We start from the raw sequence: 228,172 nt of genomic DNA, 5'->3' as shown, positions 1-228,172 counted from the left end.
CCAGGGGTGGTCAGCGATAGCGAAGGTCAGCCGCATCGGCGACGCGCCGCCAAGCCTTTCCTCGACAACACGACGCGAGAAGTTTTGCGTGATCGAATTGGTCGTTACATATCCAAAGCGCTGAAGAGCCGGCTCGGGTATCGAACGCTTCTTGGGCAGGGCGGAGATATTCTCGAACGGTCCCTGCTTTCCGACATCCGAGACAAGGATTTCAGCGGCCCGATCCCACCATACCGTCACGATATCCGCTGATCGAAAGCGATCACCACGAGAGGACCAGAGCGCTTCGACATAGGCTGAACCCAACTCGGCGCGAAGATCCTTGCCCGCGATGAACGGCGGGTTTCCGATGATGAAATGCGCCTTAGGCCACGTCGGGGCGTAGGGCTCGACATAGCGAATACCGTCTTTAGACGTTGGCGCCGCAGACACTCCGCGCCATGCCAGAATGGCGTCACCCTGCTCGACGACGCAGTAGTCCTTCAGGATGGGATTGGATGGGTGTACTTTTCCTGAAAGGCGATAATGCCACTGCAAATGGCCGATCCACATGACCACCGTCGCGATCCAGACGGCTTGGGTGCTTTTCTCTATCCCCATGAACTGGCGTGGGCCGACCGATGACCCATCGGTTTCAAGAACCCTCTGAGACTCACCAAGAGCCGCTAGCCGCTCGATCACCTCGCCTTCGAGGCCCTTCATTCTGTCCATGGCGATGTAAAGAAAATTGCCCGTGCCACACGCGGGGTCGAGCACCTTGATGTGACACAGGGCCAGATGGAACGACTTCGCCAGATCCGTCGCCTTGCGCAGATCGCCGTGCTTCTCGAACTTGTCGATCTGAACGGCGGCAGCTTCCCACTCTTTCTGGAGGACATCCATTATGGTGGCCTGGACGAGCGTCTCGACCATGGCTTTCGGGGTATAGTGAGCGCCCAGCTCACCGCGTTCCTCGGTTGAAAGCGCATTCTCCATCAGTGCGCCGAAAATCGCCGGCTCGACCCTCGCCCAATCACAGCCAGCAGCTTGGCAGAGGATATCGAGTTCACTCTCCGACACGGCGATTGCGGCGTCTTCGGCGTACAGACCACCGTTGAACCAGCGCATATCGCATCGAAGCACAGTGCAATGACCGCCGGTGTCCATCGTGCGGAAGACTTGGCTGATCGCCCTATGCAGGTTCTTTGCGTCCCCTCTGTAGCTCTTCAGAAACTGCGCAAACGCCCTGTCCGGGATCAGTTGAACGCTGTCGGCGAACATGGCGAACACGCACTGCATGACGAAGACGGCCACCCGTTTTTCCCAGGCCGCACGATGCACCGGATCGCCGGCCCCATCGGCATCTCGTGAAAAGCGCGTGCGGAACGATTGGACTAACCGGCCTAGGATCGCTGCAATCTCGGTGGTCGCATCCTCGACCTTTTTCGCCGGGTCGAGCGACATTGGATCGGTCCAGACGGCCGCAAGCCGTTCTCGGATCTTGGGATCGCTTAGATCTGAGATCGATATCCTGTAGTTTTCGCGATCCGGGTAGTGGAGATAGGTCTTTCCCATCCGACTGAAATCGGACCAAAGCTCGATGGATCGCCCCACGTCCAAGATGATGAGGAACGGCGGCCATTCGTCCAGTGCGCGCGCATAGCCTTTGGCTTGCGCCCTGGCGTTTTCCATTTTTCGCTCGACGACGTCTGGCCCGACGAATTTCATCTGGTTGGTGTCCGGCCCGCCAGCCAGCCGTTTCGCCGTCTGTTTTGCTTCCAGAACGAAGGATCCGCGACGGTAGCAGTCGATGAACCCCCAGTGGGAGCTGGAGTCGTCATGACGAAACCGAACGATCCGCTCGAACCCGTAGTCCAGATCACCGACCTTCTTCTCGTTCGGAGCGGCGACACCGATTATTCTACAGAGATGGATGACAAACGACTGCGCTGCATCCCGCTCCGAAGCCGGAGTGTTCGTCCAGATCCTGATGAACTCGTCCACATCCATAAAGAGAATCCCCAACCTGAAGACCTCTTTAACGTGTATTCGTCACGGCTACAACCTTGGGGTGTTTTACGTTATGGCGTGGAGCACGGGCTTGCCCAACCAGTAGCAAAGCTCCGCCGGGCGGGAGATGTCCCAGATCGCAAGGTCCGCCGCCTTCCCCGGTTCGATTGTGCCCATCTCGTCCAGCATCCCAAGCGCCCGCGCCGCTTCTCGCGTCGCACCGGCCAGAGCCTCTTCCGGGGTCAGGCGGAACTGGACGCAGGCGAGGTTCAGCGCGGCGGTCATGGAGGCCACGGGCGAGGTGCCGGGGTTGCAGTCGGTGGCGACGGCCATACGCACGCCGTGGCGGCGCAGCAGATCGATGGGGGGCGCTTTCGTTTCACGCAGCATCAGGTAGGCGCCTGGTAACAGGACGGCGACGACGCCGGCGGCGACCATGGCGGCGACGCCCTCTTCGGTCGCGTGTTCGATGTGATCGGCGGACAGGGCCTGATAGCGCGCCGCCAGCGCCGCGCCGCCGCCGTTCGACAACTGGTCGGCGTGCAGTTTGACCGGCAGGCCCAGGGCGCGGGCCTTGTCGAACAGGCGCGACACCTCATCGGTCGAGAAAGCGATGGGCTCGCAATAGGCGTCGACCGCATCGACCAAGCCCTCGGCATGGGCGGCGGGAAGGATGTCGTCGATGGCCAGATCGACATAGGCGGCGCGATCTTCGCGATATTCCGGCGGCACGGCGTGCAGGCCCAGATAGCTGGTGCGGACGCGCACCCCGCCTTCACGTCCGATCCGGCGGGCGACACGCAGCATCTTCAGCTCCGTGTCGCGATCCAGTCCATAGCCGGACTTGATCTCGACGGTGGTCACGCCGGTGGCCTTCAGCCCCGCCAGCCGCGTCATCGCCGAGGCGAACAGGTCGTCTTCCGATGCCGCCCGCGTGGCCTTGACCGACGAGACGATGCCCCCGCCTGCGCGTGCGATCTCTTCATAGGTCGCCCCGCCTAACCGCTGCTCGAACTCGGCCGAGCGGTCGCCGCCGAACACCAGGTGCGTGTGGCAGTCGATCAGGCCCGGCGTGACCCAGCGCCCATCCAGCCGCTCGGTTTCGGCCGCATCCACGGCGGGCAGATCGGCGCGCGGCCCGACCCAGGCGATCCGGCCGTCGGCGATGACCAAGGCCGCGTCCTGAATGGCGCCATAGGGGACCGTCCCCTCGACCATGGTGGCGACGTGGCAATCGATCAGCAGACGGTCGGCCTTCATCGGCGGGGCTCCTTTGAGTGGGCTGACGAGAAGCGCGCGACCAAATCATAGCGGTCGCCGGGGAAGGTCTGCCAGACCCGCGTCACCCCCTGCCCGTCCCGCCAAGTCCGCCGCTCGACGCACAGGCAGGCGGCGCCGGGCTTGAGTTCCAACAGGCGTGAGGCGCGGGCGTCGGCCGCGATGGCCGAGATGCGGTTCTCGGCCTCGGTCCAGGGTGCGGAGTCCAGCAGCCAACTTCCCGGCGGAAACGTCTGAAAATCAACGTCTATAGCTTGAGGTGCTGCGCCCAGGGCGATCAGCCGGTGCTCCAGTGCCAGAGGTGCGCCGTCGGCGCTGTGGAGACAGGTCAGGTCCAGCAGACGACCGCCCGAGGCCAATTCGATTTCGTCCGCGCCGTCCGGCTCCCGTTCGATCCGCTCCATCAGGACATAGCCGTAAGCCTGCCCCCGCTCGATCACCTCGGCCCGCAGGTCGGGAATGGCCAGGACGGCGGCATGGGCCTTAGGCTGGGCGACGAAGGTGCCGGCCCGGCGGCGGCGCGTGACCAGCCCACGGCCCGCCAGTTCGGAAATGGCCTTGGACACCGTCATGCGCGAACAGCCGTAGCGTTCGGTCAACTCGTGCTCGAACGGAATCCGGTCGCCGGGCGACAGATCGCCGGACAGGATACGCCCCTCCAGATCGGCGTAGATGCGGCGATGCAGGCTCACCCCAGCACCGTCGCCAGCGCCTTGCGATAGCGCGCCTCGATGGCGTCCCGCGCGATATGACGGCCGTTCTTTACGACCTCGCGCCCCGCACGCCAGACCGACGAAATCGAGCCCGTCGGCGCGCCGAATATCCAACTATCGAGCAACGCATCGCCCGACCGTCCGGCGAAGGCCAGGCCGCCCGTATCCAGCGAAACGATGTCCGCCGACGCCCCGATGCACAGACCCGATGACGCACCTGTCGCCTGAGCGCCGCCCGCCAGCGCATGGTCGAACAAGGCGCGGCCCGTCGAGCGCTTCGCATCCGCCATGACGGCGCGCCCGCGCAGCGCCAGCCGCTGGCTGTATTCCAGCATCCGCAACTCTTCGGCGACGCCGATCTGAACATTGGAATCCGTGCCGATCCCGAACCGCCCGCCGGCGCGGGTGAAATCGGCCGCCGGAAAGACGCCGTCGCCCAGATTGGCCTCGGTGATCGGGCAAAGGCCGACGACGGCGCAGCGCTCAACCACGCCGCGCCATTCGGCCTCGTTCACATGGGTTGAGTGGATCAGGCACCAGCGCGGATCGACCGGCGCATTGGCCAGCAGCCACTCGACCGGCCGGGCGCCCGACCAGGCCAGGCAGTCCGCCACCTCCTTGGTCTGTTCGGCGACATGGATATGGATCGGCCCGTCGCCCGCCAGCGCCGGCATGGCCGCCAGTTCGTCAGGGCTGACGGCGCGCAGGCTGTGCGGCGCCACGCCGACCACGGCGTCCGGCAGATCGGCCGTCAAAGTCCTGCACCGCGAGACCAGATCCGCGAACCCGTCCAGATCGTTGATGAAGCGACGCTGTCCGTGCGACGGCGGCTGCCCCCCGAACCCGGCATGGGCGTAGAAGACCGGCAGCATGGTCAGGGCGATACCCGTCGCCTGCGACGCCGCCACGATGCGCGCGGCGATCTCGGCCCGATCCGCATAGGCGGCGCCCGATGGGTCGTTATGCAGATAATGAAACTCGGCGACGCGGCTGAAACCGCCCTCCAGCATCTCCATGAAGGCCAGGGCTGTGATGGCCTCGATCTGTTCCGGCCCGCCCCGGTCGAGGAAGCGGTACATCAGTTCGCGCCAGGTCCAGAAGTCGTCGTCGGATGGGCCGCGCGCTTCGGTCAGACCGGCCATGGCCCGCTGGAAGGCATGGCTGTGGACATTGGCGACGCCCGGCAGGGCGACGCCGCCGCCCTGATCCCCGCCAATGCGCGCCACGCCCGCTTTGAGACTGACGATCCGCCCGTCCGCCACGCCGATGCGGACATCGCGCGCCCAGCCGTCCGGCAGCAGGGCCGCCTCGAACCAGAGGGTGCGATCCACAGGCTGCGGCTGAAGGGTCACTGGACAGGTCCGTCGTGTTGCGATCAATATGTCTAGACATACCACGACGGATCGATTTGGCGAGGGAGGCTGAGCGGATGCAGGACTGGCTGACCGTGCATGAGGGTTCGGCGCCGCTGGTGATCGGCTTGCCGCACACCGGGACCGACATTCCGGCCGCCATCGAGGCGCGAATGACCTCAGGCTGGCTGGCGCGCAAGGACGCCGACTGGTGGGTTGATCGGCTGTACGATTTCGCCGTCGACATGGGCGCGACCCTGGTGCGCACCGGCGTGTCCCGTAGCGTCATCGACGTGAACCGCGACCCGTCAGGTGCCTCCCTCTATCCCGGCATGACGACGACCGGCCTGTGCCCGACCGAGACCTTCGACGGCGAGCTGCTGTATCGGGCGGGCCAAGAGCCCGATGCGGCCGAGATCGCCGAGCGACGCGCGACATGGTTCGATCCCTATCATGCCGCCCTGCAATCCCAGTTGGACCGGCTGCGCAGCGACGGCCCGGTCGTCCTCTACGACGCCCATTCCATCCGGTCCGTCGTGCCGCGCCTGTTCGAGGGCGAACTGCCTCAGTTCAACATCGGCGACAACGACGGCGTGACCTGCGCCGGAGACCTGACCCAGGCCGTGGAGGCCGCCTGCGCCGGCAGTGGCGCCAGCCTGATCGTCAACGGCCGGTTCAAGGGCGGCTGGACCACGCGCCACTATGGCCGCCCCGAAACCGGCGTTCACGCCATCCAGATGGAACTGGCGGACCGGGGTTACATCCTCGATCCCGCCGGTCCTGTGTCGCCCGACAACTGGCCCAGCGCCTACGAACCGGAGCGCGCCGAGCCGATGCGTCGGCATCTGCACCGCGTCCTGACCGCCTGCATCGACTTCGCGGAGAGCCAAAGATGAACACGCCCAACGCCCGGATCGTTCGCAGCCCGCGCGGGCCGGACAAGACCGCCAAGACGTGGGCGGCCGAAGCCGCCATGCGCATGCTGATGAACAACCTCGACCCAGAAGTGGCCGAGCGGCCCCAGGATCTGGTCGTCTATGGCGGCATCGGCAAGGCGGCGCGCGACTGGGCCGCCTTCGACAGGATCGTCGAGACGCTGAAGACGCTGGAAGCCGACGAGACCTTGCTGGTGCAGTCGGGCAAGCCGGTCGGCGTGTTCCGCACCCATGCCGACGCCCCGCGGGTGCTGATCGCCAACTCCAACCTGGTGCCCAAATGGGCGACCTGGGAGCATTTCAACGAACTCGATCGCAAAGGCCTGATGATGTACGGCCAGATGACGGCCGGGTCGTGGATCTACATCGGCACCCAGGGCATCGTCCAAGGCACCTATGAGACCTTCATGGAGGCCGGTCGCCAGCACTATGGCGGCGACTGGTCGGGCAAGTGGATCCTGACCGCGGGCTTGGGCGGCATGGGCGGCGCCCAGACCCTGGCTGCGACCATGGCCGGCGCATCCTGCCTGGCCATCGAATGCCAGCGCAGCCGGATAGAGATGCGGCTGAAGACCCGTTACCTCGACGTCATGGCCGAGACGCTGGACGAGGCTTTGGCGCTGATCGATGACGCCGGGCGAACGGGAAACCCCATATCCGTCGGCCTGTTGGGCAATGCAGCGGATGTCCTTCCTGAAATGGTTCGACGCGGCATTCGCCCCGATCTGGTCACCGATCAGACCAGCGCCCACGACCTGATCAACGGCTATCTGCCCTCCGGCTGGACGGTCTCCGAATGGGAAGATAAGCGCGTCAGCGATCCAGACAGCGTCGCCGCCGCCGCGCGCACCTCCATCGTCGAACACGTCAAGGCGATGCTGGCCTTCCAAGCGATGGGCGTGCCGACGACCGACTATGGCAACAACATCCGCCAGGTCGCGTTCGACGCAGGCGTCTCAAACGCCTTCGACTTCCCCGGTTTCGTCCCCGCCTATATCCGCCCGCTGTTCTGCCGCGGCATAGGCCCGTTCCGCTGGGCCGCCCTGACCGGCGACCCGGACGACATCCGAAAGACCGACGCCGCCATGAAACGGCTATTCCCCGACAACGCCGGCCTGCACCGCTGGCTGGACATGGCTGGAGAACGGATTGCATTCCAGGGACTTCCGGCCCGTATCTGCTGGATCGGATTGGGTGATCGCCACCGCGCCGGCCTGATGTTCAACGAGATGGTGGCGTCCGGCGAACTGTCCGGTCCCATCGTCATCGGTCGCGATCACCTGGACAGCGGATCGGTCGCCAGCCCGAACCGCGAGACCGAGGCCATGATGGACGGCTCCGACGCCGTCTCGGACTGGCCCCTGCTGAACGCCCTGCTGAACACGGCCTCGGGCGCCAGCTGGGTGTCGCTGCACCATGGCGGCGGGGTCGGGATGGGCTATTCCCAGCATTCGGGCGTCGTCATCGTCGCCGACGGCACGCCTGAGGCCGCCAGACGGCTGGAACGGGTGCTGTGGAACGACCCCGCCACCGGCGTCATGCGTCATGCCGACGCCGGCTACGAGATCGCCCGCGCGGCCGCCCGCGAGCACGAACTGAACCTTCCGAGCCTGAAGGCCTGAGCCATGACCACCCTGACCATCGGCCAATCGCCCCTTACCCTCTGCCAGCTACGCGCCGTGCTGGACGGCCCCGTGACCGTCTCTATCACCCCCGCCGCCTGGGCCGATGTCGAGAAGAGCGCGGCGACCATCGCCGACATCGTGGCGGAGGGCCGCACCGTCTATGGCGTCAACACGGGCTTCGGCCTGCTGGCCAACACCTCCATCGCGCCGGGCGATCTGGAAACGCTGCAGCGCAATCTGGTGCTCAGCCACGCCTGCGGCGTCGGACCGTTGCTGCCCGATGCGGTGACGCGCCTGTTGATGGTGCTGAAGATCGCCAGCCTGTCGCGCGGCGCATCGGGCATCCGTCGAGAGACGCTGGAAGCCCTGATCGCCCTGGTCAACGCCGACGTCCTGCCCTGCATTCCGTCGAAGGGATCGGTCGGCGCCTCTGGCGACCTGGCCCCGCTGGCCCATATGTCCTGCGTCCTGATCGGCGTGGGCGAAGCGCGGCTGAACGGCGAGATGCTGGAGGCCGAAGCCGCCCTGGCCAAGATCGGCCTGACGCCCCTGACGCTCGGCCCCAAGGAAGGCCTGGCCCTGCTGAACGGCACGCAGTGTTCGACTGCCCTAGCCCTGGCCGGTCTTTTCGCGACCGAGGCAGTCTTCGCCGCCGGCATCGCGGCCGGCGCCCTGTCAGTCGATGCGCTGAAAGGTTCCGACGCCCCGTTCGATCCGCGCATCCACGCCTTGCGCGGCCAGCCGGGTCAGATCGCCGTCGCCGGCCGTCTTCGCGACCTGATGATCGGCTCAGCCATCCGCGACAGCCACCGCGACGACTGCACGAAGGTGCAGGATCCCTACTCCCTGCGTTGCCAGCCCCAGGTCATGGGCGCGATCCTGGATGTGCTGAACACCGCCGCCGCCACGCTGGAGCGCGAGGCCAATGCCGTAACAGACAATCCGCTTGTCTTCATCGAGGACGGCGACGTCATCTCGGGCGGCAACTTCCATGCTGAACCCGTTGCTTTTGCGGCCGATCAGATCGCCATGGCCCTGTGCGAGATCGGCAATATCTCGGAGCGCCGCACATCGATCCTGGTCGACCCGAAGATGAGCGAACTGCCGGCCTTCCTGGTCAAGGAAAGCGGCCTGAACTCCGGCTTCATGATCGCCCAGGTGACGGCCGCCGCCCTAATCGCTGAGAACCGGATGGTCGCCCATCCGTGCAGCGTCGATACCGTCCCCACCAGCGCCAATCAGGAAGACCACGTTTCCATGGCCACCCACGGCGCGCGCCGCCTGCTGGACATGGCCGAGAACGCGGCGACGGTCGTCGGCATCGAACTTCTGGCGGCGGCGCAGGGGCTGGAATTCCATCGTCCGCTGACCAGTTCTCCCGCCTTGGAACAGGTCTTCGCCATCGTGCGAGAGGCCGCCGCCCCCTATACCAGCGATCACTATTTCGCGCCCGACATCGCTCGCGCGACAGACGGCGTGCGCGCCGGTCGCTATCGGGCCTTCGCCGCGGACCTTCTGCCCTCGGCCTGACGGCTTAGCCGCCCAGAATACCCAGGTGTTCCAGCAGGATCGCCGTGCCCAGCCCGATCAGGGCCACGCCGCCGACGATCTCTGCAGACTTGCCGAACCGGGTTCCCACGGCCTTGCCGATCAGCATGCCGATGGTCGTCAGGACGAAGGTGGTGAAGCCGATCGAGGCGGCGATCACCCAGATGTTCACGCCGATGAAGGCCAGACCCACGCCGACGGCCGCCGCGTCGATGCTGGTGCCGATGGCGGTGGCGATCAGGGCCCAGGGGCCGGACCGGCGCGGCGCGGCGTCGTCTTGCGCATCGCGCGGCTTGGCGCCTTCCCAGATCATCTTGCCGCCGACAATCACCAGAAGCGTGAAGGCGATCCAGTGATCCACCTTCTCGACCAGGCCTGCGGCGACGATGCCCAGCCCCCAACCGATCAGGGGCGTGATCGCCTCGATGACCCCGAACACCAGCCCGGCCTTGATCGCGTCCTTGACGGCCGGTCTGTGCGAGGCCCCGCGTCCCACGGCGGCCGCAAAGGCGTCCGTGGACATGCTGAGGGACAGGATGGCGATTGTTCCTGGGGTCATGGACTCACTCGACCGGACGCAAGACAGCGGCTCCACTCCGGCCGGTGCGGCGGTGGAACGCGCTGGTCTCGCTAGGCGGTGATGGTCCGCTGATCGCGCCACGCGCCGAAACGCGAGTGTGTTGACACGATCCCGACGTCTCGACGCCGGAAGCTACTCCCCAACAGGAGGCGGTCCTCTACACGCGGCGCCGACGGATTGGCAACCGTGCAGATCAGTCGAAGGGGTGCAGCGGCGCCCGTCTCAGAGCCGCCAGATTGGCGGAGTTGGTGCAGAAACAGGCGGTTCTCAGCTGTCGAATGACCAGCTGAAAATGATCCACGACCGCCTCGGTCGAGAGCGTCGCAGCCGCCAGAACGCCCGCCGCCTGCCCCGCCACGTCCGCGCCGAGACGAATCGCTTTGGCGACATCCAGGCCGTTGCGCACGCCCCCCGATCCGATGATGACGGCCTCCGGGCAGGCGCGCCTGACGTCCACCAGCGCGTGCGCCGTCGGCGTGCCCCAGTCGGCGAAGACCGCGGCGTGGGCCTTGTCCGCCGGGTCCACAGCGCGTTCGCCCTCGACCAGTCCCCAGTTCGATCCGCCGGCGCCGGCGACGTCGACGGCGGCCACGCCCATGTCCACCAGTCGCCGCACCGTGTGGCCCGACAGGCCCGCCCCGGTCTCCTTGACGACGACCGGAACCTCCAGCTTGCGGACCAAGGCTTCCAGCGCCGCGCCGACACCCCACCAGTCGCGATCGCCCTCGGGCTGACAGGCCTCCTGCAACGGGTTCAGGTGAACGACCAGGGCGTCGGCGTCGATCATCTCGACCGCTCGCCGGGCCTCGTTCAGACCGAAGCCCCGCGTCAGCTGGGCGGCCCCGATGTTCGACAGAATGAAGGTGTCCGGCGCCCGACGACGCAGCGTCCGGTCCAGACCGCCCGCCGCTCCGCCCTCGACCGCCGCGCGCTGCGAGCCGACGGCCAGGGCGATGCCCAGATGCTGGGCCGCCTCGGCCAGGCGCGCATTGATCGCCTCGGCGCGCGTTGGTCCGCCGGTCATGGCGCTGATCAGCAGTGGCGCCTTCAGCCGTCGGCCCAGGAAGTCGGCGCCCAGGTCGATCTTGTCGTGATCCAGATCGGGCAGCGCCTCATGGACGAAATGCACCCGGTCGAAGCCCGCATCGCGCGCATGCCGCCCGCGACCGGCCAGCACCACGTCCAGGTGCTGGTCCTTGCGGTTCGGTGGGGCGGTGTCGGTCACCGCCCTATTTCGGCGCCACGACGACGACAGGCGCCTCAGCGTGGACGCTGGCCGACGCGCCGGCGGGCTGGCGCTCGACCGTCAGGGCGTAGGCGCCCGTCTGGTTGGGGCCATAGGCGCGAGCGCGCACCAGATACCAGCCGTCGTCCGGCGCGGTCCAATCCAGCTTGGCGTGGGCGTCAGACAGGCCGTCGTCGTCGGTCGCCAGGCTGGAGAAGTCGCCGTCGTCATCGACCTGACCCAGGTCGATGAAGGAATCGAAGGCGTTCGAGACCATGGTGATCCGCAGCTTCTCGTCCTTCTTGGCCTGGAACCGATAGGCGTCGAAAAAGGCGCCTTCGTCGCTGAGCGCCGCGCTGTTGGACAGGGTTCCGCGCACGGTCCCGCCGACCAGAAGACTGCCCGGCTTGGGCTCCGGCCCACGATCCAGCAGTTCGAGCGAATAGAGGCCCTTGCCGTCCGCGCTCAGCGGCGAGGCCCGCACCACATAGTCGCCGGCCGACGGCAGGGTGAAGTTCAGGCGCGAATCCGTGCCTTCCGCCAGGCCGTCGTCATCGCTGGCCAAGGCTTCGAACGTATCGCCGACCTCGCCGATCTCCAGATAGGCGTCGAAGTCGCCCGAGCGCAGGATCGCCTGGACGCGCTGCCCCTCCGTTCCGGTGAAGACATAGGCGTCATAGCGTTTGCCGTCGTCCCCCTGAGGGTCTTCTTCCGTGATCTCGCCCTCGACCTTTTCCCCGAGGGTCGCCGCCGTGGGCGGAGGCGGCGGCGCGGTTTCGGTCAGCTTCAGCGTATAGTCGCCCTCCGCCTCGTCGCTGAATCCGCGCGCCTCGATGATGTAGTCGCCATCGGCGTCCAGGGTGCGGGCGATGCGGGCATCCGTTCCCGATCCTGCGCCGTCGTCATCTTCGACCAGCACGGTATCGTCCGACGCGCGACGCAGGGTCAGATAGGCGTCGAAGTCGCTGGACTTCATCTCGATGGCGACGCGCTGGCCGTTCGTGCCAGTGAAGCGATAGGTCTCGGCGCGCTGGTCGTTGTCGTTGGTGGCGCTTTCCGAGCCCAGTTCGCCCTTGATCTCGTCGCCGACGGCGATCGGCTTGGACGGCGGGGCGGGCGGCGCCTCGGCCAGGCCTACCTCGTAGCGGCCCATGCCGTCTTCCAGCGACGTGGCCCGGATCACATATTCGCCGGCCGTCGGAGCCGTGAAAGTCAGGCGTGCGTTCAGCCCGCCACCGGGCGCGTCGTCGTTGGAGCTGATCTCCACGAAGTCGGGACCGTTCATCCGCCCGACCCGCACCAGGGGATCGAAGGCCTCGGAATCCAGCGTCACCACGAACCGGTCGCCAGCGTTGGCGCGGAAGGCGTAGGCGTCGTAGCGGCCGCCGTCCTCCTGCTCCGGATCGCGCGCGGTCAGTTCGCCGCTCTCGGTCGCACCGAGGCGGATGCCGCTAGGTCGCGGGGCACGCGGCGCGGCCGGGCGTTCCTGCAGCGACAGGCGATAGTCGCCGCCGTCCAGCCCGCTCAACGTTCTGGCCCGCAGGACATAGGCGCCCGCCTGCTCTGGCGTGAAACGCAGACGCGCGTTCGTGCCGTCTTCCAGACCGTCGTCGTCGGTCGCCAGCGGCTCGCCCTCGGCGCCGTCCGCATAGACCGCGAGAAAAGCGTCGAAGGCGTCGGACCTCAGAATGGCTTCCAGACGTTGGCCTGCGCGCGCGTCGAACCGATAGTCGTCATAGCGATATTCGTCGTCTGCGGCCTTGCCGTCTGCATCCGTCAGGGCGCCGTTCACCGTCGCGCCGATCCGCAAGGGCTGGGCGTCCTGGGCCAAAGCCGGCGCGGCGGCCCACAGAAGGGCGACGGAGCTGACTGCGGCGACAAGAGACGGACGATTCATGAATTCCTCCAGCATTGGACGCGGATCATAGACGCCGAACCGTGACGGCTGTAAATCGCCGCCATCCTGATTTCCCGCCAGACGGAGCTGCCATGTCGGCCCAATCCACGCCTGCGACCCTGATCGATGGCAAGGCCTTTTCGGTCGCCCTGGTGGAGCGCGTCGGCGCGGCCGTCGCCCGACTGGAGGCTGCACACGGCGTCAAACCCGGCCTGGCCGTCGTCATCGTCGGCGAGGATCCCGCCAGCCAGATCTATGTGCGCAACAAGGGCGAGACCACATTGCGCGCGGGCATGCGATCCGACACCCACCGCCTGGCCGACACGACCAGTCAGGACGAGCTGTTGGCCCTGATTGCCCAGTTGAATGCGGATTCGGGCATCCACGGCATCCTGGTCCAACTGCCCCTGCCCGCCCACATCGACGCCTCGGTGGTACTGGACGCCATTTCCCCGGACAAGGACGTGGACGGCTTCCACGTCGTCAACGCCGGTCGTCTGGCCGTCGGCCTGCCGGGCCTGGTGCCCTGCACCCCGCTGGGCTGTCTGATGCTGCTCAAGGACCAGCTGGGCGACCTGTCGGGTCTGAACGCCGTCATCGTCGGCCGCTCCAACATCGTCGGCAAGCCGATGGCCCAGCTTCTACTCGGCGAGAGCTGCACCGTGACCGTCGCGCATTCCCGCACACGCGACCTGCCCGAGGTGTGCCGCCGCGCCGACATCCTGGTCGCGGCCGTGGGTCGTCCCGAGATGATCAAGGGCGACTGGATCAAGCCGGGCGCGACCGTCATCGACGTCGGCATCAACCGCGTCCCCTCGGCCGACCCGGTCAAGGCCGCCGAAGGCAAGACCCGCGTCGTCGGTGACGTGGCCTTCAAGGAGGCGGTCGAGGTCGCCGGCCGGATTACGCCAGTTCCCGGCGGCGTCGGCCCCATGACCATCGGTTGCCTGCTGGCCAACACCTATTCGGCGGCCTGCCGCATCAACAATATCGAACCGGAGCCATTGGACGCTTGATGCATTTATGGGGCCGGTGAATAGTCCCGCTCCACGGCGCTATCGCCGACTGGGAGATGTCATGGTCCGCTTCAACGCTCGCGCCGTCGCTCTGACCGGCGCTCTGATGATCGTCCCCGCCGTCGCGGGCTGTGGCTACAACACCATCCCCACCAAGCAGGAACGCGCCGAGGCGGCCTGGGCGGACGTTCAGAGCCAGTATCAGCGCCGCGCCGACCTGATTCCCAATCTGGTCGCCACCGTTCAGGGCGCCGCGATCCAGGAACGCACCACCCTGACGGACGTGATCAACGCCCGCGCCCGCGCCACCTCGGTGAACGTCTCGGCCGACGATCTGGATAACCCTCAAGCCTTCCAGCAGTATCAGGAGGCCCAGGGCCAACTGTCCGGCGCCCTGTCGCGGCTGCTGGTCACGGTCGAGGCCTATCCCCAACTTCAGGCCAACCAGAATTTCCTGACCCTGCAGTCGCAGTTGGAAGGCACCGAGAACCGCATCGCCATTTCGCGCCGGGACTACAACGAGGCTGTTCGCGACTACAACACCACGCTGCGCACCTTCCCGCAGGTGATCTGGGCCAAGACCCTGCACGGCGGCTCGCAACCGATGCAGCTGTTCACCGCCACGGCCGCGGCTCAGTCGGCGCCCCAGGTCAACTTCAACCTGAACGCCACGCCCGCAAACGCCTCGGCGCCGGGCGGCGCCGCGCCGACCGTGGCGCCGGGCTCGACCCCGCCCGCCCAGTGACAGGCCTTCAAGCGGCGGCTTGGCGTCCGACGGGCCTCGTCGCCCTCCTTCTGTGTCTGGTCGCCGCCCTGCTGTTTGCTTTTCCCGCGGCGGCCCAAAGCAAGCTCGACTTCCCGCCCCTGACCGGCCGCGTGGTCGATCAGGCCAATCTGCTCGATCCCGTGACCGAACAGGCTCTGACGGAAAAGCTGGCGGCGCTGGAGGCCAGCAGCACCGACCAGCTTGTCGTCGTGACCGTGAACAGTCTTCAGGACCAGGAGATCGAGGACTACGGCTATCAGCTGGGTCGCGCCTGGGGCATCGGCCAGAAGGAAAACGACAACGGCGCCCTGCTGATCGTCGCCCCCAACGAACGCAAGGTCCGCGTCGAGGTCGGATATGGGCTCGAACCAATCCTGACCGACGCCTTCTCGTCTCAGGTCATACGCGACGACATCCTTCCGTCCTTTCGCGACGGCGATTACCAGGCGGGCGTGGTCAAGGGCGTGGACGCCCTGATCGCCCAACTGTCGCTCGACCCCGCCGAGGCGCAGGCGCGCGCCCAGGCGGCTGCGGCGCAGCAGACTGACACCAAGGCCGAATCCATCATCCCGATTGTCATCATCGCGGCCATCTTCCTGTTCATGTTCCTGATCGCCATGCGGTCCGGGCGCGGCCGGCGCAGCAACGTCGGATCCGTGCTGCTGTGGGCTGCGTCCGAAGCGCTGCGAAGCTCGGGACGCGGCGGCGGTGGCGGTGGCTTCGGCGGCGGAGGTGGTGGGTTCGGCGGAGGCGGCGGCAGCTTCGGCGGCGGCGGCGCCTCGGGGGGATGGTGATGCAGATCACGGACAACGACCGCAGCCGGATCGCCGAGGCCATCTCGGCGGCCGAGCGACAGACGTCGGGCGAAATCTTCTGCGTGATCTCGCGACGGGTCTCCACCTACCTGGACGTCAGCCTGGCCTGGGCGGCAGGCGCCGCCCTTCTGGCGCCCATCGTCTTCATTCCCTTGGTGCTGGATTTCCGCTGGCCGGGCGATGGCTGGGAAGCCGCGCATGATGCCGCCCAATCCGCCACCACGGGTCAGGCCCTGGCCCTATACGCCTTGTCTCAGGCCGTGGTGTTCGTCGGCGTCTTCCTACTAACGCGCATTCCCGCCGTTCGCAGGCTGGCCACGCCTGCCGGGGTCCGGCGTGGTCGCGTCAGAGAAGCCGCCTTGCAGCAGTTCCTGGCTCAGGGCGTCCACGTCACCCAAGACCGCACCGGCGTCGTGCTGTTCGCCGCGCTGGACGAACATCAGGTCGAGCTGATCGCCGACGAAGGCATCTACGCCAAGGTGGACGAGCACGCCTGGGCCCAGGCGGTCGCCGTCCTGACCCGCGAACTGCGGGCCGATCGTCCAGTCGAGGGTTTCGCGGCGGCTATCGACCTGTGCGGACAGGTGCTGGCCCGACACTTCCCGCCGCGCCCCGACAACCCCAACGAACTGCCCGATCACCTGATCCTGCTCTGATCGTCGTATCGGGGTCGCATTCGCGCGCCAGAAGGCCTAGCCCACGGTCAACGTCCAAGAACCGCCACGTCCCCAAAACCCTCATGCCTCGCCTTCTCACCTATAATGTCCACCGCTGTGTCGGCACGGATCGACGGCTGGATGTCGGCCGGATCGTCGCCGTCATCGGCGAGTTCGAGCCAGACATCGTCTGTCTTCAGGAACTGGACGTCGGCCGCGTTCGCACCGGCAGCGTGGACCAGGCGCAGGCGATCGCCACAGGTTTGGCCATGACCTCACGCTTTCACCCGGCGATGCGGGTAGAGACCGAACAGTATGGCGACGCTATCCTGACCCCCCATCCCGAACGCCTGATGCGCGCCGGCGCCCTGCCCACCGTATCCGGCATTCCGGGCCTTGAGCCGCGCGGCGCCATCTGGTCCGAGATCGAGATCGACGGGGCCGCCATCAATGTCCTGAACACCCACCTGGGCCTGGTCCCCCGCGAACAGCGGCTTCAGGCGGCGGCGCTGGCCGGGTCCGGCTGGGTCGGCGCCTGCACGGGACCGACGTTGCTGGCGGGCGATTTCAACGCCACCTCCATCACCCGCCCCTATCAGACCCTGTGCCGCAGCCTTCAGGATTGCCAGCGCCAGCTTGGTCTGAAGCCCAGCGTGAAGACCTTCCCTTCGGCCTTCCCCGCCATCCGCATCGACCACTGTTTCGTCAGTCCGGAAATCCGCATCTGCGCGGTGCGCTCGGCCTTTTCGCCCCTTGCGCGGGTGGCCTCGGACCATCTGCCGCTGATCATCGATTTCGAGGTGGTTCAACCCGGCGCGTGACCGCCCTCGGACGCCGGTCGGGTGCGTTGGGACCGTTTCAGCCGCTTCCATGGTCGCCAAGCGTCGGTAGACGATGTCGGATCGCCCAACTGCCATTCCGCGAACATCCGCTGGATGCGCGTCGGTGGATCGGATCCCAGCGGCTTCAGCCGATCTGTCTCGAAGCTGCAGATCGCCGCCCCGACCGATCCGAACACGCCCTCCACCGCCGCATAGTCCTTGGTCGCCACACCCAGCCAGTGGGCGATGGTGCGGTGACGATAGGCAGTGATCACAGCCCGCCCGGCCTCATCCGTCGGCTCGGCGGCGATGTCGCACTCGGTGTCCAACCCCATCGAGCGGTTGTTCAGGTTCGTAGATCCGATCCTCAGCAGCCGGTCGTCGATGATCGTCACCTTCGCATGGACGATGATCCGGTCGCCATGCTCGGTCAGCGGGGCGAAGGCGAAGAAGCGGTTGTAGGTGTCGGCCTGCTCCAGCCGATGCAGCACCTCGGCCCGCGCCGTGTCCATGGTCAGGCTGTCGAACCAACTGGGGCTTTTCGCCGTCGAGATGACGATCACCTGCGGCCCGTCCACCTCGGCCAGCCGTTCGGCCAGGGCCGCGGCGATGACCGGCGAGGTGAAATACTGGTTTTCGAAATAGATCAGTCGCTTGGCGCGGCGAATAGCCTCCAGGTGCAGGGCCTCGCTTTCGCGCACTTCGTGACGACCTGACCATTTGGGCTCGGTGCGGGCGATACCGACCGGCACGTCGGTCATCTGCACCGGCACGCCATCCGGCCAGGGATCGCTGTCGACCTCATCCGGGGTCGTGCGTTCCCACGTCGCCTTGAACCAGCGTTCGCGCGCCAGATCGCCCAGGGCTCGCGCCGCCGGCCCGTCCATCACACTCATGACCTCGTGCCGAGCCTTGCAGATCAGGCCGCTGGGCAGGGCGCGGCGCGGGTCGCCGTCCAGATGCTCGTCGGAGTCCCAGCGGTCGGTCGAGATGTCCCCACCGCCGCAGAAGGCCACCTTGTCGTCGATGACGATGACCTTCTGATGGTGACAGGCGCCGATCGGCCCCGGCGAATCCAGCCGGAACTCGACCATCCGCTTGCGGAACCAGCGCTGCGCCCGGTGCGGATAAAAGCCCTGCGACGCCGCGATCAGAAGCGGCGATTTCCAGATCAGCAGTCGCACGTCCAGATCCGGCTTCTTCTTCACCATCATGCGCAACTGGCGACCAATCTCGGCCGACTTGTCGCCGGGCCGCGTCTCTGGGTCCAGGTGCGTGCGGGGATCGAACTGCCAGCCCAGCAGCACGATGGAACGCTCGGCCTTATGGATCGCCGACGACAAGGCGTCGAAATAGGCCTCGTTTTCCATCAACACGGAAAAGCGATGCGCGACCGCAGAGGTCCATAGGCCCGGACCGGGCTCCAGAAGACTGCCTTCGTAACTGTCGTCGCCTTGCGTCATGCGACCCATCTGCCTGATTCGCATGACACGGTGTCGGAGCGTCCGCATCCTCCGTTCCATGCACGTCTCGTCGGGTCAATCTTTCAGGGCGGGATTGTGACGTTCACCCATTTGGCGCATAAGGAGCGTAGCCATACAGGCAGCGAGGGAGGGTAGAATGCAGGCGCTTGTCGAACTGATCGCTGGCTTCATCGCCTTGCTGGCCGCCGTCGTCCTGTCGCAGTTCGGCGTAGACACCCACACACCGAATCATGCCGACCGCGAAGTGCGCCGTGTCGCCGAGTGTCGCGACGCCGGATCGCAAGCCCCCCTGCTGTCCGAAACCCAGCGCGACTGCTGATCGCATCGCGCCTTCTGCTGCGTCTGCGCAGCGGTTCATCGACAGGTTGCGGTCTTGAGTCGGTTTCGTCCGCACCAATCATGCTCTAGGGTTTCCTTGGCGCTGTCGGACGCCCGCGTAGAGATCGAGTTTTAGAGCTGATGAAATCTCCCAAACGGCCGCCGCTGAAGCTGACCGACGACGAAGGCGTTGCGCCCGTTGAACTGTCGACCACGGACGAGACGCCGTCGGACGATGCTTCAGAATTCGAACCTATCCCCGAGCCCGACTTCGAAATCATTCAGCCGACGTTCGACACTCCCACGTTCGACCCTCCCATGTCCGAGCGCCGTCGCCGTCGCCTGCTGGAAGAACAACGCCTCGCCGAGGAACGCGCCCTGGCGGCGGAACGTGGCCCCATCGAGCCGGAGCCGATGGCCACGCCAGAGCTGAGCGCAGAGCCTATGCCGGAATCGACCGCCGCCGTCGAAATGGCCGTCGCGGCAGGAAAGCCGCCCGCAACCTTCGAACTGTCAAACCCGCCCACCGTAAAGACGGTCGCATCCAAGACACAGGCCGAACCGTCCGGCCGGCACGCCTATCTGATCTCCGGCATCGCTTCGGCGCTCTGGATCGGCGGCGTCGCCTCCTGGGCCGCCTATGAATTTGGCGCAGGCGGGGCCGAGCTCGACCCGCTGCGGATCGCCATCTATGTCCTGATCGCCCTTGCCCCGGCCGGGCTGGCCATCATGCTGGCCCATGCCGTGCGTCAAGGAGCCGGCCTCGCGGCCGAGACCCGTCGCGCCCGGCAACTGGCCGAGGCCCTGGTCGCCCCGACCGCCCTGGCCGCGCAACAGACCGGCGAAGTCCTCCAGTCGCTGCGCTCCGACATCGACCATGCGACCTTGGCGGCCGAACGCGCCCGCAACGACATGGCCCTGCTTCGCGAAGCGCTCTCGCAGGAAACCACGCGTCTGAATGAGGCGGCCGAGAACGCGGGCCGCACCGCCCGGCGCCTGACGGAAAACCTGGGGCGTGAGCGCGACCAGATGCAGACGCTGGGCATCCATCTGGACACCCAGGCCGCCGGCGTCATCGACGCGGTGGAACGGCAATCCCGCATGGTCGCCGACGCCTCCGACCTGGCGCAGGCGCAGCTGCGTGAGGCCGAGGCCGCCCTCGCCGCCCGCGCCGCGGATCTGGCCGCCGCCGCCGGCGAGGCCCAGGACGCCGCGCGTGTCGCCTCCGACGATCTGGCGCGCCAGACGATCCGTCTGGAAAACGCCGGCACCGGCGTGGCCGAACAAATCCAGTCCGTCCAAGAAGGCCTGGGCCAGCAACGCGCCGCCCTGGTCACCGCCGCCTACGCCCTGCGCACCGATCAGGAGGACTTCTCCGCCCAGGTCGAAAGCCAGCGCGCGCAGTTGATCGAACACCTGTCCGCCACGCGGACCGCCGCCGGCGATCTGGATCGCACGTCCCAGACCTCGGTCGAATCGATGCGCGACCTGGTCGAGGCCGCCGCCGATCAGTTCCGCGCCCTGGTGGACATGTCCCAACGCGAGGCCGACGGTTTCGATTCCGCCACCAAGGTCGCCCTGGACCGCTTCGAAGCCCTGGCCGCCGAAGCCCGCGACGCCCTGATGGAAGAAACCCGTCGTGCGCTGGAGCAGATGCGCGCCACGGCCGAGGATTCCCGCGCCGCCGCCGCCGACGCCGCCGAACAGGCCCGTCTGCGCACCGATCGCTTGGGCGAATCCCTGTTTGAAGCCGCCCAGAAGGCCGACACGGCCGCCGACGCCCGCATCGCCGACGCCCGCCGTATCGTCAACGAAACCTCCGGACTGGTGGACGAGGCCGGGGAGCGGATGGCCAATCGACTGGAGACGCTGGTCACGCGACTGAGTTCGGCTCTGTCGGAGATCGACACCGCCGTCGCCGACATCGACGAACGCGCCGCTCGCCTGCCACAGGAAGCCCGCGCCCGCGCCGACGCCGTGCGCGCCACGGTCGAGGACGGTCTCGCCGCCCTGTCCGCCGCTTCGCGCAAGGCGGCCGAGGATACCGAAGCGCTGGATGTCGGCTTCCAGGAGCGTGTGCGTCGCAACTACGACATGCTGACCGAGGCCGTACGCCTTATGGGCGTGGTGTCGGGCGACGCCTCGCCACCCCGCCGTCGCGAGCCGACCCCGGAAATCGAAGCGCACCCCGAGCCTCGCGCGTCGCGCACGTCACCGCCGGCGACGCCGCCTGAAGAGCGCCGGTTCGGCCTGCGCAGTCGCTTGCGGCTTGAACCCGCCGAGACCCCGCGCCCGCCGTCGGAAAATCGGCTGGACTGGAGCGATCTGATCTCCGGCGACGATGAGAACGAGGCGCCGCTGGAGCTGGACACGCCCTCCCCTTCGCCCGCCGAAGCCGAGGCCCTGTCCGAGCGCGTGGCCGCCGCCATTCGGCGCATGGGCGTGGATCCCAACGCTCTGCTGCCCCGCTCGCGCGTCGAAGAGGCGGCCCGCGCGATCAGCAAGGGCGATCCCGACGCCGCGCGCCAGATCGTGCGCCGCGTCGCCCCCGCCGCCGTCCGCAGCGTCTCGCGACGCGTGCTCAGCGACGCTGAATTGAGGGGCGACGCCGAACGTTATGTCCGCAACTTCGCCGTGATGCTCTCGGCCTCGGCCCGCGCCGGCGACAGCGCGGCCGTCCAAAGCAGTCTGGCCTCCGACAGCGGCCGCGCCTTCATGTTGCTGGATGCGGCCGTCGGCGACCTGGGTTAAGGATCATCAGGGCTTGACCGCGTTCGGAAGTTACAGCCTCCTGCGCGTCACCGAACTGTCATGGATGGGGCTATGGCCGGCACGATGAACGATATCGACGGCCCTGCGAGCGTTGACCGCCGCCCAGGCATCATCATCTGCGCCTACGACAGCGAGGACGACGGCTGGGATCTGGTCGAGAATCTATCCGGCGAAATCTGGAGTCCCGTCGGCGCCCGCGCCGTGCCCATTGCCGCCGCCGACCCTGACGAACTCGCCTCGACCTTGGCCGCACGCCTGAGCAGCGGCGATTGCCGCGCCGTCTTGCTGGTGGGACGCACGCACAAGGGCTCCGGTTTCCGGGTCCAGATGCGCGCGGAGAACCGCACACTGGATTACAAGCATCGCCTGTCCAGCACCGGCCCCGGCATCGCCCGCACCACCGCGCCTGTCGCCGACATGCTGCGCGCCCTGACCGCCGCCGGCCTGCAAGCCGACGCCTCGTCGGAAGCCGAGGAAGATGTCGGCTCCTACCTTCTCTACCGGATATTGGCTGACCTGCCCGACAGCCCGCTCACGCCGTCCATCGGTCTGTTGCGCGCGCCCGCGCCCGCCAACGAAGCCGCCGTGCGCAAGGGCATCAAGGCCGCCGCCTCCGCGATGGCCAGCCATCTGACACCCCTGCCTCGCGCCGGTTAACCTTTTCGGGTCGCAGACATTCGGGATTCGCCGGTCTAGGGTTCCCGAATGATCGTGAGTCGCAACCTGATCCTCTTCGCCGCCCTGAACGGCGCCTTGGCCATCGCATTGGGCGCCTTCGCCGCTCACGGCGCGGGGCCACAGGTAAAATCCCTTCTGACCACCGGCGGCGAGTATCAGTTGATCCACGCCGTATTCGCCTTCGGATGCGCCCAGTGGATCGCAGGCGGTCGGTTCGCGCGTCTGGCCGGCTGGCTGGGCGCGGTCGGGGGACTAGTCTTCTGCCTCTCCCTGGCCCTGATCGCCTTTCTCAGCGCTCCGGCCTTCGGCGCCGTCGCCCCGATTGGCGGCCTGCTGATGATCGCCGGCTGGGTCTGCCTGGCCATCGCCGCGCTTCGTTCCTAATCGCTTCGTTCTCGCAGAAAGACCGTTCCTTCATGGCCTTCCCTACGCCCGCCGAGCCGCGTCGAGTGCTCCACCCCGAGATCGAATCCTACACCTCGGGCTGGATGACGACCGAGGGCGTGCACGAGATCTATTATGAGGAATCCGGCAATCCCCAGGGCCTGCCTGTCCTGGTGCTGCACGGCGGGCCGGGCGGCGCGGTGAATCCCGGCATGCGGCGTTTCTTCGACCCGGCCGTCTATCGCATCATAATGTTCGACCAGCGCGGCTGCGGCCTGTCGCGGCCTCACGCTTCGCTGGAGGAAAACACCACCTGGACCCTGATCGACGACATCGAGCGTCTGCGGGAACTGTGCGGCATCGACAAATGGGTGGTGTTCGGCGGATCCTGGGGTTCGACCCTGTCGATGGCCTACGCCATCACCCACCCCGAGCAGGTCACAGCCCTTTTGCTTCGTGGCATCTTCCTGCTGACGAAGAAGGAGCTGCACTGGTTCTATCAGGACGGGGCCTCGATGATCTTCCCCGACGCCTGGGAACGTTTCGTCGAACCCATCCCCGAGGCCGAGCGCGGCGACCTCATGGCCGCCTACTACAAACGTCTGATCGGCGACGACGCAGCCGAGCGCGAACGCTGCGCAGTCGCCTGGTCGAGTTGGGAGGGCGAGACCGTCAGCGTCGAGGGCCCGAACTCGCGGCCGGACAAGTTCGCGGAGCCCGACTTCGCCGTCGCTTTCGCGCGGATCGAGAACTGGTTCTTCACCAACGCCGGCTTCTTCGAGGAGGACGGCTGGCTGCTGAAGAATGTGGACCGGATGCGCCACATTCCCTGCTGGATCGCCCAGGGGCGGTTTGACGTGGTCACGCCGATCTCGGGCGCCTGGGCCCTGCACCGCGCCTGGCCCGAGGCCCATCTGGACATCGTCGGCGACGCCGGCCACGCCTCGTCCGAGCCGGGCATCGTCGACAGCCTGGTCCGCGCCGCGGACTGGGCCGCAACCCTCCAGGCGTGAAAAAGCCGCCGCGCCCGACGGCGTGGCGGCTCTCCTTAGCTAAGAAATCAGAACCGCTTTGCGCTGCGGTCGTCGATGCTCCACGCGCCGGGACCGGCCGTGAAGATGTAGAGGAAGAAGAAGCAGAACAGGATGGCCGCATCGCCGCCGTTCACCGCCGGATACGGATCGCGCGGGAAGTGGAACATCCAGTAGGCCACCGCCATCTGGCCCGAGGCGATCAACGCAGCCGGTCGCGTGAACAGACCAAGGATCAGCAGCAGTCCGGTGACCAGCTCGATCAGGCCGCCGATGCCGAACAGCGACAGCAGCTCCTGCTGACCCGGCTCGGCCCCGCCCGGAAAGCCGAATACCTTGACGACGCCATGCGCCAGGAACAGCAGGCCGGAGACGATCCTCAGCGCCGCCAGCGCGCGAGACGACCATTCATTCGCTTGATTGAACATTCTCTTTCCTCGGGTTTCGAAGGCGGACTTCACGATCGGATCAAGGTTCGACCGTGAAGCCTGATCCTAAAATCAGGCGGCGTCCACCAGCACGATTTCTGCGTCCGACAACGCCTTGACCGTCACGACATCCTCCTGGGCGATGGCCGCGCCGTCGCGGGCGCTCAGCTTGATGCCATTGACCTCGACCTCGCCCTTGGCCGGAACCAGATAGGCCCGACGGTCGGCGCCCAGCGGATAGTCGGCGCTGTCGCCAGCCTTCAGCGTCGCCGCCACGATACGCGCATCAGTGCGGATCGGCAGAGCGTCTTCATCCCCCTCAAAGCCCGAGGCCAGGACCACGAACTGGCCCGAACGCTCGCCCTTGGGGAAGGGTTTGGAGCCCCAGCTGGGCGCCTCGCCGCGCTTGGTCGGCTCGATCCAGATCTGGAAGATCCGCGTCAGCTCCGGCTCGGCGTTGTATTCGGCGTGGCGGATGCCGGTGCCGGCGCTCATCACCTGGACATCGCCGGCGACGGTGCGGCCCTTGTTGCCCAGGCTGTCCTCGTGGGTGATGGCCCCGTCGCGGACATAGGTGATGATCTCCATGTCGGCGTGCGGATGCGGCGGAAAGCCCGAGCCGGCGGCGATCTCGTCGTCGTTCCAGACCCGCAGATTGCCCCAGCTCATCCGCTTGGGATCATAGTAGTTGGCGAAGGAGAAATGGTGTTTGGCGTTCAGCCAGCCATGGTTGGCGCCGCCAAGGGATTCAAACGGTCTGCGCTCGATCATTGAACTCGTCCTTTCGCGTCGAAACCGTCCGACGCCTTTGCTTGACGCCAAGATAGAGATCGGCGACCGAACAGAAATAGAAACAACCGAAACTCATCGTTTCAGGACGCAGAGCCGCCCATGTCCCGCCTGCCCGACCTAGAAGCCCTGGCCATCTTCGCCAAGGTCGCCGACAGCCAGTCCTTCTTCGGCGCGGCCGAGACCCTGGGCCTGTCCAAGGCCACCGTGTCCAAGGCGGTGACGCGGTTGGAGCAGCAGCTGAAGACCACGCTGTTGCACCGCACCTCGCGCCGGTTCGCCCTGACGGATGCGGGCCGAACACTGGCCGCTCGGGCCGCTCACATGTTGGCCGAGGCGGAGGGCGCGGTGTCCGAGGCGCTGGACATGTCCGTCACCCCGCGCGGCCTGGTGCGGTTGGCGGCGCCGATGTCGTTCGGCATGGCCTATGTCGCCCCGGCCCTGCCCGAGTTCCTGGCCACCCACCCCGACGTATCCATCGACCTGCATCTGTCGGACGAGGTGATCGATCTGGTCGGCGGGGGTTTCGATTGCGCGCTGAGAATCGCGGCCCTTGCGGATTCCTCGCTGACGGCGCGCAAGCTGCGGCCGGTGGAGCGCGCCCTGGTGGCCTCGCCGTCGTATCTGGAGCAACGCGGTCGCCCGATCCACCCCAACGACCTGGCCCGACACGCCTGCCTCGGCTACGCCTATATGCCCAGTCCAGACACCTGGCGGTTCACCAGTGATGCGGGCGAAGAGGTCGTCGTGCATCCGCGCGGGCCGCTGAGAGCCAATAACTCCGACGCCCTGACGGCGTCGCTGTGCGCAGGGCTGGGGCTGTTTCCCCAGCCGGACTTCATCTACTGGAAGGACGTCGCCGACGGCTGTCTGGAGACAGTGATGACAGATTGGCGCCTGCCGCCCATCGCGCTGCATCTGGTGGCGCCCAGCGGCGGACCGCGACCTGCACGGGTCACGGCCTTCATGGATTATCTGGCGGCGAAGTTCAGTGGGCCGCTGTGGCCCGGCGATAAGGTGGGGCGTTGATCGTCAGCCGCACTTCACTTCGCGCACGATGCTGGTCGCCTCGTCATAGACGAAGTTCACCCGATTCTCGCGATAGTCCATCGTCGCCGCGCAGGTGGTGCACAGGATGCGGAAGGTCTGGCCCGCAGGCGCGGTCGGGATGGTCGAGCGGTTGCGCCCGACGTAGCTCTGATAATCCTCGACCTTGCAGGGCTTGACCGCCGTCTCCAGAGGCTGCCGAACGGGTTCGGATGTCTGGGTCGGCGCGCAAGCCGAGAGCCCCAGGGCGGCAACGGTCGCCAGTGTGCTGATAAGGGTCTTCATGATCGTCTCCCTGTGGGTCGCGGCCGACTAGCCGCAGCGAACCTGTTCGATGACGCCGGTTTGCTCATTGTAGAAGATGTTCAGCCGGTAGGCCGAGAAGTCTTGGGTGACCGGGCATGTGGTGCAGGTCACGCGGCGGTTCACCACATCCACCGGAACCGGAATTTCGGTGCGAGACCGGCCGACGAGATACTGCATCTCGCCCGCCTTGCAGACATCGTCGGTCTGCCCGGTCGGCATACGGCTGCCGACAGGCGGATTCATCTGGGCCTGTTCGATGGTGCGCGGCGCAGGCGCATCGGCGACAGGCGTCGAACAGCCCGCCAACAGGACCAGCCCGATCAGGCCGCCTTTTCCCAGCGCCCCTCGTCGGTCTGACGCCAGTAGGCAAGGTTCGCGCCCTGCCCCTTCAAAGTCTTCCAGCGCCCGCGCGCGTGCTGCAACGCCGGCTCGTCCCGACCGTCGAAAATAATGAAGCATCGTTCGAACCCTTCCGTCGCGCCCAGTTCTGCGTCGTCAACGATGAACAGCGCCTGAGCACCGTTCAGGTTCTCTCCCGATTCGCTCAACAGCACAGGCTGACGCTCGGCATTCGGCTGATCCGCCCGCCCGTGCGGCAGGAAACTGTCGTCGCGAAAGGTCCACAGTGTCTCGTCGATCTCGTCCAGCCGATGCGAATGCGACGACTTAATCAGCGCCCGCCAACCCCGCTCGATCGTCTTTTCGAGCAGAGTCGGCAGCACCTGATCCAGCGTCGACCGCTCCAGGTGGTAGAACCAGATTTCGGGCTTGTCTCTCACCCGGCTCTACCCCCGGCGATCAGGCTTCGTAAGCGTCGGCGACCATGCGATCCAGCGTGCGCACGGCGAAGCCGACGCCGCCTTCCGGCACGGTGGGGCTGGGGCTCTTGTTAGCCCAGGCGGTCGGGGCGATGTCCAGGTGCGCCCACGGCACGCCGTTGGTGAAGCGTTGCAGGAACAGGGCGGCGGTGATCGAGCCGCCGGCGCGACCGTTGCCGGTGTTCTTCACGTCGGCGATCTTGGAATCGATGTGCTGCTCGTAGATGGCCGGGATCGGCATGCGCCAGAAGTTCTCGCCCACCTTCTTCGCCGCCGCCAGGATCGGATCAGCCACATCGTCGGAGTTCGAGAAGACGCCCGCGTAATCCAGGCCCAAGGCCACAATCATGGCGCCCGTCAGGGTGGCCAAGTCGATCATGAATTTCGGCTTGAAACGCTGCTGCGTGTACCAGAGCGCGTCAGCCAGAACGAGGCGACCCTCGGCGTCGGTGTTGATCACCTCGACCGTCTGACCCGACATCGACACGACCACGTCGCCCGGACGCTGGGCGTTGCCGTCAGGCATGTTCTCGACCAGGCCCAGAACGCCGATGACGTTCGCCTTGGCCTTGCGGCTGGCCAGGGCGATCATGGTTCCGGTCACGGCGGCGGCGCCGCCCATGTCCCATTTCATGTCTTCCATGCCGTCGGCCGGCTTGATCGAGATGCCGCCGGTGTCGAAGCAGACGCCCTTGCCGACGAAGGCCAGGGGCTGAGCCCCCGCCTCGCCGCCGTTCCATTTCATGATCGCCAGCTGGCTTTCGCGACGGCTGCCCTGGCCCACACCCAACAGGGTGCGCATGCCCAGCTTCTCCATCTCGGCCTCGCCGAGGATCTCGACCTCCAGACCCAGACTCTCCAGCGCCTTGACGCGCTTGGCGAACTCGGCCGGATACAGGACGTTGGCGGGCTCGGACACCAGGTCGCGCGCGAAGATCACGCCGTCCGCCACCGCCGACAGCGGCTCCAGCGCAGTCTCGGCGGCGCGAAGGTCCGAGGTCACGACGCGGATGGTAGTGATCGACGGAATCTTGTCCGGCTTTTGCGTCGTGCGATATTTGTCGAAGCGATAGGCGGCCAGACGCGCGGCGAAACCGACGCGTGCGGCCTGCTCCGGCGCCAGGTCCGAGGCGTCGATGGTCAGAACGTCGGCGCCCGACAGTTTCACGGCCGCATAGGCGTTGCCGCCGAAGGCCTCGACAGCCAGATCGTCCAGCTTGTCCTTGGCGCCCGCGCCGACCAGCAGCACGGTGTCGGCGTTGACGCCGGCCGGAGCGGCGACGCTCAGGCTCTGGCCGGCCTTACCGGTAAAGCGGCCCTTGCCGGCCGCCTTGGTCAGGGCGCCGTTGGTCTTGGCGTCCAGGGCGGACCCAGCCGGCGTAAAGGCACGGTCTTCAAAAACCGGAACCGCCAGAATCTCGGCGGCGTCCACGGCGGCGACGAACTCGATCTTCATTCAAACAACTCCAGCCAGGCCCCACCCGGCGTCTGCAAAGGCAAAAAGACAACGGCGCGTCTGCTTGTCGCGGACGCGCCCTGATGTGCTACTAGATGCGCCTCAATATCGCCGCCTGCAACCGGGCGAAGTCCAACCGCCCATGAACCTGATTCAAAGATACCTTTTCCGCCAGATCCTGTTCCCCGTGGTCGCCGCCTGCGCAGCGCTGGCGGGAATCGGAATTCTGAGCCAGAGCCTCGACCAACTCCAGGTCATCGTGGAGCGGGGCCAGAGCGTGTGGGTCATGGTGAAACTGACCCTGCTGGCCCTGCCGCAACTGCTGTCGGTGATTCTGCCCATCGGTCTTTTCGTCGGCGCCCTGATCGCCCTGACGCGGTTGCAACGCGAGCAGGAACTGACGGCGGCCTTCGCCGGCGGCATGACGCGTTGGCAGTTGATTTCCCCCGCCGCCCGCATCGCCGTGCTGGTCGCCTTGGTCACCCTGCTGGTCAACGTCTTCATTCTGCCTTGGGCGCAGCAGGAGGCCCGGCGTCAGGCTTTCGACATCCGCACCGACCTCGCCGCCCTGCTGGTCGAGGAAGGCCAGTTCGTCCAGGGGCCTGACGGCCTGACCGTCTATGTGCAGCAGATCGAACAGAACGGCCTGCTCAAGAACCTGTTCGTCTATCTGGACGACAAGGAGAAGGTCACGACCTGGAACGCGTCGGAGGCCCGATTCAGCCGTGACGCAGGCGGGACGCCGGTCCTGACCATGCTGGACGGCTCGGCCCAGCGTTACTCGTCGGGCGGCGTGCTGGAGACCCTGTCGTTCGGACGATACGACTTCTCGCTCGCCCCCTTCGTCGGCGTCACCGACACCATCCGCTACAAGCCGACGGATCTTTATCTGCGCCAACTGCTGAACCCGACGGCCAAGGTGATCGAAGTCGCCGGATCGCGCGGCGAATTGCTGGCCGAGGCCCATTCGCGCCTGTCCTCGCCGCTCTACGCCCTGGTCGCCATGGCTCTGGCCCTGTCCGCCATTCTGGGCGGCGCCTTCAGCAGGACCGGCTATACGCTGCGGATCGCCAAGGCGGCGGGCCTGTTCCTGCTGCTGCGCGTCATCGGCTACGGCCTCGTCGCCGCCAGCGCCTGGAATGGCTGGATGAACATTCTCCAATATGTGGTGCCCGTCATCGCCATCGCCGTCGCCCTGCGCGTCCTGTTCCGCGCGCTGAAGCCGCGACGCAGCAAACGCTGGCTCTTCGTGCGCGACCTGAAAGCGAGGTTCGCATGACCACCGCGCTCATGCCGGCTCGTCGTTCGCCGCATATTCCCCGTCTCGGCGGCATCGAACGCTATGTGCTGGTCCAGCAGCTCAAGTCGCTGGGCGTGGCCCTGGCCGTGATCTCGGCCCTGGTCATGCTGATCGACTTCGTCGAAGTCTCGCGCGGCGTCGGCTCGGCTCAGGACCTGTCAGCCGTGCGAATCTTCGGTCTGGTGCTGCTGAAGTCGCCGTCGGTGATCGTGCAACTGATGCCGTTCGTCTTCCTGTTCGGCACCCTGTCAGCCTTCATCAGCCTGAACCGCCGCAGCGAGTTGATCGCCATGCGCGCCGCGGGCGTGTCCGCCTGGCGCTTCGTCCTGCCGGCCGCCGGCATGGCCTTCGTTTTGGGCATTCTGACCGTGACCGTGCTTGGACCGCTGGCCTCGGCCGGCGACGGCCTGTGGCAGCGCGAACGCGCGCGCATCTCCGGCACAGCGCCCGGCGGCGACCCCAAGGAGGCGATCTGGCTGCGCGAAGGCGACGACCAGCGTCAGATGATCATCCGCGCCGGACAGCAGGACCGCGCCAACGCCCGCCTGCTGAATGTCAGCTTCTTCATCTACACGACCGCACCCGGCGGCGGCCGCACCTTCTCCGAACGGATCGACGCCAAATCGGCCTCATTGAATGCGGGCGCCTGGCGCTTGACCGACGCGGTCGGCGCCCAGATCGGCCAGCGCGCAGTGACCTATTCCAGCCTGACCCTGGTTTCCAGCTTGGCCGACGAAGAAGCCTTCGACCGGTTCGCGCGCCCGCAATCGACCCCCTTCTGGTCCCTGCCCAACCAGATCAGCCGCATCGAGAACGCCGGCTTCACCTCCACGGCTTATCGCCTGCGCTTCCAGCAGCTTCTGGCCACGCCGCTGGTGTTCGCCGCCATGTCGATTCTGGCCGCCGCCTTCTCGCTTCGGCTGATGCGTCTGGGCGACCTGGCGCGGATGAGCGTGTCCGCCGTGGTCCTGGGTTTCGCCTTCTTCTTCCTGAACCAGTTTTCTTCGGCGATGGGATCGGCCGAGGTCGTGGCGCCCTTTGTCGCCGCGTGGCTCCCGCCCGTTCTGACGGCGCTCGCAGCCTTTACCTTGCTGTTCTATACCGAAGACGGCTAATCGGGCGCTCGCTTCTCAGAATACGGATGGCCTATGCAGGGTGATCGCCGCGATCGGCGCTTCAACGCTTTCAGAGCAAGGCTTCTCGCCGGTGCGACCCTGGTCGCCTGCGCGCCCTTCGCCATGCCTGTTCTGGCGCAAACCGTTCCGGCCGCGACCACGACCGCGCCTGCCGACGGCCTGCCGCCCGAAGCCGTCTATGTCGATGCCGACAACGCCCGCCGCGAAGGCGACAACATCGTCGTCAGCGGCACGCCCGAGAACCGCGCCTATGTCCGCACGCGCGGCCATGTGCTGCGCGGCGAGAACCTGTCCTATGACCTGAACGCAGGTTCGGCGACCGGCGAAGGCCAGGTCGAGGCCATCGCGCCGGACGGAACGGTCGTCTACGCCAGCCGTCTCGAACTGGACAAAGACCTGACCACCGGCGTCGCCGTCGATTTCGCCACGCGCATGTCAAACGGCGCCAGCCTGATGGCCGCCACGGCCGTGCGCCGCAGCGAAAACGTCAACGAGTTGAACTACGCCCGCTTCACCCCCTGCCCCATCTGCGACGACGGCGGACCGAAGACGCCGACCATCTCGATCCAGGCCGAGAAGGTGGTGCAGGACGAGCAACTGCGCGCCATCCTTTATCGTAACGCGGTCTTCTACATCGGCCCCGTGCCGGTCTTCTACACGCCCTTCTTCGCGCACCCCGACCCGTCGGTCGAGCGGGCGTCGGGCTTCCTGGTGCCGATCGTCAACTATGACGAAGGGCGCGGCGTCTCGGTCGAGGTTCCCTACCTCCACGTCGTCTCGCCGTCCGAGGACTGGCTGATCAGTCCCCAGATCAACACCTCGGTCGCGCCGCTGCTGAACCTGCAATGGCGCCGCCGGTTCGCCGAGGGCATGATCGTGGCGCGCGGCGGCTATACCTACGCCCGTGAGTTCGGCGATTTCGATCTGGACGGCGACGGCGATTTCGAGAGCAACGTCGATTTCGGCGACCGCAAGAGCCGCAGTTATCTGCTGTCGCACGGCGAGTATGATCCCGCCGGTCCTTGGCGCTTCGGATTCACGGCTGAACGCACCTCGGACAAGACCTTGTTCGACCGTTACGATGTCCGCTCGCCCTATCAGGACAACGGCCTCTACTACGGCGACCGCCGCCGTCTGATCAGCCAGATCTACGCCGAGCATCAAACCGACCGCTCCTATGTTTCGGTCGCCGCCTTCTCGATCCAGAGCCTGCGCCTGAACCCCGCCTTCGCCGCGAACGACTTCCGCGACGCCAACGGCTTCAAGGTGTTCGAGAACGACGACACCCTGCCCCTGGTCGCGCCGCTGATCGATGCGCGGTGGGAGCCGCACGAACTGGTCTTCGGCGGGCGTCTGCGGCTCAAGGGCTCGGCCGTTTCGCTTTATCGCGACGCCTTCGTCGGGGCTCCGATTCTTAACCCCGAGATCGTCCCGCCCGTCACGACGGGCTTGAGCGGCGTCGACAGCCGCCGGATCACGGGCCAGGTGGAGTGGCGGCGCACCGTCATCCTGCCGGTCGGAATCCGCGTCGAGCCCTTCATCGACACCCGCGTCGATCTCTATTCCATGTCCGATCTGCCGCCGATGCTGGGCATCGACAGCGACGCGACCGTCAGCCGCTCGCGCCTCAGCGCCGGCGTGGATGTCAGCTATCCTTTGGTCAAACGCATCAGCGACGCCGACATCATCCTTGAGCCGGTCGGCCAGCTGTCGGTCTCCAACAAGGTCAGCCTGGATCGTCGCATCCCCATCGAGGACTCCCAGGTTCTGGAACTGGACGAATCGTCCCTGTTCCGCATGGACCGCTTCTCCGGTTACGACCTGCTGGAGGGCGGCGTGCGCCTGACCGCCGGCGGACGCGCCACCATCCGCTGGGCCGAGGGTCGCAAGGCCAGCCTGTTCGTCGGCCGCAGCTATCGCTTCGACCAGCAGGACGACTTCCGCACCTCCATCCCCGACGATCCCGCGCGCCTGTACGATCCGACAGGCCTGGCCGCCGAAACGTCCGACTGGGTGGTTCAGGGCGATTATTCGCCGTCCGACCGCATCCGCAGCTGGGTTCACGCCACCATCGACGGTTCGGGCGACGTGCGTCGCGCCGAGGCCGCCGTCGATGGCCGCTGGGGCCGTCGCAACCTGGCCACCGTCAGCTACATCCTGGATCAGTCGAATCCGATCGATGGCGTGCTGAACCGGAACTACGAGTTCGTCCAACTGGCGGGTCAGCAGTTCGTATATGGCAACTGGGGCGTCGCGGTCGCCGGCATCGCCGATCTGGATCAGAACGAGATCACCAGATCCGAAGTCGGCGTGCTCTTCGACGACGATTGCCTTCGCTTCGAACTGGGCTACCGCCGCGACAACACCCGTGCGCGGCCCGGCGGCCCGTCGGAAGGCATCTATGTGCGCCTAAACCTCGCCACTTTCGGAGGTTCAGGTTATGGACAGGGCGACATGCGTTGAGCATGACGCTTTACGGGGCGCGACCGCCTGCCGGCCTGGCTGGCGGACCGCTGTGAGGAATCAGGACGACCAATGGGTTTGATGCGTTATTCGACGGGGGCTGCGCTCGCGGCGTTCCTGCTCGCCGGTTCTGCCCATGGCCAGACGGCGCCCGCGCCCGTTCAGGCTCCCGCGCAAGGCCCTGCGGCCGGCGCGCCCAATCCTGCTGGGGAGGAGGCGCCCCCCGCCGCTCGCGCCGAACCTCAATTCGAGATGGCCGACGGCATCGTCGCCACCGTCAACGACAAGATCATCACTGGCTATGATCTGCGCCAGCGCATGCTGATGCTGATCGCCTCGTCCCAGGTCCAGCCGACCGAGCAGAACCTGCCCGCTATCCAGCAGGCCGCGCTCAACGCCCTGATCGAAGATCGCCTGAAGACCCAGGAGATGGCCAAGTTCGAGAGTCTGAAGGTCACGGACGAAGAGGTCGATGCCGAAATCGCGGAAATGGCGCGTGCGGCCGGCACGGCGCCCGCCGCCTATCTGCAGTTTCTGCAACAGGGCGGCATCCAGCCCGCCGCCTTCCGCGAGAACCTGCGCACCCAGATCGGCTGGGGCCAGCTGATTCCCGGCCGTTTCAACAGCCGCGCCCGTCCCAGCACCCTGCAGGTCGATCAGGAAGTCCGTCGCCTGAACGAAGCCGCCTCCAAGCCACAGTTCCTGATCGGTGAAATCTACATCGACGCCGCGCGCGTCGGCGGCGCCCAGGCGGCGCTGAACGGCGCCCGTCAACTGGTGCAGCAGATCATCGGCGGCGCGCCTTTCCAGGCCGTCGCGCAACAGTTCTCCTCGGCCCCGTCCGCCAACGCCCGCGTCCCCGGCGACGCCGGCTGGGTGGTCAAGGATTCGCTGCAACCCGCCGTTCAGACGGTTCTGGAACAGCTTCAACCGGGTCAGTTGTCCAACCCCATCGTCGTCGATGGCGGCGTCTACATCCTATATCTGCGCGACAAGCGCGACGGCGCCTCGACCAGCCTGGTCTCGCTGCGGCAGGTCATGGTCGAACTGCCCGAAACGGCTTCGGAAGCCGATGTCGCGGCCGCCGGCGCCAAGCTGGAAGCGATGCGGACCGGCCTGACCTGCGACAATATCATCTCTCAGGCGCGCGCGACCGAGGGCGTCCTCGGCGCCGACCTGGGTGAATCCGACGTCGCCAACCTGGCGCCCCAGTTCCAGCAGTTCGCCCGCACCGGCGAGATCGGCACGGTCTCCACCCCTATCCGCACCCCGCTGGGTCTGCACCTGGTCGCCGTCTGCGGTCGTCGCGTGGGCGGCCCGGAGGCGCCGAACCGTCAGCAGGTCGAGAACCGCCTGCGCAGCCAGAACCTGGCGGTGCTTGAGCGTCGCTACCTGCGTGACCTGCGCAGCGACGCCCTGATCGAGTTCAAATGACCCCAGCGGTCGCGCCTCTGGTCCTGACGCTCGGCGAACCCGCCGGCGTCGGGCCCGAGATAGTGGCCGCCGCCTGGAAGGCGTTGAACGCCCAGGCCTTCGCCTTCGCCGTCATCGGCGACGCCGCTCTCCTGCGCGCCCAGGGCGTGCCGGTGGTCGAGGTCACCCTGCCCGGCGACGCTCAAAGTCGATTCGCCTCGGCGCTTCCGGTCATCCACCGCCCCCTTCCCGCGCCGGTCGAGGTCGGACGGCCCGATCCCGCCAACGCCTCCGCCGTCGCGGACGGGATCGAGGAGGCCGTCAGCTTCGCCCTGTCCAGCGAAGCGTCCGGCGTCGTCACCGCCCCCATCGCCAAGGCGCCGATGTACGCCTCGGGCTTCCGCTTTCCAGGCCACACAGAGTTCATCGCCGAACTGACCGCAGACGCTCCCTATCCCGGCACGCGCGGCCCGGTAATGATGCTGACGGCGCAAAATCTGCGCGCCTGTCTGGTCACCATCCACGTCGCCCTGGATCAGGTGCCCGAACTGGTCACGGCGGAGCGCGTCGCCCGCACCGCCCGCGTCGTCCACGAAAGCCTGAAGCGCGATTTCGCCATCGCCCGCCCGCGCCTGGCCATGGCCGCCCTGAACCCGCACGCGGGCGAAGGCGGCGCGCTCGGTCTTCAGGAACTCGACATCCTGATCCCCGTCGCCGAACAACTCCGCGCCGAGGGGATCGACATCACCGACCCCAGACCCGCCGACACGATGTTCCATGACGAGGCCCGCGCCACCTACGACGCGGCCATCTGCATGTATCATGACCAGGCCCTGATCCCGGTCAAGACGCTGGACTTCTGGGGCGGGGTCAACGTCTCACTGGGCCTGCCCATCATCCGCACCTCGCCCGACCACGGCACCGGTTTCGACATCGCAGGCAAGGGCATCGCGCGCCCCGACAGCCTGATCGTCGCCATTCGTCTGGCATCGGAGATGGCGGCGGCCCGCGCCGCGCGCTAACAGGGCGTGTGACCGACCTTCCTTCCCTCCGCGAAACCCTCGACGCCCATGGCCTGCTGGCCAAGAAGAGCTTCGGCCAGCATTTCCTGCTGGACCTCAATGTGACGCGCAAGATCGTCCGCATGGCCGGCCCGTTCGACGGCCGGGCCGTGATCGAGGTCGGCCCCGGTCCCGGGGGCCTGACCCGCGCCCTGCTGGAATCCGACGCCGGCCCCGTGGTTCTTGTGGAAAAGGATCCGCGCTTCATTCCCCTGCTGAGCGAGCTGGACGACGGCTCCGGCCGCCTGACCATCGTCGAGGCCGACGCGCTGAAGGTGAAGGAGGCTGATCTGGTCTCCGGCCCGACCCATATGGTCTCCAACCTGCCCTATAACGTCGGCACGCCCCTGCTGATCAAATGGCTGACGGGCCCCTGGCTCCCGCACAGCCTGACCCTGATGTTCCAGAAGGAGGTCGCCGAACGCGTCGCCGCCGGGCCCGGCGACGACGCCTATGGCCGGCTGGCGGTCATTTCCCAGGCCGTCTGCACCGCCCGCATCGTCATGCACCTGCCCGCCGCCGCCTTCACCCCGCCGCCGAAGGTGGCTTCGGCCGTGGTCCATCTGGTTCCGCTGGACGAGCGCCCGTCGCCCGAACGCCTGAAGAAACTGGAACGCGTCACCGCCGCCGCCTTCGGCCAGCGCCGCAAGATGCTCCGCTCCAGCCTGAAACAACTGGGCGGCGCCGCCCTGTGCGAGGCCGCCGGCATCGAACCCGACGCCCGCGCCGAGACCATCGACGTGGCGGGCTTCCTGCGTCTGGCGGATGCCCTCCAGTGACCGACAACAGGCCGAAGGTGATAACGCGTCCGCGTAGAAGTCCTTGGCCCTCAGTTCTGTTCGTCTTGATAGTTGGCGTGATGCTGATCCTACAGTCGGGACTGGAACTATTCAGTGTCGGCATGGGCCTGAGCTGCGACGTAACTGGCGCTACAGAACGTGCGCCTTGGTTCATGGGATTTTGCGCCCTCTTCATCGTTTTTGCGATGATCAGCTTCGGATTTAAGCGAGCGCTCCGGGCTGTCGGACATGCCGTCTCATTGCAGCTAGCTCTGACTGGGTGGTTGATACTGAGCTTGTTTGCTTATGGCCGTTGTTATTCGCAAGAATTCCCGTCGTTCATGGAGCGTCACGCTCACCCCATCGGTTGGGTCCTGTTGGGTGCAGGCTTGATGATGCTGGCCGGGATGCGTGCCGTGTCCTACTTCGCTAACCGTTCTTGGACCCGACCGAAAAGATGACCGTCGAACCCTTCCGCGCCATTTCCGTCAGCCGCCTGGCGCACCAGTTGAAGGCCGAAGGTCGCTCGATCATCCATATGGAGTTCGGCCAGCCCTCGACCGGCGCCCCCGCCACCGCCATCGCCCGCGCCCACACGGTGCTGGACGCCGACGCCATGGGCTATTGGGAAAGCCCCGACCTGCGCGCCCGCATCGCCCGCCTGTATGACGACCGCTACGGGGTCGCCGTCGATCCGAACCGCATACTGCTGACCTGCGGCGCATCGCCGGCCCTGGTTCTGGCGCTCAGCACCCTGTTCAAGCCCGGCGACCGGATCGCCCTGGCCCGTCCCGGCTATGTCGCCTATCGCAACACACTACGCGCCCTGCACCTTGAGCCCGTCGAGATCGCCTGCGGCCCCGACACCCGGTTCCAGCTGACCGCCGCCCAGCTCCAAGTCCTGGATCCCGCCCCCGCCGGCGTCATCATCGCCAGCCCGGCCAATCCGACCGGCACCATCATCCCCGAGGCCGAACTCGCCGCCATCGCCGAAGTCTGTCGCGCGCGCGACATCGCCATCGTTTCGGACGAGATCTATCACGGCCTCAGCTACGTCGGCCCGACCCCGTCGATGCTGAAGTTCGCCCCCGACGCTGTGGTGATCAACAGCTTCTCAAAATACTGGAGCATGGCCGGCTGGCGCCTGGGCTGGCTGCTGGTGCCGGACGCCCGGATCGACGCCGCCCGCGCCTATATCGGCAACATGTTCCTGACCCCGCCCAGCCTCAGCCAGCACGCCGGCCTTGTCGCCATGGACGCGGTCGATGAGCTGGAAGGCCATATCCACAACTACGCCCGTAACCGCCAGCTGATGCTGGACGCCCTGCCCGCCTTGGGCCTGAAGAAGATCGCGCCACCGGACGGCGCCTTCTACATCTGGGCCGACATCGGCCATCTGACGGACGACAGCGTGGCCTTCTGCGAACGGTTGCTGCGCGACACCGGGGTCGCCACCGCGCCCGGCGTCGACTTCGACCCGGTCGACGGCCATCGCTTCATCCGCTTCAGCTTCGCCGTCTCGACGCCGGAGATCGAAGAGGCGCTTAACCGCCTGCGCCCCTGGTTCGCCGCCCTGGCCTAAGCGGCTTCGGCCTGCGCGCCCGACGACGTCGCCTTGTGCAAGGCGTCGTAAAGTTTCCGAGGCTCCAGCGGCTTGGCCAGCCAGTCCGTCATCCCGGCCGCATAGCAGGCCTGAACCTGTTCGGCCTCGGTCCCCGCACTGAACCCGATCACCGGAACCGCAGCATTCAAACCGCCTGAGGCGCGCAGTCGTCGCGTCGCCTCGTTGCCGTCGATGCCCGGCATGTTCACGTCCATCAGCACCACGTCGAACGCCCGCTCGGCCAGCAGAGACAGCGCCAGATGCCCGTCCGATGCCGTCGCCAGATCCACGTCCAGCGGCTGCAGCACCAAGGCGATGGTGCGGCGATTGATCTCGTGATCATCGACGGCCAGCACCCGGATACGGCGCGCCAACACCGGCGCCGTAGCATCCAGGCTGTTCTCGGCTTCCGTCGGCTCGCCCCCAGGCAGGTCGATACACAGGGTGAAGGCGGCCCCCTGCCCCGCCACGCTCGTGACCGTCAGGTCGCCGCCCATCAGCCGCGCCAGTTCCCGGCTGACAGTCAGGCCCAGACCCGTCCCGCCATAGGTGCGCGCCACCTCGGCCGACCCTTGCGCGAACGGCGTGAACAGCCTGCTCATCGCGTCGGGTGCAATGCCTGCCCCCTGATCGGTGACGGTTAGGGTCAGACAGTGCCGGTCGTCGCCACGCGGCGCGGCGGCCTCCAGACGGATCGTGCCGGACGGCGTGAACTTGATCGCGTTCGACACCAGATTGTTGATGATCTGGCGCAAACGGTAAGGATCGCCGCGCAGCCAGACGGCGTCGCCCTCGGCGCCTTCCATTTCCAGCGTCAGCCCCTTTTCCGCCGCCGGCGCCGCCCAGAACCGCGCCGTGTCGCGCATCAGGTCGCCCAGTTCGAAGTCGCGGCTTTCCATCGCCATCGCCCCCGCCTCCATCTTGGAGTGGTCCAGCAGGTCGTTCAGCATTCCGGTCATCAGACGCCCGGCGTCGATGATCAGATCGGCGGTTTCCTCGCGCTGCTCGGGCAGCTTACCGCCGCGAATGACGTGGGCGCCGGCCAGGATGGCGCTGACGGGCGTACGCAGTTCATGGCTGACGATGGCGGCCATCGCCGCACGGTCAGCCATGGCCGCCTGCGCCTGCTCTAGCCGCTGCTCGGCCTCGGCGCGCGATTGGACCTCGGCCTGACGTGCGGCATGCACGCGCCAATAGACGTTCAGGATCGCCCCCGCGAACAGGGCGGCCGACAGGGTCATCACTACCACGCCATGAGTGTCGCCCTGGATGATCTTGACCACGGGCATCAGCGCCAGCACCGCCAGATAAGGTCCGCCGCCGATGAAGAAGACCGTTCGCGACCCGATCCCCGACGCCACATTGGTCAACAGACCGCCCGCCAGCGTAAGGGCGGCCAAGGTCACCAAAGCTGGATGATTGGACGACCAGATGACCAATGCCATGACGCCATAGGTCGTCGCCATCAACGTGGTTGAAGCCAGGGCCAAGGCGACCGTCAACCGGCGGCTTGAAGGCTCGGCACGCCTGAACGGCGCCATGGCAAGCAATTCGAACGCCTGAACCAGCAGCGCGATGGCCAGCCAAAGGGGGATCCATCGCCCCATGTCGGCCGCATACATCGCCCAGGCGACCACGACCGCCAGCAACAGCCTGACCGGCACCTGCTTGACGCGTTCCTTGGCGCTGCTCGCCAGAAGAGGACCGATTGAATCCAGAAAGCGCATGATACCCCCGTTCACCGCTTACCGTTAGGTCAATAGGGCGAACAGGACGTAAACCACGCACGTTCAACAGCTACGGGGTGTTCCTTACTGCCGCGTTTACCGTCTGCAACCTTCTGTCCGGCAAAAGGACTTCAGTAGCGTAGCGTTGAGTACCCCGCAGCGCCGCCGGCCACACACGGCCTGCGGCGCTGTCTTTTTATTCAGACGACTTCGCGCAGCAGCGCGGTGCGATAGTCCTCGACCCACAGGTTACGGAACCGGCGCGACCGCTCCGCATGATAGATGTGGGCCAGTTCGGCGTAGGATCGGTCGAAGTCCTCGTTCACCAGCACATAGTCGAAGGCGTCGCAGTGTTCGATCTCGCCCTTGGCGTTGGCGACGCGACGCTCGATCACATCATCGGCGTCCTGCGACCGCGTCACCAGACGGCGGCGCAACTCTTCCAGGCTGGGCGGCAGGATGAAGACGCGCACGGCGTCCTCCGGGCATTTCTCGGCGACGTCGCGCGCGCCCTGCCAGTCGATGTCGAACAGGACGTCGCGCCCCTCGGCCAGCGCCCGATCCACCGGCGCGCGCGGACTGCCGTAGCGATTGCCGTGAACGTCCGCCCATTCCAGGAAGGCGTCCTGGTCGATCAGCCGCTGAAACTCGTCGTGCTCGACGAAATTATAGTCGCGCCCATGCACCTCGCCTGGGCGAATGCCGCGCGTGGTCATGGAGACAGACAGCTCCAGGCCGCCGTGATCCGCCATCAACCGGCGACACAGCGACGTCTTGCCGGCGCCCGATGGGCTGGCGACGATCAGGAGGACGCCCCGGCGGGGCGTGCGTTCATTCGACATTCTGGACCTGCTCACGCAACTGTTCGATGACGGCCTTGAGCTCCAGGCCGATTCCGGTGAGCGCGGTCGTAGCGGATTTCGAGCACAGCGTGTTGGCCTCACGCATGAATTCTTGCATCAGGAAGTCGAGTTTCCGCCCGGCGGGCGCCGAGGCCACAAGCTGGCGCGCAGAGGCGACGTGCGCCGTCAGCCGATCCAGCTCCTCGCGCACGTCCGCCTTGGTCGCCAGAGCGGCGGCCTCCAGGAAAACCCGATCTTCCAGTCCCGGCGCATCAGGCGCCAATTCGGAGATTCGACGCGTGAATCGGTCGCGAATGGCCTCGACCTGCGCCGTCGCCTCGACCTCGGCCTGGACGACCAGCGCCTCGATCCGGGCGATGAACTCCTCGATCACCGGCGTCAGCTGCGCGCCTTCGTTCTGACGCGAAGCCTTCAGCGCATCCAGCGCCTCTTCGACAGTGCGGGCCATCGCTGCCTCGACCGCTGTTCGCGCCTCAGGATCGTCTAACTCTTCCGGCGCCTCGATCACGCCGCGCAGGGCCAACAGGCCGTCAGCGGACGGCGGTGTAGCGCCATCTTCGGCAAGCTCATTGGCCAAGGTCAGATAGCGCGCCAGAACGGCGGCGTTGATCGTGACCGCCGCCTCGCCCCCCTCGACCTTCTTGGCCTGAACGCCGATAGTGACCTGGCCGCGTGCGAACCGCGCCTGGCCCGCCGCCTTGGCCGACCGCTCCAGCGTATCGAAACCGTTCGGTCCACGGAACCTGATCTCCAGATTGCGCCCGTTGACCGAGCGCGCCTCGACCGACCAGGTCCAACCCTCGCCGGCCCCGTCCGCCCGGCCAAAGCCGGTCATGCCCGACAGGCCGCTCATCGTGGTCCCTGCGTCGCACCGGCCGGAAGGGTGATCGTCGCCTGACCGCCCGCAACCGGCGCGGCGGCCGGCTCGGTCGTCATCGGCGCCGCGCTGGTCCCCGGCGCCACAGGTGCTGCCGCTTCCGGCGGCAGGCCCGCCTTCTGGCGCTCGATCTGACGCCAGCGCGCCACGTTCTGCAAATGCTCGTCATAGGTCAGGGCGAAGGCATGTCCCCCCGATCCGTCCGCCACGAAGAACAGGGCTGGATCGGCCGGCGGGTTCAGCACCGCCTTGACCGCCTCCTTGCCCGGATTGGCGATGGGCGTCGGCGGCAGGCCGTTGATCTGATAGGTGTTCCACGGCGTCGGCGCCAGCAGTTCGGAGCGCCGGATGCCGCGCCCCAGCGGCCGTCCCTTGGTCACGCCATAGACGATGGTCGGATCGCTCTCCAGCCGCATCCCGGCCCGCAGCCGGTTCGAGAACACCGCAGCCACGCGCGGACGTTCAGCAGCCAAAGCCGTCTCCTTCTCCACGATGGAGGCCAGGATCACCGCCTCCTCAAGACTGCGCGCGACCGTGGCCGGCGAACGCTGGCTCCACAGCAGACGCAAATTCTCGTTGGCGGCGCGCTGCATCCGGTCGATCACGGACTGACGCGTATCGCCGCGCGAGACCTCATAGGTGTCGGGCCACAGGCTGCCTTCCTCGGGCGTCTCGGCGACCACGCCGGTCAGAACCGGTTCCTTGTTCAGGATGTCCACGGCCTGCAGCGACGACCAGCCCTCAGGCAGGGTCACGAAATGGCGCACTACCCGCCCCTCGACCAGCAGGTTCAGCACCCCGGCCAAGGACGTGCCCGACGGCACCTCGTATTCGCCGGCTCTCAGCTTGCGATCCGCGCCGGTCAGGGTCGCCGCCGCGCGGAACAGGTCCGTCGAACGGATCACCCCCGCCGCCTTCATCCGCGCCGCGATGGCCGAGACGCCCGATCCGCTGGACAGGGTCACCACCGTCTTGTCGCCCTGCCGAGCCGACGGCCCCGGCGCATAATAGATGGCCCAGACCGCGATCAGCGCAGCGAGCAGGAACAGGCCGAAGGTGGCGGACGCGGTCAGCAGCGAGACCGTGAACCCCGACCGCCCGCTGGACTTTTCGACCCGTCCCCGCCCGAACATCTCAGTCGACCTTCTTGAAAATCACCGAGGCGTTGGTGCCTCCGAAGCCGAAGCTGTTGGACATGGCCACGTCGATCTTCATCGGCTTGGCCTTGTGCGGCACCAGGTCGATGGGCGTCTCCATCTCCGGGTCGTCCAGATTGATGGTCGGCGGCGCGACCTGATCGCGGATCGCCAGGACGCAGAAGGCCGCCTCAATGGCCCCCGCGGCGCCCAGCAGGTGACCCGTCATCGACTTGGTCGAGCTGACAGTCAGGTTCTTGGCGTGATCCCCTGCCAGCCCCTCGATCCCCTTCAGCTCGATCCAGTCGGCCATGGTCGAGGTGCCGTGGGCGTTGACGTAATCCAGGTCCGACGGCTGCATCCCCGCGCGCTTCAGCGCCATTTTCATGGCCCGCACCCCGCCTTCGCCGTCCTCGGACGGGGCGGTGATGTGATAGGCGTCGCCGCTCATGCCGTAACCGACGACCTCGGCGTAGATCTTGGCCCCGCGCGCCTTGGCGTGTTCGTATTCCTCCAGCACCAGGATTCCGGCGCCTTCGCCCATGATGAAGCCCGCATGGCCCCGGTCATAGGGACGCGACGCCTTCTGCGGCGTGTCGTTATAGGCGGTGCACAGCGCCTTGCAGGCCAAAAAGCCCGCGATGCCGATCGGCACGACCGAGCTTTCCGCCCCGCCCGCCACCATCACATCGGCGTCGTCCAGCGCGATCATCCGCGCCGCATCGCCGATGGCGTGGGCGCCGGTGGCGCAGGCGGTCACCGCCGCATGGTTCGGCCCCTTCAGGCCGTGGCGGATCGAGATTTGCCCCCCGGCGAGATTGATCAGGGCGCTGGGGATGAAGAAGGGGCTGACGCGTCGCACGCCCTGTTCCTTCAGGACGATGGCCGTCTCGGCGATGGGGCCCAGGCCGCCGATGCCGGAGCCGACCATCACGCCGGTGCGTTCCTTGTCCTCGTCCGTCTCGGGCTTCCAGTTCGCATCCGCCAGCGCCTCGTCCGCCGCCGCGATGGCGTACAGGATGAAGTCGTCGACGCGCTTGCGGTCCTTTACGGACATGATCTTCTCGGGGTCGAAGTCGCCCTCGCCGCCGCCGCCGCGTCCATCGACGCTCGGAATCTCACCGGCGATGGTGCAGCCATAGCCCGTGGTGTCGAACGACGTGATCGGACCAATGCCCGAACGTCCTTCGACGATACCCTTCCAGCTCTTCTCGACGCCCCAACCCAGGGGGGTCAGCAGACCGATGCCCGTAACGACGACGCGGCGCATGGTGCGTGCTCCCTTATCTCCAGCCCGACCTTTCAGAATCATCGCGGATTCCCAAGGGTCAGAAACAGTAAAGGCCGCCGGGCGTCTCCGCTAGGAGCGCCGGGCGGCCCTGTGAACCGTCAGCCTGTTCGGCCGATGTCGGCGACTGAAATCAGCCGGCCGACTTTTCGTCGATGAACTTGACCGCATCGCCGACCGTCTGGATGTGCTCGGCGGCGTCATCCGGGATCTCGATGTCGAATTCTTCTTCGAAGGCCATCACCAGCTCGACGTTGTCGAGCGAGTCGGCGCCCAGGTCGTCGATGAAGCTGGCCTTTTCCGTAACCTTGTCCGGATCGGCGTCCAGGTGGTCGATGACGATCTTGCGAACGCGCTCTAGGGTGTCGGACATGAGTGTCTCTCTGCCTGTTTGAAATCGCCGCGGAGGCGGGGGTAGCTAAGAAATCGCCGTCTCACGGCAGCGAAGGCGACGCAAGCCCGAAAGCCCGAACCGCCGATGCATTCAACCCTTTAGCACAGGCTTTTGGGCTGGAAATAGTCTGTTGCGCGTCGTGATGACGGCAGCTGGCCTTAAATCATCGCCATGCCGCCGTTCACGTGCAGGGTCTGGCCCGTCACATAGGCGGCTTCATCGGACGACAGATAGACGGCGGCCGCGGCGATCTCGTCGCCCGAACCCAGCCGGCCGGCCGGAATACGGCCCAGGATGGTCTCGCGCTGCTGGTCGTTCAGCACGTCCGTCATCGGCGAGGCGATGAAGCCGGGCGCGATACAGTTGACGGTGATGCCGCGCGACCCGACCTCCTGCGCCAGCGACTTGGAAAAGCCGATCATGCCGGCCTTGGACGCGGAATAGTTGGTCTGGCCCGGATTGCCGGTCACGCCGACGACCGAGGTCACGCCGATGATTCGCCCCGAACGGCGCTTCATCATCCCCTTCACCGCCGCGCGGGTCAGGCGGAAATAGGATTCCAGATTGACCGTAAGGACGGACTGGAAATCCTCGTCCTTCATCCGCATCAGCAGGCCGTCCTTGGTGATGCCGGCGTTGGCCACCAGAATGTCCAGCGGCGAGCCCGCCGCCGCCTCGGCCGCAGCGACCAGATTATCGACCGATTCAGGGGCCGACAGGTTCGCCGTCGCGAAATGCGACCGCTCGCCCAATTCCTTGGCCAGTTCGGCCAGCACCGCCTCGCGCGTGCCCGACAGCACCACGGTCGCGCCCTGGGCATGCAGCGCCCGCGCTACGGCCCCGCCGATCCCGCCTGTCGCGCCGGTCACCAGCGCGGTCTTGCCTGCAAGATTGAACATTCAAATTCTCCGCTCATCCCGGCGAAAGCCGGGACCCAGTGCTTTCATGCGCAGGATGGCCGGGATCACCGTTCCTGCGCAAACCCAAACGCTCATCGCCCAAAGATATGGGTCCCGGCTTTCGCCGGGATGAGCGGCGAAATTACAGAGCCCTAGCGAACGCTTCCAGCTCTTCCGGCGTGTTCAGCGGCAGGCTCTCGGCGTCCGGCGCGATCCGCTTGGCCATGCCGGTCAGCACCTTGCCCGAGCCGATCTCGACGAAGCGGGTCACGCCGCCCCCAGAACCGGAAGTGCCCGCCATCCATTCCATGCTCTCGCGCCAGCGCACCCGACCGGTGACCTGTTCGACAAGCAGGCGGCGAATGACTTCCGGGTCGCTTTCCGGCCGCGCCAGCACGTTCGCCACGACCGGCACGACCGGCGCCACGATGGTCGCCGACGCCAGCGCCTGCGCCATCTCGTCCGCCGCCGGCTGCATCAGCGGGCAGTGGAAAGGCGCCGAGACGTTCAGCGGGATCGCCCGCGCGCCCAGTTCCTTGGCCTTCTCGATAGCCCGGTCCACAGCCGCCTTCTCGCCGGAGATGACGATGTTGCCGTTGTTGTTGTCATTCGCGACCACGCAGACGCCGATTTCCGAACCGGCCGCCGCCGCCGCTTCCGCCAGGGCCAGATCCGTCTTCGGACCGATCAGCGAGGCCATTGCGCCGCGCCCCACCGGCACCGCGCGCTGCATGGCCTGGCCGCGCAGCTTCAGCAGCCGCGCCGTATCCGACAGCGAGATCGCGCCCGCCGCCGCCAGGGCCGAATATTCGCCCAGCGAGTGGCCGGCGACATAGGCCGCCGTCGCCACGTCGAACCCGAACTCGACCTTCAGCGCCCGGATCGCCGCCACGGACACCGCCATCAGAGCCGGCTGGGCGTTCTCGGTCAGGGTCAGCTGGTCCTCGGGACCGTCGCGCATCAGGTCGAACAGCTTCTGGCCCAAGGCCTCGTCCACCTCGGCGAAAACGTCGCGTGCGGACTGGAAGGCATCGACCAGTTGCGCGCCCATGCCGACGGCCTGGCTGCCCTGGCCCGGAAACAGAAGTGCGAGGGTCATCGACCGCTCCCTGAATCATTGATCAAGGCGCGGACCCGTAAGGCCAGACTTCCGTCAGGGCAAGCGGCGGGTCACTGAGCGCGGCGGGCCGACACCTCGATCCGCACCCCGATCATCTTCGACACCCAGTCGGCCGTGGCGTCCGACGCCATGCCTAGGTCCAGCGCCGTTCGATCAAGTTCCAGCGCGCCCTCGACGCGCGCCACGCCGCCAGCCTCGTCGAAGCGGAACGGCAGGACCACGGGAATCGTCGTCGTCTTAATCCGTAGAGTCCCCGTCGCTTCATAGCGGTCGCCGCCGAGAGATTTGAACGCCGTCGCCTCGAAGCGCGCGGTCGGATACTGCGTCGGATCCAGCCATTCCGCCCCTTGCAGCGAACCTTCCTGCGTCGGATCGCCCGTGCGCGCCGATGCGGTCTGGACCGTCACCACGGCCTTGGACCCCGCCAGATCGGCTGGATCGAACCAGACCTGGCCTTGCCAGCGCTCAAAACGGCCTTCGAAAGCCTTGCCTGCATGGGTTCCGGTGAAGCCGATGCTCGACGCTGCAGGATCGACGGTCCAGGCCGTCGCCGTACCCGTCGTGACCGGCGCATCGACCGCGACAGAGGCTGGGACCGGCGCCGTCGTCGTGACGATCTCGCTCTCCGGCAGGGCATAGGGTCGCGCAGCAATCGCGCCCGCGACGGCCACGGCCAGCACGACGGCGACGCCCGCCAACCGCTCGGCCCAAGGCGACTTCGGCGCCTGCACAGCCTGCGCATGACCGCCCCTCAGACCCGGCACCATGTGGCTGAGCACGCCATCGCGATCGATGAACTGATGCTTCAACGCCGCCCCGACATGCAGCGCGATCAGGATGACCGCGCCCCACGCCATCATCGAATGCGCACCCATGGCCTGGAACGCCAATGCGCGTCGCGCCTGGATCGACAGTTCGGCAACGCCCGGCAGATGGGGGATCGGGAACAGGCCGAACCAGCTGGTCGCCACCTCCAGCGCCCGATCCTGAGATACGGCCCAACCAGCCGAGACATAGAGCCAGCCGGTCAGCGGGAGAGCCAGCAGCAGGACGTAGAAGGCCACATGCGTCGCCCCGGCGGCGAACGCCTCCCACCGCTTCATCCCGCCCGGCAGAGCCGGCGGACGGTGGGTCAGCCGCCAGACGATCCGCACCACGGTCAGGGCCAGGATCAGGAAGCCGATCGACTTGTGAACCTGGAATACTCGGTAGGCCAGGGCTTGGCTATCAGGCCGTTCGATCGCCGCCGTCATCCACAACCCCATCGGGATCATCGACAGGATCAGCAGTGCAATGGCCCAATGCAGGGCGATTGCGACGGGCGAATAGCGGCTGTTGGCGTTCGACATGAAGACTTCTGATCGTTCGATTGCAAAAAAGGGCGGTGGATCGATCCGCCGCCCTTTGGGTCTAGTCAGTTCGCCGGAGCAGCCGGGGCGACCTTCTGGATGAACTCGCCGTCGAAGCGGATCGTCACCTCGTCGCCCACGGGGCCGACCGCCATGCCGAAGTCGGAGCGCTTGAACTTGCCCTCGGCCGCGAAACCGACGGCAGGAACCTGGGCAAACGGATGACGCTCGATCTCGCCATTGAACGTAGCGTCCAATGTCACCGGATGGGTCTGACCCAGGAAGGTCAGATTGCCGGTCACCTTGGCCGTCCGCGCGCCCGTCTTTTCCACCGCCGTCGATGTAAAGGTGATCGCGGGGAAAGCCTTGGCGTTCAGGAATTTGGGGCTGTTCGCCATGTCGTCGTCCCAGCTGGTGAAGCCGGAACCGCCGTGCGACGCCTGATAGTCGGCCGGATAGGCGGCGCTGACCGAGGTCGGATCGATGTTCGCCGTGATCCTGGAGTTTTCCAGATTGGCCGGGTCCAGCGTCAGCTCGGCCTCGAACTTGTCGAACCGCGCCGTGTAATGAGAAATCGTGTTGTGTAGCAGCGACCACTGCAGCGTCGCGTGGGTCGGATCCAGGGTATAGACGCCGGCCGGAGCTTTCAGCGTCACGGGCGTTTCCGTCTGGGCGGCCGGCGCAGCGGGCGCCTCGCCCGGCTTGTTGCAGGCCGCCAGCAGGGCCAAGGCCGACAAGGCCGCGATGTGTGCGATCTTCATCCAGAAACTCCGTTGAACAAATGACGACCCGCACTAGGTCAGCTAGATTTGTTTTGCAACAGTTTCTGTTTCTGATGAAAGATTCAACTGCGTCCGGTCTTGCTCAGTAGTCGATCCCGCGCCGCATTGACGCGGATGGCCAGGCCTTCTGTGCCGCCCTGATCGGGGTGGGCGCGCGACATGGCCCGTTTCCACGCCGCGCGAACTTCGGCCTCGCTCGCGCCAGGCCTGACGCCCAGAACGGCGCGGGCGTCGGCTTCGCTAATCGGTTCGGATCGGATCACGGGCCGGATGCGCGAGGACCAGGCCAGATAGAGACCCGCCCCCGCCAGGACCGCCGCCGCCAGCCACGACCCGCGAAACGCCGCCAGGGCGCCGCTGGCCAGCATGACCGCCCCCAGCAGGGTCGCCGTGACACGCCAGTGCGCCCGTCCGCGTCGCTCGGTCTGCCGGCCCAGTCGCACCAGCGCCCAGACGGCGATCGCCGCCAAGGCCAGCCAGATCAGGCCCATGGAGAAATCAGGCCGCCACGTCCAAAGGGCTGAGCGCCTGTTCCAGCCCCATCGCCTTCATCAGGTTGCGCATTTCCTGGCGCGCGGCGACGTGGGCCAGCGACACCGCCACCGGCCGGATGTCGTTCGACAGGTCCGCCACCGTCAGGCCGAACGGGAACAGCTCGCGATAGATGACCCGGTCGCGCAGACCCGGCCCGACGCGGAAGCCGACCCGTTTGGCCAGCTTGTTCATCCGCTCTTCCAGACGTTTGCGGTTGCGCGCCTCGGCGACGGCCAGGCGGTTGGTGACCACCAGCCAGTCGATGGTGGCGTGACGCCCCTGGGCGATGGCCCGCTGCTTGCGCGCCTCCCAGACGCTCTCGGAATAGATCGACGGCTTCAGCAGATCCAGCGTCACCGGATCGACGTCGCCCAGCAGGTCGAAGTCGACGAAACTGTCGTTCATCGGCGTCACGATCTGGTCGGCGCGGGCGTGGGCGGCGTTCGAAACGGCCGTGTCGCCGCCCGGCGTATCGATAAGGATGCAGTCCACGCCCTGCGCCGCCGCCTCATCGAAGGCGCGCTCGAATACGGCGATCTGTTCGGCGACATCCGCCTTGGCCAGGGCCTTGCCGTCGCCCATGTCGGGGATGAAGGGCTGAGGCAGCGTCTGGCCGTTCGCGGCCAGCCAGGCCAGGCGATTGTGGAAGAAACGCTGCATCGACCGCTGGCGCAGGTCCAGGTCGATGATCGCCACCGTCCGACCGGCATGCAGCATGCCGGTCACGATGTGGATGGCCAGGGTGGACTTGCCCGCCCCGCCCTTTTCGTTGCCGAGGACGATCACATGCGGCTGCGTCATTCGAGGGAATCCTCTGTGCCGACCACGCGACTCAAGCTGCGTGGTCCTAGGTCCGGCGAGATTCGGCCTCCGCGCCGCAAACGTCAACGGAACCTTAACGCAGACCTGTGGACGGCGAGCGGGCGGTCCTCAGCTGTTGCGCGCGCACCATGCGTCCGCGACATCGGCAGATCGGCATACGGCGGCGGCGGTTTCGGTCGAGACCGGCCCGACCTTCAGCCGCGTCAGGCTGCGACCATTGACCTGAACCTCTTCGAACACCGGCGACAGGCCCGACAGATCGGATTTGGCCCTCAGCCGCGCCCACGCCTGTTGCGCGCCGGCGGGACTGGAATAGGCTCCGAGTTGGATCGTGCGCCCCTGGGTCGGAACACTCAGGCTGGCGGGACGCAACAGGGGCGCCTGGATCCGCGCGACCGCCTCGTCCGCTGCGGCCTTGACGACGGCGGGCGCCGCCGCCTGGACCACGGGCTGGGTGACGCGGATGACGGCGTCGCGCAAACCCGTATCCTTAGCATCGTGACGAATGCCGGCCTGGGCGTCGCGCGCATCCCACATGGCGTGGGGGTCCATCACGGCGACCTTGACCGGCGTAAACCGGGCGGGACGTAGGCCGGCTTGTTCGGCGGTTCGGTGTCGGCTGTCGGCCTTCAACGGAATGTCGATCGCGGCGACGTTCTCGGCCATCGCGCTGAAGCGATGCGGATTGCTGTCCACCGCCCCGCAACCGGCCAAGGCCAGGCCGCCGACGCAAGCCAGGGCGATCAGAACTGGACGGGTCGCTTCTGCGGGCGTCATAAGCACGACCCTAGAGCCCAGACTTTGCGGTCTGGTGCATCAACAGGCTTAAGCGGAAAGGTTAATCGCTTCATAATGATAGACGCCGCCCCCCTCCCCGTCGTCCGCACCGTCGCCGAACTGCGTGCGATCGTCCGGGACTGGAAACGACAAGGCCTGAGCGTCGGCATGGTTCCGACCATGGGCGCCCTGCATGAAGGCCACCTGACCCTGGTGCGCGAGGCCGCACGCCGCGCCGACCGCGTCGTCGCCTCCAACTTCGTCAATCCGACCCAGTTCGCCGCCCACGAAGACCTGGGCAAATATCCCCGACAACAGCAAGAAGACGCGCGTCTGCTGGCCGGCGCCGGCTGTCACCTGATGTTCGCGCCCTCGGCCGAGGAAATGTATCCCGACGGCTTCGCCACCAGCATCGCCATGGCCGGTCCGGCCCTGGGCCTGGAAGGCGATTTCCGACCCCAGATGTTCGGCGGCGTCGCCCTGATCGTCACCAAGCTGTTCAACCAGGTCCAGCCCGATGTCGCCGTCTTCGGCGAGAAGGACTATCAGCAGCTGATGGTCATCCGCCGCTTCGTGCGGGATCTGGATCTGCCGGTTGAGATCGTCGGCGCCCCGACCGAACGCGACGGCTGGGGCCTGGCCCTGTCCTCGCGCAACAGCTACCTGACCGAGACCGAGCTTGAGACCGCGAGGCGTCTGAACGGCATTCTGGCCGAGGCCGGGGTGCAGGCCGCCAGCGGTCGCCCCCTGCCCGGCGTCGAGCGCGAAGCCTATGCCGCCATCCTGAAAGCCGGGTTTGAACGCGTCGACTACGTCGTCATCCGCCACGCCGAGGATCTGACGCCGTTTCGCAACGACATCGTCGATGCCCCCGCCCGCATCCTGACCGCCGCCTGGTTGGGCAAGACGCGGCTGATCGACAATATGGCCGTCTGAAAAGAAGGGCCGTATCCGTTTCTGGACACGGCCCTCTTCTGCGATCCGATCTTCAGGCCGTTTCGGCGACAGCGCCAGGGAGGGCGGCGAATTGCACGCGTGAAAAATGGTGCAATGAAGTGCAATTGACGCAGCGGATCATTGTTTTCTTTTAACAAAACAACAGATCCCGAATTGCACTGTGCAATAAAGTGCAATTCGGGTCTGAAAGTTGGACTCGGAAAAAACAGTCCAACGAGTCCAAGTCTCGTGGAGGGATGGCGATGTCAAAGACCGAGCCGGCATCATAACCGCGTTTGACATCGGACTCAGGAAAAAGCCGATCCCACCCTTCAAGCCGCTGAAAAGATGCGGTTTCGCCTAGATGAAAAGGATGGATGGCGACCGTGACACAGCAGCCGCCGGTCGAGACCCCAAGGATTCCATCAAACGCGGACAGGTCTAACCGATCGCGCCGACGCAGCCTTCCGCCTCGCCCGGCGCCAGGTCGGCGTCGGTCAAGGCGATGGTCCAGCCGTGATGCGTATTCAGGCCCCAGCGCCGCGCCCCGCCGCCGTCCCCCGCGTCTCCGCCGGCCGTGACCACGACGCGCCGGCCCTTCGGCAGGGCGGGCGGATCGATCTTGCCCACAGCCAGAGACGTCGGCGTCTCGCCGCCGTAACCGTCGAACACGCTGAGCATCGACCATTCGCGACGCAGGCCCATCCACCAGGCGTCCTCGGTGTTGATCGCCAGCACCGCGATGCCGTGCCCTTCGGCGGCGAATGCCAGGGCCTTTTGCGGATCGCGCACCATCCTGATGTCGGCGGCGGCGCCAAAGCGCAGGCGGGCGCCGTCATAGGCGCGGGTCGGTTCGATGGGCGCCCACACCTGGACCTGCAACCGGCCTTGGCGTGCCAGGCCCCAGCCGACGATCTCGCGCCACAGATGCTCGACCGCCTCGGCGTTCTCTGGCTGGGCCTGTTTCAGCATACGCGACAGCACGGTCTGCTCGCGGTCGGGACGCAGCTTGGTATGCGGGCCTGTCGGCGCATCCTTGGCGCGGCCCACGGTGGCGGCGACGGCGAGGCGTTGCTCGAACAGGGCCAGGATCTGGTCATCGATGCTGTCGATTTCGGCGCGCAGGGCGGCGAGCGCCTGCTGCTCGGGCGTCAGGTCGGCCATGTCAGGCCACACTTGCTGGATGGTGGAATTGGGCATGGAATTGGGCTTTCGGCATTCTGAATTTCGATATGTGCAGGGGCGAACAGCCGCTCTGATCCAGAGCGGTCGCCGGTGAGACGGTCAGGGACGAAGTGCGCCCGACGCCTCAGCCGGCGTATCGAAAGCCGTAAAAGCCGTAGCCGAAATAGAGGCCGGAAACCGCGCGCGAACGGTCGGAAGAAACAGAAAGAGCGCGCTCGCGGGACATGGTCCGGTTCCGGTTATGCGGATCGTTTTGCGATCCGTGCAGGTCTTAAGGACGCAAAGACCGTGCGCCGTCAACCCTCAGGGAAGCTCAACAGGACAAAACGCGTCTGATTATCGCTGGAATCCTGCAAGTCGTTGCGCAGGATCGACAGGCCATAGACCTCGGCCGCGCCGACCGGGGCGATGGCCGCCCGCGTCGGATCGGCCGCTTCGGCGACATCGCGCGCCGCACCGGCGGTGTCGTAATGCTCGATCACCTCGACGTTCAGCCCGGCCAGCGTGCCTTTGCATTGGGCCAAGGCAATGGGGTGGCTTTCGACCGTCTTGATGTCCGACAGCCGCGCGCCCGGCGTCGCCATCAGCGCATGACGGATGGGTCGCCAGACCTCTGCTACCGGCTCCACGCCAAGCCCGCCTACCAGCGTGGCCGCCGGCTCGACGACGCCGATGGTCGAGTTCTCGACAGGGATCAGGGCGCAGCCGCAATCACCGGCCCTGAGCGCGTCCAGAGCCTGGGCGAAGGTTTCGAACGCCACCGCCTCGTCCCATGGCCGCAAGGCCAGACAGGCCTCGTGGCTGAACGAGCCGGGCGCGCCCTGATAGGCGACCCGACCGGGTTTTTCGTCAATCTGAGCCGCAACTTCCATCGATCACTACCTCGGAATCGTCCCGATCTGGCGCTGCAGAGATGGCGTCACCGTGACCGGATCGGCCCACATTTGGGGCGCTGACGGCGGCTAGGCCGCCGCCGACTGCGCCACCCGCCCGGCCTTCAGCCGCTCAGCCACCAGGAAGGCCAGCTCCAGCGCCTGGTCGGCGTTCAGGCGCGGGTCGCAGTGGGTGTGATAGCGGTTGGACAGGTCGTCCTCGGTCACCGCCTGGGCGCCGCCGATGCATTCGGTGACGTTCTGGCCAGTCATCTCCAAGTGAACGCCGCCAGGATGGACGCCCTCAGCCTCGGCCACATCGATGAAGGTCCGCACCTCGCCCAGGATCCGGTCGAACGGCCGTGTCTTGTAGCCGTTGCCGGCCTTCAGCGTATTGCCGTGCATAGGGTCAATCGACCAGATGACCTTGCGGCCCGACGCCTTTACTTCGCGCATCAGTTTGGGCAGGCGCTCGCCGACCTTGTCGTGACCGAAGCGGCCGATAAGCGTCAGACGGCCCGAGACATTGTCGGGGTTCAGCGCGTCGATCAGCGGCAGCAGATCGTCGGACGTCATGGTCGGCCCGCACTTCACGCCGATGGGGTTCTTGATCCCCTTCATGAACTCGACGTGCGATCCGTCCAGCTGACGCGTGCGTTCGCCGATCCACAGCATGTGCGCCGAGGTGTCGAACCATTCGCCGGACCCGCCGTCCAAACGTGTCAGGGCGCTCTCGACATTCAGCAGCAGGGCTTCATGGCTGGTGAAGACCTCGACGCGACTAAGGTCAGGGTGAGTTTCGGGCGTGACGCCGACCGCCTCCATGAAGGCCAGGGCCTCGGTGATCTTGTCGGCCAGCTCGCGGTACTGGGCGCCGGCGGCGTTGTCGCCCGCAAAGCCCAGGGTCCAGCGATGGATGTTGTACAGGTCGGCATAGCCGCCGCCGGCGAAGGCCCGCAGCAGGTTCAGCGTGGAGGCCGACTGGTTATAGGCCCGGATCAGGCGCTGCGGATCGGGCACGCGCTCTTCCGGCGTAAAGCCCATGCCGTTGATGATGTCGCCGCGATAGCTGGGCAGCTCGACGCCGTCGATCTCCTCCAGCGGCGACGAACGCGGCTTGGCGAATTGCCCGGCGATCCGACCGACCTTCACCACCGGCTTGCGCCCGGCAAAGGTCAGCACCACAGCCATCTGCAGGATCAGGCGGAAGGTGTCGCGGATATTGTCGGTCGAGAACTCCTTGAAGCTCTCGGCGCAGTCCCCGCCCTGGAGCAAAAAGGCCTCGCCACGCTCCACCTGGGCCAGTTTCGACGTCAGGCGGCGGGCCTCGCCGGCGAAGACGAGCGGCGGCAGGGCGCGCAGCTCGTCCTCGACGACGGCGAGGGCTTTGGGATCTGGATAGTCCGCCGGCATGTGCAGGGCGGTCTTTGTTCTCCAGCTTTCGGGGGTCCAGCGTGTCATCGTGCAAGAATAGGACTTTGCGTCTGTCCAAACAACGAAAAGACGGATGGATTTTGCCGCAAAGCGTCAGTCTTCGGCGGGCGGCGCCTTTTCGGTCGCGGTTTCGGCCTTGCGTTCGGCCTTGGCCGCCGCCTTCTCGGCCGCCTTTATGGCTGCCGCGCGGTCGCGTTCCTGACGCTCGAAGCTGTAGTTGGGTTTGCGGGCCATTGGCGTCCTCGTCTCATGTCCTAGTCTGGCGGTGAAGGTGGCGATGCATCGCGTTCAACGCAATCGCCAAATCCTGCCGCGCACGGATTGCTCGTCAGAGCAGCCGTTCCTTGCGGGTCAGAATCTTCGTCGTGGCGTCCAGCGTGATCAATATGCGAGCAAGAAGGATCATGGCCGATAAACGCCTTAAAGCACTCCGCGTTCAGTCCCGCGAACCTTCGTCGCACCCAATAGGCGAGCCACAATGACCCAACCCATCCTGCTGGGCGGCGTCGAGGCCGGCGGCGCCAAATTCATCTGCGGCGTCGCGGACGTCGGCGGCAGGCTCATCGACCAGATCCAAATCCCCACCACCACGCCGGAGATCGGCGTGATGATCTAATCTTCGCCCTGGCTTACCGTATCTTTCATGGACCAATGGCCGCAGGACTGAGCGATGCAAGGCTGGGTTCAAGTGGAACCGCCTGACCGCTTCACATCAGACTCTGTCTACTTGTCCTAAACACCTAGGGCCTCGACCGCACCTCGAAGTCGAGGGTCCAGCGGCCCTGCCCGGCCCGGCGAAAGTCGGCGATCCGCGCGGCGATCTGGCGATCCAGACCATCGAGCAGCGCGGTTCCGCTGCCGAGCGAGGCGACCGTTGCATTCGTCTGCCAGAACGGGCCGGCCGCTCTCGCCCTTAAGCGTGAAGCGTAGATGGACTGTGTCGTTGGCTTTGGGCATGGCGCGCTCGGACAGGAGATCGTTCCGGACAAAAATCAGCCCCGTCACACAGGGCGACGAGGCCGGAAGTCGATTTGGGAGGAAACGCCCAGGAAGGGCAGATCCGAGATGGCGATGGTCGAACGGGGGTTCAAGGGCGATCCCATGACCTTCGCCGCCTCCCTAGCCGCCAGACAGTGTGGTCGCCACGACCGGCGCCAGACCTTCGGCGATGATGCGCACCCCCTGGGCGTTGGGATGGATGCCGTCCGGCTGGTTATAACGACGATCCAGCGCCACGCCTTCCAGCAGGAAGGGATAGGCCGCGACATCGTCCTTGCGCGCTAGATCCACAAAAATACGGTCGAACTCGGCGGCATAGGCGCCGTACTGCGGCGGCGCCTTCATCCCCGCCAGCAGGACGGGAATGTCGCGCGCCTTCAGCGATTCGATGATGGCCTGCAGATTGGCGCGGACGGTCGCCGGATCCACGCCCTGCAACATGTCGTTGCCCCCCAGGGCGACGATGCACAGATCGGTGTCGTCCTGAACGCTGTAGCCGACACGGGCCAGCCCGCCGCCGGTCGTATCGCCCGACACCCCGGCCCCGCGAACCCTGACCCTGAGCCCCTTTGCACGCAACGCCTCTTCGAGCCGCACGGGCAGGGCCTCGGCCGAAGGCAGCCCGAAACCGGCCGTGATGGAATCCCCCAGAAGGGTCACGATCTTCTCCGGCGCATCCGAACTCGCAGCCGCAGGCGATGCCGAAGTCGCGGGCGTGGCCGGCGCCTTTGACGCGTCGTCCTTCGACGGACTGCATCCGGCAAGCATCAGCCCCAGCCCTCCGGTCAGGAGCGTGCGGCGAGGCAGGAATGGCGTGGGCGATGAGGGCTTTGGAGTCATGATCTGCGCACCCATATAGGGACCGACCTTCCTCCTCCCAATGCAGCAAACGACATATCGATGGCTTCAGCCGCTCCGCTCGTCCTCGACGGCGTCGTCCTCACCCTGCCCTCGGCCGCAGGACCTGTGGAAATCCTTCGGAGCGTGGATCTGGTCGTGGCGCCGGAAGAGACGGTCGCCATCGTCGGCCCCTCCGGGTCGGGCAAGTCGTCGCTGATTTCCATAGCCGCCGGGCTGGAGACGCCGACCCGCGGCCGGGCGATGCTGTTCGATCAGGACCTGGCCGCTCTGGGTGAGGACGGCCGCGCCCGTCTGCGTCGCGGTCGCGCCGCCCTGGTGTTTCAGAGCTTTCACCTCCTTCCCAATATGACGGCCGAGGAAAATGTATCCGCGCCGCTGGAGCTGGCCCACCGGGCTGATGCGGTCACGCAGGCGCGCGCCTGGCTGGAGCGGGTCGGCCTCGGCGCCCGGCGGTCGCACTATCCCCACCAGATGTCGGGCGGCGAGCAGCAGCGCGTGGCCCTGGCCCGCGCCCTGGCCGTCGGGCCGGAACTCCTGTTCGCCGACGAGCCGACCGGCAATCTGGACGGGACCAACGGCGCCCTGGTCGCCGACCTGCTGTTCGATCTCGTGCGCGACAGCGGCGCGGCCCTAATCCTGGTGACCCATGACGACCGTCTCGCCGCGCGCGCGGACCGGATCGTGACGATGCGCGACGGCCAGGTCGTCGCCCCGTCGCAGGTCTCCGCATGAGGCTCGCCTTCCGCTTCGCCCGCCGCGAGCTCCGCTCCGGGATTGCGGGGTTCCGCATCTTCCTGGCCTGTCTGGCCCTGGGCGTGGCGGCGATCGCCGCCTCGGGCTCCACCGCCGAGGCCTTCCGCCAGGGGCTGGCCAGTCAGGCGCGGGAGATCCTCGGCGGAGACGTCGTCTTCAGCCTCGACCAGGGCCGGTTCAGCCCTGACCAGCGCGCCGCCTTCGCCGCTCTGGGGCCCGTCGCCTATTCGGTGCGGGCCAACGGCATGGCCGAGACCGCCGGCGGCCAACGTCGCCTGGTGGACATGCGCGGGGTCGACGCCGCCTATCCCCTGGTCGGCGCGGTCGAACTGTCCGGCGCGCCCGATCTGGCTACGGCCTTGCGTGTCGAGAACAGCATCGCGGGCGCCGTCGTCGAACAGGGCCTGCTGGATCGCCTCGCCCTCAGGCTCGGCGACACCTTCACCGTGGGCGGGACGCCGTTCGTGGCGAGAGCCGTTCTTCTGGCCGAACCCGACCGGCTGGGCCGGGGCTTTGCGCTCGGCCCTCGTGTGGTGACGACCGTCCCCGCCATCGAGCGGGCCGGCCTGCTCGCCCCCGGCGGCCTGTTCGGCGAGGCGGTGCGCATCGCCCTTCCCGCCGACGTCGATCCCAAGGCCGCCATCGCGGCCATAGAGAAACGGTTTCCGCAGGGTCGGCTCGAAGCCCGGGATCGGTCCGAAGCGGCCGCCGGCGCCGGACGACTGATCGATCAGCTCGAATATTTCCTCGGCTTCATCGGCCTGGCGTCTCTCGTGGCCGGCGGGCTCGGCGTCGGAGGCGCCGTCTCGGCCTATCTGGAAGGCCGCAAGCCGTCTATCGCGACGCTGAAGGCTCTGGGTGCAGAGGGTGGGCTGATCCGCGACATCTATCTGATCCAGATCGGCGTGCTGGCCGCCGTCGGGGTCGCCATTGGTCTCGTGATCGGCGCCGTCGTGCCGCTCGTCATCGGCGTGCTGGCGAAGGACAGCCTGCCCATCCCCGCCCTGTTCGCCGTCTATCCCGCGCCGCTGGTCAAGGCCGGGGCTTTCGGCCTTCTGGCGGCCACCGCCTTCGCCCTCGCGCCCCTGGCCCGCGCCCGTGCGACGCCGCCCTCGGCCCTGTTCCGTCGCCAGCTCAACGAACGGCCCGTGCTTGGCGTCGAACTGATCTTCGCCGTGCTGGCCGCGATCGGACTGGCGGGCCTGGCCTTGTGGACGGCGCCGTCGAAGCTTGCAGCGGCCGCATTGATCGGCGGCACGGTCGTCGCCTTCGCCCTTCTCTGGCTGCTCGGCCGGACGGCCGCCGCCCTGGCCGGACGCCTGAGACGACACGTCGGCGGCGCGGTGCGCCTGGGGCTGGCCAACCTCGCCGGCCCCCGCTCGGCGGCGCGCACGGCCTCGCCCGCCATCGGCCTGGGCGTCGCGCTTCTGGCCATGGTCGTCCTCATTCAGTCCAGCCTGCTCGGCCAGATCACCGAGGTCGCCCCGCGATCGGCCCCGTCCGTGGTCTTCACAGAAATCCCCGCCGATCGCGGCGCGGCGTTCGATGCGGCGGTGGCGAAAGTGATGTCCAACCCAGGACCGGACCGCTACCGGCGCCTTCCGCTCCTCACGGGGCGGATCGTGCGGTTGAAAGGCGCGCCCGTCGATCCAGAGGCCCTGCCTCAGGACGAACGCTGGGCCTTCGACCAGGACATTCTCCTGACCGCGCTCGCCGGCGCGCCGGACGATGCGAACCTCGTCTCCGGCCGGTGGTGGGCGGCCGACTACGCGGGTCCGCCACAGATCGCCCTTTCGCAGGATCTGGCCAAGGCCGCCGACCTCAAGGTCGGCGACAGCCTGACCCTGCAACTGCTGGGTCGAGAGATGGACGTCCGCATCGCCGCCCTTCGCCGGACCGAGCCGGGCGGGTTCGGGACCAACTTCCTGCTCGTGCTCAACGCCGCCGCCATCGAAGGCGCCAATCCCCGCAGCGTCGCCATCGCCCGCGCCAGCCCCGCCGAGGAAAGGGCCATCACCCAGACGCTTGGCGCAGACTTCCGCGAGGTGAACATCATCAGCGTCCGCGAACAGCTTGAGGCCGCCGCCACCCTGTTCGACCGTCTCGCCCTGGCTATCCGCGGGGCCGCGGCCGTCGCCGGTCTCGCCGGCCTGCTCGTTCTGGTCGGCGCCATCGCCGCAGGCGTGCGCGAACGGGCGCGCGAGGCGGCCGTCCTCAAGGTGCTGGGCGGCTCACACGCCCAGATCCTGACCGCCTACCTCGTGGAATACAGTCTGGTCGGCGCCATCGCCGGCCTCGCCGGCCTGTTGCTTGGAGCAGCCGGCGCCTGGCCTGTCGTGACCCTCGCCTTCAAGGCCACATGGAGCATGGACTGGACCGGCGTCCTCCTCCTGCTGACCGGCGCAACGGGGATTGCGGCCCTGGGCGGCGGCTTGGCCGCACTTCACGCCCTATCGCGGCGGCCTGCGCCTGTGCTCAGATCGGACTGACAGCAACAGCGCCCACGCTTCCCGCCGCCATCGGCGAGCGCAGGAAACGCATTATACGAATAATCTCCAAGTGGCGTACGGACGGCGCATAACTGGACACCTGACCTCACACAGTCCGCACCAACGGCGCCAAGATCGCTGCTGCGGCGATGACGCCCAGTCCCGCCAGGCCGAAAACCGTCGTGAGCGGCATACCGGCAGTGAGGACAATGGCTGCGACGGCCGGCGCTACACCTTGCGGCAGGGCGATCGCGAGGTTCATGAGCCCCAGATCCCGACCGGCATGAACCGGATCTGGCAATATCTCTGCGGTCATCGCCGACACCGACCCGGCATGGACGCCGTGGGCGAGGCCGAACACGGTTTGCGCCAACAGCAGGCCGACGCCGTCCGCGCCATAGGCCAGAAGGCCTAGACCGGCCGCCATGCCGATCCCTCCCGCGATGACAAAGGGTGCGCGCCGCCCCACCCGGTCCGACAGGAAGCCCGATGTCAGCCCACCCAGGGTCGACGTGACGGTCGATGTCAGAAGGAGCGCCGAAAACATCTCAAGGTCGGACCAGGCCCATGGCCGTGCCACTTCGGACTGTCCCTGGACGAGGAAGAACAGGAACAGGGTGTTGATGGCGACGCCGCTCTCGGTCAGCAGACGCGAGGCGAACGCCAGCGAGAACTTGATATCCTTGAATGCCGCCAAGGACAGGCGCCATCTCGGCCTTCCCATCGCTTTGACGATCGGTTCTCGCAGCGTCAGGGCGAAGGGCAGGATCAGGATTAAAGCAGCCGAGACGATGGCGAAAATCTGGGCGCGTATGGATCCGGCCAAGCCTACCACTACGACGGCGGTGAAGATGCTCGCGATTGGAAGAGCCAGGCTGGTCAGCGCCGACGTCGCGCCCTTCTGTCGATCTGGCACCATGTCGGGCACCAGGGCCGTGAAGGGCGCATAAAGGGCGTTGATCGCAAATTGAAACGCCACGACCGCAAGGATCAACGATGCGGGCGTCGTCGCCGCGCCGATGAGGCCCAAAGTCAGCGCCGAGGCGGCCAGACCGCCCAGAATCCAGGGTCTGCGCCGTCCAAACCGACCGTTTTTCCCGTCGCTCAAGGCGCCGAAGGTGATGTTGGCGATCGCAGCCGCCAAGCCGCCGACCATGGCGGCCTGGCCAAGCAATACCGCCTTGTCCGCCCCGGCGATCGCCTCGGCACGCATCGGCAACAACAAGGTGAGCAGCGGAATGAAGCAGATGAACGCACCCGCCTGGGCGGCGCCGTATCCGACAAGGAACCGACGCGAACGCAGCCTGCCGCTTGATCCGATCGGCAGTTCCGTCTGAGGCGTCATCAGGGCATATGACGCCCTGAACCGCGCGTCGTCGAGGCCTTGCAAATCCGACTTCGACAAGCCCATCGTTCGTGCGTCCAAAGGAAGCCGAGATTTGACCACCAAGAAGCCGACCATCGACGACGTCGCGCGGCATTCGAATGTCGGACGCACCACGGTCTCGCGGGTGTTGAACGGCGGCCCCAATGTGCGCGACGAGGTGCGCCAGCGGGTTCTGGCGTCGGTCGAGGCGCTTAACTATCGGGTGAACCCCCAGGCGCGATCACTCGCGGGCGGCGGCGGCGGCATTCTCGCCCTGATCCTGGCGTCCGATCTGGAGGCCGAACCCAACTCCTTTTACGCCTCGGCCCTGGAGCTGGGCGCGTTGCGCGAATGCCTGGCCCTCGGCTACCAACTCCTCACGCGCCATGTGCCACAGCACAGTCCAGACCGGCGTCGTCAGGTGCTCGACCTTGTGGCGACCCAAGGCTGTCAGGGTCTGATCCTGACCCCGCCGTTCGCCGACGACGCGGACCTGATCCAGGACATTCGTAAAAAGGGGTGTCACGTCGTGACCATTTCGCCGGGCGGGCCGGGCCTCGCCGTCGCGGACGGGGTCGGCATCGACGATGAGGCCGGCGGTTACGACATCGCACGCCACCTGCTGGACTTCGGCCACAAACGGTTCGCCTTCATCAACGGCATTGCGGGCCACCTTTCGGCCGAGCGTCGCTTCGACGGATTGAAGCGGGCGCTGCTGGAAGCGGGTCTGGGTTCGGAGACCGTCGATGTCGTGCGCGGCGACTTCACCTTTCGATCGGGCGGTTTGCTGACGACCCAACTACTGGATCAGGCCGAGCCGCCCACCGCCCTGATCTGCGCCAACGATGACATGGCCGCGGGTGCGCTGTCCGTCGCGCACGGACGCGGCCTGGACGTACCCGGCCAGCTGTCGATCACCGGTTTCGACGACACCCCGGTATCCCAGATCGTCTGGCCGCCACTCAGCACTGTCCACCAGCCGTTGAAGGACATGGCGCGTCAGGCGGTTCTCACCCTGGTCAGGCGATTGGGCGCCGGGGGCGAGGATTGGTCGTTCATGACCCTGCCTCACACCGTGGTGGCCAGAGGTTCGGCAGGACGAATATCTTCCCTGATGTCCACCAGGAACACTTGACAGTCGAACGCGCAGCGCGTGTCTTGGAAGCGCTCCCAATTGAGGAGTTCAGGCAGCCCCGGTCTACGGCGGCGCCGCCCCCGACGTGGGACAATGGGAGATGTCGAAATGAAAACCTGGCCATTTGGTCGTTACGCGCTCGCAAGCGCCGCGACCGCCTTTCTGCTCAGCGCCTGCTCCACCCTCCCGGATGCGCAGACAAACGCCGCGCAGGTTTGGATGACGTCGGGCGATCGCAGCCGACTGCTGAGCGAGCAGCCCTCCGTTGTCTTCTCAACCATGCCGCCGGAGACCGGCCGTCCCGTCGTCACCATCGATACGGATCGGCGCTATCAGACGATGGTCGGGTTCGGCGCATCGATCACGGACTCCTCGGCCTGGCTGATACAGACACGGTTGGCGCCCCCAGCGCGCGACGCCCTGATGCGCGAACTGTTCGGCCGCCGCGACGGCGGTCTTGGCTTCAGCTTCACCCGCGTGACCGTCGGCGCCTCAGACTTTTCGCTGGATCATTACAGTCTCGCCGATCAACCCGACCCGACCCTGGCGGGATTTTCGACGCGGCGGATGGAAGACTACGTATTTCCGACCGTCCGCCAAGCCTTGGCGATCAACCCCGACCTCAAGGTGATGGCCTCGCCATGGAGCGCGCCGGCCTGGATGAAGACCAACGGCTCGCTGATCCAGGGCCAGCTGAAACCCGAATATTATTCGACCTATGCCGACTATTGGCTGCGCTACATCCGATCGGCGGCGGATCACGGCGTGCCGACCGACTATCTGAGCATTCAGAATGAGCCTGATTTCGAACCCGACACCTACCCCGGCATGCGTTGGGGGCCGCAAGGGCGGGCCGCCTTCATCGGCGGCCATCTCGGGCCCGCGCTGGCTGCGGCGAAATTCGACGCCAAGATTCTCGACTGGGATCACAACTGGGACAAGCCCGAACAGCCTCTGGGCGTCCTGGCGGACCCCGTCGCGGCGGCCCATGTCACCGGCGTCGCCTGGCATTGTTATGCGGGCGATGTCTCCGCCCAGGGTCAGGTGCGGGCGGCCCACCCGGACAAGGATGTCTTCTTCACCGAATGTTCGGGCGGGGAGTGGGCGGCGGGCTTCTCGGAAAGCTTCAGCTGGATGATGAAGAACCTGATCATCGGCTCAACGGAACAGTGGGCGCGCGGCGTCCTGATGTGGAACCTGGCGTTGGACGAGACCCACGGCCCCCACGCCGGCGGCTGCGGCGACTGTCGGGGCGTCGTCACCATCGACCAGAAGACGGGGGCCGTCGAACGGAACCAGGAATATTACGCCTTTGGTCACGCCAGCCGTTTCGTCCTGCCGGGGGCGGTGCGGATCGCCTCGGTCGAACCCGACGGCCTTCAAGGCGTGGCCTTCATCAATCCCGACGGGCGACGCGTCTTGATCCTTCTGAACGAGGGCGCCCAGCCCGTCGGATTCGACATCGCTGAAGGATCGCGACGCGCCGCCGCCGAACTGCCCGCGCGCACCGCCGCGACCTATGTGTGGTCACGACCTCGGAATTAGCCGCGATCTGAGTTCCGTCATTGCGGAACGTAGAGTTTTGAACTAGCTTTCTTGGAAGCGCTTCCAAAACTGACGGCCTCAGCTTGGCGGCGCCCAAAAACGGATGCGGGACGAAGAGCCTGCACCAGGGAAAAACGCGAGGGGACTTCATGCGCAACGATCACGCACCTATTCGTCATGGCTGCACGGCGGGGCGGCTTCGGCTGATGGCCTCGGTCGCCACCCTCGCCATCGCCCTGCCCTGCGCCGCCCTGGCCCAGACCCAGACGCCCCCTGCGCAAGACGACGATGTCGCCGAAGTCGGCGAGGTCGTGGTCACCGGCCTGCGTCGCGGCCTGGCGGACGCCATCACGATCAAGCGCAACCAGACCTCCATCGTCGAGGCGGTGTCGGCCGAGGATATCGGCAAGCTGCCGGATGTCTCAATCGCCGAATCCATCGCCCGCCTGCCCGGTCTGGCGGCCCAGCGGGTCAACGGCCGCGCCCAGGTCATTTCGATCCGGGGCCTGGCGCCCGACTTCACCACCACCCTTCTGAACGGTCGCCAGCAGGCCAGTTCCGGCGACAACCGCGCGGTCGAGTTCGACCAGTATCCGTCCGAGCTTCTGTCCGGCGTGGTCATCTACAAGACCCCCGACGCCGAGGTTTCAGGCATGGGTCTGTCAGGCACCGCCGACCTGCGCACCGTGCGCCCGCTGGAGTTCGGCAATCGGGCCATCGCCATGAACCTGCGCGGCGAGGCGCTGGAGGACGGCGGTCTGAACGACGATGTCCGCAGCTACGGCGGCCGCTTCTCGATCAGCTATATCGATCAGTTCATGGACGATACGCTTGGCGTCGCCCTGGGCTATGCCCACCTCGATTCGCCGTCCCAGAACCGGCACTTCAAGGCCTATGGGTATGAAGTCTTCGGCGGGGCTTGCGAGCCACTTCCGGGCGCTACCGCCTGCGTCGATGGAGATGGTACCAATGGCAGGCCAGGGCCGGACGCGGTTCAGCCCGACAGCGCCGACACAGCCTTCCTCCTAAACGGCCAGGAAATCTTCGCCACTTCAAGATTGAACACGCGCGACGCCGTGATCGGCATCCTGGAATGGCGGCCGAATGACCAACTGCATTCGATCCTGGATGTCTACTATTCCAAGTTCGATCAGGAAGAGACCACACGCGGCGCGCAGTGGTTCTCGAACCCCTATGCGGACAGCGAGTTCTTCACGAATGTCCAGACCGAAGATCGCGGCGGGTCGCCGTTCGCGACCAGCGGCACGGCCAACAATGTCGTTCCCATCATCCGCAACGACTTCAACACCCGTGAAGACGAACTGTTTTCGATCGGCGTGAACACCGAATATGAGGTCAGCGACCGGATGCGGGTCTCCGCCGACCTCGCCTATTCCAGCAACAAGAGGAAAGAGGTCGTCGCCGAATCCTACGCCGGCTATGGCCTGGGTGTTGGAGGCGGCGCATCTGCGGACATCGGCCGAACGCGGGACGTGATCGGTTTCCAGCTGAACAACGACGACTACCCCACCTACAATGAAGGCCTCGATTATGCTGACGCCTCGCAGGTTTCGCTGGGCGACCGTGCGCCTTGGGGCGGCTGGGGTCACGACGGCTCGATCCGCTTCCCCGATGTCGAAGAGTCCGTCTATTCGATCGATCTTAAGGGTCAGCGCGATTTTGACGGCGTGATCAATACTGTCACCGTCGGCGTCAACCTGGCCAATCGCCAGAAGACCAAACGCGTCGACGACTTCGACCTGTTCCTGAAAAACGGCCGCCAGCAGGTTCTGGTCGCCAGCCAGTATCTGGTTTCGCCCACCTCGCTGGACTTCGCCGGCTTCGGCAATGTGCTCAGCTACGACCTGTCGCGGGCGCTGGACGTCTATTGGGATCGCGCGCCCATTCTGGACGCCAACTTCTACGACAAGAACTGGGACATCGAAGAAGAGGTCATCACCTATTACGCCAAGGCCGATTTCGAGTGGAACAGCTTGCGCGGCAACTTCGGCCTTCAGATCGTCGATCAGTCCCAGGAATCAAGCGGCGTCATCATCAACGCCCTGAACAATGGCCAGCCCGTCGTTCCAACCTCGGTTACGAAAGGCGACGACTACATTGATGTCCTGCCCAGCCTGAACCTGATCTACGATCTGGGCGGCGGGCACCGCATCCGCTTCGCCGCGTCCAAGACCATGGCTCGCCCGCGTATGGACGACCTGCGCGCCAATGTAACGCCTGGCTTCGACGCTTTGATCTGCTCGCAGCAACCTTGTGGCATGGGCCAGACTGTCAACCCTTGGTCAGCTTCCGGCGGCAACCCGAACCTGGAGCCCTGGCGTGCGACCGCCTATGACCTAGCCTATGAATGGTATGTGGATTCAACCACCTACCTGTCGATCGCAGCCTTTTACAAAGATCTCGAAACCTACATCTACTCGCAGACGCAGGAGTTCGACTTCACGGGCATTCCCCTGCCATTGTCCGCCAGCTCGATCCCCGCCAACACGACGATCAGCCCCATCGGCCGGATCACCCTGCCCGCCAACGGCACGGGCGGCTCGGTTCAGGGCATCGAACTGTCGGGCGCCGTCGATTTCGGCAGGGTGTGGGAGCCGCTATCCGGCTTCGGTTTCATAGGCTCGGTCTCATTCACCGAGTCCGATCTGAACGCGGGCGGCAATCCACAGGCCCCAACGCGCATTCCCGGCCTGTCCGGCATGGTCTACAACGCCACCGCCTATTACGAGCGTAACGGCTTCCAGGCCCGTATCTCCAAACGCTTCCGCGAGGCGTTCAAGGGCGAGGTGGTTCAGTTGTTCACCAACCGCGGCTTCACCGAGATCCAGGACGACGAACAGATCGACGCCCAGATCGGCTACACCTTCGAACAGGGTCCGCTTGAAGGCCTGGGCCTGTTGTTCCAGGTCAACAACCTGACCAACTCGCCTTATCGCACTCGGCTTGGCCTGGACGCCGGCGGCACCACCACGGCCGACGGAGCGGTCCTGCCTGAGACCTATGAAGAATACGGCCGCCAGTTCCTGTTCGGCGTCAACTACCGCTTCTGATGCCTAAGGCTTCGGCCCGAACGCGTGAGGGCGTGGATCGGTCCCGCCGATCCACGCTCGCCCTCCCCTGTCTGCCCTCTGTGACGAGTCCGCCATGAAATCGCTTCTCAAGACGACACTCTGCCTGTCCGCCCTCGTTCTGGCGTCCTGCGCGGCGACGACCACGGCGCCGACACGCGTTCTGGACGGCTCGGCCTGGCCCATCATGACCTCGCCGACGCCCGTCGATGCGGCGTTGGAGCGGCGCATCGCCCGCATCGTCGCCGGCATGACCCTGGATCAGAAAGTCGGGCAGATGACCCAGCCCGACGTCCGCAACATCACGCCGGACGAGGTCGCCCGCTATTACATCGGCTCGGTCCTGAATGGCGGCGGGGCCTGGCCGGACATGAAGAAGGACGCGTCAGTCGCAGACTGGGCGGCCTATTCAGCCCAGTTCCACGACGCCGCCCTGCGCACCGACATGGCCGTGAAAATCCCGCTGATCTGGGGCACCGATGCGGTTCACGGCCACAACAACGTGCGCGGCGCGACTCTCTTTCCGCACAATATCGGCCTGGGCGCCGCCAACGACCCGGAGCTGGTGCGCCGCATCGGCCGTGCGACCGCCCGTCAGGTCCGCGCCACCGGCATCAGCTGGGTCTTCGCCCCCACCGTCGCGATCGGTGAGGACCGGCGCTGGGGCCGCACCTATGAATCCTATTCCAGCGATCCCCAACTCGTGGCTCGATATGCCCAGGCCATGGTCGAAGGCCTGCAAGGCGATCTGACCGGCGACGGCGACGTGGTCGCCACGGCCAAACACTTCCTTGGCGACGGCGGCACCTTCCAGGGCGTCGATCAGGGCGAGAACCGCGACACCCGCGCCCAGATCATCACCCGCCACGCCGCCGGCTATTACACGGCGTTGGACGCCGGCGTGCAGACCGTCATGGCCACCTACAACAGCTGGAACGACGTCGAGGCGGGCAAAATCTACGGCAAGGTCCACGGCAGCCGTGAACTGCTGACAGATGTGCTGAAAGGCAGCCTGGGCTTCGACGGCCTTGTCGTGTCCGACTGGAACGGCATCGAACAGGTCGAGGGCTGCACCAAGTCGCACTGCGCCCAGGCGATCAACGCCGGTCTGGACATCGTCATGGTCCCGGTCGACTGGCGCGACTTCATCACCAACACCGTGGCCGACGTGAACAGCGGCGCCATACCCATGTCGCGGATCGACGATGCGGTGACGCGCATCCTCCGCGTCAAGATGCGCGCCGGCCTGTTCGACCGCCCCGTCGCCGCCAGCCCACTGACCGGTCGCGCCGAGGCCCTGAACGCCGACGATCTGGCGCGCGAGGCGGTGCGGAAATCCATCGTCCTGCTCAAGAACGAGAACGGCGCCCTGCCCCTGACCCGCGGCCGCAAGGTGCTGGTGATCGGGGCCAGCGCCGACAGCCTGTCGAACCAGACCGGCGGCTGGTCGCTGACCTGGCAGGGGACCGAGAACGTCAACGCCGATTTCGGCGGCGGCGAGACCCTGCTGACCGCGCTGCGCACCGCCCTGGGCGACGCCAATGTCACCTATTCCGCCACAGGATCAGGGGTGCGGGTCTCGGACTTCGACGCCGTGATCGCCGTCTTGGGCGAGACGCCCTATGCCGAATATACAGGCGATGTTCGCTTCCCCAAACCGGTGCAGCATAGCGCCCTCTACCCGGCCGATCTCGCCGCCCTGCGCGCGATCGCCAACAAGGGCGTGCCGGTGATCTCGGTCCTCTATTCGGGGCGTCCGGCCTATGCCAACGACCTGATCAACCTGTCCGACGCCTTCGTCGCCGCCTTCCTGCCCGGCACCGAGGGTGACGGCATCGCCGACGTCTTGGTCGGCGGCGGTCATGACTTCACCGCTCACCTGTCCTTCGCCTGGCCCGGCTCGGCCTGCAGCACGGGCGAACATCCCGGCGACGTGGTCCAGTTCGCCCGCGGCTTCGGTCTCAGCTACAGCCGCCCGGCCCTGACCGCACCCCTGCCCTTGCCCCGGACGCCCGCAGCCTGCACCGTGACCCCGTAACCACGCAGCGGTGACGGCATGAAGCAGCTCGAACACATCCTGATCGTCGGCGGCGGCACGGCCGGCTGGATGACGGCGGCGCTGTTGTCGAAACTGTTTGGCGGGCTTTACCGGATCACCCTGATCGAGTCCGAGGCCATCGGCATCGTCGGGGTCGGCGAGGCCACCATCCCCGCGATCAAGAAGTACAACGAACTTCTGGGCCTGGACGAAAACGACTTCATTCGCCGCACCCAGGGCAGTTTCAAACTGGGCATCCAGTTCGTCGACTGGGGGCGGCTAGGTGAAAGCTACATCCACGGCTTCGGGGTCATCGGCCAGGATCTGGCGTTCCTGAGGCTGCATCACTATTGGCTCAAGATGCAGGCTGCGGGTCAAACCTCGGACCTGGCCGACTATTCGATCAATACGGTCGCTGCGCCCGAAAACCGGTTCATGCGGGCCGATCCCAAGATGGCGCAGTCGCCGATCGGCCATATCGCGCACGCCTTCCACTTCGACGCCGCCCTCTACGCCCGATACCTGCGTGGCCTGGCCGAAGCCTCCGGCGTCGTTCGGCGCGAGGGCAAGGTTGCGGATGTCACCTTGCGATCTGACGACGGCTGGGTCGAATCCGTGACCATGGACGATGGCGAGGTGATCTCCGCCGATCTGTTCATCGACTGCTCCGGCTTCCGCGGCCTGATCACCGAACAGGCGCTGAAGACCGGTTATGAGGACTGGAGCCACTGGCTCCCGTGCGACCGCGCCATGGCCGTGCCCTGCGCCCGGGTCGAGCCCTTCACCCCCTACACCCGCGCCACGGCCCGAACGGCGGGCTGGCAATGGCGCATCCCGCTTCAGCACCGCACCGGCAACGGCCACGTCTATTCCAGCCGGCATATCGACGACGACGAGGCCGAGCGGATCCTGCTGTCCAATCTGGACGGCGAACAGTTGGCCGAACCGAACCGCCTGCGGTTCATCACCGGCAAGCGCAACAAGATCTGGAACAAGAACTGCGTCGCCGTCGGCCTGGCGTCCGGCTTCCTCGAACCGCTGGAATCGACCTCGATCCACCTGATTCAGTCATCCGTGATCCGACTGGTGCGACTGCTGCCCGACGCCGGCTTCGATCAGGCGACCATCGCCGAGTTCAATCGCCAGACCGACTTCGAATACGAGCGCATCCGCGACTTCATTATCCTGCATTACAAGGCGACCACGCGCGACGACACGCCGTTCTGGCGCCATGTCCGCGACATGGACATTCCCGCCACGCTTCAGCGCAAGATCAACTTGTGGATGGCCAACGGCCGCATCTTCCGCGAGGACGAGGAACTGTTCGCCGAAGAAAGCTGGATCCAGGTCTTCCTGGGCCAGGGCTATGTCCCACGCGGCTACGATCCTTTGGCCGACCTCAAGTCGAATGAGGAAGTCGCGCGCTATCTGGGCGATGTTCGCGGCGTGATCCGCAAATGCGCGGACCTGATGCCTGCACATTCCGACTATGTCGCCAGAGTCTGCCCCGCCGCCTAGCCCCCTTTGAGCCGCTCCAGCAGCGCCTGACGCATCTGCGCCAGGCTTCTGGCCGTCGGTGTCCCCAGTATGCCGCGCGCCTCCTGCGGCAAGTGTGCGCTCGGATCCCCGTCGGTCTGGAACACATAGTGGTCGAACATGGCCCGCCACGCGCGGCGCTGGTCGGGCGGCAGGGTCCGCAGGCTCATCATACCGTGCATCATGGCATCCCAGGGCGAGCCTATCCCGGCCGGCGCCGCATCCCACCAGTAGTTCACCAGCACGTTGAACGGCTCCAGCGCCTCGACGTGATGATACCAGTGGAACGGGATGTAGAGGGCGTCGCCGGGCGCCAATTCGGCCTGCATGCCGGCCTGCAGCGCGCGCGCGAACCGGGGAAACCGCGCGTGATCGACATCGGTCAGATGCACCAGACTGACCTGCGTGCCCGCCGGCGTGACGTGGAACGGCCCCATATAGAGGTTGCCGACCTGCTCGGGTGGAAACAGGGTGAACCGACGCCGTCCCGCCGCGACGCAGGCCACGTTCTCGGACGGATCGTGATGGATCGCGACCTTGGCGGCATTGCCGATCCACAGGCGCGGGATCACCTCCGCCGGCAGCAGCGACAATCTGTTGGCCTGCGCGAACTCCGGCAGATGCGCCGTGGTCGGCAACCCCTGTAGCGCCAGGGAATCAGGCCGGCTTTTTCCCCCCTCAAGCGTCAGCGCATCCAGAAAATCGCTCATCCGGCCGTCGATCCGCTCGAAGTTTCGTCCGCTGACACCGGCCTCATAGTGCAGACGCCCCTCGACCTCGGGCGCCGCGCGCATGAAATGCACAGGCGCATCACCCGACAGCGCCCGCAGATAGGCCGACGCCTCACCCTGCCGCGCGGCTCGCACGATCGGCCAGTCGCCAACCAGATCCCGCATTACGGCAGGCTCGCCTTCGCGGCGAATATCGCGAAAGAGCTCCGGCGTGACGTCGCGCCATTCCCGGATCGGCGTCATGGCCTTGCCTTTCGATAATCGGCATGGATCGACCGGAGCGTCGGCGTTACCAAGATCAGGACCGTATCAAGCCAGGCAGCCATGCATCAACCTTCGATCCGCGTCGATCACATCGGCGACGAACGCCAGCCGGTCGTGGTGATCGATGGATTCCATCCCCATACCGAACGCCTGATCGCGGACGCCGCAACCCGCGTTTTCTCGACAATGGGTCCCTATTATCCCGGCGTCCGCGCGCCCGTGTCACCGATCTATTTCGAAGGCCTGGGCCCTCTCCTGGCCGCCGTCATGAAGAACGTGTTCGGGGCCTCCGACCGCATCGGCTTCGACCGCGCCCTTTACTCCCTGGCGACCACCCCGCCCAAAGACCTCGGCCTGGCCCAGCGCATTCCCCACATCGACGGAGTTGAACCCGGCAAGATGGCGATCATCCATTATCTGTCGCACGCCGACCATGGCGGCACCGCCTTCTACCGTCATCGCTCGACCGGGTTCGAACAGGTGACGCCCGAACGTCACCGGACATACCTCGACAGCTTGCAACAGGACTTCGATCGTCACGGCCAACCGGCCGCCGCCTATATCGCCGGCGACACGCCGATCTTCGAAAAGATCGCAGCCTACGCCCCCGCCTTCAACCGCGCCCTGGTCTACCGCGGCAACCTTCTGCACTGCGCCATGATGCCGGCCGACAGTCTCTTATCGCCGGATATCACCTTGGGCCGCCTGACCGTCGCCAGTTTTCTATCCGTCGATTAGATCGCTTCGTCACATGAGAGTGGGAGTAAGCGGCAATAGTTCAGCGAGGCGCACGGGGCGATTGTGGCTCGCACCGAGCCAAAACCTTGCGAAGCAGCGTGCAAGGCGGCGAATACGGCCCGTCCAAAGAGGCTTGTTTCAAAACACTTTTTCGGGAGAAGGTAAGGCGCCAGAGCGGTCGCTTTGCCCCCCGCTGTGGTCCACCGCGCCCGTTTCGCACTCAAAACCCGTCCGCCCACGGAAACTGACCGCAGGCAAGGCTTTGAACTTGTTTGGGAAAAGATGGTGGACGCGACAGGGATTGAACCTGTGACCCCCTCGGTGTGAACGAGGTGCTCTCCCGCTGAGCTACGCGTCCTTGCCTTGCGGAGGCGGCGACATAGCCCGGTCGTCGGCCTTGCGCAAGCGCCTGTTTCAGATTCCGGCGGCGCGAACGCCTTCGGGCGTGTCAGCCTCCGGGTCGCCCGGCAGCCAGGCGACGTGACCGTTGTAGATGTCCTCGTTCAGTATGCCCTCCTCCTTGGCCACCAGCACTGGCACCAGCATCTGGCCGGTCACGTTCGTCGCCGTGCGCATCATGTCGATGATCCGGTCGATGGCGACGATATAGCCGATGCCTTCCAGCGGAAGGCCGGCGGTGGACAGGGTCAAGGTCAGCATGACGATGCTGGTCCCCGGCACGCCCGCCGTCCCCAGCGACCCCAGCACCGCCGTCAGGCCGATCAGGATGTATTGCGTCAAGGTCAGGTCGATCTTGAAATATTGGGCGATGAAGATCGAGGCGATGGCCGGATAGATGGCGCCGCACCCGTCCATCTTCACATTGGCTCCCAAGGGCACAGCGAAGGCGGCATAGGCTTGGGGCACGCCCAGCCGCTCGACCGTCTGGCGCAGGGTGATCGGCAGCGTCCCCAGCGAGGATGAGGTCGCGAAGGCCGTCTGCTGGGCCGCGAAGGCGCCGCGGAAGAAGCTGGTGACCTTCAGCCCATGTAATTTCAGCAGGCCCGAATAGACGATCAGGATGTGGAACAGGCAGGCGGCATAGATGGCGCCGATGAACTTCAGCAGGGGCAGCAGCGCCTCCCAGCCATAACCGCCGACGACCGAGCCGATCAGGCCGAACACGCCGATGGGCGTCAACTGGATCACCCAGCGGGTGATGCGGAAGATGACCGCCGCGCCTTCGTCCACCAGCCGCCGCACCCCCTGCGCCCGGTCGCCCAACGCCACCAGCGCCATGCCGACCAGGGCCGAGAAGAAGATGATCTGCAGCACCTTGCCCTCGGCGAGGGCGGCGAATGGATTGGTCGGCACAACGCCGATCAGCACTTCGAGCGGCGTCGGGATCACGCGATCCTTGACCTCGCCCAGCGGCAGGTTGGACAGGCCCACGCCCGGATTGATGATGTGCCCAAACGCAAACCCGACCAGCACGGCCAGCAGCGACGTTATTGCGAACCAGACGATGGTCCGCACGCCCAGCCGCACGGCCCCCGCCCCCTCGCCCAGTTTGGCGATGGAGCTGGCGATGGTGAACAGCACCAGGGGCGCCACCACCATGCGGATCAGGTTCAGATAGACGTCGCCGATCGGCTGAAGCCAGACCTCGGCCCGCTCCCGCAGGATCAGCCCGGCGATGATGCCCAGGACAAAGCCGGCGGCGGTGCGCTGCCACAGCGGGATCTTGAAAAAGCGAGCGAACATGAAGGCACTTTCAACAGGGGTGCGCCAATCTGTCCATCGCCGTGTCGATCCGCAACCGCAGCAGCGATCATTCGGCGACAGATTTCCTGTCGGCGCCCCTCAGAATTTCAGCGCCTTCATGACGTAGAAGTCCGACAGGATGCCGTCGATGGCCTCTTCGACATCCTCGAAGTCGTCGATCAGCACATCGGCGCCCAGTTCCTCGGCCGGCACGGGCGTGAAGCCGAAGGTGACCAGTATGCACGGCATGCCTGCATCCTTGGCCGCATCCGCATCCGGCGCCGCGTCCCCGACCATGATGGCCCGTTCGGGATCGCCGCCACCCTTGACGACTGCCTCCTTCAGATGCGCCCCCGAAGGCTTGCGCGCGCTGACCCGATCCGGTCCGACGATGGCGGCGAAATGCCGTGTCAGGTCCAGCTTCTCCAGCAGAAGCTCCGACAGGTCCGAGCGCTTGTTGGTCGCCACGACCAGAATCGCCCCGCGCTCGGTCAACCGCTCCAGCGTCTCGACCACACCCTCGAACGGCTGCGACCCGTCGGCGATGTGGGCGGCGTAGTCGATCAGGAACCGCTCGAACAGTTCGTCCGATTGCGCCCGCTCGACCGATGCCCCGGCGGCCTCGAAGCCGTGCGCCAGCAGCGCCCGCGCGCCAGACCCGATCAGGGTCGAGGCGGATTCCATCGGCACGGGCGGCAAACCCTCCTCGACCAGCAACCGGTTCAGCGTTCCGATCAGATCCGGCGCGGAATCGACCAGCGTCCCATCCAGATCGAAGGCGATGGTCCAGCCTTCCAGGTCGCGATCGGTCATCCACATCTCCCGCTGGCCCGCATGATGGGCTAGATCGCAGGACGACTAGACCGCGAGACGATTCATGACCAGCCAGACGCGCCCCCGCGCCGCCATCATTCTCGCCGCCGGCCAAGGCACGCGGATGAAGTCGCCCCTGCCCAAGGTGCTGCACCCGGTGGCCCATCGCGCCATGCTGGACCACGCCATCGACGCGGCCGAAGGCCTGGGCTGCGAACGGATCGTCGTCGTGGTCGGCACCCACTCGCCCGAGGTCCGCGCCCATGTGGTCAAACGTCTGGGCGAGGCCGCCATCGCCGTCCAGGACCCGCCGCTGGGCACCGGCCACGCCGTCCGCGCCGCCGAACAGGCGCTGGCAGGCTTCGACGGCGAGGTGGTCGTCACCTATGGCGACGTGCCCCTGCTGAAGGCCGCCGACATCGCGCCTGTGTTTAATGCGGATGGCGTGACCGTGATCGGCTTCGAAGCCCGCGATCCCGGCGCCTATGGCCGTCTGATCCTCGACGGCGAGACCCTGATCGCCATCACCGAGGCCAAGGAAGCGTCGGCTGACGTGCTCGCCATCACTGCCTGCAACTCCGGCGTCATGGCGGCGCCTGCCGCCCTGCTGTTCTCGTTGCTTGCCGATGTGAGCAATACAAACGCCAAGGGCGAGTATTATCTGACCGACGTGGTCGAACTGGCGCGCAAGGGCGGCCATCCGACCCGCGCCGTCTTCGCCGCCGAGGACGCCGTCATGGGCGTCAACTCCCAGGCCGAACTGGCCCAGGCCGAGGCCCTGTTCCAGAGCGTCCAGCGCGACGCCTTCCTCGCCGCCGGCGTCACCATGGCCGCGCCGGAGACCGTCCATTTCGCCTGGGACACCCAGGTCGGTGGCGGAACCGTCATCGAACCCTTCGTCGTCTTCGGCCCCGGCGCGGTGATCGAGGGCGGCGCCCGCATTCGCAGCTTCAGCCACATCGAGGGCGCCCGCGTCGCCTCTGGCGCCGAGGTCGGTCCCTACGCCCGCCTGCGTCCCGGCGCGGACCTGGCGACCGGCGTCAAAGTGGGTAACTTCGTCGAGGTCAAGAACGTCAGAATGGCTGAGGGCGCCAAGGCCAACCACCTGGCCTATCTGGGCGACGGATCGGTCGGCGCGGGCGCCAACATCGGCGCCGGGACCATCTTCTGCAACTACGACGGCTTCAACAAGGCTCAGACCCAAGTCGGCGCCGGGGCCTTCGTCGGCTCGAACTCCAGCCTGGTCGCCCCCGTCGTCATCGGCGACGGAGCCATCGTCGCCTCGGGCTCGGTGATCACCGACGACGTTCCCGCCGACGCCCTGGCCTTCGGCCGTGCGCGACAGACCCTCAAGCCGGACGCCGGCGCCGCCTTCCGCGAGAAGGCGAAAGCTCAGAAAGCCGCAAAATCCAAATGAGCGACCTCCAGAAAAAGAACGCTGGCGAGGCCGCCGCCGCCCATGTCGAGGCCGGCATGGTCGTCGGCCTGGGCACCGGCTCGACCGCCGCATGGTTCGTCAAGGCGCTGGCGGCGCGCGGCCTGTCTGGGCTGCGCTGCGTCCCGACCTCGGAAAAGACCGCCGATCTGGCGCGCGAGCTTGGCTTGACCCTGTCCACATTGGAAGACACGCCCCGCATCGACCTGACCGTGGACGGCGCCGACGAGGTCGGCCCCGGCCTGGCCCTGATCAAGGGCGGCGGCGCGGCCTTGCTGCGCGAGAAACTGGTGTGGGAGGCCTCGGCCCGCTGCATCGTCATCGCCGACGCGGCCAAGGTGGTGCCGGTGTTGGGAACCTTCCCCCTGCCCATCGAAGTCGTCGCCTTCGGTCACAAGACCACGGCGAACCGCATCGCCGACGTGCTGATCGATCACGACATCAACCAGCCGGCCCGCGTGCGCCAGGCGGATCGCGGCCTGGTCCGCACCGACGGCGGCAACCTGATCTACGACGCGGGCTGCAAGGCCATCCATGACCCGGTCCGCCTGGCCGACGATCTGAAGCTGATCACCGGCGTCGTAGAACACGGCCTGTTCCTTGATCTCGCCGATCTGGCCATCATCGGCACGGATGACGGTTTCGAGGAACGCCTGCCCTAATAGACGCCCTTGCGGCTCAACACCGCCGGGATCGTCCGCGCCAGGATCGTCAGATAGACGCGCACCGTCCGGTTCCTGACCAGCCAGACATCCATGGCCACCCGACGAGGATAGGGCACGTCGTTGCGGCCCGACACCTGCCACAGCCCCGTCAGGCCCGGCCGCACGGCGCAATAGTCGGCCAGGCGACGCCCATACAGCGTCGCCTCGTCCATCACGATCGGACGCGGTCCGACCAGCGACATCTCGCCTCTCAGCACGTTCAACAGCTGCGGCAGTTCATCCAGGCTGGAGAGCCGCAAGACGCGGCCGAAGTGCGTCACCCGCGCATCGCGTCGAAACTTGCGCGCCGCATTCCATTCCGCATCCACGAGGTCGGGCAGGCTGGCCTCGGCGTCGATGGTCATGGACCGAAACTTCAGACAGTCGAACACCTGCCCGCCTCGTCCGATCCTTTGCTGGCGAAAGAGCGCTGGTCCCCCGTCTTGCGCCCTCACGGCCATGGCTGTCAGCACCAGCAGCGGGAGCAGGATCACCAGAGCGCAGGATGACAGGACCATATCCAGCAAGCGAATGAGCCAAGCATCGCCGTTGCCACGCTGTATCGTGACGCGACGCGCAGGTTCAACCTGACGCCTGGCAGCCTCCACTGTCGACATTAACCCACCCCCTCAGGAGCATTATTTCCCAGGGTTGCGAAACCATCAACCTAAATGAGACCGCCTTCGCATCAACATTGACCATCAATCAACATGCTACCATAAGTTGATTTTGACCAAGAAATCTCCCCGATCTAGCGAACCTCCCAACGTTGACGCCGAACCGCGCTGGTCCGGCCTCCGGTCTGTCGGCTTCATCGTCAGCGTCAACGTCCTTCTATGGATCCTGATCGCGACCGGGATCTATCTGACCGTCCGCGCCATCCTCTGATCAGTCGCCGCCCCACCAGCTCAGCGCGAAGGCCGTGCGCTGCCCATCCACCGAAACCGTTCCGGTGATGACAGGCGTCTGGTCCCCGAGATTACGCCGCGCCGTCGCCAGCGCTCCCTGGTCGATCCGCCCCTGCAGACGCACGACGCCGCCGCCCGGCGCCAAACCTGTCATCTGCACCGTGTCGTCGGTGATCGCATAGGCGTCTGGGTTCACCCGCATCGCCCCCTGCGGCCCGACCAGCGACAGGATCAGCGGCGGCGGGCCGCCCTGCCCCGCCTCCCAGGCCGCGAATCCCGCCGCTTGACCGACGAACAGCGACGCCACATTGCCGCTACCCTCGCCAACGGGGCGATAGTCGCCCGAGATGTCGGCGCTCAGCCGATGACTGAACCGTGCGGTTTCCGGCGGCGGCGCCGCCGCCTCCCGGCGCTCGCAGGCGCTGAGGGCCAGCACGCCCATGACGACGATCGCACCAAGGCGCCGTCTCATTGATCCAGCGCCTGATCCAGTGCGCGGAAGCCGGCGATGGCGATCTCTGTCGCGCTCGTGAAAACCGACGGCGTGATCCGCTCGAAGGTGTCGCTGGGGCGGTGATAATCGGGGTGATAGTCCACGCCCATATAGAGGAAGGGCACGCCCGCCGAGTGGAAGGCGGCATGGTCGGAGGCCTCGACCCAGTTGTTCTCGCCCGTGTCCTGCGGCGTGTCCTTGCCGAAGGCGAACGACACCGCGCCATTCGGCTGCACGGCCTCAAGCACCGGCCGCAGGTTGGGATGCTGATAGGTGCCGGTGACCCACAGATGGCCGTCGGTCTCGGCCCGCGCCGTCATGTCGAAGTTCAGGTTGAGGCTGATCGACGCCAGCGGCACCGGCGGCGCCTTGACGAACTCGCGCGCGCCCAACAGACCCCGCTCCTCCCCGTCCAGGGCCACGATCAGCACGCTGTGCTCAGGTGGCTGGGCTTTCAGCCGGGCGGCCAGCTCCAGCATGGTCGCCACGCCCGAGGCATTGTCGTCCGCGCCATGGAAGATCTGACCGTCATTGACCCCCACGTGGTCGTAGTGCGCCGTCACGACGATGTAGCGATCCGCAACGCGCGTTCCGGGGATCAGGCCGACGATGTTGACGCCGCTGAACGTCTTGACACCTTCGCGCGTGCGGCCGGGCGCCTCGAACGGCTGCAAGCGCCCGAACGGCGGCGCCTGCACGCCAAGAGCCTCCAGCCGAGACACGATATAGGCACGCGCCCGCTCGCCGCCCTCAGAGCCGGTGTCGCGCCCCTGCATGTCGTCCGCCGAGAGGATGCGAACATCCTCCAGCAGTTGGCTCGGTCCCGCCGCGATGGGCGCAGGCGCGACAGGCGTCGTTGCGACGGGAACAGCAGTGCAGCCACCTATGACCAGGGCGGCGCCGGTCAGGACGAGGCAGAGGGTCGAACGATTCATACGGGCTCCCACATAGAATCCCGACCCTAGCGCCGACCGATCGGGCCGTCAGCCTACGGTTCTGTCATCATCGGCTTTGCGCGATGCACGGCCGCTGCGACAGATGATATGACGGCGAGATGGCCTCCGCGATTCCTCTCGAAACTCCTGTCGAAGATCTGACCGCCGAAACAGCGGCCGAGGCCCTGGCTTGGCTGGCCACCGAAATGGCGCGCCACGACGCCCTTTACGCCGAGGCTGCGCCGGAAATCTCCGACGCCGACTACGACGCCCTGCGCGCCCGCAATCTGGCGATCGAGACCGCCTTCCCCGATCTGGTCCGCCCGGATTCCCCGTCCAACAAGGTCGGCGCCGCCGCCTCCACCCAGTTCGCCGAGGTCCGCCACGGCGTGCCCATGCTGTCCTTGGACAACGCCTTCGACGAGGGCGAGGTGCGCGACTTCGTCGCCCGCATCGCCCGCTTCCTGAAACTGCCCGCCGACGAACCCATCGCCTTCGTCGCCGAGCCCAAGATCGACGGCCTGTCCGCCAACCTGCTCTATATCGACGGCCGGCTGACCATCGGCGCCACGCGCGGCGACGGCCGCACCGGTGAGGACGTCACCGCCAATCTGAACACCATCGCCAATGTCAAACAGAGCCTGGCCGGCGACGCCTGGCCCGACCGGATCGAGATCCGGGGCGAGGTCTATGCCCCCAACGACGCCTTCGCCGCCTTCAACGCCGCCGCGGAAGCCGAGGGCCGCCGCACCTACGCCAATCCCCGCAACTTCGCCGCCGGCTCCCTTCGCCAGAAGGACGCCCGGATCACGGGCAAACGCCCGCTGAACTTCTTCGCCTACGCCTGGGGCGAACATTCCAGCGACTTCGCCGAGACCCAGTGGCAGGCCCTGCAAAAACTCAAGGCCTGGGGCTTCCCCGTCAACGCTCGCTCGCGCCGGGTCGAGGGCGCCGAGGGGCTGATCGCCGTCTATCGCGAACTGGAGCGCGACCGAGCTGCGCTGGGCTATGACATCGACGGCGTGGTCTACAAGGTGGACCGCCTGGACTGGCAGCGCCGGCTGGGCTTCGTCGCCCGCAGCCCCCGCTGGGCCATCGCCCACAAATTCCCAGCTCAACAGGCGACCACGGTGCTGGAAGGCATCGACATCCAGGTCGGCCGCACCGGCTCCCTGACTCCCGTCGCCCGCCTGCATCCCGTCACGGTCGGCGGGGTCGTGGTCCGCAACGCCACACTGCATAACGAGGACGAAATCGAACGTCTCGACGTGCGGATCGGCGATACGGTCGCCTTGCAGCGCGCCGGCGACGTGATCCCCCAAATCCTTCGCGTCGTCGATCCAAAGTCGGAATCCGAACGGTCTCCCAAGTTTAAGTTTCCCGACAAATGCCCGGTCTGCGGCTCCGAGGCGGTGCGCGAGGGCGACGAGGTCAAGCGCCGCTGCACCGGCGGCCTGATCTGCGACGCCCAGATCGTCGAACGGCTCAAACATTTCGTCGGCCGCCGCGCCTTCGACATCGAGGGCCTGGGCGAGAAACAGCTGGTCGCCTTCAATGCGCGCGGCTGGATCAAGGAGCCCGCCGACATCTTCCGCCTGGCGCGCGACGAGGCGCGGCTGAAGGAACTGGAACGTGACGACGGCTATGGCGAAACCAGCATCCGCAACCTGGTCGCCGGCATCGACGCCCGCCGCGTCATCTCGCTGGACCGCTTCCTGTTCGGCCTGGGCATACGCGACATTGGGGAACAGACCTCCATCGTCCTGGCCCGCGCCTTCGAGAGCTGGCCTGCGCTGAAGGCCGCCTGCCTCCAGGCCGCCTCGGGCGTGCCGTCTGACGCTTGGACCGCCCTGGCCGCCGCCCACGCCATATCGCCGCGTGTCCTGACACTGATGGCCGAGGCGACGCCCCCCGCCGCCGATCCCTGGCCAGAGGCCACGATGGACATGAAGATCAGCCAGGCCTTCCCCGGCATGGCCGCCCCGGCCCGTCGTTCACTCGCGACTATGACGGACGACTGGTCCGGCCTGGTCGAACTGGCTCGGGTGGCGCGCGAGGAAGGCCCGTCCGAAATCCTGAACCAGATCGCCGGCGTCACCGGCGTCGGCCCCGTCGCCGCCCAGGCCCTGGCCCACTTCTTCCACGAGCCGCACAATCTGGAAGTCGTCACTGCCCTTGAGGCCGAGATGACCGAGATCATCGACGCCGAACGCCCCAAGTCCGACACCCCGGTCGCCGGCAAGACCGTCGTCTTCACCGGCGCTCTGGAACGCTTCACCCGCGATGAGGCCAAGGCCCGCGCCGAAAGCCTGGGCGCCAAGGTCTCGGGATCGGTGTCGAAGAAGACCGACTATCTGGTCGCCGGCCCCGGCGCGGGATCAAAGCTCAAGGACGCCGAGAAACACGGCGTCCAGGTTCTGACAGAGGACGAATGGCTGGCGCTGGTTGACGGCCAAAGTTGACTTAAGGTCCGGTTTTCGTTGGCGATACCCGCTGTTTCAGCCTTGTTTTCAACTGAAACCGGGATCAACGTCGCCTTCAACGGGCGGTGCGACCGACCCGACGAAAGGGAACGACTATGAAGATGAAGATCATGCTGGCTGCAGCCACCCTGGCGGCCGCCCTCGCCTCTCCGGCCCTGGCTGGCGATCCGACCGGCCTGTGGCAGACGCCGACCAATGGCGGCCAGGTGCGTATCGCCCGCTGTGGTCAGGCGCTGTGCGGCACGCTGGTCACGTCGAACCATATACGCACCGACGCCAACGCCCGCGACACGCAGAACCGCGACACCACCCTGCGCAGCCGCACGCTTCGCAACCTGCCCATGCTGACTGGCTTCACCGGCGGCCCGACGGAATGGCGCAACGGCTCGGTCTACAATCCGGCTGACGGCCGCACCTATCGCGGCACCATCACCATGACCGGGGACAACAGCCTGAACCTGCGCGGATGTGTCGTCGCCCCCCTGTGCAAGACCCAGACCTGGACCCGCATCCAATAGGATCGAAGCGTCAGAAAGACGAAAGGCCCGGCCGGAGCGATCCGACCGGGCCTTTTTCATGTCCGCCTATCGGCCTCAGCGGTTCAGGGCCGCCCGCGCCGCCTCGGCGTAGCGATGGCCCGTCGCGGCGCCCTTGGGGAAGACCGCCTCGATCCGCACCAGATCCTCGGGCGTCAGGACGACATCCGCAGCCGCCGCATTCTGCTCCAGCGTGGCGATGCGGCGCGTGCCGGGGATCGGAACCAGATCCTCGCCCTGCGCCAGGACCCAGGCCAGCGCCAATTGGGCGGCGGTGACGCCCTTGTCGGCGGCGATTGTCTTCACCGCCTCGACCAGATCCAGGTTCTTCTGGAAGTTCTCGCCCATGAAGCGCGGATTGGTGCGACGGAAGTCGTCGGCCTCCAGATCGTCGATCGAGGTGATGTCGCCGGACAGGAAGCCCCGGCCCAGCGGGCTGTAGGGCACGAAGCCGATGCCCAGTTCGCGCACGACGCCAAACAGTTCGTCTTCTGGCTCGCGGCTCCACAGCGAATACTCGGTCTGGAGCGCCGTGATCGGATGGGTCGCATGGGCCTTGCGCAAGGTCTCAGGCGAGGCCTCTGACAGGCCCAGGAAGCGGACCTTGCCCTCCTGGACCAGTTCGGCCATCGCCCCGACCGTCTCCTCGATCGGGGTGTCCGGATCGACGCGGTGGAGATAGTAGAGATCGACGTGATCGACGCCGAGGCGTTGCAGGCTGCCCTCGATGGCGCGGCGGACATTGGCTGGGCTGCCGTCGGTCATCAGCTTGGTGCGGTCGGCGTTGTAGTTGATGCCGAACTTGGTGGCGATGAACGCCTTGTCGCGCCGGTCGTTCAGCGCCTTGCCCACCAGGACCTCGTTGGTGTGCGGGCCATACATCTCGGCGGTGTCGAACAGGGTGATGCCGAGATCGAGCGCGCGATGAATGACCGAGATGGACTGGGCCTCGTCCGAGCCGCCGTAGAAGGCGCTCATGCCCATGCAGCCCAAACCTATGGCCGAAACCTCGGGGCCGTCCGGACCCAGCTTGCGCGTCTTCATGAGGCCTTCTCCTGTCGATGTGGAGGATCGACCGACCGGCCGATGATCCGGAGATGGTCGCTGCGACGGCGGGCTTCAAGCCCGGCCGCGCTTTTGCGATGGTACCGCCTCTCAGGCTTGAACTGAGGACCTCCGGTTCCACAAACCGGCGCTCTAACCAACTGAGCTAAGGCGGCCCGCGCATCGCGAGGCGCGTTCTCTACCGAGGCCTCACCTACCAATCAAGCGTAGAGTTCGACCTAGACAAACAAAAACGCCCCGGCGGATGCCGGAGCGTTCTGTTGACTGGAAGACTAGGCCTACTGGAGGCGGAAGCGAACCGTAAAGCGCGCTTGTCCGCCTTGAGCGACGCCATCCACCGTACCTGGCGCAAAGCGCGCAGAACGCATGGATGCCACAGCTTCACGACCGAATCCGGCTCCTGACGGAGTTTCGGAAACGATGCTGCAGTTCGTAGCCGAACCATTGGCCTGAACCGAGCAAAGCAGGACGACCGTTCCCTCCTCGATTCCACGCTCTTGAGCGCGGGCGGGGAATTCGGGACGCGGCTGGCGCGACCACGACACGTTCGTGATCGTCGCCGGACGGGCCGGAGCCGGAGGCGCGGGCGGAGGCGGTGGTCCAGGAATATTGACGGGCGGGCCCGTGTATTCGACGCGGTCTTCCTTCTTCGTCGGCGTGATGTTCACCGGCGGAGGCGGCATGACGTTGGGGACCGGGGCCGGCACGCGCACCTGAAGCTTCGGCGGCGGAGGCGTATCCGTCGGCGGAGGCGGCGGGGGCGGGGGCGGCGGAGGCGGCGGAACCGGCTCGACCAACTCGACCTCGACGGACTCGTCGACGTAGTTGAACTCCTTCAGCTTGAACTTCGACTGTTGCAAGAAGAAGATCAGCAAAGCGAACAGGATGGTGACGATCAGCAGGCACACGATCAGCACGGGGTAAGACACCCCCATGAAGCCCTTGGCCTTCGGTACGTCGTAACGACTGCGATGATATTCGACGTCTGTCATTCTATCTCCGCACCCTAACTCGTCGCCTGGTCTTCGCCGACCAGTGCAACACTATAGAAGCCGTTATCCTGCAGCGCATTCATGACCTGCATGAAGTCGCCGTAACGGGTGTTCTGGTCGCCCCGAATGAAGATCCGCTCATCCGCCGGGTTCCGGGCGCCGATCTGTTCTTTCAGATCTTCACCCAGGGATCCGACGTCGGTCCTGAAGTCGCCCACATAGACGTCGCCGTCGTTCTGGATCGAAATATAGACCGGCTTGGGCGGGTTCGGGGCCGCCTTGGCGACGGCGATTGGCAACTCGACGGGCACCGACACGGAAGCAAGCGGAGCCGCGACCATGAAGATGATTAGCAAGACCAGCATGATATCAACGAAAGGCGTGACGTTGATATCGCTGTTGGCCTCGACCACGTTGTTGCCAGCGCCGCCCGATTTAATCTTGGCGGCCATCCGTCTTACGCTCCCTTGTCGAGCTGACGCGAGATGCCGTTCAGCAGCTCAGCAGCGAAGCCGTCGGCGCGAGTGCCGTAACCAGCGATGCGGGTGTTGAAGTAGTTGTAGAACACAACGGCCGGGATAGCGGCGAACAGGCCGATACCGGTGGCCAGCAGGGCCTCGGCGATACCCGGAGCAACGACGGCCAGGTTGGTCGTGTTGGATTCCGCGATGCCGATGAAGGAGTTCATGATGCCGTAAACGGTGCCGAACAGACCGACGAACGGACCGATCGAGCCGACCGAAGCCAGGAACTGCTGGCCACCCGACAGGCGCTTGGCCAGACCGGATTGAACGGCGGCGACGGCGGCTTGAGCGCGGCCCAGGGCCGAGTCCAGGTGATCACCGGTGACCGACAGGCCCGACTGACGCGACAGTTCGATTTCCTCGGTGGCGGCGGCGGCCATGTCGGCCAGCGGGTTGCCGTCGAACTCTTCCTGGGTCGAGACGGCGCGCATGTCAGCGATGGTGCGAGCGCCGCGGAAGTTTTCGAGGAAGGTGTCGGTCTTGCGGTTCAGAGCGCCGAACTCGAACAGCTTGATGAGCAGCAGGGTCCACGACAGGATCGAGGCCAGCAGCAGGCCGGCCATGACGACCTTAACGACGACCGTTGCTTCCATGAACATGGAGATCGGGGTGATGCCGCCGCCATGAGCGCCGCCGGCGGTTTCGGCGACGGTCGCCGGGTCGGCTTCCGGGGTAGCCGGGGCTGCGGCGGGAGCCGCAGTCGAGGCAGCCGGGGTCGGCTCGGCCGGAGCCTGGGCCAGGACCGGCGAGCTCGCCATCAGCGCGGCGGCGCCGGCCATGGCGAGAAGGATGTTCGTCTTTTTGCTGTTCAGCATAATTCGCCAGTTCCTGCTTGGTCTGACTCGTGGAACCAAAGGTGCGGCCATAGTCAGCGACCGCCCCCCAACCTGAAATGTTTCCTTCAACGCGTCCCGTCCTTTCGAGGATCAGAACCCGCTGAAATCTTCGGTAGAGACTGTCCGGTCGCCCGCCCAGCCTCTGATGATCGAACCGTCGGAGAACGCGTCTCCTGTAATCCGTATTAACGCCTCCTTGGGAAGGCGTCTCAACCCTTTGACGAACCCTTACCGGAGCGTCAAGGGACAAGAGCGGCTTTTAACCCGCCGCGCGAGGTGGAGAAAAGTTCCACCTAACCTTGTCATTAAAACCTGCGGGCGCGACGTTTTCATGATGATTGCGCATCATTTGGAGCAAGCTTGTCGCAGATCGCTTCGATGTGGCGAAATCTTACCAGATCACTCCAAAGAACGACCAATCAAGCCCTGCCCCACAGGCGGGATCAGGTGACATCCAGCCGCAGAAGCATCGGATGATGCCTCAAACGCATGACGATCAATATGAAGGGAAGAAGATGGTGCCTGGAGGCGGGTTCGAACCACCGACACGCGGATTTTCAATCCGCTGCTCTACCAGCTGAGCTATCCAGGCGCCGACGCGGCGTCGCGAGAGGCGGGTCTATAGGGGAGGCTTTTCCGCCTGTCCAGCGCCCAATCAGTCCTTTTCGCCATCATCTTCCGCGCCCTCGTCCAGGGCGGCCGGAATGGCGTAGCCGCCTGTGAACCAGCGCTGCAGATCGACCTCGGAACAGCGGCGCGAGCAGAAGGGCTTGTACTTGGGATCGGCGTCGGCCTTGCGGCAGATGGGACAGGTCGCCATGGCTCAACTCTCTTCTATACGGCCGTGGCCGGCGGGGATTGCGACATCGGCCTGCACATGGGCTCGCGGCCCCAGTCTCGCTGCTAGCGGGCCCGCGATGGCGGCTTCCTCCGGCGCGCAGCGTGCGGTGATGCGCGCAGATCGAGTGTCGGACAAAAGTTGTCGCCGCAGCGCCCGCACCAACGAAAGGGCGCGCGTCTGGGCCGAGACGCATCCATCGGCGTCACGCAACACTTCCTCGATGGGCGTGCGCCGCCACGGCAGCGACAGCTGCAACAGACCGAATCGACTGATGGGTCCGAAGACGGCCTGCGGTTCATGGGCGAAGGCGGTCCTGGCGGTCTTGGCCTGCGCCTCGGCGTCCTGACCATCCCCGACCAGGTCGATGACGACCAGACCGGCCCAGTTCCGCAGGCCGATCAGCCGCGCCGCCTGTCTCAGCCCCTCACGATTAGCGACAGCCCTCGCCTGTTTCGGATCCCGCCCTGGCGTGGAGGCGAAATCGATGTCCACGGCCACCAGGGCTCGCGTACGTTCGATGGCCAGGTCGATTCCGTGCGACGCGAAGACGCACGACCGGGCCATGGCCTCTTCCTCCGCCTCGATCACCGCATCTATGGCGGCGATGCCGACGACTGATTCCTCGCCTGGCGCGAGTTCACGCAACTGTTCGGCGATGCTGGGCGCGGCCTGAAGCAGGCGGGGCGTCCCCTCCCCCGGCCCTAGACGACGGACGACAGCGCCCTTCCCGGCCCGAGGCTCGGCGGTGACGACGACTTCCAATCGTTCGCCCTGGCTCAGGCGGTCGTTGCGGGGAAAGGGCAGAAAGGCTGCGGCGTCCACGCCGATGTCGACGAAGGCGCCGCGCAGGCCCTGATTCACTTCGGTCACGCGGCCGATCGACCGGGCGCCGAGCCGCGTCTGGGCCGGGTCGCCGTCGCGCTGGATCAGAAGATGGGTGTAGCGCCCGTCGCGCATGACCGCGCCGCGCGTCTCGCCCGGCGTCTCGTCGAGGAAGACCTCGACCACCCCGTTCATGCGCGCCAGCCGACGCCGTTCAACAGCTGGACGGCCTCATAGACCGGCAGGCCCATCACCGACGGATGGCTGCCGACGATTCGCTGGACGAAGGCTCCGGCCGGTCCCTGGATGCCATAGCCGCCGGCCTTGCCGCGCCAGTCGCCCGTGGCGACATAGGTCGCGATCTCGTGGTCCGACAGCGGCTTGAAGGTCACGCGCGTCTCGTTCACCCGCGACGACAGCTTGCCGTCGCGCACCACGGCCACCCCGGTGAAGACGCGGTGATTGCGGCCGGACAAAAGTTTCAGGAAACGGATCGCCTCGGCCTCGTCCGCCGCCTTCTCCAGGAAGCGACGACCGACCGACACGACCGTATCGGCGGCGATGACCACGGCATCGGGACGTCGTGCGGCGACCACTTGAGCCTTGGAGGTCGCCAGACGTTCGGCGAGACGCGGCGGCGTCTCGCCCTTCAGCGGCGTCTCGTCGATGTCGGCGGGATCGATATGGTCGGGCGTGATCCCGACCTGCGCCAGCAGTTCGATGCGGCGCGGGCTGGCCGAGGCCAGCACCAATTCAGGACGCGCCGTCGTCACTTACTTGAAGCGATAGGTGATGCGACCCTTGGTCAGGTCGTAGGGGGTCATTTCGACCAGGACCTTGTCGCCGGCCAGCACGCGGATGCGGTTCTTGCGCATCTTGCCCGCCGTGTGGGCGATGATCTCGTGGTCGTTCTCAAGCGTCACGCGGAAGGTGGCGTTCGGCAGCAGTTCGCTGACGGTGCCGGGAAACTCAAGCAGTTCTTCCTTAGCCATGCGGCCTCTCACGCCCGATTAAAATGCGTTCGACCCCACGCCGGGCGGGCGCGAGGGGCGGAATGGAGGGGCCTAATGCCCGAAAACGCAGAGATAGTCGAGGTCAGCCGCGACGGTAGAGCGCACACAGTAACGTAAACAGCCGCCGCGCCGTCTCGTGATCGACGACGATCTTGCCGTCCAACCGTGTCTTGAGCTGATCGGCCCCCTCGTTGTGCAGCCCACGCCGGCCCATGTCGACCGATTCGATCTGGCTGGGGGATGAGCCGCGGAGGGCCTCGTAGTAGCTGTCGCAGATCAGAAGATAGTCTTTGATCACGCCCTTCAGCGGCGTCAGGCTGATGGCGTAGGTGCGGTTGAAGTTCTCGCCGTCGATGTCGAACACCAGTCGGTTATCCTGCAATGACAGCTTCAGCTTATAGGGCCCGCCCTCGGCGCCCACGGGCTCGAAGCTGTTCTTTTCGACCAGATCGAAGATGGCGACCCGGCGCTCGTGCTCGATCTCCGCCGTCGCGGCGGGCAAGGTCACCGTGTCCAGTTCGACCGAAGCCAGCGTGTGGCGCCCGCTCATGCCGCATTCCCTTCATCGAATTTGGGGGCATCCAGATCCGGGCCGTCGAGGTGGGTCGGCGCGACCCGCGCGGGCCACCGCTCTGAAATGTCGGTGACCACGGCGTCCAGGCACTCGACGTCGATGCGAAGATCTCCGCCGCCGGCGAACATCAGGATGACCTTGCCGCCGGGCGTCTCCGTCGGGGTGAAATCGAGCGCCAGCAGTTCCAGCGAGGCGTCGGGGCTGCGCGAAAGGCGACGGCTCTTGACCGCCAGCACGTCGCCGAACTGCATGGCGCACATCACTCGCGTCCCACCGCATTCCCAGCAGAAGCGGCTGAAGGCGATGGTCAGGGTGCGCGCACTCTTCTCCCACACGATATCGACCGGCCGCAGTATGGCGTCCTGCAACGCGGCTGAGATGATCTGAAGATCGTCGGCGTCCTCGGCCAGCAGGCGCAACGGCTCGACCGGCGCCTTGGCTTCGGTGATGACGCCGTCGATCTCAGTGCTCATCACCTGTTCCTTTTATCCGTCGGATATCTGCTCCGCACGCGCCGAGCTTTTCTTCCAAACGCTCAAAACCGCGATCCAGATGATAGACGCGACCGACCGTCGTCTCACCCTCGGCGACAAGGCCCGCGATGATCAGGCACATCGAGGCCCGCAGATCCGTCGCCATCACCTGGGCGCCGTGCAGCACCTCGACGCCGTTGACGTGCGCCTCGCCCGCGTGGACCGAGATGTCCGCCCCCAGCCGCGCCAGTTCCGGCACGTGCATAAAGCGGTTCTCGAAGATGGTCTCACGTACCGTGCTGACGCCCTCGGCCGTCGTCATCAGGGCCATGAACTGGGCCTGCAAATCCGTGGCGAAGCCCGGATAGATGGCCGTCTCCACGTCCACAGCCTTCAGCCGCTGTTTCGGATCGCGCTTGATCAGCACGCCGTCGGCGGTGGGCGACACCTCGACCCCGGCCTCGATCATCTTGTCGGTCAGCGAACCGATCAGCTCGGCCCGCGCCTTGGTCAGTCGCACCTCGCCCCCCGCCATGGCGGCGGCGACGGCGTAGGAGCCCATTTCGATCCGGTCGGGAATCACCGACCAGGTCGTGCCGTTCAGCGACGAGACGCCAGTGATGGTCAGAACATCGGTGTCGATGCCCTCGATCTTGGCGCCCATCGCGGTCAGGCAATGAGCCAGATCACCGATCTCGGGTTCGCGCGCAGCGCGGCGCAACACGGTCGTCCCCTGCGCCAGCACGGCGGCCAGCAGCGCGTGCTCGGTCGCCCCGACCGAAACGAACGGAAACTCGATCTCGGCCCCTCGCAGCCCCTTGGGCGCACGGGCGGTGACATAGCCCTCGTCCAGCTCGATCTCGGCTCCCAACGCCGTCAGCGCCTGGAGGTGCAGGTCGACCGGACGCGCGCCGATGGTGCAGCCGCCGGGCAGAGACACCTTGGCCTCGCCGGTGCGCGCCAGCAGGGGCCCCAGCACATTGAACGAGGCCCGCATCTGACGAACCAGATCATAAGGGGCGAAGGTCGAGGTCAGCTCAGCCGCATGAAACAGGCTCTCCTGCCCGTCCGCGCCGTCGCGCTCGGTCACTTCGATGCCGAACTGGCGCAGCAGTTGGCCCAGAAAGCGCGTGTCCGCCAGGCGCGGCATATTGGTCAGCAGCAACGGCTGATCCGTCAGGATCGAGGCGGCCATCAGCTTGATGGCGGAGTTCTTGGCGCCGCTGACGGGAATGTCCCCGAAAAGCTGGGCGCCGCCCTGAATGGCGATGCTGTCCATGACGTCCTTAAGCGCGCCCGAAGGAAACGCCTCGGGGGGATGGTTCTCTAGCAAGCTGTTTGACGCTTGCCAAAGGGCTGCGAGGTCGCGAGCCGATGACTTTCAGTTGCGATGCGTCAGTTGCTGTCGCGCGGCGTCGCAGGCGTCCGCGCCGGGGCCTTGCGACGACGCAGGTTGGCGCGAAGCGCCGAAGCCAGACGGATCGCCTTCTCGGCCTTTGCGCGCGCGATCTCGAACTCAGGCCCCGATTCGACGGGCGGCGTCGCCGCAGCGGCGGCGGCAGGCGTATCAGCGTCATGCGGAGGATGAGTCATGGCCGGATGATGCCGTGATAACGGGCCATGTCCAAACTTTCTTTCGGAGGATCAAAAAGGCGCTTCCCTCCCCGGAAGGGTTTGGCTATACGGCCGCTTCCTCAGTCGGGGCCGCCGTAGCTCAGTGGTAGAGCGCATCCTTGGTAAGGCTGAGGTCGTGGGTTCGATTCCCCCCGGCGGCACCATCTGAGACCTGAAAAGGCCCGGCTTTCGCCGGGCCTTTTTGATTTCCAGAGCAGGTCTTAAGCCGTCAGTCGTAGCCGTACTGCCCACGACGATATGGATCGCGCGCGTCCGCATCGCCGTCCTTGCTCCAACTGAAGCCCATGGACATCGACTTGGTGGTGGTGTCCGCGCCATAGCCCCGACCGCGCCAGCCGCCGCCGTAGGGCGAGTAGAAGCCCGGTCCGCGCAGGCCGTAACCGCCGTAGCCATAGCCCCAGGGCTCGTTACGCCCCTCACGATAGGCCAGGTCCAGACGGCCGTTCTCTCCGACAGGCAGGGAGACGGCGGCGCCATAGCTGCGATAGCCGCCGGTGCCGATTCCGGCCTCGACCATGCCGTGCATCTTGCGCTCGGCCGGAGGACCGGCCTCGGCGCCTTCGTCGAAGCTGGCGCCCGGCGTGCGTGAGCTGATCCAGTTCTGGATCTGCTGTTCGGTCGTCAGGCCGTGCGGAGCAGCGTCCTGGGCCGTGGGAGCGGTCGCCGATTCCTGAGGCGCGGCCGCCATGGCCTGGGCCAGGGTCGGAGCGTTGGACGGCGCGGTCGTAACGACGCCGTCGGGATCACCGCCCGCAGCGACTATGACCGCACTCGCCAAGAAACCTGCAATCAGCATGAGCCGCCTCCGTTCGAAATCATCCTAGCACAGCGATTGAGGCCAAGGTCAGGCGACGCCGTCGCCCCGCTGCAGCGGATCGGGCAGAGCTTCGCCTTCGGTGACGAAACTGAGCGCGACAGAGTTGATGCAATAGCGATTTCCGGTCGGCGGCGGGCCGTCCGGGAACACGTGGCCCTGGTGGCTGCCGCAGCGGGCGCACTGGGTCTCGATGCGGACCATGCCGTAACTGGTGTCGCGAATCTCGTGAACGTGGCTGTCGTCCACCGGTTGGGTGAAACTGGGCCAGCCGGTGCCGCTCTCGAACTTGGTCCCGCTCCTGAACAACGGCAGGCCGCATTCGCGGCAACAGAAAACCCCTGCCCGCTTCTCGCCCAGCAGAGTGCCGCAGAAGGGAGCCTCGGTGCCGTGCGACAGCAGGACGCGTTTCTCCTCGGGGCTCAGGTCGGCCTCCAGACGGGCGCGTTCCTCATCGTTCGGCGGAGTGAGGTCGAAGCCCGACGGCGAACGCAGGCTTTCGTGTGTTGGGTCGAGATCGGTCATGATCTGCAAATGGGAAGGGGCGGGCCAGGGTTCCACCCCCTGCCCGCCCCTCGATCCATCAGACGTGGAGATATCTTATTGGAACAGCGTGCCGACCCAGGCGCGCACGGCTGTCTCGTCGGTCGCCGAGCCCGTGTAGGCGAGGCCCTGCGCCGGGGTGAAGGGTGCGTCGTTGCCGCGTTGACGCGTCGTCCAGGCCTTATGACCATAGGTCAGCTCGGCGTAGTTCGACGGCAGGCGCAGCACGGTCGGCTCGATGAAGATCGAGTCTTCCGCCGTCACCGATCCGGCCAGACGCACGTTCGGCAGGCGGGTCAGCAAGTCCAGCGTATCCAGGCAGCCGCTGGTGCAGCCGCTGTCGACCAGAACCACCACCTGCCCCGCGACGGGATTGGCGGCGCCGGTGTCCGGCACGGACGGGCGTCCCGGCATGGTGAAGGTCGGCTGGTTGGCGGCCAGCGCCGAATCGAAGGCGGCGACGATGGCTTGGGTCTGTTCGATCACCGGGCCGGATTCGGCGACGAAGCGCGGATCGGCCTGCATCCGGGCCAGGGTGTCGGCGAACCACTGACGGTTGGCCGTCGTGGCGCGATAGGTGATCGAGCCGGCTTCCGGCTGACGGCTGACGGTGAACTCCGGCGTCCAGATGCGGTTGGCCAGGCCATAGCCCTTGCCCGTGGCGTTCAGCGATGCGCCGTTCGCGCCGCGCAGATCGATGACCAGGCCTTGCGCGCCGCGAATGGCGGGCAATTGGCCCTCGACAGCGGCGAAGAAGGCGTCCCATCCGGCGTCATCCGCCAGAGTGTGGACGTGGATCCAGGGACGGCCGTCAACCGTCTCGACCGACAGCGGATTGGCGCCGGGCATGTAAATGGTGGCGCGATAGGCCGCTTCCAGGCTGGCGGCGTCGGCCGGCTGGGGCTGCATCTGGAAGTCACGATCGCGACGACCGACCTTGAAGGTGCATAGCGAGGGCACGCCGCCGGTGAAGGGATTGTTGCGGTTCCACAGCAGATAGGGGGCGGTGCGGACGCGACCGGCCTCGGTCGTCAGATCGCCTTCCCAACGGTCCAGCCGCTCTTCGGCTAGTTGAGCGGCGGTCTTGTCGCCGCACTTGACCAGTGCCGCGCCGACCGGCGGCACGTTGCGCACGCCCGGCTTCACATAGGAAACGACATATTCGCCATTGCGCCAGGCCGTGGTCACGCCGGGCCAGCTGGTCGCGAAGAACGGACCGAGCCCCTCATAGGTCGGACGGATCGCGATGTTCGAATCGCGGAAACCGTTGGCGTAGTAGCGCATCAGATAGGCGTGGCTGTCGCCGCTGTTGACGCGACCGACCTTGCCTTGCGCGTCGGTCAGACCGGCGTCGATCCAGGTGCGGAAGGCTTCGCTGGGCGCGCCGGGGATCACGGCGGCGGGGTGGTTGGCGGCCAGGGCGTCATGTGCGGTCTGAAGGTCCTGTTGCGCCAGGGCGCGAAAATCCTGTGCGACTGCGGCGCCGGCGGCGACGGTCAGCGACAGAACGGCGGCCGATGCGGCGGCGATCATGCGGTTCATGGAGGTTTCCTGCGGCCTTCTATTTCAAGCTCGTGATGAGGGTTAAACCTCATGCGTCACGCGCTTGCCAACCCCGCAGGTCAGGATTTCGCCCGATTGTCACACGACCTGCGGCGATGCGGCGCGCTCAGAACGGCGCTGTAGCCTCGACCGCCGCGCCGAAGATCCGGCCGAAGCTGCGTCTCAACGCCTCGTCCGCCTCGTCCATCGTCGCCAGCACGCCCAGATCGACCAGGCTGGTGACGCCGTGTTCCTGAATGCCGCACGGCACGATGCCGCCGAAATGGTCCAGGTCCGGTTCGACGTTCAGGCTGATGCCGTGGAAGCTGACCCATCTTCGGACCTTGACGCCGATGGCGGCGATCTTGTCCTCGCGCGACCAGCCCGGTCCCTTGCGCTCGACCCACACCCCGACGCGGCCAGGCCGGATGTCCGCCTCGACGCCGAACTGATCCAGCGCCCCGATCAGCCACAGTTCCAGCCCGCGCACGAAACACCGCACGTCCTTGCCGCGTCGGTTCAGGTCCAGCATCACATAGGCCACGCGCTGGCCGGGACCATGATAGGTGAATTGCCCGCCCCGACCCGTCCGGTGCACCGGGAACCGGCCCGCATCCAGCAAATCCCCGGCTTTGGCCGAGACACCGGCTGTGTAGAGCGGCGGATGTTCCAGCAGCCACACCATCTCCGACGCCTCCCCGGCCGCGATGGCGGCGACGCGCGCCTCCATGAAGGCCTCGGCGGCGACATAGTCGACATAGCCCTTCGACACGGCCCATTCGACGGGCCGCCCGTCGTCGAGACGCAGTTTCTGAAGGGACGGGCTTAACGGCTCAGCAAGCATGACGCTTCAATGTGGTCGTCGAGGCGTTTCCGCAAGAGACGGCCCTCCAGTGAACGAGAGCTTTACGTGACCCAAATCAACGCCGTCGACGTCGAAATCTCCGTAGTTCTGGGTCGATCGGTGCTGCCAATGTCGCAACTGCTGCGCATGGGTCGCGGGGCGGTGATTCCTCTGGACGCCGCAGAGGGCGACGAGGTCTGGATTCTGGCCAACAACTATCCCGTGGCGCGGGGCGAGATCGAGATCCGCGACGACCGAATCGCCATCACCGTCACCCGCCAGGCCGACGTGTATGACTTCATGGCAGGGTCCGCCTGAGGCTCGCCTTCGCCGCTCTCCGCGAACCGTTCAATTCCCGCTTTCCTTTTCCGGCGGCTTCGTCTATTCGCCGCCGCTCCGATGCGAGCGGTCGTGGCGGAATTGGTAGACGCGCAGCGTTGAGGTCGCTGTGGGGCAACCCGTGGAAGTTCGAGTCTTCTCGACCGCACCATCTGGCTAAACAGGGCGATTCATCGGCTAACTACGGCTGGACATACCAAGGGAGGCGACCACGTGAACACCACGGACTCCGCCTTCGCTTCAGCCGAAGCGCCTGATAACGAAGACCACGCCGCCCTGGACGAGGACTATGTCCTCACCCCTCAATTCGTCGAGAAAGTCGTGGACGCCGCCGACGACGGCGATGGGGTGCGACTGCGGTCGTTGCTGGAAGATCTGCACCCGGCTGACGTCGCAGACCTGATGGGCTTTCTGACGGCGGAACACCGCGCCGTCGTGGTGCTGTGGTTGCCGCCGGAACTGCTGGCCGAGACCCTGCCCGAACTGGATGACAACATCCGCGAAGAGGTGCTGGAGCGCGTGCCGCACGGCACCCTGGCCGTAGCGCTTCAGGAACTGGACTCCGACGACGCCGCCGCCGTGGTCGAGGATCTGGAGGACGACCAACGCGAGCGGGTTCTGGCCGCCATGCCCGAGGTTGATCGCGCCGCGATCGAGAACAGCCTGGGCTATGATGAGGAGTCCGCCGGCCGCCTGATGCAGCGCGAGGTGATGGCCGCGCCCCAGTTCTGGAGCGTGGGCGACACCATCGACCACATCCGCAAACAGGGCGACGACCTGCCCGAGCTGTTCTTCGACATCTATGTGGTCGATCCGTTAAACAGGCCGGTCGGCGGCGTGCCGATCAGCGGACTGCTGCGCGCCGCGCGCAGCATCGCCCTGTCCGACCTGATGGAGCCGATCAACGTGATCGCCGTCGGTCAGGACCAGGAAGAGGTCGCCTACATCTTCGAGAAATACCACCTGATCTCTGCGCCGGTTGTTGACGCCGGCGGGCGGCTGGTCGGCCAGATCACCGTCGATGACATCGTCAACATCATTCAGGAAGAGAACCGCGAGGACATCCTGCGTTTGGCCGGCGTGTCTGACGAGGACCGCGGCTCGTCCGTGTCCGAGATCGTGCGCGGTCGCGTGCCGTGGCTGGCGATCAATCTGGCGACGGCGGCCCTGGGCGCCAGCGTCATCGGCCTGTTCGAAGGCACGATTCAGCAGATCGTCGCCCTTGCCGTGCTGATGCCGATCGTATCCGCCATCGGTGGAAATGCCGGCACCCAGGCTCTGACCGTGACCGTGCGTGCGCTGGCGACGCGCGAACTGAACAGCTCGAACGCCCCTCGCACCTTCTGGCGCGAGATGATGGTGGGCCTGGCCAACGGTCTGATCCTGGCGCCCCTGATCGGCATCGCGGCCGGCTTCTGGTTCCGTGACGAAGACTGGAAGATCGGTCTTGTGATCGGCGCCGCCATGATCCTGAACCTGTTGATCGCCGCCAGCATCGGCGTGCTGACGCCCCTGACGCTGTCGAAGCTGAAGTTCGACCCCGCCGTCTCGTCCGCTGTGTTCGTCACCGCGACCACCGACTTCTTCGGCTTCCTGATCTTCCTTGGTCTGGCCACACTGGTGCTGCTCTAGACATCATCCACGCCGATCCGGCGCGGGCCTTGCTGATGATCGTGCGAGCGCCGCGCGCCTGTTTCCAATTGGGTCAACTGTGTCTGACGTCCTCCCCAAGCCCGGGGCCAAACCCGGCCCCAAACCAAGCAAGGTGTCCCGCGAGGGCGTCCTGCTGATCAAGAGCTTCGAAGGCTTCCGTCCTCGCGCCATGCAGCGCAGCGACGGCCGATGGGTGATCGGTTACGGCCACACCCATTCGGCCCGCGAGGGCGCCACGGTGTCCGAACAGGACGCCGAACTGCTGATCCAATACGACCTGATCCCGGTCGTGAAGGCCGTGGCCGATCATGTTCGCGTGCCCCTGAACCAGCACCAGTTCGACGCCCTGGCCAGTTTCGCCTTCTCCATCGGCGCGGATCGGTTCGCCTCGTCCGACGTGGTCGAGCAGTTGAACGCCGGCGCCGCTCGCCAGGCCGCCTTGGCCCTGTCCGAATGGGCGGATGACGCCGCCGCCGAAAAGCCGACGCGCCGACGCTCGGCCGAGCATGCGCTGTTCAACGCCGCGCCCGGCGCGCCCGTGACCCTGGCGGACCTGCTGGCCGCCCCCCTGCCGTCTCCTTTCGAGACGCCCCAGCCGACCCTTGCCGCCGTCGATGGCGCGCTGGACGACGCCGTCGCTCCCTTCCCCGCGCTCGACGAGACCGCCGCCCCGGCTGCGCCTCAGCCCCATTCCATCTATCCCGACACAGCCGTCGGTCCCGTCGCCGCCAATGACCTACAGGCGCCGCTCGAAGCCGAGCCCCTCGCCTCGAAGGCAGAGTTCACTAGCGCCGAGAAAGCCAGCGTCGTCCTGACCGCGCCGGGCCTTTCGGAACCGGACGCCGTTGCGCCCGTCGATGCCGAAGCCGCGCCGACCTCCGAACCGGACGCGACACCCGTCGAACAGACGCTGAGCACGCGCGAGGTCGTCGCCCGCGCTCGGGCCGCGAAACGCCCCGGCTGGGGCGAGACGGCCACCTTCCTGATCATGGGCGGTCTGGGCATGCTGTCCTTGGGCGTCGCCATGGCGGCCTTTCGCCGCGCGTCGGTGTCGCACAGCAGCGACACGGCGACCGTCGCCTGGGTGCTGGCCTTGATCGCCGTCGCCTGCGTCGGGGTGTCGGGCTATAATCTGTATCGTCGATGGGGACGGGCCGACCGCGTCTGACAACGCTTGGCGAACAGCCGTGCGCGATGCTACGCCCTAGCGCATGAGCATTCCCTTCGCGCCCCAATCCATGGAATTCGGCCTTGGCGAAAACGCCGACGCCATCCGCGACACGACCGCCCGCTGGGCCGCCGACCGTCTGGCCCCGCTGGCCGCCGAGATCGACGAGAAGAACGAGTTCAAGCGCGAGCTGTGGCCCGAGATGGGCGAACTGGGCCTGCATGGCATCACCGTCGAGGAAGATTACGGCGGCCTGGGACTGGGCTATCTCGAACATGTCGTGGCGATGGAAGAAGTGTCGCGCGCCTCGGCCTCGATCGGCCTGAGCTACGGCGCTCACTCCAACCTGTGCGTCAACCAGATCCGTCGCTGGGGCACGCCCGAGCAGAAGCAGAAATATCTGCCCAAGCTGATCAGCGGCGAACACGTCGGCTCTCTGGCCATGTCCGAGGCCGGGTCCGGTTCCGACGTAATGTCGATGCGCACCCGCGCCGACAAGAAGGGCGACCGCTACGTCCTGAACGGCACGAAGTTCTGGATCACCAACGCGCCGCACGCCGACACCCTGGTCGTCTACGCCAAGACCGATCCCGAGGCCGGCTCGAAAGGATGCACCGCCTTCCTGATCGAAAAGGGCATGAAAGGGTTCAGCGTCTCCAAGAAGCTGGACAAGATGGGCATGCGCGGCTCGGACACCGCCGAACTGGTGTTCGAGGACTGCGAAGTGCCGGAGGAAAACATCATGGGTCCGCTGGGCGGCGGCGCCGGCGTGCTGATGAGCGGTCTGGACTATGAGCGGGCGGTCCTGTCGGCCGGTCCCCTGGGCATCATGCAGGCCGCGCTGGACGTGGTCCTGCCTTACGTTCGCGACCGCAAACAGTTCGGCAAGCCCATCGGCTCCTTCCAGTTGATGCAGGGCAAGGTGGCCGACATGTACGTCGCCCTGAACAGCGCCCGCGCCTACGTCTATGCCGTCGCCCGCGCCTGCGATCAGGGCAAGACCACCCGCTATGACGCGGCCGGGGCGATCCTGCTGGCCTCGGAAAACGCCGTGAAGGTCACGCTGGAAGCCGTGCAGGCCTTAGGCGGCGCCGGCTATACCAAGGAATGGCCGGTCGAACGCCTGGTCCGCGACGCCAAACTGTACGACATCGGTGCCGGCACCAACGAGATCCGCCGCTTCCTGATCGGTCGCGAACTGCTGGGCTAGCAATCGTGGCCGTCGTGATGCTGATCTTTGCGCTGGGGTTAGGAGTTGCTGCTTTCCGCACGAGGGATCGGATTCTCCGGCATTTCTGGGCAGGCTGTGCTGCACTGAACCTCATCGCTGCCATCATGATGATTTCAGATCATGACCAGTATGCTTTTCGTTTGCGACCGGACGACGGTTTGTATGAGCGAGATTTTCGACGCTAGGAACCACAGACAAATAAACTGAGTTCTTGGCGTTCGATGGAGGTTGTTCATGCCCGCCAAGTCCGCAGCACAGCAGAAGGCCGCCGGCGCCGCCCTGTCGGCCAAGCGTGGCGAGACGCCAAAGTCGAAACTGAAGGGCGCGTCCAAATCCATGGCCGCGTCCATGACCGAAACCTAGCTCGAAGAGCTTGCCGCCACTAAACGCAAGGGCAAGCCCGAACATGTGCAGGACTGAGACATAGGCGATTTATCTGACCGCCTTTCCGTTCTGTAAGTGGCGATCCACGCGCCGACCGCCTAGATGGGCGCAATCTCCAGCCGAGCGCCCCGCCTGATGCCCGCCCAATCGCCTACGAATGACGACCTGCGGCGGTTTTCCGACGTCCTCGAAGATCTCGGCCACGCCCCTGAACCCAAGCTGACCATGGCCGAGCTGGTCGCCTCCTTCGGAGAGCGCGGCTTCGGGGCCATGATCCTGATCTTGTCGCTGCTGGCGCTGCTTCCTTGGCCGCCGGGCGGCAAGGCGGTCTTCGCCGTGCCGATCATCCTGATGTCGTTGGAACTGGCCTTCCAGAGACGAAGCGTCTGGTTGCCGCGGTGGATGCTGAAGGCCTCGGTGTCACGCGCCGCCTACAACGCCCTGATCGCCACACCCTTCGCGGCCCCGGCCTGGCTGCGTCGCTGGGTGCTATCGGCAAAGGTCCGGATCGCGGGGCGTCGCTATATCTTCTCCGACCGCATGCGGCGCGCCGTGCGCAAAAGGCCCAATGGCGTCAGCGTGCTCAAACTGGTCCGCGCCATCGAAAAGCTGACCCGTCCGCGACTGCCCCTTCTGACCGGCGACATCGCCGACACCTTCACCGGCCTTGTCTGCGTGGTGCTGGCGTTGATCATGGCCCTGCCCATCCCGTTCGGAGACGCCCTGCCCGGCATCGCTCTGGTTCTGTTCGCCCTGGGCATGATGCAGCGCGACGGGGTCGCGATCCTATTGGGCGTCTTGGCGACGGCCGCCAGCGCGCTTTATCTGTTCCTGATCTGGGCGACCGTTGTTGAGGTGGCCCATCACGTCGCCGGCTGGTTCGCGCGCCTGCTGCACTGAGCCCAACAAAAAGGGCCGCCGGGCTTTCCCCGGCGACCCTTCATTGCCTGACCGCGAACGGTCCGGCCGCAACTCAGTCTGAAAGGCTCAGACCAGGCCCTCTTCGAGGACCAGGGTCGCGGCTGCCGCTCGCGATTGATGACAATGAGACACTGGATCACCTCCTTTCGACTGTTGAACAGGGAGATGAAACATAAGACGCCTCAACGCCTTGCGCCAAGAGGCTTCGCGTTTTCGTGAACCGAGCGGCTTTATTGCGTCGGTGATACGCCGCCTGACAGGCCCTGCATGATCATCCGATTGATGTCGATCAGGTCCTGGAACGTCTCCTCGCCCCGCATCACCGCCGAGGAATGGCGATTGATGAACAGGCTCAGCGAAATGATCTGCGCGCGCATGGGCGCCCCAAGAGCATTGGCCGGATCGCTGCAGTCGCCGGCCAATGTCGACCAAAGACGCCGGTTCCAGTCCAACGCGTCGATACGCGTGGCGATGTCGGACTCATCGACGGTCGAGGCGTGAACCAGAGCGCGCGTGACCTGACCGAACAGACGGTACTCCAGGTCGCGCGGGCTCTCAGCTCTCGCTGTCGCCGCTGTGTAGGCCTGAAGCGACATTCAGCACTCTCTCTTCATACTCGACAATCTTACGCGCCGACATCAGGGCCTTGTAGTATTCGCGCGCCAGCACATGCCGCGAGGCCGAAACGCATTCCGCCAAGATGTCGGGGTTCTGCGTCGCGCCCATGAATTCGGTGATCCGCAGCGCCAGCTCGTCATAGAATTTCGCCGCTGCGCTCTCTTCCAGATACATCATCATGATCGGGAAATAGATCCGCCGGCCGGGCGTGATGACGTCCTCGGCCTGCATGATGTCCTTCTCGCGCAGCACGCTGGCGCGGTTCTGAAGGATCAGCACGCCGCGACGGTCGCCGTTCTGGACCACGGCGCCATTCAGGACGAACTTTTCGCCGGGTTTCAGCGACAGCTTCAGGGCCATTGAGCACCGAACTCCAGACAGGGGGCGAGCCGATCACGCGTGGACCGGTCCAGTTGAGTCGAACCTTAGCCCGCCATCAGTTAACCATCCCTTGTCCGCCGTCTCCGCTGGAACGCGTATCGTCGCCGTTGCGTTGATTTCCCGAAGAGGAGATCCCCATGCCGGACAACGATTATCAGGACGACCAGGAACAGTCGGAAACCTTCGACGAAACCCACCTGGACGACGAAGGCGATGGCGAGTTCTTGTTGGATGAGGCCGACCAGGTTCTGGATGTGACCCAGGCCGATGGCGACGCCGACGAAGAGGAGTTCGACGAGGACGCTGAGGTCGATCTGGACGATCAACTGGCACTGGACGGGATCGAACGCGAAGCCGACGCCCTGCTGGGTGTGGACGGCGAAACCCGCAGCCAGTCCGACGCCGACGGCGAGCCTCAATCAAGCCCCGACGAGATCGAACTGGTCTATTCCGGCCTGATGGAAAACGAACGCGGCGCCCAGGCCAGCGCAGCCCACTGGGAGGCCAAACGCCTCTCGGACGACGATATCGCTGATCTGGGCTATGGCCCGGACGGCGATCAAGACAGCCCGGCTCGATAAGGGAGAGATCGACATGGACAACACCAAGGCCCGCAACGACGCCTCCTCGGATACGCCGCACGCCAAGCGCTGCGCTTCAGACGATGGAATGCCCGATCAACTGGACAAGATCGACAAGACCGAAAGCCGTCAGGAGGCCCTGGTCGATGAAGGCCTGGAGGAAACCTTCCCCGCCAGCGACCCCGTCTCGGCCAAACGCATCACCTGATCGCTGTTCACACGGATTGCGATCCGCTACCCACTTCGTGGAGACACGGAGTGGGTTTTTCATGAGCCGGTTCGAAGGCACTGACCGATATATCGCCACCAGCGACCTGAAGGTGGCGGTCAACGCCGCCGTCGCGCTGGAACGTCCCCTGCTGATCAAGGGTGAGCCCGGCACAGGCAAGACGGTCCTGGCCTATGAGATCGCCAAGGCTTTCGACGCGCCGCTGATCACCTGGCACGTCAAGTCCACGACCAAGGCCCACAGCGGCCTCTATGAATACGACGCCGTCAGCCGCCTGCGCGACAGCCAGTTGGGTGAGGAGCGCGTCCACGACGTCCGCAACTATCTGAAGAAGGGCAAGCTGTGGGAGGCCTTCACCGCCCCTGCCCGCCCCGTCCTTCTGATCGACGAGATCGACAAGGCCGACATCGAGTTCCCCAACGACCTGCTGCAGGAACTCGACCGGATGGAGTTCTACGTCCAGGAAACCGACGAGACGATCCGCGCCGAGGTGCGCCCCATCGTCATCATCACCTCCAACAACGAAAAGGAACTGCCGGACGCCTTCCTGCGTCGCTGCTTCTTCCACTTTATCCGTTTCCCCGACGCCGAGACCCTGTCGGCCATCGTCGATGTCCACTTCCCCGGCATAAAGCCGCGCCTGGTCTCTGAGGCGTTGAAGACCTTCTACGAAATCCGCGACACGCCCGGCCTGAAGAAGAAGCCCTCCACATCTGAACTTCTTGATTGGCTGAAGCTGTTGCTGGTCGAGGACATCGACGCCGAGACCCTGCGCGAGAAGACGCCCAACAAGCTGATCCCGCCCCTGCACGGCGCCCTGCTGAAGAACGAGCAGGACGTGCATCTGTTCGAACGCCTGGCCTTCTTGAACCGTCGCGAAGGCTCGCGCCCCGGCGGCTGATCCCGTGATTACCGCGATTTCACTGGATCGAGCGCCCCTAACGCGCAGAATGGGGCCAACAGAGGTTCGACCATGCGTCACATCCTGCTTTACCTAGCCCTGAGCGCCAGCCTGGCCGCCTGCGACGGCGACAACTCGGTCCGCATCACCACGACCTCGTCCAACGACGACCAGGGTGCGGGCGTGCTGAAAGTGATCGACGCTTTGCAATGCCCCGACAGCCTGGGCGTTCTGACGCGCAAGGGTCTGGTCGCGGCTGGCGGCACGAGCTGCGTCTATGGTGGACCCAAGGGTGCCGATGTGGTGCTGCACCTGGTCAAGCTGGACGGACGTTCGGTCGATGACGTGCTGCGCGACTTCGAAGATCGCGCCAGCACCGACCTGCCCCACACTGTGGCGCGTCTGGCTCCCGGCGCCGGCGACGCCTCGCCCGCGCCATCGACAACAGAGCCAACCGAGACTGCCTCGGTCCAGGCGCCCGGCGTCGATATCCGGGCGCGTGGCGACGACGCCTCGGTCAACCTGCCCGGCCTGAAAATCGAGACCCAGGGCGATAACGCCAGCGTCCGTATCGGCGGCATCAACATCCAGTCCAAGGACGGACAGAACACCCGCACGGAAACCTCCAGCGTCAGCATCGACACCAACGACAACTCCACACGCGTGCGCACCCGTGCGCCGGGCTCCGCCACCCGCATGACCTACATCCTGGCCGACGATCAGCCCAGCAACGCCGGATGGCGCCAGGTCGGGTTCGAGGCCAGAGGCCCCAGCGGCGGCCCCATCGTGGTCGCCGTGGTCCGGTCCAAGGATCGCGAGAACGGCCGCATCTTCGACGATGCCAAGGATCTGGTCGCGCTGAACGTCGGCCGCTGACGCCCGTCGAAAGGATCGGTTTTCCCCGCCCATCGGCGCGGATGAGGCCGTGCGGCTTGATCCCGGCGCGTCTTTGCGTCACCTGACCCCCCGACAAGCGATCAGGACACGCCCTTTGGCCGAGCGCACACCCAAGAAGAACGCCCCGCGCGCATGGCAGCGCATGCTGTCAGGCCGTCGTCTGGATCTGCTCGATCCCTCGCCGTTCGACATCGAGATCGAGGACATCGCCCACGGCCTGGCCCGCGTAGCGCGCTGGAACGGCCAGACCATCGGCGAGCACGCCTTCTCGGTCGCCCAGCACTCGTGCGTCGTCGAAGAGATCGCCGCCCATATCAAGCCGGGGCTCGACCCCAAATGGCGACTGGCCGCCCTGCTCCATGACGCCTCGGAATACGTCATCGGCGACATGATCTCGCCGTTCAAGGCGGCGCTGGGTTCGGGCTACAAGGACTTCGAGGCCCGGCTGGAGGCCGCCATCCACCTCCGCTACGGCCTGCCGCCCAAGACGCCGCAGACAATCAAGACCCTGATCAAGAAGGCCGACAAGGCCTGCGCTTTCTTCGAGGCGACGCAGCTGGCCGGTTTCACCGAAAAGGAATCGCTCGGCTTCTTCGGCAGCCCCCCCGCGGGCTACAGCCTGACCATCGAGCCTCAACCCGCCCCGGTCGCCCAGGCCCGCTATCTGGAACGCTACCGCGTCCTGGCCGGCGCGGTCGGCCTGATCCCCGCCGACGACGCCTGGCACACGGAATAGAAGCATGACGCAAGGGGCGGAAGACGGCGTTCGCATCGGTCTTTCGGCGGTCGTGGTGACCCTGAAGGCCCGACAAGCCGTCGTCCTGACCACCCCGGCCGAGGACGGCGCGCGCGCCCTGCCCTTCGGCCCTTTCGATCCGTTGCGCGACCGCACGTTCGAGCGCGCCCTTCGCGACTTCGTGACGGCCCAGACCGGCTTCCGCCTCGGCTTCGTCGAACAACTCTACACCTTCGGCGACGCCGGGCGCGCCTCACCGCGCGCCACGCCCGGCCCGGGCCGCCATCGCGAGGTGTCCGTCGGCTATCTGGCCCTGACGCCTGACGCCGCAGAGGGCCAGACCCACGACGCACGCTGGGATGCCGTCTTCGACTTCTTTCCCTGGGAAGACCGCCGGGGCGATCACGCCGCCGCCCTTACCGAAGGCCTGCTCGCCTGGGCCGCCGGCGACGAATACCGCCTGGCCCGCGCCCGCGCCCTGTTCGCCCTGACGCCCGAGCACCGCTGGAACGAGGAAAGGGTGCTGGAGCGCTACGAACTGCTCTACGAGGCGCGCCTGGTCGCCGAGGCCTGGCGCGACGCCAGTCAGCCCCCGCCCCAGCCGATGCCCGGCCGCATCATGACCTCGGATCACCGACGCATCCTGGCCACCGCGCTCGGCCGCCTGCGCAGCAAGCTGAAATACCGCCCGGTCCTGTTCGACCTGACCCCCGGCGTCTTCACCCTGTCCCAGCTTCAGGCCGGCGCAGAGGCCGTCTCGGGCCTCAGCCTGCACAAGCAGAATTTCCGTCGCGGGGTTGAGCGAACGGGCCTGGTCGAACCCACCGGACAGCTTTCCTCCACCACCGGCGGCCGCCCTGCCGAACTGTTTCGATTCAAGGGCGTGGACGCCCAAACCGGCGCCGCGCCGGGCCTGTCCCTGCCCGCTCAAAGATAGCGTCGGATTTCTTTCACAGACGGGTTGCGAAGCGCTGCGGCTCCGATTAGAGAAGCCCCTCGCTCGACCAAGCGATATCGGCGCCGCGGAGAGGTGGCAGAGTGGTCGAATGTACCGCACTCGAAATGCGGCGTGCCTGGAAGGGTACCGTGGGTTCGAATCCCACCCTCTCCGCCATCCGTCAGCCCGCCACTGACGACCGCCAAGATCCAGAAACCGTTGAAGTTTGAAGCGTGCCGTGACAGCACGTCGCGCGCGCTGTCGCCTTGTACCGCACAGGAAAAGAGGCGGCCCTTCGACCGCCTCTTCCAGAATGATTCGTGGTCCAAAAGACGAGCCGCCGCAGCGGCCCGACCTTCTGATCAGAAGCGATACCGCGCGCCGACGTAAACTTGGCGACCGGTGTGGTGATAGACATAGGTGCTGTCACGCGGCCCGCCGATGTCGCCGTGGTTCTGACGGTTCTCCTCGTCCGTCAGGTTCAGCCCCTCAATGGAGACGCTGAGTTTTTCTGTCAGGTTGTAAGACGCCGAGGCGTCGATGGTCGTCGTTTCCGACTTGCCTTGATAAGGGATCAGGCCAAGGGCGCCGTTCGAACCCGGAACGTTCTGGAAGTAGGAGTCGCGATAGGCGGCCGAGACACGGGCGTTGAGCTTGCCGTCGTCATAGTAAAGCGTCGCGTTCCACGCCTTCGGCGACAGGTTAACCAGATCCGCAGTGACGAAGACGGTGCAGGCTGGCGTGGTGCAGTAGTCGATTTCCGATTCGACGTGGGTGTAGTTCAGCTGTGTGCCGAAGTTCGAGAACAGGCCCGGCAAGAAGCTGAAGGTTTGTTGATAGCTGACCTCGAAGCCCTTCAGGGGACCGCCGGGCGTGTTGGACGGCGTGCTAAACTGGAAGGTCGCACCTGCCGGACGCGCTCCGGCGGGGAAGGCGATGGGATTCAACGCCGTCAGATCGCTGTAAAGCACCGGCTCTGCCGTGGTCTGCACATAGGTCGAGATGTCCTTGTAGAAGTAGGCGAAGGACAGCAGGGCCTCTGGCGCGAAATAATACTCGATGGACAGGTCATAGGTCTTGGCCCGGAAAGGATCGAGCTCGACATTGCCCAGCGAGGCCGTGTTGGTCGCCGCATTGGCGGCGCTGAGAGCGAAGACCGGGGGCAGGCTGGTGACCGGCGGACGCGACATCACCTTGGCCGCGGCAAAGCGGACGATGAGGTTCTCATAAGGCTCGATGGAAAGGTTCAGCGACGGCAGGGTGTCTTCATACTCATTCACACCGATGACCGGTGTCGCGACACCGCCGACATTGGAGTATCCGAGGGCCTCGACCTCGGTCTTCACCTGACGAACACCGACGTTCCCGCGGAAGGGCACGCCCATCACCTCGGTATTCCAGTCGGCCTGGACGTAGCCGCCGGTGTCCTTCTCCGTCACTTCGCGCCAGTTGCCGTAGGTGGTGGGGTTGCCGTTCAGGCCGATCAGGCGGAAATCACCCCCAGCGACGCCAGTGTCGCAGTTGCAGTTATAGTTCCAGACGCCGGCAAGCGCAGCCAGATCCGGCCGAACCCAGGACGTGACGGAGCCGGCGGGAAGGTCCAGGTTCTTGCCGAACCCTTGAAGCAGGTTCGTCACGGAAGCCATGTTCGCGCCCGCAGGCAAGGCCGGAGCGCCATTGGTCAATCGCGCGAAGTTGCGGCTGTTGGATTCGAACTCCTTGCGGCTGATGCCAGCCTTCAGCGTCAGCCAGTCATTGACCTCGAACTTGAGGCTGGCTTCGCCCGTCGTGTAGATATTTTCCTGGAAGTTGGAGCTGGATCGCAGTTCCGAACGCGGTTGCGCACCCGTCGGACCCACGATCGTCCATTGCGCCGGGTCGGCGACGTCGAAGCCCCAGTTGATGGCCGGCAGGTTCCGGTTCTCGCGGAAGTCATAGGAATAGCCATCGACGTTCTGGCGATCGATGATGGCGCTGACCTGCACCGGGTTGCCGAAGGTCGATTCCGCACGACCGATCAGACCGCTGAAGCTCAGTCGATCCGAGAACTCGTGCTCGACCCCAAAGGTCATCTGCTTGAACTCGGTCTCAAGGACATCGAACCGCTGCTCGCTGCGGATGTCCATGTCGTCCAGCCGGGCATAGACCATCTCGTTGGTGGCGGGATCGATCTCGAAGTCGATGATATCGACCTGCGGCTTGCCGCCCTGATCGGCGCCGCGGCTGAGCGACCAGGCCTGCAGGAAGTTCTCGCTGCGGGTCGAGTCGAGCTTCGAATACAGCATGTCCATAGTGAACAGCGTGGGGCCGTTACCCGGGCGCGCCTGCAACGAGAGGGTCGCGCCCAGACGTTCCTGGCTGTGCTCCAGGCTGCCGTAACGGGGAATACGCGGGTGAAAAACAAGGTTCGCGTTTGGAAGCACGCCAACGTTCTGGAAGCCGCCGTCGTTGGACGTCGGGAATCCGGGGTTGGGACCTGCCGGGCCCCAGCGAACCGAGCTGAAGCCCTCTTCCAGGCTGTCACGCTCGCTATAGGCGATCGAGAACAGGGCGCCGAGCTGGTCGTCGGCCCAGGTGTTGGAGACCAGGGCGGCGAAGCGCGGGCTCCAGTCCTCGGACAGGTCGTTGTAGCCGTACTGGCCCGATACGGCGCCCTGGAAGCCGGGCTTGTCGAACGGGCGGCTGGTGGTCAGGTCGACAGTGGCGCCCAACGAGCCTTCCTCGACCTCGGCCGAGGCTGTTTTGCGCACCGTGATGTTGTTGAACAGCTCGGAGGCGAAGACGTTGAAGTCGAAGCCGCGACCACGGTTCACGCCGCCCGAGGAGTCGGTTGCGCCGGTCGAGGACTGGGCCTCGATGCCGTTGATGCGGGTGCGGGTGAACTCGGAGCTCAGGCCGCGCACGGTGATCGAACGCCCCTCGCCCGCATCGCGGTCGATGGAGACGCCGGGGATGCGCTGGATGGATTCGGCCAGGTTGGTGTCGGGGAAGTCGGCGATGTCCTCGGCGGAAATGGCGTCGACGACGCCGGCTTCGCGGCGTTTGATGTTCAGGGCGTTCTGCAAGCTGGCGCGGAAGCCGGTAACGACGATGTCGTCGACTTCGGCGGCGTCGTCCTGTTGGGGCGCAACGGCTTCGGCCGTCTGGGCGGCGGCGTCATGAGCCATCATGGCTAGGGCGAGCGCGCCCAGCGAGGCGGTGGCGACCAGCGCATGGCGCGCAAATTTGTGGCGTTGGGTCATTTTCATGTCTCCTCCCAAGTGTGGCGTATCAAGGATCGGAATGTCCTCGTTCAAGCCGCCCGCTGCTGGCGGGCGACACCGGTGTCAGCGCTCGTTTGCCAAGCTGCTGCTACCGGTGTCATAAATGTTTTAGGCACAGTTGCTGGCGTGTGGCAAGAACGTGGCCGCCTTGATCTCCAATTTGTAATCTACCGGCGACGACGGTGATCTAGGGCGTCTGAACCAAGACCAAGCGCGCAAGACGCTGGCGACGGGAGGAAATAATGTACATTAATATCCGTATCTTAGGTTTCGACTGGCCGATCTTGGATCACGCCGCGCTCCACGGTGGCTCGCGATGATCACGCGACGCTCGGCCATCGTCGCGGGCCTCGCCGGCGCCGCCCTGCCCCTCGCCGCAAGGGCCGATTCTCGCGATCCCCATGCACAGACTACAGCCGGTCCCGTCGTCGGGGTTCGGCGCGAAGGAATCAGCGTCTTCAAGGGCGTGCGTTACGGCGCGCCGACGAGACGTTTCCAGCCGCCGGAGCGCCCGACGCCGTGGCGCCAGCCAATCCGTGCCACCGAATACGGCGCGGCCAGTCCCCAACGCGGCGAGCAGGCGAATCAGAGCGAGGACTGCCTGTTTCTGAACGTCTGGACGCCGGGGACCGACGCCGCCCGACGGCCGGTGATGGTCTGTATCCACGGCGGGGCCTATTCGAGCGGTTCGGGATCGGACCCGCTGTATGACGGAGCAAGGTTGGCGGCGCGGGGCGACGTGGTGGTGGTCACGCTGAACCATCGGCTGAACGTCTTCGGCTATGCCTATCTGGCGCGGTTGGCGCCGGGGTTCGAGGACTCGGGCAATGCCGGTCAGCTGGACCTAATCCTGGCGCTGCAATGGGCGCGGGACAATATCGCAGCCTTCGGCGGCGACCCGTCGCGGGTCATGCTGTTCGGCCAGTCGGGCGGGGGCGCCAAGATCGCCACCCTGATGGGGACGCCCGCAGCCCAAGGCCTGTTCCACCGCGCCGCGACCATGAGCGGCCAGCAGGTCACGGCGTCCGGCCCGATCAACGCCACGACGCGGGCGACGGCCTGGCTGAAGGCGCTGGACCTGACGCCGGACCGGGCGGCCGAGGCGGCGACGATGCCGGTCGAACGGCTGTTGGAAGCGCAAGGCGCCGAGGATCCAATCCTGGGCTTCGGCGGCCTGTATTTCGGGCCGGTGCTGGATTTCCGCACACTGCCCCGCCATCCCTTCTATCCCGACGCCGCGCCTATGGGCCGGTCGATCCCGATGATCATCGGCAACACGCGCGAAGAGACGCTGGGCTTCATGGGCGACGATCCCAAGAATGTCGGCCTGACGTGGGACACTCTGCCCGCGCGCCTATCGCCCGGCGTCATGCGGATCGACATCACGCCCGAGGCGGTGATCGCCGGCTATCGCGCCATGCATCCCGACTGGTCGCCCGACCGGGTGCTGATCGCCGCCACGACGGCGGGTCGATCCTGGCGCGGGGCGGTAATCGAGGCGGAAGAGCGGGCCAAGGCCGGGGCGCCCGCCTGGGTCTATCAGCTCGACTTTCCCGGCGAGATGGCCTCGGGCCGCAAGGGCGCCTTCCACACCGCTGACATCCCCCTGGTGTTCGACAATGTCGAGGCGGTCGGGTCGCGAACGCGGGGACCCGGCGCGCAAGGTCTGTCGGACCGGATGAGCGACGCCTTCATCGCCCTGGCCCGTGACGGCGATCCCAACCATGTCGGCCTGCCGCGCTGGGACCGCTATGAGCTGCCCCGCCGCCAGACGATGCTGATGGACGTGCAGCCGCGCATGGCCGACGACCCGCGCGGCGACGAACGGGCCTTCTTCTCGGCCATTCCCTACATCCAGCCGGGAACCTAAAGAGCGAAATCGAGCCGGGCGGCCCAGGCGCGAACCAGATCGGGCCAGACCTGTGCGGGCTTGCCCTGGATCAGGCGTACGCCGAAGCCATGGCCGCCTTCCTGGAACAGATGCGCCTCGGTCGGGACGGCGGCGACCTTGAGCGTGGTCAGCAGTTGCAGACTGTTCTCGACCGGCACCGAGGCGTCGTCGATGGCGTGCAGCAGGAAGACGGGCGCGGCGCCCCGCCAGTCCATCCGCTCCAGAGAATAGGCCGCGATCCGCTCCGGCGACGGCGTCTCGCCCAGCAGATGCGTGCGCGATCCGGCGTGGACATGGGGGTCCGCCATGGTCGCCACCGGATACATCAACACGGTCAGGTCCGGGCGAAGTGACAGGGCGTCGGCGGCGTCCGTCGCCGCATACGTCGAATCCGTCCGCGCACTGGCCAGACCCGCCAGATGACCTCCGGCCGAGGCGCCCAGCACGCCGATCTTCTTCGGATCAACGCCATAGTCGGCAACCCGACTGCGGATCAGCCGGATAGCGCGCTGGGCGTCCTGAAGCGGTGCGTCGGCCCCGGCGGCCCATCCGTCGGCCGGCAGGCGATAGCGCAGGACGAAACAAGTCGTGCCGCTGGCCGCGAAGACACGCGCGACATCGTAGCCCTCCTTGTCCAGCACCGCCCAGCGATAGCCGCCGCCGGGGATCAGCAGCATGGCCGAACCGTTCGGCCGCTCCGGCCGGAAGACGGTCAGGATCGGGTCGGTCGTATATTGGGCGTAACGGTCGTGGAAGGCGGGATCGGTCGAGCGCTCGGGCACGATCGGCGTGACCGTCACCCCCTGCCCGCCCGGCGCCCCGTCGGGCCACAAGTGGATGATCTCGGTCGGATCGGGCGGGCCGGCGCGTCCGCCGTCGGCGATCGTCTGCGCCCGTGCGCCCTTGACGCTCAAGGCCATCCCGGCCCCTGCCGCCAGCCCCAGAAGCGTCCTGCGTTCCATATCCATCGTCAAATCCCGCAAGCTGAAAAGACGACGGCCGGACGATCACTCGCCCGGCCGCAATCCTCGATAACGTTCAGGCCTTGAGCCTCGCGTCGTTCGTCAGACCTTGGCCGGCTCGTACTTCGGCATGATCAGGTGGATGACCAGAAGCGCGATCAGATAGACCGAACCGGCCACAATGAAGATGGGCGTATAGGTGCCGATCTTCTCCAGGATCTGGCCGACGTATTTGGAGAAGACCATCCCCCCGATACCGCCCAGCATCCCGCCAATGCCGACCACCGATCCCACGGCCTTGCGCGGAAAGACGTCGCCCGGCAGGGCATAGAGATTGGCCGAAAAGCCTTGGTGCGCCGCTGTGGCCAGGCCGATGATCAGGACCGCGACCCACAGGTTCGACGCCTCTGCGGCGAACATGACCGGCACGGCCAATACGGCGCACAACAGCATGGTCAGCTTGCGCGCCTTGTTCAGGCTGATGCCCATATGCATCATCCGCGACGACAGCCAGCCCCCGCCCACGGAACCCACGTCCGACAACAGATAGATGGCGACGATAGGTGGACCGAAGGTCTTCAGGTCCAGGCCGTAACGCTTGCCCAGGAAGTCCGGCAGCCAGAACAGGAACATCCACCAAATCGGATCGATCAGGAACTTGCCCGCCGCATAGGCCCAGGTTTCCTTGACGGTGAGCAGCTTGAGCCAGCCCACCTTCTCGTCCGTGTCGGCCGGATCCTGTTCGATATAGGCCAGTTCAGTCGCGGACAGATTCTTTTGCTCGCGTGGCTTGCGATAGACCAGCAGCCAGATCGGCAGCCAGACCAGACCCAAGACGCCGGTAATGACAAAGGCCATTTGCCAGCCGAACGACAGCACCAGGATCGGCACGATCAGGGGCGTGACGATGGCGCCGATGTTGGTGCCCGCATTGAACAGGCCGGTCGCCAGAGCGCGTTCCTTCTTGGGGAACCACTCGGTTACGGCCTTGATACCGCCGGGGAAGCCCCCGGCCTCACCGGCGCCCAGCACCATCCGGGCCATGATGAAGTGGGACAGATCGCGCGCCCCGGCATGCAGGATATGGCCGACCTGCCAGATGGCGAATGCGATCCCCAGGCCCCACCGGGCCCCGATCTTGTCCATCAGCCGGCCCCAGATCGCATAGAACAGCGCGTAGGTGGCCTGGAAATAGAAGACGATGTCGGCATAGTCGGTTTCCGACCAGCCCATTTCGACGGACAGGGTCGGCTTGAGGAAGCCGATCATCTGCCGGTCGACGTAGTTGATGACCATGGCCGCGAACAGCAGCCACATGATCAGCCACCGGTATTTGCCCGGTGACGGCGCCTTGATCTGAATCGGCGGCGCGACGGAAGCGTCTGACATGGTTATGAAAACCCGTTCCTAAATTTCCTCGACGCGTCCCTTGCTCTTTCCGTCCCTGAACGGCGGCGGGGTTGACGTCCGGTTATGTTTACTTGGCCTCGGCCCTGACGACCGAACAATGAAGTTCTGCGATACCCTTGAAGATGCATACGGCCTCGTCGCCCGCGTGGACACGGTGGACGCCGGTGACGGCGCCGGTCGAGACCAGCGTACCCGCTTTCAGCGGACGGCCCCAGCGCGCGCAATGCTCCAATAGAAAGCGCACCGATTCCATCGCGCCGCCGGCCAGCGAAAGCGAACCGCCCGTGCCGACGCTGGCGCCGTTGATCACGGTCTCGACCTCGATGCCGTCTAGGCGCTCGCGCCAGTTCTCGACCTCGGGGCCGATCATCAGCCCGCCGTTGTTGCCGAAGTCGGAGGCCACGACGGCCGAGCCCAGGTCGTTGATCGTCGACAGGGGGCTGCCGGCCAGTTCGACGCCGATGAAGACCTTGTCCACGGCGGCCGTGGCTTCTTCGACGGTCCAGTCCGTCTTGGCGGGATCGGCGTCGGCGCCGATCCGGGCGATGAACTCCGATTCGACGGCGGCGAACCCACCCTCGATCTCGGGCAGCGGCACGACGGTGTCGCCGGGGGCGGGCCAGACGTTGCGGGCGAAGATCGCGCCGGCCAGGCGATGGATGCCCAGTTTCGGCTGCTGCGCCGGCGGCACGCCGCCTACCTTCCAACCCACGACCTCGTCGGGGAACAGGCCGATGGCGATGTCCTGAATGGCGTAGGATTCGGCCATGCTCTGAGGAATCACGCCTGGATAATCGGGCGTGCAGCGCGCAGCCAGGCGCGCCTCGACGAACTGTCGAGCGATGTCGGCGTGGTCGGCCGGCAGCTCTGACGCGGGGCCGGAATCCGAAACAGGCGTCGCACTCATCGAGCGCGGCTCGCGAAAGGAAGGGTCGAAGTCAAAAGGGTCGCCTCGTGAATAAGCTTCGATAAGAGCGACGAAGGAAACCGGTGTCAATGCGCTTTACATCGACCCATGGCGTCGGCGGCGAGTCGCGGCTATGCCTTGGGGCTGCACAGAGGGAAGGAGCCTGCCTTGGCTCAGGACGATCCGCGATCCGGCAAACCGGGCAAGCGGGCCACCATCAACGATGTCGCCAGAGAGGCGCAGGTCTCCAAGAAGACCGTCTCGCGGGTCATCAACCAGTCGCCGTTCGTCAAGGAAGACACGCGCGAAAGGGTCAACGCCGTCATCAAGACCCTGGGCTTCACACCCGATCCCCAGGCGCGCGGCCTGGCGTTCCGGCGCTCGTTCCTGGTCGGCCTGATCTACGACAACCCCAGCCCGACCTATGTCGTGAACATGCAGCAGGGCGTGCTGGATGCGCTGAAAGGTTCGGGGCTGGAGCTGGTCGTCCACCCTTGCAACCGCAACTCCCCTACCCTGCTGGAAGACATCCGAGGCTTCGTCGAGCGCCAGCGTTTGTACGGCGTCATCATGCCGCCGTCGGTGTCGGAGGACGAACAGGTCATCGACCTGCTGCGCGACCTGGACTGCCCCTATGTCCGCATCGCCTCGGTGGCGCTGGACGAGCCGCAGGCCATGGTGGTCACCAACGACTGGATCGGCGCGGCCGAGGCGGCGGCGCATCTGGCGGACCTCGGGCACCGGCGAATCGGCCTGGTGCGCGGCCCGGACCTGTTCCGGTCGTCGGCCGTGCGGGGCAAGGGCTTCCTAGACGCCTTGGCCGAGCGGGGCATACCGCTGGACCCGGCCTATGACTTCAAGGGCGCCTATACGTTCGAATCGGGCGTCGAGGCCGGGCACGCTCTGCTGGCGCTTGAAACGCCCCCGACAGCCATATTCACCCTGAACGACGACATGGCCATCGGCGTGATGCAGGCGGCGCGGGATCGTGGGCTGGAACTGCCGCGCGACCTGTCGGTCGTGGGCTTCGACGACCTGCCCATGGCGGCGCGGGTCTGGCCCAATCTGACGTCGGTGCGCCTGCCGATCCGCGACATGGGGCGCATGGCGGCCGAGAAACTGCTGGCGCCGATGCGCGGCGTCGATCCGGCCAAACTGCAGCAGCCCGAGGTGCGTCCGGCCCTGGTGGTACGCAAGTCCGCGATCAACGCGGCTTGAAATAAGGTGGATCGGCGCGCGTGATCGCGCGCCGACCTCTAGGCCTTAAGCCGTTTCGAGAACGGGCTTGGCGGCGAGAACACCCTTCAGATAGTCGCGGATGCCTTCGTCGGTGGCGTTGGCGAAGAAGTATTCCTGGAACCGCTCGCCGGCGATGGCCGCCTTCAGCAGATCCTGGTCCATCGTCTTCAGCACCGTCAGCATGTCGTGGCAGGTCACGGCCTTCAGGTCGCTGAGCACGCCACGGTTCTTGCGCATGATCTCGGCCCGCTCACGCGGATAGCCCAGGCCGCGTTCGCCTTCGAACAGCTTGCGATAGACGTCCTGCAGGTTCAGTTCCGCCGCCCAGCCAAAACCCTTGGCGTAAGGCATGGAGATGGCGTTGCCGTCATTGATCTGGCCGAACAGGAAAGCGTCGGTCGGGTCGATGATCAGGCCGCAAAAGACGCCCGGCATGCTGTTGCAGGCCAGCATCGATCCCGTGCCCGTGCCGCAGCCGGTGACGACGAAATCGGCCGCGCCCGAGTTCAGCACAATGGCGGTCAGGACGCCGTTCATCACATAGGTCAGCGACGCCTTGTCCTCGGCCGCATACATTCCATAGTGGAAGACTTCATGGCCCAGGGGCTCCGCGACGGCGGTCAGCGCGGCATGCACCGTCTCGCTTTTGGCGGCCTGGCTGTTTTCGATGATGAGAGCGATCTTCATGGGGGAATCCTCAAGACGGTGGCGAAGCGATGCCGAACAGATGTCGGCGATTATGGTCTAATCCATTGCATCATAATATGACACCGGTTACCTAGTCCACAGAAGGACGGACGCAAGATCCGTCACTGCGGCTCGCGGTGCGAGCTCCCAGGGAGACCCAAATGTACGACCCCATGTACGACAAAGTCTATCAGGCGACCCATCCCGACATGATGGACGGCGCCTCGAACCAGCAGCTGCGGGATCGCTATCTGATCGAGGGCCTGTTCGTTTCGGGCAAGATCAGCCTGAACTATTCCCACCACGAGCGCATGATCATAGGCGGCGCGACCCCGGTCGAGACCGCCTTGACCCTGCCCACCCATTCGGAACCGCCGTCGCTGGCCGGCGCCGCGTTCCTTCAGGCCCGCGAACTGGGCGTGGTCAATATCGGCGGCGCCGGTTCGATCACCGTGGATGGCGAGACGATTGAACTGGGCTTCCGCGACGGTCTGTATGTGCCAATGGGTTCCAGCGACGTCCGCTTCGCCTCGAACAACGCCGCCGAGCCCGCGAAATTCTATCTGGTCGCGACACCGGCCCACGCCCGCTACGACCTGACCAAGATTTCGATCGACGAGGCCGTGCCGCTGGAAATGGGCGCGCTTGAGACGTCGAACGAACGGACCATCTACCAGTATGTCGTTCCGGCCAAGGTGAAGTCCTGCCAGCTGCTGCTGGGCGTGACCGTGCTCAAGCCCGGCTCGGTGTGGAATACCATGCCGCCGCACATTCATGACCGTCGCTCGGAAGCTTACCTCTACTTTGGCCTGGACGAGGACGACCGCGTCTTCCACTTCATGGGCGAACCGGACAAGTCGCGACACATCGTCATCGCCGACGGCGAGGCGGTGATCTGCCCGCCGTGGTCGATCCATACGGGCGCAGGCACATCGAACTACACCTTCATCTGGGGCATGGGCGGCGAGAATCTCGACTACACCGACATGTACAAGCTCGACATCTGCCAGTTGAAGTAATCAGGACAAGAGGAAGAAAAACATGAGCAATCCGTTCGACCTGACCGGCAAGGTCGCCCTGGTCACCGGCGGCAACGTGGGTCTGGGCCAAGGCATCGCCCTGGCTCTGGCCGAGGCCGGCGCCGACATTGTCTCGGTCGCCCTGTCGGATTCTGACGACACGGTCGCCAAGGTCCAGGCCCTGGGCCGTCGCGCCCACGCCATCAGCGCCGACCTGACCTCGATCGAGCCGGTCGAGCGCGTGGTTCAGGAAGCCTTGGCCGCCATGGGCCGGATCGACATCCTGGTGAACAACGCTGGCCTGATCCGTCGCGCCGACGCGGTGGACTTCACCGAGGCCGACTGGGACCTGGTGATGAACATCAATCTGAAGACGGTCTTCTTCATGAGCCAGGCGGTCGCCCGTCTGTTCATCAAACAGGGCGACGGCGGCAAGATCATCAACATCGCCTCAATGCTGTCCTTCCAGGGCGGCATCCGCGTGCCCTCCTACACCGCCTCCAAGTCGGGCGTCGCCGGCCTGACCAAACTGATGGCCAACGAGTGGGCGCCGCACCGCATCACCGCCAACGCCATCGCCCCCGGCTATTTTGCCACGGCCAACACCCAGGCCCTGCGCGAGGATCCGGTGCGTTCGGCCGAGATCCTGGGCCGCATCCCCGCAGGTCGCTGGGGCGAGCCGTCGGACCTGGGCGGCGCAGCCGTCTTCCTGGCCAGTCGGGCCTCGGACTATGTCCAGGGCGCCATCCTGCCGGTCGACGGCGGCTGGCAAGCACGCTGATCTAAGGCTAGCCTTCCGACCATGACAGACCACGCCTCGGGCGGCAGGATTCTTTGCTTCGGCGAGATGCTGCTGCGGTTCTCGCCCAATCAGAATGAACTGCTGATGCAGTCCCCCGCCCTGACGATCCGTCCGGCGGGGGCCGAGGCGAACGTCGCCGTGTCGCTGGCCCGCTTCGGCGCGCCGACCGGGATGGCGACGGTCCTGGCCGACAATGCGCTTGGCCGAGGCGTGCGCGACGAGGTGCGCAAGCACGGCGTCGACACCTCGCAGGTCGTGTTCAAGTCGGGTCGCATGGGCCTGTATTTCCTGACGCCCGGCGCGGTGCGGCGTCCGTCGGAAGTGCTTTACGACCGCGCCGGTTCGGCCTTCGTCGAACACGTGAACACGGCGTTTGACTGGGACCAGCTGCTGGACGGGGTCGAATGGCTGCACGCCTCGGGCGTGACGCCGGCGACGGGGCCGAACGGCTCGGCCGCCGCCGTCGCCATCATCGATGCCGCTGTCAGCCGTGGCGTGAAGGTCAGCTATGACGGCAACTTCCGCGGCAAGCTGTGGGAACAGTGGGAGGGCGATCCGCCCGCGACCCTGGGCAAGATGCTGGCCGGCGCCACGGTCGCCTTCGCCGACGACCGTGACTTCGCCCTGGTGCTGAAGGCGAAGTTCGACAGCGCCGATCCGGCCGTGCGCCGTCGCGAGGCCGCCAAGGCCGCCTTCGCCGCCTTCCCCCGCCTGCAACGCATCGCCTGCACCCTGCGCGTTCAGGACAGCGTTGCCGACCAGGCTTTGTCGGCCGTCATGCTGACCCGCGCCACACCTGAGTCTGGGGACGGCGTGATCGAGACAAACGCCGAGGCCATTCACATGGCGGGCGTCGTTGACCGGGTCGGCGGCGGCGACGCCTTTGCCTCGGGCGTCCTGTTTGGCCTGTGGAGCGGATGGTCGGATCAGGAGGCTCTGAATTTTGGCCTGGCCGCTGCCGGATTGAAACATTCCGTGCCCGGCGACTTCAACCTGTTCACCGCCGACGAGGTGCGCGCGGCCATGGGCGACGGCGGGTTCGATATCCGCCGCTGAAGCCGCAAACATCGTGATTTGGTGGAGGCCGCGTGGAGAAGTCCATGCGGCCTTTTTCATTGACGACGAAGCACTAGGAAACCGGTGTCAGTCATGCTTGAGTAACGCTTCGAAACGGTCGCCAAGAACCGTCCGAGGTCACACTAGGAGTTCCCATGTCCGTCACGTCCATGAACCGCCGCGCCCTGCTGGCCGCCGGCGCCGCCGCCACCTTCGTCGCCGCATCCGGCCCCGCCTTCGCCCAGACCTCTCCCGAGCGCCCCGCCGTCCTGGACGCCATGAAGCGCGCCGCCCGGTTCATGAGCGAGGAGGCCGCCGTCGAGGGCGGCTATGTCTGGCAGTATCTGCCCGACTTCTCGCGCCGCTGGGGCGAGCTGGAAGCCAGCCCGACCATGATCTGGGTCCAGCCGCCCGGCACGGCGACCGTGGGCCACCTGTTCCTGGACGCCTATCACGCCACCGGCGACGAATATTACTATGAGGCCGCCAAGAAGGCCGCCGACGCCCTGGTCAAGGGCCAGCACCCATTGGGCGGCTGGAACTATGTCATCGACACCGCCGGCGAGGAGTCGCTGAAGCAGTGGTATGGCACGGTCGCCGCCAACGCCTGGCGGCTGGAGGAATACCACCACTACTATGGCAATGCGACGTTCGACGACGCGGGCACGGCCGAGGCATCGCAGCTCCTGCTGCGGGTCTATCTGGAGAAGAAGGACCGCAAATATCTGGCGCCGCTGAACAAGGCGATCAGCTTCGTGCTGGAAAGCCAATACGAAAACGGCGGCTGGCCTCAGCGCTATCCGTTCGTCCAGAACGGCGGCCTGCACGGGCACGCGGACTACACCCCCTACATCACCTTCAACGACGATGTGGCGGGCGAGAACCTGGAGTTCCTGATCTACGCCTATCATGGCCTGGCGCGGAACGGCCGGGGGGACCCAAAGATCCTGGACGCGATCAACCGCGGCATGGACATCTTCGTGAAGACCCAGCAGCCCCAGCCGCAACCGGCCTGGGGCCTGCAGCACTTCCCTGACACGCTAAAGCCCGCCGGCGCGCGGACCATCGAGCCGCAAGCCTTCGTCACCCATGCGACGGGGACCAACATCCGCTCGATGCTGGGCTTCTATCGCCTGACTGGCGACCGGAAATATCTGGCGCGCCTGCCCGAGGCGATGGACTGGCTGGATCAGGTGGCGACCAAGCCGCCTCTGAACACTCCGGGCCGCACCCACCCGACCTTCGTCCTGGAAGGCGCCAATACGCCGATCTACATCCACCGGCGCGGATCCAACATCGCCAACGGCCAGTATTACGCCGACGACAACCCCACGAACTTGATCGTCCACTATGGCTCGTTCCGCAACGTGGACACCCCTGCCCTGCGCGCCGAATATGCGCGCCTGTCGGCCCTGCCGGTCGATGAGGCCACACAAGGCTCGCCCTTGAAGGCGCCCCCCGGTTCGCTGCACCTGCCGAAATATTTCACGCTTCAGGACGTGGACGTCTGGGACATGTCCAGCGACGCGCGCCGTCCGACCCGCCCGCACGCCAATCGTGCGGCCGAGGTGATGGCAGGCCTGAACGCCCGAGGCTACTGGCCCACGCCGCTGACCACCACCTCGAACCCCTACAAGGGGCCGTCGCCCACGGCGGTAACGGGCGGCGAATATCAGATGACCCGCGTCGGCGACCTGTGGGACACCTCGCCCTACCAAACCGATTTCCCGGTCGAGGGCGTCTCGACCTCGGTCTTCATCCGCAACATGGGCGACCTGATCGAAGCGTTGGGGGCGTAGGCGCCCCCACTCTTTCGTCATCCTTGGGCTTTTCCCAAGGATCCAGACTCCCGGTCTCAGGACGGATGCACCGGGAGTCTGGATCCTCGCCACGAGGGCGAGGATGACGGATGAGGATGGGGTTAGAGCGCCAGCATACCGCGCGTGATCCCTTCGACCGACTTCGCGCCAGTCAGGGTCATGGCCACCCGCATCTCCTTCTCGAACAGGTCGAGCAGGTTGGCGACGCCGGCCTCACCCCCCGCCGCCAGCGCATAGATGAACGCCCGACCCAGCATGACGGCGTCGGCGCCCAAGGCGATGGCGCGGATCACGTCCAGGCCGTTGCGAATGCCGGAATCGACCAGGATCTTCAGATCGCCCTTCACCGCCTCGGCGATAGCCGGCAGGGCGCGGGCAGACGACAGCACCCCGTCCAACTGACGCCCGCCATGGTTCGACACCACGATGCCGTCGGCGCCGAAGCTGACCGCGTCACGGGCGTCCTGCTCGTCCAGTATGCCCTTGATGATCATCGGCCCGTCCCAGAAGTCGCGGATCCATTGCAGGTCCTTCCACGAGATCGACGGATCGAAATTGTTGGCCAGCCAGCCGATATAGTCGGCCAGGCCCGTCGGTTTGCCCAGATAGGCCGAGACATTGCCCAGATCGTGCGGCGTGCCGCGCACCCCCACGTCCCAGGCCCAGGCCGGATGGGTCATGGCCTGGCCCATGCGGCGGATCTCGGCGTTGGGGCCGCTCATGCCCGAATGGGCGTCGCGATAGCGGGCGCCGGGGGTCGGCATATCGACAGTGAAGACCAGGGTCTTCACGCCCGCCGCCTTGGCCCGCTCCAGCGCATTCTTCATGAAGCCCCGGTCGCGCAGCACATAGAGCTGGAACCACATCGGCCGGTCGATGGCCGGCGCCACCTCCTCGATCGGACAGACCGAGACCGTGGACAGGGTGAAGGGCACGCCGCGTGACGCCGCCGCCTTCGCCGCCTGGACCTCGCCACGCCGGGCGTACATGCCGGTCAGGCCCACGGGCGCCAGGATGGTGGGCAGGCGCAGGGTCTCGCCGAACAGCCGGGTTTCCAGGCTGAGGCTGGTCATGTCCTGCAGCACCCGCTGGCGCAGGGCGATGGCCTGCCAGTCCTCGACGTTGCGGCGCAGGGTCTGTTCGGCGTAGGCGCCGCCGTCGATGTAGTGGAACAGGAAGGGCGGCAGCTTGCGCCGCGCCGCCTCTCGGTAATCGCCCGGCGACGAGATGATCACGGCCCCGTCCTACTGGAAGTTGGCGAAGGCGCCGCCGTCGACCAGCAGGGCCGCGCCGGACATGTAGCCGGCCATGTCCGAGGCCAGGAAGGCGACGACCGAGGCGATGTCCTCCGGCCTGCCCAGACGCCCCAACGGAATACGGCCTTCCATATATTCGCGCTTGGCCGGGTCGGCGAGATCGTCCTTGTTGATGTCGGTGGCGATGGTGCCCGGCAGCACCGAGTTGCAGCGGATGCCGTGACGCCCCAGGGCGACGGCGCAGGACTGCATCAGGCTGTGCACCCCCGCCTTGGTCGGGGTGTAATGAGTCTGCATCTCGCCGCCGACAAGGGCCGAGATCGAGCTGATGGCGACGATCGATCCACCCTGCCCTTGCTTGACCATCTGGTTCGCCGCCGCCTGGGTCATGAAATAGGCCCCGTGGAGATTGACCTCCATCGTGCGGCGCAGGGTCTCGACCGGCATGTCGAGGAAGGCGTGGAAGGGGCAGATGCCGGCGTTGGAGACGAAGACGTCCACGCGCCCGAACGCCTCGACCGCCGCATTCACGAAGGTCGTGGCGCTGTCCGGCTGGGCCACATCGGCGTCGACCACGATGGCCCTGCGGCCCAGAGCCTCGATCTCGGCGATCACTTCGGCGGCGACCGCATCGTCCTTGTAGGTGTTGATGGCGACGTTCGCGCCCTGGCGTGCGGCTTCGATCGCCGTCGCCCGTCCGATTCCCCGCGATGCGCCCGTGATCAGGACGACCTTGTTCTCAAGCAGCATGCGGGCTCCGACGTTTCACTGTGTTCAGGGTTTCGGCAGCCAACCGAGGTCGGCGCTGATGGCGTTGGCGGCGTCGGTGACGGTCTTGGTCAGTTCCGTCATCCGGGCGTCGGACATGTATTGGGCGGCCGAGGAGACGCTGAGCGCGGCGACGATATGGCCGTCAACCGAACGGATCGGGGCGGCGACGCAGCGGATCTGGTCCTCGTTCTCTTCAAGGTCGAAGGCGTAGCCCTTCTGAGCATAGCCATGCATCCGTTCCAGCCAGACGGCGCGGGCCGACGAATCAAAGGGCGCGCCTTCGGGCGCATAGAAGTCGATCCAGTCCGGCTCGGACTTGTCGAGAATCAGGGCCTTGCCCAGACCGGTCGAGGCGATGGGATGCCGCTCCCCCAGCCGAGAGCCGATGTTGATGCGCCGGCGACCGGCGACCTTGTCCAGATAGAGCGCATGTCGGCCGTCCAGTACGCCCAGGTGAACCGTGTCGTCGGTCTGGGCCGACAGCTGTTCCAGCCAGGGCCGGGCGACGCGCGGCAGATGCATCTGCTGGCTGGCCGCATGGCCCAGTTCCAGCAGTTTCGGGCCCAGGCTGTAGCCCTCGCGCGGACGGAACGACAGCAGGCGACGATCGACCAGGGCCGAGGCCAGGCGGTGGGTCGTGCTGCGGGTAAGGTCCAGCTTCTCGGACAGCTCGGCCAGAGGCAGCGAGCCCTCCATCAGGGCGTCGATCACGTCCAGGCCGCGCAGAAGGGTCTGACTGCCGGACGCCTTGGCGCCGACTTCTTCTTCCCCATCGACCTGTGCGGTCTTGATTGACGCCACTCGTCCCATTTCGTAATCCTCATTCTCAGAATGTAGCAAAACACGCAAGCTTGTCCGGGGAACTGGGTTGAGTTTGACGCGGCGCACGGAGGAAAGCCAGTGAAATCCCGTATGATGGGAGCAAATCACCAAATGCCGGTGATTTCTCAATGAGCCGCCTGCCGAAGATCAAACACGTCCGCGCCCTCGTCGTGAAGAACGACGGAACCGGGGGCGGCGCCGACTATCACGACCAAGGCGACGGCCACTGGATCGACGACCATATCGCCACGCCGATGGCGAAATATCCCGAGTATCGCCAGAGCCGCCGCAGCTTCGGGATCAATGTGCTGGGCACCCTGGTGGTCGAGATCGAAGCCGAGAACGGCGTGGTCGGCTTCGCGGCGACGACCGGCGGCGAACCCGCCGCCTATATCGTCGAGAAACACCTAGCGCGCTTCCTGGAAGGCCGCGATCCGTCCGAGGTCGAGAAGATCTGGGACCAGATGTATTTCTCGACCCAGTATTACGGCCGCAAGGGTCTGGTGGTGAACGCCATCTCCGGCGTCGATCTGGCGTTGTGGGATCTTCTTGGCCGCCTGCGCCAGGAGCCGGTCTTCGCCATGCTGGGCGGACCGGTGCGCGAAGAGCTTACCTTCTACGCCACCGGCGCACGACCCGACAAAGCCAAGGAACTGGGCTTCATCGGCGGCAAGATGCCCCTGCACCACGCACCCGCAGAGGGTGAGGAAGGTCTGCGCAAGAACCTGGCCGAGCTGGAGGCCATGCGGAACGCCTGCGGCGACGACTTCTGGCTGATGTTCGATTGCTGGATGGCGCTGGACCTGAACTACGCCACCCGCCTGGCCCACGAGGCGCACAAGCTGGGCCTGAAATGGATCGAGGAGGCGCTGAGCCCCGACGACTACTGGGGCTATCAGGCGCTGAAGAAGAACGCCCCCAAGGGGATGCTGGTCACCACCGGCGAGCACGAGGCCACCCGCTGGGGCTTCCGCATGCTGCTGGAAATGGAATGTTGCGACATTATCCAGCCGGACGTGGGCTGGTGCGGCGGCGTGACCGAGCTGATCAAGATCTCCGCCATGGCCGACGCCAAGGGCGTGCTGATGATCCCGCACGGATCCAGCGTCTATTCCTACCACTTCGTCGTGACGCGCCATAACAGCCCGTTCGCGGAGTTCCTGATGATGGCCCCCGGCGCCGACGAGGTCGTGCCCATGTTCCATCCGCAACTGATCGGCGAACCGGTTCCGGTGAACGGCAAGCTCAAGGTTCCCGACACGCCCGGTTTCGGCGTCGAGCTGAACCGCGACATCGCCCTGCATCGCCCCTACGCGCGCTAAGACGAAAGACACTCAAGAATGAAACTGCTGCGTTACGGCCCCAAGGGCCAGGAAAAGCCGGGCACGCTGGACGCCGACGGACGCATCCGCGACCTGTCGGGCGTCGTCGCCGACATCACGCCGGACCAACTGCATGGCGCGGCGCTTCAGGCGCTGAAGGCCATCGACCCGACCACGCTTCCCCTGGTCGAGGGCGAACCCCGCTATGGCGTGCCGGTGAGCGGCAGCCGCAAGTTCATCGCCATCGGCCTCAACTTCGCCGACCATGCCGCCGAATCCAACCTGCCCATCCCGGGCGAGCCCGTCGTCTTCACCAAGGCCATAACCTGCCTGAACGGGCCGAACGACGACGTCATCATTCCGCGCGGCTCGGAAAAGACAGACTGGGAAGTCGAGCTGGGAATCGTCATCGGCAAGCCCGCCACCTACGTCACCCAGGACGAGGCGCTGGATCACGTCGCCGGCTATGTGCTGATCAACGACGTGTCCGAGCGCGCCTATCAGACCGAGCGCGGCGGCACCTGGGACAAGGGCAAGGGTTGCGACACCTTCGGCCCTGTCGGCCCCTGGATCGTCACGACCGACGAGGTCGGCGACGTCCAGGACCTGGACATGTGGCTGGACCTGAACGGCAAGCGTATGCAGACCGGCAATACGAAGACCATGATCTTCGGCGTCGCCGAGATCGTCTCCTATCTGTCGGAGTTCATGACGCTGGAGCCCGGCGACCTGATCACCACGGGCACCCCTCCGGGCGTGGGCCTGGGCCAGAAGCCGCCGCTCTATCTGAAGGCCGGGGACACGGTCCGCCTGGGCATCCAGAAACTGGGCGAACAGGGCCAGAACTTCGTGGCGTGGTCGCGATGAGCGCGTTTCAAGGCCGTTTCGCGGGCCGCACCGCCGTCGTCACCGGCGGCGCCTCGGGCCTGGGCAAGGCCTCGGCCGCCCGCATCGTCGCCGAGGGCGGCAAGGTCGTGCTGTGGGATCTGAACGCCGATGCGCTGAAGGCGGCGGCCGAAGAGATCGGCGCGACCCACGTCGTGGCCTTGGACGTCTCGGACGCCGACGCCGTCGCTGCGGCGGCCGAGGAATCCAACAAAGCGCTGGGCAAGATCGACATCCTGATCGCCTCGGCCGGCATCACCGGAGCCACCGTGCCCGTGCATGAGTTTCCGATCGACAGTTGGAAACTGGTCGTGGACATCAACCTGAACGGTGTCTTCTACTGCTCGCGCGCCATCGTGCCCTTCATGCTCGAGAACGGCTATGGCCGGATCGTCAACGTCGCCTCGGTGGCTGGCAAGGAAGGCAATCCCAACGCCAGCGCCTATTCGGCGTCCAAGGCCGGGGTGATCGGCTTCACCAAGTCGCTGGGCAAGGAACTGGCCGGCAAGGGCGTCATCGCCAACAGCCTGACCCCCGCCACCTTCGAAAGCCCGATCCTGGCGCAACTGCCCCAGAGCCAGGTCGACTACATGCGCTCCAAAATCCCCATGGGCCGCCTGGGCGAGGTCGAGGAAAGCGCGGCAATGGTCTGTTTCATGGCGTCCGAGGAATGCAGCTTCACCACCGCTTCGACGTTCGATACGTCGGGCGGCCGCACGACCTACTGAGGAGCCGACAGGTGGGCAGCGACCTTCGCATCGTCGATAGCCACGTCCACCTGTGGGACCTGTCGCGTGCGCGCTATGGCTGGCTTCAGGACGATCCCCTGCCGAACAATCCGGCAGGGGAGATGTCGCCCATCGCGCACAAGAACTATCTTCTGAAGGACTACCTCGCCGACACCGCCGGCTGGCGCGTGGACAAGATCGTCCACGTCGAGGCCGGCCAGCCCATCGGCCGGCAACTGGCCGAAACCGACTGGCTCCAGTCGCTGGCGGATGACTACGGCTATCCGCACGCCATCGTCGCCGGCGCCGATCTGCTCGACCCCGACCTCGACGCCCTGCTGGAGGCCCACGCGGCCCGGCCGAACGTGCGCGGCGTGCGCCAGATCGTCTGCTGGCACGAGGATCTGCTGAAGACCTATACCGACCGCGATCTGCTGCGCGATCCGCTGTGGATCGAGGGGCTGGCCAAGCTGGCGCGGCATGGCCTGTCGTTCGACCTGCAGCTGTATCCGTCGCAGATGGCGACCGCCGCCATCATCGCCGCGCGCCATCCCGACATTCCCATGATCGTCAACCACGCCGGCCTGCCGACCGACTGCGACGACATCGGCATGGAGCGCTGGCGCACGGGTCTGCGCCTGCTGGCCGCCCAGCCCCAGGTCTCGATCAAGATCTCCGGCCTGGGCATCACCGACCGCGCCTGGACGCCCGAAAGCATCCGGCCCGTCGTCCTGGACTGCATCGACATCTTCGGGACCCAGCGCGCCATGTTCGCCTCCGACTTCCCCGTCGAAAGCGTCCACGGAAGCTTCGACGCCTTCTACTCCGCCTTCGACGCGATCACGGCCGACTTCTCGGCCGACGAGCGCGACCGCCTGTTCGCCGCCAACGCCGAGGCGATCTACCGCATCTGACACCCATCCTGCCGAAGCCGCAGCAAGACGGCTAGGCCCCGAGGACATCCAGGAGAGTACCCCATGGTCATCGAGACCGACGCCACACACACACCCGGCGGACTCGCCAAACCAGCCGGTTCGCTGAAAGGCCCGCTGGCCTTCGCCATCGCCTGCTTCCTGATCTGGGGCCTGGCCTATGGTCTCCTGGACGTGCTGAACAAGCATTTCCAGGAGACGCTGAGCATCAGCCAGGCAGACAGCGCCTGGCTGCAGATTGCCTATTTCGGGGCCTATCTGCTGCTGTCGATCCCGGCTGGCATGCTGCTGAACGCGCGAGGCTACAAGTTCGGCATCGTGTCGGGCTTGGCGGTCACCGCCATCGGCGCCCTCTTGTTCATTCCGGCGGCGGGCGCGGGCGCCTTCCTGCCCTTCGTCGGCTCGATGTTTGTGCTTGCCGCCGGCCTGTGCATCCTGGAGACCAGCGCCGACACCTACGTCAACGTCCTGGGCGATCCGGCGAAGGCCTCCCAGCGGCTGAACCTGGCCCAGTCGTTCAATGCCCTGGGCGTCTTCTTCGGCCCGCTGATCGGCGGCGCGGTCTTCTTCAGCCCGACCACGACCGAAGCCTTGGGCGGCGCGACCCGCTCGATCCAGATCGTCTACGGGCTGATCGCCGTCGGCGTGGTCCTGTTCGCCCTCGCCGTCTGGCGCGCCCGCCTGCCCGAGACCGGCCTGTCGGATCACGGCGGCGCGGTCGAAGGCGACGCCCCCGCCCTGCCCCTGTCCAAACAGCCGCACTTCATCGCCGGCGTGATCACCCAGGCCCTCTACATCGGCGCCCAGGTCGGCATCGGCGCCTATTTCATCAATCTGGTGACTCACAACTGGCAGGGCCTGACCAGCCAGCAAGGCGCCTTCATGCTGTCGCTGGCGGCCATCGGCTATCTGGTCGGCCGCTTCTTCGCCACCGCCCTTCTGCTGAAGGTCAGGCCCCGCGTCCTGCTGACCACCTATGGCGTGATCAATGTGGTCCTGACCCTGGTCGTGGCCGCAGGGATCAACATCGTCTCGCCGATCGCCCTGATCGCCGTCTTCTTCTTCATGTCCACCATGTTCGCCACCATCTTCGCCCTGGGCACCACCGGCCTGGGCGCCGGCACCAAGAAGGCGTCCTCCCTGATGGTCATGGCCATCGGCGGCGGCGTGCTGTTGCCTTGGCCCATGGGCAAGATCGCCGACCTCTACGGCGCCAATGTCGCCTTCCTGCTGCCCGCCGTCTGCTTCGCCGTCGTCGCCTGGTACGGCTGGAAGGGCGCTGGCCTTGGACTGAAGAAGGATGCCGCCTGATGCGTCTTCGCACCGCCCTCCTCGCCTTCACCCTGCTGGCCGGTCCCACGGCCGCCTGCGCCCAGACGGTGACGCCTACCGCCGCCGTCGCGCCCGCCGCGCCGATAGACCGGCACGCCCTGGTCACCCGCCACAACGTCAGCCTGACCGCCATCGACCGCCACGCCCCGATCATGCTGGGCAACGGCGACCTGGGCTTCACCGCCGACATCACAGGGCTCCAGACCTTCCCGGAGCAGTATTCGGAACTGGCCCCCCTGCTGACCATGGCCCAGTGGGCCTGGCACAGTTTCCCCAATCCGAACGGCTATACCGAACAGGACGGCCTGATCGACGTGCCCGTGCCGGGTCGGGGCGAGCAGCCCTATGCCTGGATGAAATCGTGGGACGTGGCGGAAACCCAGCCCGCGTACACGTGGCTGCGGGCCAATCCGCATCGGTTCTCGCTCAGCCGCATCGGCCTGACCTTCGCCGACGGCAAGCCGCTGGACTTCACCAAGGTCGCCGACACGCGCCAGACGCTGGACCTGTGGTCCGGCGCCCTGACCAGCCGCTTCACCTATGACGGCCAGCCGGTCGAGGTCGTGACCCGCGTCCACCCGACGCTGGACATGGTCATGGTCGAGATCGCCTCGCCCCTGGTCGCCGCCCAGGGTCTGGGCGTCCAGGTCCGCTATCCGGGCGTGAACCCCGCCATCAATCCCGACCCGACGACGTTCGAGGCCTCTGGCGCGCAAAGCCTGAGCATCGTCGCCTCCGACACGGGCGACGTCCACATTCGCCGCACCCTGGACGACACCACCTATTATTCCGGCATCACCGCTTCCGGTAAGATCGAACAGAGCGGCGCCGACGCCTTCCGCGTTGCCACCGCTGGTCGCGACCGGCTGACCGTCATGGTCCGTTTCGATCAGCAGGAGCCCGTCGAGAAGACACCCGCCTATTCCGCCGGCGTCCAGGCGACCGCCGCACACTGGAACGCCTTCTGGACCCAGGGCGGCGCCGTCGATTTTTCGGGGTCAACCGACCCGCGCGCAGCCGAGCTGGAGCGGCGTGTGGTCCTGTCGCAATACCTGTCGGCCGTTAACGGCGCCGGCGAACTGCCGCCGCAAGAAGAGGGCCTGTTGTCCAACAGCTGGTACGGCAAGTTCCACCTGGAAATGCACCCCTGGCATTCCGGCTGGCAGGCCATGTGGGGCCATCCCGACATGCTGGAGCGCAGCCTGCCCTGGTATGTCGGCAATCTGGACAACGCCCGCGCCGAGGCCGCCCGTCACCACGTCAAGGGCGCCTGGTGGCCCAAGATGGTCGGGCCCGAGGGCCGCAACAGCCCCAGCCTGGTCTCGCCCTTCATCATGTGGCAGCAGCCGCATCCGATCCTGCTGGCCGAACTGGTCTGGCGCGCCGAGAAGGATCAGGCCGTGCTGGATCGATATGGCGAGGTGGTCGAGGCGACCGCCGACCTGTTGGCCTCCTGGCCCATCGAACACGACGGCCGGCTGAACCTGGGCACGCCGATGATCCCGGCCCAGGAGAACTACGATCCCCTGACCACGGTGAACCCGACCTTCGAGGTCGAGTATTTCCGCTGGGCGCTGGAAACCGCCCAAGCTTGGCGCGAACGCAAGGGCCAGGCCCGCCGCGCCGATTGGGATCAGGCGTTAGCGAAGATCGCGCCGCCGCCGATGAAGGACGGCCTTTATCTGCCGATCGAAAACCTGCCGGACTTCTGGGAGACGGCCATGTCCGACGCCTGTCGCAAGCACGCGGCGGCGGCCCAGTGCAAGAACCGCGACCATCCCTCCTTCCTGATGGCCTATGGCTTCATCCCTGGCGCGCGGATCGATCCGGCCGCCATGCGCCGCACCTTCGAGGCGGTCGAGCAGAACTGGGATGTACGCCAGACCTGGGGCTGGGACTTCCCGATGATGGCCATGACCGCCGCCCGCGTCGGCGAACCGGAAAAGGCCGTGGACTGGCTGTTCGCCGATCTGAAGAACAATCAGTGGGGCGTCACCGGCATGACCCCGCGCGTCCACCTGGACGAGCACGCCGACGAACTGGTGCCCGTCTCGGCCGGGGCAGGCGGCGTCGAAATGGCGGTCAATCCCGACGGTCCCGGCTATCGCCGCGCCGCCGAGACCTATTTCCCCTCCAATGGGTCGCTGCTGATGGCCGTCGGCCTGATGGCGGCGGGCTGGGACGGGTCGAGCGGCCACGCCCCGGGCTTTCCGAAGGACGGCTGGACCATCCGGGTCGAAGGCCTGACCCCCGCGCCGTAATCCAGAAAAACCGAGAGGAACGCCCCAATGACGACCTCCAGACGCACCGCCCTGAAGGCCCTGTTCGCGGCCCCCGCCGTCGGCGCCTTCGCCACCACGAACGTCCAGGCCCAGCAGGCCGCGACCGCAGCCCCGCCAGCGCCGGGCCAGATCCCCGTCTGGCCCGCGCCCAACACCGCACCGCCCTCGACCCAGGAGACGCCGGTCGAGCGGTCGCGCTGGGATGGCCCGGTCCCGACCGAGTGGGTCGACCCCAAGACCGACCACCGCATCCGCCGCGTCTCGCCCGACGGCGGGGGCGGAAAGCCCTATTTCTACAAGAACATGTTCCTGCCGCCCAAGGCCGGCGCGCCTGACCTGATGGTCATCTCGACGCCCCAGGGCATCTCGACCGTCGATCTGGCGACCTGGGCCGTCAGCGTCCTGGTCCCCGAGCACGACGCCGACCTGATGTTCACCGGCCGCAAGGGCCGCAACGTCTATTATTCCGTCACCGAGCCTGGCGAAGGTCAACTGATGGACCGCGCCAAGACCCTGTTCGTCATCGACGCCGACACCAAACAACGTCGCGAGATCGGCCGGATCCCGAACGGTCAGATCAATTCGGTCAACGCCGACGAGACCCTGCTGCTGGGCTTCGTCGCCTATGACAGCCAGCCGATTCAGCCGACCGTGCCCGATCCCCGCAATCGCCGCTTCGACCAGGCCGAATACGAAGCCAATGGGCCGGACGGAAAGCCGCTGAATTTCGCCCGCGCCAAGGGCGTGCGGATGCTACAGCGCTGGGCCGCCGGCTATCCGATGGAGATCTTCGTCATCGACCTGGCGACGGGCGAGCGGCGCGTGATCCACAAGACCAACGAATGGATCGGCCACACCCAGTTCTCGCCCACCGATCCGCAGCAGATCATCTTCTGCCACGAAGGCCCCTGGCACCGTGTGGACCGGATGTGGGCCATCCGCGCAGACGGCACGGGCCTGAGGAAAACCCATCAGCGGACGATGAACTTCGAGATTTTCGGCCACGAATGGTTCAGCCCAGATGGAAAGCAGGTGCTCTATGACCTGCAGACCCCGCGCGGCCAGGTCTTCTGGGTCGCCTCGGTCGATCTGGAGACGGGCCGTCGCGTCTATCGCCGGGTCGAGCAGAACGACTGGTCCGTCCACTACAACGTCTCGCCGGACGGGACCCTGTTCGCCGGCGACGGCGGCGACGGCGACATGGTCGCCCATGCGCCCGACGGCAAATGGATCGTCCTGCTGCGTCCCGAACCAATCGTCGACGCCGATCCGTCCAGCGACAAGGACGACCAGATATTCGTCGAATATCTGCGCTCGGAACGGCTGGTGGACCTGTCGAACCACGACTACCGGCTGGAGCCGAATCTGACCTTCACGCCGGACGCCAAATGGATCGTCTTCGTGTCGAACATGCACGGCGCCAACCACGTCTACGCCGTCGAAGTCGAGCGCCGCGCCTAGGAAACATCGACGATTTGTCGAGACCCGACGCCTGAATTGTCGAGGTTTTGTCGAGAATTTTCGACGGATTGTGTCGGCCTAAACATCACCTTGTTGCAAAATGCGGGAAGCTGTTGCAATAAACGGCACGTCGCCAATCCGACTATGCGCGACATCATACCAAAAAATGACACCGGTGCCAGATGGCCGCCGGGATGGGGAGAGAACGAATGCGACGGACCAACACCCGGACTCTGTGCGCCGTTGGCGTGTCCCTGGCGGCCCTGATGGGCGCTTCGTCGGCGCTGGCTCAGACCGCCCCTGCCGTTGAGCCCGCAGCCGAGGAAGCCGCCCAGGACGACGCGACCGTCATCGATGAAATCGTCGTCACCGGCTTCCGCTCCAGCCTGCAGCAGGCGCTGAACATCAAGCGCAGCGAAGCCGGCGCGGTGGACGCCATCTTTGCCGAAGACATGGCAGACTTCCCTGATCAGAACCTGGCCGAGGCCATTCAACGTCTGCCGGGCGTGACCATAGAACGCGTCAACGGCCAGGGTACGACCATTTCGGTTCGCGGCCTCAACTCCGACTTTACCCGCACGCGCATCAACGGCCTGGAAGCCCAGGCCGCATCCGGCGGCAACCGCAGCCGCAGCTTCGACTTCTCGATGTTCGCGTCCGAGCTGTTCAACAGCATCAAGGTCCGCAAGACCCAGTCTGCCGAGATCGAGGAAGGCTCGCTGGGCGCCACCGTCGATCTGCAGACTGGCCGCCCGCTGGACTTCAGCGGCAGCGGCTTCAACTCCGCCCTGTCGGCGCAGGCCTCGTACAACGACCTGTCGGAGAAGACTATCCCGCGTCTGGCGGGCCTGCTCAGCTGGTCGAACGAAGACCGCACCTTCGGAGCCCTGCTCTCGGTCGCCTACTCCGAACGTTCGCCGATCCTGGGCAGTTTCAACACCACGCGCTGGCAGAAAGGCAATCCGCTGGATGTGAACCCGGTCACCGGTTCACCTTACGGACGTGGCCAGAACTTCGGCAACTGCATTCCCTGCACGACGACGGCACAGCGCGATGCGGTCCTGAATGCCTTCTATCCGCGCATCCCGCGTTACACCCTCGGCAATACTCAAGAAGATCGCCTGGGCATGACCGGCTCCCTGCAATGGCGGCCCAGCGATCGCACCGAGGCGGTGCTGGACGTGCTGTGGTCGCGGGCCAACTCGGAACTGGAAAGCCCCAACATCGAGGCCTGGTCGTTCAGCCGCGCCAATGTGAACAGTGTCGTCGTGCGCGACTATGAGATCGACGCCGACAAGAACATCCTGTCGTACGGCGTCTTCGACAACATGCTGGTGCGGGCCGAGAACGGCTTCACGCGCAACGAAAGCAACTTCTACCAGGCGTCGCTGAACGTGCGTCACGACTTCACGGACCGCTTGCGCGGCAATCTGAAGATCGGCGCCAACCGCTCGGAAGCGCGCACGCCGATGAACGTCGCCTATGCCTTCGAGGCCGCTGGCGTGAACGGCTACAGCTTCGACTTCCGAGAGGACGATCGCAAGCCGACGATCAACTACGGCTTCGATGTCACTTCAGGTCAGCGTTTCACCCTGGTCAACGCCACGCGCAGCACCTCTGGCGGCAACTTCGACAACCAGGTCGGCGCCGGTTCGCTGGCCTACGACTGGTCCGACTCGCTGACCTTCAAGCTGGGCGGCGAATACCGCACCTATGGTTTCGAGACCTTCGGCCTGACGCGCACCAAGACCAACCCGACCGGCGCGGACCGCCTGACGGGCGTGGACAGCATCGGCCGCGTCGTCGACATCTCGGGCGGCGTGGACGCGGGCGCGGGCTCCGACCTGTCGTTCATCGTTCCCGACATCTCGAAAATCGCCGACTTCCTCAGCTTCTACGACGACCCCTTGGTCGCCAACCGCAGCGAGCGGGAAGTGGACGAGACGGACAAGGGCGTCTTCCTCCAGGCGGACTTCAACACGACCGTCGCCGGCATGGTCCTGCGCGGCAACGCCGGCATCCGCTACGCCCAGACCGAGGTCACGGCCAAGGGTTGGCAGACGATCGCCACGGGCACACCGCCCGTCACCACCTACGACTACGTCACGACTGAGAACGACTACGAAGACGTGCTTCCGTCCTTCAACCTGGCGCTGGAACCGCGTGAGGCCCTGGTCATCCGCCTGGGCGCCGCCAAGGTGATGTCGCGTCCGACATTGGGCGACCTGACGCCCGGCGGCAGTGTGTCTCCGACGACGCGAACCGTCTCCTACGGCAACCCCCTGCTCGATCCGTTCCGCGCCACCAACTACGACTTCTCGGTCGAATGGTATTTCCAGAACGAAGGCCTGCTGGCCGGCGCCCTCTTCTACAAAGACATCGACAGCTTCATCACCTCCGAGACTGTGGGCATTCCCTACAACCAGTTGGGCCTGCCGAACGAACTGCTGCAAGGCGCGGCCTCCCCGACCGACATTTTCCAGGTCACACGTCGCCTGAACGGCGCAGGCGGGGCGCTGAAGGGGATCGAGATCCAGTACCAGCAGCCCTTCACCTTCCTGCCCGGCCTGTGGTCCAACTTCGGCTTCACCGGCAACGTCACCTGGGTCGATTCCGAGGTCAGCTACGGCACGGCCGGCAAGAACCGTCTGACGGGCCAGTCGAAGAACACCGCCAACGCGACCCTGTATTACGAGGACGGCCCCTTCCAGGCCCGCGTCTCGGTCGCGCACCGCAGCCAGTATCTGCTATCCTTCCCCGGCTCGAACGGCAACTCGGAAGAGGGCGTCAACGACACCACCAATATCGACGCCTCCATGTCGTACGAGTTCACGCCGAACCTGACCTTCTCGCTCGAAGGCATCAACCTGACTGACGCTTATACCGATCGCTACGTCGATGTGACGGACCGCGTGTCCGACTACCGTCACACCGGCCGAGAGATCGCCGTGGGATTGCGCTGGAAGTACTGATCTTCCCTCCCTGACGCTTCTAGCGCGATAGACTAAAGGCCCGGAGCGAACCGCTCCGGGCCTTCTTTTTGTTCGGTGCTGAAGATGTGCGGACGGGTGTCAGGCGACCCGTGGGCGCAGGCCGGTGACACCCGTCGAGTCCGTCACCTTGGGCCCCTTGCCGTCCAGGGTGTCGATCTTGCAGTCGCGGAAGCGCCAGTTCTCGGCGTTGGCGATGGCGCCCGCGTCCTGTACGTCCCAGTCCATCTGTTCGAAGGTGAAGTTCTTCAGCAGCGCCTCGGGATAGGCGGCCGCCGCAAAGCCGACCTTACCGCCGACGGCCTTGATGTTCGACAGGCGGACGTCGTGGATGCGGGGAATGCCCTGTTCGCGCGGGACCGGCGTGGCCAGGGCGCGCCAATAGTCGGGGATGTCGGCGATGCCCGCCGGGATCTGGGCGTAGCTGTAGTTCGGATACCAGTTCAGATTGACCTGCATCAGCGTCCGCACATCCTGCAGATGGATGTCGCGCAGGCGGATGTTGGAAATCACGCCGCCGCGCGTGTGGCCAGACTTGAAGAAGATGCCCAGCGGCACGGGGTATTCGATCCGCAGGCCCGACACCTCGATGTCGTCGAAGCCGCCCGAGGTTTCCGACCCGAACGTCATGCCGGCCAGGGCGTCGCGGACGATACAGTCGCGGATCTTTACCTGGCGGCACGGGCGGGCGACACGCAGGCCGTCCCAGTCGCGGCCGGCCTTGATGCAGATGGCGTCGTCGTTGACCGACAGGTCGCACCGCTCGACCAGCACCCGCTCGGACGAGTCGATGTCTATCCCGTCCGTCGAGGGTCCGCGGCCGCCCAGGTTGTTGCGGATGATCAGGTCGGAAACCTTCACGTCACGCGAATAGCAGACATGCACGGTCCAGAAGCCGGACCGCGCCAGGTTCAGGCCCGAGACCTCGACCTGCTGGGAATCATAGACATGGATCAGCCGGGGCCGACGACAGTCGTAATCGGCGGCCCAGCGCAGGTCGCGCGGGTCATAGTCGCGACGCATGGCCCAATAGGAGTCCCAGAAGACCTTGCCGTCGCCATCGACCAGGCCCTCGCCGGTGATCCTGGCGTTCTGCTGCTGATAGATATTCAGCAGTCCGGCGGGCCAGTCCATCTCCACCCCGGCGACGCGGGTGCGGACCATCGGATAGGCGTCTAGATTCTGAACCCCGCGCAGGGTCGCGCCTCGGCCGATCGACAGGGTCACGCCCGACTTCACGAACAGTGAACCGGACAGATAGAGACCGGGCTTCAGCACCACCACGCCTCCGCCCTGCCCAGCTGCCGCATCGATGGCGGCCTGGATCGGGCGGGTGTTGATCGTTACGCCATCGCCGACCGCGCCATAGTCGGCGGCGTCGAAGGTCCGACCGACCGATTGAGCGAAAGCCGGCGCGGCGGAGGCGAGCGCGCCGGTCAGGCCGAGTTGCAGCAGGGAGCGACGATGCATGGGCGTTTTCCTTCGCCGTCTGCGCGGCGTCTCACATTATGCTTATTCGTCCCACGATAATGGACAAGCCGTGAGACGCAAGCGCCCGCGTGTCACAGCCGTCAGAGATAGGCCCCCACCTGCCAGGGCACGAACTCGTTGTCGCCGACGCCCAGGGCCTCGGACTTTGACGGTTCGCCCGAGGCGACATCCAGCATCTTCTGGAAGATGACGGCGCCGACCTCGGCCAAGCTGGTCCCGGTCAGGACGGGCGAGGCGTCGATGTCCATGTCCTCGTCCATCCAGTTCGCCAGTTTGGCGTTGGAGGCGACCTTGATCGACGGCGCGGGCTTGGCGCCGAAGACCGAACCCCGGCCCGTGGTGAAGACGATCAGATTGGCGCCCGAGGCGATCTGGCCCGTGGCCGAGCACGGGTCGTATCCGGGGCTGTCCATGAAGCTGAGCCCCTTGGCCTGAAGCGGTTCGGCATAGCCGATGACGTCGTTCAGCGGCGTGGAGCCCGACTTGGCCACCGCGCCCAGCGACTTTTCCAGGATGGTGGTCAGGCCGCCCTTCAGATTTCCCGGCGACGGATTGTTGTTCAACTCCATCTGATGGCGGTCTGCATAGTCGCGCCACCACTCCAGACGCGCGTTCAGCTTGTCCGCCACGTCCTGCGACGCCGCACGCCGAAGCAGCAGGTGTTCGGCGCCCCAGATCTCGGGCGTTTCAGACAGCATGGCCGAGCCGCCGTGGGCGACCAGCAGATCCACCGCCGCGCCAAGGGCCGGATTGGCGGTGACGCCGGACCAGCCGTCCGAACCGCCGCATTGCAAGCCGACTGTCAGGTGGGAGGCGGAAACGGGCCGGCGCTGCACCTTCGCCGCCTCGGCGACCAGGTCGCGAACGACCTCGATCCCGGCCTCGATGGCGCGAGCGGTTCCGCCGGCCTCCTGAATGGTCAGGGCGCGCAGATGCGGACCGGATTGGAGGCCTTCGTTGGCCAGCCAGGCGGGGATTTGATTGGCCTCGCAGCCCAGGCCGACGATCAGGATGGAATGGAAGTTCGGATGTCGGGCATAGCCGGCCAGGGTCCGCTGCAGCAGGGTCACATCGCTGCTGAGCGAAGAACCGCCGCAGCCGCCCTGGTGTGTAAAGGCGACGACGCCGTCCACACCCTTGGGCAGGCTGGAATCCGGGAAGGCGTCGGCGATCCGCCGCGCCACGGTGGCCGAACAGTTCACGCTGGTCAGGACGCCGATATAGTTGCGCGTGCCGATCCGACCGTCCGGGCGGACGATGCCATTAAAGGTGGCGCCTGAAAGGGGCGCTGGCGGGCGGAGGTCGGCCCCAACCTCGGCCTCGCGTCCGTCGTCGGCCATGGCAAGGTTATGGACGTGGACGTGATCCCCCGCCGCAATAGCGGTCTTGGCGCGGCCGATGACCTGGCCGTAGCGACGGACCAGACCGCCTTCCTCCATCGCATGACGCGCGATCTTGTGTCCGGTGGCGATGTCGGCGCGCGCTGGCACGTCCAGTCCATCGGGCGCATCGCCGGTCGCGATGTCGTCCAGGGCGATGGCGACGTCGTCGGCGGGGTTCAGAATCAGGACGCGAGACATGGACTACTCCGCTGCCAGAAGCGCGGCCTCGACCGCGCCGTTCTGGCTGAGCGACAGATAGGCGCCCGTGACCGCGATCGCGAACCGGTCGTCGGCGGCGAGCGCGGGCGGGAAGACGGCGGACAGGCTCAGCAGAGCCGAAACCCGCGCCTGGTCGTCAGCGGCGCCGGCCAGCAGTTCGGCGGTCTTCGACGCCAGAGGGTCGTCGACGACGAAGCCTTCGCCGCTTTCGGTCACGCCCGACTGCCATTTCATCCAGGCGGCGACGCCGAGAGCCATGGCGTCGATACCCTGCCCGGCCGCCAGACGTTCGGCGGCGCCCGCCAGCAGGCGCTGGGGCAGTTTCTGCGAGCCGTCCATGGCGATCTGGCGCGTGCGGTGCATCAGGGCCGAGTTGGAGAACCGGGCCATCAGCTCGTCGCGATAGGCGGGGATATCCAGGCCCGCCGGCGGGTTCAACGTGGTCTGCGCCTCGTCCCACAGGGCCTCGACATAGGCGCGGAAGGCGGGGACGGCGACGGCCTCGTGGACATGCTCGTATCCCGACAGGGCGCCCAGATAGGCGATGGCCGAATGGGCGCCGTTCAGCAGGCGCAGCTTGGCGTCCTCCCACGGTTCGACCGCGTCGGTCAGTTGCACACCCAGCGCGGCGAAATCCGGCCGTTCGCCCGCGAACCGGTCCTCGATCACCCATTGGGTGAAGGGCTCGGCCTTTACCATGCCCTGGTCCTCGACGCCGAGACAGGCCGTCAGGCGAACGATGTCGTCGGGGATGGTCGCCGGGACGATCCGGTCGATCATGGTCTGCGGGAAGGCGCCCTCCGCCTCGATCCAGTCGGCTAGTGACGGGTCGATATGGCGGGCCATGGCGATGACCCCGGCGCGGATGCGCTTGCCGTTGTGGGGAAGGTTGTCGCAACTGATGACGGTGAAGGGCTTCAACCCCGCCGCCTTCCTCGCCCGCAACGCTGCAACGATGAAGCCGGGCGCGGTGCGAGGCACGGCGATGTTGGCCAGGTCGGCGGCGACATCCGCGTCGTCCAGCAGCAGGTCGCCCGTCGCCGGATCGAGGCGATAGCCCTTTTCGGTCACGGTCAGGGTGACGATGTGGACATCCGCGTCGGCCATGGCCGCGACCAGGGCGGCGGGGTCTTCCGGCCCGACCAGAACGCCGCGACCGGCGCCGATGACGCGCAGATGCTCGTCCGATCCGTCACGCACGACCAAGGTGTAGAGGCCGTCCTGCGGATTCAGCTGGTCACGCACGCCGGGCGACCGCAGCGAGGCGCCCAGCACGCCCCAGCGCAGGTCGCCTCCCCTGATCGCATCGTCAAACACGACCGCCTGGTGGGCGCGGTGGAAGGCGCCGATGCCCAGATGGACCACGCCGGTCTTTACCTGGGCGCGGTCGTAACTCGGAACGGCGACATCGGCGGGCATGTCCTTCAGGACCGCATCGGAAAGGCGGGTCACAGCTTGTAGGCCGCCTTGACCAGGCCATAGGTCAGGGCGTGGGCCAGTTCGTGGGCCTCATCCTCTTCCATCCGGTGCTCGACCACCAGCTTGGCCAGGAAGCCGCAGTCCATGCGCCGGGCCACGTCGTGACGGGCCGGGATCGACAGGAAGGCCCGCGTGTCGTCGTTGAATCCGACGGTGTTGTAGAAGCCCGCCGTCTCGGTGACCTGTTCGCGGAAGCGACGCATGCCCTCAGGGCTGTCGTGGAACCACCAGCTGGGGCCCAGCTTCAGCGCCGGATAATGGCCGGCCAAGGGCGCCAGTTCGCGGCTGTAGCTGGTCTCGTCCAGGGTGAAGAGGATCAGGGTCAGGCGCGTGTCCGAACCAAACCGGTCCAGCAGCGGCTTCAACGCCCGGACGTAATCCGTCTGGGTCGGGATGTCGCAACCCTTGTCGCGGCCGAAGCGGTTGAAGACGGTGGCCGAGTGGTTGCGGAAACTGCCGGGGTGCAGTTGCATCACCAGGCCGTCTTCCACTGACATGGCGGCCATCTCGGTCAGCATCTGGCCGCGGAACAGCTCGGCATCGGCAGGCGTCGCCGGCGCGGTCGAGACGCGCTTGAACAGGGCCTCGGCTTCGACCTTTGGCAGGTCGGCGGTGAAGGCGGTGGGGTGACCGTGGTCGGTCGAGGTGGCGCCCATCTCGATGAAGAAGGCCCGGCGGTCGCGCAGGGCCTGCAGGTAGCCATCCCACGACAGGGTGTCGCGGCCGGTCTGTTCGGCCAGGTTCTTCAGATTGTCGCGGAAACCCTCATAGTCGGGGTCCAGAACCGGGTCGGGGCGATAGGCGGTCAGCACCCTGCCCTTCCAGCCCGAGGCCGCAATGGCCTTATGGTGTTCCAGCGTGTCGAGCGGGCTCTCGGTCGTGGTCAGAACCTCGATGTTGTAGCGGTCGAACAGGGCGCGGGGCCTGAAGGTGTCGGTCTTCAGCGCGGCGTCGATGATGTCGTAGTAGTGGTCCGCCGTCTCAGCCGACAGCCGCACGTCGATGCCGAAGGCCTCGGCATAGACCCAGTCGTGCCACATGCGCGACGGCGTGCCGCGGAACAGGTGATAGTTCTCGGCGAACCGGCGCCAAATCACACGCGGATCGGTCTCGACGGGACCGCCGTCGGCGCGGGGAACCCCCAGATCCTCCATCGCCATCCCCTGCGAATGCAGCATGCGGAAGACATAGTGGTCGGGCGTGATCAGCAGTTCGGCCGGATTGGCGAAGGGTTCGTTCAGGGCGAACCAGCTCGGGTCCGTGTGGCCGTGCGGGCTGATGATCGGCAGGCCCTTGATCTCGGCATACAGACGGCGCGCGACCGCGCGGGTGTCGGCGTCGGCCGGAAACAGGCGATCGGGATTAAGCTTGAGCGGGTGAGCCATGACGTCCTTCACTGGTCCTCAATACGGAGGCGTTGGATCGCCTCGCAAGTCTGATCTCACCAGATACTATGTCGCGGAGAAAAAGACACCGGTTACCTTGGCGTGCCATTTTGTCCACCTTATGGTACTCGACGGCAAATAATGAAAAGCGCGAGTTTCAGCGCTTCGGAGGACACAGATGGCTTATCGTTCGTTCCGCGTGGGCGCAGGCCTGACCGCCGCCCTGATGGCGACCACCCTGCTGACCGGCCCGGTCGCGGCCCAGACGGGCCGTAGCGCGCCCCTGCCTCCCGGCGTCGAACCCACTTGGCTGGAGCCGACGCCGAGGCCGGCGCTGAATGTCGATCCGACCGTGCTGCCCTCCCGCGCCGAGGCCCTGGCCGCCGCCGAATATGTCACGGCGTCGCAGATCGCGGCCATGGCGGGGGAGCCCCTGGCCCTGTCGACCGGCAGCAATCTGACGCAGATGTCGTCCAACTGGGTGGCCGCCACCTTCTACGTCGGGGCGGCGCGGCTGGCGCGCGTGTCGGATGATCCGGAAACCCTGCGGTTCCTGACCGCCGTGGCCGAACACTATAACTACAGCGTGCGCGGCGCCCGGTCGGGGCCGACCATGCTGAACGCCGACGATATCGCCATCGGCGACCTGTATGAGGAACTCTACGCCCGGCGCCGCCAGGAAGGCCTGCTGATGCCGCTACGCCAGCGGCTGGATTGGCAGGTTCCGCACCTGAATCGATCGGTCGATACCCCGGCCCTGGTCTGGTGGTGGGCCGACGCCCTGTTCATGGCCCCGCCGGTGCTGGCGCGGATGTCGGCCCTGACCGGCGATCCCAAATATCTGACGGCGGCCGACCGGGAATGGCGACGCACGGCTGAGCATCTTTGGGTTCCCGAACAGCGGCTTTTCCTGCGCGACGAACGGTTCAAGGACCGCACCGAGGCGAACGGCGCGCCCATCTACTGGTCGCGCGCCAACGCCTGGACCATGGCGGGTCTGGCGCGCTGGCTGGAGAGCCTGCCCGCCGACCATGCGAACCGGGCCTATTACGTCGACCTGTTCCAGAAGCTGTCGAGCCGCATCCTGGAACTGCAGCAGGACGACGGCCTGTGGCGCGCCAGCCTGTTGGCGCCCGAGGTCTATCCCGAAGCCGAGACCTCCGGGTCCGGCTTCTATGTCTATGGCCTGGCCTGGGGCATCAACCACGGCTTGCTGGATCGCGAGATCTATCTGCCGGCGGTGACCAAGGGTTGGTCGGCGCTGAACCGCCATGTCTTGCCCAGCGGCTTGATCGGCGCGGCGCAGAAGACCGGCGACATGCCGGTGCATACCCGACCGGAAGAGACCGGCCTCTACGCCACCGGCGCCTATGTGCTGGCGGGGCTGGAGATCGCGGACCTGAACGGCCCGGTCCAGTCCCTGCCCCAGGCCGAGCCAGAGCGCGACACGCCCGAGGTCATCGCCGCCACCACCCCGACGCCGCCCGCCCCCGTCACCGTCGTCGGCGAGGAGGAACTGCGTCGCCGCGCCGAAGAGATGCGCGCCACCGCCGCCCTGTCCTATGACCCGGCCCGGCTGAACAGGCCCTCGACGATCGAACGCCTGACGCCGCCGACCGCCGAAGAGCAGCGCCCGCGCGCCGTCGCCCGTTTCGCGCCGGATCGGTTCGACGACCTGCTGTGGGAAAACGACCGCGTCGCCCACCGCATCTATGGCCCCGCGCTGGAAGGCCGAGAGCCGCCATCGGGATCGGGCATCGACGTCTGGGCCAAGCGTGTCCGCTACCCCTTCATGGACCGCCAGCTGAAGTTCCCGAACTATCACACCGACCGGGGAGAGGGCCTCGACTACTACGATGTCGGCCGGGGTCGCGGCGCCGGGGGCCTGGGCGTCTGGCAGGACAACAAGCTGTGGACCAGCCGCAACTTCAAAACCTATCGCATTGAAGAGACAGGCGAAGACGAGGCGCGCTTCAGCGTCGATTACGCCCCCTGGCCCGTCGATGTGAACCGCCGGGTCTGGGAGACGCGCGACTTCTCCCTGCCCATGGGGTCCAACTTCACCCGCATGACCTCGACGCTGAACTCGGACAGCACCGAGACCCTGATCGTCGGCATCGGCATAACCCGGCGCACCAACGACAACGGCTCCGGCTTCGTCACCCGCGACGCCGCCAACGGCCGCCTGATGTTCTGGGAGCCGGAAAACCCCGAGCACGGCGGGATCGGCATCGCCATCCTGGTCGATCCGGCCATGGTCGAGGGCTTCGCCCAGGACGCGGACAACTATCTGATCCTGCTGCGCGTCACGCCGGGCCAGCCCTTCACCTACTATATGGGATCGGCCTGGGACGGCGGGCTGGACTTCAAGACCCGCGAGGCCTGGGAAAGCTTCGTCGCCAGCTACACGCCGCCCGTTCCGTGGCGGTGACGGGCGATTTGTCCGTCCGGGGCGCAAGGCCGTCTTGCGTCCCGGCGCGAGGCTGGACATAAGGGCCGGACACCGCACACGCGGGCCGGCTTAGCTCAGTTGGTAGAGCGCCAGTTTTGTAAACTGGATGTCGCGGGTTCGATTCCTGCAGCCGGCACCATCTCTATGCGACCATCGGGGACATGGCCGACACAACCAACAAGCTGGGCCACAAGATCGGTGCGCGCGGCGGGAGAACCCGCCAGGCGATCCTCGACGCGACCCAACGCCTGTTGAACGAGCGGCATTACGGCGAGATCCGCGTCGCCGACCTGGCCTCGACCGCTGGTGTGTCTCCGTCGAATTTCTACACCTATTTCAAGACGGTCGAAGAACCTGTTCTGGCGCTGTGCGAGGTCGCGGCCACCGATTTCCAGGGTCTGGCGGCGCATTTCCAGGCCGATTGGCCGGGCGACAAGGCGTTCGCCATCGCGCGCGCCTTCATCCTGGACGTGATGGCGATCTGGCGAAGCCACGGCCAGGTTCTGCGGGTCGAGCACATGCTGGCGGACAATGGCGACGTGGCCTTCGTCGAGAGCCGGGTGCGCCGTCTGCGCCGCCTGCACCTGGCCATAGAACGCCGCGTGGCCCAGGCCCACGCCAGTGGCCTGCATCCCAAGGATTACAATCCGCGCCTGGCCTCCTATCAGATCGCCTCGATCGCGGAATCGACGGCGGCCAGTTTCGACCTGCTGCGCCGCGCCGACACGCCCGAAGCCATTCTGGACACGGCCGCCATCATCATCGTCAAGCTGACGACGGGGCGTTAGAGCCCCAGCGGGCCGTACAGCCAGGTCAGCCAGATCCCCACGGCTAGGAAGACGCCGAACGGCAGCTTCTCCGTCGGGCTGACCGTGCGCCGCACCACCAGCATGCCGAACACAAGGCTGAGCCCAACGGCGCAGGCCCACAGCAGCACGCTGGGCAGACCCATCCAGCCGACCCAGGCCCCCGCCCCGGCGAACAGGAACGGGTCGCCTCCGCCCAAGCCGTCGCGCTTGCGGATCGCCTGATAGAGCCAGCCGACCAGCCACAGGCCGCCGAAGCCCACCACCGCTCCGATCAGATGCGACAGGGCCAGGTCCCAGCCGATAATCGCCGCCGCCGCCAGGCCCGTCGCGACCAGAGGCCAGGTCAGGATGTCGGGCAGCCAGAAGTTCTCGCCGTCGATAATGGCGATCAGCAGCAGTTGCCAGCCCAGGACGGCGGTCACCCCGGCCATCAGCCACGAGGCGCCGCTGAGACACGCCCAGACGCCGATGGCCGCGGCGGCCAGCTCGATCAGCGGATAGCGCCGTGAAATCCGGGTCTGGCACCGCGCGCAACGGCCCCGCAGCGCCAGCCAGCTGAACAGCGGAACCAGCTCCCATGCGCGCAAAGCCTGGTCGCAGCCCCGGCATCGCGAGCGGGCGACGACGATGTCCTCGTCACGCGGCAGACGCACGCTGACGGCGGCGATGAAACTGCCGAAAATCAGGCCCAGCCCGCCCATGACGGCGGCGGCGATCACAGGGTGCATCGAGACGTCCAGACGGCGGCGAACCGCCTTGGCTTAGCCGCCCCCGAGCGCCACCGCCACATGATAGGTCACCAGCGACGCCAGATAGGCCAGACCGAACATGTAGCCGATCATGATCCAGGTCCATTTCAGCGAGTTGGTCTCGCGCCGCACCACGCCCAGGGTGGCCACGCACTGGGGCGCGAAGATGTACCAGGCCAGGAAGGACAGAGCCGTCGCCAGCGACCAATGCGAGGCCAGGGTCGAGGCCAGAAGTCCGGTCGCATTCTCCGCATCCGCGATGGCGTAGGTGGTGCCCAGCGCCGCCACCGCGACTTCGCGCGCCGCCATGCCGGGGATCAGGGCGATGACCATCTGCCAGTTGAAGCCGATGGGGGCGAAGATCGGCTCAAGCGCCCGACCCAGCATGCCGGCGAACGAATAGTCGATGGCCGGCAGGGTCGCGTTCTCGGGCGGATAGGGGAAGGTCGCCAGCACCCACAGGATGATCACAGCCGGCAGGATGATACGCCCCGCGCGGTTCAGGAAGATCTTGGCCCGGAGCCACAGGTTGAAGCCCACGCTCTTCAGGTCCGGCGTCTTGTAGGTCGGCAACTCCATCATGAAGGGCTCGACCGCGCCGCGCCAGAACACCTTGCGGATCACCAGCGAAACCAGAAGCGCGCTGACGATGCCGGCGGCGTAGAGGCCGAACATCACCAGTCCCTGCAGATTGGCGAAGCCCCAGACCGTCTCGTTGGGAATGAAGGCCGCGATGATCAGCGTATAGACCGGGATACGCGCCGAGCAGGTCATCAACGGTGCCACCAGGATGGTGGTCAGACGGTCGCGTTTGGAATCGATCACCCGCGCCGCCATCACACCGGGAATGGCGCAGGCAAAGCTGGACAACAGGGGGATGAAGGCCCGGCCGTGCAGGCCAGCCCCGCCCATGATCTTGTCCATCAGGAAGGCCGCGCGGGCCATGTAGCCGAAGTCTTCTAGGGCGATGATGAACAGGAACAAAATCAGAATCTGCGGCAGGAAGACCAGCACGCTGCCGACGCCGGAAATGATTCCGTCCACGATCAGGCTTTGCAGCAGACCGTCGGGCAGGACCGTGGCGACCAGACCGCCCAGCCAGCCGATTCCGGCCTCAATGCCGTCCATCAAAGGCGCGGCCCAACTGAACACGGCCTGGAACATGACGAACAGAAGGGTGAACAGGATGACCAGGCCGGCGACCGGATGCAGCAGGATCGAATCGATCTTGCCGGTCAGGGTGTCGGGCCGCTCGGGCGGGCGCACGCAGGCCTTCATGATACGCTCGGCTTCACGGGCGGCGGTGCGCAGTTCGGCGGCGTCGGGGCTATGCCACTGGCTTTCCGAAACGGCGGCGACGGCGGCCCGGTCTTCGATGGCCACGATCAGATCGTCGATGCCGCGCTTGCGCGTGGCGACAGTGGTGATGATCGGCACGCCCAGTTCGGCGCCCAGCTTCTCCAGATCGATCCGCAGCCCCTGACGCTGGGCGATGTCGTACATGTTCAGCGCCAGAACCATGGGCCGGCCGACCGCCTTCAACTCCAGGATCAGACGCAGGACCAGGCGCAGGTTGGTGGCGTCGGCGACGCAGACCACCACGTCGGGCGGCGTCTCTCCGGCCAGACGACCCAACACGGCGTCGCGCGTGACCTCTTCGTCCGGGCTGCGGGCGCGCAGGGAATAGGTGCCGGGCAAATCCAGCACGGACATGGTCCGGCCCGAGGCGGCGCGGATCAGGCCTTCCTTGCGCTCCACCGTGACGCCGGCGTAGTTGGCGACCTTTTGGTGGGCGCCGGTCAGGGCGTTGAACAGGGCCGTCTTGCCGCTGTTGGGATTTCCGACCAGGGCGACGCGGGCGGTCTTCAGAGCGATGTCCATCAGACCGTATCCAGCTTAATCGTCAGGCTCTCGGCCTCATGCCGACGCAGGGCCACGCGCATGTCGTCCACCTTCATGGCGATGGGGTCCTGGCCGAACAGACCTTCGTGCAGCAGTTCGATCTGTGCGCCTTCGACGAAGCCCAGTTCGAGCAGGCGGCGTTCCAGCTCGACCTCCCCTTCCTGGTGATGACAATGAGCGCCCACCTGGACGATGACGCCGCGATCGCCGCGTCGGGCCTGGCTCAGCTTGATGGTATCGGTCAATTCTACGCTCGCACGGGCGAGGCCGCTCCCCGGCGGCTCCGCGTTTCTTTGACAGTGATTATCAGGTGCGAGGGGGCCGCGTAAAGCAGGACAGCTTGACCAATTGCCGCGCCGACGCATTGCGCTATCACAGGCTGAACAGGAGCCGTCATGACCCGTTTCGCCCTCGCCGCCCCGCTTCTTCTCGCCCCCATCCTCGCCTTGGCCGCCTGTGGTCCGGGCGAACCTTCATCGACGGCGCCGGCCAAACCGGTCCACGTCCTGACGGAAACAGAGAAGGCGACGCTGCTGGCATCCCTGCCCGCCCCTTACAATTCAGGCGATTTAGAGAATGGCCGCCGCGCCTTTGCGCGCTGCCGCTCATGCCACACTATCGGCGAGGGCGGCGCGGACATGACGGGGCCGAACCTGCACGGCGTGTTCGGGCGCGAGGCCGGCGCGAGACCGCGCTATAGCTATTCCAACGCCCTGCGGAACGCCAACTTCGTCTGGGACGCCGAGAAGCTGGATCGCTGGCTGCAGAATCCGCGCGGCTTCCTGCCCGGCAACAAGATGACCTTCCCCGGCCTGCCCGACGCCACGGACCGCCGCGACGTCATCGCCTTCCTGAAGGTGGAGACGGGCTACAAGCCGCAGCCGGCGCCCGCCTCCTGATCATTCAACCTTCCGGGAGTTCCCTGGGGCCGCCTTCGCGCATTTCCTGAGCTTCCCACTCCTCGATCTTGCGGGCGGTCCATTCCGGCGACTTGGTGAAGCGGGCCAGGACGCCATAGATCACCGGCACCACGAACAGGGTCAGGACGGTGGCGAAGATGGCGCCGGTGAAGATCACCACGCCGATCGTCTGACGGCTGCCCGCCCCCGCACCCTGCCACAGCACAAGCGGCAAGGCGCCGAAGGCGGTGGCGATCGAGGTCATGATGATCGGCCGCAGACGCAGGGACGACGACTCGATAATCGCCTCCCGAATCGACCGGCCCTGGTCGCGCAGTTGGTTGGCGAACTCGACGATCAGAATGCCGTTCTTGGCCGCCACCCCGATCAGGATGATCAGGCCGATTTGGCTGTAGATGTTCAGGCTGGACCCCGCCATCAACAAGCCGAACAGGCCGCCCGCCGCCGCCAGCGGCACCGTCAGCATGATGACCGCCGGCGTGATCCAGCTTTCGAACTGGGCCGCCAGCACCAGGAAGACCAGCAGCAGCGCCAGGCCGAAGGCCGCGAGGACCGCCCCCCCCGCCTCCTGCTGGTCGCGCGCCGCGCCGCCCCACTGGGTCACGACGCCGCCTTGCGGCTGTTTGGCCGCCTCGGCCCCAAGGAATTGGATCGCGTCGTCGATGGTCGTGCCGGGGTTGAGGTCCGCTTGCAGCGAGATCGACCGTTGGCGATCCAGACGGCGACGGTCCGGCGTGTCGCCGGTGGTCTTGGTCGTCACCACCGCCGACAGCGGCACCAGCTGCCCGCCGCCGGTCGCGACGTACAGGGCCTCCAGGTCCGAGACCTCGCGCCGATTGTCGCGCTCGGTCTGCAGGATGACATCGTATTCCTGGCCGCCCTTGATGTAGGTCGTGGCGCGGCGGGATCCGAACATGGTCTCCAGCGTGCGGCCGATTGACTGGGACGACACGCCAAGCGCCGCCGCCTTCTGCGGATCGACATCGACCAGCAGGCGCGGCGAGTTCGGCTCATAGTTCAGGCGCGGGCGCGAGAAGCCGGGATTGGCCTGGGCCGCCGTCAGGATCGGCTGAAGCCAGGCGTAGATCTGCTGATAGTCGCTGCCCGTGGCGATCAGTTCGATGGAGTTGGAGTTGCCACCCCCGCGCTGGAAGGCGCCGGGGGTCGAGGCGTTGACCTGGGCGTCCGTCTGGCCGCGCAACTTGCCGTTCAGCTCCTGCGCGATCTCGGCCGCCGTCCGGTCGCGCTTGGACCAATCGGCCAGGGTCAGGACGGCGTTGCCTGAGTTGAAGCTGCCGCCGCCAAAGCCGGGCGCGGAAACCAGATAGCTGTCCGCCTCTCCGCTCGCCTTGTATTCGGCCAGCAGCGGCTCCAGCCCCAGCATGATCTTGCGGGTATAGTCGAAGCCGGCGCCCTCGGGGCCGGCGACGCGCACCGTGACCCGGCCGCGATCTTCGTCAGGCACCAGTTCGTTGGGCAGGGTCAGGAAGATGCCGCCCGCGCCCGCCGCCACCAGCAGGATCAGGGCGCCGACGCCGATCACGGCGATGCGGCGGCCCAGCATCATGTCCAGCGACCGGGCATAGGAACGTTTCAGCCGATCCATGCCCCAGTCCACCCGCCGCGCGACCCAGCCGCCGGTGTGCGCCGGCTTCAGGATCTTGGACGCCAGCATCGGCGACAGGCTGAGCGCTAGGAAGGCCGAGAAGGCCACGGCCGCTGCGATCGCCGCCGCCAGTTCGACGAACAGCCGTCCGACATAGCCCGGCAGGAACAGCAGCGGCGCGAACACCGACAGCAGGACAATGGTCGTCGCCACGACGGCGAAGAAGACCTGACGCGCACCGCGTTCCGCCGCGACCAGGGGCGGTTCGCCCAGGTCCAGACGACGCTGGATGTTCTCGACCACCACGATGGCGTCATCCACCACCAGACCGATGGCCAAAACCAGGGCCAGCAAAGTCAGAAGGTTCAGAGAAAAGCCCAACGGCGCCAGGACGATGAAGGTCGCCAAAAGGCAGATGGGCGCCACGATGGACGGGATCAGCGCCGCCCGCAGACTGCCCAGGAAGATGAAGTTGACCAGGGCCACCAGGGCCATGGAGATGCCGATGGTGATCCAGACCTCGTCGATGGCGTGCGAGGTGAAGACCGAGTTGTCCGACCCGATCTCGATGGTCACGCCTGGCGGCAGGGTCGGCCGGATCTGGTCGATCATCTCATGGACGCCGTCGGAAATGGCCAGGTCGTTGGACTGGGCCTGACGGGTCACGGCCAGGCCGATCTGATCCATGCCGTTGCCGCGGAACAGGCGACGATCCTCTTCCGGCGCTTCCTCCACGCGTGCGACGTCGCCCAGACGGGTCACATAGGTGGGCTGGCCCTGGATGATGGCCGACGAGCCGCTGCCGGTTCCGGTGGCGACGGACGCCGAGGCCGAGGCCGAGCCGCGCGTGCCGATGGGCAGTTGGCGGAAGTCGTCGGGCCGGGCGTAGGTGCGGGCGACGCGGACGGTGTAGTCCTTGTCCGTCGATTCCAGCGAGCCGGCGGGCAGTTCGACGTTCTGGTTGGTCAGGGCCGTCTCGACGTCGTTGACCGTCAACCCGCGCGCCGCCATGGCGGCGGAATCCAGCCAGACCCGCATCGAATAGCGCTGCTCGCCATAGATGTTGACCTGGGCCACGCCCGGAACCGTCGCCATCCGGTCGATCAGATAGCGGTCGGCATAATCGGTCAGTTGCAGCCGGTTCATGCTGGTCGACCGCAGGAAGACGATGATGATCGGCTGGCTGTCGGAATCGGCCTTGGCCACTTCGGGCGGATCAGCCTGATCCGGCAGGCGGCCGACCACGCGACTGACGCGGTCGCGCACGTCATTGGCGGCGTCGTCGATGTTGCGATCCAGCGAGAACTCGATGTTCACGTTCGAGCGGCCGTCGCGGCTGGTCGAGTTGATGCGCTCGACACCCTGGATGCCGGCGATCTGCTGCTCGACCGGCTCGGTGATCCGGCTTTCGATCACTTCGGCCGAGGCGCCGGCGTAGGTGGTGTTGACAGAAACGATGGGCGGATCGACGTCCGGCAGTTCACGCACCGGCAGGAAGAAGAAGGCCGCCGCGCCGATCACGCACAGCACGATGGCGGCGACGGCCGCGAAGACGGGCCGCCGGACCGAAACGTCGGACAGCATCATTGGGCGGCGCCCGACTTGCGATCTGCGCCCGCGACGCTGACCGGCGCGCCCGGCTGGATACGGTTCAGGCCCGAGCCCACGATACGGTCACCCGCCTCGATGCCCGACAGGATTTCGACGAAGCCGTTCTCGACCACGCCGGTCTCGACCTCGACACGCTGGGCGGTCGAGCCGTTCTGACCGGGCGCGATACGATAGACGAAGGCGCCGGCGCCCTCATACTGCACGGCCGATTCCGGGGCCGCCGCCGCCTGGCGCTGACCCTGCTGAACCACGACGCGAAGCAGCATGCCGGGGCGGATGCGACCGCCGGGATTGGCGAACTCGGCGCGAGCCGTGGCGGCGCGGGTGGTTTCGTTGACGCGGGTGTCGATCAGAGCGATCCGGCCCTGGAAGGGTTCGTCCCCATAGGCGTCGGCCGTCGCCGTCAACTGCGCGCCCGGCTGAAGCAGGTTCAGATAGCGTTCCGGCAGGGGGAAATCGACGCGGATGGTCGAGGTGTCGTCCAGCGTCGCGATCACCGCGCCCGGATTGATCAGGGTGCCCGGCGTCACCGTCGTCAGGCCCATGCGGCCCGCAAACGGTGCGCGGATGACGCGATCGCCGCGTCGCGCCTGAGCGGCCTCTAGCGACGCGCGGGCGGTCTCCAGACCCGTCTCGGCCTGTTCTAGCATCACCTGGGGCGCGATGCCCCGGTCGGCCAGGGCCTTGTAGCGATCATATTCGCGCTGGGCCTGATTGACGTTGGCGCGCGCCTCGATGATGGCGGCGTCTTCCTCGCGCGCCTGAAGCTCGACCAGAGGCGCGCCGGCCGACACCAGTTGGCCGTCGGTGAACAGGACGCGCGTGATCAGTTCGGTGGTCGAGGAGGTGATGTTCACCGACCGCTGTCCCCGCGCCACGCCCAGCACCCGGATCTGGTCCGAGAACTGACGCTGGGCCACCACGGCCTGCGACACCTGCTGGCCGCCGCGTCGTGCGCTGCCGGCGCCGGGTCCCTCAGCCGACTTGTCGTCTCCCATGGAGATCTTGACGATGGCGGCGATGACCATCAGCCCCAGCAGAATGGCTGCGGCGATGATGAAGAAGTGACGTTTGATCACGCGGGGGTCTCTCGGTCAGGGGGACGCCGCATGCATTACCGGGTAATGAAGTGCGCGCAATGTTACGTACCAGTAACGTGGCGGATCACATTTTCCGTCGCAGAAATCTTCCCTAAAAACGACGCCACAGCGCCAGAACCGGCCCACGGGCGATGGCGGCCTCGCGGCCTGCGACGGTTTGTCTCCATCCGGCCTGCACGCTCCAGCCGCCGAACTCGCGCACGACAGAGGTTTCCAGCGACAGCCAGCGCGACCCGCCGTCCGCCGCTCCGCCGAACGCCTGACCCAGCACCATCCAGTCGCGACCGATCCGGGCGCCCGCCGTGGCGTCGATGCGGGTCTCGTCCGGCAGGCCGTCACGCAGGCGCCGCGCGGCCTGAAGCTCGACGAACGAACCCTCCATGCCCCAGCGCGCGCCCATATCGCCCAGGGATCGGCCGACCGAAACCCGCGCCTCCCAGTCGTGATCGCCGACGCCCGGCTGGGCATAGCCGGCGTTGCGCCCCTCCCCGGCCCAGGTGTAGCCGCCGTAAAGGCTGACGGCGTTGCGGTCGTCGCGCCAGACCTGCCAGGTCGCGCCGATCTCGATGGGGCCGCGCCCGTTATAATCGACGAAGGCGTCCTCGCCGTCCTGCCAGTCGGCCTTCAACTGCAGGGTCAGCCGGTCCGATGCGCCGTATTCGGCGAACAGGCCCAGCGCCGCGTCGCGCCGCTCGCCCGGCAGGTCGCTCTCCTCGCCTGTGGCGTCGAAGCCGCTATCGGCGCTCAGCCGCTCATACTTGACGATCGCCTGTCCCTTGCCCTTGGGCTGGACCCAGGCGCCGGCGAAGGCCTGGCCGGGCGCCAGCGCACCCAGCGCCAGAGCGATCGTAGCCCCGGCGAGAGCTAGGCGTCGTAGCCCGGCGACTTGCGGTCCAGCTGGCGCAGGGCGCCCGGCCAGGCCAGGGCCGAGATGAAGCCGATGCCCCGTCCCTGTTCCTTGGTTTCCGCCTGCGCCTCGTCGGGGGCCAGCAGGATGTGCTGACGCCCGCCCGACAGGGCCGCAACCTGCTGTGCGCAGGCCCTCTCCAGAAAGAAGATGCCGATCCATGCCTGAGCCGCCGTTTCCCCGACCGCCAGCGTGCCGTGATTTCGCAGCAGCATCAGCGGTTTGTCCCCCAGGTCGGCCACCAGACGTTCGCGTTCGTCATGGTTCAGGGCCAACCCCTCGTACCCATGATACGCAACCTGATACTGTAGTAAACACGCGTTCTGGCTAATCGGCAGCAAACCTTCCGATTGGGCGGCGACACCAACCCCATTCACCGTATGCAAGTGGATGACGAACTTCGCATCGTCGCGCGCCGCGTGAACGGCCGAATGGATGGTGAAGCCCGCCGGATTGATGAAGTTGGTCGTGTCCTGGACGATGTTCCCCTCCAGATCGACCTTCACCAGCGACGAGGCCGTGATCTCGTCGAAATAGAAGCCGTAGGGGTTGATCAGAAAATGATGCTCCGGCCCCGGCACGCGCGCCGAAATATGGGTGAAGATCATATCGTCCCAGCCGTGCAGCGCGACCAGCCGATACAGGGCCGCCAGCTCGACGCGGACCTGCCATTCGGCCTCGGACACGCGGGATTTGATCGAAGGACTCGTTCCGTCCGCCATGGTTTCCTCCTGCCTCTGAACGGGCTTTGAGGAACCGTCCCCCTGCACGCCAGCGCCGTCAACCCGCGTTGACCGATGTTGACGCCACGTCATCAGGCAGGCGTTAGCTTTGCTTAACGCCGTCTTCACGACCGCGCCTTATGGTTAAGCATCGTCGTCGGTTCGGGGAGCCGCTGTGTCTGTCGTTCAATTGGAGCCGCCCCGCGACGCCTGGGACGACCGGACCGTTTCCCAACTTCTGACCTTGGCGCAAAGCCGCTCGGCGGAAGATCGCCAGCGGCTGCTGCTGAAGGTCACCTCCCTTTGTGAGGCGACGCGTCCGCCGGCCGAGGTCGGCCCGCTGCTCAGCGACATCTTCCTGACCCTGGCCGCCCAGGCCGAGCGGGACATCCGGCTGGCTCTGTCCGAACGAATCGCCGGCGTCGACTGGGCGCCGCCCGCCCTGATCAACATGCTGGCGCTGGACGAGATCGAGATCGCCCGGCCGGTCATCACCTCCAGCCCCCTGCTGAAGGACACCGACCTGATCCGGCTGCTGATCGAGGCGACGCTGGAGCATCAGATCGCGGTGGCGCGACGGCCCCAACTGTCTCGGCCCGTATCGGACACCATCATCGACCGCGGCGAAGCGGTGACCATGACGGCACTGGCGTCGAACCGGTCGGCGGATATCAGCGAAGAGGCCATGCGCAAGCTGGTGGAGCATTCGCGTCGCATCGCCGGTCTGCGCGCCCCGCTGACGCGGCATCCCCGACTGAACGAACAACTGGCCCAGCAGCTGTATCAATGGGTCGGCCAGGCCTTGCGCCAGTCGATCGGCGAACGGTTCCGCATCGACGACGCCCAGCTGAACGCCGCCGTCCAGCAGGCCGCCGCAAAGGCCGTGGGCAGCCCCGAATGGCGCACCGCGCCGACCAGCCGGCTGGTCGAGGATCGCGAACGCTCTGACATGGAACGCCGCCTGGTGGACAAGCTGCAGGCCGCCGGCCAACTGCGTCCCGGTCTGCTCGTCCGCGCCTTGCGGGAACAGCGGTTCGAACTGTTCGAACAGGCGCTCGCGGCCCTGGGCGGTTTCAGCGACGCCCAGGTGCATCACGCCGTGCGGGCGCCCACCGCCGAACCGCTCTATCTGGCCTGCATAGCCGTAGGTGTGGACAAGGCGGTCTTCGCCTCCCTGCTGGTCGAGGTGCGCAAGCTGTCGGGCGGAATGCCTGCCGACGGCGGCTGGACCGCAACGCCGATGAACACCCATTCCGCCTCGCGCGCCTTCCGTCAGATGATGGAAAAGCCCTCGATCGTTTGACTTCGCAGTCAAGCTCGGTTCACGTCCCGCCGTGACCCAGTCCAGCCTCCCCCCCACTCCCACGCCGCCCTCTCTGGCCTTCGTCGCCAGCGACCGACCGGAAGCGCAAGCGGCGCGCAAGGCCCTGATCGCGCGTTATGGCGCCGTGTCCGAGCTGGAGGCCGACGTGATCGTCGCCTTGGGCGGCGACGGTCAGATGCTGGAGACGCTGCACGCCAACCTGCGCCAGCGCACGCCCGTCTATGGCATGAACCGCGGCTCAGTCGGCTTCCTGATGAACGACTACGAGGAAGAGGGCCTGCAGGAGCGAATCGCCGCCGCCGAACGCACCGTCATCCATCCGCTGCAGATGGACGCCTGGACCGAGAGCGGCGAGGTCCATACCGGCCTTGCCATCAACGAGGTCTCGCTTCTGCGCCAGACGCGCCAGACGGCAAAGCTGCGGATCACGGTCGACGACCGCGTGCGGCTGGAAGAACTGTCCTGCGACGGCTGCCTGGTGGCGACGCCGGCCGGATCGACCGCCTATAATCTGTCGGCGCACGGGCCGATCATTCCGCTGGACGCCCGCATCCTGGCCCTGACGCCGATCAGCGCGTTTCGGCCCCGGCGCTGGCGCGGCGCCCTGTTGTCGCATGGCGCCAAGGTGCGGTTCGAGGTGCTGGAGGCCGACAAGCGGCCCGTCTCGGCCACCGCCGACAACTTCGAAGTTCGGCGCGTCGCTCGTGTCGAGGTGCGCGAACGTCGCGACCTCACCCTGACCATGCTGTTCGACGCCGGACGCTCGTTCGACGAACGCGTGATGGCCGAACAGTTCGCCAACTGATCCGGTCATGGGTTCTTAAGTCCGATCCCGTAAGTTTGCATCAAAGTCCTATGGAGCCCGCCATGAGCAATCCGGCGCAGATCACCCCCCCGACCAACGCCCTGCGCATGAAGGTCGGCGGCGGTTTCGGCATCAATGCAGACGCCATCGCCCGCGCCGAAGAGGCGCTGAAGGCCATGTCGGCCCAGTTCGGCCAGTGGCTGAACGACGAGATCGTCAAGCTGGACAAGGCCCAGGCCGACATCCGCGAACAGGGCTATAACTCGACCACCGCCGAAGCCCTGTATTTTCGCGCCCACGACCTGAAGGGTCTGGGCACGACCTACGAATATCCGCTGGTGACGCGCATCGCCGGTTCGCTGTGCAAGATGCTGGACGACGCCGACCGCCGTATGGCCGCGCCGGTCGCCGTGCTTGACGCCCATATCGACGCCATCCGCGCCGTGGTCCGCGACCAGATCAAGACGGACGAACACCCCACCGGCCGCGCCCTGGCCGAAACCCTGGAAGCACGCGTCGCAGACTATCTCGCAGGCTGAAACGTCCCCCTCAGCCATGATGCGAAAGGCCCGCCGTCTGGCGGGCCTTTTCTTTTAGGCGGCGTTGGCGGCGCTAAGGCTCAGCGACGGCGACTGGTCCAGCCGCTCCATCAGATAGGCCAGGTCGTCGCGCAGCACATTCGGCCTCTGGGTCAGGAACCGTTCCAGCATCTGCTCTCGGAAATAGGCGCTGGACGTGTCGATCCCCTCGGACGCCAGCGTCCTCCAGGTATCGACCCCGGCGCGGAAGGCCTGAAACAGGCGCGGCGGCAGGCCCGCCCGATCATAGATGGCCTTCAGCCCCAGCGGTCCCGCGTCATGCACCATCAGCCAGGCGCGGTGATGCGGCGTATTGGCCAGTTCGGCCAGGCCATGTTCGAACATCGCCATCTGACCGCGCGCCAGGCCGCGCAACAGCAGCGAGGCGTTCAGGACGCGACGCGCGTTCAGATGGGTCATGAAGGCGGCCAGATCCGCACTGACGGCGGCCTGATCGACCAGATCGACCGTCGTACGCTCGCGCGCATACTGGGCCAGACGGATGGCGGTTTCCGGCGCGACGGCGTGGCGGCTGATCAGATGCTCGCGCACCGCATCGCTGGCCAGCTGGATCAGGCGCTCGGTCACGCTCAGCGGCAGAACCTGGCGATAGGCCAAGGCGGTCAGCACCTCTGGCGCCTCGGCGAAGCGATCGACCACAGCCGCCAGGGCGGCTTCCGACAGATCGGCGTTGTCGTTGGCCGACACGGTGCGCACCGCCTGTTCGCAACCTTCCTCGGCCAGCACGGTCGCGACATCGCGCGACACACGCGACCGCCCCGCCACCGCGACCTGACGCACCACCGATCCGGCGCGCACGATCTCGATCAGGTCTTCGTCGCTGAAGGCCGGAGACGAGGCGATGATCGGCAGGGCGATGCTGTCCAGATCGCCGGCCAGCTTGCGCGCCACGTCGTTGGGGATCAGGTCCGACGCTTTCAGCGTGACGGCCATGGCGCGTCGCACCAGTTCGGCCGCGTCGTTGGCCAGCAGACGAAGAATCTTCTGCGCCGCCGCCCGGTCGTCCTCGTTCAGATCGGCGCGTTCCATGTTGCGGCACAGCTTGTGCGCCGCCTCGGCCCGTTCATCGTCGTCCGTCGCCTTGATGAGGCGTCGAATGTCCACTTCTGTCAGGCGTGCGCGGAAGGCGGTCATGGACGGCTCGTCATGGAATCGGGCGTTGATCCCAGAATGAGACTGCCATGCTTAACGGGCAGTTTACCATCGGTTGCCAAGTGACGACTCAGGTCGATTGTTTGCCATTTGGCGAGAAAGCGCCGCCGAAGCCGTTGCTGGACGATCCGTCTTGGCCAAGCAGCAAGGCCAGCAGCCCTTGGTCCTGCTTCAACCGGTCCATCCGCGCCGCCAGCATCTGATCCTTGTCGCTCAGATTCGGGACGGCGTATTTGGTTTCGCCCGTCCCGGCCGCCGGGGCGCCCTCGCCTGCCGTGCGCTGTAGATTGGCGTGAACCTCGGCAACGGTGGCGGCGCGGCCGCTCCGGTAAAATATGCTGCGATTGGCCCGCGCGGCGTCGGGGAACAGGGCCACGGCGCTGGCGCCCGGATTGCGATCCATCGCCTGCATCAGGCCCGCCGCTCCCGCCGGCCCCAGGAAGTGGGCGGCATACAGATCGCCTGCCCCCGGCTCCTTGCCCGTGCGTCCCCGCAGATAGGCCGCATTCGAGGCCGTCAGTTCGGCCGCCATGGTCGAGGCGGCATGTGGATCGAACCTCAGGTCCAGCACCACATTGCGCGCCGAACCCTCCACCCGCCAGCGCCCGTCCGATCCACGATGGATCAGGTCGGCGTACTGGCCATAGCCGTGCTGGGCGCCGTGTTGCTTGACGGTGCCGAGCCAGGTCTGCTCGATGAATTGGAACAGGCCGGCCGCCGAAGAGGTCGGCGCCTTGGCGGACGGGTTCATCGCGCTCTCGCGACGCGCCGTCTTGATCAGGAAGTCGTAGTCCACGCCCACGGCGTTCGACGCGCGCCGAATGGCCGCTTCTACCCCGCCTGCCGATGGAATCGCTCCGATGCCCATGTGCGGATGGTCGGCGAACGTAGTTAACCAACCCTTAATTCTTAACGCCGCCGTTAACGGATCGACATTGGTCGAACCCCCAAGCCTCTGCCGTAAAGCCGCCACAACCTGCGCGCTCAACTTGCAGTTACGGGCGCTGCGGGGGCGGTGAACGAGGGAGTGAAGCCATGATGATCCGTGCCGCCGGTGGACCCGGTTTGATCAGCCCCATCGACTTCGGGGAACGCAAGAAACCCATCCCGCGCTGGATGCTGGGCGCCATCGGCGTTTCGGTCGTCCTGCACGTCGCGGCGGGTGTGGTGCTGTATAATCAGCGGTTCGAGTTGAGCGGCACAGCCGACCCGATCCCTGACTCACCCATATTCAGGGTCACAATGGACAAGCCGCCTCAGCCGAAGCCCTTGCCAACGCCCGAGACGGCTGCTCCGCCGACACCGATCCACAAGCCGGCGCTGACGGTGCCCGCCAATGTGCCGACGCTCGCGCTGACACCGCCGGAAAACCCGACCAATACAGCCCCGCCCGGACAGATCGTCGTCAGCACGGCCCCCACCGGCGTCGAAGGCGGTACGGCCACGGTCGAGACCCCGCCCCGCCCGCCCTCGGTGATCAACAATCCGACCTGGGCCAGCCGCCCGTCGCCGGCGCAGATGGCGCGCGCCTATCCAACCCGCGCGGCGGAAAACGGCACGCCGGGCTCGGCCAACCTCAGCTGCATCGTGGGTGTCAACGGCGGTCTGACCGGCTGCCGCGTCGTGGGCGAGACCCCCAGCGGCCAAGGCTTCGGCCGCGCCGCCCAGGGTCTGACGCGCGCCTTCCGCATGAACCCGCGCACCGTGGACGGCCGCCCCGTCGACGGCGCCACGGTCAACTTCACCGTCCGCTTCGCAATGGCGAGCTAGAACCGATCAGGATCGAGGGCGCGGGCTTCCATCGAGGCCGCCCGCCTCTCGATCGCATCGGCGACGACCGCACCGACCAGCGGGCCCAACAGCCAACCGTTGCGACGCGGCGCCAGGGCCATGAACAACCCTTGCTCGCCCGGCGCAGCGCCTGCCAGCGGCAGGCCGTCCGCGCTCGCGCCGCGCACGCCTGCCCGCCAGTCGATGTCCAGCGGTTCTGGCATCCGATCCAGCACGCGCCAGGCCGCCTGGGTCAGACGTTTTGACGTCTCAGCATCCGGCGCGGCGTCTCGCTGCCCCGGCTCCATCGTCGCACCGATCACCGCCCCCGAGGCCATCGGCGCGACATAGGCCCCTGGCCCGCGCACGACATGATCCACCAGATCTCGGGCAGCAACGCCGATCTGTCCCCGGATCGGCTGGATGGCGTCGATCAGAACCCGCGCGAGCTCAGGCAAACCCGCGACGGCCTCGCTTGCGCCCGTCGCCAGCACCACCTCCTCGGCATCCAGCACCTTGTCGCCGAAAGAGACCCGCCAGCCATGATCAGTGCGCGCAATCCCCGTCACCCGCCCCATAATGACGGCCTCGCCCAGCGCCTGCCTCAGCGCCGCCAGCGCCTGTGCAGGATCGACCTGATAATCCTCGTTGGTCGTGACACGGTCGCCCTCGCGCCGCGCGTCGAAGCCCAGCGCGCGCAGTCGCGTCTCGATCCCGTCCACATCGCCGCCCCGCCACTCGGCTGGTCGATGCGCCAGAACGATCCCCGCCGCCGCGGCGAATGCAGGCCACAGGTCGCGCCCCGCCCGGAACAGCCGGGCATGATCGGGCGACACGTCGTCGATGGCCGATTCCATCGCCGGCGCGATCATCCCCGCAGCGACCTGGGAGGCATTCACCTCCCCCGGATCGACCACAATCACCGCCCGACCCCGCCGATGCAGTTCGAACGCGGTGCAAAGGCCAAGCACGCCGGCGCCGACGATCACGATGGGAGGGCAAGACATCACGGGCCGTGTGATCGACCCGCGACGCCCCTATTGCAAGATGGCTTCAGCCTATTCCGCCGCCATCGAGGCCGCGCCTGCATCTTCCAGGCGCGCGACCAAGGCCGCGTGCTGGTCCCACAGGGGGGTGGGCAGACGCTCGCCGAACTGGCGATAGAAGTCCGGGATAAGCGCCGCTTCCTCGGCCCAGACGCCGGCATCCACATCTAGCAGGATAGACAACTGCGCCGGCGTCAGATCCAGACCCGACAGGTCCAGGGCTGCAACGGACGGCACCCGCCCCACCGCCGTCTCCACCGCTTCGGCCTCGCCGTCGATCCGCTCGCTGATCCATTTCAAAACACGAACGTTGTCGCCGAATCCGGGCCAGACGAACCGCCCGTCCTGATCCTTCCTGAACCAGTTGACGAAGAAGATGCGCGGCAGTTTCGACGCGTCGTGCCCCTGCCCCATCTTCAGCCAGTGGGCGAAGTAATCACCCATGTTGTAGCCGCAGAAGGGCAGCATGGCGAAGGGATCGCGGCGCAGCTCCCCGACCTTGTTCTCGGCCGCCGCCGTGCCTTCGGACGCCACGGTCGAGCCCATGAAGACCCCGTGCTCCCAGTCGAACGCCTCGGTCACCAGAGGCACGGCGCTGGCCCGCCGGCCGCCGAACAGGATGGCGTCGATCGGCACGCCCCTGGGATCTTCCCATTCCGGCGCGATGGCCGGGCACTGGCTGGCGGGCGCGGCGAAGCGGGCGTTGGGATGCGCCGCCGGTTCACCGGATGCCGGATCGTGCGGCTGGCTCTTCCAGTTCGTCAGGTCCTGCGGAACCTCCTTGGTCAGCCCCTCCCACCACACGTCGCTGTCCTGCGTCAGGGCCGTGTTGGTGAATATGGTGTTGGTCGCCAGGGTCTCCAGCGCATTGTGGTTGGTGTTGCGGCTGGTGCCCGGCGCGACACCGAAGAAGCCGGCCTCGGGGTTCACGGCATACAGCCGCCCGTCGTCGCCGAACCGCATCCAGGCGATGTCGTCGCCGATGGTCTCGGCCTTCCAGCCCGGCAGGCTGGGTTGCAGCATGGCCAGGTTCGTCTTGCCGCAGGCGCTCGGGAAGGCAGCGGCGACATATTTCACCCGGCCCTTCGGATCGGTCAGCTTCAGGATCAGCATATGCTCGGCCAGCCACCCCTCATCCCGGGCCATGATCGAGGCGATGCGCAGGGCGTAGCATTTCTTGCCCAGCAGGGCGTTGCCGCCATAGCCCGAGCCGTAGGACCAGATTTCCCGCGTTTCGGGGAAATGCACGATCCACTTGTCGTCGTTGCAGGGCCAGGGCACGTCGGCCTGCCCTTCGACCAACGGCGCGCCCAGCGTATGGACGGCCGGCACGAACACACCCGTGTCGCCCAACTGGTCCAGGGCCGGCTTGCCCATGCGGGTCATCACCCCCATCGACAGGGCGACATAGCCGCTGTCGGTGATCTCCACACCCAGGGCGCTGATGGCCGATCCCAACGGCCCCATGCAGAAGGGCACGACATACATCGTCCGCCCCGCCATGCAGCCGTCGAACAGCCCGTCCAGGCGCTCGCGCATCTGGATCGGATCGGCCCAGTTGTTGGTTGGACCGGCGTCGGCCTCGTCATCCGAGCAGATGAAGGTCCGGCTCTCGACCCGCGCCACGTCGCGGGGATCGGACGCGGCGTAATAGCAACCCGGCCGCTTGTCCTGATCCAGCGCCTTCAGCGTGCCCTTGGCCAGCAGGTCGGCGGTAATGGCCGCCTTCTCCTCTTGCGACCCGTCGCACCAGTGGACGCGGGCGGGCTGGGTCAGGGCGGCGATCTGCTCGACCCAGGCGACGAGGCCGGCATGGGCGGTCGGCGCCGGATGGAGTCCGGGCGTGGTGGAAATAGACAAGGGCGTCTCCTGAGCGAACAGGCCCGACGATCTGACGCCGTCGTGACCTTCAGCACGCGACGATCACGCACTGTTACAGCCGAAATGCTCCGGTCTATCCACCACGTCAAACCGTGCAAGAAAGCGCCGCTGTCCACCGGTGTCGTCGGCAAAAGATCGCAGGTGTCAGGGGCGCGCGTGGACGCTAGAAGGGCGTGTGCAAACGCTGGATTCCATCTCCGCCCTGCCCGACGGGGCTCTCAGTTCGCCCGCTGCGCGGCGCAATGCGGAGGCGATTCTTAGCGTGCTCCGCGCCCATCTGCCGGCGCGAGGATCGGTGATGGAGATCGCTTCGGGATCGGGCGAACACGCAACCGCCTTCGCCGCCGCGATGCCCGGCCTGAACTGGACGCCCAGCGACCCCAGCGAACAGGCGCGAGACAGCATCGCCGCCTGGACGCACCAACTCGCGCTGGCGAACCTGAACCCGCCGCTGGCGCTCGACGCGGCCGATCCGGCGACGTGGCCGCAGGGGCCAGTCGATGCGATCTATTGTGCGAACATGACGCACATCAGCCCCTGGTCGGCGACCGAGGGGCTGATGGATCAAGCCGGTCGCGTCCTGCGACGCCCGGGCGGTCTGCTGGCGCTCTACGGCCCCTATCGCGAGGCCGAAGTCGAGTTGGCGGCGTCGAACGCCGCCTTCGACGACAGTCTGAAGGCGCGAAACGCTGAATGGGGTCTGCGCGACCGCGAAACAGTCGCGGCCCTGGCCCGCTCGCATGGCCTTGCGGCCACGCTGCGGGTTCAGATGCCGGCGAACAACCTCATCCTGCTGTTCCGCGCCGTCTGATCAGGCGATCGCGCCGACGATCTTGGACAGTGCGCCGTTGTCGCTCAGCAGGGTCACGGCGCCGTCCTTGAACACCGCGCCATCCGCCTCGGCCGATACGCCGAAGCTTTCCGCCGCCAAGGCCACGCCATCAGCGAAGGCGATGACCGTGAGTGCGTTGGCGCGCGCCAAGTCGAGCAGCGATTTGATCGCCGCCAGAGACGCGTCGTCGGTCGAACCGCCCGGCACGACCAGACCCTTCAGCCGACCCTCGACGATGTCCTTGGCCGTCGCGGTGGCCAGCACGGTCACGCCGCCGGTGATCAGGCTGGCGTCGCCCGTCGAGATCGGGGCCAGGCCCACGCCTTCGGCCCGCAACGCACCCTCCACGTCGCCCAGCTCGCCGAACTCCATGTCACGCCGCATCACCAGCCCCATGCGCAGACGGGTCGGGACGGGACGGTTGTAACCGGTGCGACGGGGGCCTGCGGAAGATTTGTTTTGAGCGAACAAGACGTCTCCTTGGTATGTTTCAATACTGATCCAGATCCGACAAGCGACGCTGTCGAACCGCCCACGCCAATGATCAGAAAAAAGAAAATCGACGGGTCCGACGCCTGTCGTCCCGCACTCTGGATCATTTGTGGAATGCAGTCAGATATAGTGGCGATCGCGTCAGGATCAACCTGCCAATTCCAACAGACTGGCCTTCCTGATCCTGAAAACCGCGTCCGGCTTGCTCGCGCCCTCGCCCGGCTCTAGACAGCCACATCGACTGGACGACGGAATCGCATGGCCTTCACCCGCACCTATGACGGCGACGAACCCGTTCGCGTGAACAAGTGGCTGGGCCAGACCGGCGTCTGTTCCCGGCGCGAGGCCGACACCCTGATCGCCAACGGCCTGGTGTCCATCGACGGCGAGACCATCAGCGATGCGGGCCGCAAGATTCAGCCGGGAGAGACCCTGACCCTGAACGACACGGCCCAAGCGGCCCTGGCGTCGGGCATGACCCTGGTGCTGCACAAGCCGGTCGGTTACGTCTCGGGCCAGCCCGATCCCGGCAAGATCCCCGCCGTGCGCCTGCTGACGAAGCCCAACCGTATCGGCGAGGGCGAGATTCCCGCCCGCGACGCCTCCCTGCCCCCCATTGGCCGGCTGGACGAGGATTCGCGCGGCCTGTTGCTGCTGTCGTCCGACGGCGTCGTCGCCAAGGCGGTGATCGGCCCTGCGTCAGAGCTGGACAAGGAATATCTGGTCGTCGTCGACGGCTTGATCACCGAGGGCAAGCTCAGCCGCCTGCGGCACGGCATGGAACTGAACGACAAGCCGCTCAAGCCCGCCCGCGTGACCCAGATTGGGCCGCAGCGAATGCGGTTCATCCTGGACGAGGGCAAGTATCGCCAGATCCGCCGCATGTGCGACCTGGTCGGGCTGGAGGTCGTGGACCTGTACCGCACCCGCATCGGCCCGTTGGAGCTGGGCGACCTGCCGGAAGGCCGCTGGCGTCACCTGACGAACGAAGAGCGCGCGATGCTCATCGCCCACTCCGCATCCTGAGTTCAGCGCCCTAATCCAGAGCCCTGAACCACTGATCCAGCAGTTGCGCCTCGGCGCGGCGCGCCTCTGTGCGTTCGGCGGCTTCTGCGTCCACGCCCCACTGTTCCTCCTGAAACAGCTCGTCGATCCGCGACAGGTCGAACGCCGCGCCGCCTTCCAGCGCGCCCTGCTCCACGGCTAGGGCCAGCACCGCCGACCCCAGCAACGGCACGGCCGTCGCCAACCCCGTCAGGCGGAAGTCATCCAACGACAGGGCGTGCGCCTTGACCCGCGCAATGGCGTCCGGCGACTGCGACCGATGCACGATGCCGGCGACAGGCTGCAGCTCAACGCCCATCTCGCGCGCGGCCCAGTCGCGCCACGGCCCCCATTCCCGCGCCTGGCGCTCGACCAACGGCGTCGGATGTTCGGCCAAATAGCAGACCACGTCCGACCCGGCGTAGGCCGCGATCTCATCGGCCACAGGCTCGCGGGCCTGACCGATCCGGTCGATGGCGGTCGAGGCCAGCCGCGTCGCCGGCATGGTCGAGGGATCGAGGAACTTCCCCTGCGCCGCCCATTCGTCGGCGACCAGCTGGGCTGCGGCCTGCGTCGGCAGGACCAGCGCCGCCTTGTCCGGCGTCTTGGGCGTGCGCCCGTCCAACAGCACAGCCCAGCCGCCATCAGCATGCGGCCCCACGACCGCCTCCTTCCAGAAGCGCGAAATCCGATCCGGCGACTGTTCGACGAAACGCGGACGATGCGGGGCGGGCTTGTCAGTCATCAGAGGTCCGTTGAGATCAGGCCGGCACGACGTCGAACGCCAGCGTCAGGCGCGACGCCTCGCCGCCGAACGGCTGGGTGCCGTGCCACATATAGGAAGGAAACAACACCAACGTCCCCGGCTGGGGCTGCACATGGTGTTCAGCCGCCAGGTTCGGCAGGCCTGGCGGCGCGCCGAACCGCAACCAGCCCTCGCGCCCCTCGCCGGCAACCTCATCTGTGATCACGGGCGGCAGTTCGATATGGCAGGCCGACGACAGCCAGCCGTTCGAATGGATATGGTCGGCGTGAAACCCGTTCGGCCGCAACCGCACGGACCAGCTGCCCTGGATGCGATAGTCGCCGGTATTGCGCGCCCTCAACGGATCGTCGCCTTGGCCCACCGCCGCCATATAGTCGCGGATCGGCTTGTCGATGGCCTGGAAGAAGGCCCGGATGGCCGGATCGTCGCTTTCGGACAGCGCAGCGGCGGTCTGCGATCCCCCGCGCAGCGACTGACCCACCGGATGGGTCTTCAGCGTGTGCAACTGATGCAGCACCCGCGCCAGATCGAGCAGATATGCTTCCAGCGACGCCCAGCCGTCCGGCGCCTCCAGCCGATAGGGACGCACGAAGGCGTCATAGTCGTACATCCGCCCATAGCGATCATCGCCCAGCATCCGCCAGGCCGTCGCCTGGAAGGCCAGCACATGCTGATTCAACGGCTCGCGCGCCCGCAGCGCCTCGATCGGCGCCAGCGCCGCCTCCGCCTCGCCCAAGGCCAGCAAACATTCGGCCTGGGTCACCATGATCGCCGGAACGTCCCCGCCGGCCAGCGCCACCGCCCGGTTCGCATGATCCAGCGCCCGGCGCGGATCCAGCGTCAGGCACGCCTGCGCCGCCGCCAGCTCCCCCGGCCCATCCAGCGGCCCGGCGACCAGCGTGCGATACGCCCGCTCCGCTTCCCCAGCGTATTCCAGCAGCCGCGCCTTGATCTGACGCGGCATGGGCGCGTCGGGCGATGCGGCGATGGCGGCGTTCAGCGGCGCGCAGGCGGCCTCCAGATCGGCGTCACGCATCCAGATCAACTGGCTAAGATCGCGCAGCGCATCGCCATAGCCGGGTCGCCGCGCCAGCGCCTGACGATAGGCGTCTTCCGCCTCATCGAACCGGCTCTGCGCCTGCAACGCCCGCGCCAGAACCAGCCAGGTCTCCGGCGCATCCCCGCCGATGGCCATGGCCCCACGACAGGCGGCCTCCGCCTCGGCCGCCCGCCCCAGATCGCCAAGGGTCGAGGCCAGATTGTGCCGCGCAGGCACGCTGTTCGGCCGAACCGCGATAAGTCGCTGGGACACCGCTGCGCTGTCCGCCAGACGCCCCACCCGCTTCAGCAGATCGGCATGCACCGACAGCGCCTGCCACGGCGCATCGGCCTTTGCGACCACCGCGGCCAGAACCTGCAAGGCCTCGTCCAGCCGTCCGGCAACGGCCAGGGCCTTGGCCTGTTCGACCTGTGCCTGCCCAACCTGTGCTTGGAAGCCCGCCGTCACCGGATTCGCTTCACGCCCAGGAAGGGATCGTCCTCCGCTTCGTCTTCGGAGAAACCGAAGTGGGCGAAGCCGGCCTTCATCTCGGGGCTCAGCGGCGCCGTAACCTTCAGCACGCCGCCGCGCGGGTGATCCAGTTCGATGCTGCGGGCGTGCAGTTGCAGTTTCAGCGGCCCGGACAGCTCCTTCGACTTTTCGTCCCCATATTTCGGATCGCCCAGGATCGGATGGCCGATCCCCGCCATATGCGCGCGCAGCTGGTGCGTCCGTCCGGTGAAGGGCCGCAGCGCCATCCACGACGCCCGGTGCGAGGCGCGGCTGACGGTCGAAAACGCCGTCTCGGCCGGTTCGGCCTTGGGGTCCTTGCGTTCGGCCGGACGCATCATCTCGAAGTCGTTGATGCCGGTCTTCTTCAGCGGCATGTCGATCTGGCCCGAATAGGGTTTCGGATTGCCGATCACGATAGCCCAGTAGGTCTTCTTGGCCTGACGCCGCGCGAATGCGCCCGCCAGCCGCTTGGCCGCCTCAGGCCCCTTGCCCAGCAGCAACACGCCCGAGGTGTCGCGGTCCAGACGATGGACCAGACGCGGCCGGTTGACCCCCTCGCCCCAGGCCGACAACAGACGGTCAACGTGACGGCTGGTCTTGGTGCCGCCCTGCACCGCCAGACCGTGCGGCTTGTTGATGGCGATGACCATGTCGTCTTCGTACAGGACCAGTGACTTGACGAACCGGATGTCCTGTTCGGACAGGGTGTGCATGTCCCCCGCCTGGCGCGAGGTGTCGTCGGGGATCGGCGGCACGCGCACGGCGGCCCCGGCGGTCAGGCGGCCCTCGGGCTTGATGCGGGCGCCGTCTACGCGGATCTGGCCGCTGCGCGCCATCTTCTGCACCTGGATATTGGACAGGTGCGGCCAGCGTCGGCGGAACCAGCGGTCCAGGCGGATACCGTCCTCGTCCTCGGCGACATAGATGGTCAGGACTTCACGTTTCGGAGCGTCCTTGGCGGCGTCTTTTTCAGCCTCATGCGGCTCGTCGGCGGGAGAATAGTCGGTCAAAGCGGAGCTCCAAGGGCGCGGCGGGCGATCATCAGGCCGACGAAAAGGGCCAGGATAGCCAAGACGACCGAGCCGACCACATAGGCGCAGGCCAAACCGATCTGGCGGCGCTCGATCATCTGCACCGCCTCCAGCGAATAGGACGAAAAGGTCGTGAACCCGCCCAGCACGCCAACGGCGGCGAACAGCCTCACCGTCTCCTGCTGCGCCCCGCCCCGGAACGCCAGCCAACCGACCAGCAGGCCCATCAGCAGGCCGCCCAAAACATTGGCCGCGAACGTGCCCAGCGGCCAGCCGGCGTTGGGCGCCAACCGCCCGGCGGCCAGCCCCAGGCCATAGCGTGCGACGGAGCCGATGGCCCCGCCTGCCGCGACGAGAAGTAAACGTGTCATCGTGCGGGCTTCTATACGCCGCACGCGCCGAAAGCGATGGTCAGCGCGGGATGGAACCCTGGACCGAGCGCGCATCATAGGCGTTGGGGCGATCCGGCTTCTGGCCCCGGCCCAAAACGACTTCCAGCGTGGTCGATGTCGGCTGCGGGCCGCTGAAGTTCAGACCCACGCCCACCCCGACGCCGGAGGCTGAATAGCCGCCATACCGGCTGCTGCCGCCGCCGATCGAAACGCTGGGGCGGACGCCGCCCGCCCCGCCCGGCCGACCGTCGGTCCAGCTCTGGGTCACCTCGAACCAGTCATAGCCCTGTTCGGTCGTCAGGTCGGCGGCGCGCAGCAAGGCCCAGTCGGCGACGCGCCCGGCCGCCCCCACGCCGTTATAGCTGACGCGATAGCGGTTGGACTCGATCCTCTGCTCCGAGAACCCCTGCCCGTTCGGTCCCTGCTGGGCGCCATAGGGGGCCAGGCTGGCGCAGGCGCTCAGCGCGAGGGCGGAAAGGCCGGTCAAGGCGATGGCGAGACGCTTCATCATAGGTATCCTTTCAACCACATAGCGCCATAACCGGCACGACGTTCCCTCAAACGCCCAGCAGCAGCGCGGCCAGCGCCAGTCCCGCAGGCAGGGCCTGGATCAGCAGGATCTTTCGACTGACGGTCGCCGCCCCATACAGGCCCGCCACGACGACGCAGGCCAGGAAGAAGATCTTGATCTGAAACCCCGGCTCGCCCAGCCACAGCCCCCAGGCCAGACCGGCGACCAGAAACCCGTTGTAGAGTCCCTGATTGGCGGCCAGCACCTTGGTCAGCTCGGCCTTCTCCACGCTCATGCCGAAGGCCTTGCGGCCGCGCGGCGTGGTCCACAGCACCATTTCCAGCACGACGATATAGGCGTGGATCAGGGCGACGACGGCGATCAGGACGGTGGCGACCATAGGGACCTCTCCAGGTTCTAAGATCACTCGACCACGGCCCGATCAGCCTCGCAAGCTCACAGGCCCAGCGCGGTCCGCAGTTTGGCGAAGTCCTCGGGCGGCGGCGCCTCCACAGTCGTCGTGCCGCCTTCGGGATGGGGGAAGCTCAGTCTGGCGGCGTGCAGCATCAGGCGCGGCGCCGGCCCGACCGCCGTGGTCAGGGCGCCGCCATACCGCACATCGCCGATCAGCGGCCGGCCGATATGGGCCATATGCACCCGCAGCTGGTGCATCCGCCCGGTCAGCGGCTCCAGCTCGACCACGGCTCCCTCCGTTCCCGAGGCCAGGGTGCGATATTTGCTCTGCGAGCCCTGCGCGCCCGGGGCATCGAAGGCGACGACCCGCATATAGCTCTCGCGCCCGATCTCCTCGCGCCGCAGCGGCGCGTCGATGGTCGCAGACGCCGGTTCGGGCGCGGCCGACAGCAGGGCCAGATACTGTTTTCGGAACCGTCGCATCTGCAGCGCCTTGCCCAGGAAGCTCGCCGCCGGCTTGGTCTTGGCCGCCAGGATCACGCCGGAGGTGTCGCGATCCAGCCGATGCACCAGCTCCGGCCGCTTGCCGTTCGACCGCGCAAACGCCCACAGCAGATCGTCCAGCGTATGCGCCTTGATCCTCCCGCCCTGACTGGACAGGCCCGACGGCTTGGAAAAGGCGATGACATGCGCATCCTCGTGGATCACCCACGAACGGACGGCGTCGATTTCGTCTTCGGACAGGGCGACAGGCTGGCGATCGGTCATCGGGGGCTTCTAGAGGTCAGTCGCCCGCCGCGTCCACAGTGCCGTCCACCGCCATCCGCGCCCGCATCTCGGCCCAGCGGTTCAGCCGCGCCTTGACCTTCTCCTCATGCCCCTCGCCCTTGGGCTTGTAGAAGGTGCGGCGCTCCATTTCGTCTGGGAAGAAGTTGGCGCCGGAGAATCCTTCGGGCGTATCCGGATCGTACTGGTAGCCCTTGCCGTATCCGAGTGACTTCATCAGCTTGGTCGGGGCGTTGCGAATATGGGCCGGCGGCATCAGCGAGCCCGTTTCGTACGCCGCCTTCTTCGCCGCCTTGAACGCCTCGTACACCCCCACCGACTTGGGCGCGGTCGCCAGGTGGACCACCGCCTGCGCCAGGGCCAGTTCGCCCTCGGGGCTGCCCAAAAAGTCGTAGGTGTCCTTGGCCGCATTGGCGACCAGGATCGACAGCGGGTCCGCCTCGCCGATGTCCTCTACCGCCATCCGCACGATGCGCCGCGCCAGATACAGCGGATCCTCGCCCCCATTCAGCATCCGCGCCAGCCAATAAAGGGCCGCATCCGGGTCCGACCCTCGTACCGATTTATGCAGCGCGGATATGAGGTTGTAGTGTTCTTCTCTCGACTTGTCATAAGCCGGCGCCCGGCGCTGCAGCACCCCGGCCAGCCCCTGCACGTCCAGCATTTCGCCTTCCGGCAGGTCGAACAAGACCTCCGACATGGTCAGCAGATAGCGCCCGTCACCGTCGGCCAAGGCCAGCATGGCCTGACGCGCCTCGGGCGACAGCGGCAGGGTCTTGTCCATATGCGCCTCGGCCCGCGCCAGCAGCTGATCCAGCGCCGCATCGTCCAGCCGCTTCAGCACATAGACCTGGCTGCGCGACAGCAGCGCGCCATTCAGCTCGAAACTGGGGTTCTCCGTCGTGGCCCCGACCAGAGTGACGACGCCCGCCTCAACGAAGGGCAGGAAGCCGTCCTGCTGGGCGCGATTGAACCGGTGGATTTCGTCCACGAACAACAGCGTCGACTGTCCCGCCGCCCGTCGCATCCGCGCCGCCTCGAACGCCTTCTTCAGGTCCGCGACGCCCGAGAACACCGCGCTGATCGCCTGATATTCATAGCCCGCCGCCTGTGCCAGCAGCCGCGCGATGGTGGTCTTGCCCGTTCCCGGCGGCCCCCACAGGATCATCGAGCCCAGCCGTCCGGCCTCGATCATGCGCCGGATCGGCCCGCCTAGGCCCAGCAGATGATCCTGCCCCACCACCTCGTCCAGCGTGCGCGGGCGCAGGCGGTCGGCCAGAGGGGCGTCGGGGGGCACAATGCCGGAGGCTTCGAACAGGTCGCTCATGTGTGCGACCTATGTAGTCGTTCGCCAAAGGCTTTTCACGCGTTAGTATGCCGACCTGCCACGGAGACCGCCTTCATGACCGACGCCAATCCGCATCAAGGCCCGACGTCGGGCCTGACGCCCCACCTGACGATCCCGTCGCGCGGCGCCTCGGCGGCGGTGGACTTCTACATCATCGCCTTCGGGGCCGAGGTGCTGGCCCGCAATCTGGCCGACGACGGCGAGCGCCTGATCCACGCCCATCTGAAGATCAACGGCGCCAGCATCATGCTGAACGACGAGTTCCCGGAATACAGCGGCGTCCAGGACGTGCGCCCCGCCGGCGTTACCCTGCACCTTCAGGTCGCCGACCCCGACGCCTGGTGGACCCGCGCCATGACCGTCGGCGGCGCCGAACCCGTCATGGACATGGCCGACCAGTTCTGGGGCGACCGCTACGGCCAACTCCGCGACCCCTTCGGCCACACTTGGTCCATCGGCGGCCCGACGAAGGGCTGAGGCTTAACGCAACACGCCGCGGATCTGACGGCCGCCGCGGTTGACGACGACCTCCCAAGGGCCGCGGCCGGAACTGGCGGTCTCGACGTCACGGGCGCTGGCGATGGCTTGGCCGTTGATGCTGACGATCAGATCGTTCTGGCGGAAGCCCGCGCGGGCAGCGTAGCCTCGGCCCGAGACGCCGGTGACAATGACGCCCGTGGCGAACGGATCGCCGCCCAGCCGGTCGGCCAGGGCCGGGTTCAGAGCCACGACCTCGGCTCCGGCGAAGGGACCGGCCGCGATGGTGACGCCCTGTTTCGGATCGGCGTCGCCCGGCAGGGGCTGAACCCGCGCCGTCAGAGTCTGCGCCCGCCCGTCGCGCAGGATGGCGACCTGAACCTGGTCGTTCGGATTGCGTGAGCCGACACGGTAGTTCAGCCCGCCCTGGTCGTTGATCTCCTGCCCATCGACGGCAGTGATCACATCGCCCTGGCGCACGCCCGCGCGCGCCGCCGGTCCGTTGGCGTAGACATCGGTGACCACCAGCCCTTGCGGCCGGGTCAGGCCCAGGCTGCCGGCGATGTCGCCGGTGACCGTGTCGCCCTTCACCCCCAGCCACGGCCGAACGACCGTCGTCGCGCCGCCCAGCGCCGAGTCCACCACGCGCTTGACCATGGCGGCCGGCACAGCGAACCCGACCCCGGCCGAGGAGCCCGAGCGCGAGAAGATGGCGGTGTTGATGCCGATCAGATCGCCGTCCATGTCCACCAGCGCCCCGCCCGAGTTGCCGGGGTTGATGGCCGCATCGGTCTGGATGAAGGAACCGCTGTCGGAAATGCCGGTCTCGGTCCGGTTCAGGGCCGAGATGATGCCGTTGGTCACCGTCTGACCGACGCCGAACGGGTTGCCGATGGCCAGGACCAGGTCGCCGACCTGCTGCTCTTCCTGGTCGTCGATGGCCAAAACCGGCAGGCGGTCGCTGACGTTCTCCAGCCTCAGCACCGCGATGTCGCTGCGCTCGTCGGCCAGGATGACGGTGGCGGGAAACTCGCGCCGGTCGTTCAGCACGACCTTGATCTGCTGGGCGCCGTCGATGACGTGGTTGTTGGTCACCACGATCCCGTCAGAGCGGACGATGACGCCGGACCCGACCGATTCCGCCACCCGCGCCTGGGGGATGCCGCCGCCGAAGAACTGGAAGAAGGGATCCGCCTGGACCCGCTGCACGCTGCGCGCCGAGATATTGACCACGGCGGGCGCAGCCGACCGCACCACGGGCGCAAAGCTGGATTTCATCCCCGCCGCATCGGACGGCGCCGTGCGCGTCGGCTGGGCGAACTCGCCCTCCTGCGCCTTGGAGCTGTTGGGATTGCCGCACGCCGACAGGGCGAATGCGGCGGCGAGCACGATCGATCGGGTCTTCATGGGCATCCGAAAAAGTCAGGCTTCAAGCGACGCCATACCGCACCCGGTTTCGGGCCGGATCAAGGCGTGTGAACCTCATCAACGGACAAGCTTTAGGGCCGTTCCGCACCGGGGCGCACCATCGTCTCCTGCCCATGCAATGGGGAGGAAAGGTCACGACTTGCCTCACCCCCGTTGCCGCAGGGTCTCAAGGCCTGATAGCGTCGCCATATGACACGCATCGCCCTGCCCCTGCTCGCCCTCCTCGCCCTGTCTGCATGCGCCACGCGCGGCGAACCCGTCACCTACGCCGAGACCGCCTCGGCCGCCGCCCGTGCGGCCGCCGCCCGTGCGGCCGCCGCCGTAGCCGGCCAAGGCGGCCAGACCCCGCAGGAAGCCTGGGACGCCGGCAACACCGCCTATCTGGCCTGGAACGGCGCCCGGCGCGGCTGGACCACCACCGAGAGCGGCTTGCAGTATCGCCGCGTCGGCAAGGCGCACCCCGAGGGCGCCCAGCCCTCCGGCTCCGACACGGTCAAGGTCCACTATCGCGGCACCTTCATCGACGGACGCGAGTTCGACAGCTCATACGCCCGCAACGAACCGGCCGAGTTCCCACTGAACCGCGTCATCAAGGGCTGGACCGAGGGCGTCGCCCTGATGCGGGTCGGCGAGATCTACGAGTTTGTCATCCCCGCCTCGCTCGGCTACGGCTCGCGCTGGGTCGGCGGCGACGAACTGCCGCCCAACTCGACCCTGCGTTTTTCGGTCGAACTGCTGGACGTCAAACCGGGCTGAGCCGGACAACAGGTCGCGGGGCGGAACGCCGCTCAAGCCTTTACTGTTGGCCCCATCATGATCCGCACCCTTCTCCCCGCCGCCTTCGCCGTTCTGATCGCGGCGACCACCGCCTCCGCCCAAGACTTGGCCCAGGACCGTCCGACCTACGGCCCCCGGTTGGAGGGCTACAACTACCCCTTTCCGGTCCAGACCTACGCCTTCACCTCCCAGCGCAAGCCGCTGGAGATGACCTATATGGACGTGGCCCCGAGCGGCCCGGCTAACGGCCGCACCGCCCTACTGCTGCACGGCAAGAACTTCTGCGCCGCCACCTGGGCTCCCACCATCCGCGTGCTGGCCGACGCCGGCTTTCGCGTGATCGCCGTCGATCAGATCGGCTTCTGCAAGGCCTCCAAACCCGCCGCCTATCAGTTCAGCCTCCCGCAACTGGCCGCCAACACCAAGGGCCTGCTCGACAGTCTGAACATCGACCGCGCCGTCATCGTCGGCCATTCGATGGGCGGCATGCTGGCGGCCCGCTTCGCCATCCAGCATCCCGACGCCGTCGAACATCTGGTCCTGGTCAACCCCATCGGCCTTGAGGACTGGCAGGCCGAGGGCGTGCCCTACGCCCCGCTGGACGCCGCCTACGCCAACGAGCGCCGCACCACCTTCGACAGCATCAAGGCCTATCAGCAGAAGGTCTATTACGACGGCCAGTGGCGACCCGAGTACGACGAACCCGTCGCCATGCTGGCGGGCATGTATGCAGGACCAGGCGGCGACGCCGTCGCCTGGAACCAGGCCCAGACCTCGGACATGATCTTCATCCAACCGATCGCGCACGAGTTCGCCCGCATCGCCGCCCCGACCACATTGATCATCGGCGGAACGGACCGCACCGCCCCCGGCGCCAACCGCGCCGCGCCCGAGATCCAGGCCCGCCTGGGCCAATATCCGGCGCTTGGCCGCCGAACCGCAGAGGCCATTCCCGACGCGACCCTGGTCGACTTCCCCGACCTAGGCCACGCCCCCCAGACCCAGGATCCCGACCGCTTCCACGCCGCCCTGCTGAAGGCCCTGAACTGACCAACTATGCGGGCTGGAGGAGGCTTTCCATCCTAATGCCGAACACAAACCCCAGGTCTTTCAGCGGCTTGGAACTTTGAACCGGCTTTCTTCCGGCCATAGGTAGCGCCGCCCGCATCATGGTCGGCATGACCGATGACAACTCCGATACTCAACCGAACTCGCCCGACTGGACCCGACGTTCCGCCGCGACCTGGGCCGCCGCCCGCAAGGATTACCTAGCCGGCGGTTTCGCCGTCGAGGTGTGCGAGCGTCATGGCCTCAGCCTCTCGACCTTCCGCTGGCGCGCCCGCACTGAGGGTTGGCGCCGATCGGATCAGCCGCATGGCGCCGTGTTCGAGCCGCTCGACACTTACGAACTGGACTTCATTGACCAGCGCCTGCCCTGCAACGCCTCCGACATGGCGCGCCTGGCCTGGGCCAACGCCTCCAAGGCGATGATCGACGGAAAGCTGATCGAGGCGCGGGGCTGGTCTCGCCTTCATCAGGACCTCGCACTGATCGCCACGGCTGACGACCAGACCGTGCACCGTCATCGCTCCTGGGCTGACGATCCCAAGTGGCATCACAAACTTCCGACCAAGCCGCCCTTGCGCCCGATGGAAGAGGAGTGAGCGAAATTGCACTTTCTTGCATTTTGCACGCGTTTTCGGGGTGCAGTGCAATTTGGGATCGGCGCTGACGCTTGACGCCTCGCCCCCTGCGGCGGACTGTCGCGGCGCTCCGATCCAGTCTGTAAGAGTCCCCGATGATCCGTCCCTGCCTGCGCGCCGCCACTCTCGCCTTCCTGCTCGTCTCGGCCGCCCCCGCCGCCCTGGCGCAGCAGGCCTCGACCTATCCGCCCGCCCTGCCCTCGCCCCTGCCGGCGATCCCCGACGCCCAGGACGTCGCCTATCCCGGCGTCATCACGCTCGACATCGACGCCACCAATCTGGCCCAGCACATCTTCGCCGTGACCGAGACCATCCCCGTCGCCCAGGCGGGTCCGATGACCCTGTTCTTCCCTGAATGGCTGCCCGGCAACCACGGCCCCGTCGGCCCCATCGCCCAGCTGGCGGGGATCGAGATCACCGCCAATGGTCAGCGCGTCGTATGGGTGCGCGACCCCCTGCATCCCTTCGCCTACCACGTCGTCGTCCCGGCCGGCGCGACCGCGCTGAACATCACCATGCAGCACCTGTCGCCGACGACCGGCGCCCAAGGCCGCATCACCATGACGCCCGAGATGCTGAACATTCAGTGGGAGAAGATGCTGCTCTATCCCGCCGGTCACTGGTCGCGGAACATCACGGTCCAGCCCACGGTCAAGTTCCCGACCGGCTGGCGGTTCGGCACGGCGCTGGAGCCCGAGAGCAAGACCGGCGACGTTCAGATCTTCAAGCCCGTCAATCTGGAAGTCCTGATCGACAGCCCCGTCTTCGCCGGCGTCCACTACCGCCAGATCGACCTGAACCCCGGCGGTCGTTCGCCGATCCGCGCAAATTTCGTCGCCGACGACGCCAAGAGCCTCGAAGCCACCAACGAGCAGATCCAGATCCTGCGCAATCTGGTCGATCAGATGGACCGCCTGTATGGCGCGCGCCACTTCGATCACTACGACTTCCTGATCGCCATGACCGACAAGCTGGGCGGCATCGGGCTGGAACATCATCGCAGCTCCGAGAACTCCGTCGATCCCGCCTTCTTCACAGGCTGGGACACGCATCTGGCCGACCGCGACCTGCTCAGCCACGAGATGAACCACTCCTGGGACGGCAAATGGCGCCGCCCCGCCGACCAGTATGTGCCCAACTTCAACTCGCCCCTGCAGAACAGCCTGCTGTGGGTCTACGAGGGCCAGACCCAATACTACGGCCAGGTCGTCGCCGCCCGCGCGGGCCTGCTGACGAAACAGCAGGCGATGGACTCCCTGGCCATGACCGCCGCGACCTTCGACACCCGCGTCGGCCGCGAATGGCGCGCGATGCAGGACACCACCAACGACCCGATCATCAGCCAGCGCCAGCCCAAGGGCTGGCTGTCGTGGCAGCGCGACGAGGACTACTATTCGGAAGGGCAGCTGATCTGGCTCGACGTTGACACCACGATCCGCGAGAAGACCGGCGGCAAGAAGTCGCTCGACGACTTCGCCCGCGCCTTCTACGGCGTTCAGGACGGCGATTACGCGCCGGCTCCCTATACGTTCGAGGATGTGGTCGCGGCCCTGAACGGCGTCGTCGCCAACGACTGGGCGACCTTCCTGCGCACCCGGCTGGACGGCGACGGCCCCGACGCCCGCGCCCCGCTGGACGGCCTGGTGCGCGGCGGCTGGCGGCTGGCCTATTCGGACACGCCCACCGACTATATGAAGACGCTCTACGCCGAGCTGAAGCGCAACGACTTCACCTATTCCCTGGGCTTCCAGACCGGCGAGGCCAACAAGATCCGCAGCGTCCAGTGGGACAGCCTCGCCTTCAAGGCCGGTCTCGCCGCAGGCATGGAGATCGTCGCCGTCAACGGTCAAGCCGCCACCCCTGACCGCCTCGCCGAAGCCGTCACGGCCGCAAAAGACCCCGCCACCGCCATCATCCTGATCGTCAAGGACGACGACCAGTACCGCACGGTCGCCTTCGACTACCACCACGGCCTGCGCTACCCCCGCCTGGAACGCATCGAGGGAACCCCCGACCGCCTCAGCGACATCCTGACGCCGAGAAGGCGCTAGATCTCCCCCACACAAGCGTCACTGTGGGCGTGACCTCTCTTCTCTTTCGTCATTCCGGGCGAAGGGCCGCTTGGCCCGAAGACCCGGAACCCAGCGGCGCCGAAGGCGAAATCCATCCGCCTTACGATGTTTGGAGAGCAAGTCCGCGACAGGTTCGCGCTCTCGCACGCCGCTGGGTTCCGGGTCTCCGCTGCGCTTCGCCCGGAATGACGAAAGGAAGGCCAGCGTCGCCTCCGCCAACACCTTCGCGCGCTGAGAGGTGACGTTGTGTCCCTTGACGCATCGCCCCCCGCCCCCGACGGTGCGGCTTCCCCAGCCGACCCGGATGACCTGATGCCGCGTACCCGCCTGACCGCCGCCTGCCTCGCCGCTCTGATGACGACCGCCGCCGCGCCAGCGATGGCCCAGACCTTCCGGTCCACCCCCGTCATCACCGACGCGACCCAGGCGCCGCTGGCCCTGCCCCGCGCCCAGCCGGCCATTCCCGCGCCCCAGGACAAGCCCTATCCCGGCGTCATCCAGTACCGCGCCGACATCACCGATCTGGACCGCCGGATAATCAATGTCAGCCAGACCATACCGGTCACGGGCGCAGGCCCGCTGACCCTGCTGTATCCCAAGTTCCTGCCCGGCAACCATGCCGCCACCGGCCCGATCCAGCTGGTCTCCGGCCTGACCGTGACCGCGAACGGTCAGCGGATCGAGTGGCTGCGCGACACGCTGGACCCCTACGCTTTCCACCTCGATATCCCCGCGGGCGTCACCAGCATCGACGTCGCCTTCCAGCAACTGACCCAGCCCGACAATTCCAACTGGCGCGTGCTGATGACCCCGGCCATGGTCAATCTGCAGTGGGAGAAGGCCATCCTCTATCCGGCCGGCTATTTCAGCCGCCAGATACAGGTCGCACCGAGAGTGGTCCTGCCCGCAGGCTGGAAATACGGCACCGCCCTGACCACGGCGTCCCAGGACGGCGGCGTGGCGACCTTTGCGACTACCGACCTCTACACCCTGATCGACAGCCCCATCTTCGCCGGCGCCCACTACCGCCGCGTCGACATCGACCCGACGGGCGAGCGCGTCCACCTGAACCTGCTGGCCGACGAGGCCAAGGGTCTGGCCGCCACCGACGACCAGCTGAAACTGTTCGAGAACATGGTCCAGCAGGCCGACCGCCTGTTCGGCGCCCGCCACTTCGACAACTACGAATTCCTGTTCGCCCTGACCGATCAGATGGGCGGCATCGGGCTTGAGCATCATCGCTCGTCCGAGAACACCGGGGCGCCCGACTTCTTCACCAACTGGACCAAGAGCGCCGGCGACCGGGGCCTGCTGCCCCACGAATACACCCACTCATGGAACGGCAAGTTCATGCGCCCGGCGGACGAGCTGACCGCCAACCACAACGTCCCGACCCAGAACACCCTGCTGTGGGTCTATGAGGGCCAGACCGAATACTGGGGCGATGTACTGGCCGCCCGTTCCGGCCTGCATTCGAAAGACGTGGCCCTCGCCACCCTGGCCAGCGTCGCCGCCTTCTATGACCAGCAGCCGGGTCGCCAGTGGCGCGCCTTGCAGGACACCAACAACCACAATCTGCTGGGCTATCGCGTGCCGGGCCAGTTCACCTCTTGGATGCGCGGCACGGGCGACTATTACCGCGAAAGCCTGCTGGTCTGGCTGGACGCCGACACCCTGATCCGCGAAGGCACCAACGGCCGCAAGTCGCTGGATGATTTCGCCAAGGGCTTCTTCGGCCACGACGACGGCGAATGGGCGCCTCAGGGCTACACCTTCGAAGACGTCGTCGCGGCTCTGAACGCCGTCTATCCGCACGACTGGGCCACGTTCCTGCGCAGTCGCCTGGACGCCGTCGGCCCCGACGCCAAGGCGCCCCTGGCCGGGATCGAGCGTGGCGGCTGGCGACTGACCTACACCGACACGCCCTCGGCGGCGGAGAAGTCGGTTCAGAGCGGCTGGGCGAACGACTTCCAGTATTCGCTTGGCTTCACCCTGACAGCGGACAAGCTGACCAATATCCGCTGGGGCGGCCCGGCCTTCGAACAAGGAATCGGCGCCGGCTGGAGCCTGGTCGCCGTCAACCGCAAGGCCGGCTCGGCGGAGGTTCTGCGCGACGCCGTCACCGCCGCCAAGGGGACCGACGCCCCCATCGAACTGCTGCTGAAATCTGGCGACCGCTTCCGCACGGTGACCTTCGCCTACCACGACGGCCTGCGCTACCCGCGTCTGGAGCGCATCGAGGGCGCGCCGGACCGCCTGTCGGACATCCTCGCTCCGCGTCGGCGCTGACCCACTTCACCTCCCCATCGGCGAAGGCCGATGGGGAGGACAGGCGATCGCGTCAGCGAGCGCCAGGAGGGGGCGACTCGGCGCCTGAAGCTTGCGCGGTCATCACCACGGTCAGAATCGCCCCCTCCTGATCGCTAGCGCGATCTGTCCTCCCCACGCGCCTTCGCGCGCGGGGAGGTAAGCCCTACTTCAACAAGCCCAGCAACGCCTCGGCCGCTTCACGCGACGAGCCCGGGTTCTGACCCGTCACCAGCTTGCCGTCGACGACGACATACGATCCCCAATCCGGCCCCTTGGAATAGTCGCCGCCATTGGCGATCAGCACATTCTCCACCAGGAACGGCACCACGTCCGTCAGGCCCACAGCCTCCTCTTCGGAGTTGGTGAAACCCGTCACCTTGCGGCCGTTGACCAGCGGCTTGCCGTCCGCGCCGGTCACAGACTTCAGCACGCCAGGCGCATGGCAAACGAATCCGGTCGGCTTGTCCGCCTTGGTGAAGGCCTCGATCAGGGCGATGGATTGCGCATCATTGGCCAGGTCCCACAGCGGTCCGTGACCGCCGGGATAGAAGACCGCGTCGAAATCATCGGCCTTCACCGACGACAGGACGACGGTCGAGGCCAGGGCGGCCTGGGCTTCGGCATCGGCCTTGAAGCGGCGCGTGTCGTCGGTCTGGGCGTCGGCGTCGTCGCTCTTGGGATCCAGCGGCGGCTGTCCGCCCTTGGGCGAGGCCAGCACGACCTGCGCGCCCGCATCCTTCAGCGCGTAATAGGGGGCCGCCAGCTCTTCCAGCCAGAAGCCGGTCTTCTTGCCCGTGTCGCCGAGTTGATCGTGCGACGTCAGCACCAGCAGGATGTTCATTGGGGGAGGCTCCGTCTCTTGGGGTGTCCACAGATGGGAAGCCGAACGCTGCGCCTCAAGGCTGGCCTCCACGGCGAAATCCCCTCACGCTGCTGGCTTGTTCACGAGAGGTGAAATCGCATGAAGCGCTGGATCGGCATGACGGCGGCCCTGCTGGGCGTGATGGCCTTCACCCAGGCGGCCCAGGCCCAAACCCAGGTGTCGTCGCCCTGTGGCATCGGTCAGTCGGGCGCGACCCAGGCCGTCGCCATCGGCCGCACCGGCCGCGCGATGCTGCTCCACCTGCCCGCCGGTTTCGACCCCAGCAAGCCCGCGCCCCTGGTCTTCCTGCTGCACGGCAGCGGCGGCACGGGCGAGAAGATGCTGGCCTCGTCTCGACTGGCGGAAACGGCGGACCGGCACGGCTTCATCGTCGCCGCGCCCGACGCCGGCATTCCGGTGGAGCGGGGCTTCGTTTGGAACATTCCCGGCGTCCCGACCATCACCGGCGCGGTGCCCGGTCCCGCCGACGCCGACGACGTCGCCTATCTGACGACCGCCATCCGGGTGCTCGCGGATCAGGGCTGCGTCGATGACAGCCGCGTCTATGCCACGGGTCTGTCGGGCGGCGGGCGGATGACATCCTGGCTGGGATGCGTCGCGGCCGACCGGTTCGCCGCCATAGCCCCCGTCGTGGGCCTGCGCGCCGGAACCCCCCGCAAGGACCGCCCCGAAGAGCCCGATCCCGCCACCTGCCGCCCCTCGCGCCCCATGCCGGTCATCGCCTTCGCCGGCGACGCTGACACGACCAACCCGATCCAGGGCGGCGGCGCAGGCTACTGGCATTACACCATGCACGCCGCCGAACAGCGCTGGGCCCAGATCAATGGCTGCACCCAAATCCGCGACACCCGCTGGGTCGACGACAAAGTCTATGAGGAAGGCTACGCCGCCTGCCGCGACGGCGCGGACGTGGTGGGCCGAATCACCGCCGGCGGCGGCCACAGCTGGGTCGCCGACAACGACGCCCTCTGGGCCTTCTTCGCCGCCCGGACACGCCCGCAGAACTAAGCGCCTATCCGAGCAGAGGGCAGCAGCTCCCCTACGGCCTCAAGTAGCGCTGCGCGCGATAGGCCAAAAGAAAAACCCGGCGGTTTCCCGCCGGGCCTTTCCGATATTCAGCAAATGACGAAGGTCAGATCTTACTTGATCTGGACCTTGGCGCCGGCTTCCGTCAGCTTCTTGGCGACTTCGTCGGCGTTCTGCTTGGAGACGTTCTCGACGACGTTCTGCGGAGCGCCTTCGACCAGGTCCTTGGCTTCCTTCAGACCCAGGTCCGAACGCACGCCACGGACTTCCTTGATCACGTTGATCTTCTTGTCGCCACCGTCCAGCAGGACGACGGTGAATTCGGTTTGCTCTTCGGCAGCTTCAGCCGGAGCACCGCCACCGGCAGCCGGAGCAGCCATGGCGACGGGAGCAGCGGCGCTGACGCCCCACTTTTCTTCAAGCAGCTTCGACAGTTCAGCAGCTTCGAGAACGGTCAGAGCGGACAGGTCTTCGACGATCTTGGCGAGGTCAGCCATTGTCAGTGTTCCTTCGGAGGATTGGTTTTAGAGAGTGATGCAGAGATGAAAGGCTGGGCCGCTTACGCGGCTTCCTTGGTGGCGTAGGCGTTGAACACGCGAGCCAGTTGACCGGCGGGTGCTTGCAGCACGCCAGCGATACGAGTCGCAGGCGCGTTGAGCAGGCCGATGAGTTGGCTGCGGACTTCGTCGAGCGTCGGGAGCTTGGAAAGAACTTCCACGCCCTTTTGGTCGACGACGGTGTCGCCCATGAAGCCGCCGATGATCTTGAAGCGATCATTGGCCTTGGCGAACTCGGTGGCGACCTTGGCGGCCGTACCGGGGTTCTCGGAATAGGCGATGCCCACGGGACCCTTGAACAGGCCGTGGAATTCGCTGCCTTCTTCGGCTTCGAGCGCCTTCAGCGCCAGGCGGTTCTTGACCACCTTGAACGCGCCGCCTTCTTTACGAAGGCGACCACGCAGATCTTCCATTTCCGCAACGGTCAGACCCAGGTTTTGGGTCACGACCACGGAGCCGGCGTCGGCGAATACGCCCTTGAGCGTTTCGATCGACTCGGCTTTTTGAGCGCGGTCCATTGCGGTCTCCAGTCTTGGTATTCGCCGCCGGGCTTATTCCCGACGACGGATTGGCCAAAGCGCTGTGCATCGCTGCAAAGCGTTAAAGCCGGCCGTATTGTCCGAAGGATGCGTCTGACGGCGTCCGTCCCGGAATGCGGGCTGACAGCGCAGGGTCGCGTCCCCATCTCCCCACGGCGTCAGAGGGCTCTCTGACAGTTATGGCCTGGGTGACCCCCACGCCCCGAAGTTCTCGGACAGGACCGCCAAAGGAATGAACCAGTGACGGGAAGCGGCGCTCTTACAGGGACGCATTACGGAAATCAAGGCAGGGATCGCATGGCCTATGAACTCTACTACTGGCCGACCATCCAGGGGCGCGGCGAATTCGTCCGTCTGGCGCTGGAGGCGGCCGGCGCCGACTATGTCGATGTCTCGCGACAGGACGACGGCGAGGCGATGATGACGCTGATGGCCGACGCCGCCACGCCGCCCTTCGCCCCGCCCTTCCTGCGCCTGAGCGACCGCACCATCGGACAGGTCGCCGCCATCCTGGCCTGGCTGGGTCCGCAACTGGGCCTCAGCCCCAATGGCGACAGCGACCGCGCCTGGCTGAATCAGATCCAGCTGACTTTCGCCGATCTGGTTTCAGAGGCCCACGACACCCACCACCCGGTCGATCTGATGGCCTGGTACGACGATCAGAAGCCCGAGGCCGCCCGGCGCGCCGAGGGCTTTCGCAAGGATCGGATCGCCAAATTCCTGGGCTGGGCCGAACAGGTGCTGGACCGAAATCCGCATGGCTCGGACTGGATGGTGGGCGACCGCCTGACCTATGCCGACCTGTCGCTGTTTCAGGTGGTCGAAGGCCTGACCTACGCCTTTCCCAAGGCGTCGGCCCGCGTCCTGAAGACGACGCCCCACGTGGTCGCCGCCCGCGACCGCGTCGCCGCCTATCTGGCCAGCGAACGCCGCATCCCCTTCAACGAAGACGGCATCTTCCGCCGCTATCCCGAACTGGACGGCTAGCGGGTGGACTTGGCCGCCGTCTGACTCTCCTCGCCACAGTCGAACTGGGCGCAGTATTTGGCCTCGAACTCCTTGAAGAGCCTCGTCATCGCTGTGGTTTCCGCCTCCTGCGAGGCGACACCCAGCGGTATGGTCTTGGCCGCGACCGACCGACCAATGGGACTGCGATAGAAGTCGATCTGAGCGCGTATCTCTTCCTCGCTGAACACCGTGGCGTAGATCGGGGCCAGATCATCCATCAGCCGCGCGGCCATTCTGGTCAGCATCGGCGGCATATTGGTGCGGACCCAAACCGCCTCTTCGCCCTTTTCATCGAGCTTGCCCATCTGCTGGACCATGGCGCGCTCGAACTCCTTGGCGAAGTTCGGTCCCGTCGACAGTTCGAGGAGTTCTCGGGCCAGCACGCTGCGCCGTCCAAGCCCCTCGTCCGGCCGCACGACGACCACCAGCTGGTCGTCGCGTGACGCGCCCGTGTCGCTCTGCGCCTGCGCCGCTGTCGCGGCCACGCCGAGGGCCATCCCCAGCGCAAGAATTCGAATGATGGTCATGAACAGCCTCCCCGCGTCCTTTATCGGCAAGCCACGGCCTGTCTGACCAGCGGAAATCGCTCTGGGGTTGTTCAATCTTCCAGGGGCGTTGCGTCGAAGTCGCGGATCAGGGCGGCCAGGTCGGGTTCGTGAACCAGGTCCGCCGCCTCGCTCAGGCTCATCCAGCGCCGCTCGCGCTGGTGCGCCTCGGGCCAGGCGCCCAGCTGGACCAGCACCTGAAGCGGATAGACCGAGACCACGCACTGGCGCACGCCGCCGTCCTTCAGGCCCTTGGCGTAGCGGAAGACGCCGATGGAGGTCTGATCCATCTCGCCGCGCACCCCGGCTTCTTCCATGGCTTCCTGGGCGGCCGCCTCGGGATCGGTCTTGCCGACCATCCGGCCGCCCTTGGGGATGACCCAGCGGCGGGTCTCGCGCGAGGTGATCATCAGGATCTGACGGCCGTCGTCCGTCAGTCGCCACGGCAAGGCGGCGACCTGACGTGTCTCGGACCGCGCCGTGCGTTTGATGCCCGACGGCATCAGGCGTGATTCCGCGAGGATCGGGTCTTGGGACAGGCCATGCGACGTTTTGCACCAGCGAAGGGGTCAGCCCGTTCCAAAGGTGATCGCGCCGCCTGCGTCAAGTGAACTGACGCAGGCGTCTTATTTTTCGCCGGGCGCCTTGGCATCGGGATCCCCCAGGACGTCCTGTCGATACAGCATGGTGATCAGGGTGTGCAGCACCAGCGCCAGCGGCGTGGCGAACAGCACCCCAAGCGGTCCGAACAGGGTGCCGATCCCCACCACGGCGAAGATGCCCAAAACGACCGGCAGGTTCGCCACGTTCTTCTGCACCATCGGCGTGATGAAGTTGCTCTCCAGCTGGGACACCACGACATAGAGGGCCAGGGTCATCAGGGCGGTCTCCCACCCCTGGGTCGCTCCCACCAGAACCGCCGGAACGGTCGACACGATCGGTCCGACGATGGGCACGAACTGCGCCAGGCCCGTCAACAGACCCAGGCCCAGCGCCGAAGGCACGCCGATGATCGCCAAGCCCACGCCCGTCAGCGTGCCGACCAGCACCATCGAGAACAGTTGCGCCTTCAGCCAGCCCTTCAACGCCTTACCGCAACTGTTCAGCACCTCGCGCAGGCGCGGCCGACGGTCCATCGGAACCATCGACAGCAGGCCTTCGCGCGACTTGGCCGGTTCGATGGCCAAGAACACGCCCGCGACGATCACCAGAACCAGAGTCGTGACGCCGGAGGCGAAGCCCAGCGCGAACTTCTGCGCCACCTGCAGAGCCTGGCCGGCGCGCCCGCCCAGACCTTGCAGCTGCTCCAGCAACTGCGCGGCATAGGGCTGGGCCTGGATCCACGACTGAACCTGGTCCCAACCCTGAGGCACGACGGCGGACAAGGCCACGACCTGCTCGGTGATCTGGGCGCCGAACAGGGTCAGTATCCCCGCCAGCACGGCCACAACGATCAGCAGAGACAGAAACACCGCCAACGGATCCGGCGCCTTTAGCCAGCGCACGATGGGATCGGCCAGCGCTCGCAGGATCACCGCCACCACGATGGCGCCGAAGATCAGCAGCCACAGAGTCTGCAACGTCACGATCAGCTGGACCGCAAAATAGGCCGAGACCAGCACGATGGCGCCGAACGCCAGCCGCCCCTTCCACGGGTCGCCACCACCCGCACGCAGGCCCACACCAGGCTTGTCGCCCATCAATTTTCCCAGTCCGAACATGTCGCCCCCTTCAAGGTCGCGACAGGAACGCAGTTCGAACGTGGCCGTTCGCCGCACCCGATAATAAAGTCAGTGGGGGTCGGACGACCGCGCATCATAGGCCGTCTGGGCCGCCGCGACCTGGGGCATCTGGGTTTCGGCCCAGTCGATCATCGACTGCATGGCGGCCATCAGGGTGCAGCCCAACGGCGTCACCGCATAGGTCACGGACACCGGCACGGTCGCCACGACGGATCGCGACACCAAGCCGTCACGCTCCAGCGACTTCAACGTCTGGCTCAGCATCTTCTGCGACACCCCATCGACCCGCTGCTTCAGGGCGTTGAACCGGATCGGCCCCTCGCCCAGCACGATCAGGATCAGGGTGCTCCACTTGTCCGCGATCCGGTCCAGCAACTGCCGCGTCGGACAGTTCGCCGCGAACACGTCGCCGCGCGTCCAGGTTTCCTGAAGGTGACCAGGTGTCTGAAAGGTGCCGTCTTGCATGGCTGCATCCCATAGCGCACCTGGTATCCATTGGATACCCAAAGGAGCCCTCCATGAAAGTCGCAGTCCTCGGCGCCAGCGGTCGCGCCGGCTCGGAAATCACCAAGGAACTCGCCGCGCGCGGCCATGTCGTCACCGCCATCGCGCGTAAACCCGACACCATCCCCGCCGCCGACGGCGTCACGCCAGTTTCGGGCGACGCCTCGGACGCCGCCGCGCTCGCTGAGCTGATCAAGGGTTCGGACGCCGTCATCAGCGCCCTGCACTTCGACGTGCCGGCCGAGACGGTTCTGACGGCGCTGAAGGCCGCCGGCGTGCCTCGCCTGCTCGTCACCGGCGGCGCCGCCAGCCTGGAGGTCGCGCCCGGCGTCCGCCTGATCGACACCCCAGAGTTCCCCGAGGAATGGAAGGTCTTCGCCCAGGGCGGCATCGTCTTCCTGGATACCCTGCGCCACGAGACGGACATCGACTGGACCTTCTTCTCGCCCGCCGCCGTGATCGAGGAAACGCCCCGCCTGGGCCATTTCCGCACCGGAACCGACCAACTGGTCGTGGACGACAAGGGCGAGAGCAAGATCGGCTTTTCCGACTACGCCATCGCCATGGTGGACGAGCTGGAAAACCCCCAGCACAGCCGCGCCCGCTTCACTGCGGCCTACTGAAAACTATTGCGCCGCCTGGCCGCGCGCTGCGACGGCCATGGCGGCCTTCATCTCACGCCTCTGCTCCGGCGAGCATTCCAATCGATTGCACATCTGGTCGCCCATATCGGCCATCAGCTCCGGCATGATGCCTTGAATAGCCGTCGCGATCCGGGGCGCCGCAGCATAACTCTTGCTCATCAGCGAGCGGCCGACGTCGCTCTGGTAGAAGGCGACGAGAGCCTGCAACTCCTCCAATGTGAAGATGTCGGCATAGATCGGCGCACTGACCTCGAACATCCGGGGCAACATGCTCGCGGTCGCCTCAGCCATCGCCTCGCGAACCTCTGTCGCCTGTTCCGCCGACAGGGTGGTCGATTCCGGCATCATCATCGCCATCATCTGACCCAGAGACGCACCCAACTGCTCGCCCTGGATCAGGGCGATGAACTTGTTGGCCAGAGCCAGTTTTTCGGTCGAAACGTCGGTCGTCTCGGCCATGGCCGACGGTGCGGTCACCAACGTTAAGGCCAGGATCAGGCCGCCGATCAGTCGTTTCATCTCATCCCCCCAGTCAGGCGCGCATCCTGACGGCTGGGACCATATCCGGGCAAGAAAAAACGGCGGGGATCGCTCCCCGCCGTTCTTCAGTACCAGTTGCCTTTAGGCTTAGGCGCCCAGTGAGGACGGGTCGACCTTGATGCCCGGGCCCATCGTCGAAGACAGGCTGATGCGTTTCACATAGGTGCCCTTGGCGCCCGACGGCTTGGAACGCACCAGGGCGTCCACGATAGCCTTCACGTTGGCTTCCAGAGCGTCCTGAGTGAACGAGACCTTGCCGATGCCGGCGTGGACGATGCCCGCCTTCTCGACGCGGAACTCGACGGCGCCGCCCTTGGCGTCCTTGACGGCCTGGGCCACGTTCGGGGTCACGGTGCCGACCTTGGGGTTCGGCATCAGGCCGCGCGGGCCCAGCACCTTACCCAGACGGCCGACCAGGGCCATCATGTCCGGCGACGCGATCACGCGGTCGAACTCCATGAAGCCGCCGGCGATCTTCTCGTACAGATCTTCGGCGCCGACGTGTTCAGCGCCGGCTGCGGTGGCTTCGGCGGCCTTGGCGTCCTTGGCGAAGACGGCGACGCGAACGTCACGGCCGGTGCCCGACGGCAGGTTCACCACGCCACGGACCTGTTGGTCGGCGTGACGCGGATCGACGCCCAGGTTGACGGCGATCTCAAGGGATTCGTCGAACTTGGACTTGGCGTTTTCCTTGGCCAGCTTGATGGCGTCGGAGAACGGCAGCAGGTCTTGGCTGACGCCGGTGCGGGCTTTTTGAGCCTTGGTTTGCTTGGCCATGGTTTAGCCCTCCACCACTTCGAGGCCCATCGCGCGGGCGGAGCCTTCGATGATCTTGGTCGCGGCGTCGAGGTCGTTCGCGTTCAGATCTTTCATCTTCTTTTCAGCGATCTCGCGCAGTTGCGAAACCTTGACCGTACCGGCCGTCTCGCGACCGACCAGCTTGGAGCCCGACTTCAGGCCCGTGGCCTGCTTCAGGTACCAGGTCGCCGGCGGCGTCTTGGTCAGGAAGGTGAACGACTTGTCCTGATAGACGGTGATCACGGTCGGAAGCGGGGTGCCCTTGGCTTCCTTCTCGGTGCGCGCGTTGAACTCCTTGCAGAAGCCCATGATGTTCACGCCGCGTTGACCCAGAGCCGGGCCGATCGGGGGCGAAGGCGTGGCCGAACCGGCCGGCACTTGCAGTTTGATATAGCCGAGAATTTTCTTGGCCATTGGTCTCTCCTATGAATGACCCGGCGAACGAACGCAGGGCCGGTGAGCCGTGGTGCGGCATGGCTGCCTCCCACGGATTTGACGCTCCGCGAACCGAGGCCCGCCGAGCGAAGGCGCGCGTGTAACAGAGGGGGGCGGTAAAGGCAACGCGGGAGCGTCACCTCCCCGTCGGCGAAGGCCGATGGGGAGGACAGGCGGCGCGGAGCGACGCCAGGAGGGGGTGACTTGGTCTCTGCCCAGATGCGCTGTCATCACGGCTGCCCGAGTCGCCCCCGCCTGACCGCTACGCGGTCTGTCCTCCCCATGCCCCTCCGCGCATGGGGAGGTGAAACGAAAGAAGCCGCGCCCTTTCGGACGCGGCTTCGAAATCGCGACGGGCGTTAAGAGCCTCAGCCCGAAACCTTCTCCACCTGGGCGTATTCCAGCTCGACCGGCGTAGCGCGGCCGAAGATGGAAACGGCGACGCGCAGGCGGGCGTGTTCTTCGTCCACGCTCTCGACCGAACCGTCGAAGCTGGCGAACGGGCCGTCGATGACCTTGACCTTCTCGCCGATGTCGAAGCGGATCGTGGGCTTCGGACGTTCGACGCCTTCTTCCACCTGACCGATGATGTTCTGAACTTCACGTTCCGAGACCGGCAGAGGCTTGGTGCCGCCCGCGGCGCCCAGGAAGCCGGTGACCTTCGGGGTGTTCTTGACCAGGTGATAGGCCTGGTCGGTCATTTCCATCTTCACCAGCACATAGCCGGGGAAGAACTTGCGTTCCGAGTTCACCTTGCGGCCGCGACGGATCTCGACGACGTCCTCAGTCGGAACCAGGATTTCGGAGAAGGCGTCTTCCAGACCCTGCTGCTTGGCTTGGTCGCGAATCTGCTCCGCCACCTTCTTCTCGAAGTTCGAGTAGGCGTTGACGATATACCACTTGTGGCGCGGATTGGCGGGCTTTGCGGGCGCTGCATCGGTCATGGGCGCGTCTTTCTCAGGATCCGAGAGCGATGATGTAGCGGAAGGCGAAGCCCAGGCCGGTGTCCACGATCCAGAAGAAGATCGCGGCGATGATAACCATGATGAAGACCATCACCGAGGTGATCCAGGTCTCCTTGCGGCTGGGCCATACGATCTTGCGGCCCTCGGCGCGAACCTGGCTGAAGAACTGGCCGGGGCTGGTGCGGGGCTTCTTGGGCTCGGGCGAATCGACCGTGATGGCGGCGGCGCCCGCGGCTTGCGGCTTGGCGCCGATCTGCGGCTTTGCGTTGCCCTGAGGCCGCTTGCCGGGAGTTTTGGCCTTGGCCATCAGTTGCTCTTCACACAATTGTTCCTGTCGCCCCAGATGGGAAGTCCCATCCGGAAGCGACAGGGGGGATTGGCAGGAGTTGGGGGACTCGAACCCACGACCCCCGGTTTTGGAGACCGGTGCTCTACCAGCTGAGCTAAACTCCTAGACAACCGCTCGAACCCGGAGGTCCGTGCGTTCGCCAGAGGGGGGCGTATGCCCGACACCGCCCTGCATTTCAAGGGCGATGTGACACTTGCACCTAGTCTTCCTTGTGCGCGGCGATGGCGTCCCGCTCTTCCTGAGCCTGGATCAGTTCCTTGAAGATCAGCTTGTCGATGCGGCGGTCGTCCATGTCGACGACCTCGACCTCGAATCGGCCGACCTGGACCACTTCGCCCTCATCCGGCACGCGCGACAGCTGGTGCAGAATCAGGCCGGCGACGGTGTGGTAGCCCTCGTGATCGCCAAAATCCTCGCCCAGCTTGTCGGCCAGTTCGTCCAGGTGCGTCTGACCATCGACCAGCCAGCTGCCATCGGCGCGCTGATGGATCCAGGCCTGTTCCTCGTCGTGACCCTCGTTGAAGTCGCCGGCGATCATTTCCAGGATGTCGGTCGCCGTCACCACGCCTTCGAAGGCGCCGTATTCATCGACGATGAAGGCCATATGGACCTTGGAGCCCTTCAGGATCTCCAGCGCCTTCAGCACCGAGGTCGACTGGGGAATGAAGGCCGGTTCGGCGACCAGCGGCTCGATGTCGAACTTGCCATGCGTCAGCAGGCTGTCCAGCAGGTCCTTCTTGTGGACCACGCCCAGCGGATTATCGACGTCGCTCTCGCGCGCCACCACGATCCGCGAATAGGGGCAGGTGCGAATCTCTTCGCGCAGCATCTCCTCGGGGTCGTCCAGCGCGATCCAGAAGACGTCGTGGCGCGGCGTCATGGCCACCCGCACAGGGCGGTCGCCCAGGCGCAGGATTTCCTCGATCATCACCTGTTCTTCGGGCTCGATCAGGCCGGCCGAGGTGCCTTCCGCCAGGATGGTCGCCACCTCTTCCTGGGTCACGTCCGAACCGTCGCGGTCCTTGACGCCCAGCAGCTTCAGAATGCCCGAGGTCGAGGCGGTCAGCAGCAGCACGAACGGCTTCAGCACGATCGCCATCTTGGAGATCGGCCCCGCCATCTTGGACGCCACGGCTTCCGGGAAGATCAGGGCGATCCGTTTGGGCACCAGTTCGCCGACGATCAGCGACACATAGGTGATGCACACGACCACCAGGGCCGTGGCGAAGACTTCGGTGTATCGCGCCAGCGCCGGGAAGCTGACTTCCAGAATACGATCCAACTCGCCCGCGATGGTCGCCTGACCATAGGCGCCCGCCAGAATGCCGATAAGGGTGATGCCGACCTGAACGGCGGACAGGAACTGAGTCGGTTCTTCCGACAGCTTCAGCGCCGCCCTGGCCCCCCGGTCTCCCCGTTCCGCCCTCGCCTGAAGTTTGGATCTCCGCGAGGAAACGACCGCCAATTCAGTCATGGCGAACAAGCCGTTAAGCACCACCAGGAGCAGAACGACGACAATAGCGATGAGTAACATCTAGGGGGGTGTGGGGACCGACGCGGCGCAACATCCGGCGTCCGCAGCGCTACAATAGGGCAGGATCGCGACCAGCGCCACGTTTTCCTTTGAGCCTCAGCCCGCCCGCCCCGCATCGACCGAGCCGTAAGCCCCCGAAACCGGCCGGCCGTCGGTGTCATACTGGGTCGCGCAGGCGCTCATGCCCAGAACGGTGCCGATGAAAAGACCCAGGCGGATGGCGCGTCGCATTTGGTTACCGAAAAGTTAACGTCCGTACCGAACGTAAACCCCCGTTCCAGGTTGCTGGCAAGACGGCTCGCGCGATGGGCGAACAAACTCCTCCCCACTCCCCACTCCCCACTCTCCGCCCTTCCCTCTCCCATTGGGAGAGGGCTTGAGCGCCCGAGAGCGCAGCGATCGGCCTTGCGTGAAAGGGTGAGGGTCGTCCGTATGACCGGTCCAAAGCAAAGCGGCCCCCGGATCGCTCCGGGGGCCGCTCTGTTACGCTTACTCTTTTGGTCGGCCTATGCTCGCCTCGCGGAGGCTCGCGGCTTGAGGCCGTCTTAACTACTCGACGATCTTCGCCACGACGCCGGCGCCGACGGTGCGGCCGCCTTCACGGATGGCGAAGCGCAGGCCCTGATCCATGGCGATCGGGGTGATCAGTTCGACGTTCAACTCGGCGTTGTCGCCGGGCATGATCATCTCGACGCCTTCCTTCAGGTGAACGATGCCGGTCACGTCCGTGGTGCGGAAGTAGAACTGCGGGCGATAGTTCGTGAAGAACGGGGTGTGACGCCCGCCTTCTTCCTTGGTCAGGATGTAGGCTTCGGCCAGGAACTTGGTGTGCGGCGTGATGGAGCCCGGCTTGCACAGCACTTGGCCGCGCTCGACGTCTTCACGCTTGGTGCCGCGCAGCAGAACGCCGACGTTGTCGCCAGCTTGACCCTGGTCCAGCAGCTTGCGGAACATTTCGACGCCCGTGCAGGTCGTCTTCTGGACCGGACGGATGCCGACGATTTCGACTTCTTCACCGACCTTGACGATACCCTTTTCGACGCGACCCGTGACCACGGTGCCGCGGCCCGAGATCGAGAACACGTCTTCGACCGGCATCAGGAAGGGCAGGTCCAGGGGACGCGCCGGCTGCGGGATGTAGTCATCCACAGTCTGCATCAGTTCGAGAACGCGCTGTTCGCCGATTTCCGGGTTCACGCCGTCGGTCGCGGCCTTGGCCGAGCCCTTGGTGATCGGAATGTCGTCGCCGGGGAACTGATACGAGCTCAGCAGCTCGCGCACTTCCATCTCGACCAGCTCAAGCAGTTCTTCGTCGTCGACCAGATCGACCTTGTTCATGAAGACCACCAGGGCCGGCACGCCGACCTGACGGGCAAGCAGGATGTGCTCGCGGGTCTGAGGCATCGGGCCGTCGGCGGCCGAAACCACCAGGATCGCGCCGTCCATCTGCGCCGCGCCGGTGATCATGTTCTTCACATAGTCGGCGTGGCCGGGGCAGTCGACGTGGGCGTAGTGACGGTTGGCCGTCTCATATTCCACGTGCGCGGTGTTGATCGTGATGCCGCGGGCCTTTTCTTCGGGCGCAGCATCGATGTCGGCGTAGTTCATCGCCTTGCCGCCGCTCGCCTTGGCCAGCGCCATCGTGATCGCAGCCGTCAGCGTCGTCTTGCCATGGTCAACGTGACCAATCGTGCCGATGTTGCAATGCGGCTTGTTCCGTTCGAACTTTTCCTTGGCCATTTTCTAGCTCCTAAGGTCCCCGAACCGGGGTTCCTGCAGTTTGGGGGTTAAGGACGCCCGGTCCTTACGGTCCGGGCGCATATAGGTCCGCTTTCCGAAAAGGGAAAGCTTAGGCGTACTTCTTGATCACTTCGTCGGCGACGTGTTGCGGCACCGGCTCGTAGTGATCGTATTGCATCGTGAACTGGGCGCGGCCCTGCGACATGCCGCGCAGAGTGTTCACATAGCCGAACATGTTGGCCAGCGGCACGAAGGCGTTCACGACGGTGGCGTTGCCGCGCATGTCCTGACCCTGGATCATGCCGCGACGGCCGTTCAGGTCGCCGATGACCGAGCCGAGGTATTCCTCGGGGGTCACGACCTCGACCGCCATGATCGGCTCAAGCAGCTTCGGCGCGCCCTTTTCCTTCAGTTCGCGGAAGGCGGCGCGGGCCGCGATTTCGAACGCCAGCACGCTGGAGTCGACGTCGTGGTATTTGCCGTCCGTCAGGGTCGCCTTGAAGTCGATCAGCGGGAAGCCCGCCAGCAGACCCGAATCCTTGATGGAGTTCAGGCCCTTTTCGACGCCGGGGATGTATTCCTTGGGCACTGCGCCGCCGACGATCGAGTTCTCGAACACGAAGCCCGAGCCCGGCTCGCCGGGTTCGAAGGTCAGCATGACGCGGGCGAACTGGCCCGTACCGCCGGTCTGCTTCTTGTGGGTGTAGTCGATGTCGACCTTGCGGCCCAGCGATTCGCGATAGGCGACCTGCGGCGCGCCGATGGTGGCCTCGACCTTGTAGGTGCGCTTCAGGATGTCGATCTTGATGTCTAGGTGAAGCTCGCCCATGCCCTTCAGGATCGTCTGGCCCGACTCGTGGTCGGTTGAGACGGTGAAGGACGGATCTTCCGAAGCCAGCTTGGCCAGGGCGACGCCCAGCTTCTCCTGGTCGGCCTTGGTCTTGGGCTCGACCGAGATCTCGATGACCGGGGCCGGGAACTCCATCTTCTCCAGGATGACGGGCGACTTCAGCGGATCGCACAGGGTGTCGCCGGTGCGGGTGTCCTTCAGGCCGGCCAGGGCGACGATGTCGCCGGCGTAGGCTTCCTTGACGTCTTCACGGTTGTTGGAGTGCATCTGCAGCATCCGGCCGACGCGCTCTTTCTTGTCGCGACTGGAGTTCAGCAGGCTCATGCCCGTTTCCATCTTGCCCGAGTACAGGCGGCAGAAGGTCAGCGAGCCGACGAAGGGGTCGTCCATGATCTTGAAAGCCAGGACCGAAAGGGGCTCGTCGTCCGACGCCTTGCGAACGACCGGCTCTTCAGTCTTGAAGTCGATGCCCGGCGTCGGCGGGATGTCCAGCGGCGACGGCAGGTAGTCGACGACGGCGTCCAGCAGCGTCTGCACGCCCTTGTTCTTGAAGGCCGAGCCGCACAGGATCGGATAAAAGGCGCCGGTCAACACGGCCTTACGGATGCACTTCTTCAGCACTTCGACCGAAGGCTCGGTGCCTTCGAGGTAGGCTTCCATCGCCTCATCGTCCAGCTCGACGGCGTTGTCGATCAGGTATTGGCGGGCTTCGTTGGCCTTGTCGACCAGGTCAGCCGGGATCTCGCCGACGGTGAAGTTGGCGCCCAGGGCGTCGTTGTCCCAGACGACGGAACGCATTTCGACGATGTCGACCAGGCCGGTCAGCGAGGACTCGGAACCGATCGGGAACTGGATCGGCACGGCCTTGGCGCCCAGGCGGTCGCGGATCGACTGGACCGAGGCGTCGAAGTCGGCGCCGATCTTGTCCATCTTGTTGACGAAGACGATGCGCGGCACCGAATATTTGTCGGCCTGGCGCCAGACGGTTTCCGTCTGCGGCTCGACGCCGGCGTTGCCGTCCAGCACCGTCACGGCGCCGTCGAGCACGCGCAGCGAACGCTCGACTTCAATGGTGAAGTCCACGTGGCCGGGGGTGTCGATGATGTTGAGGCGCTTTTCTTTCCAGAAAGCGGTCGTCGCGGCGGACGTGATCGTGATGCCGCGTTCCTGCTCCTGGTCCATCCAGTCCATGGTCGCGGCGCCGTCGTGGACTTCGCCGATCTTATGGTTCTTGCCGGTGTAATACAGGATCCGCTCGGTCGTCGTCGTCTTGCCCGCATCGATGTGGGCCATGATGCCGAAGTTGCGGTAGTCCTTGAGCGCGTGCGTGCGGGCCATGAAAGCGTGCCTTGCCAGAAATTCGGGCGCCACCGGCGCCCTTTGGGAATGTTCTCAGGACGCGGACAGCGCCCTCGGGAGATCGGTCTGTGCGGATAAGCGAGCGCGGGCGATTTAGCTCAAACCGCCCGCGCCGGATAGTCTTAGATAGTGACCGCAGTTGGCGGTTTTAAGACGCTTACCAGCGATAGTGGCTGAAGGCGCGGTTGGCTTCGGCCATCTTGTGGGTGTCTTCGCGCTTCTTGACCGCGGTGCCGCGGTTGTTCGAGGCGTCCAGCAGCTCGGCGGCCAGCTTTTCCGTCATGGTGTTCTCGCCACGCTTGCGCGCAGCATTGACCAGCCAGCGGATCGCCAAGGCGCGACGGCGCTCGGGGCGGACTTCGACGGGCACCTGATAGGTGGCGCCGCCGACGCGACGCGACCGGACTTCGACCGACGGTGCGACATTGTCCAGAGCGGCGTGGAAGGTCGCGACCGGCTCCTGGTCTTTCTTCTTGTCGGCCAGGATATCAAAGGCGCCATAGACGATGTTTTCGGCGACGGCCTTCTTACCTTCGTACATGACGTAGTTCATGAACTTGGTGACGATCAGGTCCCCGAACTTGGGATCCGGCAGAACTTCACGCTTCTGGGCGCGGTGACGACGCGACATAGGTTATTCCTTGCAGTGCCCGGCGCTCGCCGGGAAGATCTCGAAAAGGTCTCCGGGCGCGACGGCCCGGAGAGGAATGGCTTACTTCGGACGCTTGGCGCCGTAGTGCGAACGACGCTGCTTGCGGTCCTTGACGCCTTGCGTATCGAGCACGCCGCGCAGGATGTGGTAGCGAACGCCGGGAAGGTCCTTCACGCGGCCGCCGCGGATCAGAACAACCGAGTGTTCCTGAAGGTTGTGGCCTTCACCGGGGATGTAGCAAACGGCTTCGTAGCCGTTCTTGGCCAGACGGACCTTGGCGACCTTACGCAGAGCCGAGTTGGGCTTCTTCGGGGTCGTGGTGTAGACGCGGGTGCAGACGCCGCGACGCTGGGGCGAACCCTCCAGAGCCGGCACCTTGTTACGGGTGGGCTTGGGCTTGCGCGGCTTGCGGATCAGTTGGTTGATCGTAGGCATTCGAAACTTATCTCGACTTCTGATGGAGGCGTGTGTCTTTCGACCGAAGCGCCTCTCGCCTTCTTGTGAACGGGGGACCATCCCCTCGCCCGGGTGTCATCGAGACTGATACCGTAACGACAAACAGCCCCGGTTCGCCTCGGCGAACCGAGAAACACAAAGGGCCGGAACGCGCGCTTTGGGCGTTCCGGCGGCGCACAGGCCGTCCGTTAAGTTGTCACGATCTCAGCAACCGGCGAACCGGCCACGCCTCGAAAGTGGGCGGCTTCTACGCGCGATAGGGGCCAAGGTCAAGAAGGCGCTAATCCGCCAGCCGGAACGGTATGGAGAGCCGCATCTTATCGCCCGGCTTTGCCTGTCCTCTCGGGGCCTTGGTCGTCGAGGCGATTCTCAGCGCCGCCTGCCCAAATCCCTGTCCAGCCGGATTCTCGGTGAGTATCGAACACGCAGACAAAGATCGGTCTCGCGCAATGACGCATTCCATTGTGACAAAACCCTCTGGCGAGGAAGGTGCCAAGCTGCGGCCGACCACGTGCGTCCCATCAGGCAGGACTGTAACAGGCGGCGTCGCACACGCACTCAGGGCGATCATTCCGGCCGACATCACAAGCGCTGTCTTTTTCATATTCGATCATCCCCCAGTCGGCCCGAAAGCGGCCATGCTTCTAGCACAGCTTGCGTGGGATCAAGGGGGACGACGCATTGGCGTTTACGCAGGCTAGCCGGCCCGACTGGCGCAAGGCGGGGCTGGCGACGGCCTCGGTCGCCATCAACACGGCCCTGATCGCCTTCCTGTCTTTCACGGCCCCCGGCATCAAGAGGCCCGCCGTCGTCGCGGAACCGCCGCCGATCTACGTCGAGATCACCCCGCGCCCTCTCCTGCCAGACGAGCAGCCGCGTATCCCGGTCCAGACGCCCCCCGCCAGCGACGCCACGAAGACGCCTCGCAACGCCCGCGAGGTCGTCGCCGCCCCCTCTGCACGCCCGGAGACTCTCCAGGACATCCGCCCCGCGCCCCTCCGCCCCCGCATCGCCGCGCCCTCGCCCCAGGGCGTCCCTGCCCCGCCCGACGCCTGGACCGTAAATCCTAATGACCGTTCGAACGCCATGGCCCGCACCCTGCGTCAGGGCCTGATCGGCTGCTCCACGCCCCAACAACTCAGCACTGCCGAGCGCGCCAACTGTCGCGAGGACGCCATGCGGCGCGGCCTCAACGCCGCCCCCATCACCGGCACCGGCAATCCCGAGCGCGACGCCGCCTTCGCCCGCGAGGGTGCGCGTCGTCTGGCTCAGTGGGAGGCGCAGCGCCGTCCACTGTCCGGCGGTGTAGGCGTGGTCGGCCCGGCGGACTGCGTCGGCTCGAATTTCGGCACCGGGTGTGCCGGCGCTCAGTTGAACCCGTCGCTCGCCCCCGATTCCAGCCGCAACGTCCAGACCCGCCGCGATGGCTACCGGGCCGGCGGCGTACCGATCACGCCCGGCGCTTCCGCGCCGATGGAGCGCTGGAAGGACTGAGCCGTCAGTGGTCCTGGCAGTAGGCGTCGTGCATGGCCGCGCCGAGGTTGAGCATCATCGTCTTGGCTTCCACCAAGACCCAGATCGACAACATGATCGCCGTCAGGCCCCACAGAATCGTATCTGATTTCTTCGCAGCGCTCACGACGCCCTCCAAAACACTTACAGTTTATCTCGCCACAACCGCTTTCCCGTCAAGCCATAGAAAAAGGGCGGCGCCGTCGCCGGCGCCGCCCTCTTCATGTCTTCGCTTCCGAAACGGAAGATCAGCTTTCGCTGCTCTCCAGCTCCAGTTGCAGATCGGCCGGCAACGGCTCGATCGAGTCTTCGCGGGCCTGGGTCAGCTCTGCATCGCGATCGTTGGCGATCTTCTGCAGGGAGCGCAGGTAGGCGCCGGTGCCTGCCGGGATCAGTCGGCCGACGATGACGTTTTCCTTCAGGCCTTCCAGCATGTCCTTCTTGCCGTGGACCGAGGCGTCGGTGAGGACGCGGGTGGTCTCCTGGAACGACGCCGCCGAGATGAAGCTGCGGGTCTGCAGCGACGCCTTGGTGATGCCCAGCAGAACGGGCTGGGTGGTCGCCAGACGGCCGCCACGCTTCTCGACCTTCTGGTTTTCCAGAACGGCTTCGGCGACTTCGACGGTGTCGCCGCGGATCAGGGTGGTTTCACCCGAATCCAGGACTTCGACCTTCTGCAGCATCTGACGCACGATGACTTCGATGTGCTTGTCGTTGATCGGCACGCCTTGCAGTCGATAGACCTCCTGCACTTCGTTCACCAGATACTCGGCCAGCGCCTCGACGCCCTGGATGCGCAGCAGGTCGTGCGGATCCGGGTTGCCGTCGATGATGTAGTCGCCCTTCTGGATCAGGTCGCCGTCCTGAACGGAGATATACTTGCCCTTCGGGATCAGGAACTCGACCGGTTCGGCCTGCACGCCGTCGGCGTTGACTTCCGGCGTGATCTTGATGCGGCGCTTGTTCTTGTAGTCGCGACCGAATTCGACGCGACCATCCATCTCGGCGATGACCGCGCAGTCCTTGGGACGGCGAGCTTCGAACAGTTCGGCGACGCGCGGCAGACCGCCGGTGATGTCGCGGGTCTTGGCGCCTTCGGTCGGAACGCGGGCGATGATCTCGCCCGGCTTGACCTCGTCGCCGTTCGACACGGACAGAACCGCGCCCACGGGCAGCAGGTAACGGGCGTCTGAGCCCGAGGCCAGCTTGGCGTAGCCGTCACCCAGGGTGACGCCCATGGCCGGACGCAGGTCCGAACCGCGCGGGCTGGCGCGCCAGTCGCTGACGACGCGCTGGGCGATGCCCGTCGCTTCGTCTGTTTCTTCCTTGACCGACAGGCCTTCGACCAGATCCTCGAAGCGGATGATGCCGCCGACTTCCGTCAGGATCGGGGTGGTGTAGGGGTCCCACTCCGCCAAACGTTGGTTCTTCTTGACCTCGCTGCCTTCCTTGACGCGGATTCGGGCGCCGTAAGGGGCCTTGTGCGTCTCGCGATCCTTGCCGTCCACGACCACGGTCACGATGACGTTGCGGCTCATGGAGACCAGGTCGCCGTGGGCGGCGATGACGGTCGGGCCGGTGATCTTGGCCACGCCGGCGTTGGTCGCCTCCATGAAGGAGGTTTCCGCAACCTGCGCCGTACCGCCGATGTGGAAGGTCCGCATGGTCAGCTGGGTGCCAGGCTCGCCGATGGACTGGGCGGCGATGACGCCGACCGCTTCGCCGATGTTGACGTTGGTGCCGCGCGCCAGGTCACGCCCGTAGCAGTGGGCGCAGATGCCGGCTTCCGCCTCGCAGGTCAGGGCCGAACGGACCTTGACCGACTGGACGCCGGCGGCCTCGACGACCTCCGCGACCTCTTCCACCAGATAGGTGTCGGCGGGGAACAGGACGTTATCGGTGCCCGGCTCCTTGATGTCCTCGGCCGCATAGCGACCCAGGATGCGCTGACCCAGCGAGACCAGCACGTCGCCGCCTTCCATGACCGCCCGCAGCGTGATGCCGCGCGTCGAGCCACAGTCGATCTCGGTGACGATGCTATCCTGCGCTACGTCCACCAGACGACGGGTCAGGTAACCCGAGTTGGCGGTCTTCAGCGCGGTGTCGGCCAGACCCTTACGGGCGCCGTGGGTGGAGTTGAAGTATTCAAGGACGGTCAGGCCTTCCTTGAAGTTCGAGGTGATCGGCGTCTCGATGATCTCGCCGGAAGGCTTGGCCATCAGGCCGCGCATGCCGCCCAGCTGCTTCATCTGCGCCTGCGAGCCACGGGCGCCGGAGTTGGCCATCATGAACACCGAGTTGATGTCGGGGTTTTCACCCTCGATCAGCACGCGCGGTTGCGCGATCTCGGCCATCATGGCGTCGGCGATCCGGTCCGTCGCCTTGGACCAGGCGTCGACCACCTTGTTGTACTTCTCGCCGCGCGTGATCAGGCCGTCGGCGTACTGTTGTTCGTACTCCTCGACCTGGGTGCGGGTCTCGGCGACCAGCTCGACCTTCTTGGCCGGGATCACGATGTCGTCCTTGCCGAACGAGATGCCGGCCTTGGCGGCTTCGCGGAAGCCCAGGCCCATCATCTGGTCGGCGAAGATCACCGTCGCCTTCTGACCGCAGTGGCGATAGACCACGTCGATCAGATTGCCGATTTCCTTCTTGGTCAGGTTCTTTTCGAGCAGGCGATAGCCGACGTTCGGGTTGCGCGGCAGCAGGGCCGCCAGCTTCATCCGGCCCGGCGTGGTGTCGATCACCTTGGTGATCTCCTTGCCTTCGGCGTCTTGTTCCGTCCAGCGCGCCTTGATGCGCGTGTGCAGGGTGACGACCTTGGCGTCCAGGGCGGCGTCGATCTCGCCGATGTTGGCGAACAGCTTGCCTTCACCCGGCTCGCCGTCCTTGACCAGCGACAGATAGTACAGGCCCAGGACGATGTCCTGCGACGGCACGATGATCGGCTTGCCGTTGGCGGGCGACAGGATGTTGTTCGTCGACATCATCAGGACGCGTGCTTCCAACTGGGCCTCAAGGCTCAGCGGGACGTGAACGGCCATCTGGTCGCCGTCGAAGTCGGCGTTGAACGCCGTACAGACCAGCGGGTGAAGGCGGATGGCCTTGCCCTCGATCAGCTTGGGCTCGAACGCCTGGATGCCCAGGCGGTGAAGCGTCGGCGCGCGGTTCAGCAGGACCGGGTGTTCGCGGATGACCTCGTCCAGGATGTCCCAGACGGCGGGTTGCTCGCGCTCGACCATGCGCTTGGATTGCTTGACGGTACCCGACAGGCCCTTGGCGTCAAGACGCGCATAGATGAACGGCTTGAACAGCTCCAGCGCCATCTTCTTGGGCAGGCCGCACTCGTGCAGCTTCAGTTCCGGTCCCACGGTGATGACCGAACGGCCCGAATAGTCGACGCGCTTGCCCAGAAGGTTCTGACGGAAGCGACCCTGCTTGCCCTTCAGCATGTCGGCCAGCGACTTCAGCGGACGCTTGTTGGCGCCCGTGATGACGCGACCGCGACGGCCGTTGTCGAACAGCGCATCGACGGACTCTTGCAGCATCCGCTTTTCGTTGCGGATGATGATGTCCGGCGCACGGAGCTCCATCAGGCGCTTCAGGCGGTTGTTGCGGTTGATGACGCGGCGATACAGGTCGTTCAGGTCGGAGGTCGCGAAACGACCGCCGTCCAGCGGCACCAGCGGACGCAGTTCCGGCGGGATGACCGGCACGATCGTCAGGATCATCCACTCGGGCTTGTTGCCCGATTCCAGGAAGGCCTCGATCAGCTTCAGGCGCTTGGACGCCTTCTTGGCCTTCATTTCCGACGGGCTGTCCGCCAGCTCGCCACGGTGCTTTTCAGCCTCGGCGTGCAGGTCGATGCCCATCAGCAGGTTGCGGACGGCCTCGGCGCCGATCTCGGCGGTGAAGCCGTCATCGCCGAACTCTTCCTGGTAACGATAGAACTCGTCTTCCGTCAGCAATTGGTTCTGCTTCAGCGGGGTCAGGCCCGGCTCGGTGACGATGTAGTTCTCGAAATACAGGACGCGCTCCACGTCCTTCAGCGCCATGTCCAGCATCAGCGAGATGCGCGACGGCAGCGACTTCAGGAACCAGATGTGGGCGACAGGGGCGGCCAGGTCGATGTGACCCATGCGCTCGCGGCGAACGCGGGCCAGCGTGACTTCGACGCCGCACTTCTCGCAGATGATGCCCTTGTACTTCATGCGCTTGTACTTGCCGCACAGGCATTCGTAGTCCTTGGTCGGGCCAAAGATACGGGCGCAGAACAGGCCGTCACGCTCGGGCTTGAACGTACGGTAGTTGATGGTTTCCGGCTTCTTGATCTCGCCGAACGACCACGACCGGATCTTCTCCGGCGAGGCCAGGGCGATCTTGATCTGGTCGAAGGTCGGGGTGACCGGGACCGGGTTGAAGATGTTCAGGACTTCCTGGTTCATCTTGGTTTCCTTCTGCAGCCGAGGGCTGCGTAAAATCTTTTCAGAGGGGGAACGGCGCCGTGACGGGTGAATCGTGAGTCGTGATGAGCATCGGCCCAGTCACGACTCACGCGCCACGCCTCACGAATTCCCCAGCTCCACGTTCAGACCCAGCGAACGCATTTCCTTGATGAGCACGTTGAAGCTCTCGGGAATGCCGGCCTCGAAGCTGTCGTCGCCGCGGACGATGGCCTCGTAGACCTTGGTCCGTCCGGCCACGTCGTCGGACTTCACCGTCAGCATCTCCTGCAGGGTGTAGGCGGCGCCGTAGGCTTCCAGAGCCCAGACCTCCATCTCCCCGAAGCGCTGACCGCCGAACTGCGCCTTGCCGCCCAGCGGTTGCTGGGTGACGAGCGAGTACGGGCCGATTGAGCGGGCGTGGATCTTGTCGTCGACCAGGTGGTGCAGCTTCAGCATGTAGATGTAGCCGACCGTGACCGGACGCTTGAACTGCTCACCCGTTTGACCGTCGTACAGGATCGACTGGGCCGACTTGTTCAGACCAGCTTCTTCCAGCAGGCGTTCGATGTCACCGATGTGCGCACCGTCGAAGACCGGAGTCGCAAAGGGCACGCCCTTGGACAGGTTCTTCGCCAGCTCGATCAGTTCTTCCTCATCCTGCGGCAACGGGGTTTCCGGGCCGTAGATATGCGTCAGACGATCGATCAGGGCCTGCTTCTGACCACCACCCTGCCAGGCTTCCAACAGACCTGAGATCTGCTTGCCCAAGCCGGCTGCGGCCCAACCCAGGTGGGTTTCGAAGATCTGGCCGATGTTCATGCGCGAGGGCACGCCCAGCGGGTTCAGAACGACGTCCACATGCGTGCCGTCTTCCAGGTGCGGCATGTCCTCGATCGGCAGAATCTTGGAGATGACGCCCTTGTTTCCGTGACGGCCGGCCATCTTGTCGCCGGGCTGAAGCTTGCGCTTCACGGCCACGAAGACCTTGACCATCTTCATCACGCCGGGGGGCAGTTCGTCGCCGCGTTGCAGCTTCTCGACCTTGTCTTCGAAACGACGGTCCAGTTGCTTGCGAGCGTCTTCGAACTGGCGCTTCATCGCTTCCAGCTCGCCCATGGCCTTCTCGTCGTCCAGGGCGATCTGCCACCACAGACCACGGCTGACCTCGGCCAGCTTCTCGTCAGTCAGCTCGCCACGGCCGATACCCTTGGGCCCGGACACGGCGTTCTTGCCCACGATCAGCGGCTTCAGGCGGCCATAGACGTTGCGCTCAAGGATCTTGAGCTCGTCGTCGCGGTCCTTGCCCAGACGTTCGATCTCGGCGCGTTCGATCGCCATGGCGCGCTCGTCCTTGTCGACGCCGTGACGGTTGAAGACGCGAACGTCCACGATCGTGCCGGCGACGCCGGGCGGCAGGCGCAGGCTGGTGTCGCGCACGTCCGAAGCCTTCTCGCCGAAGATGGCGCGCAGCAGCTTCTCTTCCGGGGTCATCGGGCTTTCGCCCTTCGGCGTCACCTTGCCGACCAGGATATCGCCCGGCTGGACTTCGGCGCCGATTGCCACGATGCCCGCTTCGTCGAGGTTGCGCAGGGCTTCTTCGCCGACGTTGGGAATGTCGCGGGTGATTTCTTCCGGGCCCAACTTCGTATCACGCGCCATCACTTCGAACTCTTCGAGGTGGATGGAGGTGAAGACGTCGTCGCGCACGATGCGCTCCGAGATCAGGATGGAGTCTTCGAAGTTGTAGCCGTTCCAGGGCATGAAGGCGACGAGGGCGTTGCGGCCCAGGGCCAGTTCGCCCAGGTCCGTCGACGGGCCGTCGGCGATGACGTCGCCGGCCTTCACCTGGTCGCCCACGCGCACGATCGGGCGCTGGTTGATGCAGGTCGACTGGTTGGAACGCTGGAACTTCGACAGGCGATAGATGTCGACGCCCGAGCGAGCGGCGTCCACGTCGCCGGTGGCGCGCACGACGATCCGGGTGCCGTCGATCTGTTCGACGACGCCTTCACGACGGGCGACCACGACGGCGCCGGAGTCCACGGCCACGACCGCTTCCATGCCGGTGCCGACCAGCGGCGCGTCTGACTGCACCAGAGGCACGGCCTGACGTTGCATGTTCGCGCCCATCAGTGCGCGGTTGGCGTCATCGTTTTCCAGGAACGGGATCAGGGCGGCGGCGACCGAAACGACCTGTTTCGGCGACACGTCCATCATGTCCACGGCGTCGCGGTTCAGCAGCTGGGATTCGCCGTTGATCCGGCCGGGGACCAGGTCCTCGACGATGCTGCCGTTCTTCAGTTCGATGTTGGCCTGGGCGATCGTGTACTTCGACTCTTCCATGGCCGAGATGTAGACCACCTCGTTCTGGGCCACGCCGTCCTTCACGCGACGGTACGGGCTCTCGATGAAGCCGTATTTGTTGACGCGCGCGTGGGTGGCCAGCGAGTTGATCAGGCCGATGTTCGGGCCTTCCGGCGTTTCGATCGGGCAGATGCGGCCATAGTGGGTCGGGTGGACGTCGCGGACTTCGAAGCCCGCGCGCTCACGCGTCAGACCGCCCGGGCCAAGCGCCGAAAGGCGACGCTTGTGGGTGATTTCCGACAGCGGGTTCGTCTGGTCCATGAACTGCGACAGCTGCGACGAACCGAAGAACTCGCGAACCGCAGCGGCGGCCGGCTTGGCGTTGATCAGGTCGTGCGGCATCACCGTGTCGATATCGACCGAGGACATGCGCTCCTTGATGGCGCGCTCCATCCGCAGCAGACCGACGCGGTACTGGTTTTCCAGCAGCTCGCCGACCGAACGGACCCGGCGGTTGCCCAGGTTGTCGATGTCGTCGATCTCGCCACGGCCGTCCTTCAGACCGACCAGGATCTGCAGCACCTTCAGCACGTCGTCCTTGCGCAGGACGCGGATCTCGTCGGAAACCTCGGGGGTCTCCAGGCGCATGTTCATCTTGACCCGACCGACGGCCGACAGGTCGTAGCGTTCGCTGTCGAAGAACAGCGAGTTGAACATGTTCTCGGCGGCTTCCGGGGTGGGCGGCTCGCCCGGACGCATCACGCGATAGACGTCGAACAGGGCGTCCTCGCGGTTGTCGTTCTTGTCCACCCGCAAGGTGTTGCGCATGTAGGCGCCGACTGTGACGTGGTCGATGTCCAGCACGTCGATGGTGGTGAAGCCGTTTTGCTCCAGCACTTCGATGGTCGGAGCGTCCAGCTCGTCGCCGGCCTCGGCGAAGATCTCGCCGGTCTCGAAGTTGACGGCGTCATTGGCCAGGTACTTGGTGACCAAGGCGTCGGCGGCCAGCGACAGCGACGTCGTCGTGTCGCCCAGCTTCTTGGCGGCGCGCGCGCTGATCTTCTGGCCGGCCTGTGCGATCACTTCGCCGGTGTCGGCGTCGACCAGGTCGAACTCCGGCTTCACACCGCGCCAGCGCTCGGCCTTGTACGGCGTGACCCAGCCCTCGCCGCGCTTCTCGTAAGGTACGGTCTCGTAGAAGGTCTTCAGGATTTCTTCGCCGTCCATGCCCAGACCCATCAGGAAGGTCGTGGCCGGCAGCTTGCGGCGGCGGTCGATGCGGACATAGACCACGTCCTTGGCGTCGAACTCGAAGTCGAGCCACGAACCGCGGTACGGGATCACGCGGGCGGCGAACAGCAGCTTGCCCGAAGAGTGCGTCTTGCCCTTGTCGTGGTCGAAGAAGACGCCCGGCGAACGGTGCATCTGCGAGACAATCACGCGCTCGGTGCCGTTGACGATAAACGTTCCCTTGTCCGTCATGAGCGGGATGTCGCCCATGTAGACGTCCTGCTCCTTGATGTCCTTGACCGAACGGGCTCCCGTTTCCTCGTCGGTCTCGAACACGATCAGGCGCAGCTTGACCTTCAGCGGCGCGGCATAGGTCATGTCGCGCTGGATGCACTCCTCGACGTCGTACTTCGGCTCTTCGAATTCGTACGAGACGTATTCCAGGATGGCGCGTTCGTTGAAGTCCTTGATCGGGAACACCGACTTGAAGACCGCCTCGATGCCCTGCTCCTTGCGGACGCCCGGACGGACCTCGCGCTGCAGGAACTGTTCGTAGGAAGCGCGCTGGACCTCAATCAGGTTGGGCATCGCCACCGCTTCGGGGATACGCCCGAAGGATTTGCGGATGCGCTTCTTGCCGGTGAACGAGGTGGCGGAAGCGATCTGACCGTTGATGGCGAGATCGTGGGCGACGTCAGTCATTCAGTGTTTCCCATGACGCACGACCCGGGGAAGTCGTGCGTGAAATGCAGCAGCCACGGCGCGCGTTTCCGCGTCCGCAGCCAGGGTTTCGGCATCCACCCTCGGCCCGCTGCCGGGCCAGGACGCCTGAAATGTACCGGCTCCCTGGGGAAGGAGCCGCGCCTTCGCACGGTCGGAGGGCGACGGACCGGGCCTCGGCGCTTGCGCGCAGACTCATATGGAGTGTTGCGGGAACGCGCACATATACGCGCATTCGCGACGAAATAAAGGCCCCTGCGGAACCTTTTCCTCATCGTCGCTCGCGATGAGGAAAAGAACCGCGTAGCGGTGGAGAGGCTCTTGAAGTCCCACAGGGCCTCTCCCCCCCTTACATGGGGAGGGGCGGCGCAGCGATCCGGGTGGGGCCATGCGGGCAGCGGAGACGCTTCATATCGCCCCACTCTGGCTCCGCGCTCCGCTGCGCCGCCCCTCCCCACGAAGGGGAGGGAGAAACGCTCGCCAACCCGCACAATGACGCTGGTTCATTCGCAGCGATTTCAATCGCTTGACGATTTATGTCCCCGTTTTCCCATCCCCCCTCTGAAACGGGCGTATTCTAATCCCGTCCCGTCGCCCGGAGGGCTCGCTTGGCCTGCGACCTTGCGGCGGCGGGAGCGGATGGAACGGGAGCGGGTCTGAAACGGCCCGCGCCGACGGCGACACGCCGTCGGAGGGTCGAGGGGGATACTCGATCGCACTCGGGACGGGGTTTCGCAGACCCCGCCGACCCGTCGCAGGCTTATGGGGTTAGGCGATAAGACCGCCACCGCTCGACGCCCCGAGCTTGCAGGCCAACCAACCGCGCGGAGCGTCTATCCTTCGTCGAAACGGTAACACCTAAACCAAACTCCGGGCGAAGGCCCGGCGCTCCGCCCAGCCCTCCAATAACTTCGCAGCGAAAGCGCGAGGCCGAACACGCCTGCCCGTCGCCTTATTTGCTCTCGGGCCTCAGGATCGCTACATCCGCCCCAACTCCCCAATCAGACGAACCCGAAGGGCGCACCGCACCTCATGGCGCAGCAATATATTTTCCAGATGCAGGGTCTAACCAAGACCTTCCCCGGCGGCCGCAAGATCTTCGAGAACATCTGGCTCAGCTTCTACAACGACGCCAAGATCGGCGTCGTCGGCGTCAACGGCTCGGGCAAGTCCACCCTGCTGAAGATCATGGCCGGCCTGGACACCGAGTTCACCGGCGAGGCCAAGGCCGCCGACGGCATCAAGCGCGGCTACCTCGAACAAGAACCCAAGCTGGATGACAGCCTGAACGTTCGCCAGAACGTCGAGTCGTGGTGCGAAGAGAAGCAGTGGGTCAACCGCTTCAACGAGGTCGCCGCCGAACTGGGCGAGAACTACACCGACGAACTGATGGAGGAGATGACCACCCTCCAGGAAAAGATCGACGCCGGCGACGTCTGGGACATCGACAGCCGTATCGAAATGGCCATGGGCGCCCTGCGCTGCCCCGACGACGACTGGGAAGTCACCAATCTGTCCGGCGGTGAAAAGCGCCGCGTGGCCCTGGCCCGCCTGCTGCTGTCCAAGCCCGACATGCTGCTGCTCGACGAACCGACCAACCACCTGGACGCCGAATCCGTCGCCTGGCTGCAGCATCACCTGGAAAACTTCCCCGGCTGCGTCATCCTTGTGACCCACGACCGCTACTTCCTGGACCTCGTCACCAAGTGGACGCTGGAGCTGGACCGCGGCAAGGGCCACCCGCACGAGGGCAACTACTCCTCGTGGCTGGAAGCCAAGACCAAGCGCGTCATTCAGGAAAACTCGGAATCCGAAGCCCGCCAGCGCGCCCTCAGCCGCGAACTGGACTGGGTCCGTTCGGGCGCCAAGGCCCGCCAGGCCAAGTCCAAGGCCCGTCTGGCCGCCTACGAGCGGATGGTGGACGAGCAGGAATCGATGCGCGGCGCCCAGACCCACGCCCACATCCAGATCCCGCCCGGCCCGCGTCTGGGCAACGTGGTGCTGGAGGTCGAGGGCCTGAAGAAGTCCTATGGCGACAAGACCCTGTTCGACAACCTGACCTTCAAGCTGCCGCCCAACGGCATCGTCGGCGTAATCGGCCCCAACGGCGCCGGCAAGTCGACCATGTTCAAGCTGATCACCGGCCAGGAAACCCCGGATGGCGGCGCCGTCAAAGTCGGCGAAACGGTCAAGCTGGCCTATGTCGATCAGTCGCGCGACGACCTGAAGCCGGACGAGACCATCTGGCAGGCCATTTCCGGCGGCACTGAAGTGATGATGGTCGGCAAGCGCGAGATCAACACCCGCGCCTATGTCGGCAGCTTCAACTTCAAGGGCGGCGACCAGCAGAAGAAGGTCGGCCAGTTGTCCGGCGGCGAGCGCAACCGCGTCCACCTGGCCAAGACCCTGGCCTCGGGCGGCAACCTGATCCTGCTCGATGAACCGACCAACGACCTGGACATCGAAACCTTGCAGAACCTCGAAGAGGCTCTGGAAGGTTTCGCGGGCTGCGCCGTGGTCATCTCCCACGACCGCTGGTTCCTGGACCGTCTGGCCACCCACATCCTCGCCTTCGAAGGCGACGGCCACGTGGAATGGTTCGAAGGTAACTTCGAAGCCTACGAACAGGACAAGATGCGCCGCCTGGGCGCCGACAGCATCATCCCCAAGCGTATTCAGCACCAGAAGTTCGGGCGCTGATCGCATGATCTAAAAAGAGGAGCCGCTGCATGACCCAACGCCCCGCCGTTCTCATCATGCAGCGGCATCTCGCCCCGCTCTCGGGCTTTCTGGAGAGCGCCTACGATGTCTATCGCTTCTGGGAAGGCCCGCCGATTGAGGCCGCCCACGACATCCGCGTCATGGTCGTCACCGGCGAGGCTGCGCTGGACAAGGCGCTGATCGAACGCCTGCCCAACCTCGACCTCCTGGCCTGTTTCACCTCGGGCTATGACGGCATCGACGTCGATTGGTGCCGCGAGCGCGGCCTGCCTGTCACCCATGCCCCCGGCGTCAATCACGAGGATGTCGCCGACCACGCCCTCGGCTTGATCCTGGCCGCCCGTCGCCAGATCGCCTCGGGCGATCGTCAGGTCCGTTCTGGCGCATGGACCGCCGAGACCCGCACGATCACCGCCTCCCTCGGCGGCCAGAAACTGGGCATCGTCGGCCTGGGCCATATCGGCAAGGCCGTCGCCGACAGGGCCGAGGCCTTCCGCATGGCGGTCAGCTGGTGGGGACCGCGTCCGCACGATGCCGAATGGCCGCGCGCCGAAAGCCTGGAAGCCCTGGCCAAGGCCAGCGACATCCTGGTCATCGCCTGCAAGGCGGACGAGACCAATCGCGGCCTGATCTCGCGCGACATCCTCGACTCGCTCGGCCCCGATGGCCTGCTGGTCAATGTCTCGCGCGGTCAGGTCGTGGACGAAGACGCGCTGATCGCCGCCCTGAAATCAGAAACCCTGGGCCAGGCCGCGCTGGATGTCTTCATTGAGGAGCCGACCGATCCGAACCGCTGGGCCGACGTGCCCAACATCATACTGACGCCCCACACCGCCGGGGCCACGACCGCCGGGGTGCAGGGCATGTTGATGTTATTGATGCAGAACCTTCAGGCGCATTTCGCGGGCGAACCGCTGAAGACGCCCGTCACCTGACCTCAGCGCGGACGCTGCGGCCGTTCGTCGGCCGTCACAACCCCGTCGCCGTTCTTGTCCAGAGCCTTGAACTGGGCGTCCAGACCGACGGTGAACTCCTCGCGCGTCACCCGCCCGTCGCCGTCCGCGTCCAGCCGCGCCAGCATCCGCCCGCCCCGCGCATTGGCCACCTCTGTCGCATCCACGACGTCGTCGTGGTTAGCGTCCAGACGGTCGAACATCTGTGTCATCCGCGCCTGCATCTGGGCGAACGTCTCCCGCTCCGGCGGCCGCATCCCTTCCATAGGCGGACCGGACATCTGGGGCATGGGCGGCTCGGGAAAGTCGCTCTGGGCCAGAGCCGAACCAGCGGCGGAAAGAGCGAAGGCGGTAATCAGCAGAATACGCATGGGACCACTCCAAAAGGGCTGCGAACCCTTGAACGCACGCACGAACTATTCCCGTCGCAGCCCCGTCAGGGAAGCGATTTCACTTGCCAAATCATATAAGGATATCTTTATATGAGCATATGAGCCTGTCCGCTGATCAGACTGTCGAAGCCCTGCGCGCGGCCGGAGAACCCACCCGCCTGCGCATCCTGTCGCTGCTGGCCGGCGAGGAGCTTTCGGTCATGGAGATGTCGCGCATTCTGGACCAGAGCCAGCCGCGCGTGTCGCGCCATCTGAAGCTGATGACCGACGCCGGCCTGATCGAACGCTTCCCGGACGGCGCCCGGGTCTATTACCGCCTGTCGCACGACGCCCAGGCGCGCCGCCTGATCGACACGGTGCTGGACATCCTGGCCGAGGATGCCGGCGAGGCCGATCACCGCCGCCTCGACGAGGTGCGCAGGGATCGCGAGGAAGCCGCCGTCACCTATTTCGAACAGATCGCGCCCCAGTGGGATCGCCTGCGCTCGCTCTACGTCAGCGAGACTGCCGTCGAAGCCGCGCTGGAAAAGGCCGTCGGTCCCGGCCCGTTCGAACGCGTCGTCGATCTGGGCACCGGCTCGGGTCGGATGCTGACCCTGTTCGGCAAGAAGGCCAAGATGTCGGTCGGGCTGGATCTCAGCCAGAACATGCTCAACATCGCCCGCACCAACGTCACCAAGGCCGGACTGGACAAGGTCGAGCTGCGTCACGGCGACATCTTCGCCACCCGCCTGCCCGCCGCCAGCGCCGATCTGGTGATCGTGCATCAGGTGCTGCACTACCTGTCCGACCCGTCCGCCGCCGTCGCCGAGGCCGCCCGCCTGGTCAGCCCGAACGGCCGCCTGGTCATCATCGACTTCGCCCCCCACGACTTCGAACACATGCGCGAAGCGCACCAACACCGCCGCCTGGGTTTCGCCGACAGCGAGATCAACGGCTGGCTGCAGGACGGCGGCCTGACGCCCTCCGCCCCCATCGCCCTGCCGCATGACGCCGAGGGCCTGACCGTGACCATCTGGACGGCGGAACGCCGCGTCCAGGACAGAAAGACCGCCTGATGGCTTCCTTAGCTGACGCTCGCGCCCTGCTGCTGTCGCCCCTGGGCCCTGTCGCTCGCGCGGGGTCCAACCGCGACGATGTGCGCGTCTCGTTCGAGTTCTTCCCGCCCAAGACCGACGAGGCCGAGGCCAATCTGTGGAAGGCGATCCGCCGGCTGGAGCCGCTGAACCCCGCCTTCGTGTCGGTCACCTATGGGGCCGGCGGCTCGACCCGCGAGCGGACCCACCGCACGGTCCAGCGCATCATCACCGAGACATCCTTGCGCCCCGCCGCCCACCTGACCTGCGTCGAGGCCAGCCGCGACGAGGTCGATGAGGTCATCGCGGGCTACCAGACCATCGGCGTCGATCACATCGTCGCCCTGCGTGGCGACCCGCCCGGCGGGTCCGGCATCGGCGGCGTCTATCAACCCCGCGCCGACGGCTACGCCAACGCCACCGAACTGACCGCCGCCATCAGCCGCGTCGGCGGGTTCGACGTCACGGTCGGCGCCTACCCCGAACGCCACCCAGAAAGCCCCTCCATCGATCACGACATCGAGGTGCTGAAGGCCAAGGTGGACGCCGGCGCCACCCGCGCGGTCAGCCAGTTCTTCTTCGACATCGACGCCTTCCTGCGCTTCCGCGACCGGGTGCGGGCGGCGGGCGTGACCATTCCCTTGATCCCCGGCGTCATGCCCGTGTCGAACTTCGCCGGTCTGACCCGCATGTGCGGCGCCTGCGGGACCAGCATCCCCGACTGGCTGAAGGCCCATTTCGACGGACTGGACGACGACCCTGAGACCCGCAAGCTGCTGGCCGCTTCCGTCGCCGCCGAGACCTGCGCCCGTCTGCAGGAAGAGGGCTTCTCCGACTTCCACTTCTACACCCTGAACCGCGCCGATCTGGTCTATGCGATCTGCCGCGTGCTGGGCGTGCGTGAAACCAAGGCCGTTGCGTAATGACCTCTCCCCTCACCCGCGCCGAACGCATCGCCGCCCTGCATCAGGGGGCCAAGGAACGGATCCTGGTCCTCGACGGATCCTGGGGCGTGATGATCCAGCGGCGCGGCCTGTCCGAAGCCGACTTCCGCGCCGACCGCTTCGTCGCCGCCAACGGCTATGACGAGAAGCACCAGATGAAGGGGAACAACGACATCCTCTGCATCACCCGTCCCGACGTCATCGCCGACCTGCACGATCAGTATTACGGCGCCGGCGCCGACATCAGCGAGACCAACACCTTCTCCGGCACCACCATCGCCCAGGAAGACTACGCCCTGGACGCCCAGGCGGTGTGGGACATCAATCTGGAAGGCTCCAAACTGGCCCGTGCCGCGGCCGACCGCTGGACGGAGAAGGAGCCGCACAAGCCGCGCTTCGCCGCCGGCTCGATCGGCCCGCTGAACAAGATGCTGTCGATGTCGTCCGACGTGAACGATCCGGGCGCGCGGCTGGTCACCTTCGACCAGGTCTATGAGGCCTATCGCCATCAGGTGAGGGCGCTGAACGAGGGCGGCGTCGATCTCTATCTGATCGAAACCATCACCGACACTCTGAACTGCAAGGCCGCGATCAAGGCGATCAAGGACCTGGAGGACGAGGGCATGGATGCCCTGCCCATCTGGATTTCGGGCACCATCACCGACCGTTCGGGCCGCACCTTGTCGGGCCAGACGGCCGAGGCCTTCTGGAACAGTGTGCGCCACGCCAAACCCTTCGCCGTCGGCTTCAACTGCGCCCTGGGCGCCGACCTGATGCGCCCCTTCATCGCCGAACTGAGCCGCGTCGCCGACACCCTGGTCGCCGCCTATCCCAACGCCGGCCTCCCCAACGCCATGGGCCAGTACGACGAGGAACCGCACGAGACCGCCCACTTCATCGAGGAATGGGCCGCCTCCGGCCTGGTCAATATCGTCGGCGGCTGCTGCGGCACGACACCGGACCACATCAAGCACGTCGCCGAAGAGGTTGCGCCGTTGAAGCCGCGCGCGATCCCGGAACGTCCGGTGGCCCTGCGGCTGTCGGGGCTCGAACCCTTCGAGATGGTGGCGTGATGGCTCCCTGTATCAGTTATTTTTCCGATGAGTTGCGGGCATTGGCCCATGCCTCAGAAGGCGCGCTCACGATGGAGGGAGATGGCCCGGAGGATTTTGAGGCGATCTTCTATCCGCAAACAGGTGCTCTAGAAGTCATTGTTAAAGCCCCGACAGTAAGCATCGCTTGGGAGTATCTTTTTATAGAAGACACCCCCGTGAACGACCGAGAAATAGCAGATCGTCTGCTTGCCATTTGTGATGGAATTCTAGCGGGCACCGCCAGTTCACACAAAAGCGGCCTGCCGATTTGCCGGCGCATCGATACAGCCGTTGCACTGAAAACAAGAGGCCTCGATACGGTTTGGAGAGATCGCTCAACCGTATTTTTCGATTTCGGTCATGCGAACCAAACAAGCAGACAAGCCTGATGCGTCCCACCTTCATCAATGTCGGCGAACGGACCAACGTCACCGGCTCGGCCAAATTCCGCAAGCTGGTGGTCGAGGGCGACTATTCCGCCGCTCTGGACGTCGCCCGCCAGCAGGTCGAGGCCGGCGCCCAGGTCATCGACATCAACATGGACGAAGGCCTGCTGGACGGCGTCGTCGCCATGCGGACCTTCCTGAACCTGATCGCGGCCGAGCCCGACATCGCCCGCGTGCCGGTGATGATCGACAGCTCCAAATGGGAGGTGATCGAGGCGGGGCTGAAGTGCGTCCAAGGCAAGCCCATCGTCAACTCCATCAGCATGAAGGCGGGCGAGGCCGAGTTCAGAGAACAGGCGACCAAATGCCTGCGCTACGGCGCCGCCGTCGTGGTCATGGCCTTCGACGAGGTGGGCCAGGCCGACACCGCTGCCCGCAAGATCGAGATCTGCACCCGCGCCTACAATATCCTGGTCAACGAGGTCGGCTTCCCGCCCGAGGACATCATCTTCGACCCCAATATCTTCGCCGTGGCGACGGGGATCGAGGAACACGACAACTACGCCGTCGACTTCATCGAGGCGGTGAAGGTCATCAAGGCGACCCTGCCCTACGCCCGGATCAGCGGCGGGGTGTCGAACGTCTCGTTCAGTTTCCGCGGCAACGAGCCGGTGCGCCGGGCGATCCACAGCGTCTTCCTGTACCACGCCATCCAGGCGGGCATGGACATGGGCATCGTCAACGCCGGCGACCTGCCGGTCTATGACGACATCGACCCCACCCTGCGCGAGGCGGTCGAGGATGTGATCCTGAACCGTCCGCAGCGGACCAATGTCTCCAACACCGAACGCCTCGTCGACATCGCCCCCAACTACAAGGGCGACAAGGGCGTCGCCCGCGTCGTCGATCTGAAATGGCGCGATCAGCCGGTCGCCGCCCGCATCGCCCACGCCCTGGTCAACGGCATCACCGAATACATCGACGCCGACACGGAAGAAGCCCGCCTGTCGTTCGACCGGCCGCTGCACGTCATCGAAGGCCCGCTGATGGACGGGATGAACGTGGTCGGCGACCTGTTCGGCTCGGGCAAGATGTTCCTGCCCCAGGTGGTGAAGTCCGCCCGCGTGATGAAACAGGCCGTGGCTTGGCTGGAGCCCTTCATGGAAGCCGAAAAGGCCGGCAAGCCGCGCGAACAGGCGGGCCGCATCCTGATGGCCACGGTCAAGGGCGACGTCCACGACATCGGCAAGAACATCGTCGGCGTCGTGCTTCAGTGCAATAATTACGAGGTCATCGACCTGGGCGTCATGGTCCCGGCCGACCGGATTCTGGACGCCGCCGTCGAGCACAAGGTGGACATCATCGGCCTATCCGGCCTGATCACCCCGTCGCTGGACGAAATGGTCTTTGTCGGCGCCGAGATGGAGCGGCGCGGCTTCGACATCCCCCTGTTGATCGGGGGCGCCACGACCAGCCGCACCCATACGGCGGTCAAGATCGAGCCGGCCTATCGCCGGGGCTCGACCACCTATGTCGTCGACGCCAGCCGCGCCGTCGGCGTGGTCTCCGGCCTGCTGTCCAAGACAGAACGCGCCAGAAACGAAGCCGCCACACGCGACGAATACATCCGCATCCGCGAGCAATACGCACGTGGCCAGGAGGTCAAGGCCCGCGCCACCCTGGCCCAGGCGCGCGAGAACCGCTTCCGCATCGACCCGACCCAGCCCATGCCGGGCAAGCCGTCCTTCATCGGCGTGAAGGCGTTCGACGCCTGGGACCTGCAGGACCTGGCCGACCACATCGACTGGACCCCCTTCTTCGCAAGCTGGGAGCTGATCGGCCGCTATCCGCTGATCCTAGACGACGAGATCGTCGGCGAGGCCGCGCGCGACCTGTTCGAGGACGCAAAGGTCATGCTCAAGCGGATCATCGACGAGAAATGGTTCACGGCCAAAGGCGTCGTCGGCTTCTGGCCCGCCCGCGCCGACGACGACGACATCATTGTCTTCGCCGACGAGGGCCGGGACACGGAGATCGCCCGCTTCCACACCCTGCGCCAGCAGATCAAGAAGTCGAACGGCAAGCCCAACCTGGCCCTTTCCGACTTCATCGCCGAAGAGGGCGAGGACTATATCGGCGCCTTCGCCGTCACCGCGGGCCATGGTGAGTTGGAAGTCGCCAAACGGTTCAAGGACGCCGGCGACGACTATTCGTCCATCCTGGCGACGTCGCTCGCCGACCGCCTGGCCGAGGCTTTCGCCGAGCGGCTGCACAAGGAAGTTCGCACTCAGCTGTGGGGCTATGCCGCCGACGAAACGGCCAATGTCGATGAGCTGATCGCCGAACAGTACCAAGGCATCCGCCCCGCCCCTGGCTATCCGGCCCAGCCCGATCATACGGAAAAAGCCACCCTGTTCCGCCTGCTCCAGGCCGAAGACAACGCCGGCATGGCCCTGACCGAGAGCTACGCCATGACGCCGCCCGCCTCGGTCTCCGGCCTCTATTTCGGCCATCCGGGCAGCCACTATTTCGGCGTCGGCAAGATCGATCTGGATCAGGTCGAGGACTATGCCCGCCGCAAGGGCTGGGACGTGGCGACCGCCGAACGCTGGCTGGCCCCCATCCTCAACTACGATCCCTATGCCGCCAAACGCGAAACGGCGGCCTGAGCCGAAACTCAAGCCGCCGTGTTTGTCAGTTAGGTCGCGCGATCCCGCCTAGTTGATGCCGACGCTTTCCAGCGTGGCGGGCGGTGTAGTGACATTGTTGCGGATACGCCGTGCGGCGTGTTCGCAACGGCCGGGCAGACCGAAGAACAGACCGAACGACTGGCTGCGGGCTTCGGCGTCGGGGTTGCTCATCAGCGTCGCCCACTGGGCCTTGACGCCGGAGACGGCCTGTTCGGCCTCGGCCTTGGACGCCGCCGACTGGCGCGGCGCAGCGGCAGCCAGGGCGCTGCGGAAATCCTGGGCTTCGAGCCGGCCCAGACGCACCAGTTCCACGTCCTCGGGCGCCTTGGTCGGCAGGGTGTCGCCCAGATCGGCATGGCCGGTCACCAGCGCATCGCACCACGCCACCAGCGGATAGTCGGCGCTCGGCGCCCCACGCGGCAGCGGCCGTGCATAGGCGATCGCCTCGCGCATCTTCAACGCATCGACGGTCTCGGCCGAACGATTGCCCGTGACGATCGGACCGTCCTGGGTTTGAGCGACGACAGAGCCTGCGGCAAGCAGCGACAGGGCCGAGATACCGGGAACGAGGAGTTTGAGCATGGTCTTCCTTCAGGAGCGCCGCGAACAGGCGGCGATCATCAACGCTCACCCGCCCCGATGGTTTTTCTACGGCGACGCTCAAACGAAAAAGGCGGCGGAGCGTTGCTCCGCCGCCTCAGTCTCGTGTCCTTGACCGGCCTTAGAACTTGGCGGTCAGACCGACGTAGTAACGGCGACCCAGCACGTCATAGGTCGACGGGTCGGTGTTGGCTTGAACGCCCGGAACGTAAACGTTCGGTTGTTCGTCGCTCAGATTATTGACGCCGGCCCGCAGGGAGACGGTGTCGTTGACCGACCAAGAGGCGTTCATGTCGAAGTAGTCGATCGAGGGCAGCACGGTGGTGCTGTTGATCACGGTGATTTCACCCACCCGGCGCCAGCGGGCGCCGACCGAGAACGGTCCGTTGGCCCAAGACACCGAGCTCAGCGCCTTCCACTCGGGGAAGGTGTTGCCGAACGTGCTGGAGATGGTGCCCGTACGGTCGGTGAAAGCGCCGCCTTCGACGACGTTGTCTTCGTAGTTTTCCAGCCAGCTGATGACCGTGTTGAACGACAGGCGACCCCAGTCAGGAGCGCCGACTTCACCCAGATCGAACGACCAGTCGCCCTGGAAGTCGATGCCCGAAGTCTTAACAGCGCCAAGGTTGGCGTTGTTTTCGATGGCGCCAGTGATGTTGCCGGTCAGCGGGTCACGCGTGAACAGTTGGCAGTAGCTGTTGCCAGCATCGAACGTCGGGTTTTCGCCGGTCGAGTTGAAGCAGCCCTGGATCGCGTCCGAAGCGGCGATTGCGCCGATCGCATCAGTGATCTCGATATTGTAGTAATCGATCGAGGCCGACACGCGCGAGAGCCACGGCGACGAGAAGGTCGGCTGATAAACGAAACCACCCGTCCAGCTGTCCGAAGTTTCTTCGTTCAGACCTGGGTTACCGCCCGAGAAACCTTGAACCTGATTGTTCGAGAAGACGTAGGTCGGATAGGCGGTGGCGTCGAGGCCTTGAGCCAAGCAGAGCGCCTGAACTTGGGCGGCGTTGGCGCCGGCACGGAAGCTGCTGCGACGGTCGCAGGGGTCGCCCTCGGTGCCGGTCGCCGAAGGTTCGCCAATGCTGGGGAAGCCCGTGCTCGCGGTCGAGAACAGTTCACCGATCGACGGCGCGCGAACGGAGCGGCTGTAGCCACCGCGAGCGCGCAGCCCGCCGATGATCGACCAGTCCAGATCGGCGCGGTAGGCCTGTGTGCCACCCGCCGTGCTGTAGTCGGCGTAGCGATAACCCAGGTTCAAATCCAGTTGCTCGATGAAGGGCAGATCGGCCAGCAGCGGAACAAGGGCTTCGATGAAGACCTCTTTGGAGCTGGTGCCGCCGCTCAGCGAAGGCGTCGGGTTGAACCCGGCGATTTCCGAACCACCGTTGAAACCACCGTCCGGGCGAGCGACGCTCGCATTGGTTTGGGCCAGCGAAGCATCGGCGCCGAAGGCAAAGTCGTCTTGACGATACTGGGCGCCGAAGGCGACGCGAACTTCACCCGCCGGCAGGTCGAACGCCTTACCCTGCATCGAAGCTTCGATGACGGTCTGCTCGGTCACGGTCGAGTTACGAGCCGAACGACCGATGTAGGTCAGGCAGTCAGCCGACAGATTGGTCACGCCGAACGGGTCGAAACCGCCTGCGCACAGGCTGGCGCCGCCGTCGGGAGCGTCAAGCAGACGCTGGACCGAAGAGCGCGACACGTTGCCGGTTTGCGTCGTCGTGTTTGAAACGCGCCCGTACGACACGTATGCGTCGTACGTCCATTCGCTTTGCGGAACGCGACCGCGAACACCTGAAGTCAGCTGGTAGATGTTGTATTCATCTTCAGAGTGACGACCGCCGAGCGACGTGAAGCGCTTGTTCAACAGGAACGAGCTGGTCGGGTTAGGACGCGCGTTCAGGAAGTTGCGAAGGTCGCCGGTGATGAACGGGTTGGTCGCCGGAACGCGGAAGCCGGTTTGAGCCGCCGGGTTGCCGGAGGCAGGGCTGGCGGCCAGTTCGGTGTCGGCGGTGTACTGGGTGAACAGCGCGTTGACGTAAACCTCGGCGTTGTCGTTGATCTTGTAACGACCGGCCGCATAGGCGTTGTAGCGTTCGAGCGGCAGCTGCAGATAGTTCAGCGGGCCGGTGTTGAAGGTGTAGTTCGCGCCCGGCTGCGTGTACTCGGGGCCTGCACCAGCAGGGTTCTTGACGTTCAGCTTGCCGATATAGGCGAAGATCGAGTTGTCGTCGTTGAAGCCGAACGCGCCCGTATTATCGATCGTCTGGTTGTTGAAGTAGGCTTTGACGAAGGCGTCGCTTGGGCGGTTGGTCGAGTCGAAGGTCGTCGAACCCAGCGGCGACGTGCCGGACGGACCCGAGACAGCCGAGAAGGGCCGAGCGGCGTTGAAGATGGTCTCGCGGGTCGAGCGGCTCAGCGACAGCACCATGTTGCCGCGGTCGTCGTCGAAGTTGCCGCCGACGGTCAGCGAGTAGCTCTGCGTCACGCCATCTTTACGGTCGGTTTCGCCGTATTGAACGTCGGCCTGAACGCCCGAGAAGTTTTCGTCGATGATGAAGTTGGCGACGCCGGCCAGGGCGTCCGAACCATAGGCGGCCGAGGCGCCACCCGAGATGATTTCGATGTTCTTGATCAGGGCGGTTGGGATCAGGTTGACGTCGACCGAGCCGTCGGAGTTCGACGGAACGACGCGACGGCCGTTCAGCAGAACCAGCGTCCGGTTGGAACCCAGGTTGCGCAGGTTGATGTTGGCTTGGCCGCCGTTCGACGGGTTGTTCGAGGTTGAGGAGATCGACGGCGTGAACTGCGGCAGGTCGTTGATCAGGCTGTCGATGGTGACGGCGCCGGTCGCCTGGAAGTCCTGAGCATCGACCGTGACGATCGGGCTGGTCGAACGATAGTCCTGACGCGCGATGCGCGAACCGGTGACGACGATCTCGCCGACTTCGGTCGCCTGGTCGTCAGTCGACTGTGCGAACGAGGGCGTGGCGGCCATCGCCAGAGCGGCGCCGCCGATGATCGTGGTCGCCAGAAGGCCGCGACGATATCTGTTGGTGTTCAAGGCTTGTTCTCCCGGGAAGGGCTAGGTCGTTAAGAACGAACCGCCCAATCAATAGCCATTTGCCGACCCCACGATCGGTTGGGTCAGAGAGCATACCAACGCCGATGCTAAGTCCAGCGAGAAGGCGGCGCCTGAACACATTGGAGACACGCCTGTCGCAAAGACGACACACCATGGTCGCCTCAGAGACATCGGGCGCAGCTTGATTTCTAATGATATACTTGGCTGAGACGCCAATTTCACGAGAACGTAATGACCCATATCAGCCGGACGGCCGGATCAAAACTCGCAGTTATGTCTGTAATGGCGGTGAGTTTGGTCGCCGGGCATGCGGACGCGCGACAAAATAACGCGACGGCAGGAAACGACCTGATCGGAACGGTCACGCGCTGCCGCGAGATCGAGGCCGATGTTGCACGATTGGCGTGCTTCGACGCCGCCGCCACCCGATTGGCGGCCGCCGGAGAGGTCGCCGTCGTCAGTCGCCAGGACGTGGAGCAGAATCAGCGCCGGTTGTTCGGCTTCAACGTCTCGGCGCTGAATCCGTTCGAAAACTCAGACCGCCCTGACAACCTGCAGTCCATTTCCGCCACCATGGCCTCCGCCAGAAGCCTGGGTCGGGGCGAATGGTTGATCACGTTGGACGATGGCTCGGTATGGCGAAAAACCGACGGCGCGGAGGTCTTGTTTTCCACGACCCGACAAAATCCGGTGACAGTGCGTCGAGCCGCCCTTGGAAGCTATATGATGAAGGTGGCGAACGATCCGCCCTTCCGCGTTCGTCGCGAATAGCGTCGTTCAGCGCTGAATTGTCGCCCGCGCCGCATAGGGCGCCGGTTCGGGGGTGCAGGAGGCGGCGATCAGTTGCACCGCAGCGAGACAGAGGAAGGCGGTCGCGACGAGCGGGAGCCGATTTGATACAGCGAAGGCGATCGAACGGGCCATGGCGGGCGCTCCAAGCGTGATTACCGAGGCGTTAACGCAAGCTCTGCGCCAGATGGAGCCGGGGCGATGATCCCTTTCATTCGGGCTTTCGACTTCGCCTATGGGCGGCGCGATCAGGTTTCGCCGTTGATCCAGCGGGTGATCGCCGACAATCCGGGGCCGTTCACCTTCACCGGTACGGGGACCTATGTCGTCGGGCGGCACGAGGACGGGGCCGAGGTGGCGGTGATCGATCCGGGGCCGCTGGATCAGGCGCATCTGGCGGCGCTGATGGCGGCGGTCGAGGGACGGCGGGTCAGCCATGTGCTGGTGACGCATACGCATCGGGATCATGCGCCGCTGGCGAGGCCGTTTGCCGAGGCGACCGGCGCACGGATTTGGGCGGCCCCGCCTCCGGTGCGGGAAACGCATGCGTCGGGTTCGCTCGATGAAGATGACGATGCCGGGTTTGCGCCCGATGTCGTGCTGACGGGCGGCGAGACGATCCAAGGCGACGGGTGGACGATCGAGGCGATGTTCACGCCGGGCCATGCGTCAAATCACATGGCCTTCGCCCTGCGCGAGGAGAACGCCCTGTTCTGCGGGGATCATGTGATGGGGTGGTCCACGACGGTCGTGGCGCCGCCGGACGGGAACATGCGCCAGTATATGACCAGCCTGGACGCGGTCATCGCGCGGGAGTTCGACGTGCTGTGGCCGACGCACGGGGCTCCGGTGACGCAGGTGCGGCCGTTTCTGAAAGCGTATCGGGCCCACCGGCTGGAGCGAGAGGCGCAGATCGTCCAGAGGCTGGCGGCGGGGGATCGGACGGTCGCCGAGATGGTCCACGTCCTGTACGCCGCCGTCGATCAGCGGCTGTGGCCGGCGGCGTCGCTGTCGGTGCTGGCCCATCTGATCAAGCTGGTCGAGGACGGGACGGCGGTCAGCGATGCCGAGCCGGGCCTGACGGCTCGTTTTCGTCTGGTCTAGCGTTCGGCCTCCAGGTTCCGGGCGATCTTGGTGGCTAGGCGGCAGGCGGCGCCGCCGTCGGGGCGGGCGTCGCGGGCGGCGACGCGAATGTCTGTGCGTCCGGGGCGGATGCGCACGACGGCGTCGGTGACGAAGCCGAACCAGGCGCCTTCATGCACGGCCTCGACCTGGAAGGTGGTGGCGCGGGTGACGACGAATCCGGCGTCCACCAGGGCCGAGGTCGCCTGCTGGGCCAGGACCTGGGTCGGGACGGCGCTCAGGTCGGGACAGGTCTGGGGCGTCGATCCGGCATGCAGGGCGGCGACGCGCGAGAAGGCCGGCGGCTCGGCGACATTGGTGGTCACGTCACGCGGGTTCGGCGCGGCGTCTTGGCTTTGACGCCAGATGAATCCGGCCACCGTTGCGCCGGCCAGGATCAGGGCCGCCAGCGCATAGAGCCCCCTGCCCTTCAGATCGCGCAACGCCAACACCGCCGCCACCAGCGCGCCCGCCAGACCGATCCAGGCCAGGATGCGCGCCACCGTCCAGGTCAGCATGTCGTAGCTGACCGACAGATCGACGCCGCCGAATCGCGTCGCCGCAATGGCCGCCACGATCAACACCGCCGGCGCCGCCGCGAGCGCCGTCAGCCACGGCAGGACGGCGGGGACAGGCTTTCTGATCGGCATTCAGGCTCCGGTTCGGTTAGACGACGGCGGGCAGACGGTAGTCCTTCATCCGCTCGCGCAGAAGCTTCTTGTCGATCTTGCCCGTGGCGCCCAGCGGGATGTCGTCCACGGCGACCACGTCGTCGGGCATCCACCATTTGGCGATCTTGCCTTGCAGGAAGTCGAGATGCTCCTGCTTGTCCAGAGCCTGATCGGGCTTGAGCTTGAGGATCAGCACCGGCCGTTCGTCCCATTTTGCGTGGGCGGCGCCGATGACGGCGGCGATCTCGACCTTGGGGTGGCCGACGGCGATATTCTCGATCTCGATGGAGCTGATCCACTCGCCGCCCGACTTGATCACGTCCTTGGCGCGGTCGGTGATCTGCATGAAACCCATCTCGTCCACCGTGGCCACGTCGCCGGTGTCGAAGAAGCCTTCGTCGTCCAGGATCGAGCCTTCTTCCTTGAAATAGGCGCGGCTGATGGTCGGTCCCTTGACCATCAGGCGGCCGAAGGTAGCGCCGTCGTGCGGCAGCTCCGCCCCGGCCTCGTCCTTCAGCTTCAGTTCGATGCCCAGCGGCGGCGTGCCCTGTTTCAGGCGGTATTTCATCTGCTCGTCATAGGGCAGACGCAGGATCTCGGGCGGCAGGTTGGCGATGGTGCCGATGGGCGAGGTCTCAGTCATGCCCCAGGCGTGGGTGACCTCGACGCCGAAATCGTCCTGGAAGCCGCGGATCAGGCTTTCGGGGCAGGCCGATCCCCCGATCAGCACGCGCTTCAGGGTCGAGAAGCCCAGGCCGTGCTCTTTCATATGGGCGAACAGCCCCTGCCAGACGGTGGGCACGGCGGCCGAGAAGGTGACGCCTTCCTGTTCGATCAACTCATAGATCGACTGACCGTCCATCTTCGCGCCCGGCATGACCAGTTTGGTCCCGGCGGCGGGGCCGGCGAAGGCGATGCCCCAGGCGTTGGCGTGGAACATCGGCACGACCGGCAGGATCACCTCCTTGGGCGTGGCGCCCATGACGGTGGCCTGAAGCCCCATGAAGGTGTGCAGGAAGTTGGAGCGGTGCGAATACAGCACCCCCTTGGGATGGCCCGTCGTGCCGGAGGTGTAGCAAAGGCCACAGGCGGTGTTTTCCTCGAAATCGCCCCAGACGACGTCGGTCGACTGACCGGCGATGATGTCCTCATAGGCCTCGGCCTTGGGCAGCTTGGTCTGCGGCATGTGGGCGGTGTCGGTCATGATGACGACGCGCTCGACCTTGGGGATGTGCGGCAGGATGGCTTCCAGCAGCGGCACGAAGGTCAGGTCGACGAAGATGATCCGGTCTTCGGCGTGGTTGATGATGTAGATCAGTTGTTCCGGGAACAGGCGCGGGTTCAGGGTGTGGCACACCGCGCCGATGCCCATGATGCCGTACCAGGCCTCGATATGGTTGGCGGTGTTCCAGGCCAGGGTGGCGACGCGGTCGCCCGGCTCGATCCCCCAGGCCTTCAGGGCGCTGGACACGCGTTGGGCGCGTTCGTGGATCTGGGCATAGGTCGTGCGGACGATGGGGCCCTCGACCGAGCGGGTCACCACCTCGCGGTCGCCGTGCCAGTGTTTGGCGTGGTCGATGATCTTGTCGACCGTCAGCGGCCAGTCCTGCATCAAGCCCAGCATGTCGTATCCTTGTCCCTTGGATGCGTCTGCTTTGATGCGACGCTTGAGCCGACGCTAACATCGGTGATCGGCGATAAGCAACGTGACGTAACGTCAGCCGCCGCGCGACGGATCGTCCCCCGTGGCGTCGGTCGCGCGACCACTCTAGAAGAGCGCCCATGACCATATTGATCGCGATCACGGGGGGCTCCGGCTCCGGCAAGAGCACCCTGGCGGAGGCGCTGGTTTCGGCCCTGCCGGAAGGGTCGGCCGTGCTGGTGCGCGAGGACAGCTATTACCGCGACGCCGCCTCCCTGCCCGGCTTCGACGCGGCGACCTTCGACTTCGACGATGTGGCGGCGCGCGATCACGACCTGATGATCGCGGACCTGAAGGCGCTGAAGGCCGGCCGTGCGGTGACGGCGCCGGTCTATTCCTTCATCCACCACGGGCGCGAGCCGGGCGGCGAACCGATCGCGGCGGCCGAGGTGGTGATCGTCGAGGGCACCCACGTCCTTTGCACCCCCGACCTGACCGCCCTGTTCGACATCCGGGTGTTCGTGGACACCCCGTCCGACATCCGCTTCATCCGCCGCCTGCTGCGCGACCAGACCGAGCGGGGCCGGTCGGCGGATTCGGTCGTGGCGCAATATCTGGCCACCGTGCGGCCGGGCCACGAGCGCCTGACCGAACCGTCACGCACCCACGCCGACTTCATCGTCGCCGACGCCACGGCGGCCGTGCGCCTGGAAGACCCGCAGGCCGTGGTGCGTCTCGCCGCGCCTGTCCTGGCCCATCCGCTGCTGCAGGCCTTGCTGGACGATTAGCGCCAAAGATCCCTGATGCGGTCTGGCGACTGGACCATGAGGACAGGCTGTTGGTCTGCACCGCTGGCGGCGAGGTCGCGGGCATCCTGCGCCTCGGCCTCGCGTTTCAGCGCCTTGATGCGCGCGCGCTCGTCGGCCTCGGCTTGTTTGATGACCATGATGGCGTCCAGGCGTTCGTATTCGACCAACAGCTCCGCGCGGATGCGCTCGTCCTCCGCCTCTTCCTCGGGCGTCTGTTTGTAGGGCGGCGGGAGGCCGCGACCG

207 protein-coding genes, 8 tRNA genes and 1 pseudogene (1 of these 216 cut by a window edge) are annotated in these 228,172 nt (G+C 66.0%); 94 read left to right on the top strand and 122 right to left on the bottom strand.

Annotation, left to right across the window (positions count from 1 at the left end; translation table 11 throughout):
- The 4 genes in view from ACQY72_RS01080 to ACQY72_RS01065 are tightly spaced (at most 51 nt apart) and all read right to left on the bottom strand, a layout consistent with a single transcriptional unit that may run on beyond the window.
- On the bottom strand, positions 1-2,004 hold the 5' portion of the coding sequence (locus ACQY72_RS01080) for a class I SAM-dependent DNA methyltransferase (protein ID WP_428155119.1). The gene continues 1,419 nt to the left of window position 1, outside the view; the window shows 2,004 of its 3,423 coding nt (coding positions 1-2,004); it begins with the start codon at positions 2,002-2,004; its stop codon lies off the left edge, out of view.
- Positions 2,005-2,055: 51 nt separating this feature from the next.
- The gene (gene hutI, locus ACQY72_RS01075; RefSeq protein WP_428155118.1) at positions 2,056-3,249 is read right to left on the bottom strand and encodes an imidazolonepropionase; all 1,194 of its coding nucleotides are present in this window, start codon (positions 3,247-3,249) and stop codon (positions 2,056-2,058) included.
- Positions 3,246-3,959, bottom strand: coding sequence for a histidine utilization repressor (hutC, locus tag ACQY72_RS01070; protein WP_428155117.1), 714 nt, complete (start codon positions 3,957-3,959; stop codon positions 3,246-3,248). The genes hutI and hutC overlap by 4 nt, the downstream gene beginning before the upstream one ends.
- Positions 3,956-5,332, bottom strand: coding sequence for a formimidoylglutamate deiminase (locus tag ACQY72_RS01065; protein WP_428155116.1), 1,377 nt, complete (start codon positions 5,330-5,332; stop codon positions 3,956-3,958). The genes hutC and ACQY72_RS01065 overlap by 4 nt, the downstream gene beginning before the upstream one ends.
- 77 nt (positions 5,333-5,409) lie before the next feature.
- Here ACQY72_RS01065 and hutG point away from each other — a divergent pair, with 77 nt between their 5' ends.
- Genes hutG through hutH form a run of 3 tightly spaced genes read left to right on the top strand, consistent with a single transcriptional unit; the run spans position 5,410 to position 9,422 of the window.
- Positions 5,410-6,228 carry an N-formylglutamate deformylase gene (gene hutG, locus ACQY72_RS01060; RefSeq protein ID WP_428155114.1) on the top strand — a complete coding sequence of 273 codons (819 nt, stop codon included), beginning with the start codon at positions 5,410-5,412 and terminating at the stop codon, positions 6,226-6,228.
- Positions 6,225-7,889: a urocanate hydratase gene (gene hutU / locus ACQY72_RS01055; RefSeq protein WP_428155113.1), complete on the top strand. Its 1,665-nt coding sequence runs from the start codon at positions 6,225-6,227 to the stop codon at positions 7,887-7,889. The genes hutG and hutU overlap by 4 nt, the downstream gene beginning before the upstream one ends.
- Positions 7,890-7,892: 3 nt before the next feature.
- Entirely contained in the window at positions 7,893-9,422 is a 1,530-nt protein-coding gene (hutH, locus tag ACQY72_RS01050; RefSeq protein WP_428155112.1) for a histidine ammonia-lyase, read from the top strand.
- A gap of 4 nt (positions 9,423-9,426) precedes the next feature.
- Here hutH and ACQY72_RS01045 read toward each other — a convergent pair whose 3' ends face one another.
- The 3 genes from ACQY72_RS01045 to ACQY72_RS01035 all read right to left on the bottom strand — a co-directional run bounded on the left by ACQY72_RS01045 (position 9,427) and on the right by ACQY72_RS01035 (position 13,142).
- Entirely contained in the window at positions 9,427-9,999 is a 573-nt protein-coding gene (locus ACQY72_RS01045) for a manganese efflux pump MntP family protein (RefSeq protein WP_428155110.1), read from the bottom strand.
- 214 nt (positions 10,000-10,213) lie between these two features.
- On the bottom strand, positions 10,214-11,245 hold the full coding sequence (gene fni, locus ACQY72_RS01040) for a type 2 isopentenyl-diphosphate Delta-isomerase (RefSeq protein WP_428155108.1): 1,032 nt from the start codon (positions 11,243-11,245) through the stop codon (positions 10,214-10,216).
- 4 nt (positions 11,246-11,249) lie between these two features.
- Positions 11,250-13,142, bottom strand: a complete 1,893-nt coding sequence (locus ACQY72_RS01035) for a PPC domain-containing protein (RefSeq protein WP_428155107.1) — start codon at positions 13,140-13,142, stop codon at positions 11,250-11,252.
- Positions 13,143-13,234: 92 nt separating this feature from the next.
- Here ACQY72_RS01035 and ACQY72_RS01030 point away from each other — a divergent pair, with 92 nt between their 5' ends.
- The 5 genes from ACQY72_RS01030 (at position 13,235) to ACQY72_RS01010 (ending at position 17,216) form a co-directional block, all read left to right on the top strand.
- A complete protein-coding gene (locus ACQY72_RS01030) occupies positions 13,235-14,158 on the top strand; it encodes a bifunctional methylenetetrahydrofolate dehydrogenase/methenyltetrahydrofolate cyclohydrolase (protein WP_428155105.1) in 924 nt (307 codons plus the stop codon).
- Between the two features lie 61 nt (positions 14,159-14,219).
- Positions 14,220-14,903: a LemA family protein gene (locus ACQY72_RS01025; RefSeq protein ID WP_428155103.1), complete on the top strand. Its 684-nt coding sequence runs from the start codon at positions 14,220-14,222 to the stop codon at positions 14,901-14,903.
- Entirely contained in the window at positions 14,900-15,718 is an 819-nt protein-coding gene (locus ACQY72_RS01020) for a TPM domain-containing protein (protein WP_428155101.1), read from the top strand. The genes ACQY72_RS01025 and ACQY72_RS01020 overlap by 4 nt, the downstream gene beginning before the upstream one ends.
- Positions 15,718-16,395 (top strand): TPM domain-containing protein, encoded by a 678-nt coding sequence (locus ACQY72_RS01015; RefSeq protein ID WP_428155100.1) that lies wholly within the window; start codon positions 15,718-15,720, stop codon positions 16,393-16,395. The genes ACQY72_RS01020 and ACQY72_RS01015 overlap by 1 nt, the downstream gene beginning before the upstream one ends.
- A gap of 83 nt (positions 16,396-16,478) precedes the next feature.
- Positions 16,479-17,216: an endonuclease/exonuclease/phosphatase family protein gene (locus ACQY72_RS01010; protein ID WP_428155099.1), complete on the top strand. Its 738-nt coding sequence runs from the start codon at positions 16,479-16,481 to the stop codon at positions 17,214-17,216.
- On the opposite strand, the gene ACQY72_RS01005 is transcribed toward ACQY72_RS01010, so the two are convergent.
- Positions 17,201-18,679 (bottom strand): phospholipase D-like domain-containing protein, encoded by a 1,479-nt coding sequence (locus ACQY72_RS01005; RefSeq protein ID WP_428155098.1) that lies wholly within the window; start codon positions 18,677-18,679, stop codon positions 17,201-17,203. The two genes, ACQY72_RS01010 and ACQY72_RS01005, sit on opposite strands and share 16 nt — an antisense overlap.
- 157 nt (positions 18,680-18,836) lie before the next feature.
- Between ACQY72_RS01005 and ACQY72_RS01000 the strand changes: the two genes are divergently transcribed.
- The 5 genes from ACQY72_RS01000 to pip all read left to right on the top strand — a co-directional run bounded on the left by ACQY72_RS01000 (position 18,837) and on the right by pip (position 23,865).
- A complete protein-coding gene (locus ACQY72_RS01000) occupies positions 18,837-19,019 on the top strand; it encodes a hypothetical protein (RefSeq protein ID WP_346495410.1) in 183 nt (60 codons plus the stop codon).
- Positions 19,020-19,159: 140 nt separating this feature from the next.
- Entirely contained in the window at positions 19,160-21,769 is a 2,610-nt protein-coding gene (locus ACQY72_RS00995) for a tipN (protein ID WP_428155096.1), read from the top strand.
- 72 nt (positions 21,770-21,841) lie between these two features.
- A complete protein-coding gene (locus ACQY72_RS00990; RefSeq protein WP_428155094.1) occupies positions 21,842-22,447 on the top strand; it encodes a hypothetical protein in 606 nt (201 codons plus the stop codon).
- Between the two features lie 48 nt (positions 22,448-22,495).
- Entirely contained in the window at positions 22,496-22,852 is a 357-nt protein-coding gene (locus ACQY72_RS00985) for a DUF423 domain-containing protein (protein ID WP_428155093.1), read from the top strand.
- Between the two features lie 32 nt (positions 22,853-22,884).
- Complete coding sequence (gene pip / locus ACQY72_RS00980) at positions 22,885-23,865, top strand: prolyl aminopeptidase (RefSeq protein WP_428155092.1); 981 nt, start codon at positions 22,885-22,887, stop codon at positions 23,863-23,865.
- 47 nt (positions 23,866-23,912) lie between these two features.
- Here pip and ACQY72_RS00975 read toward each other — a convergent pair whose 3' ends face one another.
- Entirely contained in the window at positions 23,913-24,311 is a 399-nt protein-coding gene (locus tag ACQY72_RS00975) for a DoxX family protein (RefSeq protein WP_428155090.1), read from the bottom strand.
- Positions 24,312-24,383: 72 nt separating this feature from the next.
- Positions 24,384-25,082 carry a pirin family protein gene (locus ACQY72_RS00970; RefSeq protein WP_428155089.1) on the bottom strand — a complete coding sequence of 233 codons (699 nt, stop codon included), beginning with the start codon at positions 25,080-25,082 and terminating at the stop codon, positions 24,384-24,386.
- Positions 25,083-25,202: 120 nt separating this feature from the next.
- Here ACQY72_RS00970 and ACQY72_RS00965 point away from each other — a divergent pair, with 120 nt between their 5' ends.
- Entirely contained in the window at positions 25,203-26,129 is a 927-nt protein-coding gene (locus tag ACQY72_RS00965) for a LysR family transcriptional regulator (RefSeq protein ID WP_428155088.1), read from the top strand.
- A gap of 3 nt (positions 26,130-26,132) precedes the next feature.
- Here ACQY72_RS00965 and ACQY72_RS00960 read toward each other — a convergent pair whose 3' ends face one another.
- From ACQY72_RS00960 to ACQY72_RS00945, 4 genes are read right to left on the bottom strand one after another with little or no spacing between them, the layout of a single operon-like run.
- Entirely contained in the window at positions 26,133-26,432 is a 300-nt protein-coding gene (locus tag ACQY72_RS00960; protein WP_428155087.1) for a hemolysin, read from the bottom strand.
- Between the two features lie 27 nt (positions 26,433-26,459).
- Positions 26,460-26,759, bottom strand: a complete 300-nt coding sequence (locus ACQY72_RS00955) for a hypothetical protein (RefSeq protein WP_428155085.1) — start codon at positions 26,757-26,759, stop codon at positions 26,460-26,462.
- 14 nt (positions 26,760-26,773) lie between these two features.
- Positions 26,774-27,232, bottom strand: coding sequence for a DNA polymerase III subunit chi (locus ACQY72_RS00950; protein ID WP_428155083.1), 459 nt, complete (start codon positions 27,230-27,232; stop codon positions 26,774-26,776).
- Positions 27,233-27,251: 19 nt separating this feature from the next.
- The gene (locus tag ACQY72_RS00945; RefSeq protein WP_428155082.1) at positions 27,252-28,727 is read right to left on the bottom strand and encodes a leucyl aminopeptidase; all 1,476 of its coding nucleotides are present in this window, start codon (positions 28,725-28,727) and stop codon (positions 27,252-27,254) included.
- Positions 28,728-28,869: 142 nt separating this feature from the next.
- Here ACQY72_RS00945 and ACQY72_RS00940 point away from each other — a divergent pair, with 142 nt between their 5' ends.
- From ACQY72_RS00940 to ACQY72_RS00910, 7 genes are all read left to right on the top strand, one after another.
- A complete protein-coding gene (locus tag ACQY72_RS00940) occupies positions 28,870-30,006 on the top strand; it encodes an LptF/LptG family permease (protein WP_428155080.1) in 1,137 nt (378 codons plus the stop codon).
- Entirely contained in the window at positions 30,003-31,142 is a 1,140-nt protein-coding gene (lptG, locus tag ACQY72_RS00935) for an LPS export ABC transporter permease LptG (RefSeq protein WP_428155079.1), read from the top strand. The genes ACQY72_RS00940 and lptG overlap by 4 nt, the downstream gene beginning before the upstream one ends.
- A gap of 33 nt (positions 31,143-31,175) precedes the next feature.
- On the top strand, positions 31,176-33,626 hold the full coding sequence (locus ACQY72_RS00930; RefSeq protein WP_428155077.1) for an LPS-assembly protein LptD: 2,451 nt from the start codon (positions 31,176-31,178) through the stop codon (positions 33,624-33,626).
- 72 nt (positions 33,627-33,698) lie between these two features.
- Positions 33,699-35,060, top strand: a complete 1,362-nt coding sequence (locus ACQY72_RS00925) for a peptidylprolyl isomerase (protein WP_428155075.1) — start codon at positions 33,699-33,701, stop codon at positions 35,058-35,060.
- A complete protein-coding gene (gene pdxA / locus ACQY72_RS00920) occupies positions 35,057-36,061 on the top strand; it encodes a 4-hydroxythreonine-4-phosphate dehydrogenase PdxA (protein WP_428155074.1) in 1,005 nt (334 codons plus the stop codon). Before ACQY72_RS00925 ends, pdxA begins: the two co-directional genes overlap by 4 nt.
- Positions 36,062-36,069: 8 nt before the next feature.
- Complete coding sequence (gene rsmA / locus ACQY72_RS00915; protein WP_428155073.1) at positions 36,070-36,879, top strand: 16S rRNA (adenine(1518)-N(6)/adenine(1519)-N(6))-dimethyltransferase RsmA; 810 nt, start codon at positions 36,070-36,072, stop codon at positions 36,877-36,879.
- 457 nt (positions 36,880-37,336) lie between these two features.
- The gene (locus ACQY72_RS00910) at positions 37,337-38,461 is read left to right on the top strand and encodes a pyridoxal phosphate-dependent aminotransferase (RefSeq protein WP_428155071.1); all 1,125 of its coding nucleotides are present in this window, start codon (positions 37,337-37,339) and stop codon (positions 38,459-38,461) included.
- Here the strand turns inward: ACQY72_RS00910 and ACQY72_RS00905 are convergent.
- The 13 genes from ACQY72_RS00905 to ACQY72_RS00845 form a co-directional block, all read right to left on the bottom strand.
- Entirely contained in the window at positions 38,458-40,209 is a 1,752-nt protein-coding gene (locus ACQY72_RS00905; RefSeq protein ID WP_428155069.1) for an ATP-binding protein, read from the bottom strand. The genes ACQY72_RS00910 and ACQY72_RS00905 overlap by 4 nt on opposite strands.
- A gap of 200 nt (positions 40,210-40,409) precedes the next feature.
- Complete coding sequence (gmk, locus tag ACQY72_RS00900; protein WP_135195780.1) at positions 40,410-41,051, bottom strand: guanylate kinase; 642 nt, start codon at positions 41,049-41,051, stop codon at positions 40,410-40,412.
- Complete coding sequence (locus ACQY72_RS00895) at positions 41,041-41,925, bottom strand: YicC/YloC family endoribonuclease (protein ID WP_428155067.1); 885 nt, start codon at positions 41,923-41,925, stop codon at positions 41,041-41,043. Before ACQY72_RS00895 ends, gmk begins: the two co-directional genes overlap by 11 nt.
- Positions 41,922-43,082, bottom strand: a complete 1,161-nt coding sequence (mltG, locus tag ACQY72_RS00890; protein ID WP_428155066.1) for an endolytic transglycosylase MltG — start codon at positions 43,080-43,082, stop codon at positions 41,922-41,924. The genes ACQY72_RS00895 and mltG overlap by 4 nt, the downstream gene beginning before the upstream one ends.
- A gap of 1 nt (position 43,083) precedes the next feature.
- A complete protein-coding gene (gene fabF, locus ACQY72_RS00885; RefSeq protein WP_428155064.1) occupies positions 43,084-44,355 on the bottom strand; it encodes a beta-ketoacyl-ACP synthase II in 1,272 nt (423 codons plus the stop codon).
- A gap of 151 nt (positions 44,356-44,506) precedes the next feature.
- Positions 44,507-44,746 carry an acyl carrier protein gene (locus ACQY72_RS00880; RefSeq protein WP_008264317.1) on the bottom strand — a complete coding sequence of 80 codons (240 nt, stop codon included), beginning with the start codon at positions 44,744-44,746 and terminating at the stop codon, positions 44,507-44,509.
- 179 nt (positions 44,747-44,925) lie between these two features.
- Positions 44,926-45,666, bottom strand: coding sequence for a 3-oxoacyl-[acyl-carrier-protein] reductase (gene fabG / locus ACQY72_RS00875; RefSeq protein ID WP_428155062.1), 741 nt, complete (start codon positions 45,664-45,666; stop codon positions 44,926-44,928).
- A 142-nt stretch (positions 45,667-45,808) separates the two neighbouring features.
- Complete coding sequence (gene fabD, locus ACQY72_RS00870; protein ID WP_428155061.1) at positions 45,809-46,765, bottom strand: ACP S-malonyltransferase; 957 nt, start codon at positions 46,763-46,765, stop codon at positions 45,809-45,811.
- Positions 46,766-46,836: 71 nt separating this feature from the next.
- The gene (locus ACQY72_RS00865) at positions 46,837-48,135 is read right to left on the bottom strand and encodes a cytochrome b/b6 domain-containing protein (protein WP_428155059.1); all 1,299 of its coding nucleotides are present in this window, start codon (positions 48,133-48,135) and stop codon (positions 46,837-46,839) included.
- A 65-nt stretch (positions 48,136-48,200) separates the two neighbouring features.
- Positions 48,201-48,896: a YceI family protein gene (locus ACQY72_RS00860; protein WP_428155058.1), complete on the bottom strand. Its 696-nt coding sequence runs from the start codon at positions 48,894-48,896 to the stop codon at positions 48,201-48,203.
- A gap of 83 nt (positions 48,897-48,979) precedes the next feature.
- The gene (locus tag ACQY72_RS00855; protein WP_428155056.1) at positions 48,980-49,408 is read right to left on the bottom strand and encodes a J domain-containing protein; all 429 of its coding nucleotides are present in this window, start codon (positions 49,406-49,408) and stop codon (positions 48,980-48,982) included.
- 7 nt (positions 49,409-49,415) lie between these two features.
- Positions 49,416-50,252: a division plane positioning ATPase MipZ gene (locus ACQY72_RS00850; protein WP_159850939.1), complete on the bottom strand. Its 837-nt coding sequence runs from the start codon at positions 50,250-50,252 to the stop codon at positions 49,416-49,418.
- A gap of 129 nt (positions 50,253-50,381) precedes the next feature.
- On the bottom strand, positions 50,382-51,050 hold the full coding sequence (locus ACQY72_RS00845) for an SPOR domain-containing protein (protein ID WP_428155054.1): 669 nt from the start codon (positions 51,048-51,050) through the stop codon (positions 50,382-50,384).
- Between the two features lie 75 nt (positions 51,051-51,125).
- Here ACQY72_RS00845 and panC point away from each other — a divergent pair, with 75 nt between their 5' ends.
- Positions 51,126-51,986: a pantoate--beta-alanine ligase gene (gene panC, locus ACQY72_RS00840; protein WP_428155052.1), complete on the top strand. Its 861-nt coding sequence runs from the start codon at positions 51,126-51,128 to the stop codon at positions 51,984-51,986.
- Positions 51,987-52,427: 441 nt separating this feature from the next.
- Here panC and ACQY72_RS00835 read toward each other — a convergent pair whose 3' ends face one another.
- The 4 genes from ACQY72_RS00835 to ACQY72_RS00820 all read right to left on the bottom strand — a co-directional run bounded on the left by ACQY72_RS00835 (position 52,428) and on the right by ACQY72_RS00820 (position 55,711).
- Positions 52,428-53,186 (bottom strand): chorismate mutase, encoded by a 759-nt coding sequence (locus tag ACQY72_RS00835; RefSeq protein ID WP_428155050.1) that lies wholly within the window; start codon positions 53,184-53,186, stop codon positions 52,428-52,430.
- A gap of 281 nt (positions 53,187-53,467) precedes the next feature.
- A complete protein-coding gene (locus tag ACQY72_RS00830) occupies positions 53,468-54,043 on the bottom strand; it encodes a prephenate dehydratase domain-containing protein (protein WP_428155049.1) in 576 nt (191 codons plus the stop codon).
- Positions 54,044-54,133: 90 nt separating this feature from the next.
- Positions 54,134-55,504 (bottom strand): class II 3-deoxy-7-phosphoheptulonate synthase, encoded by a 1,371-nt coding sequence (locus ACQY72_RS00825; RefSeq protein WP_428155047.1) that lies wholly within the window; start codon positions 55,502-55,504, stop codon positions 54,134-54,136.
- A gap of 66 nt (positions 55,505-55,570) precedes the next feature.
- Positions 55,571-55,711, bottom strand: coding sequence for a hypothetical protein (locus ACQY72_RS00820; protein ID WP_167762578.1), 141 nt, complete (start codon positions 55,709-55,711; stop codon positions 55,571-55,573).
- Positions 55,712-55,955: 244 nt separating this feature from the next.
- Between ACQY72_RS00820 and ACQY72_RS00815 the strand changes: the two genes are divergently transcribed.
- Complete coding sequence (locus ACQY72_RS00815; protein ID WP_428155045.1) at positions 55,956-56,093, top strand: hypothetical protein; 138 nt, start codon at positions 55,956-55,958, stop codon at positions 56,091-56,093.
- Between the two features lie 503 nt (positions 56,094-56,596).
- Here the strand turns inward: ACQY72_RS00815 and ACQY72_RS00810 are convergent.
- Positions 56,597-57,136: an arylesterase gene (locus ACQY72_RS00810; protein ID WP_428155044.1), complete on the bottom strand. Its 540-nt coding sequence runs from the start codon at positions 57,134-57,136 to the stop codon at positions 56,597-56,599.
- Positions 57,137-57,376: 240 nt separating this feature from the next.
- Here ACQY72_RS00810 and ACQY72_RS00805 point away from each other — a divergent pair, with 240 nt between their 5' ends.
- On the top strand, positions 57,377-58,069 hold the full coding sequence (locus ACQY72_RS00805) for an ABC transporter ATP-binding protein (RefSeq protein WP_428155042.1): 693 nt from the start codon (positions 57,377-57,379) through the stop codon (positions 58,067-58,069).
- On the top strand, positions 58,066-60,579 hold the full coding sequence (locus ACQY72_RS00800; RefSeq protein ID WP_428155041.1) for an ABC transporter permease: 2,514 nt from the start codon (positions 58,066-58,068) through the stop codon (positions 60,577-60,579). Before ACQY72_RS00805 ends, ACQY72_RS00800 begins: the two co-directional genes overlap by 4 nt.
- Positions 60,580-60,685: 106 nt before the next feature.
- On the opposite strand, the gene ACQY72_RS00795 is transcribed toward ACQY72_RS00800, so the two are convergent.
- The gene (locus ACQY72_RS00795; protein WP_428155039.1) at positions 60,686-62,041 is read right to left on the bottom strand and encodes an MFS transporter; all 1,356 of its coding nucleotides are present in this window, start codon (positions 62,039-62,041) and stop codon (positions 60,686-60,688) included.
- Here ACQY72_RS00795 and ACQY72_RS00790 point away from each other — a divergent pair.
- From ACQY72_RS00790 to ACQY72_RS00770, 5 genes are all read left to right on the top strand, one after another.
- Positions 62,019-63,080: a LacI family DNA-binding transcriptional regulator gene (locus ACQY72_RS00790; protein ID WP_428155037.1), complete on the top strand. Its 1,062-nt coding sequence runs from the start codon at positions 62,019-62,021 to the stop codon at positions 63,078-63,080. The genes ACQY72_RS00795 and ACQY72_RS00790 overlap by 23 nt on opposite strands.
- Before the next feature lie 219 nt (positions 63,081-63,299).
- Positions 63,300-64,625 (top strand): glycoside hydrolase family 30 protein, encoded by a 1,326-nt coding sequence (locus ACQY72_RS00785; protein ID WP_428155036.1) that lies wholly within the window; start codon positions 63,300-63,302, stop codon positions 64,623-64,625.
- 149 nt (positions 64,626-64,774) lie between these two features.
- The gene (locus ACQY72_RS00780; RefSeq protein ID WP_428155034.1) at positions 64,775-67,696 is read left to right on the top strand and encodes a TonB-dependent receptor; all 2,922 of its coding nucleotides are present in this window, start codon (positions 64,775-64,777) and stop codon (positions 67,694-67,696) included.
- A gap of 94 nt (positions 67,697-67,790) precedes the next feature.
- A complete protein-coding gene (locus ACQY72_RS00775; protein WP_428155033.1) occupies positions 67,791-69,752 on the top strand; it encodes a glycoside hydrolase family 3 protein in 1,962 nt (653 codons plus the stop codon).
- 18 nt (positions 69,753-69,770) lie between these two features.
- Positions 69,771-71,270: a tryptophan halogenase family protein gene (locus ACQY72_RS00770; protein ID WP_428155032.1), complete on the top strand. Its 1,500-nt coding sequence runs from the start codon at positions 69,771-69,773 to the stop codon at positions 71,268-71,270.
- On the opposite strand, the gene ACQY72_RS00765 is transcribed toward ACQY72_RS00770, so the two are convergent.
- Entirely contained in the window at positions 71,267-72,262 is a 996-nt protein-coding gene (locus ACQY72_RS00765; RefSeq protein WP_428155031.1) for a cupin-like domain-containing protein, read from the bottom strand. The two genes, ACQY72_RS00770 and ACQY72_RS00765, sit on opposite strands and share 4 nt — an antisense overlap.
- 81 nt (positions 72,263-72,343) lie before the next feature.
- Between ACQY72_RS00765 and ACQY72_RS00760 the strand changes: the two genes are divergently transcribed.
- Positions 72,344-73,021 (top strand): DUF6445 family protein, encoded by a 678-nt coding sequence (locus tag ACQY72_RS00760; protein ID WP_428155030.1) that lies wholly within the window; start codon positions 72,344-72,346, stop codon positions 73,019-73,021.
- 283 nt (positions 73,022-73,304) lie between these two features.
- Here the strand turns inward: ACQY72_RS00760 and ACQY72_RS00755 are convergent.
- The 3 genes from ACQY72_RS00755 to ACQY72_RS00745 all read right to left on the bottom strand — a co-directional run bounded on the left by ACQY72_RS00755 (position 73,305) and on the right by ACQY72_RS00745 (position 75,544).
- A tRNA-Val gene (locus tag ACQY72_RS00755) sits at positions 73,305-73,379 on the bottom strand.
- Between the two features lie 56 nt (positions 73,380-73,435).
- A complete protein-coding gene (locus ACQY72_RS00750) occupies positions 73,436-74,725 on the bottom strand; it encodes a dicarboxylate/amino acid:cation symporter (protein WP_428155029.1) in 1,290 nt (429 codons plus the stop codon).
- Positions 74,726-74,824: 99 nt separating this feature from the next.
- Positions 74,825-75,544 (bottom strand): HAD-IA family hydrolase, encoded by a 720-nt coding sequence (locus ACQY72_RS00745; RefSeq protein ID WP_428155028.1) that lies wholly within the window; start codon positions 75,542-75,544, stop codon positions 74,825-74,827.
- Positions 75,545-75,602: 58 nt separating this feature from the next.
- Here ACQY72_RS00745 and glmU point away from each other — a divergent pair, with 58 nt between their 5' ends.
- A complete protein-coding gene (gene glmU, locus ACQY72_RS00740; RefSeq protein ID WP_428155027.1) occupies positions 75,603-76,955 on the top strand; it encodes a bifunctional UDP-N-acetylglucosamine diphosphorylase/glucosamine-1-phosphate N-acetyltransferase GlmU in 1,353 nt (450 codons plus the stop codon).
- Positions 76,952-77,635, top strand: coding sequence for a ribose-5-phosphate isomerase RpiA (rpiA, locus tag ACQY72_RS00735; RefSeq protein WP_428155025.1), 684 nt, complete (start codon positions 76,952-76,954; stop codon positions 77,633-77,635). The genes glmU and rpiA overlap by 4 nt, the downstream gene beginning before the upstream one ends.
- Here rpiA and ACQY72_RS00730 read toward each other — a convergent pair.
- The 3 genes from ACQY72_RS00730 to ACQY72_RS00720 all read right to left on the bottom strand — a co-directional run bounded on the left by ACQY72_RS00730 (position 77,632) and on the right by ACQY72_RS00720 (position 80,013).
- The gene (locus ACQY72_RS00730) at positions 77,632-78,195 is read right to left on the bottom strand and encodes a sugar transferase (protein ID WP_428156731.1); all 564 of its coding nucleotides are present in this window, start codon (positions 78,193-78,195) and stop codon (positions 77,632-77,634) included. The two genes, rpiA and ACQY72_RS00730, sit on opposite strands and share 4 nt — an antisense overlap.
- A gap of 370 nt (positions 78,196-78,565) precedes the next feature.
- Positions 78,566-79,057 (bottom strand): hypothetical protein, encoded by a 492-nt coding sequence (locus ACQY72_RS00725; protein WP_428155024.1) that lies wholly within the window; start codon positions 79,055-79,057, stop codon positions 78,566-78,568.
- Positions 79,054-80,013, bottom strand: a complete 960-nt coding sequence (locus ACQY72_RS00720) for a M28 family peptidase (RefSeq protein ID WP_428155022.1) — start codon at positions 80,011-80,013, stop codon at positions 79,054-79,056. The genes ACQY72_RS00725 and ACQY72_RS00720 overlap by 4 nt, the downstream gene beginning before the upstream one ends.
- Positions 80,014-80,132: 119 nt before the next feature.
- On the opposite strand from ACQY72_RS00720, the gene ligA reads away from it, so the two are divergent.
- Together ligA and ACQY72_RS00710 are read left to right on the top strand one after the other, a co-directional pair.
- On the top strand, positions 80,133-82,475 hold the full coding sequence (ligA, locus tag ACQY72_RS00715) for an NAD-dependent DNA ligase LigA (RefSeq protein WP_428155021.1): 2,343 nt from the start codon (positions 80,133-80,135) through the stop codon (positions 82,473-82,475).
- A 116-nt stretch (positions 82,476-82,591) separates the two neighbouring features.
- Positions 82,592-83,014: a DUF2147 domain-containing protein gene (locus tag ACQY72_RS00710; protein ID WP_428155020.1), complete on the top strand. Its 423-nt coding sequence runs from the start codon at positions 82,592-82,594 to the stop codon at positions 83,012-83,014.
- Positions 83,015-83,089: 75 nt separating this feature from the next.
- Here ACQY72_RS00710 and ACQY72_RS00705 read toward each other — a convergent pair whose 3' ends face one another.
- The 14 genes from ACQY72_RS00705 to ACQY72_RS00640 all read right to left on the bottom strand — a co-directional run bounded on the left by ACQY72_RS00705 (position 83,090) and on the right by ACQY72_RS00640 (position 91,765).
- The gene (locus ACQY72_RS00705) at positions 83,090-84,076 is read right to left on the bottom strand and encodes an aldo/keto reductase (RefSeq protein WP_428155019.1); all 987 of its coding nucleotides are present in this window, start codon (positions 84,074-84,076) and stop codon (positions 83,090-83,092) included.
- A 99-nt stretch (positions 84,077-84,175) separates the two neighbouring features.
- A tRNA-His gene (locus ACQY72_RS00700) sits at positions 84,176-84,252 on the bottom strand.
- Between the two features lie 123 nt (positions 84,253-84,375).
- A complete protein-coding gene (locus ACQY72_RS00695; protein ID WP_428155018.1) occupies positions 84,376-85,089 on the bottom strand; it encodes an energy transducer TonB in 714 nt (237 codons plus the stop codon).
- Positions 85,090-85,103: 14 nt separating this feature from the next.
- On the bottom strand, positions 85,104-85,541 hold the full coding sequence (locus ACQY72_RS00690) for a biopolymer transporter ExbD (protein ID WP_428155017.1): 438 nt from the start codon (positions 85,539-85,541) through the stop codon (positions 85,104-85,106).
- Positions 85,542-85,546: 5 nt separating this feature from the next.
- Entirely contained in the window at positions 85,547-86,428 is an 882-nt protein-coding gene (locus ACQY72_RS00685) for a MotA/TolQ/ExbB proton channel family protein (protein ID WP_428155016.1), read from the bottom strand.
- 537 nt (positions 86,429-86,965) lie between these two features.
- Positions 86,966-87,041, bottom strand: a tRNA-Phe gene (locus ACQY72_RS00680).
- 63 nt (positions 87,042-87,104) lie between these two features.
- Positions 87,105-87,269, bottom strand: coding sequence for a DNA gyrase inhibitor YacG (locus ACQY72_RS00675; protein ID WP_135195741.1), 165 nt, complete (start codon positions 87,267-87,269; stop codon positions 87,105-87,107).
- Positions 87,270-87,272: 3 nt separating this feature from the next.
- Entirely contained in the window at positions 87,273-88,307 is a 1,035-nt protein-coding gene (locus ACQY72_RS00670; RefSeq protein WP_428155014.1) for a ribonuclease E/G, read from the bottom strand.
- The gene (locus ACQY72_RS00665; RefSeq protein ID WP_428155013.1) at positions 88,304-88,885 is read right to left on the bottom strand and encodes a Maf family protein; all 582 of its coding nucleotides are present in this window, start codon (positions 88,883-88,885) and stop codon (positions 88,304-88,306) included. The genes ACQY72_RS00670 and ACQY72_RS00665 overlap by 4 nt, the downstream gene beginning before the upstream one ends.
- On the bottom strand, positions 88,886-89,104 hold the full coding sequence (gene infA / locus ACQY72_RS00660; protein ID WP_008261544.1) for a translation initiation factor IF-1: 219 nt from the start codon (positions 89,102-89,104) through the stop codon (positions 88,886-88,888).
- A 103-nt stretch (positions 89,105-89,207) separates the two neighbouring features.
- Positions 89,208-89,675, bottom strand: a complete 468-nt coding sequence (locus ACQY72_RS00655; protein WP_428155012.1) for a UPF0262 family protein — start codon at positions 89,673-89,675, stop codon at positions 89,208-89,210.
- Complete coding sequence (locus ACQY72_RS00650; protein WP_428155011.1) at positions 89,672-90,172, bottom strand: DUF2948 family protein; 501 nt, start codon at positions 90,170-90,172, stop codon at positions 89,672-89,674. Before ACQY72_RS00650 ends, ACQY72_RS00655 begins: the two co-directional genes overlap by 4 nt.
- Complete coding sequence (murA, locus tag ACQY72_RS00645; RefSeq protein WP_428155009.1) at positions 90,162-91,451, bottom strand: UDP-N-acetylglucosamine 1-carboxyvinyltransferase; 1,290 nt, start codon at positions 91,449-91,451, stop codon at positions 90,162-90,164. The genes ACQY72_RS00650 and murA overlap by 11 nt, the downstream gene beginning before the upstream one ends.
- A 116-nt stretch (positions 91,452-91,567) precedes the next feature.
- Positions 91,568-91,765, bottom strand: a complete 198-nt coding sequence (locus ACQY72_RS00640; RefSeq protein ID WP_346495474.1) for a hypothetical protein — start codon at positions 91,763-91,765, stop codon at positions 91,568-91,570.
- Positions 91,766-91,875: 110 nt separating this feature from the next.
- Here ACQY72_RS00640 and ACQY72_RS00635 point away from each other — a divergent pair.
- Positions 91,876-91,950 (top strand) — tRNA-Thr (locus ACQY72_RS00635).
- Positions 91,951-92,015: 65 nt separating this feature from the next.
- On the opposite strand, the gene ACQY72_RS00630 is transcribed toward ACQY72_RS00635, so the two are convergent.
- The 4 genes from ACQY72_RS00630 to lipB form a co-directional block, all read right to left on the bottom strand.
- Entirely contained in the window at positions 92,016-92,603 is a 588-nt protein-coding gene (locus ACQY72_RS00630; protein ID WP_428155007.1) for a hypothetical protein, read from the bottom strand.
- A 48-nt stretch (positions 92,604-92,651) separates the two neighbouring features.
- Complete coding sequence (gene msrB / locus ACQY72_RS00625; RefSeq protein ID WP_428155006.1) at positions 92,652-93,146, bottom strand: peptide-methionine (R)-S-oxide reductase MsrB; 495 nt, start codon at positions 93,144-93,146, stop codon at positions 92,652-92,654.
- Positions 93,147-93,221: 75 nt separating this feature from the next.
- Positions 93,222-94,706 (bottom strand): hypothetical protein, encoded by a 1,485-nt coding sequence (locus tag ACQY72_RS00620; protein WP_428155004.1) that lies wholly within the window; start codon positions 94,704-94,706, stop codon positions 93,222-93,224.
- 127 nt (positions 94,707-94,833) lie between these two features.
- Positions 94,834-95,550, bottom strand: a complete 717-nt coding sequence (gene lipB / locus ACQY72_RS00615; protein WP_428155003.1) for a lipoyl(octanoyl) transferase LipB — start codon at positions 95,548-95,550, stop codon at positions 94,834-94,836.
- Between the two features lie 66 nt (positions 95,551-95,616).
- On the opposite strand from lipB, the gene ACQY72_RS00610 reads away from it, so the two are divergent.
- From ACQY72_RS00610 to ACQY72_RS00580, 7 genes and pseudogenes are all read left to right on the top strand, one after another.
- Positions 95,617-95,868, top strand: coding sequence for a FliM/FliN family flagellar motor switch protein (locus ACQY72_RS00610; RefSeq protein WP_017505209.1), 252 nt, complete (start codon positions 95,617-95,619; stop codon positions 95,866-95,868).
- Positions 95,869-95,955: 87 nt separating this feature from the next.
- Positions 95,956-96,040: transfer RNA gene (locus tag ACQY72_RS00605), tRNA-Leu, on the top strand.
- 62 nt (positions 96,041-96,102) lie between these two features.
- On the top strand, positions 96,103-97,521 hold the full coding sequence (mgtE, locus tag ACQY72_RS00600) for a magnesium transporter (protein ID WP_428155001.1): 1,419 nt from the start codon (positions 96,103-96,105) through the stop codon (positions 97,519-97,521).
- Between the two features lie 79 nt (positions 97,522-97,600).
- Positions 97,601-98,710, top strand: coding sequence for a glycoside hydrolase family protein (locus ACQY72_RS00595; protein WP_428154999.1), 1,110 nt, complete (start codon positions 97,601-97,603; stop codon positions 98,708-98,710).
- Positions 98,711-98,753: 43 nt separating this feature from the next.
- Positions 98,754-99,920, top strand: coding sequence for an isovaleryl-CoA dehydrogenase (locus ACQY72_RS00590; protein ID WP_428154998.1), 1,167 nt, complete (start codon positions 98,754-98,756; stop codon positions 99,918-99,920).
- Positions 99,921-100,175: 255 nt separating this feature from the next.
- A pseudogene (locus tag ACQY72_RS00585) lies at positions 100,176-100,301 on the top strand (DUF3008 family protein); the annotation flags it as partial.
- 159 nt (positions 100,302-100,460) lie between these two features.
- Positions 100,461-101,225: an exopolysaccharide biosynthesis protein gene (locus ACQY72_RS00580; protein ID WP_428154996.1), complete on the top strand. Its 765-nt coding sequence runs from the start codon at positions 100,461-100,463 to the stop codon at positions 101,223-101,225.
- Positions 101,226-101,476: 251 nt separating this feature from the next.
- Here ACQY72_RS00580 and flaF read toward each other — a convergent pair whose 3' ends face one another.
- Both flaF and flbT read right to left on the bottom strand, forming a co-directional pair.
- Complete coding sequence (flaF, locus tag ACQY72_RS00575; RefSeq protein WP_159850870.1) at positions 101,477-101,842, bottom strand: flagellar biosynthesis regulator FlaF; 366 nt, start codon at positions 101,840-101,842, stop codon at positions 101,477-101,479.
- Positions 101,802-102,224 (bottom strand): flagellar biosynthesis repressor FlbT, encoded by a 423-nt coding sequence (gene flbT / locus ACQY72_RS00570; protein ID WP_428154995.1) that lies wholly within the window; start codon positions 102,222-102,224, stop codon positions 101,802-101,804. The genes flaF and flbT overlap by 41 nt, the downstream gene beginning before the upstream one ends.
- Positions 102,225-102,382: 158 nt before the next feature.
- Between flbT and ACQY72_RS00565 the strand changes: the two genes are divergently transcribed.
- The 7 genes from ACQY72_RS00565 (at position 102,383) to ACQY72_RS00535 (ending at position 106,703) form a co-directional block, all read left to right on the top strand.
- Entirely contained in the window at positions 102,383-102,826 is a 444-nt protein-coding gene (locus ACQY72_RS00565) for a hypothetical protein (RefSeq protein ID WP_428154994.1), read from the top strand.
- A gap of 13 nt (positions 102,827-102,839) precedes the next feature.
- Complete coding sequence (locus ACQY72_RS00560) at positions 102,840-103,034, top strand: hypothetical protein (RefSeq protein ID WP_428154993.1); 195 nt, start codon at positions 102,840-102,842, stop codon at positions 103,032-103,034.
- 61 nt (positions 103,035-103,095) lie between these two features.
- Positions 103,096-103,956: an AAA family ATPase gene (locus tag ACQY72_RS00555; protein ID WP_428154991.1), complete on the top strand. Its 861-nt coding sequence runs from the start codon at positions 103,096-103,098 to the stop codon at positions 103,954-103,956.
- A 72-nt stretch (positions 103,957-104,028) separates the two neighbouring features.
- Positions 104,029-104,832 (top strand): methyltransferase type 11, encoded by an 804-nt coding sequence (locus tag ACQY72_RS00550; RefSeq protein WP_428154990.1) that lies wholly within the window; start codon positions 104,029-104,031, stop codon positions 104,830-104,832.
- Between the two features lie 115 nt (positions 104,833-104,947).
- Positions 104,948-105,589: a YfbR-like 5'-deoxynucleotidase gene (locus ACQY72_RS00545; RefSeq protein WP_428154988.1), complete on the top strand. Its 642-nt coding sequence runs from the start codon at positions 104,948-104,950 to the stop codon at positions 105,587-105,589.
- A 4-nt stretch (positions 105,590-105,593) separates the two neighbouring features.
- Positions 105,594-106,526 carry an NUDIX hydrolase gene (locus ACQY72_RS00540; RefSeq protein WP_428154986.1) on the top strand — a complete coding sequence of 311 codons (933 nt, stop codon included), beginning with the start codon at positions 105,594-105,596 and terminating at the stop codon, positions 106,524-106,526.
- A gap of 87 nt (positions 106,527-106,613) precedes the next feature.
- Positions 106,614-106,703 (top strand) — tRNA-Ser (locus ACQY72_RS00535).
- Positions 106,704-106,888: 185 nt separating this feature from the next.
- Here the strand turns inward: ACQY72_RS00535 and ACQY72_RS00530 are convergent.
- The gene (locus tag ACQY72_RS00530; RefSeq protein ID WP_428154984.1) at positions 106,889-109,768 is read right to left on the bottom strand and encodes a TonB-dependent receptor; all 2,880 of its coding nucleotides are present in this window, start codon (positions 109,766-109,768) and stop codon (positions 106,889-106,891) included.
- Positions 109,769-110,105: 337 nt separating this feature from the next.
- Here ACQY72_RS00530 and ACQY72_RS00525 point away from each other — a divergent pair, with 337 nt between their 5' ends.
- Positions 110,106-111,659, top strand: a complete 1,554-nt coding sequence (locus ACQY72_RS00525) for a carboxylesterase/lipase family protein (protein WP_428154983.1) — start codon at positions 110,106-110,108, stop codon at positions 111,657-111,659.
- Here ACQY72_RS00525 and ACQY72_RS00520 read toward each other — a convergent pair.
- From ACQY72_RS00520 to ACQY72_RS00510, 3 genes are all read right to left on the bottom strand, one after another.
- Positions 111,656-112,648, bottom strand: coding sequence for an alpha/beta hydrolase (locus ACQY72_RS00520; RefSeq protein WP_428154981.1), 993 nt, complete (start codon positions 112,646-112,648; stop codon positions 111,656-111,658). The genes ACQY72_RS00525 and ACQY72_RS00520 overlap by 4 nt on opposite strands.
- A 96-nt stretch (positions 112,649-112,744) precedes the next feature.
- Positions 112,745-114,031, bottom strand: coding sequence for an MFS transporter (locus ACQY72_RS00515; protein ID WP_428154980.1), 1,287 nt, complete (start codon positions 114,029-114,031; stop codon positions 112,745-112,747).
- An 88-nt stretch (positions 114,032-114,119) separates the two neighbouring features.
- Positions 114,120-114,959 carry a 2-keto-4-pentenoate hydratase gene (locus ACQY72_RS00510; RefSeq protein ID WP_428154978.1) on the bottom strand — a complete coding sequence of 280 codons (840 nt, stop codon included), beginning with the start codon at positions 114,957-114,959 and terminating at the stop codon, positions 114,120-114,122.
- Positions 114,960-115,103: 144 nt separating this feature from the next.
- Here ACQY72_RS00510 and ACQY72_RS00505 point away from each other — a divergent pair, with 144 nt between their 5' ends.
- The gene (locus ACQY72_RS00505; RefSeq protein ID WP_428156730.1) at positions 115,104-116,177 is read left to right on the top strand and encodes a LacI family DNA-binding transcriptional regulator; all 1,074 of its coding nucleotides are present in this window, start codon (positions 115,104-115,106) and stop codon (positions 116,175-116,177) included.
- A gap of 45 nt (positions 116,178-116,222) precedes the next feature.
- Here the strand turns inward: ACQY72_RS00505 and ACQY72_RS00500 are convergent, their stop codons facing one another.
- Positions 116,223-116,885, bottom strand: coding sequence for an RpiB/LacA/LacB family sugar-phosphate isomerase (locus ACQY72_RS00500; protein ID WP_428154977.1), 663 nt, complete (start codon positions 116,883-116,885; stop codon positions 116,223-116,225).
- A gap of 173 nt (positions 116,886-117,058) precedes the next feature.
- Between ACQY72_RS00500 and kduI the strand changes: the two genes are divergently transcribed.
- From kduI to ACQY72_RS00480, 4 genes are all read left to right on the top strand, one after another.
- A complete protein-coding gene (gene kduI / locus ACQY72_RS00495) occupies positions 117,059-117,904 on the top strand; it encodes a 5-dehydro-4-deoxy-D-glucuronate isomerase (protein WP_428156729.1) in 846 nt (281 codons plus the stop codon).
- A gap of 22 nt (positions 117,905-117,926) precedes the next feature.
- Positions 117,927-118,685, top strand: coding sequence for a 2-dehydro-3-deoxy-D-gluconate 5-dehydrogenase KduD (gene kduD / locus ACQY72_RS00490; RefSeq protein WP_159850826.1), 759 nt, complete (start codon positions 117,927-117,929; stop codon positions 118,683-118,685).
- A gap of 21 nt (positions 118,686-118,706) precedes the next feature.
- The gene (locus ACQY72_RS00485; protein ID WP_428154976.1) at positions 118,707-119,762 is read left to right on the top strand and encodes a PfkB family carbohydrate kinase; all 1,056 of its coding nucleotides are present in this window, start codon (positions 118,707-118,709) and stop codon (positions 119,760-119,762) included.
- 155 nt (positions 119,763-119,917) lie between these two features.
- Entirely contained in the window at positions 119,918-121,561 is a 1,644-nt protein-coding gene (locus ACQY72_RS00480; protein WP_428154974.1) for a pectate lyase, read from the top strand.
- A gap of 122 nt (positions 121,562-121,683) precedes the next feature.
- Here ACQY72_RS00480 and lldD read toward each other — a convergent pair whose 3' ends face one another.
- Genes lldD through ACQY72_RS00465 form a run of 3 tightly spaced genes read right to left on the bottom strand, consistent with a single transcriptional unit; the run spans position 121,684 to position 124,419 of the window.
- Complete coding sequence (gene lldD / locus ACQY72_RS00475; RefSeq protein WP_428154972.1) at positions 121,684-122,817, bottom strand: FMN-dependent L-lactate dehydrogenase LldD; 1,134 nt, start codon at positions 122,815-122,817, stop codon at positions 121,684-121,686.
- Positions 122,818-122,826: 9 nt separating this feature from the next.
- Positions 122,827-123,588, bottom strand: coding sequence for an SDR family NAD(P)-dependent oxidoreductase (locus tag ACQY72_RS00470; protein ID WP_428154971.1), 762 nt, complete (start codon positions 123,586-123,588; stop codon positions 122,827-122,829).
- A gap of 24 nt (positions 123,589-123,612) precedes the next feature.
- Entirely contained in the window at positions 123,613-124,419 is an 807-nt protein-coding gene (locus tag ACQY72_RS00465; RefSeq protein ID WP_159850817.1) for an IclR family transcriptional regulator, read from the bottom strand.
- Positions 124,420-124,559: 140 nt separating this feature from the next.
- Between ACQY72_RS00465 and rhmD the strand changes: the two genes are divergently transcribed.
- From rhmD to ACQY72_RS00425, 8 genes are all read left to right on the top strand, one after another.
- A complete protein-coding gene (gene rhmD, locus ACQY72_RS00460) occupies positions 124,560-125,753 on the top strand; it encodes an L-rhamnonate dehydratase (protein ID WP_428154969.1) in 1,194 nt (397 codons plus the stop codon).
- Positions 125,754-125,771: 18 nt separating this feature from the next.
- Positions 125,772-126,620: a fumarylacetoacetate hydrolase family protein gene (locus ACQY72_RS00455; RefSeq protein WP_428154967.1), complete on the top strand. Its 849-nt coding sequence runs from the start codon at positions 125,772-125,774 to the stop codon at positions 126,618-126,620.
- Positions 126,617-127,366 (top strand): SDR family NAD(P)-dependent oxidoreductase, encoded by a 750-nt coding sequence (locus ACQY72_RS00450; protein WP_428154966.1) that lies wholly within the window; start codon positions 126,617-126,619, stop codon positions 127,364-127,366. Before ACQY72_RS00455 ends, ACQY72_RS00450 begins: the two co-directional genes overlap by 4 nt.
- A gap of 11 nt (positions 127,367-127,377) precedes the next feature.
- Complete coding sequence (locus ACQY72_RS00445) at positions 127,378-128,280, top strand: amidohydrolase family protein (protein ID WP_428154964.1); 903 nt, start codon at positions 127,378-127,380, stop codon at positions 128,278-128,280.
- 63 nt (positions 128,281-128,343) lie between these two features.
- Positions 128,344-129,609 carry a sugar MFS transporter gene (locus ACQY72_RS00440; protein ID WP_428154963.1) on the top strand — a complete coding sequence of 422 codons (1,266 nt, stop codon included), beginning with the start codon at positions 128,344-128,346 and terminating at the stop codon, positions 129,607-129,609.
- Positions 129,609-131,891 (top strand): hypothetical protein, encoded by a 2,283-nt coding sequence (locus ACQY72_RS00435; protein WP_428154962.1) that lies wholly within the window; start codon positions 129,609-129,611, stop codon positions 131,889-131,891. Before ACQY72_RS00440 ends, ACQY72_RS00435 begins: the two co-directional genes overlap by 1 nt.
- A 27-nt stretch (positions 131,892-131,918) precedes the next feature.
- The gene (locus ACQY72_RS00430) at positions 131,919-133,373 is read left to right on the top strand and encodes an oligogalacturonate lyase family protein (RefSeq protein ID WP_428154961.1); all 1,455 of its coding nucleotides are present in this window, start codon (positions 131,919-131,921) and stop codon (positions 133,371-133,373) included.
- 209 nt (positions 133,374-133,582) lie between these two features.
- Positions 133,583-136,345: a TonB-dependent receptor gene (locus tag ACQY72_RS00425; RefSeq protein WP_428154960.1), complete on the top strand. Its 2,763-nt coding sequence runs from the start codon at positions 133,583-133,585 to the stop codon at positions 136,343-136,345.
- A 99-nt stretch (positions 136,346-136,444) separates the two neighbouring features.
- On the opposite strand, the gene ACQY72_RS00420 is transcribed toward ACQY72_RS00425, so the two are convergent.
- The 4 genes from ACQY72_RS00420 to uxaC all read right to left on the bottom strand — a co-directional run bounded on the left by ACQY72_RS00420 (position 136,445) and on the right by uxaC (position 142,319).
- Positions 136,445-137,833, bottom strand: a complete 1,389-nt coding sequence (locus ACQY72_RS00420) for a glycoside hydrolase family 28 protein (RefSeq protein ID WP_428154958.1) — start codon at positions 137,831-137,833, stop codon at positions 136,445-136,447.
- A gap of 101 nt (positions 137,834-137,934) precedes the next feature.
- Complete coding sequence (locus ACQY72_RS00415; protein ID WP_428154956.1) at positions 137,935-139,434, bottom strand: UxaA family hydrolase; 1,500 nt, start codon at positions 139,432-139,434, stop codon at positions 137,935-137,937.
- Between the two features lie 3 nt (positions 139,435-139,437).
- Complete coding sequence (locus tag ACQY72_RS00410; protein ID WP_428154954.1) at positions 139,438-140,907, bottom strand: mannitol dehydrogenase family protein; 1,470 nt, start codon at positions 140,905-140,907, stop codon at positions 139,438-139,440.
- Positions 140,904-142,319: a glucuronate isomerase gene (uxaC, locus tag ACQY72_RS00405; protein ID WP_428154952.1), complete on the bottom strand. Its 1,416-nt coding sequence runs from the start codon at positions 142,317-142,319 to the stop codon at positions 140,904-140,906. Before uxaC ends, ACQY72_RS00410 begins: the two co-directional genes overlap by 4 nt.
- Positions 142,320-142,497: 178 nt before the next feature.
- On the opposite strand from uxaC, the gene ACQY72_RS00400 reads away from it, so the two are divergent.
- The 3 genes from ACQY72_RS00400 to ACQY72_RS00390 all read left to right on the top strand — a co-directional run bounded on the left by ACQY72_RS00400 (position 142,498) and on the right by ACQY72_RS00390 (position 145,559).
- Positions 142,498-144,750, top strand: coding sequence for a glycoside hydrolase family 88 protein (locus tag ACQY72_RS00400; protein WP_428154950.1), 2,253 nt, complete (start codon positions 142,498-142,500; stop codon positions 144,748-144,750).
- 84 nt (positions 144,751-144,834) lie between these two features.
- Positions 144,835-144,910 (top strand) — tRNA-Thr (locus ACQY72_RS00395).
- 22 nt (positions 144,911-144,932) lie between these two features.
- Positions 144,933-145,559, top strand: a complete 627-nt coding sequence (locus ACQY72_RS00390) for a TetR/AcrR family transcriptional regulator (RefSeq protein ID WP_428154948.1) — start codon at positions 144,933-144,935, stop codon at positions 145,557-145,559.
- Here ACQY72_RS00390 and ACQY72_RS00385 read toward each other — a convergent pair.
- The 3 genes from ACQY72_RS00385 to ACQY72_RS00375 are packed head-to-tail and all read right to left on the bottom strand — an operon-like array spanning position 145,556 to position 148,476.
- Positions 145,556-146,308, bottom strand: coding sequence for a prepilin peptidase (locus tag ACQY72_RS00385; protein WP_428154946.1), 753 nt, complete (start codon positions 146,306-146,308; stop codon positions 145,556-145,558). The genes ACQY72_RS00390 and ACQY72_RS00385 overlap by 4 nt on opposite strands.
- 33 nt (positions 146,309-146,341) lie before the next feature.
- A complete protein-coding gene (gene feoB, locus ACQY72_RS00380; protein ID WP_428154945.1) occupies positions 146,342-148,210 on the bottom strand; it encodes a ferrous iron transporter B in 1,869 nt (622 codons plus the stop codon).
- Positions 148,210-148,476, bottom strand: coding sequence for a FeoA family protein (locus tag ACQY72_RS00375; protein WP_428154943.1), 267 nt, complete (start codon positions 148,474-148,476; stop codon positions 148,210-148,212). Before ACQY72_RS00375 ends, feoB begins: the two co-directional genes overlap by 1 nt.
- A gap of 150 nt (positions 148,477-148,626) precedes the next feature.
- Here ACQY72_RS00375 and ACQY72_RS00370 point away from each other — a divergent pair, with 150 nt between their 5' ends.
- On the top strand, positions 148,627-149,130 hold the full coding sequence (locus tag ACQY72_RS00370) for a c-type cytochrome (protein ID WP_428154941.1): 504 nt from the start codon (positions 148,627-148,629) through the stop codon (positions 149,128-149,130).
- 4 nt (positions 149,131-149,134) lie between these two features.
- On the opposite strand, the gene ACQY72_RS00365 is transcribed toward ACQY72_RS00370, so the two are convergent.
- From ACQY72_RS00365 to ACQY72_RS00350, 4 genes are all read right to left on the bottom strand, one after another.
- Complete coding sequence (locus ACQY72_RS00365; protein ID WP_428156728.1) at positions 149,135-152,341, bottom strand: efflux RND transporter permease subunit; 3,207 nt, start codon at positions 152,339-152,341, stop codon at positions 149,135-149,137.
- A complete protein-coding gene (locus ACQY72_RS00360; RefSeq protein ID WP_428154940.1) occupies positions 152,341-153,447 on the bottom strand; it encodes an efflux RND transporter periplasmic adaptor subunit in 1,107 nt (368 codons plus the stop codon). The genes ACQY72_RS00365 and ACQY72_RS00360 overlap by 1 nt, the downstream gene beginning before the upstream one ends.
- A gap of 112 nt (positions 153,448-153,559) precedes the next feature.
- Entirely contained in the window at positions 153,560-154,294 is a 735-nt protein-coding gene (locus tag ACQY72_RS00355) for a hypothetical protein (RefSeq protein ID WP_428156727.1), read from the bottom strand.
- A 38-nt stretch (positions 154,295-154,332) separates the two neighbouring features.
- Complete coding sequence (locus tag ACQY72_RS00350; protein WP_428154939.1) at positions 154,333-155,097, bottom strand: class II aldolase/adducin family protein; 765 nt, start codon at positions 155,095-155,097, stop codon at positions 154,333-154,335.
- 175 nt (positions 155,098-155,272) lie between these two features.
- On the opposite strand from ACQY72_RS00350, the gene ACQY72_RS00345 reads away from it, so the two are divergent.
- The 3 genes from ACQY72_RS00345 to ACQY72_RS00335 all read left to right on the top strand — a co-directional run bounded on the left by ACQY72_RS00345 (position 155,273) and on the right by ACQY72_RS00335 (position 157,765).
- Complete coding sequence (locus ACQY72_RS00345; RefSeq protein WP_428154937.1) at positions 155,273-156,400, top strand: DUF2336 domain-containing protein; 1,128 nt, start codon at positions 155,273-155,275, stop codon at positions 156,398-156,400.
- A 31-nt stretch (positions 156,401-156,431) separates the two neighbouring features.
- A complete protein-coding gene (locus ACQY72_RS00340; protein ID WP_428154935.1) occupies positions 156,432-157,226 on the top strand; it encodes an NAD kinase in 795 nt (264 codons plus the stop codon).
- Between the two features lie 62 nt (positions 157,227-157,288).
- Positions 157,289-157,765, top strand: coding sequence for an Hpt domain-containing protein (locus ACQY72_RS00335; protein WP_428154934.1), 477 nt, complete (start codon positions 157,289-157,291; stop codon positions 157,763-157,765).
- Between the two features lie 54 nt (positions 157,766-157,819).
- Here the strand turns inward: ACQY72_RS00335 and ACQY72_RS00330 are convergent, their stop codons facing one another.
- The gene (locus ACQY72_RS00330; protein ID WP_428154932.1) at positions 157,820-158,959 is read right to left on the bottom strand and encodes a DUF2336 domain-containing protein; all 1,140 of its coding nucleotides are present in this window, start codon (positions 158,957-158,959) and stop codon (positions 157,820-157,822) included.
- 88 nt (positions 158,960-159,047) lie between these two features.
- Positions 159,048-159,845: a transglycosylase SLT domain-containing protein gene (locus tag ACQY72_RS00325; protein ID WP_428154930.1), complete on the bottom strand. Its 798-nt coding sequence runs from the start codon at positions 159,843-159,845 to the stop codon at positions 159,048-159,050.
- Between the two features lie 167 nt (positions 159,846-160,012).
- On the opposite strand from ACQY72_RS00325, the gene ACQY72_RS00320 reads away from it, so the two are divergent.
- The gene (locus ACQY72_RS00320) at positions 160,013-160,747 is read left to right on the top strand and encodes a TonB family protein (protein ID WP_428154929.1); all 735 of its coding nucleotides are present in this window, start codon (positions 160,013-160,015) and stop codon (positions 160,745-160,747) included.
- Here ACQY72_RS00320 and ACQY72_RS00315 read toward each other — a convergent pair.
- Positions 160,744-161,754: an NAD(P)/FAD-dependent oxidoreductase gene (locus ACQY72_RS00315; RefSeq protein ID WP_428154927.1), complete on the bottom strand. Its 1,011-nt coding sequence runs from the start codon at positions 161,752-161,754 to the stop codon at positions 160,744-160,746. The genes ACQY72_RS00320 and ACQY72_RS00315 overlap by 4 nt on opposite strands.
- 51 nt (positions 161,755-161,805) lie before the next feature.
- Positions 161,806-163,653, bottom strand: coding sequence for a phosphoenolpyruvate carboxykinase (GTP) (locus tag ACQY72_RS00310; protein WP_428154925.1), 1,848 nt, complete (start codon positions 163,651-163,653; stop codon positions 161,806-161,808).
- Between the two features lie 196 nt (positions 163,654-163,849).
- On the opposite strand from ACQY72_RS00310, the gene ACQY72_RS00305 reads away from it, so the two are divergent.
- Entirely contained in the window at positions 163,850-164,485 is a 636-nt protein-coding gene (locus ACQY72_RS00305; protein WP_428154923.1) for a DUF938 domain-containing protein, read from the top strand.
- Here ACQY72_RS00305 and ACQY72_RS00300 read toward each other — a convergent pair whose 3' ends face one another.
- Positions 164,486-164,977, bottom strand: a complete 492-nt coding sequence (locus tag ACQY72_RS00300; protein ID WP_428154921.1) for a hypothetical protein — start codon at positions 164,975-164,977, stop codon at positions 164,486-164,488. It abuts the gene before it with no gap.
- A 279-nt stretch (positions 164,978-165,256) separates the two neighbouring features.
- Between ACQY72_RS00300 and ACQY72_RS00295 the strand changes: the two genes are divergently transcribed.
- Complete coding sequence (locus tag ACQY72_RS00295; RefSeq protein WP_428154919.1) at positions 165,257-166,024, top strand: pseudouridine synthase; 768 nt, start codon at positions 165,257-165,259, stop codon at positions 166,022-166,024.
- Between the two features lie 10 nt (positions 166,025-166,034).
- Here ACQY72_RS00295 and ACQY72_RS00290 read toward each other — a convergent pair whose 3' ends face one another.
- The 8 genes from ACQY72_RS00290 to ACQY72_RS00255 all read right to left on the bottom strand — a co-directional run bounded on the left by ACQY72_RS00290 (position 166,035) and on the right by ACQY72_RS00255 (position 172,821).
- Positions 166,035-166,787: an ATP12 family chaperone protein gene (locus tag ACQY72_RS00290; RefSeq protein WP_428154917.1), complete on the bottom strand. Its 753-nt coding sequence runs from the start codon at positions 166,785-166,787 to the stop codon at positions 166,035-166,037.
- A gap of 16 nt (positions 166,788-166,803) precedes the next feature.
- On the bottom strand, positions 166,804-168,315 hold the full coding sequence (locus tag ACQY72_RS00285) for a putative 2OG-Fe(II) oxygenase (protein ID WP_428154915.1): 1,512 nt from the start codon (positions 168,313-168,315) through the stop codon (positions 166,804-166,806).
- The gene (locus ACQY72_RS00280) at positions 168,312-169,292 is read right to left on the bottom strand and encodes an RluA family pseudouridine synthase (RefSeq protein WP_346497530.1); all 981 of its coding nucleotides are present in this window, start codon (positions 169,290-169,292) and stop codon (positions 168,312-168,314) included. Before ACQY72_RS00280 ends, ACQY72_RS00285 begins: the two co-directional genes overlap by 4 nt.
- A gap of 74 nt (positions 169,293-169,366) precedes the next feature.
- Entirely contained in the window at positions 169,367-169,762 is a 396-nt protein-coding gene (gene crcB, locus ACQY72_RS00275) for a fluoride efflux transporter CrcB (RefSeq protein ID WP_428154914.1), read from the bottom strand.
- Positions 169,763-169,802: 40 nt separating this feature from the next.
- Positions 169,803-170,291 carry a CC0125/CC1285 family lipoprotein gene (locus tag ACQY72_RS00270; RefSeq protein ID WP_346497473.1) on the bottom strand — a complete coding sequence of 163 codons (489 nt, stop codon included), beginning with the start codon at positions 170,289-170,291 and terminating at the stop codon, positions 169,803-169,805.
- Positions 170,292-170,340: 49 nt separating this feature from the next.
- Complete coding sequence (locus ACQY72_RS00265) at positions 170,341-170,694, bottom strand: DUF1304 domain-containing protein (protein ID WP_428154913.1); 354 nt, start codon at positions 170,692-170,694, stop codon at positions 170,341-170,343.
- 56 nt (positions 170,695-170,750) lie between these two features.
- Positions 170,751-171,476: an RluA family pseudouridine synthase gene (locus ACQY72_RS00260; protein WP_428154911.1), complete on the bottom strand. Its 726-nt coding sequence runs from the start codon at positions 171,474-171,476 to the stop codon at positions 170,751-170,753.
- A 16-nt stretch (positions 171,477-171,492) separates the two neighbouring features.
- On the bottom strand, positions 171,493-172,821 hold the full coding sequence (locus tag ACQY72_RS00255) for a replication-associated recombination protein A (RefSeq protein WP_428154909.1): 1,329 nt from the start codon (positions 172,819-172,821) through the stop codon (positions 171,493-171,495).
- 75 nt (positions 172,822-172,896) lie between these two features.
- Here ACQY72_RS00255 and ACQY72_RS00250 point away from each other — a divergent pair, with 75 nt between their 5' ends.
- A complete protein-coding gene (locus ACQY72_RS00250; protein WP_428154908.1) occupies positions 172,897-173,319 on the top strand; it encodes a VOC family protein in 423 nt (140 codons plus the stop codon).
- Between the two features lie 3 nt (positions 173,320-173,322).
- Here ACQY72_RS00250 and ACQY72_RS00245 read toward each other — a convergent pair whose 3' ends face one another.
- On the bottom strand, positions 173,323-174,726 hold the full coding sequence (locus tag ACQY72_RS00245) for a Do family serine endopeptidase (protein ID WP_426017451.1): 1,404 nt from the start codon (positions 174,724-174,726) through the stop codon (positions 173,323-173,325).
- A 210-nt stretch (positions 174,727-174,936) separates the two neighbouring features.
- Here ACQY72_RS00245 and ACQY72_RS00240 point away from each other — a divergent pair, with 210 nt between their 5' ends.
- The 5 genes from ACQY72_RS00240 to ACQY72_RS00220 all read left to right on the top strand — a co-directional run bounded on the left by ACQY72_RS00240 (position 174,937) and on the right by ACQY72_RS00220 (position 181,588).
- Positions 174,937-175,503: an FKBP-type peptidyl-prolyl cis-trans isomerase gene (locus tag ACQY72_RS00240; protein ID WP_428154906.1), complete on the top strand. Its 567-nt coding sequence runs from the start codon at positions 174,937-174,939 to the stop codon at positions 175,501-175,503.
- 57 nt (positions 175,504-175,560) lie between these two features.
- Positions 175,561-176,574, top strand: a complete 1,014-nt coding sequence (locus ACQY72_RS00235) for an alpha/beta fold hydrolase (protein WP_428154905.1) — start codon at positions 175,561-175,563, stop codon at positions 176,572-176,574.
- Positions 176,575-176,702: 128 nt separating this feature from the next.
- Complete coding sequence (locus tag ACQY72_RS00230; RefSeq protein WP_428154903.1) at positions 176,703-177,188, top strand: hypothetical protein; 486 nt, start codon at positions 176,703-176,705, stop codon at positions 177,186-177,188.
- A 134-nt stretch (positions 177,189-177,322) separates the two neighbouring features.
- Positions 177,323-179,278: a M61 family metallopeptidase gene (locus ACQY72_RS00225; RefSeq protein WP_428154902.1), complete on the top strand. Its 1,956-nt coding sequence runs from the start codon at positions 177,323-177,325 to the stop codon at positions 179,276-179,278.
- A 333-nt stretch (positions 179,279-179,611) separates the two neighbouring features.
- On the top strand, positions 179,612-181,588 hold the full coding sequence (locus ACQY72_RS00220; protein WP_428154900.1) for a M61 family metallopeptidase: 1,977 nt from the start codon (positions 179,612-179,614) through the stop codon (positions 181,586-181,588).
- Between the two features lie 184 nt (positions 181,589-181,772).
- Here ACQY72_RS00220 and ACQY72_RS00215 read toward each other — a convergent pair whose 3' ends face one another.
- Positions 181,773-182,450, bottom strand: coding sequence for a type 1 glutamine amidotransferase domain-containing protein (locus ACQY72_RS00215; RefSeq protein WP_428154898.1), 678 nt, complete (start codon positions 182,448-182,450; stop codon positions 181,773-181,775).
- Between the two features lie 120 nt (positions 182,451-182,570).
- On the opposite strand from ACQY72_RS00215, the gene ACQY72_RS00210 reads away from it, so the two are divergent.
- Entirely contained in the window at positions 182,571-183,500 is a 930-nt protein-coding gene (locus tag ACQY72_RS00210; protein WP_428154897.1) for an alpha/beta hydrolase family esterase, read from the top strand.
- 131 nt (positions 183,501-183,631) lie between these two features.
- Here the strand turns inward: ACQY72_RS00210 and rplL are convergent, their stop codons facing one another.
- On the bottom strand, positions 183,632-184,015 hold the full coding sequence (gene rplL, locus ACQY72_RS00205) for a 50S ribosomal protein L7/L12 (protein WP_135193045.1): 384 nt from the start codon (positions 184,013-184,015) through the stop codon (positions 183,632-183,634).
- A gap of 62 nt (positions 184,016-184,077) precedes the next feature.
- Positions 184,078-184,593, bottom strand: coding sequence for a 50S ribosomal protein L10 (rplJ, locus tag ACQY72_RS00200; protein ID WP_135193046.1), 516 nt, complete (start codon positions 184,591-184,593; stop codon positions 184,078-184,080).
- Positions 184,594-184,911: 318 nt separating this feature from the next.
- On the opposite strand from rplJ, the gene ACQY72_RS00195 reads away from it, so the two are divergent.
- Positions 184,912-185,601, top strand: coding sequence for a glutathione S-transferase (locus tag ACQY72_RS00195; protein ID WP_428154895.1), 690 nt, complete (start codon positions 184,912-184,914; stop codon positions 185,599-185,601).
- On the opposite strand, the gene ACQY72_RS00190 is transcribed toward ACQY72_RS00195, so the two are convergent.
- The 4 genes from ACQY72_RS00190 to ACQY72_RS00175 all read right to left on the bottom strand — a co-directional run bounded on the left by ACQY72_RS00190 (position 185,598) and on the right by ACQY72_RS00175 (position 188,374).
- A complete protein-coding gene (locus ACQY72_RS00190; protein WP_428154893.1) occupies positions 185,598-186,149 on the bottom strand; it encodes a DUF2059 domain-containing protein in 552 nt (183 codons plus the stop codon). The genes ACQY72_RS00195 and ACQY72_RS00190 overlap by 4 nt on opposite strands.
- 71 nt (positions 186,150-186,220) lie before the next feature.
- The gene (locus tag ACQY72_RS00185; RefSeq protein WP_428154892.1) at positions 186,221-186,670 is read right to left on the bottom strand and encodes an NUDIX hydrolase; all 450 of its coding nucleotides are present in this window, start codon (positions 186,668-186,670) and stop codon (positions 186,221-186,223) included.
- 123 nt (positions 186,671-186,793) lie between these two features.
- Entirely contained in the window at positions 186,794-187,867 is a 1,074-nt protein-coding gene (locus ACQY72_RS00180; protein ID WP_428154891.1) for an AI-2E family transporter, read from the bottom strand.
- 90 nt (positions 187,868-187,957) lie between these two features.
- Entirely contained in the window at positions 187,958-188,374 is a 417-nt protein-coding gene (locus ACQY72_RS00175) for a winged helix-turn-helix transcriptional regulator (RefSeq protein ID WP_428154890.1), read from the bottom strand.
- A gap of 53 nt (positions 188,375-188,427) precedes the next feature.
- Here ACQY72_RS00175 and ACQY72_RS00170 point away from each other — a divergent pair, with 53 nt between their 5' ends.
- On the top strand, positions 188,428-189,036 hold the full coding sequence (locus ACQY72_RS00170) for an NAD(P)-dependent oxidoreductase (protein WP_428154888.1): 609 nt from the start codon (positions 188,428-188,430) through the stop codon (positions 189,034-189,036).
- 3 nt (positions 189,037-189,039) lie between these two features.
- On the opposite strand, the gene ACQY72_RS00165 is transcribed toward ACQY72_RS00170, so the two are convergent.
- From ACQY72_RS00165 to rpsL, 12 genes are all read right to left on the bottom strand, one after another.
- Positions 189,040-189,576, bottom strand: a complete 537-nt coding sequence (locus ACQY72_RS00165) for a DUF2059 domain-containing protein (protein WP_428154887.1) — start codon at positions 189,574-189,576, stop codon at positions 189,040-189,042.
- Between the two features lie 108 nt (positions 189,577-189,684).
- A complete protein-coding gene (gene rplA, locus ACQY72_RS00160) occupies positions 189,685-190,374 on the bottom strand; it encodes a 50S ribosomal protein L1 (RefSeq protein WP_135193052.1) in 690 nt (229 codons plus the stop codon).
- Between the two features lie 3 nt (positions 190,375-190,377).
- The gene (gene rplK / locus ACQY72_RS00155) at positions 190,378-190,809 is read right to left on the bottom strand and encodes a 50S ribosomal protein L11 (RefSeq protein ID WP_135193053.1); all 432 of its coding nucleotides are present in this window, start codon (positions 190,807-190,809) and stop codon (positions 190,378-190,380) included.
- A 389-nt stretch (positions 190,810-191,198) separates the two neighbouring features.
- On the bottom strand, positions 191,199-191,774 hold the full coding sequence (gene nusG, locus ACQY72_RS00150; RefSeq protein ID WP_159844899.1) for a transcription termination/antitermination protein NusG: 576 nt from the start codon (positions 191,772-191,774) through the stop codon (positions 191,199-191,201).
- A 13-nt stretch (positions 191,775-191,787) separates the two neighbouring features.
- Positions 191,788-192,102, bottom strand: a complete 315-nt coding sequence (gene secE / locus ACQY72_RS00145) for a preprotein translocase subunit SecE (RefSeq protein ID WP_372692053.1) — start codon at positions 192,100-192,102, stop codon at positions 191,788-191,790.
- Between the two features lie 70 nt (positions 192,103-192,172).
- Positions 192,173-192,248, bottom strand: a tRNA-Trp gene (locus tag ACQY72_RS00140).
- Positions 192,249-192,343: 95 nt separating this feature from the next.
- The gene (locus tag ACQY72_RS00135) at positions 192,344-193,678 is read right to left on the bottom strand and encodes a hemolysin family protein (RefSeq protein WP_428154886.1); all 1,335 of its coding nucleotides are present in this window, start codon (positions 193,676-193,678) and stop codon (positions 192,344-192,346) included.
- A gap of 96 nt (positions 193,679-193,774) precedes the next feature.
- A complete protein-coding gene (locus tag ACQY72_RS00130) occupies positions 193,775-193,909 on the bottom strand; it encodes a hypothetical protein (protein WP_428154884.1) in 135 nt (44 codons plus the stop codon).
- A 318-nt stretch (positions 193,910-194,227) separates the two neighbouring features.
- Positions 194,228-195,418, bottom strand: a complete 1,191-nt coding sequence (gene tuf / locus ACQY72_RS00125) for an elongation factor Tu (protein WP_135195311.1) — start codon at positions 195,416-195,418, stop codon at positions 194,228-194,230.
- 109 nt (positions 195,419-195,527) lie between these two features.
- Positions 195,528-197,606 (bottom strand): elongation factor G, encoded by a 2,079-nt coding sequence (gene fusA, locus ACQY72_RS00120; RefSeq protein ID WP_135195310.1) that lies wholly within the window; start codon positions 197,604-197,606, stop codon positions 195,528-195,530.
- Between the two features lie 178 nt (positions 197,607-197,784).
- Complete coding sequence (gene rpsG / locus ACQY72_RS00115; protein WP_135195309.1) at positions 197,785-198,258, bottom strand: 30S ribosomal protein S7; 474 nt, start codon at positions 198,256-198,258, stop codon at positions 197,785-197,787.
- 81 nt (positions 198,259-198,339) lie between these two features.
- Positions 198,340-198,714: a 30S ribosomal protein S12 gene (gene rpsL, locus ACQY72_RS00110; RefSeq protein ID WP_008260482.1), complete on the bottom strand. Its 375-nt coding sequence runs from the start codon at positions 198,712-198,714 to the stop codon at positions 198,340-198,342.
- A gap of 702 nt (positions 198,715-199,416) precedes the next feature.
- Here rpsL and ACQY72_RS00105 point away from each other — a divergent pair.
- Positions 199,417-200,229: a hypothetical protein gene (locus ACQY72_RS00105; protein ID WP_428154882.1), complete on the top strand. Its 813-nt coding sequence runs from the start codon at positions 199,417-199,419 to the stop codon at positions 200,227-200,229.
- Between the two features lie 4 nt (positions 200,230-200,233).
- Here the strand turns inward: ACQY72_RS00105 and ACQY72_RS00100 are convergent, their stop codons facing one another.
- The 3 genes from ACQY72_RS00100 to rpoB form a co-directional block, all read right to left on the bottom strand.
- Entirely contained in the window at positions 200,234-200,374 is a 141-nt protein-coding gene (locus ACQY72_RS00100) for a hypothetical protein (protein WP_428154880.1), read from the bottom strand.
- A 121-nt stretch (positions 200,375-200,495) separates the two neighbouring features.
- Positions 200,496-204,692 carry a DNA-directed RNA polymerase subunit beta' gene (gene rpoC, locus ACQY72_RS00095; RefSeq protein WP_346495970.1) on the bottom strand — a complete coding sequence of 1,399 codons (4,197 nt, stop codon included), beginning with the start codon at positions 204,690-204,692 and terminating at the stop codon, positions 200,496-200,498.
- A gap of 120 nt (positions 204,693-204,812) precedes the next feature.
- Positions 204,813-208,928 (bottom strand): DNA-directed RNA polymerase subunit beta, encoded by a 4,116-nt coding sequence (gene rpoB / locus ACQY72_RS00090; protein ID WP_428154879.1) that lies wholly within the window; start codon positions 208,926-208,928, stop codon positions 204,813-204,815.
- 1,050 nt (positions 208,929-209,978) lie between these two features.
- Between rpoB and ettA the strand changes: the two genes are divergently transcribed.
- Together ettA and ACQY72_RS00080 are read left to right on the top strand one after the other, a co-directional pair.
- Complete coding sequence (gene ettA / locus ACQY72_RS00085) at positions 209,979-211,646, top strand: energy-dependent translational throttle protein EttA (RefSeq protein ID WP_428154877.1); 1,668 nt, start codon at positions 209,979-209,981, stop codon at positions 211,644-211,646.
- A gap of 29 nt (positions 211,647-211,675) precedes the next feature.
- On the top strand, positions 211,676-212,602 hold the full coding sequence (locus tag ACQY72_RS00080) for a 2-hydroxyacid dehydrogenase (RefSeq protein WP_428154875.1): 927 nt from the start codon (positions 211,676-211,678) through the stop codon (positions 212,600-212,602).
- Between the two features lie 2 nt (positions 212,603-212,604).
- On the opposite strand, the gene ACQY72_RS00075 is transcribed toward ACQY72_RS00080, so the two are convergent.
- A complete protein-coding gene (locus ACQY72_RS00075) occupies positions 212,605-212,991 on the bottom strand; it encodes an EF-hand domain-containing protein (RefSeq protein WP_428154874.1) in 387 nt (128 codons plus the stop codon).
- Between the two features lie 119 nt (positions 212,992-213,110).
- On the opposite strand from ACQY72_RS00075, the gene ACQY72_RS00070 reads away from it, so the two are divergent.
- Genes ACQY72_RS00070 through metH form a run of 5 tightly spaced genes read left to right on the top strand, consistent with a single transcriptional unit; the run spans position 213,111 to position 219,181 of the window.
- Complete coding sequence (locus tag ACQY72_RS00070) at positions 213,111-214,070, top strand: ArsR/SmtB family transcription factor (protein WP_428154873.1); 960 nt, start codon at positions 213,111-213,113, stop codon at positions 214,068-214,070.
- Positions 214,070-215,011, top strand: a complete 942-nt coding sequence (gene metF, locus ACQY72_RS00065; protein ID WP_428154872.1) for a methylenetetrahydrofolate reductase [NAD(P)H] — start codon at positions 214,070-214,072, stop codon at positions 215,009-215,011. Before ACQY72_RS00070 ends, metF begins: the two co-directional genes overlap by 1 nt.
- A complete protein-coding gene (locus ACQY72_RS00060) occupies positions 215,011-216,105 on the top strand; it encodes a homocysteine S-methyltransferase family protein (protein ID WP_428154871.1) in 1,095 nt (364 codons plus the stop codon). Before metF ends, ACQY72_RS00060 begins: the two co-directional genes overlap by 1 nt.
- Complete coding sequence (locus ACQY72_RS00055) at positions 216,105-216,515, top strand: hypothetical protein (protein WP_428154870.1); 411 nt, start codon at positions 216,105-216,107, stop codon at positions 216,513-216,515. The genes ACQY72_RS00060 and ACQY72_RS00055 overlap by 1 nt, the downstream gene beginning before the upstream one ends.
- Complete coding sequence (gene metH, locus ACQY72_RS00050; RefSeq protein ID WP_428154869.1) at positions 216,515-219,181, top strand: methionine synthase; 2,667 nt, start codon at positions 216,515-216,517, stop codon at positions 219,179-219,181. Before ACQY72_RS00055 ends, metH begins: the two co-directional genes overlap by 1 nt.
- A 48-nt stretch (positions 219,182-219,229) precedes the next feature.
- Here metH and ACQY72_RS00045 read toward each other — a convergent pair whose 3' ends face one another.
- Both ACQY72_RS00045 and ACQY72_RS00040 read right to left on the bottom strand, forming a co-directional pair.
- Positions 219,230-219,784, bottom strand: a complete 555-nt coding sequence (locus ACQY72_RS00045) for a hypothetical protein (protein ID WP_428154867.1) — start codon at positions 219,782-219,784, stop codon at positions 219,230-219,232.
- A 139-nt stretch (positions 219,785-219,923) separates the two neighbouring features.
- On the bottom strand, positions 219,924-222,875 hold the full coding sequence (locus ACQY72_RS00040; protein WP_428154866.1) for a TonB-dependent receptor domain-containing protein: 2,952 nt from the start codon (positions 222,873-222,875) through the stop codon (positions 219,924-219,926).
- 252 nt (positions 222,876-223,127) lie between these two features.
- Here ACQY72_RS00040 and ACQY72_RS00035 point away from each other — a divergent pair, with 252 nt between their 5' ends.
- A complete protein-coding gene (locus ACQY72_RS00035) occupies positions 223,128-223,667 on the top strand; it encodes a hypothetical protein (RefSeq protein ID WP_428154864.1) in 540 nt (179 codons plus the stop codon).
- 6 nt (positions 223,668-223,673) lie between these two features.
- Here the strand turns inward: ACQY72_RS00035 and ACQY72_RS00030 are convergent, their stop codons facing one another.
- Complete coding sequence (locus tag ACQY72_RS00030) at positions 223,674-223,820, bottom strand: hypothetical protein (RefSeq protein WP_428154862.1); 147 nt, start codon at positions 223,818-223,820, stop codon at positions 223,674-223,676.
- A 66-nt stretch (positions 223,821-223,886) separates the two neighbouring features.
- Here ACQY72_RS00030 and ACQY72_RS00025 point away from each other — a divergent pair, with 66 nt between their 5' ends.
- Positions 223,887-224,789, top strand: coding sequence for an MBL fold metallo-hydrolase (locus tag ACQY72_RS00025; protein ID WP_428154860.1), 903 nt, complete (start codon positions 223,887-223,889; stop codon positions 224,787-224,789).
- Here the strand turns inward: ACQY72_RS00025 and ACQY72_RS00020 are convergent.
- Positions 224,786-225,457 (bottom strand): DUF1499 domain-containing protein, encoded by a 672-nt coding sequence (locus ACQY72_RS00020; RefSeq protein WP_428154859.1) that lies wholly within the window; start codon positions 225,455-225,457, stop codon positions 224,786-224,788. The genes ACQY72_RS00025 and ACQY72_RS00020 overlap by 4 nt on opposite strands.
- A gap of 16 nt (positions 225,458-225,473) precedes the next feature.
- A complete protein-coding gene (locus ACQY72_RS00015) occupies positions 225,474-227,102 on the bottom strand; it encodes a long-chain-fatty-acid--CoA ligase (RefSeq protein WP_428154857.1) in 1,629 nt (542 codons plus the stop codon).
- A gap of 158 nt (positions 227,103-227,260) precedes the next feature.
- Here ACQY72_RS00015 and udk point away from each other — a divergent pair, with 158 nt between their 5' ends.
- Positions 227,261-227,908, top strand: coding sequence for a uridine kinase (gene udk / locus ACQY72_RS00010; RefSeq protein WP_428154855.1), 648 nt, complete (start codon positions 227,261-227,263; stop codon positions 227,906-227,908).
- On the opposite strand, the gene ACQY72_RS00005 is transcribed toward udk, so the two are convergent.
- Positions 227,905-228,096 (bottom strand): hypothetical protein, encoded by a 192-nt coding sequence (locus ACQY72_RS00005; protein ID WP_428154853.1) that lies wholly within the window; start codon positions 228,094-228,096, stop codon positions 227,905-227,907. The two genes, udk and ACQY72_RS00005, sit on opposite strands and share 4 nt — an antisense overlap.
- Between the last annotated feature and the right edge of the window lie 76 nt (positions 228,097-228,172).

Source organism: Brevundimonas sp. (assembly GCF_965279155.1).
Classification (GTDB): domain Bacteria; phylum Pseudomonadota; class Alphaproteobacteria; order Caulobacterales; family Caulobacteraceae; genus Brevundimonas.
This window is presented reverse-complemented; position numbering and strand designations above follow the sequence as displayed.

Excerpts from the sequence above, each read along its gene's own strand:
- hutI (WP_428155118.1), bottom strand. The coding sequence starts at position 3,249 with ATGAAGGCCGACCGTCTGCTGATCGATTGCCACGTCGCCACCATGGTC.
- hutG (WP_428155114.1), top strand. The coding sequence starts at position 5,410 with ATGCAGGACTGGCTGACCGTGCATGAGGGTTCGGCGCCGCTGGTGATC.
- hutU (WP_428155113.1), top strand. The coding sequence starts at position 6,225 with ATGAACACGCCCAACGCCCGGATCGTTCGCAGCCCGCGCGGGCCGGAC.
- hutH (WP_428155112.1), top strand. The coding sequence starts at position 7,893 with ATGACCACCCTGACCATCGGCCAATCGCCCCTTACCCTCTGCCAGCTA.
- ACQY72_RS01045 (WP_428155110.1), bottom strand. The coding sequence starts at position 9,999 with ATGACCCCAGGAACAATCGCCATCCTGTCCCTCAGCATGTCCACGGAC.
- ACQY72_RS01035 (WP_428155107.1), bottom strand. The coding sequence starts at position 13,142 with ATGAATCGTCCGTCTCTTGTCGCCGCAGTCAGCTCCGTCGCCCTTCTG.
- ACQY72_RS01030 (WP_428155105.1), top strand. The coding sequence starts at position 13,235 with ATGTCGGCCCAATCCACGCCTGCGACCCTGATCGATGGCAAGGCCTTT.
- ACQY72_RS01025 (WP_428155103.1), top strand. The coding sequence starts at position 14,220 with ATGGTCCGCTTCAACGCTCGCGCCGTCGCTCTGACCGGCGCTCTGATG.
- ACQY72_RS01015 (WP_428155100.1), top strand. The coding sequence starts at position 15,718 with ATGCAGATCACGGACAACGACCGCAGCCGGATCGCCGAGGCCATCTCG.
- ACQY72_RS01010 (WP_428155099.1), top strand. The coding sequence starts at position 16,479 with ATGCCTCGCCTTCTCACCTATAATGTCCACCGCTGTGTCGGCACGGAT.
- ACQY72_RS01005 (WP_428155098.1), bottom strand. The coding sequence starts at position 18,679 with ATGACGCAAGGCGACGACAGTTACGAAGGCAGTCTTCTGGAGCCCGGT.
- ACQY72_RS01000 (WP_346495410.1), top strand. The coding sequence starts at position 18,837 with ATGCAGGCGCTTGTCGAACTGATCGCTGGCTTCATCGCCTTGCTGGCC.
- ACQY72_RS00995 (WP_428155096.1), top strand. The coding sequence starts at position 19,160 with ATGAAATCTCCCAAACGGCCGCCGCTGAAGCTGACCGACGACGAAGGC.
- ACQY72_RS00990 (WP_428155094.1), top strand. The coding sequence starts at position 21,842 with ATGGCCGGCACGATGAACGATATCGACGGCCCTGCGAGCGTTGACCGC.
- ACQY72_RS00985 (WP_428155093.1), top strand. The coding sequence starts at position 22,496 with ATGATCGTGAGTCGCAACCTGATCCTCTTCGCCGCCCTGAACGGCGCC.
- pip (WP_428155092.1), top strand. The coding sequence starts at position 22,885 with ATGGCCTTCCCTACGCCCGCCGAGCCGCGTCGAGTGCTCCACCCCGAG.
- ACQY72_RS00975 (WP_428155090.1), bottom strand. The coding sequence starts at position 24,311 with ATGTTCAATCAAGCGAATGAATGGTCGTCTCGCGCGCTGGCGGCGCTG.
- ACQY72_RS00970 (WP_428155089.1), bottom strand. The coding sequence starts at position 25,082 with ATGATCGAGCGCAGACCGTTTGAATCCCTTGGCGGCGCCAACCATGGC.
- ACQY72_RS00965 (WP_428155088.1), top strand. The coding sequence starts at position 25,203 with ATGTCCCGCCTGCCCGACCTAGAAGCCCTGGCCATCTTCGCCAAGGTC.
- ACQY72_RS00960 (WP_428155087.1), bottom strand. The coding sequence starts at position 26,432 with ATGAAGACCCTTATCAGCACACTGGCGACCGTTGCCGCCCTGGGGCTC.
- ACQY72_RS00945 (WP_428155082.1), bottom strand. The coding sequence starts at position 28,727 with ATGAAGATCGAGTTCGTCGCCGCCGTGGACGCCGCCGAGATTCTGGCG.
- ACQY72_RS00940 (WP_428155080.1), top strand. The coding sequence starts at position 28,870 with ATGAACCTGATTCAAAGATACCTTTTCCGCCAGATCCTGTTCCCCGTG.
- lptG (WP_428155079.1), top strand. The coding sequence starts at position 30,003 with ATGACCACCGCGCTCATGCCGGCTCGTCGTTCGCCGCATATTCCCCGT.
- ACQY72_RS00930 (WP_428155077.1), top strand. The coding sequence starts at position 31,176 with ATGCAGGGTGATCGCCGCGATCGGCGCTTCAACGCTTTCAGAGCAAGG.
- ACQY72_RS00925 (WP_428155075.1), top strand. The coding sequence starts at position 33,699 with ATGGGTTTGATGCGTTATTCGACGGGGGCTGCGCTCGCGGCGTTCCTG.
- pdxA (WP_428155074.1), top strand. The coding sequence starts at position 35,057 with ATGACCCCAGCGGTCGCGCCTCTGGTCCTGACGCTCGGCGAACCCGCC.
- ACQY72_RS00910 (WP_428155071.1), top strand. The coding sequence starts at position 37,337 with ATGACCGTCGAACCCTTCCGCGCCATTTCCGTCAGCCGCCTGGCGCAC.
- ACQY72_RS00905 (WP_428155069.1), bottom strand. The coding sequence starts at position 40,209 with ATGCGCTTTCTGGATTCAATCGGTCCTCTTCTGGCGAGCAGCGCCAAG.
- gmk (WP_135195780.1), bottom strand. The coding sequence starts at position 41,051 with ATGTCGAATGAACGCACGCCCCGCCGGGGCGTCCTCCTGATCGTCGCC.
- ACQY72_RS00895 (WP_428155067.1), bottom strand. The coding sequence starts at position 41,925 with ATGAGCGGCCTGTCGGGCATGACCGGCTTTGGCCGGGCGGACGGGGCC.
- mltG (WP_428155066.1), bottom strand. The coding sequence starts at position 43,082 with ATGTTCGGGCGGGGACGGGTCGAAAAGTCCAGCGGGCGGTCGGGGTTC.
- fabF (WP_428155064.1), bottom strand. The coding sequence starts at position 44,355 with ATGCGCCGCGTCGTCGTTACGGGCATCGGTCTGCTGACCCCCCTGGGT.
- ACQY72_RS00880 (WP_008264317.1), bottom strand. The coding sequence starts at position 44,746 with ATGTCCGACACCCTAGAGCGCGTTCGCAAGATCGTCATCGACCACCTG.
- fabG (WP_428155062.1), bottom strand. The coding sequence starts at position 45,666 with ATGTTCAATCTTGCAGGCAAGACCGCGCTGGTGACCGGCGCGACAGGC.
- fabD (WP_428155061.1), bottom strand. The coding sequence starts at position 46,765 with ATGACCCTCGCACTTCTGTTTCCGGGCCAGGGCAGCCAGGCCGTCGGC.
- ACQY72_RS00865 (WP_428155059.1), bottom strand. The coding sequence starts at position 48,135 with ATGTCGAACGCCAACAGCCGCTATTCGCCCGTCGCAATCGCCCTGCAT.
- ACQY72_RS00860 (WP_428155058.1), bottom strand. The coding sequence starts at position 48,896 with ATGAAGATCGCACACATCGCGGCCTTGTCGGCCTTGGCCCTGCTGGCG.
- ACQY72_RS00855 (WP_428155056.1), bottom strand. The coding sequence starts at position 49,408 with ATGGGCCTGATCTGGCTGGCCTTGGCGGCGATCGCCGTCTGGGCGCTG.
- ACQY72_RS00850 (WP_159850939.1), bottom strand. The coding sequence starts at position 50,252 with ATGACGCAGCCGCATGTGATCGTCCTCGGCAACGAAAAGGGCGGGGCG.
- ACQY72_RS00845 (WP_428155054.1), bottom strand. The coding sequence starts at position 51,050 with ATGACGCCCGCAGAAGCGACCCGTCCAGTTCTGATCGCCCTGGCTTGC.
- panC (WP_428155052.1), top strand. The coding sequence starts at position 51,126 with ATGATAGACGCCGCCCCCCTCCCCGTCGTCCGCACCGTCGCCGAACTG.
- ACQY72_RS00835 (WP_428155050.1), bottom strand. The coding sequence starts at position 53,186 with ATGCCCAATTCCACCATCCAGCAAGTGTGGCCTGACATGGCCGACCTG.
- ACQY72_RS00830 (WP_428155049.1), bottom strand. The coding sequence starts at position 54,043 with ATGGAAGTTGCGGCTCAGATTGACGAAAAACCCGGTCGGGTCGCCTAT.
- ACQY72_RS00825 (WP_428155047.1), bottom strand. The coding sequence starts at position 55,504 with ATGACACGCTGGACCCCCGAAAGCTGGAGAACAAAGACCGCCCTGCAC.
- ACQY72_RS00820 (WP_167762578.1), bottom strand. The coding sequence starts at position 55,711 with ATGGCCCGCAAACCCAACTACAGCTTCGAGCGTCAGGAACGCGACCGC.
- ACQY72_RS00815 (WP_428155045.1), top strand. The coding sequence starts at position 55,956 with ATGACCCAACCCATCCTGCTGGGCGGCGTCGAGGCCGGCGGCGCCAAA.
- ACQY72_RS00805 (WP_428155042.1), top strand. The coding sequence starts at position 57,377 with ATGGCTTCAGCCGCTCCGCTCGTCCTCGACGGCGTCGTCCTCACCCTG.
- ACQY72_RS00800 (WP_428155041.1), top strand. The coding sequence starts at position 58,066 with ATGAGGCTCGCCTTCCGCTTCGCCCGCCGCGAGCTCCGCTCCGGGATT.
- ACQY72_RS00795 (WP_428155039.1), bottom strand. The coding sequence starts at position 62,041 with ATGGTCGGCTTCTTGGTGGTCAAATCTCGGCTTCCTTTGGACGCACGA.
- ACQY72_RS00785 (WP_428155036.1), top strand. The coding sequence starts at position 63,300 with ATGACGTCGGGCGATCGCAGCCGACTGCTGAGCGAGCAGCCCTCCGTT.
- ACQY72_RS00780 (WP_428155034.1), top strand. The coding sequence starts at position 64,775 with ATGCGCAACGATCACGCACCTATTCGTCATGGCTGCACGGCGGGGCGG.
- ACQY72_RS00775 (WP_428155033.1), top strand. The coding sequence starts at position 67,791 with ATGAAATCGCTTCTCAAGACGACACTCTGCCTGTCCGCCCTCGTTCTG.
- ACQY72_RS00770 (WP_428155032.1), top strand. The coding sequence starts at position 69,771 with ATGAAGCAGCTCGAACACATCCTGATCGTCGGCGGCGGCACGGCCGGC.
- ACQY72_RS00765 (WP_428155031.1), bottom strand. The coding sequence starts at position 72,262 with ATGACGCCGATCCGGGAATGGCGCGACGTCACGCCGGAGCTCTTTCGC.
- ACQY72_RS00760 (WP_428155030.1), top strand. The coding sequence starts at position 72,344 with ATGCATCAACCTTCGATCCGCGTCGATCACATCGGCGACGAACGCCAG.
- ACQY72_RS00750 (WP_428155029.1), bottom strand. The coding sequence starts at position 74,725 with ATGTTCGCTCGCTTTTTCAAGATCCCGCTGTGGCAGCGCACCGCCGCC.
- ACQY72_RS00745 (WP_428155028.1), bottom strand. The coding sequence starts at position 75,544 with ATGTGGATGACCGATCGCGACCTGGAAGGCTGGACCATCGCCTTCGAT.
- glmU (WP_428155027.1), top strand. The coding sequence starts at position 75,603 with ATGACCAGCCAGACGCGCCCCCGCGCCGCCATCATTCTCGCCGCCGGC.
- rpiA (WP_428155025.1), top strand. The coding sequence starts at position 76,952 with ATGAGCGACCTCCAGAAAAAGAACGCTGGCGAGGCCGCCGCCGCCCAT.
- ACQY72_RS00730 (WP_428156731.1), bottom strand. The coding sequence starts at position 78,195 with ATGGTCCTGTCATCCTGCGCTCTGGTGATCCTGCTCCCGCTGCTGGTG.
- ACQY72_RS00725 (WP_428155024.1), bottom strand. The coding sequence starts at position 79,057 with ATGAGACGGCGCCTTGGTGCGATCGTCGTCATGGGCGTGCTGGCCCTC.
- ACQY72_RS00720 (WP_428155022.1), bottom strand. The coding sequence starts at position 80,013 with ATGAATCGTTCGACCCTCTGCCTCGTCCTGACCGGCGCCGCCCTGGTC.
- ligA (WP_428155021.1), top strand. The coding sequence starts at position 80,133 with ATGGCCTCCGCGATTCCTCTCGAAACTCCTGTCGAAGATCTGACCGCC.
- ACQY72_RS00710 (WP_428155020.1), top strand. The coding sequence starts at position 82,592 with ATGAAGATGAAGATCATGCTGGCTGCAGCCACCCTGGCGGCCGCCCTC.
- ACQY72_RS00705 (WP_428155019.1), bottom strand. The coding sequence starts at position 84,076 with ATGAAGACGCGCAAGCTGGGTCCGGACGGCCCCGAGGTTTCGGCCATA.
- ACQY72_RS00695 (WP_428155018.1), bottom strand. The coding sequence starts at position 85,089 with ATGACAGACGTCGAATATCATCGCAGTCGTTACGACGTACCGAAGGCC.
- ACQY72_RS00690 (WP_428155017.1), bottom strand. The coding sequence starts at position 85,541 with ATGGCCGCCAAGATTAAATCGGGCGGCGCTGGCAACAACGTGGTCGAG.
- ACQY72_RS00685 (WP_428155016.1), bottom strand. The coding sequence starts at position 86,428 with ATGCTGAACAGCAAAAAGACGAACATCCTTCTCGCCATGGCCGGCGCC.
- ACQY72_RS00675 (WP_135195741.1), bottom strand. The coding sequence starts at position 87,269 with ATGGCGACCTGTCCCATCTGCCGCAAGGCCGACGCCGATCCCAAGTAC.
- ACQY72_RS00670 (WP_428155014.1), bottom strand. The coding sequence starts at position 88,307 with ATGAACGGGGTGGTCGAGGTCTTCCTCGACGAGACGCCGGGCGAGACG.
- infA (WP_008261544.1), bottom strand. The coding sequence starts at position 89,104 with ATGGCTAAGGAAGAACTGCTTGAGTTTCCCGGCACCGTCAGCGAACTG.
- ACQY72_RS00655 (WP_428155012.1), bottom strand. The coding sequence starts at position 89,675 with ATGAGCGGGCGCCACACGCTGGCTTCGGTCGAACTGGACACGGTGACC.
- ACQY72_RS00650 (WP_428155011.1), bottom strand. The coding sequence starts at position 90,172 with ATGAGCACTGAGATCGACGGCGTCATCACCGAAGCCAAGGCGCCGGTC.
- murA (WP_428155009.1), bottom strand. The coding sequence starts at position 91,451 with ATGGACAGCATCGCCATTCAGGGCGGCGCCCAGCTTTTCGGGGACATT.
- ACQY72_RS00640 (WP_346495474.1), bottom strand. The coding sequence starts at position 91,765 with ATGACTCATCCTCCGCATGACGCTGATACGCCTGCCGCCGCCGCTGCG.
- ACQY72_RS00630 (WP_428155007.1), bottom strand. The coding sequence starts at position 92,603 with ATGCTGATTGCAGGTTTCTTGGCGAGTGCGGTCATAGTCGCTGCGGGC.
- msrB (WP_428155006.1), bottom strand. The coding sequence starts at position 93,146 with ATGACCGATCTCGACCCAACACACGAAAGCCTGCGTTCGCCGTCGGGC.
- ACQY72_RS00620 (WP_428155004.1), bottom strand. The coding sequence starts at position 94,706 with ATGAACCGCATGATCGCCGCCGCATCGGCCGCCGTTCTGTCGCTGACC.
- lipB (WP_428155003.1), bottom strand. The coding sequence starts at position 95,550 with ATGCTTGCTGAGCCGTTAAGCCCGTCCCTTCAGAAACTGCGTCTCGAC.
- ACQY72_RS00590 (WP_428154998.1), top strand. The coding sequence starts at position 98,754 with ATGAGCATTCCCTTCGCGCCCCAATCCATGGAATTCGGCCTTGGCGAA.
- ACQY72_RS00580 (WP_428154996.1), top strand. The coding sequence starts at position 100,461 with ATGCCCGCCCAATCGCCTACGAATGACGACCTGCGGCGGTTTTCCGAC.
- flaF (WP_159850870.1), bottom strand. The coding sequence starts at position 101,842 with ATGTCGCTTCAGGCCTACACAGCGGCGACAGCGAGAGCTGAGAGCCCG.
- flbT (WP_428154995.1), bottom strand. The coding sequence starts at position 102,224 with ATGGCCCTGAAGCTGTCGCTGAAACCCGGCGAAAAGTTCGTCCTGAAT.
- ACQY72_RS00565 (WP_428154994.1), top strand. The coding sequence starts at position 102,383 with ATGCCGGACAACGATTATCAGGACGACCAGGAACAGTCGGAAACCTTC.
- ACQY72_RS00560 (WP_428154993.1), top strand. The coding sequence starts at position 102,840 with ATGGACAACACCAAGGCCCGCAACGACGCCTCCTCGGATACGCCGCAC.
- ACQY72_RS00555 (WP_428154991.1), top strand. The coding sequence starts at position 103,096 with ATGAGCCGGTTCGAAGGCACTGACCGATATATCGCCACCAGCGACCTG.
- ACQY72_RS00550 (WP_428154990.1), top strand. The coding sequence starts at position 104,029 with ATGCGTCACATCCTGCTTTACCTAGCCCTGAGCGCCAGCCTGGCCGCC.
- ACQY72_RS00540 (WP_428154986.1), top strand. The coding sequence starts at position 105,594 with ATGACGCAAGGGGCGGAAGACGGCGTTCGCATCGGTCTTTCGGCGGTC.
- ACQY72_RS00530 (WP_428154984.1), bottom strand. The coding sequence starts at position 109,768 with ATGACCCAACGCCACAAATTTGCGCGCCATGCGCTGGTCGCCACCGCC.
- ACQY72_RS00525 (WP_428154983.1), top strand. The coding sequence starts at position 110,106 with ATGATCACGCGACGCTCGGCCATCGTCGCGGGCCTCGCCGGCGCCGCC.
- ACQY72_RS00520 (WP_428154981.1), bottom strand. The coding sequence starts at position 112,648 with ATGGATATGGAACGCAGGACGCTTCTGGGGCTGGCGGCAGGGGCCGGG.
- ACQY72_RS00515 (WP_428154980.1), bottom strand. The coding sequence starts at position 114,031 with ATGTCAGACGCTTCCGTCGCGCCGCCGATTCAGATCAAGGCGCCGTCA.
- ACQY72_RS00510 (WP_428154978.1), bottom strand. The coding sequence starts at position 114,959 with ATGAGTGCGACGCCTGTTTCGGATTCCGGCCCCGCGTCAGAGCTGCCG.
- ACQY72_RS00500 (WP_428154977.1), bottom strand. The coding sequence starts at position 116,885 with ATGAAGATCGCTCTCATCATCGAAAACAGCCAGGCCGCCAAAAGCGAG.
- kduI (WP_428156729.1), top strand. The coding sequence starts at position 117,059 with ATGTACGACAAAGTCTATCAGGCGACCCATCCCGACATGATGGACGGC.
- kduD (WP_159850826.1), top strand. The coding sequence starts at position 117,927 with ATGAGCAATCCGTTCGACCTGACCGGCAAGGTCGCCCTGGTCACCGGC.
- ACQY72_RS00485 (WP_428154976.1), top strand. The coding sequence starts at position 118,707 with ATGACAGACCACGCCTCGGGCGGCAGGATTCTTTGCTTCGGCGAGATG.
- ACQY72_RS00480 (WP_428154974.1), top strand. The coding sequence starts at position 119,918 with ATGTCCGTCACGTCCATGAACCGCCGCGCCCTGCTGGCCGCCGGCGCC.
- ACQY72_RS00470 (WP_428154971.1), bottom strand. The coding sequence starts at position 123,588 with ATGCTGCTTGAGAACAAGGTCGTCCTGATCACGGGCGCATCGCGGGGA.
- ACQY72_RS00465 (WP_159850817.1), bottom strand. The coding sequence starts at position 124,419 with ATGGGACGAGTGGCGTCAATCAAGACCGCACAGGTCGATGGGGAAGAA.
- rhmD (WP_428154969.1), top strand. The coding sequence starts at position 124,560 with ATGAGCCGCCTGCCGAAGATCAAACACGTCCGCGCCCTCGTCGTGAAG.
- ACQY72_RS00455 (WP_428154967.1), top strand. The coding sequence starts at position 125,772 with ATGAAACTGCTGCGTTACGGCCCCAAGGGCCAGGAAAAGCCGGGCACG.
- ACQY72_RS00450 (WP_428154966.1), top strand. The coding sequence starts at position 126,617 with ATGAGCGCGTTTCAAGGCCGTTTCGCGGGCCGCACCGCCGTCGTCACC.
- ACQY72_RS00440 (WP_428154963.1), top strand. The coding sequence starts at position 128,344 with ATGGTCATCGAGACCGACGCCACACACACACCCGGCGGACTCGCCAAA.
- ACQY72_RS00435 (WP_428154962.1), top strand. The coding sequence starts at position 129,609 with ATGCGTCTTCGCACCGCCCTCCTCGCCTTCACCCTGCTGGCCGGTCCC.
- ACQY72_RS00430 (WP_428154961.1), top strand. The coding sequence starts at position 131,919 with ATGACGACCTCCAGACGCACCGCCCTGAAGGCCCTGTTCGCGGCCCCC.
- ACQY72_RS00425 (WP_428154960.1), top strand. The coding sequence starts at position 133,583 with ATGCGACGGACCAACACCCGGACTCTGTGCGCCGTTGGCGTGTCCCTG.
- ACQY72_RS00420 (WP_428154958.1), bottom strand. The coding sequence starts at position 137,833 with ATGCATCGTCGCTCCCTGCTGCAACTCGGCCTGACCGGCGCGCTCGCC.
- ACQY72_RS00415 (WP_428154956.1), bottom strand. The coding sequence starts at position 139,434 with ATGTCTCGCGTCCTGATTCTGAACCCCGCCGACGACGTCGCCATCGCC.
- uxaC (WP_428154952.1), bottom strand. The coding sequence starts at position 142,319 with ATGGCTCACCCGCTCAAGCTTAATCCCGATCGCCTGTTTCCGGCCGAC.
- ACQY72_RS00400 (WP_428154950.1), top strand. The coding sequence starts at position 142,498 with ATGGCTTATCGTTCGTTCCGCGTGGGCGCAGGCCTGACCGCCGCCCTG.
- ACQY72_RS00390 (WP_428154948.1), top strand. The coding sequence starts at position 144,933 with ATGGCCGACACAACCAACAAGCTGGGCCACAAGATCGGTGCGCGCGGC.
- ACQY72_RS00385 (WP_428154946.1), bottom strand. The coding sequence starts at position 146,308 with ATGCACCCTGTGATCGCCGCCGCCGTCATGGGCGGGCTGGGCCTGATT.
- feoB (WP_428154945.1), bottom strand. The coding sequence starts at position 148,210 with ATGGACATCGCTCTGAAGACCGCCCGCGTCGCCCTGGTCGGAAATCCC.
- ACQY72_RS00370 (WP_428154941.1), top strand. The coding sequence starts at position 148,627 with ATGACCCGTTTCGCCCTCGCCGCCCCGCTTCTTCTCGCCCCCATCCTC.
- ACQY72_RS00365 (WP_428156728.1), bottom strand. The coding sequence starts at position 152,341 with ATGCTGTCCGACGTTTCGGTCCGGCGGCCCGTCTTCGCGGCCGTCGCC.
- ACQY72_RS00350 (WP_428154939.1), bottom strand. The coding sequence starts at position 155,097 with ATGGCGGACGGAACGAGTCCTTCGATCAAATCCCGCGTGTCCGAGGCC.
- ACQY72_RS00335 (WP_428154934.1), top strand. The coding sequence starts at position 157,289 with ATGAGCAATCCGGCGCAGATCACCCCCCCGACCAACGCCCTGCGCATG.
- ACQY72_RS00330 (WP_428154932.1), bottom strand. The coding sequence starts at position 158,959 with ATGACCGCCTTCCGCGCACGCCTGACAGAAGTGGACATTCGACGCCTC.
- ACQY72_RS00325 (WP_428154930.1), bottom strand. The coding sequence starts at position 159,845 with ATGGGCATCGGAGCGATTCCATCGGCAGGCGGGGTAGAAGCGGCCATT.
- ACQY72_RS00320 (WP_428154929.1), top strand. The coding sequence starts at position 160,013 with ATGATGATCCGTGCCGCCGGTGGACCCGGTTTGATCAGCCCCATCGAC.
- ACQY72_RS00315 (WP_428154927.1), bottom strand. The coding sequence starts at position 161,754 with ATGTCTTGCCCTCCCATCGTGATCGTCGGCGCCGGCGTGCTTGGCCTT.
- ACQY72_RS00295 (WP_428154919.1), top strand. The coding sequence starts at position 165,257 with ATGGCCTTCACCCGCACCTATGACGGCGACGAACCCGTTCGCGTGAAC.
- ACQY72_RS00290 (WP_428154917.1), bottom strand. The coding sequence starts at position 166,787 with ATGACTGACAAGCCCGCCCCGCATCGTCCGCGTTTCGTCGAACAGTCG.
- crcB (WP_428154914.1), bottom strand. The coding sequence starts at position 169,762 with ATGACACGTTTACTTCTCGTCGCGGCAGGCGGGGCCATCGGCTCCGTC.
- ACQY72_RS00270 (WP_346497473.1), bottom strand. The coding sequence starts at position 170,291 with ATGAAGCGTCTCGCCATCGCCTTGACCGGCCTTTCCGCCCTCGCGCTG.
- ACQY72_RS00265 (WP_428154913.1), bottom strand. The coding sequence starts at position 170,694 with ATGGTCGCCACCGTCCTGATCGCCGTCGTCGCCCTGATCCACGCCTAT.
- ACQY72_RS00260 (WP_428154911.1), bottom strand. The coding sequence starts at position 171,476 with ATGACCGATCGCCAGCCTGTCGCCCTGTCCGAAGACGAAATCGACGCC.
- ACQY72_RS00255 (WP_428154909.1), bottom strand. The coding sequence starts at position 172,821 with ATGAGCGACCTGTTCGAAGCCTCCGGCATTGTGCCCCCCGACGCCCCT.
- ACQY72_RS00250 (WP_428154908.1), top strand. The coding sequence starts at position 172,897 with ATGACCGACGCCAATCCGCATCAAGGCCCGACGTCGGGCCTGACGCCC.
- ACQY72_RS00245 (WP_426017451.1), bottom strand. The coding sequence starts at position 174,726 with ATGAAGACCCGATCGATCGTGCTCGCCGCCGCATTCGCCCTGTCGGCG.
- ACQY72_RS00240 (WP_428154906.1), top strand. The coding sequence starts at position 174,937 with ATGACACGCATCGCCCTGCCCCTGCTCGCCCTCCTCGCCCTGTCTGCA.
- ACQY72_RS00235 (WP_428154905.1), top strand. The coding sequence starts at position 175,561 with ATGATCCGCACCCTTCTCCCCGCCGCCTTCGCCGTTCTGATCGCGGCG.
- ACQY72_RS00230 (WP_428154903.1), top strand. The coding sequence starts at position 176,703 with ATGACCGATGACAACTCCGATACTCAACCGAACTCGCCCGACTGGACC.
- ACQY72_RS00225 (WP_428154902.1), top strand. The coding sequence starts at position 177,323 with ATGATCCGTCCCTGCCTGCGCGCCGCCACTCTCGCCTTCCTGCTCGTC.
- ACQY72_RS00220 (WP_428154900.1), top strand. The coding sequence starts at position 179,612 with ATGCCGCGTACCCGCCTGACCGCCGCCTGCCTCGCCGCTCTGATGACG.
- ACQY72_RS00215 (WP_428154898.1), bottom strand. The coding sequence starts at position 182,450 with ATGAACATCCTGCTGGTGCTGACGTCGCACGATCAACTCGGCGACACG.
- ACQY72_RS00210 (WP_428154897.1), top strand. The coding sequence starts at position 182,571 with ATGAAGCGCTGGATCGGCATGACGGCGGCCCTGCTGGGCGTGATGGCC.
- rplL (WP_135193045.1), bottom strand. The coding sequence starts at position 184,015 with ATGGCTGACCTCGCCAAGATCGTCGAAGACCTGTCCGCTCTGACCGTT.
- rplJ (WP_135193046.1), bottom strand. The coding sequence starts at position 184,593 with ATGGACCGCGCTCAAAAAGCCGAGTCGATCGAAACGCTCAAGGGCGTA.
- ACQY72_RS00195 (WP_428154895.1), top strand. The coding sequence starts at position 184,912 with ATGGCCTATGAACTCTACTACTGGCCGACCATCCAGGGGCGCGGCGAA.
- ACQY72_RS00190 (WP_428154893.1), bottom strand. The coding sequence starts at position 186,149 with ATGACCATCATTCGAATTCTTGCGCTGGGGATGGCCCTCGGCGTGGCC.
- ACQY72_RS00185 (WP_428154892.1), bottom strand. The coding sequence starts at position 186,670 with ATGCCGTCGGGCATCAAACGCACGGCGCGGTCCGAGACACGTCAGGTC.
- ACQY72_RS00180 (WP_428154891.1), bottom strand. The coding sequence starts at position 187,867 with ATGGGCGACAAGCCTGGTGTGGGCCTGCGTGCGGGTGGTGGCGACCCG.
- ACQY72_RS00175 (WP_428154890.1), bottom strand. The coding sequence starts at position 188,374 with ATGCAAGACGGCACCTTTCAGACACCTGGTCACCTTCAGGAAACCTGG.
- ACQY72_RS00170 (WP_428154888.1), top strand. The coding sequence starts at position 188,428 with ATGAAAGTCGCAGTCCTCGGCGCCAGCGGTCGCGCCGGCTCGGAAATC.
- ACQY72_RS00165 (WP_428154887.1), bottom strand. The coding sequence starts at position 189,576 with ATGAAACGACTGATCGGCGGCCTGATCCTGGCCTTAACGTTGGTGACC.
- rplA (WP_135193052.1), bottom strand. The coding sequence starts at position 190,374 with ATGGCCAAGCAAACCAAGGCTCAAAAAGCCCGCACCGGCGTCAGCCAA.
- rplK (WP_135193053.1), bottom strand. The coding sequence starts at position 190,809 with ATGGCCAAGAAAATTCTCGGCTATATCAAACTGCAAGTGCCGGCCGGT.
- nusG (WP_159844899.1), bottom strand. The coding sequence starts at position 191,774 with ATGACCGATGCAGCGCCCGCAAAGCCCGCCAATCCGCGCCACAAGTGG.
- secE (WP_372692053.1), bottom strand. The coding sequence starts at position 192,102 with ATGGCCAAGGCCAAAACTCCCGGCAAGCGGCCTCAGGGCAACGCAAAG.
- ACQY72_RS00135 (WP_428154886.1), bottom strand. The coding sequence starts at position 193,678 with ATGTTACTCATCGCTATTGTCGTCGTTCTGCTCCTGGTGGTGCTTAAC.
- ACQY72_RS00130 (WP_428154884.1), bottom strand. The coding sequence starts at position 193,909 with ATGCGACGCGCCATCCGCCTGGGTCTTTTCATCGGCACCGTTCTGGGC.
- tuf (WP_135195311.1), bottom strand. The coding sequence starts at position 195,418 with ATGGCCAAGGAAAAGTTCGAACGGAACAAGCCGCATTGCAACATCGGC.
- fusA (WP_135195310.1), bottom strand. The coding sequence starts at position 197,606 with ATGGCCCGCACGCACGCGCTCAAGGACTACCGCAACTTCGGCATCATG.
- rpsG (WP_135195309.1), bottom strand. The coding sequence starts at position 198,258 with ATGTCGCGTCGTCACCGCGCCCAGAAGCGTGAAGTTCTGCCGGATCCC.
- rpsL (WP_008260482.1), bottom strand. The coding sequence starts at position 198,714 with ATGCCTACGATCAACCAACTGATCCGCAAGCCGCGCAAGCCCAAGCCC.
- rpoC (WP_346495970.1), bottom strand. The coding sequence starts at position 204,692 with ATGAACCAGGAAGTCCTGAACATCTTCAACCCGGTCCCGGTCACCCCG.
- rpoB (WP_428154879.1), bottom strand. The coding sequence starts at position 208,928 with ATGACTGACGTCGCCCACGATCTCGCCATCAACGGTCAGATCGCTTCC.
- ettA (WP_428154877.1), top strand. The coding sequence starts at position 209,979 with ATGGCGCAGCAATATATTTTCCAGATGCAGGGTCTAACCAAGACCTTC.
- ACQY72_RS00080 (WP_428154875.1), top strand. The coding sequence starts at position 211,676 with ATGACCCAACGCCCCGCCGTTCTCATCATGCAGCGGCATCTCGCCCCG.
- ACQY72_RS00075 (WP_428154874.1), bottom strand. The coding sequence starts at position 212,991 with ATGCGTATTCTGCTGATTACCGCCTTCGCTCTTTCCGCCGCTGGTTCG.
- ACQY72_RS00070 (WP_428154873.1), top strand. The coding sequence starts at position 213,111 with ATGAGCCTGTCCGCTGATCAGACTGTCGAAGCCCTGCGCGCGGCCGGA.
- metF (WP_428154872.1), top strand. The coding sequence starts at position 214,070 with ATGGCTTCCTTAGCTGACGCTCGCGCCCTGCTGCTGTCGCCCCTGGGC.
- ACQY72_RS00060 (WP_428154871.1), top strand. The coding sequence starts at position 215,011 with ATGACCTCTCCCCTCACCCGCGCCGAACGCATCGCCGCCCTGCATCAG.
- ACQY72_RS00055 (WP_428154870.1), top strand. The coding sequence starts at position 216,105 with ATGGCTCCCTGTATCAGTTATTTTTCCGATGAGTTGCGGGCATTGGCC.
- metH (WP_428154869.1), top strand. The coding sequence starts at position 216,515 with ATGCGTCCCACCTTCATCAATGTCGGCGAACGGACCAACGTCACCGGC.
- ACQY72_RS00045 (WP_428154867.1), bottom strand. The coding sequence starts at position 219,784 with ATGCTCAAACTCCTCGTTCCCGGTATCTCGGCCCTGTCGCTGCTTGCC.
- ACQY72_RS00035 (WP_428154864.1), top strand. The coding sequence starts at position 223,128 with ATGACCCATATCAGCCGGACGGCCGGATCAAAACTCGCAGTTATGTCT.
- ACQY72_RS00030 (WP_428154862.1), bottom strand. The coding sequence starts at position 223,820 with ATGGCCCGTTCGATCGCCTTCGCTGTATCAAATCGGCTCCCGCTCGTC.
- ACQY72_RS00025 (WP_428154860.1), top strand. The coding sequence starts at position 223,887 with ATGATCCCTTTCATTCGGGCTTTCGACTTCGCCTATGGGCGGCGCGAT.
- ACQY72_RS00020 (WP_428154859.1), bottom strand. The coding sequence starts at position 225,457 with ATGCCGATCAGAAAGCCTGTCCCCGCCGTCCTGCCGTGGCTGACGGCG.
- ACQY72_RS00015 (WP_428154857.1), bottom strand. The coding sequence starts at position 227,102 with ATGCTGGGCTTGATGCAGGACTGGCCGCTGACGGTCGACAAGATCATC.
- udk (WP_428154855.1), top strand. The coding sequence starts at position 227,261 with ATGACCATATTGATCGCGATCACGGGGGGCTCCGGCTCCGGCAAGAGC.